Source organism: Microbacterium foliorum (assembly GCF_006385575.1).
Lineage (GTDB): Bacteria > Actinomycetota > Actinomycetes > Actinomycetales > Microbacteriaceae > Microbacterium > Microbacterium foliorum_B.
Genome location: NZ_CP041040.1, coordinates 2,042,012 through 2,267,564 on the forward strand (window position 1 = coordinate 2,042,012; position 225,553 = coordinate 2,267,564).

The 225,553-nt window shown below is 67.3% G+C and carries 220 protein-coding genes and 4 tRNA genes (2 of these 224 cut by a window edge); 68 read left to right on the plus strand and 156 right to left on the minus strand.

What is annotated here, in order from left to right; translation table 11 throughout:
* Positions 1–424 carry the start of a glycogen synthase gene (gene glgA / locus FIV50_RS09805; protein WP_140037273.1) on the minus strand. It extends 761 nt beyond the left edge of the window, so the window shows 424 of its 1,185 coding nt (coding positions 1–424); the start codon lies at positions 422–424; the stop codon falls past the left edge of the window.
* Between the two features lie 69 nt (positions 425–493).
* Here glgA and glgC point away from each other — a divergent pair, with 69 nt between their 5' ends.
* The 3 genes from glgC (at position 494) to FIV50_RS09820 (ending at position 3,163) form a co-directional block, all read left to right on the plus strand.
* The gene (gene glgC, locus FIV50_RS09810; protein ID WP_140037274.1) at positions 494–1,735 is read left to right on the plus strand and encodes a glucose-1-phosphate adenylyltransferase; all 1,242 of its coding nucleotides are present in this window, start codon (positions 494–496) and stop codon (positions 1,733–1,735) included.
* 61 nt (positions 1,736–1,796) lie between these two features.
* Positions 1,797–2,432, plus strand: coding sequence for a phosphoserine phosphatase SerB (gene serB, locus FIV50_RS09815; RefSeq protein WP_140037275.1), 636 nt, complete (start codon positions 1,797–1,799; stop codon positions 2,430–2,432).
* A 32-nt stretch (positions 2,433–2,464) separates the two neighbouring features.
* Positions 2,465–3,163 (plus strand): alpha/beta fold hydrolase, encoded by a 699-nt coding sequence (locus tag FIV50_RS09820; protein ID WP_140037276.1) that lies wholly within the window; start codon positions 2,465–2,467, stop codon positions 3,161–3,163.
* Between the two features lie 21 nt (positions 3,164–3,184).
* Here FIV50_RS09820 and FIV50_RS09825 read toward each other — a convergent pair whose 3' ends face one another.
* Complete coding sequence (locus FIV50_RS09825; RefSeq protein WP_042537549.1) at positions 3,185–3,892, minus strand: beta-ketoacyl-ACP reductase; 708 nt, start codon at positions 3,890–3,892, stop codon at positions 3,185–3,187.
* 103 nt (positions 3,893–3,995) lie between these two features.
* Between FIV50_RS09825 and FIV50_RS09830 the strand changes: the two genes are divergently transcribed.
* Genes FIV50_RS09830 through FIV50_RS09845 form a run of 4 tightly spaced genes read left to right on the plus strand, consistent with a single transcriptional unit; the run spans position 3,996 to position 6,033 of the window.
* A complete protein-coding gene (locus FIV50_RS09830) occupies positions 3,996–4,625 on the plus strand; it encodes a DUF4190 domain-containing protein (protein WP_140037277.1) in 630 nt (209 codons plus the stop codon).
* A 51-nt stretch (positions 4,626–4,676) separates the two neighbouring features.
* The gene (locus tag FIV50_RS09835) at positions 4,677–5,033 is read left to right on the plus strand and encodes a DUF3099 domain-containing protein (protein WP_140037278.1); all 357 of its coding nucleotides are present in this window, start codon (positions 4,677–4,679) and stop codon (positions 5,031–5,033) included.
* Entirely contained in the window at positions 5,030–5,224 is a 195-nt protein-coding gene (locus FIV50_RS17885; RefSeq protein WP_140037279.1) for a hypothetical protein, read from the plus strand. The genes FIV50_RS09835 and FIV50_RS17885 overlap by 4 nt, the downstream gene beginning before the upstream one ends.
* Positions 5,225–5,232: 8 nt before the next feature.
* Positions 5,233–6,033, plus strand: coding sequence for an SURF1 family cytochrome oxidase biogenesis protein (locus tag FIV50_RS09845; RefSeq protein ID WP_140037280.1), 801 nt, complete (start codon positions 5,233–5,235; stop codon positions 6,031–6,033).
* Between the two features lie 47 nt (positions 6,034–6,080).
* Here the strand turns inward: FIV50_RS09845 and FIV50_RS09850 are convergent, their stop codons facing one another.
* The 3 genes from FIV50_RS09850 to FIV50_RS09860 all read right to left on the minus strand — a co-directional run bounded on the left by FIV50_RS09850 (position 6,081) and on the right by FIV50_RS09860 (position 8,726).
* On the minus strand, positions 6,081–6,698 hold the full coding sequence (locus tag FIV50_RS09850) for a pyridoxine/pyridoxamine 5'-phosphate oxidase (protein ID WP_140037281.1): 618 nt from the start codon (positions 6,696–6,698) through the stop codon (positions 6,081–6,083).
* A gap of 50 nt (positions 6,699–6,748) precedes the next feature.
* Positions 6,749–8,347, minus strand: coding sequence for an ABC-F family ATP-binding cassette domain-containing protein (locus FIV50_RS09855; protein WP_042537558.1), 1,599 nt, complete (start codon positions 8,345–8,347; stop codon positions 6,749–6,751).
* A 76-nt stretch (positions 8,348–8,423) separates the two neighbouring features.
* Positions 8,424–8,726 (minus strand): CHY zinc finger protein, encoded by a 303-nt coding sequence (locus FIV50_RS09860; protein WP_140037282.1) that lies wholly within the window; start codon positions 8,724–8,726, stop codon positions 8,424–8,426.
* 111 nt (positions 8,727–8,837) lie between these two features.
* On the opposite strand from FIV50_RS09860, the gene FIV50_RS09865 reads away from it, so the two are divergent.
* The 4 genes from FIV50_RS09865 (at position 8,838) to FIV50_RS09880 (ending at position 12,820) form a co-directional block, all read left to right on the plus strand.
* A complete protein-coding gene (locus tag FIV50_RS09865) occupies positions 8,838–9,458 on the plus strand; it encodes a DedA family protein (protein WP_140037283.1) in 621 nt (206 codons plus the stop codon).
* 5 nt (positions 9,459–9,463) lie between these two features.
* Positions 9,464–10,720, plus strand: a complete 1,257-nt coding sequence (locus FIV50_RS09870; protein WP_140037284.1) for a sensor histidine kinase — start codon at positions 9,464–9,466, stop codon at positions 10,718–10,720.
* A complete protein-coding gene (locus FIV50_RS09875) occupies positions 10,717–11,388 on the plus strand; it encodes a response regulator (RefSeq protein ID WP_140037285.1) in 672 nt (223 codons plus the stop codon). The genes FIV50_RS09870 and FIV50_RS09875 overlap by 4 nt, the downstream gene beginning before the upstream one ends.
* 109 nt (positions 11,389–11,497) lie before the next feature.
* On the plus strand, positions 11,498–12,820 hold the full coding sequence (locus FIV50_RS09880) for an acyltransferase family protein (RefSeq protein WP_140037286.1): 1,323 nt from the start codon (positions 11,498–11,500) through the stop codon (positions 12,818–12,820).
* On the opposite strand, the gene FIV50_RS09885 is transcribed toward FIV50_RS09880, so the two are convergent.
* The 3 genes from FIV50_RS09885 to FIV50_RS09895 are packed head-to-tail and all read right to left on the minus strand — an operon-like array spanning position 12,767 to position 14,626.
* A complete protein-coding gene (locus FIV50_RS09885; RefSeq protein WP_140037287.1) occupies positions 12,767–13,360 on the minus strand; it encodes an energy-coupling factor transporter transmembrane component T in 594 nt (197 codons plus the stop codon). The genes FIV50_RS09880 and FIV50_RS09885 overlap by 54 nt on opposite strands.
* A complete protein-coding gene (locus FIV50_RS09890; RefSeq protein WP_140037288.1) occupies positions 13,357–14,049 on the minus strand; it encodes an energy-coupling factor ABC transporter ATP-binding protein in 693 nt (230 codons plus the stop codon). The genes FIV50_RS09885 and FIV50_RS09890 overlap by 4 nt, the downstream gene beginning before the upstream one ends.
* Complete coding sequence (locus FIV50_RS09895) at positions 14,039–14,626, minus strand: biotin transporter BioY (RefSeq protein WP_140037289.1); 588 nt, start codon at positions 14,624–14,626, stop codon at positions 14,039–14,041. Before FIV50_RS09895 ends, FIV50_RS09890 begins: the two co-directional genes overlap by 11 nt.
* 57 nt (positions 14,627–14,683) lie before the next feature.
* On the opposite strand from FIV50_RS09895, the gene FIV50_RS09900 reads away from it, so the two are divergent.
* Positions 14,684–15,283: a TetR family transcriptional regulator gene (locus FIV50_RS09900; protein WP_140037290.1), complete on the plus strand. Its 600-nt coding sequence runs from the start codon at positions 14,684–14,686 to the stop codon at positions 15,281–15,283.
* Here FIV50_RS09900 and FIV50_RS09905 read toward each other — a convergent pair.
* From FIV50_RS09905 to sufB, 7 genes are read right to left on the minus strand one after another with little or no spacing between them, the layout of a single operon-like run.
* Complete coding sequence (locus FIV50_RS09905) at positions 15,246–16,619, minus strand: MFS transporter (protein ID WP_140037291.1); 1,374 nt, start codon at positions 16,617–16,619, stop codon at positions 15,246–15,248. The two genes, FIV50_RS09900 and FIV50_RS09905, sit on opposite strands and share 38 nt — an antisense overlap.
* A complete protein-coding gene (locus tag FIV50_RS09910) occupies positions 16,616–17,770 on the minus strand; it encodes a MalY/PatB family protein (RefSeq protein ID WP_140037292.1) in 1,155 nt (384 codons plus the stop codon). Before FIV50_RS09910 ends, FIV50_RS09905 begins: the two co-directional genes overlap by 4 nt.
* A 2-nt stretch (positions 17,771–17,772) precedes the next feature.
* Positions 17,773–18,102, minus strand: a complete 330-nt coding sequence (locus FIV50_RS09915; protein ID WP_042537580.1) for a metal-sulfur cluster assembly factor — start codon at positions 18,100–18,102, stop codon at positions 17,773–17,775.
* 10 nt (positions 18,103–18,112) lie between these two features.
* Positions 18,113–18,883 carry a Fe-S cluster assembly ATPase SufC gene (gene sufC, locus FIV50_RS09920; RefSeq protein ID WP_140037293.1) on the minus strand — a complete coding sequence of 257 codons (771 nt, stop codon included), beginning with the start codon at positions 18,881–18,883 and terminating at the stop codon, positions 18,113–18,115.
* Complete coding sequence (locus tag FIV50_RS09925) at positions 18,884–19,210, minus strand: non-heme iron oxygenase ferredoxin subunit (protein ID WP_042537584.1); 327 nt, start codon at positions 19,208–19,210, stop codon at positions 18,884–18,886. It lies immediately after the preceding gene.
* Positions 19,207–20,412, minus strand: a complete 1,206-nt coding sequence (gene sufD / locus FIV50_RS09930) for a Fe-S cluster assembly protein SufD (RefSeq protein ID WP_140037294.1) — start codon at positions 20,410–20,412, stop codon at positions 19,207–19,209. The genes FIV50_RS09925 and sufD overlap by 4 nt, the downstream gene beginning before the upstream one ends.
* Positions 20,413–21,831 carry a Fe-S cluster assembly protein SufB gene (gene sufB / locus FIV50_RS09935; RefSeq protein ID WP_042537589.1) on the minus strand — a complete coding sequence of 473 codons (1,419 nt, stop codon included), beginning with the start codon at positions 21,829–21,831 and terminating at the stop codon, positions 20,413–20,415.
* A gap of 233 nt (positions 21,832–22,064) precedes the next feature.
* Here sufB and FIV50_RS09940 point away from each other — a divergent pair, with 233 nt between their 5' ends.
* Together FIV50_RS09940 and FIV50_RS09945 are read left to right on the plus strand one after the other, a co-directional pair.
* Positions 22,065–23,168 (plus strand): COX15/CtaA family protein, encoded by a 1,104-nt coding sequence (locus tag FIV50_RS09940; protein ID WP_140037295.1) that lies wholly within the window; start codon positions 22,065–22,067, stop codon positions 23,166–23,168.
* A gap of 100 nt (positions 23,169–23,268) precedes the next feature.
* Positions 23,269–23,706 (plus strand): hypothetical protein, encoded by a 438-nt coding sequence (locus FIV50_RS09945; protein ID WP_181164194.1) that lies wholly within the window; start codon positions 23,269–23,271, stop codon positions 23,704–23,706.
* Here FIV50_RS09945 and FIV50_RS09950 read toward each other — a convergent pair.
* On the minus strand, positions 23,648–24,553 hold the full coding sequence (locus FIV50_RS09950) for a heme o synthase (RefSeq protein ID WP_140038720.1): 906 nt from the start codon (positions 24,551–24,553) through the stop codon (positions 23,648–23,650). The genes FIV50_RS09945 and FIV50_RS09950 overlap by 59 nt on opposite strands.
* A gap of 369 nt (positions 24,554–24,922) precedes the next feature.
* Here FIV50_RS09950 and tkt point away from each other — a divergent pair, with 369 nt between their 5' ends.
* The 6 genes from tkt to pgl are packed head-to-tail and all read left to right on the plus strand — an operon-like array spanning position 24,923 to position 33,022.
* Entirely contained in the window at positions 24,923–27,019 is a 2,097-nt protein-coding gene (gene tkt / locus FIV50_RS09955) for a transketolase (RefSeq protein ID WP_140037296.1), read from the plus strand.
* Complete coding sequence (tal, locus tag FIV50_RS09960; RefSeq protein ID WP_140037297.1) at positions 27,016–28,128, plus strand: transaldolase; 1,113 nt, start codon at positions 27,016–27,018, stop codon at positions 28,126–28,128. The genes tkt and tal overlap by 4 nt, the downstream gene beginning before the upstream one ends.
* Complete coding sequence (locus tag FIV50_RS09965; RefSeq protein WP_140037298.1) at positions 28,125–29,732, plus strand: glucose-6-phosphate isomerase; 1,608 nt, start codon at positions 28,125–28,127, stop codon at positions 29,730–29,732. The genes tal and FIV50_RS09965 overlap by 4 nt, the downstream gene beginning before the upstream one ends.
* A 22-nt stretch (positions 29,733–29,754) precedes the next feature.
* On the plus strand, positions 29,755–31,305 hold the full coding sequence (gene zwf, locus FIV50_RS09970) for a glucose-6-phosphate dehydrogenase (RefSeq protein WP_140037299.1): 1,551 nt from the start codon (positions 29,755–29,757) through the stop codon (positions 31,303–31,305).
* Positions 31,302–32,237: a glucose-6-phosphate dehydrogenase assembly protein OpcA gene (locus FIV50_RS09975; RefSeq protein ID WP_140037300.1), complete on the plus strand. Its 936-nt coding sequence runs from the start codon at positions 31,302–31,304 to the stop codon at positions 32,235–32,237. The genes zwf and FIV50_RS09975 overlap by 4 nt, the downstream gene beginning before the upstream one ends.
* Entirely contained in the window at positions 32,237–33,022 is a 786-nt protein-coding gene (pgl, locus tag FIV50_RS09980) for a 6-phosphogluconolactonase (protein ID WP_181164195.1), read from the plus strand. The genes FIV50_RS09975 and pgl overlap by 1 nt, the downstream gene beginning before the upstream one ends.
* Positions 33,023–33,032: 10 nt before the next feature.
* Here the strand turns inward: pgl and FIV50_RS09985 are convergent, their stop codons facing one another.
* Positions 33,033–34,016, minus strand: a complete 984-nt coding sequence (locus tag FIV50_RS09985) for a DMT family transporter (RefSeq protein WP_140038721.1) — start codon at positions 34,014–34,016, stop codon at positions 33,033–33,035.
* A gap of 61 nt (positions 34,017–34,077) precedes the next feature.
* Between FIV50_RS09985 and def (FIV50_RS09990) the strand changes: the two genes are divergently transcribed.
* A complete protein-coding gene (def, locus tag FIV50_RS09990) occupies positions 34,078–34,644 on the plus strand; it encodes a peptide deformylase (protein WP_140037302.1) in 567 nt (188 codons plus the stop codon).
* 126 nt (positions 34,645–34,770) lie between these two features.
* Complete coding sequence (locus tag FIV50_RS09995; RefSeq protein WP_258184208.1) at positions 34,771–35,277, plus strand: septum formation family protein; 507 nt, start codon at positions 34,771–34,773, stop codon at positions 35,275–35,277.
* A 146-nt stretch (positions 35,278–35,423) separates the two neighbouring features.
* Here FIV50_RS09995 and FIV50_RS10000 read toward each other — a convergent pair.
* The 5 genes from FIV50_RS10000 to dusB form a co-directional block, all read right to left on the minus strand.
* Positions 35,424–35,499, minus strand: a tRNA-Asn gene (locus tag FIV50_RS10000).
* Between the two features lie 96 nt (positions 35,500–35,595).
* Positions 35,596–36,369, minus strand: a complete 774-nt coding sequence (locus FIV50_RS10005) for an ATP-binding cassette domain-containing protein (protein ID WP_140037304.1) — start codon at positions 36,367–36,369, stop codon at positions 35,596–35,598.
* A 36-nt stretch (positions 36,370–36,405) separates the two neighbouring features.
* On the minus strand, positions 36,406–38,271 hold the full coding sequence (gene dnaG / locus FIV50_RS10010) for a DNA primase (protein WP_140037305.1): 1,866 nt from the start codon (positions 38,269–38,271) through the stop codon (positions 36,406–36,408).
* Complete coding sequence (locus FIV50_RS10015) at positions 38,271–39,665, minus strand: deoxyguanosinetriphosphate triphosphohydrolase (RefSeq protein WP_140037306.1); 1,395 nt, start codon at positions 39,663–39,665, stop codon at positions 38,271–38,273. The genes dnaG and FIV50_RS10015 overlap by 1 nt, the downstream gene beginning before the upstream one ends.
* Entirely contained in the window at positions 39,655–40,809 is a 1,155-nt protein-coding gene (gene dusB / locus FIV50_RS10020) for a tRNA dihydrouridine synthase DusB (protein ID WP_140037307.1), read from the minus strand. The genes FIV50_RS10015 and dusB overlap by 11 nt, the downstream gene beginning before the upstream one ends.
* Before the next feature lie 59 nt (positions 40,810–40,868).
* Here dusB and FIV50_RS10025 point away from each other — a divergent pair, with 59 nt between their 5' ends.
* Positions 40,869–41,363: a glutathione peroxidase gene (locus FIV50_RS10025; protein ID WP_140037308.1), complete on the plus strand. Its 495-nt coding sequence runs from the start codon at positions 40,869–40,871 to the stop codon at positions 41,361–41,363.
* Positions 41,364–41,402: 39 nt separating this feature from the next.
* Complete coding sequence (locus FIV50_RS10030) at positions 41,403–42,176, plus strand: phosphotransferase (RefSeq protein ID WP_140037309.1); 774 nt, start codon at positions 41,403–41,405, stop codon at positions 42,174–42,176.
* Here FIV50_RS10030 and FIV50_RS10035 read toward each other — a convergent pair.
* Positions 42,173–42,865: a DsbA family oxidoreductase gene (locus FIV50_RS10035; RefSeq protein WP_140037310.1), complete on the minus strand. Its 693-nt coding sequence runs from the start codon at positions 42,863–42,865 to the stop codon at positions 42,173–42,175. The genes FIV50_RS10030 and FIV50_RS10035 overlap by 4 nt on opposite strands.
* A gap of 53 nt (positions 42,866–42,918) precedes the next feature.
* Here FIV50_RS10035 and FIV50_RS10040 point away from each other — a divergent pair, with 53 nt between their 5' ends.
* Positions 42,919–43,533: an AAA family ATPase gene (locus FIV50_RS10040; RefSeq protein ID WP_140037311.1), complete on the plus strand. Its 615-nt coding sequence runs from the start codon at positions 42,919–42,921 to the stop codon at positions 43,531–43,533.
* Here the strand turns inward: FIV50_RS10040 and FIV50_RS10045 are convergent.
* Positions 43,473–44,276: an isoprenyl transferase gene (locus FIV50_RS10045; protein ID WP_140037312.1), complete on the minus strand. Its 804-nt coding sequence runs from the start codon at positions 44,274–44,276 to the stop codon at positions 43,473–43,475. The genes FIV50_RS10040 and FIV50_RS10045 overlap by 61 nt on opposite strands.
* A complete protein-coding gene (gene recO / locus FIV50_RS10050; protein ID WP_140037313.1) occupies positions 44,273–45,019 on the minus strand; it encodes a DNA repair protein RecO in 747 nt (248 codons plus the stop codon). Before recO ends, FIV50_RS10045 begins: the two co-directional genes overlap by 4 nt.
* A 34-nt stretch (positions 45,020–45,053) precedes the next feature.
* On the opposite strand from recO, the gene FIV50_RS10055 reads away from it, so the two are divergent.
* Entirely contained in the window at positions 45,054–45,749 is a 696-nt protein-coding gene (locus FIV50_RS10055; RefSeq protein WP_140037314.1) for a trimeric intracellular cation channel family protein, read from the plus strand.
* A gap of 85 nt (positions 45,750–45,834) precedes the next feature.
* Here FIV50_RS10055 and leuA read toward each other — a convergent pair whose 3' ends face one another.
* On the minus strand, positions 45,835–47,589 hold the full coding sequence (gene leuA / locus FIV50_RS10060; RefSeq protein WP_140037315.1) for a 2-isopropylmalate synthase: 1,755 nt from the start codon (positions 47,587–47,589) through the stop codon (positions 45,835–45,837).
* Positions 47,590–47,854: 265 nt separating this feature from the next.
* On the opposite strand from leuA, the gene FIV50_RS10065 reads away from it, so the two are divergent.
* A complete protein-coding gene (locus tag FIV50_RS10065) occupies positions 47,855–48,151 on the plus strand; it encodes a hypothetical protein (RefSeq protein WP_140037316.1) in 297 nt (98 codons plus the stop codon).
* Here the strand turns inward: FIV50_RS10065 and FIV50_RS10070 are convergent.
* The 12 genes from FIV50_RS10070 to hrcA are packed head-to-tail and all read right to left on the minus strand — an operon-like array spanning position 48,148 to position 58,196.
* Positions 48,148–49,098 carry a quinone oxidoreductase family protein gene (locus FIV50_RS10070; protein WP_140037317.1) on the minus strand — a complete coding sequence of 317 codons (951 nt, stop codon included), beginning with the start codon at positions 49,096–49,098 and terminating at the stop codon, positions 48,148–48,150. The two genes, FIV50_RS10065 and FIV50_RS10070, sit on opposite strands and share 4 nt — an antisense overlap.
* 15 nt (positions 49,099–49,113) lie before the next feature.
* Positions 49,114–49,599: a hypothetical protein gene (locus tag FIV50_RS10075; RefSeq protein WP_140037318.1), complete on the minus strand. Its 486-nt coding sequence runs from the start codon at positions 49,597–49,599 to the stop codon at positions 49,114–49,116.
* Positions 49,596–50,579 (minus strand): hypothetical protein, encoded by a 984-nt coding sequence (locus FIV50_RS10080; RefSeq protein WP_258184209.1) that lies wholly within the window; start codon positions 50,577–50,579, stop codon positions 49,596–49,598. The genes FIV50_RS10075 and FIV50_RS10080 overlap by 4 nt, the downstream gene beginning before the upstream one ends.
* A complete protein-coding gene (locus tag FIV50_RS10085; protein ID WP_140037319.1) occupies positions 50,569–51,096 on the minus strand; it encodes an RNA polymerase sigma factor in 528 nt (175 codons plus the stop codon). The genes FIV50_RS10080 and FIV50_RS10085 overlap by 11 nt, the downstream gene beginning before the upstream one ends.
* A gap of 51 nt (positions 51,097–51,147) precedes the next feature.
* Positions 51,148–52,044, minus strand: coding sequence for a GTPase Era (gene era, locus FIV50_RS10090; RefSeq protein WP_258184210.1), 897 nt, complete (start codon positions 52,042–52,044; stop codon positions 51,148–51,150).
* Positions 52,037–53,332, minus strand: coding sequence for a hemolysin family protein (locus FIV50_RS10095; protein ID WP_140037321.1), 1,296 nt, complete (start codon positions 53,330–53,332; stop codon positions 52,037–52,039). Before FIV50_RS10095 ends, era begins: the two co-directional genes overlap by 8 nt.
* The gene (gene ybeY / locus FIV50_RS10100) at positions 53,329–53,787 is read right to left on the minus strand and encodes an rRNA maturation RNase YbeY (RefSeq protein WP_140037322.1); all 459 of its coding nucleotides are present in this window, start codon (positions 53,785–53,787) and stop codon (positions 53,329–53,331) included. Before ybeY ends, FIV50_RS10095 begins: the two co-directional genes overlap by 4 nt.
* Positions 53,784–54,917 (minus strand): PhoH family protein, encoded by a 1,134-nt coding sequence (locus FIV50_RS10105; RefSeq protein ID WP_375137370.1) that lies wholly within the window; start codon positions 54,915–54,917, stop codon positions 53,784–53,786. The genes ybeY and FIV50_RS10105 overlap by 4 nt, the downstream gene beginning before the upstream one ends.
* Positions 54,874–55,221, minus strand: coding sequence for an HIT domain-containing protein (locus tag FIV50_RS10110; RefSeq protein WP_140037324.1), 348 nt, complete (start codon positions 55,219–55,221; stop codon positions 54,874–54,876). Before FIV50_RS10110 ends, FIV50_RS10105 begins: the two co-directional genes overlap by 44 nt.
* A 45-nt stretch (positions 55,222–55,266) precedes the next feature.
* Complete coding sequence (locus FIV50_RS10115; protein WP_140037325.1) at positions 55,267–55,995, minus strand: 16S rRNA (uracil(1498)-N(3))-methyltransferase; 729 nt, start codon at positions 55,993–55,995, stop codon at positions 55,267–55,269.
* A 14-nt stretch (positions 55,996–56,009) separates the two neighbouring features.
* Entirely contained in the window at positions 56,010–57,125 is a 1,116-nt protein-coding gene (gene dnaJ / locus FIV50_RS10120; protein ID WP_140037326.1) for a molecular chaperone DnaJ, read from the minus strand.
* A gap of 39 nt (positions 57,126–57,164) precedes the next feature.
* Entirely contained in the window at positions 57,165–58,196 is a 1,032-nt protein-coding gene (gene hrcA, locus FIV50_RS10125) for a heat-inducible transcriptional repressor HrcA (RefSeq protein ID WP_140037327.1), read from the minus strand.
* Between the two features lie 90 nt (positions 58,197–58,286).
* On the opposite strand from hrcA, the gene FIV50_RS10130 reads away from it, so the two are divergent.
* A complete protein-coding gene (locus tag FIV50_RS10130; RefSeq protein ID WP_140037328.1) occupies positions 58,287–59,702 on the plus strand; it encodes a carboxylesterase/lipase family protein in 1,416 nt (471 codons plus the stop codon).
* A 33-nt stretch (positions 59,703–59,735) separates the two neighbouring features.
* Here FIV50_RS10130 and hemW read toward each other — a convergent pair whose 3' ends face one another.
* The 3 genes from hemW to lepA all read right to left on the minus strand — a co-directional run bounded on the left by hemW (position 59,736) and on the right by lepA (position 63,547).
* Positions 59,736–60,953, minus strand: coding sequence for a radical SAM family heme chaperone HemW (gene hemW, locus FIV50_RS10135; RefSeq protein ID WP_140037329.1), 1,218 nt, complete (start codon positions 60,951–60,953; stop codon positions 59,736–59,738).
* Between the two features lie 16 nt (positions 60,954–60,969).
* On the minus strand, positions 60,970–61,623 hold the full coding sequence (locus FIV50_RS10140) for a DUF1990 family protein (RefSeq protein WP_140037330.1): 654 nt from the start codon (positions 61,621–61,623) through the stop codon (positions 60,970–60,972).
* Between the two features lie 70 nt (positions 61,624–61,693).
* On the minus strand, positions 61,694–63,547 hold the full coding sequence (gene lepA, locus FIV50_RS10145) for a translation elongation factor 4 (RefSeq protein ID WP_140037331.1): 1,854 nt from the start codon (positions 63,545–63,547) through the stop codon (positions 61,694–61,696).
* A gap of 240 nt (positions 63,548–63,787) precedes the next feature.
* Between lepA and FIV50_RS10150 the strand changes: the two genes are divergently transcribed.
* The 5 genes from FIV50_RS10150 to FIV50_RS10170 all read left to right on the plus strand — a co-directional run bounded on the left by FIV50_RS10150 (position 63,788) and on the right by FIV50_RS10170 (position 70,297).
* Positions 63,788–64,771 (plus strand): ABC transporter permease, encoded by a 984-nt coding sequence (locus FIV50_RS10150; protein WP_140037332.1) that lies wholly within the window; start codon positions 63,788–63,790, stop codon positions 64,769–64,771.
* A complete protein-coding gene (locus tag FIV50_RS10155) occupies positions 64,771–65,688 on the plus strand; it encodes an ABC transporter permease (protein WP_181164196.1) in 918 nt (305 codons plus the stop codon). Before FIV50_RS10150 ends, FIV50_RS10155 begins: the two co-directional genes overlap by 1 nt.
* Positions 65,685–67,616 carry an ABC transporter ATP-binding protein gene (locus FIV50_RS10160; protein ID WP_140037333.1) on the plus strand — a complete coding sequence of 644 codons (1,932 nt, stop codon included), beginning with the start codon at positions 65,685–65,687 and terminating at the stop codon, positions 67,614–67,616. Before FIV50_RS10155 ends, FIV50_RS10160 begins: the two co-directional genes overlap by 4 nt.
* A gap of 117 nt (positions 67,617–67,733) precedes the next feature.
* The gene (locus FIV50_RS10165; protein WP_140037334.1) at positions 67,734–69,446 is read left to right on the plus strand and encodes an ABC transporter family substrate-binding protein; all 1,713 of its coding nucleotides are present in this window, start codon (positions 67,734–67,736) and stop codon (positions 69,444–69,446) included.
* 83 nt (positions 69,447–69,529) lie between these two features.
* Positions 69,530–70,297 carry an alpha/beta fold hydrolase gene (locus FIV50_RS10170; RefSeq protein ID WP_140037335.1) on the plus strand — a complete coding sequence of 256 codons (768 nt, stop codon included), beginning with the start codon at positions 69,530–69,532 and terminating at the stop codon, positions 70,295–70,297.
* On the opposite strand, the gene FIV50_RS10175 is transcribed toward FIV50_RS10170, so the two are convergent.
* Positions 70,248–71,513: an MFS transporter gene (locus FIV50_RS10175; RefSeq protein ID WP_140037336.1), complete on the minus strand. Its 1,266-nt coding sequence runs from the start codon at positions 71,511–71,513 to the stop codon at positions 70,248–70,250. The two genes, FIV50_RS10170 and FIV50_RS10175, sit on opposite strands and share 50 nt — an antisense overlap.
* A 236-nt stretch (positions 71,514–71,749) precedes the next feature.
* On the opposite strand from FIV50_RS10175, the gene rpsT reads away from it, so the two are divergent.
* Complete coding sequence (gene rpsT / locus FIV50_RS10180) at positions 71,750–72,010, plus strand: 30S ribosomal protein S20 (protein ID WP_042537672.1); 261 nt, start codon at positions 71,750–71,752, stop codon at positions 72,008–72,010.
* A gap of 167 nt (positions 72,011–72,177) precedes the next feature.
* On the opposite strand, the gene holA is transcribed toward rpsT, so the two are convergent.
* Positions 72,178–73,215 carry a DNA polymerase III subunit delta gene (gene holA / locus FIV50_RS10185; protein ID WP_140037337.1) on the minus strand — a complete coding sequence of 346 codons (1,038 nt, stop codon included), beginning with the start codon at positions 73,213–73,215 and terminating at the stop codon, positions 72,178–72,180.
* 40 nt (positions 73,216–73,255) lie between these two features.
* Positions 73,256–75,547 (minus strand): ComEC/Rec2 family competence protein, encoded by a 2,292-nt coding sequence (locus FIV50_RS10190; RefSeq protein ID WP_258184211.1) that lies wholly within the window; start codon positions 75,545–75,547, stop codon positions 73,256–73,258.
* A 222-nt stretch (positions 75,548–75,769) separates the two neighbouring features.
* On the opposite strand from FIV50_RS10190, the gene FIV50_RS10195 reads away from it, so the two are divergent.
* Positions 75,770–76,225: a DUF805 domain-containing protein gene (locus FIV50_RS10195; RefSeq protein WP_140037339.1), complete on the plus strand. Its 456-nt coding sequence runs from the start codon at positions 75,770–75,772 to the stop codon at positions 76,223–76,225.
* Positions 76,226–76,560: 335 nt separating this feature from the next.
* Here the strand turns inward: FIV50_RS10195 and FIV50_RS10200 are convergent, their stop codons facing one another.
* Positions 76,561–77,256, minus strand: a complete 696-nt coding sequence (locus FIV50_RS10200; protein ID WP_140037340.1) for a phosphatase PAP2 family protein — start codon at positions 77,254–77,256, stop codon at positions 76,561–76,563.
* 321 nt (positions 77,257–77,577) lie between these two features.
* Here FIV50_RS10200 and FIV50_RS10205 point away from each other — a divergent pair, with 321 nt between their 5' ends.
* Positions 77,578–78,855, plus strand: a complete 1,278-nt coding sequence (locus FIV50_RS10205) for an NAD(P)/FAD-dependent oxidoreductase (protein ID WP_140037341.1) — start codon at positions 77,578–77,580, stop codon at positions 78,853–78,855.
* Between the two features lie 12 nt (positions 78,856–78,867).
* Here the strand turns inward: FIV50_RS10205 and FIV50_RS10210 are convergent, their stop codons facing one another.
* Positions 78,868–80,457: an alpha/beta hydrolase gene (locus tag FIV50_RS10210; RefSeq protein WP_140037342.1), complete on the minus strand. Its 1,590-nt coding sequence runs from the start codon at positions 80,455–80,457 to the stop codon at positions 78,868–78,870.
* A gap of 24 nt (positions 80,458–80,481) precedes the next feature.
* Positions 80,482–81,123 (minus strand): hypothetical protein, encoded by a 642-nt coding sequence (locus tag FIV50_RS10215; protein ID WP_140037343.1) that lies wholly within the window; start codon positions 81,121–81,123, stop codon positions 80,482–80,484.
* Positions 81,124–81,215: 92 nt separating this feature from the next.
* Here FIV50_RS10215 and FIV50_RS10220 point away from each other — a divergent pair, with 92 nt between their 5' ends.
* A complete protein-coding gene (locus FIV50_RS10220; RefSeq protein ID WP_140037344.1) occupies positions 81,216–81,827 on the plus strand; it encodes a TetR/AcrR family transcriptional regulator in 612 nt (203 codons plus the stop codon).
* Positions 81,828–81,938: 111 nt separating this feature from the next.
* Positions 81,939–82,877 (plus strand): class A beta-lactamase, encoded by a 939-nt coding sequence (gene bla / locus FIV50_RS10225; protein ID WP_181164197.1) that lies wholly within the window; start codon positions 81,939–81,941, stop codon positions 82,875–82,877.
* A gap of 167 nt (positions 82,878–83,044) precedes the next feature.
* On the opposite strand, the gene FIV50_RS10230 is transcribed toward bla, so the two are convergent.
* From FIV50_RS10230 to FIV50_RS10240, 3 genes are all read right to left on the minus strand, one after another.
* Entirely contained in the window at positions 83,045–83,641 is a 597-nt protein-coding gene (locus FIV50_RS10230; protein ID WP_140037346.1) for a ComEA family DNA-binding protein, read from the minus strand.
* A 118-nt stretch (positions 83,642–83,759) separates the two neighbouring features.
* Positions 83,760–86,336 carry a leucine--tRNA ligase gene (gene leuS, locus FIV50_RS10235; RefSeq protein ID WP_140037347.1) on the minus strand — a complete coding sequence of 859 codons (2,577 nt, stop codon included), beginning with the start codon at positions 86,334–86,336 and terminating at the stop codon, positions 83,760–83,762.
* A gap of 33 nt (positions 86,337–86,369) precedes the next feature.
* Complete coding sequence (locus tag FIV50_RS10240) at positions 86,370–87,707, minus strand: anthranilate synthase component I family protein (protein ID WP_140037348.1); 1,338 nt, start codon at positions 87,705–87,707, stop codon at positions 86,370–86,372.
* Positions 87,708–87,748: 41 nt separating this feature from the next.
* Here FIV50_RS10240 and FIV50_RS10245 point away from each other — a divergent pair, with 41 nt between their 5' ends.
* The 3 genes from FIV50_RS10245 to FIV50_RS10255 are packed head-to-tail and all read left to right on the plus strand — an operon-like array spanning position 87,749 to position 90,330.
* Complete coding sequence (locus FIV50_RS10245) at positions 87,749–88,420, plus strand: DedA family protein (protein ID WP_140037349.1); 672 nt, start codon at positions 87,749–87,751, stop codon at positions 88,418–88,420.
* Positions 88,421–88,424: 4 nt separating this feature from the next.
* A complete protein-coding gene (locus tag FIV50_RS10250; RefSeq protein WP_140037350.1) occupies positions 88,425–89,450 on the plus strand; it encodes an App1 family protein in 1,026 nt (341 codons plus the stop codon).
* Between the two features lies 1 nt (position 89,451).
* Positions 89,452–90,330 carry a 3-methyladenine DNA glycosylase gene (locus FIV50_RS10255; RefSeq protein WP_140037351.1) on the plus strand — a complete coding sequence of 293 codons (879 nt, stop codon included), beginning with the start codon at positions 89,452–89,454 and terminating at the stop codon, positions 90,328–90,330.
* 4 nt (positions 90,331–90,334) lie between these two features.
* Here the strand turns inward: FIV50_RS10255 and FIV50_RS10260 are convergent, their stop codons facing one another.
* The 6 genes from FIV50_RS10260 to FIV50_RS10285 form a co-directional block, all read right to left on the minus strand.
* Positions 90,335–91,522 (minus strand): glycoside hydrolase family 3 N-terminal domain-containing protein, encoded by a 1,188-nt coding sequence (locus FIV50_RS10260; RefSeq protein WP_140037352.1) that lies wholly within the window; start codon positions 91,520–91,522, stop codon positions 90,335–90,337.
* A 4-nt stretch (positions 91,523–91,526) separates the two neighbouring features.
* A complete protein-coding gene (locus tag FIV50_RS10265) occupies positions 91,527–92,183 on the minus strand; it encodes an SDR family oxidoreductase (RefSeq protein WP_140037353.1) in 657 nt (218 codons plus the stop codon).
* A gap of 45 nt (positions 92,184–92,228) precedes the next feature.
* Positions 92,229–92,756 carry a hypothetical protein gene (locus FIV50_RS10270; protein WP_140037354.1) on the minus strand — a complete coding sequence of 176 codons (528 nt, stop codon included), beginning with the start codon at positions 92,754–92,756 and terminating at the stop codon, positions 92,229–92,231.
* Positions 92,753–93,544 (minus strand): hypothetical protein, encoded by a 792-nt coding sequence (locus tag FIV50_RS10275; protein ID WP_140037355.1) that lies wholly within the window; start codon positions 93,542–93,544, stop codon positions 92,753–92,755. The genes FIV50_RS10270 and FIV50_RS10275 overlap by 4 nt, the downstream gene beginning before the upstream one ends.
* A 64-nt stretch (positions 93,545–93,608) precedes the next feature.
* Positions 93,609–94,673 (minus strand): NAD(P)-binding domain-containing protein, encoded by a 1,065-nt coding sequence (locus FIV50_RS10280; protein WP_140037356.1) that lies wholly within the window; start codon positions 94,671–94,673, stop codon positions 93,609–93,611.
* 42 nt (positions 94,674–94,715) lie between these two features.
* The gene (locus FIV50_RS10285; RefSeq protein WP_140037357.1) at positions 94,716–95,156 is read right to left on the minus strand and encodes a GNAT family N-acetyltransferase; all 441 of its coding nucleotides are present in this window, start codon (positions 95,154–95,156) and stop codon (positions 94,716–94,718) included.
* Between the two features lie 108 nt (positions 95,157–95,264).
* Here FIV50_RS10285 and FIV50_RS10290 point away from each other — a divergent pair.
* From FIV50_RS10290 to FIV50_RS10300, 3 genes are all read left to right on the plus strand, one after another.
* A tRNA-Ala gene (locus tag FIV50_RS10290) sits at positions 95,265–95,337 on the plus strand.
* A 232-nt stretch (positions 95,338–95,569) separates the two neighbouring features.
* Complete coding sequence (locus FIV50_RS10295) at positions 95,570–96,685, plus strand: AI-2E family transporter (protein WP_258184212.1); 1,116 nt, start codon at positions 95,570–95,572, stop codon at positions 96,683–96,685.
* A 120-nt stretch (positions 96,686–96,805) separates the two neighbouring features.
* Positions 96,806–96,988 carry a hypothetical protein gene (locus FIV50_RS10300; protein WP_140037359.1) on the plus strand — a complete coding sequence of 61 codons (183 nt, stop codon included), beginning with the start codon at positions 96,806–96,808 and terminating at the stop codon, positions 96,986–96,988.
* A gap of 61 nt (positions 96,989–97,049) precedes the next feature.
* Here the strand turns inward: FIV50_RS10300 and FIV50_RS10305 are convergent, their stop codons facing one another.
* The 11 genes from FIV50_RS10305 to rplU all read right to left on the minus strand — a co-directional run bounded on the left by FIV50_RS10305 (position 97,050) and on the right by rplU (position 104,821).
* Complete coding sequence (locus FIV50_RS10305; protein WP_140037360.1) at positions 97,050–97,334, minus strand: hypothetical protein; 285 nt, start codon at positions 97,332–97,334, stop codon at positions 97,050–97,052.
* A gap of 101 nt (positions 97,335–97,435) precedes the next feature.
* A complete protein-coding gene (locus FIV50_RS10310) occupies positions 97,436–98,125 on the minus strand; it encodes an SDR family oxidoreductase (protein WP_140037361.1) in 690 nt (229 codons plus the stop codon).
* Between the two features lies 1 nt (position 98,126).
* Positions 98,127–98,510, minus strand: coding sequence for a ribosome silencing factor (gene rsfS, locus FIV50_RS10315; protein WP_042537705.1), 384 nt, complete (start codon positions 98,508–98,510; stop codon positions 98,127–98,129).
* A complete protein-coding gene (locus FIV50_RS10320) occupies positions 98,510–99,652 on the minus strand; it encodes a hypothetical protein (protein WP_140037362.1) in 1,143 nt (380 codons plus the stop codon). Before FIV50_RS10320 ends, rsfS begins: the two co-directional genes overlap by 1 nt.
* Complete coding sequence (gene nadD / locus FIV50_RS10325; protein WP_053096575.1) at positions 99,649–100,251, minus strand: nicotinate-nucleotide adenylyltransferase; 603 nt, start codon at positions 100,249–100,251, stop codon at positions 99,649–99,651. Before nadD ends, FIV50_RS10320 begins: the two co-directional genes overlap by 4 nt.
* Positions 100,252–100,257: 6 nt before the next feature.
* The gene (locus FIV50_RS10330) at positions 100,258–100,482 is read right to left on the minus strand and encodes a hypothetical protein (protein ID WP_140037363.1); all 225 of its coding nucleotides are present in this window, start codon (positions 100,480–100,482) and stop codon (positions 100,258–100,260) included.
* Positions 100,483–100,548: 66 nt separating this feature from the next.
* Positions 100,549–101,802 carry a glutamate-5-semialdehyde dehydrogenase gene (locus tag FIV50_RS10335; protein WP_140037364.1) on the minus strand — a complete coding sequence of 418 codons (1,254 nt, stop codon included), beginning with the start codon at positions 101,800–101,802 and terminating at the stop codon, positions 100,549–100,551.
* Between the two features lie 9 nt (positions 101,803–101,811).
* A complete protein-coding gene (proB, locus tag FIV50_RS10340; protein WP_140037365.1) occupies positions 101,812–102,597 on the minus strand; it encodes a glutamate 5-kinase in 786 nt (261 codons plus the stop codon).
* A complete protein-coding gene (gene obgE, locus FIV50_RS10345) occupies positions 102,594–104,096 on the minus strand; it encodes a GTPase ObgE (RefSeq protein WP_140037366.1) in 1,503 nt (500 codons plus the stop codon). The genes proB and obgE overlap by 4 nt, the downstream gene beginning before the upstream one ends.
* Before the next feature lie 140 nt (positions 104,097–104,236).
* A complete protein-coding gene (gene rpmA, locus FIV50_RS10350) occupies positions 104,237–104,494 on the minus strand; it encodes a 50S ribosomal protein L27 (protein ID WP_028501603.1) in 258 nt (85 codons plus the stop codon).
* 18 nt (positions 104,495–104,512) lie between these two features.
* On the minus strand, positions 104,513–104,821 hold the full coding sequence (gene rplU, locus FIV50_RS10355; protein ID WP_072591411.1) for a 50S ribosomal protein L21: 309 nt from the start codon (positions 104,819–104,821) through the stop codon (positions 104,513–104,515).
* 211 nt (positions 104,822–105,032) lie between these two features.
* Between rplU and FIV50_RS10360 the strand changes: the two genes are divergently transcribed.
* The gene (locus FIV50_RS10360) at positions 105,033–105,299 is read left to right on the plus strand and encodes a DUF4031 domain-containing protein (RefSeq protein WP_140037367.1); all 267 of its coding nucleotides are present in this window, start codon (positions 105,033–105,035) and stop codon (positions 105,297–105,299) included.
* On the opposite strand, the gene FIV50_RS10365 is transcribed toward FIV50_RS10360, so the two are convergent.
* Positions 105,264–107,912 (minus strand): Rne/Rng family ribonuclease, encoded by a 2,649-nt coding sequence (locus tag FIV50_RS10365; protein WP_140037368.1) that lies wholly within the window; start codon positions 107,910–107,912, stop codon positions 105,264–105,266. The two genes, FIV50_RS10360 and FIV50_RS10365, sit on opposite strands and share 36 nt — an antisense overlap.
* A gap of 281 nt (positions 107,913–108,193) precedes the next feature.
* On the opposite strand from FIV50_RS10365, the gene FIV50_RS10370 reads away from it, so the two are divergent.
* Positions 108,194–108,811, plus strand: a complete 618-nt coding sequence (locus FIV50_RS10370) for a vitamin K epoxide reductase family protein (protein WP_140037369.1) — start codon at positions 108,194–108,196, stop codon at positions 108,809–108,811.
* A 76-nt stretch (positions 108,812–108,887) separates the two neighbouring features.
* Here FIV50_RS10370 and ndk read toward each other — a convergent pair whose 3' ends face one another.
* From ndk to FIV50_RS10395, 5 genes are all read right to left on the minus strand, one after another.
* Positions 108,888–109,304 carry a nucleoside-diphosphate kinase gene (gene ndk / locus FIV50_RS10375; protein ID WP_042537730.1) on the minus strand — a complete coding sequence of 139 codons (417 nt, stop codon included), beginning with the start codon at positions 109,302–109,304 and terminating at the stop codon, positions 108,888–108,890.
* Between the two features lies 1 nt (position 109,305).
* Positions 109,306–109,719: a DUF4233 domain-containing protein gene (locus FIV50_RS10380; protein ID WP_258184214.1), complete on the minus strand. Its 414-nt coding sequence runs from the start codon at positions 109,717–109,719 to the stop codon at positions 109,306–109,308.
* Positions 109,716–111,068: a bifunctional folylpolyglutamate synthase/dihydrofolate synthase gene (locus FIV50_RS10385; RefSeq protein WP_140037371.1), complete on the minus strand. Its 1,353-nt coding sequence runs from the start codon at positions 111,066–111,068 to the stop codon at positions 109,716–109,718. The genes FIV50_RS10380 and FIV50_RS10385 overlap by 4 nt, the downstream gene beginning before the upstream one ends.
* Complete coding sequence (gene ileS, locus FIV50_RS10390) at positions 111,065–114,430, minus strand: isoleucine--tRNA ligase (protein ID WP_140037372.1); 3,366 nt, start codon at positions 114,428–114,430, stop codon at positions 111,065–111,067. The genes FIV50_RS10385 and ileS overlap by 4 nt, the downstream gene beginning before the upstream one ends.
* Before the next feature lie 341 nt (positions 114,431–114,771).
* Positions 114,772–115,611 carry an endonuclease domain-containing protein gene (locus FIV50_RS10395; RefSeq protein ID WP_140037373.1) on the minus strand — a complete coding sequence of 280 codons (840 nt, stop codon included), beginning with the start codon at positions 115,609–115,611 and terminating at the stop codon, positions 114,772–114,774.
* A 245-nt stretch (positions 115,612–115,856) separates the two neighbouring features.
* Between FIV50_RS10395 and FIV50_RS10400 the strand changes: the two genes are divergently transcribed.
* Entirely contained in the window at positions 115,857–116,507 is a 651-nt protein-coding gene (locus FIV50_RS10400; protein ID WP_140037374.1) for a pentapeptide repeat-containing protein, read from the plus strand.
* Here FIV50_RS10400 and FIV50_RS10405 read toward each other — a convergent pair.
* From FIV50_RS10405 to FIV50_RS10420, 4 genes are all read right to left on the minus strand, one after another.
* The gene (locus FIV50_RS10405) at positions 116,497–118,005 is read right to left on the minus strand and encodes an ATP-binding cassette domain-containing protein (protein WP_140037375.1); all 1,509 of its coding nucleotides are present in this window, start codon (positions 118,003–118,005) and stop codon (positions 116,497–116,499) included. The two genes, FIV50_RS10400 and FIV50_RS10405, sit on opposite strands and share 11 nt — an antisense overlap.
* Positions 118,002–118,814, minus strand: a complete 813-nt coding sequence (locus FIV50_RS10410) for an ABC transporter permease (protein ID WP_140037376.1) — start codon at positions 118,812–118,814, stop codon at positions 118,002–118,004. The genes FIV50_RS10405 and FIV50_RS10410 overlap by 4 nt, the downstream gene beginning before the upstream one ends.
* The gene (locus FIV50_RS10415; RefSeq protein WP_140037377.1) at positions 118,811–119,752 is read right to left on the minus strand and encodes an ABC transporter permease; all 942 of its coding nucleotides are present in this window, start codon (positions 119,750–119,752) and stop codon (positions 118,811–118,813) included. The genes FIV50_RS10410 and FIV50_RS10415 overlap by 4 nt, the downstream gene beginning before the upstream one ends.
* 102 nt (positions 119,753–119,854) lie before the next feature.
* Positions 119,855–121,465, minus strand: a complete 1,611-nt coding sequence (locus FIV50_RS10420; protein ID WP_140037378.1) for an ABC transporter substrate-binding protein — start codon at positions 121,463–121,465, stop codon at positions 119,855–119,857.
* 180 nt (positions 121,466–121,645) lie between these two features.
* Here FIV50_RS10420 and valS point away from each other — a divergent pair, with 180 nt between their 5' ends.
* The gene (gene valS, locus FIV50_RS10425; RefSeq protein ID WP_140037379.1) at positions 121,646–124,240 is read left to right on the plus strand and encodes a valine--tRNA ligase; all 2,595 of its coding nucleotides are present in this window, start codon (positions 121,646–121,648) and stop codon (positions 124,238–124,240) included.
* Positions 124,240–124,455: a hypothetical protein gene (locus FIV50_RS10430; protein ID WP_140037380.1), complete on the plus strand. Its 216-nt coding sequence runs from the start codon at positions 124,240–124,242 to the stop codon at positions 124,453–124,455. Before valS ends, FIV50_RS10430 begins: the two co-directional genes overlap by 1 nt.
* Positions 124,456–124,521: 66 nt before the next feature.
* Here the strand turns inward: FIV50_RS10430 and FIV50_RS10435 are convergent, their stop codons facing one another.
* The 4 genes from FIV50_RS10435 to tdh form a co-directional block, all read right to left on the minus strand.
* Positions 124,522–124,740, minus strand: a complete 219-nt coding sequence (locus FIV50_RS10435; RefSeq protein WP_140037381.1) for a hypothetical protein — start codon at positions 124,738–124,740, stop codon at positions 124,522–124,524.
* Positions 124,737–125,360, minus strand: a complete 624-nt coding sequence (locus FIV50_RS10440) for an ArsR/SmtB family transcription factor (protein WP_140037382.1) — start codon at positions 125,358–125,360, stop codon at positions 124,737–124,739. The genes FIV50_RS10435 and FIV50_RS10440 overlap by 4 nt, the downstream gene beginning before the upstream one ends.
* A 74-nt stretch (positions 125,361–125,434) precedes the next feature.
* Positions 125,435–126,613, minus strand: a complete 1,179-nt coding sequence (locus tag FIV50_RS10445; protein ID WP_140037383.1) for a glycine C-acetyltransferase — start codon at positions 126,611–126,613, stop codon at positions 125,435–125,437.
* Complete coding sequence (tdh, locus tag FIV50_RS10450) at positions 126,613–127,656, minus strand: L-threonine 3-dehydrogenase (protein ID WP_140037384.1); 1,044 nt, start codon at positions 127,654–127,656, stop codon at positions 126,613–126,615. Before tdh ends, FIV50_RS10445 begins: the two co-directional genes overlap by 1 nt.
* An 81-nt stretch (positions 127,657–127,737) precedes the next feature.
* Here tdh and FIV50_RS10455 point away from each other — a divergent pair, with 81 nt between their 5' ends.
* Positions 127,738–128,646, plus strand: coding sequence for a LysR family transcriptional regulator (locus FIV50_RS10455; RefSeq protein ID WP_140037385.1), 909 nt, complete (start codon positions 127,738–127,740; stop codon positions 128,644–128,646).
* A complete protein-coding gene (locus FIV50_RS10460) occupies positions 128,643–130,694 on the plus strand; it encodes a M3 family metallopeptidase (protein WP_140037386.1) in 2,052 nt (683 codons plus the stop codon). Before FIV50_RS10455 ends, FIV50_RS10460 begins: the two co-directional genes overlap by 4 nt.
* A 25-nt stretch (positions 130,695–130,719) precedes the next feature.
* Here FIV50_RS10460 and FIV50_RS10465 read toward each other — a convergent pair whose 3' ends face one another.
* The 11 genes from FIV50_RS10465 to FIV50_RS10515 form a co-directional block, all read right to left on the minus strand.
* Positions 130,720–131,256: an NUDIX hydrolase gene (locus FIV50_RS10465; RefSeq protein ID WP_140037387.1), complete on the minus strand. Its 537-nt coding sequence runs from the start codon at positions 131,254–131,256 to the stop codon at positions 130,720–130,722.
* Positions 131,253–132,521: an ATP-dependent Clp protease ATP-binding subunit ClpX gene (gene clpX / locus FIV50_RS10470; RefSeq protein ID WP_140037388.1), complete on the minus strand. Its 1,269-nt coding sequence runs from the start codon at positions 132,519–132,521 to the stop codon at positions 131,253–131,255. The genes FIV50_RS10465 and clpX overlap by 4 nt, the downstream gene beginning before the upstream one ends.
* A 168-nt stretch (positions 132,522–132,689) precedes the next feature.
* Positions 132,690–133,541 carry an aldehyde dehydrogenase family protein gene (locus FIV50_RS10475; protein WP_140037389.1) on the minus strand — a complete coding sequence of 284 codons (852 nt, stop codon included), beginning with the start codon at positions 133,539–133,541 and terminating at the stop codon, positions 132,690–132,692.
* Positions 133,538–134,980, minus strand: a complete 1,443-nt coding sequence (locus FIV50_RS10480; protein WP_140037390.1) for an aldehyde dehydrogenase family protein — start codon at positions 134,978–134,980, stop codon at positions 133,538–133,540. The genes FIV50_RS10475 and FIV50_RS10480 overlap by 4 nt, the downstream gene beginning before the upstream one ends.
* Positions 134,981–134,991: 11 nt before the next feature.
* A complete protein-coding gene (deoC, locus tag FIV50_RS10485) occupies positions 134,992–135,993 on the minus strand; it encodes a deoxyribose-phosphate aldolase (protein ID WP_079113056.1) in 1,002 nt (333 codons plus the stop codon).
* A complete protein-coding gene (locus tag FIV50_RS10490; RefSeq protein ID WP_140037391.1) occupies positions 135,990–136,925 on the minus strand; it encodes a sugar-binding transcriptional regulator in 936 nt (311 codons plus the stop codon). Before FIV50_RS10490 ends, deoC begins: the two co-directional genes overlap by 4 nt.
* Positions 136,926–137,080: 155 nt before the next feature.
* Positions 137,081–137,722, minus strand: a complete 642-nt coding sequence (locus tag FIV50_RS10495) for an ATP-dependent Clp protease proteolytic subunit (RefSeq protein ID WP_140037392.1) — start codon at positions 137,720–137,722, stop codon at positions 137,081–137,083.
* 20 nt (positions 137,723–137,742) lie between these two features.
* Complete coding sequence (locus FIV50_RS10500) at positions 137,743–138,339, minus strand: ATP-dependent Clp protease proteolytic subunit (RefSeq protein WP_140037393.1); 597 nt, start codon at positions 138,337–138,339, stop codon at positions 137,743–137,745.
* Between the two features lie 81 nt (positions 138,340–138,420).
* On the minus strand, positions 138,421–138,930 hold the full coding sequence (locus tag FIV50_RS10505) for a tetratricopeptide repeat protein (RefSeq protein ID WP_258184215.1): 510 nt from the start codon (positions 138,928–138,930) through the stop codon (positions 138,421–138,423).
* Positions 138,931–139,000: 70 nt separating this feature from the next.
* Positions 139,001–140,527 (minus strand): trigger factor, encoded by a 1,527-nt coding sequence (gene tig, locus FIV50_RS10510; RefSeq protein WP_140037394.1) that lies wholly within the window; start codon positions 140,525–140,527, stop codon positions 139,001–139,003.
* 62 nt (positions 140,528–140,589) lie between these two features.
* A tRNA-Pro gene (locus FIV50_RS10515) sits at positions 140,590–140,663 on the minus strand.
* A 110-nt stretch (positions 140,664–140,773) separates the two neighbouring features.
* On the opposite strand from FIV50_RS10515, the gene FIV50_RS10520 reads away from it, so the two are divergent.
* Together FIV50_RS10520 and FIV50_RS10525 are read left to right on the plus strand one after the other, a co-directional pair.
* Positions 140,774–140,844 (plus strand) — tRNA-Gly (locus FIV50_RS10520).
* Positions 140,845–140,963: 119 nt separating this feature from the next.
* On the plus strand, positions 140,964–142,169 hold the full coding sequence (locus tag FIV50_RS10525; RefSeq protein ID WP_140037395.1) for a hypothetical protein: 1,206 nt from the start codon (positions 140,964–140,966) through the stop codon (positions 142,167–142,169).
* A gap of 73 nt (positions 142,170–142,242) precedes the next feature.
* On the opposite strand, the gene FIV50_RS10530 is transcribed toward FIV50_RS10525, so the two are convergent.
* The 16 genes from FIV50_RS10530 to FIV50_RS10605 form a co-directional block, all read right to left on the minus strand.
* Positions 142,243–142,596 (minus strand): RNA polymerase-binding protein RbpA, encoded by a 354-nt coding sequence (locus FIV50_RS10530; protein WP_042540778.1) that lies wholly within the window; start codon positions 142,594–142,596, stop codon positions 142,243–142,245.
* Positions 142,596–142,844 (minus strand): preprotein translocase subunit SecG, encoded by a 249-nt coding sequence (gene secG, locus FIV50_RS10535; protein ID WP_042540779.1) that lies wholly within the window; start codon positions 142,842–142,844, stop codon positions 142,596–142,598. The genes FIV50_RS10530 and secG overlap by 1 nt, the downstream gene beginning before the upstream one ends.
* A gap of 81 nt (positions 142,845–142,925) precedes the next feature.
* On the minus strand, positions 142,926–143,744 hold the full coding sequence (gene tpiA / locus FIV50_RS10540) for a triose-phosphate isomerase (RefSeq protein ID WP_375137371.1): 819 nt from the start codon (positions 143,742–143,744) through the stop codon (positions 142,926–142,928).
* Positions 143,735–144,949, minus strand: coding sequence for a phosphoglycerate kinase (locus tag FIV50_RS10545; protein WP_140037397.1), 1,215 nt, complete (start codon positions 144,947–144,949; stop codon positions 143,735–143,737). The genes tpiA and FIV50_RS10545 overlap by 10 nt, the downstream gene beginning before the upstream one ends.
* Before the next feature lie 10 nt (positions 144,950–144,959).
* A complete protein-coding gene (gene gap / locus FIV50_RS10550; protein WP_140037398.1) occupies positions 144,960–145,970 on the minus strand; it encodes a type I glyceraldehyde-3-phosphate dehydrogenase in 1,011 nt (336 codons plus the stop codon).
* A gap of 115 nt (positions 145,971–146,085) precedes the next feature.
* Positions 146,086–146,712 (minus strand): superoxide dismutase, encoded by a 627-nt coding sequence (locus FIV50_RS10555; protein ID WP_042540783.1) that lies wholly within the window; start codon positions 146,710–146,712, stop codon positions 146,086–146,088.
* A gap of 188 nt (positions 146,713–146,900) precedes the next feature.
* A complete protein-coding gene (gene whiA / locus FIV50_RS10560) occupies positions 146,901–147,878 on the minus strand; it encodes a DNA-binding protein WhiA (RefSeq protein WP_042540784.1) in 978 nt (325 codons plus the stop codon).
* 68 nt (positions 147,879–147,946) lie between these two features.
* Positions 147,947–148,819 carry an RNase adapter RapZ gene (gene rapZ, locus FIV50_RS10565; RefSeq protein ID WP_140037399.1) on the minus strand — a complete coding sequence of 291 codons (873 nt, stop codon included), beginning with the start codon at positions 148,817–148,819 and terminating at the stop codon, positions 147,947–147,949.
* A 30-nt stretch (positions 148,820–148,849) separates the two neighbouring features.
* On the minus strand, positions 148,850–150,775 hold the full coding sequence (gene uvrC, locus FIV50_RS10570) for an excinuclease ABC subunit UvrC (protein ID WP_140037400.1): 1,926 nt from the start codon (positions 150,773–150,775) through the stop codon (positions 148,850–148,852).
* The gene (uvrA, locus tag FIV50_RS10575; protein WP_140037401.1) at positions 150,775–153,663 is read right to left on the minus strand and encodes an excinuclease ABC subunit UvrA; all 2,889 of its coding nucleotides are present in this window, start codon (positions 153,661–153,663) and stop codon (positions 150,775–150,777) included. Before uvrA ends, uvrC begins: the two co-directional genes overlap by 1 nt.
* A 65-nt stretch (positions 153,664–153,728) precedes the next feature.
* Positions 153,729–154,253 (minus strand): hypothetical protein, encoded by a 525-nt coding sequence (locus FIV50_RS10580; protein ID WP_140037402.1) that lies wholly within the window; start codon positions 154,251–154,253, stop codon positions 153,729–153,731.
* On the minus strand, positions 154,250–155,509 hold the full coding sequence (locus FIV50_RS10585) for a DUF58 domain-containing protein (RefSeq protein WP_140037403.1): 1,260 nt from the start codon (positions 155,507–155,509) through the stop codon (positions 154,250–154,252). Before FIV50_RS10585 ends, FIV50_RS10580 begins: the two co-directional genes overlap by 4 nt.
* Entirely contained in the window at positions 155,506–156,471 is a 966-nt protein-coding gene (locus FIV50_RS10590) for an AAA family ATPase (RefSeq protein ID WP_140037404.1), read from the minus strand. The genes FIV50_RS10585 and FIV50_RS10590 overlap by 4 nt, the downstream gene beginning before the upstream one ends.
* 1 nt (position 156,472) lies before the next feature.
* The gene (locus FIV50_RS10595) at positions 156,473–157,009 is read right to left on the minus strand and encodes a hypothetical protein (protein ID WP_140037405.1); all 537 of its coding nucleotides are present in this window, start codon (positions 157,007–157,009) and stop codon (positions 156,473–156,475) included.
* Positions 157,006–157,737 (minus strand): DUF4129 domain-containing protein, encoded by a 732-nt coding sequence (locus FIV50_RS10600; RefSeq protein ID WP_140037406.1) that lies wholly within the window; start codon positions 157,735–157,737, stop codon positions 157,006–157,008. Before FIV50_RS10600 ends, FIV50_RS10595 begins: the two co-directional genes overlap by 4 nt.
* A 20-nt stretch (positions 157,738–157,757) precedes the next feature.
* Complete coding sequence (locus FIV50_RS10605) at positions 157,758–158,201, minus strand: MarR family winged helix-turn-helix transcriptional regulator (protein WP_140037407.1); 444 nt, start codon at positions 158,199–158,201, stop codon at positions 157,758–157,760.
* A 45-nt stretch (positions 158,202–158,246) separates the two neighbouring features.
* Here FIV50_RS10605 and FIV50_RS17890 point away from each other — a divergent pair, with 45 nt between their 5' ends.
* Positions 158,247–158,489, plus strand: coding sequence for a hypothetical protein (locus FIV50_RS17890; protein WP_140037408.1), 243 nt, complete (start codon positions 158,247–158,249; stop codon positions 158,487–158,489).
* 9 nt (positions 158,490–158,498) lie between these two features.
* Here FIV50_RS17890 and FIV50_RS10615 read toward each other — a convergent pair whose 3' ends face one another.
* Positions 158,499–158,831, minus strand: coding sequence for a TfoX/Sxy family protein (locus FIV50_RS10615; RefSeq protein WP_140037409.1), 333 nt, complete (start codon positions 158,829–158,831; stop codon positions 158,499–158,501).
* Positions 158,832–158,850: 19 nt separating this feature from the next.
* Positions 158,851–160,923, minus strand: a complete 2,073-nt coding sequence (gene uvrB / locus FIV50_RS10620) for an excinuclease ABC subunit UvrB (protein WP_140037410.1) — start codon at positions 160,921–160,923, stop codon at positions 158,851–158,853.
* Positions 160,924–160,987: 64 nt separating this feature from the next.
* Between uvrB and FIV50_RS10625 the strand changes: the two genes are divergently transcribed.
* Entirely contained in the window at positions 160,988–161,608 is a 621-nt protein-coding gene (locus FIV50_RS10625) for a DUF4126 domain-containing protein (protein WP_181164199.1), read from the plus strand.
* Positions 161,609–161,722: 114 nt separating this feature from the next.
* Here the strand turns inward: FIV50_RS10625 and FIV50_RS10630 are convergent, their stop codons facing one another.
* From FIV50_RS10630 to rpsA, 9 genes are all read right to left on the minus strand, one after another.
* Positions 161,723–162,934 (minus strand): MFS transporter, encoded by a 1,212-nt coding sequence (locus tag FIV50_RS10630; RefSeq protein WP_140037411.1) that lies wholly within the window; start codon positions 162,932–162,934, stop codon positions 161,723–161,725.
* Positions 162,931–163,530 carry a dephospho-CoA kinase gene (gene coaE / locus FIV50_RS10635; protein ID WP_140037412.1) on the minus strand — a complete coding sequence of 200 codons (600 nt, stop codon included), beginning with the start codon at positions 163,528–163,530 and terminating at the stop codon, positions 162,931–162,933. Before coaE ends, FIV50_RS10630 begins: the two co-directional genes overlap by 4 nt.
* Positions 163,531–163,562: 32 nt before the next feature.
* Positions 163,563–164,006: a CoA-binding protein gene (locus FIV50_RS10640; protein ID WP_181164382.1), complete on the minus strand. Its 444-nt coding sequence runs from the start codon at positions 164,004–164,006 to the stop codon at positions 163,563–163,565.
* Between the two features lie 137 nt (positions 164,007–164,143).
* The gene (locus tag FIV50_RS10645; protein WP_140037414.1) at positions 164,144–165,448 is read right to left on the minus strand and encodes an O-acetylhomoserine aminocarboxypropyltransferase/cysteine synthase family protein; all 1,305 of its coding nucleotides are present in this window, start codon (positions 165,446–165,448) and stop codon (positions 164,144–164,146) included.
* Positions 165,445–167,457, minus strand: a complete 2,013-nt coding sequence (acs, locus tag FIV50_RS10650; RefSeq protein WP_140037415.1) for an acetate--CoA ligase — start codon at positions 167,455–167,457, stop codon at positions 165,445–165,447. Before acs ends, FIV50_RS10645 begins: the two co-directional genes overlap by 4 nt.
* Positions 167,448–168,308, minus strand: coding sequence for an ABC transporter permease (locus tag FIV50_RS10655; RefSeq protein ID WP_140037416.1), 861 nt, complete (start codon positions 168,306–168,308; stop codon positions 167,448–167,450). Before FIV50_RS10655 ends, acs begins: the two co-directional genes overlap by 10 nt.
* On the minus strand, positions 168,305–169,351 hold the full coding sequence (locus FIV50_RS10660) for an aliphatic sulfonate ABC transporter substrate-binding protein (protein ID WP_140037417.1): 1,047 nt from the start codon (positions 169,349–169,351) through the stop codon (positions 168,305–168,307). The genes FIV50_RS10655 and FIV50_RS10660 overlap by 4 nt, the downstream gene beginning before the upstream one ends.
* Positions 169,348–170,199, minus strand: coding sequence for an ABC transporter ATP-binding protein (locus FIV50_RS10665; RefSeq protein WP_140037418.1), 852 nt, complete (start codon positions 170,197–170,199; stop codon positions 169,348–169,350). The genes FIV50_RS10660 and FIV50_RS10665 overlap by 4 nt, the downstream gene beginning before the upstream one ends.
* Positions 170,200–170,332: 133 nt before the next feature.
* Positions 170,333–171,787 carry a 30S ribosomal protein S1 gene (gene rpsA, locus FIV50_RS10670; RefSeq protein WP_056377208.1) on the minus strand — a complete coding sequence of 485 codons (1,455 nt, stop codon included), beginning with the start codon at positions 171,785–171,787 and terminating at the stop codon, positions 170,333–170,335.
* Positions 171,788–171,991: 204 nt separating this feature from the next.
* Between rpsA and FIV50_RS10675 the strand changes: the two genes are divergently transcribed.
* Positions 171,992–172,927: a 5'-3' exonuclease gene (locus FIV50_RS10675; RefSeq protein WP_140037419.1), complete on the plus strand. Its 936-nt coding sequence runs from the start codon at positions 171,992–171,994 to the stop codon at positions 172,925–172,927.
* 1 nt (position 172,928) lies between these two features.
* Here the strand turns inward: FIV50_RS10675 and FIV50_RS10680 are convergent, their stop codons facing one another.
* The gene (locus FIV50_RS10680; RefSeq protein ID WP_140037420.1) at positions 172,929–173,915 is read right to left on the minus strand and encodes a PHP domain-containing protein; all 987 of its coding nucleotides are present in this window, start codon (positions 173,913–173,915) and stop codon (positions 172,929–172,931) included.
* 8 nt (positions 173,916–173,923) lie between these two features.
* On the minus strand, positions 173,924–174,988 hold the full coding sequence (gene trpD, locus FIV50_RS10685) for an anthranilate phosphoribosyltransferase (RefSeq protein ID WP_140037421.1): 1,065 nt from the start codon (positions 174,986–174,988) through the stop codon (positions 173,924–173,926).
* Positions 174,989–175,180: 192 nt separating this feature from the next.
* On the opposite strand from trpD, the gene ctaE reads away from it, so the two are divergent.
* From ctaE to FIV50_RS10720, 7 genes are all read left to right on the plus strand, one after another.
* Positions 175,181–175,834: an aa3-type cytochrome oxidase subunit III gene (ctaE, locus tag FIV50_RS10690; RefSeq protein WP_140037422.1), complete on the plus strand. Its 654-nt coding sequence runs from the start codon at positions 175,181–175,183 to the stop codon at positions 175,832–175,834.
* 20 nt (positions 175,835–175,854) lie between these two features.
* Positions 175,855–176,658: a cytochrome bc1 complex diheme cytochrome c subunit gene (gene qcrC / locus FIV50_RS10695; RefSeq protein WP_140037423.1), complete on the plus strand. Its 804-nt coding sequence runs from the start codon at positions 175,855–175,857 to the stop codon at positions 176,656–176,658.
* Positions 176,659–176,694: 36 nt separating this feature from the next.
* The gene (gene qcrA, locus FIV50_RS10700; protein ID WP_140037424.1) at positions 176,695–177,771 is read left to right on the plus strand and encodes a cytochrome bc1 complex Rieske iron-sulfur subunit; all 1,077 of its coding nucleotides are present in this window, start codon (positions 176,695–176,697) and stop codon (positions 177,769–177,771) included.
* The gene (gene qcrB, locus FIV50_RS10705; protein ID WP_140037425.1) at positions 177,768–179,582 is read left to right on the plus strand and encodes a cytochrome bc1 complex cytochrome b subunit; all 1,815 of its coding nucleotides are present in this window, start codon (positions 177,768–177,770) and stop codon (positions 179,580–179,582) included. The genes qcrA and qcrB overlap by 4 nt, the downstream gene beginning before the upstream one ends.
* A gap of 93 nt (positions 179,583–179,675) precedes the next feature.
* Entirely contained in the window at positions 179,676–180,089 is a 414-nt protein-coding gene (locus tag FIV50_RS10710) for a RidA family protein (protein WP_140037426.1), read from the plus strand.
* On the plus strand, positions 180,086–180,589 hold the full coding sequence (locus FIV50_RS10715; RefSeq protein WP_140037427.1) for a GNAT family N-acetyltransferase: 504 nt from the start codon (positions 180,086–180,088) through the stop codon (positions 180,587–180,589). Before FIV50_RS10710 ends, FIV50_RS10715 begins: the two co-directional genes overlap by 4 nt.
* 85 nt (positions 180,590–180,674) lie before the next feature.
* On the plus strand, positions 180,675–181,094 hold the full coding sequence (locus tag FIV50_RS10720) for a rhodanese-like domain-containing protein (RefSeq protein WP_140037428.1): 420 nt from the start codon (positions 180,675–180,677) through the stop codon (positions 181,092–181,094).
* Between the two features lie 55 nt (positions 181,095–181,149).
* On the opposite strand, the gene FIV50_RS10725 is transcribed toward FIV50_RS10720, so the two are convergent.
* From FIV50_RS10725 to FIV50_RS10745, 5 genes are all read right to left on the minus strand, one after another.
* On the minus strand, positions 181,150–181,584 hold the full coding sequence (locus FIV50_RS10725; protein ID WP_140037429.1) for a cytochrome c oxidase subunit 4: 435 nt from the start codon (positions 181,582–181,584) through the stop codon (positions 181,150–181,152).
* A 3-nt stretch (positions 181,585–181,587) separates the two neighbouring features.
* Entirely contained in the window at positions 181,588–183,321 is a 1,734-nt protein-coding gene (gene ctaD, locus FIV50_RS10730) for an aa3-type cytochrome oxidase subunit I (protein WP_181164200.1), read from the minus strand.
* Positions 183,322–183,324: 3 nt separating this feature from the next.
* A complete protein-coding gene (ctaC, locus tag FIV50_RS10735) occupies positions 183,325–184,224 on the minus strand; it encodes an aa3-type cytochrome oxidase subunit II (RefSeq protein WP_140037430.1) in 900 nt (299 codons plus the stop codon).
* 96 nt (positions 184,225–184,320) lie between these two features.
* Entirely contained in the window at positions 184,321–184,686 is a 366-nt protein-coding gene (gene erpA, locus FIV50_RS10740; protein WP_042538408.1) for an iron-sulfur cluster insertion protein ErpA, read from the minus strand.
* A gap of 71 nt (positions 184,687–184,757) precedes the next feature.
* Positions 184,758–186,179, minus strand: a complete 1,422-nt coding sequence (locus FIV50_RS10745; protein WP_140037431.1) for a dipeptidase — start codon at positions 186,177–186,179, stop codon at positions 184,758–184,760.
* A 46-nt stretch (positions 186,180–186,225) separates the two neighbouring features.
* On the opposite strand from FIV50_RS10745, the gene FIV50_RS10750 reads away from it, so the two are divergent.
* The gene (locus tag FIV50_RS10750; RefSeq protein WP_140037432.1) at positions 186,226–186,813 is read left to right on the plus strand and encodes a DUF3043 domain-containing protein; all 588 of its coding nucleotides are present in this window, start codon (positions 186,226–186,228) and stop codon (positions 186,811–186,813) included.
* Between the two features lie 74 nt (positions 186,814–186,887).
* Here FIV50_RS10750 and FIV50_RS10755 read toward each other — a convergent pair whose 3' ends face one another.
* The 25 genes from FIV50_RS10755 to FIV50_RS10875 all read right to left on the minus strand — a co-directional run bounded on the left by FIV50_RS10755 (position 186,888) and on the right by FIV50_RS10875 (position 213,945).
* Positions 186,888–187,910 (minus strand): quinone-dependent dihydroorotate dehydrogenase, encoded by a 1,023-nt coding sequence (locus FIV50_RS10755; RefSeq protein ID WP_140037433.1) that lies wholly within the window; start codon positions 187,908–187,910, stop codon positions 186,888–186,890.
* A 10-nt stretch (positions 187,911–187,920) separates the two neighbouring features.
* Positions 187,921–188,391: a transcriptional regulator NrdR gene (gene nrdR / locus FIV50_RS10760; protein WP_056307011.1), complete on the minus strand. Its 471-nt coding sequence runs from the start codon at positions 188,389–188,391 to the stop codon at positions 187,921–187,923.
* A gap of 10 nt (positions 188,392–188,401) precedes the next feature.
* The gene (gene hisD / locus FIV50_RS10765; protein ID WP_181164383.1) at positions 188,402–189,709 is read right to left on the minus strand and encodes a histidinol dehydrogenase; all 1,308 of its coding nucleotides are present in this window, start codon (positions 189,707–189,709) and stop codon (positions 188,402–188,404) included.
* A complete protein-coding gene (locus FIV50_RS10770) occupies positions 189,709–191,121 on the minus strand; it encodes a hypothetical protein (protein WP_140037435.1) in 1,413 nt (470 codons plus the stop codon). Before FIV50_RS10770 ends, hisD begins: the two co-directional genes overlap by 1 nt.
* Positions 191,122–191,234: 113 nt before the next feature.
* Positions 191,235–194,753, minus strand: a complete 3,519-nt coding sequence (dnaE, locus tag FIV50_RS10775; RefSeq protein WP_140037436.1) for a DNA polymerase III subunit alpha — start codon at positions 194,751–194,753, stop codon at positions 191,235–191,237.
* A 54-nt stretch (positions 194,754–194,807) separates the two neighbouring features.
* Positions 194,808–195,380 (minus strand): GNAT family N-acetyltransferase, encoded by a 573-nt coding sequence (locus tag FIV50_RS10780; protein WP_140037437.1) that lies wholly within the window; start codon positions 195,378–195,380, stop codon positions 194,808–194,810.
* 43 nt (positions 195,381–195,423) lie between these two features.
* Complete coding sequence (locus FIV50_RS10785) at positions 195,424–196,344, minus strand: RluA family pseudouridine synthase (protein ID WP_140037438.1); 921 nt, start codon at positions 196,342–196,344, stop codon at positions 195,424–195,426.
* Positions 196,345–196,346: 2 nt separating this feature from the next.
* Positions 196,347–196,997: a signal peptidase II gene (gene lspA / locus FIV50_RS10790; protein WP_258184219.1), complete on the minus strand. Its 651-nt coding sequence runs from the start codon at positions 196,995–196,997 to the stop codon at positions 196,347–196,349.
* A gap of 9 nt (positions 196,998–197,006) precedes the next feature.
* Entirely contained in the window at positions 197,007–197,612 is a 606-nt protein-coding gene (locus FIV50_RS10795; protein ID WP_042538426.1) for a DivIVA domain-containing protein, read from the minus strand.
* Between the two features lie 155 nt (positions 197,613–197,767).
* Complete coding sequence (locus FIV50_RS10800) at positions 197,768–198,067, minus strand: YggT family protein (protein WP_042538428.1); 300 nt, start codon at positions 198,065–198,067, stop codon at positions 197,768–197,770.
* 3 nt (positions 198,068–198,070) lie between these two features.
* Complete coding sequence (locus tag FIV50_RS10805; protein WP_042538430.1) at positions 198,071–198,547, minus strand: cell division protein SepF; 477 nt, start codon at positions 198,545–198,547, stop codon at positions 198,071–198,073.
* Positions 198,548–198,589: 42 nt separating this feature from the next.
* Positions 198,590–199,294 (minus strand): YggS family pyridoxal phosphate-dependent enzyme, encoded by a 705-nt coding sequence (locus tag FIV50_RS10810; protein ID WP_181164201.1) that lies wholly within the window; start codon positions 199,292–199,294, stop codon positions 198,590–198,592.
* On the minus strand, positions 199,291–200,442 hold the full coding sequence (ftsZ, locus tag FIV50_RS10815; RefSeq protein WP_042538433.1) for a cell division protein FtsZ: 1,152 nt from the start codon (positions 200,440–200,442) through the stop codon (positions 199,291–199,293). The genes FIV50_RS10810 and ftsZ overlap by 4 nt, the downstream gene beginning before the upstream one ends.
* 176 nt (positions 200,443–200,618) lie before the next feature.
* Entirely contained in the window at positions 200,619–201,566 is a 948-nt protein-coding gene (locus FIV50_RS10820) for an FtsQ-type POTRA domain-containing protein (protein ID WP_140037439.1), read from the minus strand.
* Positions 201,567–201,569: 3 nt separating this feature from the next.
* Positions 201,570–202,967, minus strand: a complete 1,398-nt coding sequence (murC, locus tag FIV50_RS10825; protein ID WP_140037440.1) for a UDP-N-acetylmuramate--L-alanine ligase — start codon at positions 202,965–202,967, stop codon at positions 201,570–201,572.
* 64 nt (positions 202,968–203,031) lie between these two features.
* The gene (locus FIV50_RS10830) at positions 203,032–204,108 is read right to left on the minus strand and encodes a UDP-N-acetylglucosamine--N-acetylmuramyl-(pentapeptide) pyrophosphoryl-undecaprenol N-acetylglucosamine transferase (protein ID WP_140037441.1); all 1,077 of its coding nucleotides are present in this window, start codon (positions 204,106–204,108) and stop codon (positions 203,032–203,034) included.
* Positions 204,105–205,343 carry a putative lipid II flippase FtsW gene (gene ftsW, locus FIV50_RS10835; protein ID WP_140037442.1) on the minus strand — a complete coding sequence of 413 codons (1,239 nt, stop codon included), beginning with the start codon at positions 205,341–205,343 and terminating at the stop codon, positions 204,105–204,107. Before ftsW ends, FIV50_RS10830 begins: the two co-directional genes overlap by 4 nt.
* Positions 205,312–206,850 carry a UDP-N-acetylmuramoyl-L-alanine--D-glutamate ligase gene (gene murD, locus FIV50_RS10840; protein WP_140037443.1) on the minus strand — a complete coding sequence of 513 codons (1,539 nt, stop codon included), beginning with the start codon at positions 206,848–206,850 and terminating at the stop codon, positions 205,312–205,314. The genes ftsW and murD overlap by 32 nt, the downstream gene beginning before the upstream one ends.
* Positions 206,840–207,952 (minus strand): phospho-N-acetylmuramoyl-pentapeptide-transferase, encoded by a 1,113-nt coding sequence (mraY, locus tag FIV50_RS10845; RefSeq protein ID WP_056377159.1) that lies wholly within the window; start codon positions 207,950–207,952, stop codon positions 206,840–206,842. The genes murD and mraY overlap by 11 nt, the downstream gene beginning before the upstream one ends.
* Positions 207,949–209,361, minus strand: a complete 1,413-nt coding sequence (locus FIV50_RS10850; protein ID WP_140037444.1) for a UDP-N-acetylmuramoyl-tripeptide--D-alanyl-D-alanine ligase — start codon at positions 209,359–209,361, stop codon at positions 207,949–207,951. The genes mraY and FIV50_RS10850 overlap by 4 nt, the downstream gene beginning before the upstream one ends.
* A gap of 28 nt (positions 209,362–209,389) precedes the next feature.
* Positions 209,390–211,171 carry a peptidoglycan D,D-transpeptidase FtsI family protein gene (locus tag FIV50_RS10855; RefSeq protein WP_140037445.1) on the minus strand — a complete coding sequence of 594 codons (1,782 nt, stop codon included), beginning with the start codon at positions 211,169–211,171 and terminating at the stop codon, positions 209,390–209,392.
* A 39-nt stretch (positions 211,172–211,210) separates the two neighbouring features.
* The gene (locus tag FIV50_RS10860; RefSeq protein ID WP_140037446.1) at positions 211,211–211,786 is read right to left on the minus strand and encodes a hypothetical protein; all 576 of its coding nucleotides are present in this window, start codon (positions 211,784–211,786) and stop codon (positions 211,211–211,213) included.
* Positions 211,783–212,721 (minus strand): 16S rRNA (cytosine(1402)-N(4))-methyltransferase RsmH, encoded by a 939-nt coding sequence (gene rsmH, locus FIV50_RS10865; RefSeq protein ID WP_140037447.1) that lies wholly within the window; start codon positions 212,719–212,721, stop codon positions 211,783–211,785. Before rsmH ends, FIV50_RS10860 begins: the two co-directional genes overlap by 4 nt.
* Before the next feature lie 117 nt (positions 212,722–212,838).
* Positions 212,839–213,270 (minus strand): division/cell wall cluster transcriptional repressor MraZ, encoded by a 432-nt coding sequence (gene mraZ / locus FIV50_RS10870; RefSeq protein ID WP_140037448.1) that lies wholly within the window; start codon positions 213,268–213,270, stop codon positions 212,839–212,841.
* Between the two features lie 303 nt (positions 213,271–213,573).
* Positions 213,574–213,945, minus strand: coding sequence for a DUF3040 domain-containing protein (locus tag FIV50_RS10875; protein WP_140037449.1), 372 nt, complete (start codon positions 213,943–213,945; stop codon positions 213,574–213,576).
* Positions 213,946–214,106: 161 nt separating this feature from the next.
* Here FIV50_RS10875 and FIV50_RS10880 point away from each other — a divergent pair, with 161 nt between their 5' ends.
* Complete coding sequence (locus tag FIV50_RS10880; RefSeq protein WP_140038732.1) at positions 214,107–215,132, plus strand: polyprenyl synthetase family protein; 1,026 nt, start codon at positions 214,107–214,109, stop codon at positions 215,130–215,132.
* Positions 215,133–215,165: 33 nt separating this feature from the next.
* Here FIV50_RS10880 and FIV50_RS10885 read toward each other — a convergent pair whose 3' ends face one another.
* Positions 215,166–215,576, minus strand: a complete 411-nt coding sequence (locus FIV50_RS10885; protein ID WP_375137372.1) for an Rv2175c family DNA-binding protein — start codon at positions 215,574–215,576, stop codon at positions 215,166–215,168.
* A gap of 153 nt (positions 215,577–215,729) precedes the next feature.
* Here FIV50_RS10885 and FIV50_RS10890 point away from each other — a divergent pair, with 153 nt between their 5' ends.
* Complete coding sequence (locus FIV50_RS10890; protein ID WP_140037450.1) at positions 215,730–216,917, plus strand: LysM peptidoglycan-binding domain-containing protein; 1,188 nt, start codon at positions 215,730–215,732, stop codon at positions 216,915–216,917.
* A 79-nt stretch (positions 216,918–216,996) separates the two neighbouring features.
* Complete coding sequence (gene pknB, locus FIV50_RS10895) at positions 216,997–218,943, plus strand: Stk1 family PASTA domain-containing Ser/Thr kinase (RefSeq protein WP_140037451.1); 1,947 nt, start codon at positions 216,997–216,999, stop codon at positions 218,941–218,943.
* A 113-nt stretch (positions 218,944–219,056) separates the two neighbouring features.
* Here pknB and FIV50_RS10900 read toward each other — a convergent pair whose 3' ends face one another.
* Entirely contained in the window at positions 219,057–220,397 is a 1,341-nt protein-coding gene (locus FIV50_RS10900) for a class II 3-deoxy-7-phosphoheptulonate synthase (protein WP_140037452.1), read from the minus strand.
* Between the two features lie 38 nt (positions 220,398–220,435).
* Positions 220,436–221,134, minus strand: coding sequence for a lysophospholipid acyltransferase family protein (locus FIV50_RS10905; RefSeq protein WP_042538590.1), 699 nt, complete (start codon positions 221,132–221,134; stop codon positions 220,436–220,438).
* Between the two features lie 151 nt (positions 221,135–221,285).
* Between FIV50_RS10905 and FIV50_RS10910 the strand changes: the two genes are divergently transcribed.
* Positions 221,286–223,118 carry an AMP-dependent synthetase/ligase gene (locus FIV50_RS10910; RefSeq protein WP_140037453.1) on the plus strand — a complete coding sequence of 611 codons (1,833 nt, stop codon included), beginning with the start codon at positions 221,286–221,288 and terminating at the stop codon, positions 223,116–223,118.
* 61 nt (positions 223,119–223,179) lie between these two features.
* Here the strand turns inward: FIV50_RS10910 and def (FIV50_RS10915) are convergent, their stop codons facing one another.
* Together def (FIV50_RS10915) and FIV50_RS10920 are read right to left on the minus strand one after the other, a co-directional pair.
* The gene (gene def / locus FIV50_RS10915; protein ID WP_140037454.1) at positions 223,180–223,671 is read right to left on the minus strand and encodes a peptide deformylase; all 492 of its coding nucleotides are present in this window, start codon (positions 223,669–223,671) and stop codon (positions 223,180–223,182) included.
* Positions 223,671–225,553: the 3' portion of a MinD/ParA family ATP-binding protein gene (locus FIV50_RS10920; protein WP_258184221.1), read on the minus strand. 28 nt of this gene lie beyond the right edge of the window; only the last 1,883 of its 1,911 coding nucleotides appear in the window; its start codon lies off the right edge, out of view; the stop codon is at positions 223,671–223,673. The genes def (FIV50_RS10915) and FIV50_RS10920 overlap by 1 nt, the downstream gene beginning before the upstream one ends.

Consider the following 225,553-nt stretch of genomic DNA (forward strand, 5'->3'; position numbering starts at 1 on the left):
CATTCTCGTAGGCGAGCTTCTCGATGCCGCTCGACACCGCGTACCCGCCGCCGAGCTGCTCGGCCTTCCACGGGCGCAGAGGCTCGAGACTGTGCGCGGTGAGCACGTGAGGGATGCCGTGCAGCTGCGAGGCGAGGTGTCCGGCGAAGTTCGCGTACCAGGTGTGGCTGTGCACGAGATCGGCGTCGGAGATCGCCGCCACGATCTCGAGATCGGTGCCGAGCGTCTGCAGAGCGGCGTTGGCCGAGGCCAGTTCTGAGGGTGCCTGATACGAGAAAGTACCGGCCTCATCCCGTGGAGAACCGAAGGCCCTCACCTGTACATCGATATTCTGCCGCAGGGCTGTGACGAGCTCTGCGACGTGCACACCGGCACCTCCGTAGATCTCCGGCGGGTATTCCTTCGTGATCATCTCGACGCGCATGTCTAGACGGTAGTGACTCACTTGTCCAGATGCTAGTTAGCCGAGCCGAATCACATCTATGGTGGGTGCATGTCCGCACCAAAGAAGATCTTCGGCATCATCCTCGCCGGCGGCGAGGGAAAGCGTCTCATGCCCCTCACAGCCGACCGAGCAAAACCTGCAGTGCCTTTCGGCGGACAGTATCGCTTGATCGATTTCGCGATCTCGAACCTCATCAACTCGGGCCTGCGCCAGATCGTCGTGCTCACGCAGTACAAGTCGCACAGCCTCGACCGCCACATCTCGCAGACGTGGCGCATGTCGGCGCTCCTCGACTCCTACGTGACATCGGTGCCGGCGCAGCAGCGTCTCGGCAAGCGCTGGTTCTCGGGCTCCGCTGACGCGATCCTGCAGAGCCTCAACCTCATCAACGACGAGAAGCCCGACATCGTCGTCGTGATCGGCGCAGACCACGTGTATCGCATGGACTTCCGGCAGATGCTCGACGCACACATCGAGTCGGGTGCGAAGGCCACCGTCGCCGGCATCCGCCAGCCGCTCGCGATGGCTTCACAGTTCGGTGTGATCGACGCCGACACCGAGTCGGGTCGCATCAAGCAGTTCCTCGAGAAGCCCACCGACATCGCGGGCCTCGAGGACTCTCCCCACGAGGTGCTCGCCTCGATGGGCAACTACATCTTCGACGCCGATGCGCTGATCGCCGCCGTCGAGGCAGATGGAGAATCCCCCACCTCCGGTCATGACATGGGCGGCGACATCGTGCCGTACTTCGTCGACCGGGGCGAGGCCGGCTACTACGACATGAAGCGCAACGACGTTCCGGGTTCCTCCCCGCGAGACCGTTCGTACTGGCGTGACGTGGGTACCATCGACTCCTTCTTCGACGCGCACATGGACCTGATCTCCACGCTGCCCATCTTCAACCTCTACAACATGGAGTGGCCCATCCACTCGCAGGCCGTGAACTCGCCGCCCGCGAAGTTCGTGCGAGACTCCGTCGGGCGCATCGGCAATGCGATCGACTCGATCGTGTCGCTCGGATCCGTGCTCTCGGGCACGCATCTCGAGCGCAGCGTCGTGGGCCCGTGGACACTTGCCGGCGGCGGTTCGACCATCACCGATTCCGTCGTCTTCGACGGTGTGAGAATAGGGGCGGGTTCCCGCGTGCATCGCGCCATCCTCGACAAGAACGTCGTCCTCGCCGATGGTGCGACCGTCGGCGTCGACCGCGAACGCGATCTCGCCAGAGGCTTCACCGTGACCGAATCCGGCATCACCGTGGTGGGCAAGGGACTCTTCATCGAGCGCTGAGGATGCCGACCGAAGACCGCGATGCACGGACGGGCAGCCTTCGGTCGATAAGCTCGGAGACGTGACCGCCGCACGATTCCTCGTCGTCCTCGATGCCGATTCCACCCTCATCCGCAATGAGGTGATCGAGCTGATCGCCGACGAGGCCGGCCGCCGTGACGAGGTGCAGGCGGCGACCGAGGCGGCGATGCGCGGCGAGATCGACTTCGCCGCGAGCCTGCGCTCACGCGTCGCGGCTCTCGAAGGCGTGCTGGTCTCGGGTCTCGCCCGTGTGCTCGCCCGCATCGAACCGACCCCCGGCGTGCGCGAGCTCACCACAGCCGTGCATGAGCGCGGGGGCGTCGTCGGGGTGGTGTCCGGCGGGTTCCACGAGATCCTCGACGACGTCGCACCAGGACTCGGCGTCGACCGCTGGCGCGCGAACCGGCTCGGTGTCGTCGACGGCGCGCTCTCCGGTCGTGTCGACGGCGAGATCGTCGACGCGGCGGCCAAAGCGACCTCGCTGTGCGAGTGGGCGGACGAACTCGGCGTGCCCCGCCACGCCACGATCGCCATCGGAGACGGCGCGAACGATCTGCAGATGATGGCGGCCGCCGGGCTCGGTCTGGCGTTCAATGCGAAGCCCGCCGTGCGCGCGGCCGCGAGCCTCGTCATCGGCCCGCAGGATCTCTCCGAGGTCATCGCGCTGCTGCCCTAGCGGATGTCCGAGGCCCCGCCTAACCTCGGCGCATGGACATCATCCTCATCCCCGGTCTCTGGCTTGATGCATCCAGCTGGAGCGACGTGACCACTGATCTCGAACGCGCCGGGCACACGGTGCACCCGCTGACCATGCCGGGGGTGGGTCTTCCCGCCGCCGAATCCGGTGATATCGGCATCGCCGACTGGGTCGATGCCGCTGTCGCGGCTGTGGACGCCGTCGCCGCACCTGTGGTCGTCGTCGGTCACAGCGGCGGTGGCAACGTCGCCTGGGGCGTCGCCGATGCGCGGCCAGACCGCGTATCGCGGGTCATCTTCGTCGACACCGTGCCGCCGCCGTCCGGTTTCGGCATCAGCGAGTTCGAGATCGTCGACGGCGTCGTCCCTTTCCCAGGGTGGGACTTCTTCCCGGCTGAAGACGTCGACGACCTCGACGCTGCGACCCGTGCGCGCACCGCGCCGCTCACGCACAGCGTGCCCGCGCGCGTGCCCACTGATGCGATCGAGCTCGGCCCGGGGGCGCGCCATCGGGTGCCGGTGACACTGCTCATGGGAGGTCTCGACCAAGAGACGTTCGAGTCCGAGCTTGAGCAGTGGGGGCCGTATGCCGAGGAGTTCCGTGCGATCGACGATGCCGAGGTGGTGCGCATCGACTCAGGTCACTGGCCTCAGATCTCGATGCCGAACAGGCTCGCCACGCTGCTCGACGCCGCGATCACCCGCCGATGACGGTGCGTTGACGTCTGGGCGTCAGTGCCCCATGCCGAGGCCGCCGTCGACGGGGATGACTGCGCCCGAGATGTACCCGGCGTCATCCCCTGCGAGCCACGTGACAACACCTGCGACCTCATCGGGCGTCGCGAAACGTCCGGCCGGGATGTTCGCCTTGTACTGCTTCTGAGTCTCTTCGGGAAGCTCAGCCGTCATGTCGGTCTCGATGAAACCCGGCGCGACGACGTTCGCGGTGATGCCGCGTCCGCCGAGCTCACGAGTGAGCGAACGTGCGAAGCCGACGAGCGCGCTCTTCGACGCGGAGTAGTTCACCTGGCCGGCCGAGCCGTAGAGGCCCACCACACTGGAGATGAGGATGACCCGGCCGAACCGAGCCCTCAGCATGCCCTTCGACGCACGCTTCACGACGCGGAACGTGCCACCGAGATTCGTCGCGACCACGCTGTCGAAGTCGTCCTCGCTCATCCGCAGCAGCAGGGTGTCCTTGGTGATGCCGGCATTCGCCACGACGACCTCGACGGGTCCGAGCTGCTGCTCGACCTCGGTGAAGGCCGCATCGAGCGCAGCGGCATCGGTGACGTCTGCGCGCACGGTGAGAGTGCCCTCGGGGCCTTCGCCGCTGCGAGCCGTGACGGCGACGCGGTAGCCGTCCCTGACGAATCTTTCGGCGATCGCACGGCCGATGCCGCGGTTTCCGCCGGTGACGAGGACGACGCGAGAACTCATTTCCACTCCTGATCTGGCCGGTGCGGGGGTGGCGGCCGGGTCGTCATCGATCCTACCGATGATGTCGCGACTGGATCGGGGCGACGTTTGACAGAACAGCGCCGTGACTGGAACGCTGAACCCGACGAAAGGCTTCACCGTGAGCGACAACAGCATCCCCACTCCGCCTGACGCACAACCGAGTCCCCCGCCGCCGGCGCCCGCGCCCCCGGCTCCCCCCGCTCAGCCCTACCAGGCGTATCCCGGTGCGGCACCGTCGGTCGCCCCTTCGCAGGGCTACCCGACGTCGCCGCAACCGCCGCAGTACGCCCCCCAGCAGCCCTACGGCTCTGCTGTGACTCAGCCCTACGGCGCCGCAGCACAGCCGCCCTACTACGCTGCGTCCGCTCCGGGTCAGCCCGGCGCCGGCTATCCGAGTTACGGGGCGACGCCCTACTCCGCGCCTCGCCCCGCGAGCGGACTTGCGATCACGTCGCTGATCTGCGGAATCGCCGGGGTCGTGCTCTTCTGGGCCGTCGTGCCACTGCTCGCCTCGATCGTCGCCGTCATCACGGGTCACATGGCGCTGCGGCAGACGAAGCAGAACCCGGCGATCGGCGGCCGCGGGATGGCATTCGCCGGTCTGATCATGGGCTACATCATGGTCGGCTTCCTGGTCATCGGCATCGTCATGACGGTGATCAGTGCCGTGTTCTTCGGCGCCTTCACACTGCCGTTCCTCTTCTCGACCTGAGCTGCAGACGGGCGCGCCGTCCTGCCCGCACCGGCGTAGGCTGGACTCATCGTGAAGAGCAAGCCCCTGGTCCCTGCTGTCACCTCGCTTCCGCAGTCGCCGAAGGACGAGGCAGACCACCGCGTGCGCCGATATGCGGTCACGATGACCATCCGCATCGTCTGCTTCGCGCTGATGATGTTCGTGCAGCCGTACGGCTGGTACACGTGGGTGTTCGCGCTGGCCGCCGCCCTCCTTCCCTACATCGCGGTCGTGTTCGCCAACGCGGGGAGCGACAGCACCGAGACGACGGCAGAGTCCCCGGTTCAGCAGCTGGAGGCGCCGACCCCGGCCCCGACCCTGCCGGTCGAACAGGACTCCGCTCCTGACGTCATCACCATTCACGAAAGCCGCCAGGATCGCGAGTGAGTGGACTGGAGTGCTCGCGTGCCGGATGCCGGAACGCGGCGACCAAGCAGGTGGTGTGGCGCAATCCCCGTATCCACGCCGCTGACCGTGAGAAGGTCTGGCTCGCATGCGATGAGCACGTCGACTTCCTCCACGACTACTTGGCAGCCAGGGACTTCCCCGTGACAGTGAGAGATGGTGTTCCCTCGTGAGTGCGCGGATGGGTAGATGGACCGTGTACGTGCTGATCGCGATCGGATTCGCGATCGCCTGCGCGTTTCTGTCGAATTGGCAGTTCGAGCGCAACGAGACGCGATCCGAGCAGATCGCACTCGTCGAGAAGAACTACGATGCGGACCCCGTGCCGCTCGCCGCCCTCATCGGCCCCGACGGAACGCTCGATCCCGGTGATGTGTGGCATCCCGTGGTGCTGAGCGGCGAGTACATCGCCGACGAACAGCTGCTGGTGCGCAATCGGCCGCATGGCGGGACCAGCGCATTCGAGGTTCTGGTGCCGTTCCGTGACGCCGACGGTCGTGTGTTCATCGTCGATCGCGGATGGGTGCCGCCGGGCGACGGCGACTCCCCGGATTCCGTTCCGGCGCCTCCGACCGGTGAGGTCGAGGTCATCGTGCGTCTGCGTCCGGGCGAGCAGCTTCCGGCCTCCGGGCGAGGCGCCCCCGAGGGGCAGGTGCCCACCATCAACCTCCCGTCGATCGCCGAGCTGGTCGACGGAGATGTCATCACGAGCGCGTACGGGCAGATCGTCAGCGAGGACCCCGCCGGCGAAGGAACCCTCGGCGGCTTCAGCTCGCCCACAGACGACCCCGGCCCGCACCTGTCGTACGCGATCCAGTGGATCCTGTTCGCGCTGATGGGCTTCATCTTCATCGGGTACATCATCCGCACCGAGATAGTGAAGCACCGCGAAGAGGTCGAGGGCATGCCGGCACCGGTGAAGAAGTCCCGGCGGCGCGACAGGGATGCCGACGTCGAAGACGAGCTCCTCGACGCGCGCTGACCGACCTCGTGACGCCGGAGCGCCCTAGCGAACGCCCGTCAGTGCGCTCATGTCGTCGGCGTTTCCCCCGACGCCCGCTCCGCGAGGCCGCCGATGATCGTCCGAGACCATCCTGAATCGACGGCGTCGAAGACGACACGGGTGTGACGGCGGTCTCTCGATCCCTGCCAGAACTCGATCCGGGTGGGGACGATCCGCCACAGCACCCAGTCGCCGTCCGCGACCTCCGCACGCGCCGCCGGGGAGCGCGCAGCGAGATCGGCGGCACTCTCCTCGGGCGTCGCTTCTTCCACACGCCCGCGCACCCGCACCGCGCGCACCTGCGGCTGCCACCAGAAGTTCAGGGCCGCGGCCGGCGAGGCGGCCAGCTGCGTGCCCTTGCGAGACGACCTCGTACTGGCGAAGGCCCAGCCTCGGTCGTCGATCCGCTTCAGGATGAGCGTCCGAGCGTCGGGCAGTCCGTCGGCATCCACCGTCGCGAGGGTCACCGTGTGCGGCTCGGGCACCCCGGAATCCGCCGCCGCGCGCAGCCACGTGGCGAAGAGAGCGCTGGGGTGGTCGGGAAGCGCGCCGAGATCCCAATCGGGGGCGACCCCGGTGAGGGCATGCCTACCTCTCAGCCACTCGTTGAGAGATGCAAGGTCGGTGTCAGATGGGTGCGTCACCCTTTCGACTATGCCACCGGCCTCCGACGAAGTGCGTCCGCCGGGCCCGATCAGGCGAGCTCGATGAGGTCCTGGTACTCCTGGCTCCAGAGGTCTTCGACGCCATCGGGGAGGATCAGCACGCGCTCGGGGTTGAGCGACTGCACCGCACCAGGGTCGTGCGAGACGAGCACGACTGCCCCCTCGTAGTGCGCGAGCGCGCCGAGGATCTCTTCGCGCGAGGCGGGGTCGAGGTTGTTGGTGGGCTCGTCCAGCAGCAGCAGGTTCGCGGACGAGACCACGAGTGTTGCGAGCGAGAGACGCGTCTTCTCACCACCCGAGAGCACTCCGGCGGGCTTGAGCACGTCATCTCCCGTGAACAGGAACGAGCCGAGCACCCGGCGTGCTTCCATCTCGGTGATGTGCGGAGCGGCCGACACCATGTTCTCGAGCACCGATCGATTCACATCGAGGTTCTCGTGCTCCTGGGCGTAGTACCCGACCTTGAGACCGTGTCCCGGCTCGAGCTGACCGGTGTCAGGCTGGTCGACTCCTGCGAGCATGCGCAGCAGCGTCGTCTTTCCGGCACCGTTGAGTCCGAGCACGACGACCTTGGATCCGCGGTCGATCGCGAGGTCGACGTCGGTGAAGATCTCCAGCGACCCGTAGGACTTCGAGAGTCCGGTCGCCATCATCGGAGTCTTGCCGCAGGGGGCGGGCTTCGGGAAGCGCAGCTTCGCGACGCGTTCTTCCTGGCGGACGTCGTCGAGTCCGGCGAGCAGCTTGTCGGCACGCGCGATCATCTGATGAGCGGCAGCGGCCTTCGACGCCTTCGCACCGAAGCGGGCTGCCTGCAGCTGCAGGGTCGTTGCCTTCTTCTCGGCGTTGGCGCGCTCCTTCTTGCGACGCTCCTCGTCAGCCACCCGCTGGCGCAGGTAGTTCTTCCAGTTCATGTTGTAGGTGTCGATGATCTGGCGGTTCGCGTCGAGGTAGAACACCCGGTTGACGGTCTCGCCGACGAGCTCGACGTCGTGACTGATCACGATCAGCCCGCCCTTGTAGTTCTTGAGGAACTCCCGCAGCCACACGACGCTGTCGGCGTCGAGGTGGTTGGTCGGCTCGTCGAGGATCATCGTCTCGGCATCGGAGAAGAGGATGCGGGCCAGCTCGATACGACGGCGCTGGCCACCGGACAGCGTCGAGAGCGGCTGGTCGAGGATGCGGTCGGGCAGCGAGAGGTTGTTCGCGATGGAGGCCGCCTCGGCCTCGGCCGCGTAGCCGCCCTGTCCTTCGAACTCCTCGGTGAGGCGCGCGTAGCGCTTCATCGCCTTGTCGGCGACCGCGGGGTCGTCCGAGCCCATCGCCAGTGCCGCTTCGCTCATCCCGAGGTTGAGTTGGCCAAGTCCACGGGCGTCGAGGATGCGCGTGCGAGCGAGGTCTTCGGGGTTGCCCGACCGCGGATCCTGCGGCAGGTAGCCGAGTTGACCTGAACGGGTCACGCTTCCACCGGACGGCAGGACGTCACCGGCGAGCACCTTGGTGAGCGTGGTCTTGCCTGCACCGTTGCGGCCGACGAGACCGATCTTGTCTCCGTCGCTCACACGGAACGACACGTTCTCCATCAGGAGGCGTGCGCCCACGCGGATCTCGAGTTCGTGCACGGCAAGCACAGGCGGGATGTCCGTTCTTTCAAGGGGATTCGGGCCGAGGGGCCAAACTCCCAGTATAGATCGCCCTGCTGAGTGTTCAGTCGAAGTACAGATCGTGATGCAGCCGGCAGCCCGGATTGAAGCCTGCGGCACACGTCGGACACTCGGATGTCTCGAGGTAGGCGTCGATGCGCAGCAGCGAACCGCAGACGCCGCAGAGCACCGCCTGCATCGCACGATCTTTCGTCGACCACTGCCGCGTCTCGTGATCAGCCCGCTCCGCGTGACACAGATGGCACGGGTACCACTTGCCGCAGCAGGCGAACTTGAGGGCGATCACATCGAGCGGCCCCTGATAGTGCTCGCACCGGGTCTGGTCGTCGACCAGCAGGCCGTGCACGGTGGTCGCCCCGACCTCGGTCGGACGGTCGGCGGATCTACCTCTCCGGGGGGATGCGGTCGATACCTCAGGGTGATGCCCCACCTGCCACCTGCTTCCTAGCCTTCTGAGGTGGATGTTATCAACGAGCTCATTCTGCAGACCGTCGCGTCGCCCTGGTTGTACGCCGTGCTGCTCGCGGTGACGATCATCGACGGCTTCTTCCCGCCGGTTCCGAGCGAGACCGTGCTCGTGGCAGCGGCGGCTGTACTCGTGTCGACGGGTGAGTTCTGGGCGCTGCTGCCTCTCGGCCTCATCGCCGCTGTGGGCGCGACGACCGGCGACAACATCGCATTCGCCCTCGGTCGCCGGCTGGGCACGACCCGGTGGGCGTGGATGCGTCGTCCGCGAGTCGCCTCGGCATTCGCTCACGCACAGAAAGCGCTCACGCACCGCAGTGCGGCGCTCATCCTGGGCGCCCGCTATATCCCCGTCGGCCGCGTCGCGGTCAACATGTCCGCCGGTGCTCTGCGCTTTCCGTGGCGGAGATTCTTTCCGCTGAGCATCGTGGCCGGCATCAGCTGGAGTGCTCTGAGCCTCGCCATCGGACTGCTCGCGGGGTCGTGGATCAAGGAGCAGCCGCTCGTGAGCGCCGGCATCGGCATCGCCGTGGCGCTCGTCATCGGCCTGGTGATCGATCGCGTCACGGCATCCCGCCGGAGACGCGCCCGTGTGGTGCAACTGGCAGGATGACAGACATGGCACGTCGTCGGCCGCGCATCGAGCGCGCTCCCCGCATCAGCCGTCGGACCGCCGCGCTCACTGCGCTCGGCGCTGCGAGCCTTGCGCTGTTCTCGGTGCTCGTGCCGATTCAGACCGTTCTGTACGGCACATCGCTGCCGCTCTCCTTCATCCTGGGTGCCGCACTGTGTGCTGCACCTCTGCTGTCGCTGCGTCACCCGCGGTGGGCGGTCGCGATGTTCTGCGCTGCGGCGTTCACGCTTCCGCTGCTCGTCGTCCCGACTCTCGCGACCGAGGCACCCTGGCCGTGGTCGGTGCCCGCCCTGCTGACCTTCGTGCTCCTGGTCGGCGTCGTGACCTTCATCCACGGGGCGAGAGCGGGCGTGTTCCCCCTGGCCATCGGAGCACTGCTCTCCCTCACCGCGCCGCTGCTGCGCCCCGAGATCGTCGCGACTCCCGAGACGGCAGGCAGCGTCACCGCCGACCTCATCGTCACTACGTCGCTGGCTGCGGCGATGTTCCTGGTTGCCGTCCTGGTCGCCGGGCGGGTGAGGGTGTCTGCCGAGCTCACTCGGGAGCGCGAGCACTCCGCACTCGAGGAGTCGCGACGGGCCCTCGTCGAGGAGCGCACCCGCATCGCTCGCGAGCTGCACGACGTGATCGCGCACAGCATGTCCGTGATCCAGGTGCAGGCGTCGACCGCACGCTACCGACTCCCCGAGATCGGCGATGCCGCGTCCGTGGAGTTCGACAGCATCGCGGCCACAGCGCGGACCTCGCTGACCGAGATGCGCAGGATGCTCGGAGTGCTGCGCACCGAAGACCAGACAGCCGAGCTCGCACCCCAGCAGGGCATCGACGACATCCCCGCTCTTGTCGACACCATCCGTCGAGCGGGTGTGACCGTCGGCCTGGAGATCGCCGGTGCAGTCGCGGACGCTCCGCAGGCCGTTCAGATCGCCGCCTTCCGCATCGCGCAGGAGGCACTCAGCAACGCAGTCAGGCATGCATCAGGCGCCGCCGTCACCGTACGCGTCCAGGCGGATGCCGACATCGTCCGCGTCCGCGTCCGCAACAGCCCCGCCGCGACCCCGACCACGTCCATCGGCGGCGGATACGGTCTGCGCGGAATGCGCGAACGCATCGAGGTGCTCGGCGGATCGTTCACCGCGAGTCCGACCGCCGACGGCGGGTGGGAGGTCGCGGCTTCGCTCCCCCTGCACGAGAGTCCGTCGACCCCACCCATCGCCCCGATCACCCAGGAGACCCCGTGACGATCAGCGTCCTCATCGCCGACGATCAGGCCATGGTGCGCGCCGGATTCGCCGCCCTGCTCGATGCCCACGAAGGGATCCGTGTGGCCGGTCAGGCCGCGAACGGCGCCGAGGCGGTCGCTCTCGCGGCCCGCCTCGATCCGGACGTGATCCTGATGGACGTGCGGATGCCGGAGGTCGACGGCATCGAGGCGACCCGTCGCATCCTCAGCCCCGGCTACCCCGCCGCCCATGTGCCGAGGATCCTCATGCTCACGACCTTCGACATCGACGACTATGTCTATGACGCGCTCGAGGCCGGCGCGAGCGGGTTCCTGCTGAAAGACGCTCTTCCGGAAGAGCTGGTCCACGCCGTGCGCGTGGTCGCCGGCGGTGACGCGCTGCTCGCCCCCAGCGTGACCAGGCGGATGATCGAGCAGTTCGCCGGTCGGCGACCGCGAACGCCGCAGGCCGCGTCCTCGCTGGCTGATCTCACCGACCGGGAGCGAGAGGTTCTGGTGCTCATCGGGCGAGGCCGGTCGAACAGTGAGATCGCGGCCGATCTGTTCATCGCAGAGCAGACCGTGAAGACCCACGTCGGCAAGGTGCTGGCGAAGCTTCGGCTCCGCGACCGCGTGCACGCCGTGATCCTCGCGTACGACACCGGCCTGGTCGAACCCGCGTCCTGAGCCTCACCAGGATCACACCCTGGTAGGGGTGCGAACCGCTCCGGGGAGTGATCCCCCACACGGCACCGCGTCCATACGATCCTCGGACACCCCATCCGAGGAGGACTCCATGGCCATCGTCGAGGCACCAACCCGCCCCGCTCTCCGAGATCGAGATCCGCTGCCGGCCGGTCGCGACACCGCGATCGACCTCCTGCGGGCGATCTGCGTCGCGGGAGTCGTGCTGCTCCACGCCATCATGGTCGGGGTCACGGTCGTCGACGGTGGTCCGGTGTTCGCGAACGCCAGCGAAGGAACGTGGTGGATCGTCCCGATCAGCTGGGTTCTCCAGGTGATGCCGCTCTTCTTCGTCATCGGTGGCTTCGCCGGCTACATCTCGTTCCGGCGCACGCACGCGCGCGGCGGCACCACGACCGCCTTCATCGCGGCCCGGGTGCATCGGCTGCTGCGCCCGGCGCTGTTCGCGATCGGGATCGTCGGCGCGGCACTCGCGGCGCTGAGCGCCGTCGGCATCCCGGCGGACATCATCGCGGTCGCCGGATTCCGCTACAGCCAGCCGCTGTGGTTCCTCGCGGTCTTCCTGGGGTGCCAGGCGCTTCTTCCCGCCCTGGCAAGGGCTCACGCGCGGAGGCCGCTGATCACGGTGGCCGCACTGGTCGCGGCATCGATCTCCGTCGATGTGCTCCGGGCGATCACCGGGCTCGAGGGAGTGGGCTTCCTGAATCTCGTGTTCGTCTGGCTCGCGCTGCAGCAGATCGGCTTCTTCCTCGCCGATGGCACGATCGACCGACTGAGCCGACGAACGCGGGCGATCGCAGGAGCTGCGGCCTTGACCACACTCATCGGCGCGTTCACGGGCGGCGTCTACTCCCCCGATCTCATCGCCAACATCAACCCGCCCACCGCAGCCCTGCTTCTCGTCGGGGTCGTGCACCTGAGCGCCGTCTCGCTGCTCCGCGACCGCATCGGCGCGTTCAGTCGCCGCGCGCTCCCGGCCGCGTTCGCGGCGTTCGTCAACAGACGCACCATGACGATCTACCTGTGGCACATGCCGGCGCTGCTCACCATGGCCGGGATCTGCGCGGTGGCCTCGCTCAGCAGTGGGATCGCGCTGCCGGAACCGAGCTCCCTCGCATGGTGGATGTCTCGACCGCTCTGGCTCGCGACCGCGCTGACCCTCACCGCGCTGATCGCGGTCGCGCTCACGCGCATCGAGACGCAGTCCTCCCCGCGTTCTGCTGACTCGGCTCGCCGGATGACGATCGCAGCTGCACTCGGCATCGCCTCGGTCGTCGTGCTTCTCGTCGCGGGTACGACGGTTCTGACGGCCGCGCTCGCGGTCGGCGGAATGGTGTCCGCCCTGCGTCTGGCCCGCCGATCACACCAGACCGCGCGCGGCGAGAGCGTCGCCGACCTCGTCCGCGTGGCGTAGCGTCCTGACCATCAGCGGCACGGTCGTTCGAAGCCCGAGACGGATGCCGCGTGCCCGCTGGGCCTCGCGCACCGCATGGGCGAACCCGGCGACCACCGGGATCATCGTGAGGGTCAGCGAGATCGTCATCGCGATCGCATCGGCGTCGACACCCAGCCTCCGCAGCGGTCGCAGCATCCGATGAAGGACCGCGAGCAGATCACCCATCCGGGTGGTGATCGTGAGGAGCGCAGCGAGCAGAAGCAGCGACGTCACCCTGACTGTACTGATCCAGGCGGTGAGCGGTGACACGAAGATCCACAGCGCCGAGCCGAGAACCAGCACGAGCCAGCGCAGCCTCCACATCTCGACGATCAGGACCTTCGCCGGCAGCCCGGCGACGAGATACAGCAGGCACACGACGACGAGTGAGACCGTGACACTCCGTCCGTCATGCGGATACGCGGATGACATGAGCGCGAGAGCGGCGAAGAGTGCGAGCTTGGGCCCAGCCCGCATCCGGTGGATGACGCTCGCCCCTGGCCGATACGACTGGATCATTCGCACAGCCCGCGGTACTCGGCGACCACGTCCTCCGGCGCGCCGGAGGCGATCAGCGAACCTGCATCGAAGAGCACCGCATGGTCGCATCTCGCTGCAAGCTCGAGGTCATGGGTCACGATGACGACCTGCGACGGCAGTGCCAGCAGCAGCGCGGAGATCTTTCGCGAGTTGCGCAGGTCGAGCAGCGTTGTCGGCTCGTCGGCCACGATCAGCCGAGGTTCCGTGATCAGGACCGAGGCGAGAGCCAGCAGCTGCTTCTGACCGCCCGACAGCTCGGACGCAGGGATGTCTGCCCTGTCGGTCAGGCCGTGTTCGGCGAGTGCGGCGGCCACCCGACCGGCGACCTCCGTCCGGGGCGAGCCGCGCAGCGAGAGGGCGAGGTCCTCCGCGGGCGTCGGCATCAGGATCTGAGACTGCGGGTCTGAGAAGACGAATCCGACGCGGCGGCGAAGGGCTTTCGTGTCCCGCCGCGAGTCGAGGTCATGAACCGTGACTCGCCCTGCATCCGGCAGCACGAGGCCGTTCAGCAGGCGCGCGAAGGTCGACTTGCCCGATCCGTTCGCGCCGATCACCGCGATCCTCGGCGCTGTGAGCTCGACGCTGACATCGCGCAGGATCGACCGACCTTCCCGCTCGACCGTGACACCGTCGAGCGAGACGGGTCCGACCACGGTCTCAGACCGCATGAACGGACGCGGGCGCTGCGCTGGCATGCATCCCGAACGCCCGAGGGTACGCGCGCCGCAGCGCGAGAACCAGCGCCGTCGCCGCGGCCGCCTTGAGCAGATCGCCGGGGAGGAACACCAGACTCGCGAGCGCCGTCGCACCGAGGTCGAGCCCGAGTACCAGCGCGGTCACGGGGATCCCGCACAGATACACGACCAGGATGCCACCGACGACGACTCCGAGGGCGATCCGCCACCAGCTCAGCCGACCACTGCCCACGATCAGACCGATCACGACGACGCCAGCCACCCAGCCGAGCAGGTATCCGGCGGTCGGACCGACGAAGACGCCGAGGCCGCCCCGCCCACCGGCGAGCACGGGAAGTCCGATCGCGGCGAGAACGAGCACCAGGAGCACCGAGAGCGGACCCAGGCGGGGCCCGAGCACAGCACCGGCGAGCATGACCCCCAGGGTCTGCGCGGTGATCGGCACTCCACCGGGAATCGGCACCGTCACCATACCGAGGACCACGATGAGCGCTGCGAAGATCGCCACTCTCGCCAGTTCACGACCGAGATCATCGCGTTGTTGAGTCATGTTTCCCGTTCCTTCTTGAACACTGTTCACCTGAACGGTGTTCACTATACTGATCGCATGACCCCAGAGCACAACTCCGCGCGGCACGACCGCGACGGCGTCGCGCGCGCGGCGCTGGCCCTCCTCGACGAGGTCGGTCTCGCCGACCTGTCGATGCGCCGGATCGCAAGCAGGCTCGAAGTCCAGCCGAGCGCTCTCTACTGGCACTTCTCGAGCAAGCAGGAGCTCCTGGCAGAGCTGGCCGATCGGATCACCGCAGGCATCCCCCGCGACGCTGCAGACGTGCTGACCACCGCGCGCGGGATCCGCGACGCCCTGTTCACCTACCGCGACGGTGCGGAGCTCGTGCTCAGCACCTACGCACTGCGTCTGGGCTCGTCGTACGCCCAGACCGCGCTCGAGTCCACGCTCGCGCGGCACGGTCACACAGACGTAGCCGATCGAGCAGCGGCACTCCTGCACTTCGTGCTCGGCCACGCGACGCTCGTGCAGCAGCGCATGCACGCAGACAGCCATGGGGCGGCTCTCGCCGATGGCACGGTCGACATCACCGCCGGACTGGATCGCGTCTTCGACCTGGGCGTCACCGCGATCGCCGGGCAACCGGCCAGCAGCGGCGTCAGCCCTCAGACGACTCCGCGGCGTGGCCCAGTCTGAGCCCCGGCACGAACGCAAACAGCACCAGACCGAGGCAGAACACGAACACCACTCCGAACGACGCGGCGTCTCCGCCCAGCGTCGCGACGAGCAACCCGGCCAGTGCGATCGTCACCGCTGAACCCGCGGCGTCGGAGATCGACAGCGCCGACGAGTTGAACCCCTGATCGCCCTCATTCGAGTACGCCAGCGTGAGCACAGTGAGGCGTGGATACAGCAGCCCCATGCCACCGCCGGCGAAGCCCCAACCGACGACGACGAACACAGGCGACACGCCCCACTGCGCCGCCGCTAAGACGAGCACGAGCGCCATGACGAGGAGCGACAGGCTTATCACGGTGATGCGGGTGTTGCCGAGACGTTCGCCGAAACTCCCCTGCAGCTGCGAAGCCCCGGCCCACGCGAAGGCTGCCAGCATGAGCGCGATCCCCGCCCAGGTCGCCGTGAAGTCGAAGCGCTCCATCAGCAGGTAGGGGATGTACGCCTCGGCCGCGAAGAACGCACCCGCGGCGATGCCGCGCATGAGGACGACGCTCGGCAGACCACGCCCGGCACGAAGCGTGCGCCGGGGAACCAGCGGCAGCAGGGCAACGGCGATCACGACGACGGATCCGAGCGCCACAGGCCATGCGACGCGCACACTCATCTCCGCCGTGAAACCGACAAGCACCGCACAGACCGCGACGACCACCGCGAGAAGAAGACGGATGACGAGCGCTCGGCGATTCTGCGGTCCACCCCGTCCGAGGTCGACGCCTCGCAACCGCGCCACGACGGTGATGAAGGCGGCGGTCGTCAGCACGGCGACGCCGAGGAACGCCCAGCGCCAATCGAGGTACTCGGCCACCGCCCCGGCGAGGAACGGACCGATCATCGACGGCACGACCCACGCGGCCGCGAATGCTGCGAACACTCTGCCGTGAAGCCGGGGTGGATAGAGCCGGGCCACCACCACGTACAGCGCCACGGTCTGCCCACCCGCGCCGAGCCCCTGCACGAGGCGCCCGACGAGGAACTGGTCCATCGTCACAGCGAACCCTGACAGCAGCAGACCGGCGATGAACAACGAGACCGCGGCGTACAGGGCACCACGGGGCCCACGAGAATCCGACCAGGCGCCCGCTGCGACCATGCCGATCACGCTCGTCGCGAGGGTCCCGGCGAAGGCGACGGCGTACAGCTCGCGTCCGTCGAGCGCTTCGCTGACGATCGGCATGACGGTCGTGACCGCCAGCGCCTCGATCGCGGCGAGGAAGATCAGCGCGACTGCACCGGCGGTGACCCAGAGTCGTTCCCGGTCCCAGATCGATGCGGTCGGCTGCTGCCCGGTGATCATCGATCCACGAGCGACGCGATGCGCTCGATGGCCTCGGTGATGATCTCCGGACTCGTACCGAAGTTCAGCCGGACGAATCCTCTGCCCTGCTCGCCGAAGGCGGGGCCGAAGTGCAGGGCGACCTTCGCCTCCTTGAGGATCCGCCGCGCGGGGTTGTCTCCCCAGCCCAGACCCGAGAGATCGATCCAGGCCAGGTATCCGGCATCGGGGATCCGATAGCGCGCGGCAGGGAGCTTCGACGCCAGCAGATCCTCGAGCAGCACGCGATTCGCATCGAGGGTCCTGAGCAGCCCGTCGAGCCACGGGTCGCTCTCCTCAGAGAATGCAGCCACGGCCGCGAGGAGTCCGAACTGACCGGTGCGCCACTCGACCTCGATCGGAAGCCCGCGCACGACGGCGCTGGTGCGGTCGGAAGCGGTCACCATGAGCGCGCACTTGAGACCCGCGAGATTGAATGCTTTGCTCGCGCTCACGACGGCGTAGCCGACGCGCTCGGCGGCGTCACCGACGTCGAGGAACGGCGTGAACCCGGTTCCAGGCTGGGCGAGCGGCGCGTGGATCTCATCCGAGATCACCGCAACACCGTACTCGTCGGCGATCTCCGCGAGAGCGGTCAGCGAGTCACGGTCGTGCACCGTGCCGGTCGGATTGTGCGGGTTGCAGAGCAGCATCGCGGTGGCACCGTCTTCGAACGCAGCGCGGATGCCGTCGAGATCGAGTTCCCACTCCGTGCCGGTATCGATCAGCGGCACCCGAGCCACCTCGGCGCCCGCCTCGGAGACCAGGTCGAAGAACGGGGGATACACCGGAGGGGTGACGACCACGCGCTCCCCGGGCTGCGTCACGCGGCGCAGGATCTCGACGATCCCCATGCTCACGTCGGCGGTCGTGCGCATCTGCGACGGATCGACATGCCAGCCGAAACGACGGAGCGCGAAGTCTGCGTATGTCTCGGCAAGTGGCGTTCGCGAGGCTACGTACCCCGTGTCGCCGATGTCGACAGCGCGCCGAAGAGCGGATGAGATCGACGGCGCCAACGGAAAGTCGGTCTCCGCGACGAAGAGCGGAAGCACATCGGCGGGATACTCCCGCCACTTCTCGCTGCTGCGCTCGCGAAGCTCCGCCAGAGGCAGGGCCGTGACCTCGAGCATCCTCAGATGGCGAAGCCGAGAGCGCGCATCATGTCGCGCCCGTCGTCCGTGATCTTCTCGGGACCCCACGGCGGCATCCACACCCAGTTGATGCGGAAGCGATCGACGACACTGTCCAGAGCCTGAGCGGTCTGGTCTTCGAGAACGTCGGTCAGTGGGCAGCCTGCGCTGGTGAGCGTCATGTGGATGACGAGAGCATCGTTCTCGTCATCCCATGCGAGATCGTAGATGAGGCCGAGGTCGACGACGTTGATCCCGAGCTCCGGGTCCATGACGTCCTTGAGAGCCTCGGTGACCTCGTCGTACTTCTCGTCGGTGAGGGTGGCTGTCATGCGAATCAGCCTACGCCTCGATGGGGGCTGCGGGGTCGAGGAAACGGTCGTATCCCTCGTCCTCGAGCCGGTCAGCGAGCTCCGGGCCACCCTCTTCGACGATCTTGCCCGCAACGATCACATGCACGAAGTCGGGGCGGATGTAGCGGAGGATGCGGGTGTAGTGCGTGATGAGCAGCACGCCGAGGCCCGTCGACTCCTTGGCGCGGTTGACGCCCTCGGAGACGATCTTCAGCGCGTCGACGTCGAGACCCGAGTCAGTCTCGTCGAGGACTGCGAACTTCGGCTTGAGCACCTCGAGCTGAAGGATCTCGTGACGCTTCTTCTCGCCACCGGAGAAGCCCTCGTTGACGTTGCGCTGAGCGAACTTCGGGTCCATGCGGAGGTTGGACATCGCCGTCTTGACGTCCTTCGTCCACCCGCGGATCGCCGGCGCCTCGCCGTCGATCGCGGTCTTGGCCGTGCGGAGGAAGTTCGTCACCGTCACTCCGGGGATCTCGACCGGGTACTGCATCGCGAGGAAGAGACCCGCACGAGCGCGCTCGTCTACGCTCATCGCGAGGACGTCCTGGCCGTCGAACGTGATCGAACCGGACGCCACCGTGTACTTCGGGTGACCGGCGATCGTGTAGGCGAGCGTCGACTTGCCCGAGCCGTTGGGGCCCATGATCGCGTGCGTCTCACCCGTGTTCATCGTGAGGGTGATTCCGTTGAGGATCGGGGTGATTCCCGCCTCGGTCTCGACCGTCACGTAGAGGTCGCGGATTTCGAGAACAGACATTCAGACTTCCTTCGTCACAGTCGGGTCGATGAGCACGTCGTCGCCGTCGATCTCGACGACGTAGACCGGAACGGGCTCATAAGCAGGGAGGTTCTGGGGCTTGCCGGTGAGCAGCGAGAATGCAGAGCCGTGGGCCCAGCATTCCACCGTCTCTCCTTCGACGAAGCCCTCGGAGAGGGAGATGTCACCGTGGGTGCAGGTGTCTCCGATGGCGTGGATCACGCCTTCGGAGTCCTTGATGACGGTGATCGGCACGCCGTTCGGCTCGACACGCAGCGGCATGTCCTGCTCGAGTTCGGCTACACCGCAGACGCGCTCCGCGGTCATGCGTTCACCTCGGCGAGCTCCGTCTCGATCGCGGCGAGAAGCTCGGCCTCCAGCGCGGGGATTCCCAGACGCTGGACGATGTCGGTGAGGAAGCCGAGCACGACGAGACGGCGGGCTTCCTCTTCGCTGATGCCTCGCGCCTGCAGATAGAACAGCTGCTCGTCGTCGAAACGACCGGTGGCGCTGGCGTGGCCCGCTCCGAGGATGTCGCCCGTCTCGATCTCGAGGTTCGGGATCGAGTCGGCGCGAGCGCCCTCCGTGAGCACCAGGTTGCGGTTGGCCTCGTACGAATCGGTGCCGTTCGCGTCGGCGCCGATCAGTACATCGCCGATCCAGACGCTGTGCGCGCCCTGGCCCTGGAGCGCACCCTTGTAGAGCACGTCGCCCTTGGTGTGCGGCCCCTTGTGGTGCAGGAAGACCTGGCTCTCGAGGTGCTGCCCCGCATCGGCGTACGAGAGGCCGTAGAGGTAGCCCTCCGAGCCTGCACCCGCGAGCTCGACGCTGGGGTTCACGCGCACGACGCCGCCGCCGAAGCTGATGACGAAGTGCTTGAGCGTCGCATCGGCGTCGACCCTGGCCTGGTGCGCCGACGTGTGCACGGCCTCGTCCTGCCACTGCTGCAGGCTGATGACGGTGAGCTTGGCTCCGTCGCGCACGATGATCTCGACGTTCTGCGAGTACTGCGCAGCGCCCGTGTGCTGGAGCACGACAGTGGCGGAGCTGTGCTCGAGCGCCTCGATCACGAGGTGCGCGTCGGCGCGACGGTCTGCACCGAGTCCGTCGATCGCGATGAAGACGGGCTCAGCGACCTCTTCTTCACGCGGGATGCGGATGTGCAGCGCCTCGGGTGAGCCCTGCCACGCGATCGCGGCGGTGATGTCCTCCGCGAGGAAGACCTCTCCGCGCGGTGCATCGCCGGCGGCGAGCGGCGCTGACACGTACTGCTCTCCCGAGCCGAACGAGTAGCTCACGCCGTCGCCCGAGCCCGCGACCTCGAAAAGAGGCGAGAGCTTCGCGACAGGGGTGTGCTTCCAGTTGACCTCGCGCCCGGTGGGAGCACCGAAGTCGTCGGGGTCGAAGGAGTGGGGGCGCTCCGAGCGGGTCTGCACCGGGACGAATCCGGCTTCCGAGACCTGTGCTGCGGGGTCGATGTGCGCGTTCGTGTGCTGCGCCTCGCTGGGCGCTGTCGTCGAGGCCGCCATTTAGCCGACCGATCCTTCCATGCCCATTTCGATGAGCTTGTTCAGTTCCATCGCGTACTCCATGGGCAGTTCCCGTGCGATCGGCTCGATGAAGCCACGCACGATCATCGCCATCGCCTCGTCCTCGGGCATGCCGCGGGACTGCAGGTAGAAGAGCTGCTCTTCGCTGACCTTCGAGACGGTCGCCTCGTGGCCGAGTTGCACGTCGTCGACACGGATGTCGATCGCCGGATATGTGTCGGAGCGTGACTTCGTGTCGACCAGCAGAGCGTCGCAGCGCACGGTGTTCGCAGAGTGGTGCGCATTGGCGTCCACGCGGACCTCACCGCGGTATCCCGCACGACCGCCACCACGGGCGATCGACTTCGAGACGATCGACGACTGGGTGTACGGCGCCATGTGGATCATCTTCGCGCCGGCGTCCTGGTGCTGGCCGGGGCCCGCGAAGGCGACCGAGAGCGTCTCGCCCTTGGCATGCTCGCCCATCAGGTAGATCGACGGGTACTTCATCGTCACCTTGGAGCCGATGTTGCCGTCGACCCACTCCATCGTCGCGCCTTCGTGCGCGACCGCACGCTTGGTGACGAGGTTGTAGACGTTGTTCGACCAGTTCTGGATCGTCGTGTAGCGAACGCGGGCGTTCTTCTTCACGATGATCTCGACCACGGCCGAGTGCAGCGAGTCCGACTTGTAGATCGGAGCCGTGCAGCCCTCGATGTAGTGGACGTAGCTGTCTTCGTCGGCGATGATCAGGGTCCGCTCGAACTGGCCCATGTTCTCGGTGTTGATGCGGAAGTAGGCCTGCAGCGGGATCTCGACGTGCACGCCCTTGGGGACGTAGACGAACGAGCCGCCCGACCAGACGGCGGTGTTCAGCGCAGCGAACTTGTTGTCGCCGGCCGGGATCACCGAGCCGAAGTACTCCTCGAAGAACTCGGGGTGCTCACGCAGAGCGGTGTCGGTGTCCATGAAGATGACACCCTGCTCCTCCAGGTCCTCGCGGATTTGGTGGTAGACGACCTCGGATTCGTACTGAGCGGCGACACCCGCGACGAGGCGCTGGCGCTCCGCCTCGGGGATGCCGAGACGCTCATAGGTCTCGCGGATCTCCGCGGGGAGGTCCTCCCAGGACTGCGCCTGCTTCTCCGTCGAGCGCACGAAGTACTTGATGTTGTCGAAGTCGATCTCGCTGAGGTCTGCACCCCACGTCGGCATCGGCTTGCGTCCGAAGAGCTGGTAACCCTTGAGACGGGTCTTCAGCATCCATTCGGGCTCGTGCTTGAGCGCCGAGATCCCGCGAACCACCTCTTCGGAGATTCCACGCTTGGCGATGGCTCCGGCGGCATCTTCGTCATGCCATCCGAATTCGTACACCCCCAGGCCGTCAAGCTCCGGGCGGTCGATCAGTACATCCGACATCACACACTCTCCTCACAGGTCCCAAAACGGTGTCATCCGCCCCGACACACCTGATCCCCGTCGAGTCTGCGGGAGCGGGTGCCGTTGGTGGGCCCTCATCACCGGCGCATCCATCGCGCCTAAACTGTTGATGATGCTTCAGCGCGGTAAGCGCTCATCACAACAATCCGATTCTACAGGTTCCGCCTGAAGACAGGGCCGCTCGCCATGTCCGGGCGGTTCGGAGAAGACTTATGCCCCAGCCCACGATCTCGTCCCCCGCGATCGCACCGACGTCGACGCATGCGATCCTCTGGGGACGAGCGCTCCGCGTGTTCGCCTGGCTGTCTTTCCTGGCTCAGACGATCATCATCGGCACCGGCGGCGCAGTGCGCCTCACCGGATCCGGACTCGGCTGCTCCGAGTGGCCGCTCTGCACCCCCGAGTCGCTCGTGCCGATCTATGCCGACCAGGGAATCCACGGCATCATCGAGTTCGGCAACCGCGTCATGACGGGCGTCGTCGGCATCATCGCCCTCGCCGTACTGCTGCTCGTGCTCGCACGTGTCGGCGGCCGTCTCCTGGTCTTCTCCGCCCTGCGGTTCGCGGCTGCCGGCATCGTCGCCGCCGTCATCACCTTCGTGATCGTGTCGCTGTTCTCCCTTCCGGCGACTCCGTTCGCCATGGGCGCTCTGCTCATCGCCGTGATCGCAGCCATGGTGCGATCAGTCCGGTTGACGACCGAACGACGTGATCTCGTCATCCTCGCCTGGATCGTCCTGCTCGGAGTGGTCGCACAGGCGCTCGTCGGCGGCATCACCGTGCTCACCGGCCTTAACCCCTTCATCGTCGGGTTCCACTACGTGTCCTCCCTGCTGCTGGTGTGCGTCACCGCGGCGTTCCTGGTGCGTCTCTACGGGCAGCCGGGCCCGAGGGATCGCGCGGTACCGAAGTGGTTCGCGATCCTGAGCCACGTCACGGGCCTGGCTCTCGCCGTCACGATCGTCTTCGGTGTGCTCACCACCGGTTCGGGCCCGCATTCGGGTGATGCCGACGTGCTGCGTCACGGGTTCGACGCCACCGTGCTGGCGCACGTGCACGCGTGGCCCGGATACATCCTCGCCGCGCTCGTCGCCACGCTCACGATCTCCGCGTGGGTGCTGCGCCTCGAGCCCCGCAAATGGCTGCTCGTGCTCGTGATCGCGATCCTCGTGCAGGTCGGTGTCGGCATCTGGCAGGCACGTGAGGGCCTCCCTCCCCTGCTCGTCGGCATCCACATGGTGCTCGCGTCGCTCTCGGCAGCGGCGTACACGGTCGTGGCGCTGCACCTGAAGAAGCCGGTCGCGCCCCAGGAGTGACGGAGGTCGCCGATCGGTCGGCGCACTCCGGAGCCTCGGCACAGTGAACGCATAGCTGCGGCATCAGCGACTCATCAGTTCGTCGTGCAACGTGGCCGACATGAACAAGTCACTGACACGCAGCATCGGCTTCTGGCTCCTCCTCGTGCTCTCGCTCGCTTCGGCGGGCATCGGCGGTTGGCTCATCGCCGGTCAGATCGGCACCATGACGAGCACTCTGCTCGACGGCACCGCGACCGGCATCGAGGTCTACGTCGGGCAGTCGCTCGTCGTCGTCGGCGCCGCACTGCTGGGCGCAGGCGTCATCGGAATCCTCGTCGCGGTGGCGCTGAGCGCCGTGCAGGCGATTCTGCCCTCCCCCGCCCCGTCGTCGTCGAGCCGATCGACTGGAACGCCGAATCAGACGCCGTCGACCACGACGAGACCACGACGGTCGAGAACGACGCGGCCGACGTGCAGATCTCCGAGGATGACGAGGCTCAGAACGGCAGCAGCGGGTCGACCGCGACGGCCACGAAGATCAGCGTCAAGTAGGTGATCGAGGCGTGGAAGACTCGCATCGGCCGCGCCTCGTTGCCTCGCACCGCCTGGTTGTACAGACGGTGCGACTCGTAGATGAACCAGCCGCCGAACACGGCAGCTGAGACGCCGTAGACGAGGCCCATGTTCGCGATCGGGATCAGCAGCAGCGAGCAGGCGACGGTGGCCCAGGCATACAGGATGACCTGGAGTCCGACCTGCGAGGCGTTGCGGGTGACGCCGAGCATGGGCACGTCGACGTCTTCGTAGTCGTCCTTGTACTTCATCGAGAGCGGCCAGTAGTGCGGCGGCGTCCAGAGGAAGATGAGCGCGAAGAGGATGAACGCCGGCCAGTCGAGCGAACCGGTGACCGCAGCCCAGCCGATGAGCACGGGGAAGCATCCGGCGATGCCGCCCCAGATGATGTTCTGCTCGGTGCGGCGCTTGAGGATCATCGTGTAGATCACGACGTAGAAGAAGATGGCGGATGCCGACAGAGTCGCCGCCAGCCAGTTCGTCGTGAACCACAGCCACACGGTCGAGACCACGGCCAGGGTCCACGAGAAGATCAGAGCGCCCCGCGGGGTGATCTCACCCGTGACGAGCGGACGGTTCTCGGTGCGATGCATATGTGCGTCGATGTCGCGGTCGAGATACATGTTGAACGCCGCGGCGGACCCGGCGCTCAGCGATCCGCCGATCACGGTGGCGAGGACCAGCCACAGGTCGGGCAGGCCGCCCTGGGCGAGGAACATCACCGGGACGGTCGACACCAGCAGCAGTTCGAGGACGCGCGGCTTGGTGAGGGCGACATACGCCTTCACGGTGCGACCGATGGACTTCTTCACAACGGTCTGATCAGACATCGTCGAGATCTCGATCGCCTCCTCCACACGCGTCACGACAGCGTTTCCCAGTCTAGGGCACACGAGACGAGGGGCTCGCCCGCGCTCAGGTCTTGAGCCCGCCTTCATGCTCTGCATCCGCCTCGCCCGGGCGTCACGGAATCGCGTTCCAGGAACGATGATCCGCAGTCCCACAGTGCTGCGGAACTCGGGACGGATCCATGGAATTACTGGAAGCGCGGAGCGTTGTAAAGGGGGGTAATGGGTCAGACCTCGGCGCTATGCTGAAATGACTCGCGCGCCCAGCGCACATCACAAACCCTTCCTTTGCGTTGCGGACTGCGATCGTGCAATCCGGGCGCTCTCGAACAGTTGCAGAAGGGCTTCACAGTGTCGGAATTGCAGTGGGATGAGATCGACCGACGCGCGGTGGACACCGCGCGTCTTCTGGCTGCGGATGCCGTGGAGAAGGTCGGCAACGGCCACCCCGGCACCGCGATGAGCCTGGCTCCGGCCGCGTATCTCCTCTACCAGCGGGTGCTCCGTCACGACCCGACCGACACCGACTGGCTCGGCCGCGACCGCTTCATCCTCTCGGTCGGACACTCTTCGCTCACCCAGTACGTCCAGCTCTACCTGGGCGGCTTCGGCCTCGAGCTCGACGACCTCAAGGCGCTCCGCACCTGGGGCTCGCTCACCCCCGGCCACCCCGAGTACGGCCACACCAAGGGCGTAGAGATCACCACCGGCCCGCTCGGCCAGGGGCTCGCTTCCGCGGTGGGCTTCGCCTACGCCGCTCGCTACGAGCGCGGGCTCTTCGACCCCGAGGCTGAGGCGGGCACCAGCCCGTTCGACCACTTCGTCTACGTGATCGCGGGCGACGGCGACCTCCAGGAGGGCGTCACCAGCGAGGCCTCCTCGCTGGCCGGCCACCAGGAGCTCGGCAACCTCATCGCGATCTACGACTCCAACCAGATCTCGATCGAGGACGACACGAACGTCGCCTTCACCGAAGACGTCGCGAAGCGCTACGAGGCATACGGCTGGCAGGTCCAGACCGTCGACTGGAAGAAGACGGGCGAGTACGTCGAGGACGTCGCCGAGCTGCATGCTGCGATCGAGGCCGCCAAGGGCGAGACCTCGAAGCCGTCGCTCATCATCCTGAAGACGATCATCGGCTGGCCGTCGCCCGGCAAGCAGAACTCCGGCAAGATCCACGGATCCGCCCTGGGCGGCGACGAGCTCGCCGCGACCAAGAAGGTCCTCGGATTCGACGCCGACGAGCACTTCGCGATCGCCGACGATGTGATCGCGCACACCCGCGGTCTCGCCGATCGCGCCGCCGAGGAGCGTGCCGCGTGGCAGCAGTCGTTCGACGCGTGGGCCGCGGCCAACCCCGAACGCAAGGCCCTCCTCGATCGTCTCGAGGCCAAGGAGCTGCCTGCGGACATCACCTCCGCTCTCCCCGTCTTCGAGAGCGGCAAGGACGTATCGACCCGTGCGGCGTCCGGCCAGGTCATCAACGCTCTAGCGGCCGAGCTCCCCGAGCTCTGGGGCGGATCCGCCGACCTCGCCGAATCGAACCTCACCACGATCAAGGATTCCAAGTCCTTCATCCCCGCAGAGTGGTCGACGCACGAGTGGTCGGGTGACCCGTATGGCCGCGTGCTGCACTTCGGCATCCGCGAGCACGCCATGGGCGCGATCATCAACGGCATCGTGCTGCACGGCCCGACGCGCGCATTCGGCGGCACGTTCCTGATCTTCAGCGACTACATGCGCCCGCCGGTGCGTCTGGCCGCGCTGATGAACGTGCCCAGCATCTTCGTCTGGACGCACGACTCGGTGGCCCTCGGCGAGGACGGTCCGACCCATCAGCCGGTCGAGCAGATCGCCACGCTGCGCGCCATCCCGAACTTCACCCTGGTGCGCCCTGCTGACGCCAACGAGACCTCGGCCGCCTGGCTCGAGATCCTCCGCCGTCACGAGGGACCGGCCGGTATCGCTCTGACGCGTCAGAACATCCCGGTGTTCGAGCGCGGACAGGGCTCGGCTGAGGGCGATGTCTTCGCCTCGACCGACGGCGTCGCGAAGGGCGCCTACGTCCTCGCCGAGGCTCCGAACGGCGCGCCGGACGTGATCATCATCGCGACCGGTTCCGAGGTGCAGCTCGCGGTCGACGCACGCGCAGCCCTCGCGGAAGAAGGCGTGAACGTGCGCGTCGTCTCCGCTCCGTCGCTCGAGTGGTTCGACGAGCAGGACGAGGCCTACCGCGAGTCGGTCCTTCCCAAGGCCATCACCGCCCGCGTCTCGGTCGAGGCCGGTTCGGTGCTCAGCTGGCGCGGGATCGTTGGCGACCGCGGCCGCTCGGTCGGCATCGACCACTTCGGCGCATCCGCCGACTACAAGACCCTGTTCCAGAAGTTCGGTATCACCACCGAGGCCGTCATCGCGGCCGCACGCGAGACCATCAAGGAGAACGCATGAGCACCCCCACCGCAGACCTCGCAGCAGCCGGTGTCAGCATCTGGCTCGACGACCTGTCGCGCACCCGCATCTCCTCCGGCAACCTCGCCGAGCTGATCGAGACCCGCAACGTCGTCGGCGTCACGACCAACCCGACGATCTTCGCCAACGCGATCACCGACAAGAACAACACGTCGTACGACGCGCAGGTCACCGAGCTCGCCGCATCGGGCGCCACGGCCGAGGAAGCCGTCTTCGCCGCGACCACGCAGGACGTCGCCGCCGCTCTCGACATCTTCCGCCCCGTGTGGGAGAAGTCGGGCCACGTCGACGGCCGCGTCTCGATCGAGGTCTCCCCCGACCTCGCGCACGACACCGAGGGCACCGTCGAACAGGCCAAGAAGCTGTGGGCCAAGGTCGACCGCCCCAACCTGCTCGTCAAGATCCCCGCGACGAAGGCGGGCCTGCCCGCGATCACCGAGGCGATCGCGTCGGGCATCAGCGTCAACGTGACCCTGATCTTCAGCCTGGAGCGCTACGCCGAGGTCATCGACGCGTACCTGGCCGGGCTCGAGCGCGCGCACAGCGCCGACTTCGACCTGTCGAGCATCCACTCCGTCGCGTCGTTCTTCGTCTCGCGCGTCGACACCGAGACCGACAAGCGTCTCTCGGCGATCGGCACCGACGAGGCCGAGGCGCTCAAGAGCAAGGCCGGACTCGCGAACGCCCGTCTCGCCTACGAGCTCTTCGAGCAGAAGTTCGCCGAGAAGCGTGCGCAGGACCTCATCAAGCTCGGCGCGAACGCCCAGCGCCCGCTGTGGGCATCGACCGGCGTCAAGGACCCGGCACTGCCCGACACGCTCTACGTCACCGAGCTCGTCGCGAAGGACGTCGTCAACACGATGCCCGAGAAGACGCTCGAGGCGACCTTCGACCACGGCGTCGTCACCGGAGACACCATAACGGGCGGCTACGAGGATGCTCGCGCGGTGTTCGCAGGCCTTGACGCTCTCGGGATCGACTTCACCGACGTCACGCAGGTGCTCGAGGACGAGGGTGTCGCCAAGTTCATCGACTCGTGGCACGACCTCCTGACGCAGGTGGCCGAGGGCCTCGAGGCGCAGCGATGACCTTTGCGATCCACGCCTCTGGCGCGGCTCGGGTTGCGATCGACGAGACGGTTCCCGCTCTCGTCCACGACCTCGTCGCCTCGCGAGTGACCGGTGGCGACGCGGCCCTGTGGGGCCCGGCAGCCGAGTCCGAGGCATCGATCCGCCTCGGCTGGGTCGAGGCGGTATCCGTCTCACGCCCTCTGGTCGCTGAGATCGTCGCACTGCGCGCCGATCTGCACGCGAAGGGTGTGACGCGGGTCGTGCTCGCGGGCATGGGCGGCTCGTCGCTCGCCCCCGAAGTGATCGCCCAGACCGCCGGCGTCCCGCTGACGATCCTCGACTCGACTGCTCCCGGTCAGGTGCTCGCCGCGCTCGACGAGGGCCTGCAGAGCACCGTGCTCGTGGTGTCGTCGAAGTCGGGATCGACCGTCGAGACCGACTCGCAGCGCCGCACGTTCGAAGCTGCGTTCCGCGACGTGGGCATCGATCCGCTCGAGCGCATCATCGTGGTCACCGACCCGGGCTCGCCGCTCGACGTCTCCGCTCGTGAAGCCGGCTACCGCGTGTTCAACGCCGACCCGAACGTGGGGGGCCGTTACTCCGCTCTCACGGCCTTCGGGCTCGTGCCTACCGGCCTCGCCGGAGCTGACATCGATGAGCTTCTCGACGAGGCAGAGGCCTCGCTGCTCGAGGTCGCGATCGATTCGGCCGACAACCCTGCACTGCGCCTGGCCGCGGCGATCTCCGCCACGGTGCCTCGTCGCGACAAGCTAGGCCTGATCACCGACGGCACGCACATCAACGGCCTGCCCGACTGGATCGAGCAGCTCATCGCCGAGTCCACAGGCAAGGACGGCACCGGCATCCTGCCCGTCGTGCTGCTGCCCGTGTCGCCCGAGCTCGACTCCCAGCCGTCCGATCTGCAGATCGTGCGGCTCGTCGACGATGCGAACGAGTTCCACCTGCGCGAGCGGCACGAGGGCGAGATCCTCGTCAGCGGTTCGCTGGGTGCGCAGCTCATCGTCTGGGAGTACGCGACGGCGATCGCCGGCTACCTGCTCGGCATCAATCCCTTCGATCAGCCCGACGTCGAGTCGGCGAAGGTGGCGGCTCGAGGTCTGCTCGATGCCCGCCCGGCGCCGACCGCTCCCGCATTCGTCGAGAACGGCGTCGAGGTTCGCGTGTCCGACCCCGCTCTGGCGGCGTCCGGAACCGTCGAGGGCGTGCTCGACGCACTGTGGGCGGCGCTGCCGGCAGACGGCTACGTGTCGATCCAGGCATACGTCAACCGGCTCGACGTCCCGCAGCTGCCGGGGCTCCGCGAGCTGGTCGCCGCCGACTCCGGTCGGCCGACCACGTTCGGTTGGGGACCCCGGTTCCTGCACTCCACCGGCCAGTATCACAAGGGCGGTCCGGCGCAGGGCGTGTTCCTGCAGATCCTGGAGCGCACCGACGTCGATCTCGAGATCCCTGAGCGACCGTTCACGTTCGGCCAGCTCATCGAGGCACAGGCAGCCGGCGATGCCGCCGTCCTGGCCGAGCACGGCCGTCCGGTCGTCTCCCTGACGATCACCGATTCGTCGGCCGACGTCCTCACCCTCTTCGAAGCCGCACAGAAGTAACAGCCAGGAGAATCCCCCACTGATGTCTGTTCCCATCTCGCGCGGGCACAACCCGCTGCGTGACCCCGATGATCGCCGCCTCAACCGGATCGCGGGGCCCAGTGCACTCGTGATCTTCGGTGTGACCGGAGACCTGTCACGCAAGAAGCTCATGCCCGCTGTCTACGACCTCGCCAACCGCGGGCTCCTGCCACCCGGATTCGCTCTCGTCGGCTTCGCCCGACGCGACTGGGAGGACCAGGACTTCGCGCAGGTCGTCTACGACGCGGTCAAGCAGCATGCGCGCACGCCGTTCCGCGAGGAGACCTGGGCGCAGCTTCTCCAGGGCATCCGCTTCGTCTCGGGTGAGTTCGACAACCCCGAGTCGTTCCGCAAGCTCCGTGAGACCGTCGACCAGCTCGACGTCGAACGCGGCACGATGGGCAACCACGCGTTCTACCTGTCGATCCCGCCGAAGGACTTCCCTCTCGTCGCGAAGCAGCTCAAGGACTCGGGTCTCGTTGGAGCGAACGACGATGACGACGAGCGCTGGCGCCGTGTCGTGATCGAGAAGCCGTTCGGCCACGACCTCGAGTCCGCGCGCGAGCTCAACGCCGCCCTCGAAGTGGCGTTCTCGGCCGACTCCATCTTCCGCATCGACCACTACCTCGGCAAGGAGACGGTCCAGAACATCCTGGCACTGCGCTTCGCGAACGAGCTGTACGAGCCGATCTGGAACCGCAACTACGTCGACCACGTGCAGATCACCATGGCCGAGGACATCGGCGTCGGAGGCCGTGCCGGCTACTACGACGGTGTCGGCGCCGCGCGCGACGTCATCCAGAATCACCTGCTGCAGTTGCTCGCGCTCACCGCCATGGAAGAGCCGATCAGCCTGTCTGCCGAGCATCTGCGTGCCGAGAAGGAGAAGGTGCTGGCCGCGGTGCACGTGCCCGACGACCTCTCCCTCGCGACCGCGCGCGGGCAGTACGCGGGCGGCTGGCAGGGCGGCGAGCAGGTCACCGGCTTCCTCGACGAGGAAGGCATGAATCCTGAGTCGGCCACCGAGACCTACGCCGCGATCAAGCTCGAGATCGACACCCGCCGCTGGGCCGGTGTGCCGTTCTACCTGCGCACCGGAAAGCGCCTCGGCCGTCGCGTGACCGAGGTCGCCGTCGTCTTCAAGAAGGCGCCGGAGCACCTGTTCGGCCGTTCGAACACGTCGGAGCTCGGCCAGAACGCGCTCGTGATCCGCGTGCAGCCGGATGAGGGTGTCACGATCCGCTTCGGCTCCAAGGTGCCGGGCAACGGAACCAACGTGCGCGACGTCACCATGGACTTCGGCTACGGCCACGCGTTCACCGAGGCGAGCCCCGAGGCATACGAGCGACTGATCCTCGACGTCCTGCTGGGCGATCCGCCGCTGTTCCCGCGTCACGAAGAGGTCGAGCTCTCCTGGAAGATCCTCGACCCCGTGGAGAAGTACTGGGCAGCCGAGGGCGGCCCGGTCGACCAGTACGCACCCGGTTCATGGGGTCCGGCATCCGCCGACGACCTCCTTGCCCGTGACGGACGAGTCTGGAGACGCCCATGATCATCGACCTTCCCGACACGACCGTCAGCCAGGTCGCCAAGCATCTCGTCAAGGTGCGCGAAGAAGGCGGTGCTGTCGCGCTCGGCCGTGTGCTCACGCTGATCATCTCGGCCCGCAACGGTGTCGCCGAAGCCGCGATCGACGCGGCCAACGACGCGTCACGCGAGCACCCCATGCGCGTCATCGTGCTCACCACGGGCGAGGGCGACGCCAGACTCGACGCGCAGATCCGCGTCGGTGGCGACGCCGGAGCCTCTGAGGTGGTCGTACTCCGCGCCTACGGAGACGCCGCGAGCAACGAAGAGAGCCTCGTCACCGGACTGCTTCTGCCCGACGCCCCGGTCGTCGCCTGGTGGCCCGAAGAGGCACCGACGTCTCCGGCCGCGTCGCCGCTCGGCAAGATCGCGCAGCGACGCATCACCGATGCGGCGACGGCACCCGACGTGCGCGATCGCCTCGCGCAGCTCGGGGCGACGCATGCTCCGGGAGACACCGATCTCGCGTGGACGCGACTCACCCATTGGCGGGAGCAGCTGGCGGCAGTGCTCGACCAGCCCCCGTTCGAAGAGGTCACCGCCGTCGAGGTTCGCGGTGGGTCCGCCTCGCCGTCGACGGCCCTGCTGGCCGCGTGGTTGCAGATGGCCCTCGATATCCCGGTCAAATGGTCGTACGAAGACCCGGAGCACTGGCAGGAGGGCATCAAGTCGGTGCGGCTTCACCGCTCGTCCGGTGACATCCTGCTCGAGCGCCCGACGCCCGGCGTGGCAGTGCTGACGCAGCCTGATCAGCCCGATCACGACCTCCACCTCCCCCGCCGCACCCTGCGCGAGTGCCTCGCCGAGGAGCTGCGTCGCCTCGACCCCGACGTCCTGTACGGTCGAGTCATCACCGAGGGCTGGGAGAAGCTGGGTCCGCCCGAGACAGGAGAATGATGTCGACGCAGACAGCATCCGCTGAGAAGCGGGTCGTGGTCGAGTCCACGCCCGCGGCACTCGCCGCGAGCGTGGCCGATCGGTTCCTGACGCGCCTGCGTGCCCGCACGCGAAACGGCCGCATCGCTCATATCGCCCTCACGGGCGGTTCGATGGGCGGCGCGGTGCTGCGGGCGACGCGCGACGACCCTCGGTCGGCTCAGATCGACTGGTCGCTGGTGCACTTCTGGTGGGGCGATGAACGGTTCGTCGCACGTAACGACGCCGATCGCAACGCTGTGCAGTCGCGCGAGGCTCTTCTCGACCACATCCCGGTTCCTGCCGAGAACGTGCACGAGGTCGCTGCAGCGGGCGAGAGCCTGACCCTCGACGAGGCTGCCGCGGCCTACGCGGCAGAGCTCGCTCGCTACGGCACCGACGACCACCCGTGGCCGTCGTTCGCCGTCTGCTTCTTGGGCGTAGGGCCTGACGGCCACATCGCCTCGCTCTTCCCCGATCGCCCCGAGGTCACGGTGACGGATGCCGCCGCGCTGCCGGTGCGAGACTCCCCCAAGCCGCCGCCCGAGCGAGTCACGCTGACGCGCCCGGTGCTCAACGCTTCGAAGCGTGTCTGGCTCGTTCTCACGGGAGCAGACAAGGCGTCGGCGCTCGGCCTCGCCCTTGCCGGTGCGAGCTACACGAACGTTCCCGCGGCCGGGGCTAAGGGGCGCAAGCGCACGGTGTTCTTCGTCGACGAGGCTGCGGCCTCAGAGGTGTCGCCTGATCTGATCGATCCGGCGTACTGAGTCAGCCCGCTCAGGCCCCGGCGTCTTTCGGCTTCTCGTCACTGCCCCGGGGGATTCCCAGGTCCTGGCTGTCGCTCAGAACCTGTGGGTGATAACGCGCGAGATTGACGACGCCCCAGATCGCGATGGCACCGGCGACTCCGAAGATCACGAGGACCCACGGCGGTGCCGCTGCCGCCTCGCCGAGGACGACCATACCGATGATCACGGCGACCAGAGGGTCGACGACGGTGAGGCCGGCGATGACCAGATCCGGCGGGCCAGAGCTGTACGCCGTCTGCACGAAGTAGGCGCCGACAGCCGCCGCGGCGATCAGGGCGATCACGCACACGATGGTGATCCAGTCGAAGTTGCCCGCCTGGACGCGCTTGATGACGACCTTCGCGAGCGTCGCGACGAAGCCGTAGAGGATTCCTGCGCCGACGATGTAGAAGAGCGCGCGCATGCGGTGACGAAGGACGAGCCAGCATGCGCCGAGGATGATGATCACGACGAGCAGGATCGCCAGGATCGTGAAGAGCTCGGTGTCGGTGACCTCTTTCTCTGTGGCGAAGATCGCCGCGAAGAAGACGAAGAGGAAGATTCCGCCGACGCAGCAGACGATCGCAGTGATCGACTGCTTGGTCGGTGAGTGCCCCGAGATGCGGGCGTTGAGCAGCGTCGTCAGGACGAGAGCGATCGCGCCGAGCGGCTGAACGACGATCAACGGCGCGACGGTCAGGGCCGCGAGTTGGCACACGATGGCCAAGCCGAGCATCAGTGTCCCGACGAGCCACGACGGACGCGTCAGCAGCCCACGAACCTGGGCGATCGAGAGGCCGGACGCGCCGTCGGCACCGCTGAGCCGTTCCATCTTCTCCACGCCGCGATGCTGGTACTGCGCACCGAGCGACATGAAGACCGCACCCGCAAGTGCAAGGGGGATGCCGAGGAGCAGTCCCGGGTTCTGGAACGCGCCTACCAGCTGGTCGGTGACGTCTTCCGCCCCAGCCATCCATACGGAGATGCTCACCCTACGACCCTACCCGGCGATACACGCCGAGTAGGGTTATGGCGTGGCTGTTCTTCCTATTCGCATCATGGGCGATCCCGTCCTGCACTCCCCCGCATCCGTCGTCGAAGAGATCACCGACGACATCCGCACGCTCATCGCCGACATGTTCGAGACGATGGACACCGCCCCCGGTGTCGGCCTGGCCGCCCCTCAGGTCGGCGTGCCTCTGCGCATTTACACGTACGCCTACGTGGACGACGACGACCAGCCGTGGCGCGGGGTCATCATCAATCCCGAGCTCTGGATGGTGCCGCTGGAACCGGGCGAGCCGGACGACGAGCTCGAGTCCGAAGGATGCCTTTCGTTCCCCGGCGAGCGATTCCCGCTGCGTCGCTCCGAGCGGGTGCGCGTCACGGGCACCGATCTCGACGGCTCCCCCGTCGAGATCGCGGTCGACGGGTGGCGTGCGCGCATCATGCAGCACGAATTCGACCACCTCGACGGCATCCTGTACATCGATCGCCTCTCGGACGGCGATTGGAAGACCGTGCAGAAGATCGCCAAGAAGCGCGGATGGGGCAAGCCCGGCGCCAGCTGGGTACCCGGCATCGACGACTTGGAAGGCTGACCTGCCTTTCAGCCCAATCAAAGCCTTCTCCGAGTTGCATCACAGACTCCGCGCCGGATAGCGTGCTTGAGGCGGGATATCGATATACCCGTTCACCGAGGCTCTGGAGGGGACGAAATGATGAAAATGCGCACGCGACGCGCACTGGCGCTGGCAGGTTCTGCTGTGGCGCTGTCGGTCGCACTGACCGGCTGTAGCGCGCTGAACGGCATTCTGGGCGGAGGCGCCGGAGACGCAGACCGCGACGAGGAGACCGGACAGGTCACCGAGAGCGCGAACATCGACATCTTTGCGCTGAAGGTCGGCGACTGCATGATGGAGGCTCCCAGCGGTCTCCTCGAGGACATCGACGTCGTTCCGTGCGCTGAGCCGCACGACCAGGAAGTCTTCTACGAGATCACCATGGACGATGGCGATTTCTCGGAGGAGGCTATCGACGCCGCTTCGCAGGAGTGCATCGGCGACGCGTACGCGAGCTTCGTCGGCGTTGCCTACGAAACCTCGACTCTCGAGGTCTACCCGATCACCCCGACCCAGCAGACCTGGGATGAGCTGAACGACCGCGTGGTGCAATGCGTCATCTCTGACCCCGCGGGTCAGATCGAGGGCTCGCTCGAGGGCGCTGCACGCTGATCTGACTCTGATTCGCAGAAAGAGGCCCCGTCACTCGACGGGGCCTCTTTCTGCTGTGAGCACGGATGCGACTGTGCCTCTCGAAGAGGACGCCTCAAGGAATGAGGACCCAAAGGGAAAAGCCCCTCCGAAGAGGGGCTTTTCATTGGCTCCCCGGCTTGGACTCGAACCAAGAACCTGCCGGTTAACAGCCGGCTGCTCTGCCAATTGAGCTACCGAGGAATGTGCTCCGCTGCGCGGGCAACTCGTCAATCCTAGCAAACTCCAGAGCGTGGTCGTGACACGGGCCGCAGGTCGGGCGTGTCGTCGGCGACCCCGTCAGTGCCCGGAATCCGCCTCGGCATTCGGGGCCCACAGCAGGTCCTTGCCGACACCGCGTGCGACCACATGACCGCCGCGCAGCATCAGCGTCTCAGCGTTTAGCTCGCGAATGAAATCGGCGTCGTTCGTGACCAGCAGCGCCCCCATCCCCTGCTCCTTGCGGCGTCGGGTGATCGCGTCGAACACCACGGGGCGTACCTCGAGATCGAGGTTGGCGAGGATCTCGTCAGCGATGAGCACCCGGGGCTCGAGCACGAACGACCTGGCGATCGCGACCCGCTGGCGCATGCCTGCACTCAGCTCATAAGGGAACTTCGATGCCGAACCGAGAGGCAGGTGCAGCTCATCGAGGAGCGTCGCGACTCGGATGGACAGAGCTTTGGTGTTCACCCGCTTCTCGCGAATCAGGATCGGCTCGGAGATGACCTCGCTGACCGTGAGCTGCGGAGGAAGGTCGGCGCCCGCACCCTGCGGCACGAAACCGGTGCGGTAGGTGAGCAGACGATGCTTGCGACCCGGCCGGCGGATGTCGACTCCACAGACCTGTGCACTGCCGCCCACGACCCGGACGGACGGATCGGTCGAACCCGCCAGCGCGGCGACCAGAGTGGACTTGCCAGAGCCGGTCGGGCCGGCGACGCAGATGAGCTCACCGGGCGCGAGCGAGAAGCTGACTCCGTCGATGGCGCGGGTCGCGCCGCTGTGCCCGATGCGGTCGATCACCAGATCTGAGCTGTCGATCGCATTGGTCGATTCGGGCCGAGAGAACATTCTTCCATCCTGCCCTGCTGCGCCTGACAGCCGCCGTTACGACTCGGCGAACCGCTGACGCTCGACGTCGATGTCGCGAAGGCGCATCCGCAGCGCACGCCCGCCGTCGGAGTCCGCCGGAACCCGCTGCACCGCTCCGAGGAGCTCCTGCTTCTCATGCTCCAGAATGCGCATGATGAGTCGCTTGGCGAGGTCGGTCGTCGAAGCGACGGCGCCTTCTTCGTTGCGCGCCGGGAACGGGGTCATCAGCAGTTCGCCCGCGAGCGACCGGTAGGGCTCGCGAACGGAGTTGACGGTGTCCGTCACCCAACCGGCTCGAGTCCGATCGGATGCCGAAGCGACCGCCTCACGCACCGCATCCAGCCCCGGTGTGCGGAACGGCGCACTGAGCGCCCGCGTGAGCAGTTCCTGATCGATCTGATGTCCGTATTGCAGAGCGCCCATCAGGGCATCTCGTTCCACGGCCGCATCCGCAGTGCGCGGCAGGCTCGCGAGGGTGACCGGCGCCACGCCCGGCGTGCCGGAAGCGGAGTCGCCAGCGCTCTCGTGCCTCGTCGACTCGTGTCTCGACGTCTGCGATCCCCCACGCGCTGCACGCTCGACCTCGTTGCGCACCTCGGTGGGGTCCATGCCCAGTCGCCGGGCCAGCACGCGCTCATAGCCGGGTCGCAGCAGACGATCGCGGATCTCGGCAACGATCGGCGCTGCCGCACGAAGGGCGCCCACACGACCTTCGACCGTCGAGAGGTCGAATCCGCTGAGCTTCCTGTCGATCGCGAACTCGAACATCGGCTGCTTCGTCTCCATCAGCGAGCGCACGGCCGCATCGCCGCGTTGCAGCCTGAGGTCGCACGGGTCGAGCCCGTCGGGCGCCACCGCAACGAAGGTCTGAGCGTTGAAGCGGTCATCCTCCGTGAAGGCCCGGAGAGCCGCCTTCTGCCCGGCCTCATCGCCGTCGAAGGTGAAGACGACCTCTCCCGAGGCGTTGTCGTCGCCCATGACGCGACGCAGCACCTTGATGTGATCGGTTCCGAACGCGGTGCCGCACGTCGCGATCGCGGTCGTGAGCCCCGCGAGGTGGCAGGCCATGACATCGGTGTACCCCTCGACCACCACGACCCGACGAGGGTCTCCACGCGAGATGTCGCGCTTGGCGAGATCGAGACCGTAGAGGACCTGGGCCTTCTTGTAGATCGGAGTCTCGGGGGTGTTCAGGTACTTCGGGCCCTGGTCATCGTCGAACAGCTTGCGCGCGCCGAACCCGATGGTCTGACCCGACACGTCGCGGATCGGCCAGACGAGACGGCCGCGGAAGCGGTCGTAGACGCCGCGCTGCCCCGTCGACACCAGGCCGGCGGCACTCAGCTCGTCGCGGGTGAACCCCTGCGCGGTGAGAGCCTTCAGCATCTTGTCCCACCCGCGCGGCGCGAAGCCGACGCCGAAATGCGCGGCAGCACCCGCGTCGAATCCCCGCTCGCCGAGAAAACGGCGTCCAGCCTCGGCATCGGCGGTGAGCAACTGCGCCCGGAAGTACTCCGCGGCGGCGGTGTTGGCCGCGTACAGGCGGCTGCGACCACTCGTCTCCGGAGCCGACCCGCCGTCCTCATAGTGCAAGGAGTATCCGATGCGGCCGGCGAGACGCTCGACGGCCTCGGTGAAGCTGACGTGGTCCATCTCGCGCAGGAACGAGTAGACGTCGCCCGACTCGCCGCAGCCGAAACAGTGGTAGTAGCCGACCTGCGGCCGCACGTGGAAGCTCGGGCTCTTCTCGTCATGGAAGGGGCACAGGCCCTTGAGAGAGCCGACACCTGCGGACTTCAGGGCGAGGCGCTCGCCGACGATGTCGGCGATGTTCGTGCGGGCCTTGACCTCGTCGACGTCGGCCTGGCGGATGCGGGGCATCAGCCGGCCCCTTCGACGACCGCCTGCCGCGGCGTGTGCTCCCGCGCACCCGGCCGCGCGTGACGTGGTGTCCAGATGCCGACCTCTGCGGGGTCGATCTCGCCGACCAACCTGTTGTGCCAGTCGATCGCGCTCTGATCCGTGAGGCTCGCGATCTGGTCGACGATCACCCGTGCGCGTTCGGCATCCGTCGTCGCGGCGACGAAGTCGGCGGAGAAGGCGGGCTCGAGCACATCGGCGCCTGCCGACCAGAGGGTGTCGGTCGACCACAGCGCATCGGCGAGTCGCTTGAGCACGCGGCGCTGCTCCTTGTAGACGCCCTTGCGGGCCTCGATCGTCACGATCGCCTGCCCCATGATGCCCTTGAGAACGGCGATCTCGGCCTCGATGACGCGCGGCACGACGACGTGCGCGTTGTAGCGCACGAGGGCCGGGCCGGCATACGCCTCGCGCGTGGCCGATACGGCTGCGCGCGCGAAGCGACCGATGAAGTCACTCGTGAGGTTCTTGAGCCGAGCGAGATCCCGACGAGACCGGTCGAACGACTGCAGCCACATCGGCTGAGACGACAGACGGTAGAGAGCATCGGCGAGCTCATCGCGCGTGAAGTCGTATCCCACCCACTGCTGGATGCGGTCGATCAGCGCCTCGTGCGCCTGCGGGTCGGCGAGCTGGGAGACGTCGACGTAGCCGTTGAGGATCGCATCCTCGAAGTCGTGCACGGAATAGCCGATGTCGTCGGAGAGATCCATGATCTCCGCCTCGATACAGCGCCGCCGCCCCGGGACACCGTCGCGCATCCAGCGGAACACGGCTTCGTCTTCGGGATACACGCCGAACTTGAGGCGTCCGCCCGGATCGGGCACCGGGCTGTCGACGGTCCACGGGTACTTGCACGTCGCGTCGAGGCTGGCCCTGGTGAGGTTGAGGCCGACCGACTGACCGTTGTCATCGATGGCCTTGGCCTCGAGCCGCGTCAGGATGCGCAGGGACTGCGCGTTGCCTTCGAAGCCGCCGATCGGCTCTGCCCACTCGTTGAGCGCACGCTCGCCGTTGTGACCGAACGGAGGGTGCCCGAGGTCATGGCTGAGACAGGCGGTGTCGACGACATCGGCCGAGACACCGAGCGCGGTCGCGAGTTCGCGTCCCACCTGAGCGACCTCGAGCGAGTGAGTCAGGCGGTTGCGGGCGAAGTCCGCCGTGCTCGCCGGGCTGAGCACCTGCGTCTTGGCCGCCAGGCGTCGAAGAGCCGCGGAGTGCAGCACGCGCGCGCGATCGCGGGCGAAGTCGTCGCGTTCGGATCGATGGGTCTCGGCGAAGAATCGCTCGGCGTCGCGCGGGTCGTATCCGTCCGAGCGACCGCGCGCCGGGTATGCCTGAGGATCAGCCGCCACTGTTCTCGATCTCCGCCCCTCGCATCATCTCGGATGCCGATGCCGCGAGCTCGCGCGACTCCAGCCATTTGTCCGGCAGCGCCGGTCGCTTCGGACGTCCGGATCGACCGCGCTGACCTTCGGCATCCGCACCGGGATAGGGAGCCGTGTGATCGAGCTGACCGAGCAGTTCGTCGATCTCAGCGAGGCTCGATGCGGTCGCGAGTCCGGTGCGGATGTCGCCGCCGACCGGGTAGCCCTTGAAGTACCAGGCGACGTGCTTGCGCACATCGCGGCATCCGCGATCCTCGTCTTCGAAGAACTCGACCAGCAGTTCGGCATGACGACGGAAGGCGTCCGCCACGAAACCGAGAGTCGCATTGACCGGGTGGGATTCGGCGCCGAACGCCGCGGCGAGCTCGCCGAAGAGCCACGGGCGACCGAGGCACCCGCGTCCGACGACCACGCCGTCGCAGTCGGTCTGCTGCATCATGCGCACGGCGTCGTCGGCCGACCAGATGTCGCCGTTGCCGAGCACCGGGACGCTCGTGACCGCCTGCTTGAGCTCGCCGATGGCGTTCCAGTCGGCGAAGCCGGAGTAGAACTCGCTCGCCGTGCGCGCGTGCAGCGCGATCGCCGAGACACCTGCGTCTTCGGCGGCGCGACCCGCATCCAGGTAGGTCAGGTGGTCGGGATCGATGCCCTTGCGCATCTTGATGGTCAGCGGCACGTCGCCCGCTGCCTTGACCGCCTGAGTGACGATCTGCGAGAACAGCGTGCTCTTCCACGGCAGGGCTGCTCCCCCGCCCTTGCGGGTGACCTTGGGCACCGGGCAGCCGAAGTTCAGATCGATGTGGTCGGCGTGGTCTTCGGCGACGATGATGCGGACGGCCTCAGAAATCGTGTGCGGGTCGACGCCGTAGAGCTGGATCGACCGCGGAGTCTCGGACTCGTGGTGGCGGATAAGTCGCATCGTCGTCTCGTTGCGCTCGACCAGCGCCCGCGACGTGATCATCTCGCTCACATACAGCCCTGCGCCGTACTCGCGGCAGAGGCGACGGAAAGCGGTGTTGGTGATGCCCGCCATGGGTGCGAGCACGACCGGTACGTCGAGTGCGATCGGACCGATGTTGAGGGTGCGAGCGGAGGCGGTGGCGAGAGTCATGGCCCTCCCATTCTCCCAGACACGGAGCCGGTATCGGCGCATCGACCTAAGCTGTGAATATGACCGATCCCGCAGTGCGCTCCATCCCCTTCACAGACGCCGACGGCAACGAGAAGACGATCGACGATCTCGGTGCCGACGTCGTACTCGTGGTCAACGTCGCGTCGAAGTGCGGCCTCACCCCGCAGTACGAGCAGCTCGAAGAACTGCAGCGTCTGTACGGCGATCGCGGGTTCAGCGTCGTCGGATTCCCCTGCAACCAGTTCTTCGGTCAGGAGCCGGGTTCGGTCGATCAGATCATGGAGTTCTGCTCCACCACCTACGGCGTGACCTTCCCCATCAACGACAAGGTGAAGGTCAACGGCAAGAACGCCACCGAGCTCTACAAGACGTTGAAAGAGACGCCGGATGCCGGTGGCAAGGCCGGCCGCGTCGAGTGGAACTTCGAGAAGTTCCTCGTGCTGCCGGATGGCGAGGTCGTGCGCTTCCGCCCGAAGCAGAAGCCGAACGACCCCGAGATCGTCGCAGCGATCGAGGGCGCGCTGACTCGCTAGAACGCCGCGTCGTCTCCGTCGGCTGGATAGTGTCGGGGCATGGACGACGAGCAGACGCTGTCCGGCGGGAATGCGAGCGGCACCGTCATCCGAATCGGCGATACCGTCCGCAAGCAGTGGGCCGCCTCGACGCCGAGCGTTCATGCCTTCATGTCGCATGTGCGCGCACGCGGTGTCGATGTTCCGACACCGCGCGGTCAGGACGAGCGACGACGACAGCGCATCGAGTTCGTACCGGGGCCTGTCGCGGTCGACGTCGAGCCTCTGACCGCAGACGGATTGCGACGCGTCGGCGCGATCGTGCGGGCGATACACGACGCGAGCGAGACGTTCTCTCCTTCGGCTGATGCGCTCTGGGATACTGCCATCCCTGCGCCGGGTGCGGAGATCATCTGTCACAACGACCTCGCGCCGTGGAACCTCGTCATCGGAGACCGATGGGTCTTCATCGACTGGGATGCCGCGGCACCGAGCACCCGTCTCTGGGATCTCGCCTATGCGGCTCAGACGTTCACGCTCTCGGCCGTCGAGGTCGCCCCGGAGGTCGCCGCCGAGGGCCTTCGAGCCTTCGTCGACGGTTACGGCGCCTCGGGCGAGCTCAGGACCCGGCTGCCCGCGATGATGCACCGACGCGCCGCGGCGATGCTCGAGCTGCTCACCACCGCGCATGCACACGGCCGCGAGCCGTGGTCATCCATGTTCGCGGATGGCCACGGCTCGCACTGGTCTGCAGTCGTCGGCTACGTCGGCACGAATCAGCAGACCTGGTACGACGCGTTGACCGCGCTCGCTCCGGCGGAGCCTGACCGCTAGACCGCGGCGGTCTCGCTCTCGGCCTCTGTCTCGCCGCGCTTGGACCAGAGATCGCGCAGTACGTTCTCGAAAGCTGCGGGCGGCTGGGCGCCGCTGATGCCGTACTGCCCGTCGATCACGAAGAACGGAACGCCCTGGATGCCGTAGGCCTGGGCCTGCGCCTGATCCTGACGGACATCGGCCAGGTGGCGTGCCGAGACGAGAGCCTCACGCGTGTCGTCGGGGTTCAGCCCCACCTCGACCGCGAGCTCGACCAGGTCGTCGATGCGACCGACGTGCTTGCCCTCGGTGAAGTACGCGGACATGAGCCGCTCTTCCATCTCGTGCTGCACGCCCTGCTCCTTCGCGAAGTGCAGCAGCTCATGCGCCTTCACCGTGTTCGTGTGCTGCAGCAGGTCGAAGCGGTACTCGAGCCCGGCGTTCTCGGCGACACCGGTGACGTGCGAGAGCATCTGCTCGACCTGCTCACGAGGCATCCCCTTGTGACCGGCGAGGAAGTCGATCTCATCGCCGTCGAAGTCGACGGGAGTGTCGGGCGAGAGCTCGAACGAGTGGAAGGTGATGTTCACCTGCGGGGCGTCGTCGTCGCCGGCGACGGCTTCGAGTCCCTTCTCGAGGTTGCGCTTGCCGATGTAGCACCAGGGGCAGGCGATGTCGGACCAGATGTCAATCGAGATGGCTTCACTCACACTGACATCCAACCGTATGCACCTATGGGCTATTCCGTCGGTAGGATTCTCGGATGCTCTCCGCCGCCGATCCGCTGCCGTTCAACCCCGAGAGGGTGCTGATCGCGGGTGTCACCGGATCGGGCAAGACGACGCTCGCGCGGCGCGTGGCTGAGCTCTGGGATCTGCGCCACGTCGAGATCGACGGCCTGTTCCACGGCGAGAACTGGACTCCACGCCCGTCCTTCCTCGATGACGTCCGCGCCTTCGCTGCCGAGGACCGCTGGGTCACCGAGTGGCAGTACACGAACAAGGGCACCGACGAGATCATGACGCCACGCGCCCAGCTGGCGATCTGGCTCGACTATCCGTGGTCCGTCGTGCGCACGCGTCTGCTGCGGCGCACTCTCAGCCGCAGCATCCTCCGCACGGAGATGTACAACGGCAATGTCGAGCAGCCCGTCTGGCAACTGCTGGCCACGCGCGATCCGGAACGCAACATCCTCTCCTGGCAGTCGAAGACGCGGACGTTCTGGCCGACTCGGATGCCTGAGAAGCAGGGGCGGTTCCCCCACCTCACGATCGTGCGCCTGCGGCACCCCCGCGAGACGGAGAGTTGGCTGCGTGCTCAGGCGGAGGCGTCGGGCGTATCGATCGCCCCACCGAAGCGACGGTCACGCGACAGGTAGACCTCGATGGCGCGCCACAGCTCCTCGCGCGAGAAGTCGGGCCAGAGCGTGTCGAGGAACACCATCTCGGCATACGCCGCCTGCCAGAGCAGGAAGTTGGACGTGCGCTGCTCGCCCGAGCTGCGCAGGAACAGGTCGACGTCCGGCATGTCCGGCACGTAGAGGTTGCGGCGGATCATCTTCTCGCTGATCGCGTTCGGCTTGACCTTGCCGGCTGCCACGTCGGCGGCGATCGACCGCATCGCATCCACCAGCTCGACTCGCCCGCCGTAGTTCACGCACATGGTGAGCGTGAGCACGTCGTTGTCCTTCGTGAGCTGCTCGGCATATTGCAGCTCCGTGATGACGCTGCCCCAGAGACGCGGCTTACGGCCGGCCCAGCGGACGCGCACGCCCCACTCGTTGAGCTGGTCGCGTCGGCGATGCAGGACATCGCGGTTGTATCCCATGAGGAAGCGAACCTCGTCTGGAGAGCGCGCCCAGTTCTCGGTCGAGAACGCATAGACGGAGAGGTGCTTGACCCCCGCCTGGATCGCACCGGCGACGACGTCGAGAAGCACCTCCTCCCCTGCCTTGTGCCCTTCGACGCGGCTGAGACCCCGACGGTTGGCCCAGCGGCCGTTGCCGTCCATGACGATCGCGACGTGCTCAGGAACCGATCGGAAGCTCGGCGGATAGACGCCCGTCCAGTCGAGCGGGCGATACGCCACGGCATCCTTGTGCGTGTAGGGCTTGGGACTCACCGTGCTCCTTCTCGGGGGATGTCGGCCACCAGGTGTTCGAGCGATCGGATGCCGCGCTCCAGGTGCCATTGGGCGTAGGCGGCGACGAGGCCGGATGCCGCGGCGTTGTCGGCGTGCGGAGCAGCGTCGATCGCCTCCCACTCACCGGACATGAGCGACCGCAGCAGCGACAGGGTCTTCTCTGCGACCTTCGGGCTGCCCGCCGGCGCACAGTTCGGGCACACGGCCCCGCCGAGCTGTCCGACGAAGTGCGCGTGGGGCCCAGGAGTGGCGCATCGCGCGCAGTCGCCGAGCGACGGAGCCCACCCGGACAGCGCCATGACGCGCAGCAGATAGGAGTCGAGGATGCTGCGGGGCGAATGCTCGCCCCGAGACAGCGCACGCAGTCCACCCACCAGCAACAGGTACTGGTCGGGCGTCGCCTCGGAATCGCTGAGCCGGTCAGCCGTCTCGACCATCGCATTGGCCGAGGTGAATCGGTCGTAGTGCGCCGCGATGTCGGATCCGTACGACCCGAGCGACTCTGCCTGCTGCACGATGTCGAGAGAGCGCCCCTGATACAGCTGGACATCGGCGACCATGAACGGCTCGAGCCGCGAGCCGAACTTCGACGACGTGCGTCGCACGCCCTTGGCGACCGCGCGGATCTTGCCGTGCCGCCGAGAGAGCATCGTGACGATGCGATCGGCCTCACCCAGCTTGTGGGTGCGCAGGATCACCGCTTCATCTCGGTAAGTGGGCACCGTTCGATTATCCTCCGTGCGGGAGAATAGAGGCGTGACCGAACCGCTCTTCATCATTCCGCTCTGGGCGGACCTGCTCGGCGTCGGTCTCGGAGGTGTCCAGGGCGCGATGTTCGCCTCGGGATTCCAGGGCCAGCGACGCCTCGACTGGCTCGGTGTCGCGATCATCGGCATCATGATCGGCATGGGCGGCGGCCTCATCCGCGACATCCTGCTCGGGCAGACCCCGGCCACGCTGCAGAACCAGTGGTATCTGGTCACCGCGGGCGGCGCAGCTCTCTTGGGAATGCTGCTGGCGGGACTCTTCAGCCGCCTGAACACGGCGATCGTCGTGCTCGACGCCGTGGTGATCGGTATGTTCGGCGCCTTCGGCACCAGTAAGGCGCTCGCCTTCGGCATCCCCGAAGTTCCCGCCGTCTTCATCGGCGTATGCGCGGCCGTCGGCGGCAGCGTGCTCCGTGACATGCTCATGGGACTGCCGACCGCGATCATGCACGTCGGCTCGCTCTATGCGGTCGCCGCCGGCGCCGGCTGCACGTTCATCGTGATCGCCGTGGCGCTGGGCATGCCCATCACGATCGCCGCCGTGGTCGGCATCGCCGTCACCACCGTGATCCGCATCCTCGCCGTCACCTTCGATGTCTCGCTCCCCGAGCAGCGCCGCATCTACCGCCGCAAGGTGGCTGCCGAGACCGGTGTGATCCCGATCATCAAGCCCAGCGCGGAGTGAGCGCAGCTGCTCGGCCCGTCGTGCCGTGGCAGATGAACGCCCCGTCCGATGCTGAGATCGGCCGGGGCGTTCGTGCACACCGAGGTCAGACCGCTGCGAGCTCGTGCTGGCGGGTGCGGATCGAGCGGTTCACGCCCGAGACGATCGCCTTGAGCGAAGCGGTCGAGATGTCGCCGTCGATGCCGACGCCCCACAGCCGCTGGTCGCCGACCTGCAGCTCGACGTAGGCCGCGGCCTGCGCGTCGCCACCGGCGCTGAGAGCGTGCTCGACGTAGTCGTAGACCGTGATGTCGAAGCCCTGACCGCGCAGCACTTCGACGAACGCCGCCACCGGACCGTTGCCGTTGCCGGAGACCGCCACCTGCTGGTCGTCGTCGCGCAGGACGACGTCGAGCACGACGTCGCCCGACATGTCGCTGCGGGTCTGTGTGGCCAGCAGCTCGAAGCGGCCCCACTTGGCTGCCTCATCGGCCGCCGGCAGGTATTCGTCGTTGAAGATCGACCAGATCTGCTCGCTGGTGACCTCGCCGCCCTCGGCATCGGTCTTGGTCTGGACGACACCCGAGAACTCGATCTGCAGCTTGCGAGGCAGGTCGATCGCGTGGTCGGCCTTGAGCAGGTAAGCGACACCGCCCTTGCCCGACTGCGAGTTGACGCGGATCACGGCTTCGTACGAACGGCCGAGGTCCTTCGGGTCGACCGGCAGGTACGGCACGGCCCACTCGATGTCGTCGACCGTGACGCCCTCGGCCTCGGCACGGACGGCCATCGCCTCGAAGCCCTTCTTGATCGCGTCCTGGTGCGATCCGCTGAACGCCGTGAAGACCAGGTCGCCGGCCCACGGGCTGCGCTCGGGCACCGGCAGCTGGTTGCAGTACTCGACCGTGCGCTTGACCTGGTCGATGTCGCTGAAGTCGATCTGCGGGTCGATGCCCTGCGTGAAGAGATTGATGCCCAGCGCCACGATGTCGACGTTGCCGGTGCGCTCGCCGTTGCCGAACAGACAACCTTCGATGCGGTCGGCGCCGGCCATGTACCCGAGCTCGGCGGCCGCGATCGCAGTGCCGCGGTCGTTGTGCGGGTGCAGCGACAGGATGACGTTCTCGCGGTGAGCGAGGTTGCGGCTCATCCACTCGATCGAGTCTGCGTAGACGTTCGGCGAGGCCATCTCGACGGTCGCGGGCAGGTTGATGATGACCTTGCGATCGGGAGTCGGCTCGAAGATCTCGATCACCTGGTTGCAGACGTCTACGGCGAATTCGAGTTCGGTGCCCGTGTAGCTCTCGGGCGAGTACTCGTAGTAGACCTTGGTGTCGGGAATCGTCTTCTCGTACTGACGGCACAGGCGCGCGCCCTCGAGGGCGATGTCGATGATGCCCTGCTTGTCGGTGCGGAACACGACCTCACGCTGCAGCACGCTCGTCGAGTTGTAGAGATGAACGATGGCCTGCTTCGCCCCGGCGATCGACTCGTAGGTGCGGGCGATCAGGTGCTCACGCGCCTGGGTCAGCACCTGGATCGTGACGTCATCCGGAATCAGGTTCTCTTCGATGAGCTGACGGACGAAGTCGAAATCGGTCTGGCTGGCCGAGGGGAACCCGACCTCGATCTCCTTGTAGCCCATGCTGACGAGCAGCTCGAACATGACGCGCTTGCGCTCGGGAGACATCGGGTCGATGAGCGCCTGGTTCCCGTCGCGGAGATCGACTGCGCACCAACGGGGAGCCTCGGTGATGCGGGCGTCAGGCCACGTGCGGTCGGGCAGGTGGACGGAGATCTGCTCGTGGTACGGCCGGTACTTGTGGATCGGCATCGCGGACGGGCGCTGAGTGTTCTGCATGATGGGGCTTCTTCTCTTCGTCAGAAATGTGAACGGGCCAACACAAGCGCCGCGACGAGGAAGGCCCTAGCTTTAGGACTCGTCGCGGCAGCTAAGAAGAAGCAGACCGCCGAAAGGCATGCGGCCATGGTAGCAGGGATGCGGAAGCCGTCTGACTCGCCGCTGAGACGATCGACCGGCCCGAGACACTGTCAGGCATGAGCACATCGCGCAGTCGCATGCTTCTCGCCGCAGCAGCCCTCCTGGGCGTGCTCGGTCTCGCCGCGTGTTCCACAAGCGGTACACCGTCACCGACCCGCCCATCATGCTCGCGCTCTACGATCCCGTCCGGCCGGAGGACCCAGCAGGCGGTGTCGACGGCACGAGCTCCGAGGCAGATCTCACCCGCGTGCAGGACGAGCTCTCGGCCTCGTTGGGCCTCGATGCCCTCTCGCTCTGGATCGAGCGTGGCTATGTCTGGGTGAATGTCGTCTGGGATGACGGCACGCTGCAGGATGCGGTCGATCAGGCGTACGGCCACGGAGTCGTCATCGTGACGTCAGCGCTGCGCGAGATCGACTAGGACGACGGGATGAGCGCGAGCTTGCCGCCGGGGTGGCCGCCGGCGAGCAGCGAGAGCGCGGCAGGCGCGTCTTCCAGCGGGAAGGTGCGGGCGACCGGAACGACGAGGTCTCCATTCTGTGCGAGCGCGATGAGCTCACCACGAACACCGTCGCGGAAGCGGGCGCTCGCGGGCATCGAACCGGCTATCGCGAGGATGCCGTCGGAGTCTGCCCTCGCGGAGGCGGCGATCGTGACGATCCGCGAGCGGTCCCCGACGAGCCCCAGAGAGACATCGATGGCCTCCTGCGTGCCGACGGCGTCGAGGGCAGCCGACACGCCTGCCGCTCCGGCAGCCTCTCTGACCCGCTCAGTCAGACCGGGACCGTAAGCCACGGGGACTCCCCCGAATCGACGGACGACATCGAAACGCTCAGCACTCGCCGTGCCGATCACCCGGATTCCTCTCAGGGCGGCCTGCTGCAGCAGGCTCACGCCGACCGCGCCTGATGCGCCGTGCAGCAGGATCGTCTCGCCAGGTGCAGCGCCGGTGACCCAGAGCATCTCAGCCGCCGTGGTGCCGGCCAACAGCAGGTTCGCCGCCTCCGGGTGCGAGAGGGTCGTCGGCTTCGCGAAGACCTTCTCGGCGGGGACGGTCAGCTCGGTCGCGTATCCCCCGCGGACGCGGAAGGCGATGACCTCGTCACCCACCGCCGCCTCACCGGATCCGACACGGGTGTCCGCCCCGATCGCGCTGATCCTGCCCGAGACCTCGTAGCCGATCGGCACCGGGAGCTGCGCCCCTGAGCGGGCCGAAGCGACATGCTTCGCGTCTGCCGGGTTCACACCGGCCGCGTGCACCCGGATGGTGACCTCACCGCGGCCCGGTGGCGACACCTCGTGCTCGACGAACTCCCACGTGTCAGGGGCACCCCAGGATGATGCGATCCAGTGCTGTGCGAGTGTCATGCCGTGACTCTATCCTCAGAGCACGCAGCGGACGTTGGTCGAGGTTCCGTTGACATTGGTCCAGCCTCCCGCGGGAGCGGTGGCCAGCACTGTCGCGCCGTTGCGCGCCTGCGCGTATCCCCCCGACCGCGCGTCCGCCAGCGACCTCACCGAGAAGGATGTCGGGATCGGGAGGATTCCACACGTGCTCCAGCTCAACCGTGCTCCGGTGAGCGCCGTGCCGGTGTAAGCGCACACCAGACCCGTCGTGCAGCTGCCCACGGCGGCAATAGACACGGCGCGGACGTGAGCACCGACGACGAGCTCCATGCCCAGCTCGGGCCAGACGGCGTGCCGCGAGTCGACGACGACTCCGCCGGGGACCTCTGCCATCACCTCGAGGATCAGCGGTGCGATGCGATCCCCGTCGTCCACCGCAGGGGCCGCGAACGCAGGACCCCCGAACATGAGGGCTCCGAGGAGGCCGGCGGCCACACCGAGGAGGATCCTCCGCGATCTCATCTCACGAGTTCCTCATCGACGTCCCACATCGTGTACGAGATGATCGCGCCACCGGCTATCAGGTCGTTCGCGATGAGGTTGGTCCGTTCGACGCCGACGATCCTCCCCGTGTCGAGGGACAGGAGCACGACGTCACTCGCAGCGCCGTCCGACGTGATCACTCGCAGTCCTGCGACCTGCCGTCCCAGGCGGTCGGTCGTGGCGCCGAGCGCCTCCACCCCGTCCGCCTCCGCGAGGACGTCGAGCACCTGCGACTCCTGGGCGTTCGTGAGGGTCCAGTACTCGAGCATCGCTGTCGCGGCGGCGACGACCTCGGAACCCGTCGGATCCGTCGGCATTCCGAAGGCGGTGAGAACGGCGGACACCTCCTCACGGGAGTCGCCGAAGACGTCGGGAACGGGGGTCCCCAACTGACCGGGCTCGATCGACAGATCGACGGTGACCTCACCCGAGCTGCTGATCTCGGCGCCGATGTTCGCCGACGCGTCCGTGGGGTCGTACGGCACCCCCCTCACCGAGACCATCCGACCCGAGAGATCGGGCTCCCAGCGAAGCGTGGTGAGCTGCGGCACGACCTTCGTCGCTCCGGTGCTGCCGTTGATGTCGAGTCCCCACGTCGCCGACCGCACGACGCGCTCCGGCTCGGCGGGGCCCGGCGTCGCGCTCAGCGTCGACCGCGCCGTGTCCAACGTCTCAGCAGTGCTCTCACCGCCCGAGAAGTCCAGCGGTGCAGGCGAGCCTGCGACGGCCGCACCCTGTGGAACCAGGACGGCGACGGCGACGACCGCCGCCGCGGCCGCCATCACGACACCCGAGGCCCACCCCAGAGCGCGCCTGCGTCGGGGCCGAGGCTTCGCGGCGGTGCGGATGATCCGGTCTCGAGTCCACTCTGCCGCGGCGTCCGGCTTCGCATCGCGTGGCGTCCTGGCAGGATCGGCCTGCGTGAGGACACGTTCGATCAGCGCGTCGTCAGTCAACATGATCCCCCCGCCCCTCCAGTCCGAGCTCCGCGCGCAACTTCACTTGAGCGCGCAACAGCTTCCTCCGCACTCGGACACGCGGGCTGCGCAGCAACTCAGCGATCTCCCCCACCGCGAGCCCATCCCAGTACTTCAGCATGATGATACGCCGCTCACGCCCGGTGAGGGTTGCCAGTGCGGCAAGAACTCTGGCACGCATCCTCAGATCAGGAGGCGCCTCGTCACCCGACACCCCACCATGCACCGCATCGATGGCCGTGCGCCTCAGCGTCGATCGCCCCGATCGGCCGCTGAGAACCCGATCCGCCGCGCGGATCAACCAGATCCGATCCATCGGCTTCGTCGGGATGAGTCGGGACCAGGCCACGAGGAAAATCTCCGAGACGATCTCGGTGACCTCCGCGGGGTCTTCGACGACGCCTTCGACATGATGTCTGACCGCTGCCCAATTGGCGTCGAAGAGCCGAGTGAAAGCTTCGTTCCTCTGGGGCTCGCGGTTCTCACCGCGGACGCTCATCTCTCTCGCCCGCTGGAGCAGCCGATCCGCGTCGCGTCTCGGTGTCGCATGTCAGAAGCCGAGGCGTCCGAGCTGCTTCGGGTCTCGCTGCCATTCCTTCGCGACCTTGACGTGCAGACCCAGGAAGACCCTCGTGCCGAGGAGCTCTTCGATGCCCACTCGGGCACGGCGTCCGACGTCAGCCAGACGCTTGCCCTTGTGGCCGATGATGATCGCCTTCTGGCTGTCGCGCTCCACCACGATCGACGCATGCACATCGGTCAGGTCGGTGCCCTCACGGGGAGCGATGTCGTCGATCATGACTGCGATCGAGTGCGGAAGCTCGTCACGGACACCGTCGAGCGCCGCCTCGCGGATCATCTCGGCGATGCGATCCTCCTCCGACTCATCGGTCGTCACCCCTTCGCCGTAGAGCGCGGGCCCTTCCGGCATGAGAGCGAGGACCTCGTCTGCGAGAACCTCCAGCTGGTCGTTCGTGAGGGCAGAGATCGGGATGACAGCGTCCCAGTCCTCGCGCAGGGCGTCGACCTCGATGAGCCGTTCGGTGATCTCGTCGCGCCCTGCGGCATCCGTCTTCGTGACGATGGCGATCTTCTTGGCACGACGGTACCCGTCGAGCGAGGCTGCGATGCGGCGATCGCCCGGTCCGACCTTCTCGGTCGCCGGCACGCAGAAGCCGATCACGTCGACGTCGCCGAGCACCTGCTCGACGAGGTCGTTCAAGCGCTCACCCAGAAGCGTCCGCGGCTTGTGGATGCCAGGTGTGTCGACGATGACGAGCTGTCCCTGGGGTCGGTTCACGATCCCGCGGATGGCCCGTCGGGTCGTCTGCGGCTTCTCGCTGGTGATCGCGATCTTCTCGCCCACCAGCGCATTCGTGAGAGTGGACTTTCCGACGTTCGGCCGCCCCACGAAGGTCACGAACCCGCTCCGCGTCTGCTCAGTCATCGTTTCCGTCTCTCTCATCTGCGGCGTCTCCCGCGTCGTGTGCCACGCGTTCGACGAACACGGTCGCGATTCCGCGACCTCGCCCTCGAGACGCACCGCCGGTGAGGGTCAGCCCCTCCACCGTCGCTGTGGACCCTGGTTGCGGGACCTGGCCGAGTGCCTTGCCCAGCAGACCGCCGATGGAGTCCACGTCCTCGTCCTCGAGTTCGAGGCCGAACAGATCGCCGACGTCCTCCAGCGAGAGTCGGGAGCTCACGCGGTAGCGTCCGTCGCCGAGTTCGACGACTTCAGCCGATACCTGATCGTACTCGTCCGAGATCTCGCCCACGAGTTCCTCGATGAGGTCCTCGAGGGTCACGAGACCGGAGATGCCGCCGTGCTCGTCGATCACGAGGCACACGTGCACGGCGTCGCGCTTCATCTGCTGCAGCAGCGTCTCGGCACGCATGGACTCGGGCACGAAGGTCGCAGGCCGCGAAATCGGACGGATGGATGCGGTGCGCCACGCGTTCTCATCACGGAAGGCGAACAGCACGAGGTCCTTCAGATACAGCACTCCGACGACGTCATCGGCGTCGTCGTCGACGACCGGCATGCGCGACACACCACGCTGCAGGAACAGCGTCATGGCCTCGCTCGTCGTCGCGGTCGCGTCGACCGTCACCATCTCGGTGCGGGGCACCATCACCGCGCGTACGAACTGATCGGTGAAGTCGAACACCGAGTGGATGAGGTCGCGATCATCGGCCTCGATCAGGTCGTTCGAGGCGGCCTCGTCGACCATGCTGAGCAGTTGCTCCTCGGAGGTGAACGAGCTGCGGCCGCGTCCTGGGGTCACCCGGTTGCCGAGTACCACCAGTCCCTGGGCGAGCGGTCCGAGGATGATGCGCAGCCCGCGGACGATCCGTGCATTCGCGCGGAGCATGCCCTCTGCGTGGTGTCGGCCGAAGGAGCGAGGACTCGCCCCCACCAGCACGAAGCTGATGCCCGTCATCAGCAGGGCCGCGGCGAGCATCGCCCACCAGATGTTGTCGAACAGGATGCTGAACGCGACCGTGACGAGCACGGCGGCGGCTGTCTCGGCGAGCACGCGGATGAACGCGACGGCGTTGACGTGTGCGTCCGGGTCGGCCGCGATCCGCACCAGCTGAGGACCGTTGCGGCCCTCGGCGCCCATCTCTTCGATGTCCGAGCGCGACGTGACGCCGAAGGCGGCGTCGATGGCAGCCATCAGTCCGCCGAACGCGACGAGCAGGACTGCGCCTGCGAGCAGGAGGGCGGCGGTCATCGTCGACGTTCAGCCGCGGCGAAGCCCTGGATGAGCTCCTTCTGCAGTCCGAACATCTCGCGCTCCTCTTCGGGCTCGGCGTGGTCGAAACCGAGGAGGTGCAGCAGTCCGTGAGTGGTGAGCAGGATCAGCTCATCCATCAGCGTGTGGCCGGCCGCCTGCGCCTGCGCCTCAGCGACCTGAGGGCAGAGGACGATGTCTCCGAGCAGTCCTGGGGCCGTGGGGCGGTCTTCGGTGCCTGGGCGCAGCTCATCCATCGGGAAGCTGAGCACGTCCGTCGGACCGGGCTCGTCCATCCACTGCACGTGGAGGGCCTCCATCGCGGCCTCGTCGACGAGGACGATCGCGACCTCGGCATCCGGGCTCACGTGCATCTGCGCCAGGTTGAAGTCGGTCAGGCGCTGCAGCACGGTCTCGTCGACATCGATCGCCGACTCGTTGTTGATCTCGATCATGAGAGTCCTCGTTTCGGCGTACGGTCGCGGGGTCCTGGTCTCTGCGCGCCCCGTCGCTCTGCGCGATTGGCGAACTCCGCCGCCTGCTCCCGCTCGAAGCGCTGAGCCGTGCGGCGCTCGTCGTACTCGCTGTAGGCGTCGACGATGCGACCGACGAGCGAATGCCGCACGACGTCGTCGCTCGTGAGTCGCGCGAAGTGGATGTCGTCGATGCCGTCGAGCACCCGGGTCACGAGGCGGAGCCCTGAGGATCCCTGCGGGAGGTCGACCTGGGTGATGTCACCGGTCACGACCATCTTCGAGCCGAAGCCGAGACGCGTGAGGAACATCTTCATCTGCTCGGGCGTCGTGTTCTGCGCCTCATCGAGAACCACGAACGAGTCGTTCAGGGTGCGGCCGCGCATGTACGCGAGCGGCGCGACCTCGATGGTCCCCGTCGCCATCAGGCGGGGGACGATCTCGGGGTCCATCATCTCGTTGAGCGCGTCGTAGAGCGGACGCAGATACGGGTCGATCTTGTCGGTCAGAGTGCCGGGGAGGAAGCCGAGCCGCTCCCCCGCTTCGACGGCGGGGCGCGTCAGGATGATCCGTGTGACCTCCTTGCGCTGCAGCGCCTGGACGGCTTTCGCCATGGCCAGGTAGGTCTTGCCCGTTCCGGCGGGACCGATGCCGAACACGATCGTGTTCTCCTCGATCGCGTCGACGTACTCCTTCTGGCCCAGGGTCTTCGGTCGGATGACCTTGCCGCGGGTCGACAGGATCGCCTCGCCGAGCACTTCGCTCGGGCGCGGGCCTCCGTCATTGCGCAGCAGGCGCGCCGAACTCGTGACGTCGCTCGGAGCGAGGTCGTGGCCGGCCTTCGTCATGGTCATCAGCTCGTCGACGAGGTTCTTCGCCTTCGCGACGGCATCCGCCGAGCCGGTGAGCGTGATCTCGTTGCCGCGCACGAGCACCTGCACGTCGCGGTGCTCCTTCTCGAGCATCCGCAGCAGGCGGTCCTGCGGGCCGAGCAGCTGCACCATGGCGACGCCGTCGGCATAGATCTTCTCGACAGCGGTGTCGGATGCGGTGGCAGGGTCGTTTTCGTCAGAAGCCAACGAGCTTGTTCTCCTCGATATCGCCGAGCACATGGGCGTGCACGTGGAAGACGGATTGGGCGGCGCTCGCGCCGTTGTTGAAGATGAGACGGTACTCGCCGTTGGCATGCTCTGCCGCGAGCTGCTTGGCTGCGGCGACCATCTCGGCGAGAAGCCCCGGGTCGCCCTGAGCGAGCTCGGTGACATCTCGGTAGTCCTCGGTCTTCGGGATCACGAGAGCGTGCAGCGGCGCCTGTGGGTTGATGTCGCGGATCGCGAACACCCGGCCGGTGTCGAGCAGGATCTCGCCGGGGATGTCACCGTTGAGAATGCGCGTGAAGATCGAGGGCTCGGACATGCTCTCAGTCTACTGACCGCAGCACGACCGGGTCCGTAGCCGTGTTCACCAGCGGCCGAGCGCCACCGACAGCACCGCGATCGCCGCAGGACCCGCGGTGGAGGTGCGCAACACCGTCTTGCCGAGGAGCACCCGTTCGGCGCCGGCGTCGGAGAGCTTCCTGAGTTCGTCGTCGGAGATGCCACCCTCCGGGCCGACGACCAGCACGAGGTCGCGCCCGTCCGGCTCGAGATCGGACAACCGGGTCGAGGCACTCGGGTCGAGCAGCAGCAGGCGCTGAGACGATGCGCGTGAGGCGAGGTCTGCAGTCGTCACCGGAGGCGAGACCTCGGGTACCCAGGCGCGGTGCGCCTGCTTGGCGGCCTCTCGGACGATCGTCGACCAGCGTTCACGTCCCTTCACGGCCTTCGGCCCTTCCCAGCGCGACACGCTGCGGCTGGCCTGCCACGGAATGATCTCGTCGACCCCGAGCTCGCACGCCGCCTGCACCGCCAGCTCATCGCGGTCCCCCTTGGCCAGAGCCTGCGCGAGGATGATCCGCGGGTTCGGTGCGGGTTCTTCCGAGCGGGCCGACACGCGCACCTCGACGCGAGACGGCGACACCTCTTCGGCGACGCCCGTGAGCCACACCCCTGCGCCGTCGCCGACGGTGACCGCCTCACCGACGCGGAGCCTGCGGACCACCGCTGCGTGCTTCGCCTCGGCGCCGGTGAGCGAGACGAGGTCACCGACCGCGGAATCCGCCGAGTTCTCGACGAGGAAGTGGAGTGCCATGAACGCCGTCCGGATCAGTGAGAACGGAAGCGGTCGCGGAGCTTCGAGAACAGTCCCTGCTGGAACTGCGCCAGCTGCGGACCCGGCGCCTTGGTCTTCTTCGCGAAGTCCTCGATCAGCGCGCGCTGCGCCGAGTCCAGCTTCGTCGGGGTGACCACCTGCACGCCGACCCGCAGGTCGCCGCGCTGGTTTCCCCGCAGCGGAGTGATGCCGCGGCCCTTGATGGTCAGGACGTCGCCCGACTGAACGCCCGAGCGGATCTCGAGATCGACCTCGCCGTCGAGCCCCTGAATGGTGGTCTCGGTGCCGAGGACGGCATCCGGCATCGACACCTCGAGCGTCGCGAGCAGGTCGTCGCCGTCACGGCTGAACGAGGGATGCGGGTTGACGGTGACCTCGACGTACAGGTCGCCGTTCGGGCCACCGGCCTTGCCGACCTCTCCCGACCCCGGCAACTGCAGACGGAGTCCGGTCTCGACGCCGGCGGGGATGTCGAGGGAGACGGTGCGGCGCGAGCGCACCCGCCCCTGTCCGCCGCAGGTGCCGCACGGGTACGGGATGGTCGTGCCGTAGCCTTCGCAGGTGCCGCAGGGCTGAGACGTGACGACGTTGCCGAGCAGGCTCCGCACCTGACGCTGAACGTGGCCGGAACCACCGCAGATGTCGCAGGTGACGGGCGATGTGCCCTCCTGGCAGCACGAACCGTTGCACGTCTCGCACAGCACAGCCGTGTCGACCTCGATGTCGCGGTGCGCGCCGAAGACGACATCGCCGAGATCGAGGGTCACGCGAACGAGCGCGTCCTGGCCGCGCTCGCGCCGAGAACGCGGGCGCGCTCCGCGCCCGCCGCCCTGGCCCGCGCCGAAGAAGGTCTCGAAGATGTCTCCGAAGCCGCCGAAGCCGCCGAAGTCGTTCGCCGCTCCGTCGCCCCCGCCCATGTCGTAGCGGCGACGGGAGTCGTCGTCGCTCAGCACGTCGTATGCGTGCGTCACGAGCTTGAACCGCTCAGCAGCGTCTTCACCCGGGTTCACGTCGGGGTGGAGCTGGCGGGCGAGGCGTCGGTACGCCTTCTTGATCTCGTCCGTGGAGGCGTCGCGAGAGACGCCGAGTACCTCGTAGTGGTCTGCCACAATGGCCCTTCTGCGTGTGCTGTGATCTGGGCGGCCGCGTCAGCGGGCCGCCTCGTCTTCATCGAGCATCCGCGACAGGTAGCGGGCCACAGCCCGTGCCGCCGCGAGATTGCTCGGATAGTCCATGCGGGTCGGCCCCATCACGCCGACGCGCGCCGTGCCGCTGGGGGCGGCGTAGTTGCTGGCGACGATCGACGCCTCACCGAGTCCGAAAGACGCGTTCTCGGTGCCGATGCTGGCTGCGAGGCCGTGCGAGTCGGCCTCCATCTCGCTCATCAGACGCAGGAGCGTCACCTGCTCCTCGATCGCCTCGAGGATGGGGTGGATGCTGCCGCGGAAGTCCTGCTCGCGCCGAGCCAGGGTCGCCGCGCCCGCCATCACCAGACGCTCCTGGCGGAACGCGCCGAGTTCGTCGATGACGATGGTCGCGAGTGCACGGAGCACGATGTCGTGCGAGTGCTCATCGTCGGTGAGCAGGGTCTGCAGACGCTCAGCCGCATCACTCACCGCCCGCCCAGTGATCAGGGCCGACAGGCGCGCACGGAGCACGGCCATGTCGGCGTCATCGACGTCGACGGGCAACGGCGCGATGCGCTGCGAGACGCCCCCCGCATCGGTGACGAGCACGATGAGCAGTCGATTGGGCGCGAGCGCGACGAGTTCGAGGTGCGTCAGATGCGCCCGGGCGAACGACGGGTACTGCGCGAGCGCGACCTGGCCCGTGAGCTGGGTCAGCACGCGGACGGTGCGCACCATCAGGTCGTCGAGGTCGGAGGGAGCCGTGAGGAACGACTCGATCGCCGTGCGCTGTGCGACCGAGAGCGGCCGCAGCTGTGCGAGGTGGTCGACGAAGACGCGATACCCCTTGTCGGTGGGGACTCGGCCGGAGGACGTGTGCGGGGCGGCGATCAGCTCTTCGTCTTCGAGGAGGGCCATGTCGTTGCGGATGGTCGCGGCCGAGACCCCGAACGAGTAGCGATCGACGATCGATCTGCTGCCGACGGGCTCGTGGGTCTCGACGTAGTCCTGCACGATCGCGCGGAGAACCTGGAGGCCTCTTTCGCTGACCATCGCAACTCCCTCCCTTTGGCACTCACTGGCTACGAGTGCCAATTCTACCCGCCGACGCCGACCACATGCTGATCGCCATACGATGAGCCCATGAGTGTCGCCCCACAGGTCGCCGTGTCCACCGGAATCGTGCGCGGCGAGGTGGTCGACGGCGTCCGCCGGTTCCTCGGCATCCCGTACGCGGCGGCGCCTTTCGGGCCCAACCGCTTCCGCGAGCCTCAGACAGCACCGCCCTGGGACGGAATCCGAGATGCCACGGCATTCGGGCCGACCGCGCCTCAGCTTCCGTACCCCGGTGCCATCGGCGAGCTGCTGGGCTCGGTCGAGATCCCCGGCGACGACATCCTCTCCGTCAACATCTGGGCGCCTCAGGATGCCGACCGCGCCCCGGTCGTCCTCTGGATCCACGGCGGCGCTCTCGAACGGGGCACCGCGGCGATGCCGCTGTACGACGGCGCCGGCTTCGCCCGCGCCGGGATCGTCTTCGCCTCGATCAACTACCGCCTGGGCTCCGAAGGATTCTCCGTGCTCGAGGGGGCTCCCCGGAACCTCGGATTGCAGGATGCCGCGGCGGGCCTCTCCTGGGTGCACAACGAGATCGCCGCGTTCGGCGGTGACCCCGGGCAGATCACGGTCATGGGCGAGTCCGCGGGCGGAGCGCTCGTCGCGGGACTCCTTGCGAACGAGTCGTCTCGGTCGCAGATCGCGCGGGCCATCATCGAGTCCGGGCCTCTCGCAGCGCAGACCGAGAAGAAGGCCGGCCGCGTGACCGCCCAGCTCGCGAAGCGGCTCGGCGTCACAGCCGACCGAGCGGGTTTCGCCGCGGTCTCCCCCGAGCGGCTGCTGGAGGCACGGCGCCAGCAGGCCGCGGGGTCGTCTCCGCTCGGTGGCGCCCCCGGGTTCCAGTTCGCGGTGGATGCCGGGTCTCTCCCTCGGTCACCGCACGAGGTCCTCGCCGGCACCGATGTGCCGCTCCTGATCGGGAGCAACACCGACGAGTACCGGCTCTGGTTCCCTCCTGCCATGCTCGCAGGGATCAGCAGGATGAAACTGCTGCTCGGACGACTCGCCCTGCGGATCCCCCGCCGAGCGGTGGCCGCCTATCGGTCGGCCTTCCCCGGCGCGACCACGGGCGAGATCTTCGGCCAGCTCGCGACCGACATCATGCTGCGAGGGCCACTGACCACGCTCGCCAGGGCGCGCACGGCACCGACCTACGTCTACGAGTTCGCGTGGCAGAGTCCGGTTCGCGACCTGCGTGCCGCGCACGCACTCGAGCTGGGCTTCGTCTTCGATCGTCTCGGTGACTCCGAGGCGCAGCGCCTCGCGGGTGCCGATGCCCCGCAGCGACTCGCCGACGAGATGCACGCCGCGTGGATCTCCTTCATCAAAACCGGCGATCCCGGATGGCCGGTCTTCGGCACGGAGCGGAACACGCGCCTGTTCGACACCGACAGCACCACGGTGCCGCAGCGTCGGATGGAAGCGCTCGACCTGCTTCCGTAACGCGCGTCTCTGCTCTATCGATTCTCTCTCTGCTCAGTCGGTGAGTTCGCGCACCACGGCATCGGCGAGCAGTCGACCGCGCAGAGTGAGCTGAACTCGTCCGCGCACAGCGGCGGCGGGGTCGACGAGGCCGTCCGCAATCAGGCCGGCGACGCGGGCGCGCTTGTCCGGTCGCAGGTCGGCAACCGCGATCCCCTCGCGGATGCGGCTGAGCAGGAGGACCCGCTCCAGCATCGTGGACTCCTCGTCGGGTCGCTCGGTGCCCGCTGCCGGAGACTCCGAGGCCGCGAGGCGCTGAGCGTACGCGGCCGGATGCTTGACGTTCCACCAGCGCAGACCGGCGACATGACTGTGCGCGCCGGGACCGAAACCCCACCAGTCGCTGCCCCGCCAGTACGCGAGGTTGTGTCGCGAGCGCTGATCCACGCTGCGAGACCAATTGCTGATCTCGTACCAGTCGAAGCCCGCCGCAGCGAGACGCGCGTCGGCGAGCTCGTACATATCGGCCTGCAGGTCGTCGTCGGGCCTCGGCACCTCGCCCCGCCGGATCTGACGGGCGAGCTTGGTGCCGTCCTCGATGATCAGCGCATAGGCCGAGATATGGTCCGAGTCGAGTGACAGAGCCGCATCGAGCGACGCCTCCCAGTCCGCCAGCGACTCCCCCGGAGCTCCGTAGATCAGATCGACGCTGACTGCGAGACCCGCATCCTTGGCCGCTGCGACAGCGGTCGTCACGTTCTCGGGCCGATGGGTGCGATCGAGGGCCGCGAGCACATGGGGAACCGCCGACTGCATGCCGATCGACAGCCGCGTGACCCCGGCGGCCGCGAGGGTTCGAACCACCTCGGGCGTCACCGTATCGGGGTTGGCTTCCACCGAGACCTCGGCGCCGTCGACGAGCCCGAACGCGTCTGTCGCGGCGTCGAGCATCCGGGCGAGGTCACCCGCCGGCAGCAAAGTGGGCGTGCCACCGCCGAAGAAGACCGTGTCCATGGGGCGCAGCGTGCCGGCATCCGCAAGCACTCGCCTGGCGAGGTCGATCTCCGTGATCAGTGTCGAGGCGTAATCCTCCTGCTTCGCGCCGCGGAGCTCTCCCGAGGTGTAGGTGTTGAAGTCGCAGTAGCCGCAGCGCACCCGACAGAACGGGACGTGCAGGTACGCGGAGAAGGGCACAGCGGGGTCGATCGACAGATCGGAGGGAAGACGGCCGTCGGCCGGTGCCGGGTCGCCGAGGGGAAGCGGGCCGGCCATCAGAGAAGTGCGGCCATCAGACCGGAGTCGCGTAGAGCGGCGAGATCGCTCGCAGGTAGCGTGCGAACAGCTCGCGGCGGCGGCGCTTCACGAGAGGCGGGATGACGCGGTAGAGCAGCGAGTTCGGCGCGTCGAACGCTCGCACCGAGAACCAGACCTCGTCGTTGTCCTCACGCCAGTCGATGTCGAAGGACTCCTCGCCGCGCACCACGGACCCGCCGACGGTGCCGAGCACGAAACCGATCCGGCGCTTCTCCTCGGTCACGGAGATCACGCGCAGCTCGGCATCCGCTCGCATGCCGGCGACTCGGCCGTGCAGGCGCAGGGTCATCCCCGGACCCGCGAACGGAGTGCCCTCTGCATCGAAGCGCTGTTCGACATCGTGCTTGCTCGGGGCGATCGGAGTGCCCTCGACATCGAAGCTCACGCCCGCGTAGGCGGGCCCCGGAGCAGGACGCACGTCTTCGACGCTGAGCCCTGAGGCGCGCTGCGCCGTCCAGGTGAGCAGTGCCTCTCCCGCAGACTGGAAGCGCTCGAGACCGCTGCCGATCCGCCAGGAGTTCTCCGCCGGGATGCTGCGCTCCGGCGGGTACTGCATCAGATCGGGCGCGTGGGTTGCACCCACGGCCGCATAGTCAACCGTGTCGTCTCGGAAAGTCCCGCGCCGCATGAGTTCCAGCCTACTTCCCGTTCCCTGGACGATCACCCCCACGCGCCGAGGACGCCCGGCTCGTGGGACTCTACTTCTTTTCCTTGCCCTCGACGTCGCCGGAGAGCGCGGCGATGAACGCCTCCTGCGGCACTTCGACGCGACCGACCATCTTCATGCGCTTCTTGCCCTCCTTCTGCTTCTCGAGGAGTTTGCGCTTTCGGCTGATGTCACCGCCGTAGCACTTGGCGAGCACGTCCTTGCGCAGCGCCCGGATCGTCTCACGGGCGATGATCCTGGCGCCAATGGCGGCCTGGATCGGCACCTCGAAGTTCTGGCGAGGGATCAGCTTGCGCAGACGCTCCGTCATCAGCGTCCCGTACGCGTAGGCCTTGTCGCGGTGCACGATCGAGCTGAACGCATCGACCTTGTCACCCTGCAGCAGGATGTCGACCTTCACCAGGTCCGCTTCCTGCTGTCCGGCGGGCTCGTAATCGAGCGAGGCGTAGCCCTGCGTCTTGGACTTGAGCTGATCGAAGAAATCGAAGACGATCTCGCCGAGCGGCATCGTGTAGCGCAGCTCGACGCGCTCCTCGGAGAAGTACTCCATGCCCAGCAGCGTCCCTCGGCGGGACTGGCAGAGCTCCATCACGGTGCCCACGTAGTCCTTCGGCAGGAGGATCGCTGTCTTGACCATCGGCTCCGACACCGAGCCGATGCGGCCGTCGGGGTATTCGCTCGGGTTGGTCACCGTCACGGTCTCACCCGTGTCACTGGTGTGGACCTCGTAGATCACGCTCGGCGCGGTGGTGATGAGGTCGAGCCCGAACTCGCGTTCGAGACGCTCGGTGATGATCTCGAGGTGCAGGAGTCCGAGGAATCCGCAGCGGAACCCGAATCCGAGGGCGACCGAGGTCTCCGGCTCGTACTGGAGCGAGGCGTCGGAGAGCTTCAGCTTGTCGAGCGCCTCGCGAAGGTCGGCGTAGTCGCTGCCGTCGATCGGATAGATGCCCGAGAAGACCATGGGCTTCGGATCCGTGTACCCCGGAAGCGCCTGGGTCGAGGGCTTCCGTGCCGTGGTCACGGTGTCGCCGACCTTCGACAGGCGGACATCCTTCACACCGGTGATGAGGTAACCCACCTCGCCGACGCCCAGCCCCTTGGACGGCACCGGCTCAGGACTCGAGACTCCGACTTCGAGCGCCTCGTGGGTCGCGCCCGTGGACATCATCTGGATGCGCTCACGGGGCGACAGGCTGCCGTCGATCATGCGGACGTAGGTGACCACACCGCGGTAGGCGTCGTAGACGGAGTCGAAGATCATGGCGCGAGCGGGCGCATCGGCGTCTCCGACCGGAGCCGGGATCTCCTTGACCAGGCGATCGAGCAATTCCTCGACGCCCACACCGGTCTTGCCCGAGACGCGCAGGACGTCTTCGGGCTTACCGCCGATCAGGGAGGCGAGTTCCTTCGCGTACTTATCGGGGTCGGCGGCCGGCAGATCGATCTTGTTCAGCACCGGAATGATGTGCAGGTCGTTCTCGAGCGCCAGGTAGAGGTTCGCGAGAGTCTGAGCCTCGATTCCCTGCGCGGCGTCGACGAGCAGGATGGCTCCCTCGCAGGCGGCGAGAGAGCGCGACACCTCGTAGGTGAAGTCGACGTGACCCGGGGTGTCGATCATGTTGAGCGCGAAGGTCTCGCCATCGATCTCCCACGGCATCCGCACGGCCTGGCTCTTGATCGTGATGCCGCGCTCGCGCTCGATGTCCATGCGGTCGAGGTACTGCGCGCGCATGTCTCGATCCGAGACCACGCCGGTGATCTGGAGCATGCGGTCGGCGAGCGTCGACTTGCCGTGGTCGATGTGCGCGATGATGCAGAAATTGCGGATCTGCACCGAAGGCGTCGCGGCAGGCTGAAGCGGGGTGAGGGCGCGTGGTGACATGTCCTGACGATTCTACGGTGAGGCGCGACTAATGCTCACTTCGTCCGATCCGGTGATATTCTGCCGAGGTTGCCCGGGAGCCATCCGTGACACCGGATCCCGTGAGCGACAAGACTCCGTCACAGACCACGTGGAGGCGTCGTGTCGCGCAGATCGGCTGATGGTGATTGACTGTCTTCCCGGCTCAGCGTTGCGTCGGCGGATCCCGCGCGCGCCTGTAAAAGAGAAAGAATCATCACCTTGATCAAGTATCTGTTGCGCCGCCTGCTGGGTTGGGTGCTCATGATCGTCATCGCGACGAACATCACCTATTTCCTCGCGTGGCTGTACCTCGACCCGGAGAACAACTACGTGGGGCGGCGTCCGCCTCTCTCCGCCGATCAGATCGACGGCCTGCTGGGTCCTCGCAACCTCAGCGAGTCGGTGCCTCTCATCGAGCGGTGGTGGACCTGGTTCTCCAACATCCTCTTCCACTGGAACTGGGGACTCAGCCCGACCGGCGAGTCGATCAACGAGCAGGTCGCCTACCGCGTCTGGATCAGTGCGGAGCTCGTGCTCGGCGCGACGATCATCACGACGATCCTCGGCATCGCCCTCGGCGTGTACACCGCATCGCGGCAGTACAAGCTCGCCGACCGGATCGGTCAGGGCACCAGCATCATCACGATGAACATCCCGACCGTCGTCGCCGGCTTCGCTCTGGTCCTGCTGGCGATCAACTTCAACAACGCCGTCGGCACGACCGTCTTCTACGTGGTGGGTTCGTCGAGTCAGGGGGTGGAGGGCTTCTTCCCCGTCCTCGTGGACGTGCTGCAACATCTGACACTGCCCACGCTGGCCCTCGTGCTGACGGGCTATGCGGGCATCCACTTCCTGCAGCGATCTCTGCTGCTCGACAACATCAAGGCCGACTACGTGCGCACCGCGCGGGCGAAGGGCCTGACCAAGCAGCAGGCGATCCGCAAGCATGCGCTGCGGACATCACTGATCCCCGTCACGACGCAGGTCGCATTCACCATCCCCGCCGTCTTCACGGGTGCGGTGCTGACGGAGACGATCTTCAACTGGAACGGGATGGGTCGCTACTTCATCCAGACCCTCAACAACAACGACATCCACGGCGTCGTCGCGGTCGCGGCGTTCGGCGCCCTGATGACGGCGATCGGTGCGATCCTCGCCGACATCGCCGTGGTCGTCCTCGATCCGAGAGTGCGGGTGAGCTGATGGCTCTGGAAAGCATCGGGGTCTCCCCCGAAATCGCAGACAAGCCGAAGAACCGCAAGCGCACCTCGATGCTGACGCTCTACACGCGTCGCTTCATGCGCAACCGCGGCGCGCTGATCGGCGTCGTCATCCTCGCCCTGCTGGTGGTGTTCGCGATCGTGGGCCCGCTGATCTCGCCCTATTCGCACACCGACCTCGACTTCCTCGCGCTGCGCAAGGGCCCGTCGGCCGAGCACTGGTTCGGGACGAACGGATCGGGCAACGACAACTTCGCCCAGGTCGCCGTGGGTCTTCAGCGCTCCATGATGATCGCCGCGCTGGTCGCGATCGGCACCACTGTCGTCTCGGCGCTCATCGGCGCCACCGCCGCCTACTTCGGCGGTCGGTACGAGCGGATCATGCTCGCGATCATCCACTTCATGATGGTCGTGCCGAACTTCCTGATCCTCGCGATGATCTCGAACGACGCCGGAGGCAACTGGCTCGTGATCTCGCTCGTGATGATCTTCGTCGTCGGCTGGTTCTTCCCCGCGCGCGTGATCTGGACGCTGTCGCTGTCGATCCGCGAGCGCGAGTACGTCCACGCCGCACGCTACGCGGGTCTGTCGGGCATGCGGATCGTGATCCGCCACATGCTGCCGAACATCGGCTCGCTGCTGGTGATCAACTTCACCCTCGGCGTCGTCTCAGCGGTGCTCACCGAGACCGCCCTGTCGTTCCTCGGGTTCGGTGTGAAGCTGCCTGACGTCTCACTCGGCGCACTCATCGGCTACGGCTCGAGCACTCTCGTGAGTGCTCCGTGGCTGTTCTACTTCCCCGCGGCGGCACTGACGCTGCTCACCGTCTCGATGGCTCTCATCGCCGACGGTCTGCGCGACGCCCTCGATCCGACCTCGGCGGCTGGAGGTCGCGCATGAGTACTGTCCTTTCCGTCCGCGACCTCAAGGTCAGCTTCCCATCCGAAGCGGGTCGCGTCGACGCCGTTCGCGGCGTCTCATTCGATCTCGAAGCGGGCAAGACGCTCGGCATCGTCGGCGAGTCCGGCTCGGGCAAGTCCGTCACCTCGCTCGCGATCATGGGCCTGCTCGACGACAACGCCAAGGTCACCGGCTCGATCATCTACGACGGCCAGGAGCTGCTCGGCAAGTCCGACAAGCAGCTCTCGGTGATCCGCGGCAACGGCATGGCCATGGTCTTCCAGGATCCGCTGACGTCGCTCACCCCCGTCTTCACGATCGGCGACCAGCTGATCGAGGCGCTCACGGTGCACCGTCGGCTGTCGAAGAAGGAGGCATGGGACCGCTCGGTCGAACTGTTGAAGCTCGTCGGGATCCCCGAGGCGGAGCGCCGGATGAAGGCGTTCCCGCACGAGTTCTCGGGCGGCATGCGTCAGCGCGTCGTGATCGCGATCGCCATGGCCAACGATCCGAAGCTGATCATCGCTGACGAGCCGACCACCGCGCTCGACGTCACCATCCAGGCGCAGATCCTCGAGCTCATGGAGAAGGCGCAGGAGGAGACCGGCGCCGCGATGATGATCATCACCCACGACATGGGCGTCGTAGCGAAGACCGCCGACGATGTGCTCGTGATGTACGCGGGCAAGCCGGTCGAGCATGCGCCGGTGCGCGAGCTCTTCTACCGCACCCGGATGCCGTACTCGATCGGCCTCCTCGGAGCGATCCCCCGCGTCGACAAGACCGAGAAGGTGCCGCTGATCCCGATCAAGGGCAACCCTCCTCTGCTGATCAACCTGCCGGATGCGTGCCCGTTCGCGGCGCGCTGCCCCATCGCGATCGACGCATGTCGTGAGCGCGAGCCCGACCTGCTGCCGATCACCACGGACGGCCATTCCGATCACTCGGTCGCCTGCATCCGCGCGAACGACATCGACGACGATGGGAAGATCGGCGGCCTGCCGGTGTTCCCGATCCCCGAGATTCCCGAGAGCACGCTCGCCAAGGTCCCACGCCAGGATCGTCCGATCACGCTGGAGGCGGTCAACCTCAACAAGATCTTCCCGCTGATGAAGGGCGCCTTCTTCAAGCGCAAGGTCGGCGAGGTGCACGCCGTCAAGGGCATCAGCTTCGACATCCGCCAAGGTGAGACCCTCGCGATCGTCGGTGAGTCGGGCAGCGGCAAGACCACGACGCTGCTGCAGATCATGGACCTGGTCGAGCAGGAGGACGGCGACATCAGGATCGGCGGCACGAGCGTCTCCGACATCAAGAACCGTGCGGAGGAGCGCAAGCTCCGTCGCGACCTGCAGATCGTGTTCCAGGATCCGATGGGGGCACTCGACCCGCGCATGACGGTCTGGGACATCATCGCCGAGCCCATGTTCGCGATCGGAATGAGCAAGGACGACGTGTTCGACCGCGTCGAAGAGCTCATGGGGCTCGTGGGCCTCGACCCCGCGCACAGCGATCGCTTCCCACAGGCTTTCTCCGGCGGGCAGCGTCAGCGCATCGGCATCGCCCGAGCGCTCTCGACGAACCCCAAGATCGTGGTGCTCGACGAGCCCGTCTCGGCGCTCGACGTCTCGATCCAGGCCGGCGTGATCAACCTGCTCGATGAACTCAAGGCGAAGCTCGGTCTGTCGTACCTGTTCGTCGCACACGACCTGGCGGTCGTGCGGCACATCGCCGACAGGGTCGCCGTGATGTACAAGGGTTCGTTCGTCGAGCACGGTGACGTCGACCAGGTGTTCGACGATCCTCAGCATCCGTACACGAAGGCGCTGCTGTCGGCTATCCCGATTCCCGACCCCGACATCGAGCGCACGCGCGAGCGGATCATCCTCCCCGTCGAGGGCTTCGACGCCGAGGCAGTCGCCGCCAGCTGACCCGTACATCGATGTGCACAGTCCGGTAACGGTTCCGTGTCCCTGGGGTTTCGCCCGCGAGTTGCGGGGTTAGTCTGCCCCTATCCCAAGTAAGGCCGACAGGCACTAAGGAGTACCATGAAACGGCATCAGAAGCTGATGGGCATCGCTGCTCTCGGCGCCGCCTTCGCACTCGTCATGAGCGGGTGTGCACCGGCAGGCAACGGCGGCGGCGACAGCGGCGAAGGCGAAGCTCAGACGGTCGAAGGCGCGGATTACAACCCGCAGCCCCGCGAGAACCTCGCAGAGGGCGGCGAGCTGCGCATCCCCGTCTCGAACATCGCCGAGCAGCTGAACTACTTCCACAGCGACGGCGACGCTCGCGTCACCCAGATCGCGACGTGGTTCCGCCCGCAGATCCTGCTCATGGATCCTGACGGCACCGTCAAGAAGAACGACGCATATCTCGACGACTACTCCTTCGGCGTCGAAGACGGCAAGACCGTCCTGCACTTCAAGGTCAACGAGAAGGCCGTTTGGAACGACGGAACCCCGATCGACGTCTCCGCGTTCAAAGCCACCTGGGAAGCCAACAGCGGCGAGAACGAGGAGTACCAGCCCAACGCGACCGACGGCTGGAAGGAGATCGAGTCCGTCGAGGCCGGCGAGAACGACCGCGACGTCGTCGTGACCTTCAAGGGCGAGTTCGCCTGGCCCGAGATGGTCTACTCGCAGCTGCTGCACCCTGCAGTCAACACGCCTGAGCTCTTCAACACCGCCTTCCTCGGCGACTGGCACCCCGAGTGGGGTGCTGGCCCCTACACGGTCGACAACTTCGACAAGACCGGCGGCGTCGTCACACTCGTCCCGAACGAGAAGTGGTGGGGCAACGCTCCGCTGCTCGACAAGGTCTCCTTCATCCAGATGGAGCCGACCGCGGCGGTCAACGCCCTGCGCAACGGCGAGGTCGACATGGCCGAGACCGGCAGCGCCGAGCTGCTCGCACAGGTCGAGGGCCTCGAGGGCGTCAAGACCTACAAGGGTCAGGCCACCGCGAACGCGATCTTCACGCTGAACTCGACCAACCCCGTGCTGGAGGACCTCGAGGTCCGCAAGGCCGTGTTCGAGGCGATCAGCATCGAGCAGGTCAAGGACATCGTCTTCAACGGTCTGAACTACACCGAGGAGCCTGCCGGCTCGCTCACGCTGTTCTCGTTCCAGCCGGACTACGTCAACGCGCTGGAAGAGGCCGGCCGCAAGGACGGCGACGTCGAAGGAGCCAACAAGCTCCTCGACGAGGCCGGCTGGGTCGCCGGTGCCGACGGCATCCGCGAGAAGGACGGCCAGCGCCTGTCGCTCGTCTTCCCGAACCACTCCGACACCGAGACCGCTCGTGCCCGCACGCTCGCGGTGCAGGCTCAGCTGAAGGAGGCCGGTGTCGAGGTCGTCATCGACCAGCGTCCGTCGGCCGACTTCGCAGAGGACTACACCACGCAGAACGGTGACATCTTCTTCCTCAACTTCACGTCGTCCGACCCGTTCGGTGCTGCCTGGTTCTGCCAGCTGTACTGCTCGGACAGCGGCCTGAACCTCTCGGGTACCGGCACCGAGGAGATCGACAAGATGATCCACGAGGAGCTCGAGACGATCTCCGACCCGGTCGAGCAGACCAAGAAGGCCATGGAGATGGAGTCCGAGATCTTCGCGAAGACCTGGGGTGTCATCCCGGTGCTCAACGGCCCGGAGATCTGGACCGTCAAGGAAGGCCTCGCCAACCTCACGCCCGAGCCCTACGTGGGCCTCGACCTCTTCGGCATCACGCCGGTGGAGAACGTGGGATACGAGAAGTAATCCATTCGGAGCCTGACTCGTCAGTGCTTCGCGGCGGGGTCGGTGGTCCATCCACCGGCCCCGCTTTTCTCTATGCTGAAGGCGTGAGCGTCCAGATCGTCTTCGTGCACGGCATCCGCACGTCCGCGACGATGTGGCGTTCGCAGCTGGAGTTCCTCGACGAGCAGGGCATTCCCGCGGTCGCCGTCGATCTCCCCGGTCACGGCACGCGGATGAACGAGGACTTCACCCTGCACGAGGCGCTGCACACGATCGACGTCGCCGTGCGCGATGCCGCCACGCGAGGGCCTGTGCTGCTCGTCGGGCACTCGATGGGCGGCCTGCTCTCGCTCGCCTACGTCGGGGGCGCCGAGGCGCCGAAGATCGCCGGGCTGGTGGCTGCGTCGTGCACCTCGCTCCCCCAGGGTGCCGGCCTTGCGGCCTACCGGGTCTTCGCTCGTGCCGTAGATCGACTGCCGGACCGTGGGATGTGGCTCACGCGAAGGTTCCTCGCGGCGACGATCCCGATCGAGACGCGCGGAGACTTCGCAGCGGGCGGCTACGCGTTGGACACCCAGGACACGGCTCTCGGGAACCTCGCCACCCTCGATCTCGCCACGGCCGTCGCCCGCATCCGCGTGCCGCTGTGGTTCGTGAACGGGCAGTGGGACCAGCTGCGGGTCAACGAAGCCCTCTTCCGAAGGCTTGCGCCGCACGCCGAGCTGATCGTCGTGCCTCGTACCACGCATCTCGTCACCGCGATGCGGCCGCAGATCTTCAACGCCGTGCTGCGTCTGGCCGTCGCGACCATCGAGTCCGGAGCTACGACTGCGGCAGTGGATCCCGAGCAGGCTGCCGCGCGAGAGCGGTGAGCCCACCGCCGACGACCGACAGCACGGCGGCGACGACGAACACGAGCCAGAACCCGCCGACCAGCGCCACGAGACCCGCACCGAGCACAGGGCCGATGAGCTGACCGAGTGCTGCGGTGACGTAGACGATTCCGAGATCTCGTGCGTGATCCTTCTCGTCGGGCAGCAGATCGGCGGCGAAGGCGAGTCCGACGGTCGAGAACGCACCATAGCCGAGCCCCATGAGCGCCGCCGCGACCATCGTCGCCTCGAATGTCGGCACGACGGCGATCACGACGCCCGAGGCCGCCTGCACGAACGTGGCCAGGATCGCAAGCGTGCGTCTGTTGCCGGTGCGGTCGGACAGCAGGCCTGTGAACACCGACGCGAGCACCACGAAGAGCGTGTAGACCACGATCAGGAGCAGCAGATTGTCCTGCGCCACCGTCGTCTCCTGATGCAACCCGTGCAGCAGGAAGAAGAGGAACAGTGCGGTGCCCAGCGCGTTGCCGATGTTGGTCACGAGGCGGCCCGACAGCATCCAGGCGAAGTCCCGGTCGCGCAATGATGCCAGTAGACGACGGTCACGCTTGCCCGACAACGAGCCCGCGAATGCAGGCGGATCGGGAAGAAGCAGCGCCGCGGACGTCCCGACGACGGCGATCACGGCGGCGAGCAGCATATATCCATCCCGGATGCCGAGCCCGAGGAGCACGACGAGACCGACACCCAGGACGATCCCGACGGCCTGACTCGATCCGACGGCGGCGGCTGCCGCACCGCGCTGCGTCGTCGGAAGCTGATCGGCGATCAGCGCGGTGAAGGCGGCAGACGACACCGAGACGCCGATCGACACTCCGACCCATGCGGTCCCCACAGCCCAGGGGCCCTCGCTGAAGCCTGTGACGACCAGGAAAACCGCGGTGACCAGTACGCCGCCGATCGCCCACGGGCGCCGGCGTCGACGCCCGACACGTGCTCGGTCTGACAGGGCGCCGGCCACGGGTCCTGCGACGATGCCGGCGAGACCGCCGATGCCGAGCACGAAACCCGAGGAGATGACGCCGCTGATCCAGTCGTCCTCCGCGGTGTCGAGCTGGAGGGGCAGCAGAAGCTGCACGGGCGTGAGCTGCACCGTCCAGATGGCCAGCCAGGCGAGGGTGAACACGGTCATCCATCGTGGTCCGACCCTGCGCGAGCCGGGCACCGGCGAGACAGGTGGGAGGGCGGGGCTCATGTCGCTCCTTGCCGTCGATGTCGCGACGCGAGTGTCGGGATACTGATGATTGTGCACCCGCATGCACTCACGCTGCACCCGCAAAAGGGGGCATCGCCCCGTTTAGGGTGAACCGGCCGGATGCTGGTAGAGTTGGTTCTTGGCTTGCGTGTGGGTTCTTCCCTCACGACCGCCGAGTGGAAGCCCTCTTCTTCTGCCGGCATTTCCTAACAACTCCGTACAGAAAGCGTCCACACGTGGCAAACATCAAGTCGCAGATCAAGCGCAACAAGACCAACGACAAGGCTCACGAGCGCAACAAGGCCGTGAAGAGCGAGCTGAAGACGCACATCCGCGCGACGCGCGCTGCTGTCATCTCCGGTGACAAGGCTGCAGCCGAGAAGGCTCTGAAGGCCGCCTCCCGCAAGCTCGACAAGGCCGTCAGCAAGGGTGTCATCCACCAGAACCAGGCTGCGAACCGCAAGTCCTCCATCGCCAAGCAGGTCTCCGCTCTCTGAGCTGATTCCACGCCTGACGGTGTGACAAGAGCCCGTCCCGTTCGCGGGGCGGGCTCTTTCGCGTGCTCTCGATGCACACCGCGACACGTCGGGCAGGCATGACGGTGCTCTTTCGACATCGCGAAAGCGAGGATGTCAGTGACGGTGCCGCGCGACCGCGGTGGCGCTCACTCGCCGAACGGCTGACGGGTCGCGATGACCGTGAGCATGCGCTCGAGCGCGAAGATCGGGTCGCGCGCCGCGCCCTTGACCTCGGCATCGGCGCGAGCCGTCGCCTGGATGGCCATGCCGAGCGATCGTTCGTTCCACCCGGCGAGGTCGCGCCGCGCGCGGTCGACCTGCCAGTCCTTCATGCCGAGCCGCTGGGCGAGCTGACGACTGGGTTCGCGGTTGCCGGCGACGCGCGCCATCGTGCGCAGCTTCATCGCGAAGGCGGCGACCATGGGCACCGGATCAGCACCGGATGCGAGCGCATGCCGCAACGCGACCAGTGCCTCGCCGTAACGGCCGGCGATCGCCGTGTCGGCGACGACGAAGGCCGACACCTCTACGCGCCCGCCGTAGTACTTCGTGACGACGTCTTCGGTGATGTCGCCCTCGACGTCGACGATCAGTTGCTGACATGCCGCAGCAAGCTCGGTGAGGTCATCCGCGAACGCCGAGACCAGGGCGCGCAGCGCAGGCGGTGCGATCCGCTTCTTGGCCGCCTTGAACTCCCCCGCGGCGAAGTCGACGCGATCGCCGTCGCGCTTGATCGCCGGGCACGGGATCTCGATGCCGTCGCCGGTGCCCGCGCGCACTGCGTCGAGCAGCTTCTTGCCTCGAACGCTGGCTCCGGTGTGCCGGAGGATGACCGTCGCACCCTCCTGGGGGTGATCCAGGTAGGAGACGGCCTCCTGCAGAAAGGCGTCCGAGCACTTCTCGACTCCCGACACGCGTACGAGACGGGGCTCGCCGAACAGCGACGGCGACGTCAGCGAAAGGAGGGTGCCCGGTGCGTAGTCGTCAGCGCGGACATCGGTCACCTCGAGCGCCGGGTCTTCGGTGCGGAGATAGTCGCGCACTCCGGCGATCGCGCGCTCTGCGCAGACCTCTTCGGGGCCGAACACGAGCACGACGGGAGCCGGTCGCGGCTCGCGCCAGGAGACCTGCGCGATCTTGGCTGCCTTCGCTCCGCCGCGGGAGGGGGTACGAGAAGCAGCCATGCTTCCAGACTACCGGGGGCCGCCGACGTCGCCCTCGTCGTCAGGGCGGCTGTCTCTCCGTCCAGAGCTGCAGCTCATCACCATCGAGACCGACGAGGAGTCGGCCCTGCTGATCGGTGCGCAGCACCCGAGCACCGGCAGCCTCGAGCGACGTGAGAGTCTCTGCTCGAGGATGCCCGTAGTCGTTGTCGACGCCGGCACTGAACAGGGCGATGACCGGGCGCAGATCTTGATACAGCGGGAAGTCCTGATCACCGCTGCCGTGATGCGCCACCTTGACCACCGCGTAGTCGCCTCTGAGATGCGCGGTGCGCACCAGCATCCGCTGAGCCTCCGCCGACAGGTCGCCGAGGAAGAGCGACCGCGGCACCCCGCCGCCTTCGACCTCGAGAACCACACTCTGGTCGTTGCCCGGCGGGAACACCTCTGAACCACGCTGCGGCCACAGCACCTGCCACGCTGCGGCGCCGAGTTCGCCCTGCATCCCCGCCCCGGCGAGGGTGACCGTCGCACCGCCGTCGGCGAAGCGCTGCAGCGTCCGCTCGTCGCCGCTCTCCCCCGGCGGACCGTGCAGCACCTCACCGACTCTGCCCTGCACGGCCTCGATGCCGCCGACATGATCGAGATCGAAGTGAGTCAGAACGAGCAGGTCGATGTGCTCGACGCCGAGACTGCGCAGACAGGCGGCCAAGGGCTCCGGCTCCGGGCCCGTGTCGATCAGCGCGATCCGGTTTTCAGACCTGACGAGCAGCGCGTCTCCTTGGCCGACATCGCAGGCGGCGATCGACCACCCGTCCGGGCTGGTCGCGCTCGCGAGTGGCCCGTTGAGAACCACGTGGGCGCCGCCCAGGGCGAGCACCACAGCGAGAACGGATGCGGAAGCGCCTCTGACGATCGGGAGTGTACGGCATCCGTCGGCCAGGATCACCCCGGCCGCCGCGCTGACGATGCCGACGAGAGCCGCGCTTGCGACCCCGGGAACCACCGGTACCTGCGCGAACGGAAGCCGGGCGGTGATGCCGGCCGTATGAGCGATCCAGGCGGCCGGCAGCCAGGCGGAGGCCGCCAGGAGGTCGGCGAGCAGAGGCACCGGAGCCGCGAGGCACGCGAGGAGACCGATGATGGTGGCGATGGGTGCTGCGGGCGCGGCCAGCAGGTTGGCCGCCAGGCCTACGAGCGACTGCTGCTCGGCGAACAGAGCGATGACAGGACCGCACACCAGCTGCGCCGCCGTCGGCACCGCGATCGCCAGAGCGAGAGGCTGCGGCATCCACCGTGCGAGGCCGCGCGCGAGCGACGGCGAGAGCATGATCAACGCGCCCGAGGCGGCGACCGACAGCGCGAACCCCGCAGTGGAGGCCAGCCACGGGTCGGCGATGAGTATGCCGCTCGCGCTGAGCGCCAGCATTCCGGCCCCGGCGCTCGGCCGACCGAGCAGCAACGACAGCATCGCGACGCCGGCCATCACCGCGGCCCTGATCACGCTGGGTTCCGGCGTCACGAGGACGACGAATCCCGCAAGGGCGACGGCGGCCGCGACGACCCGGGTCACTCGTCCGGCCCCGCACAGCGCGGCAAGCCAGAAGACGGCGCCGACGACGATGGCGCAGTTCGCTCCGGAGACCGCGGTCAGGTGACTCAGCCCGCTCGTGCGCATGTCGTCGTTGAGCTCGGTCGACACTGCGCGGGTGTCACCGACCGCGAGCCCCGGTAGCAGCCCTGCTCCGGGTTCGGGGAGACGTGTGGACCGCTCGATGAAGTCGCTGCGCATATCGGCCGCCACCGCGAACACCCCGGATGCCGGAACCTCGACCGATGCCGTGCTCGCGAACACCACGAGCGCCGACCTCTCCCCCGGATCCGTCGCCGCCGCCTCGCCCTTCACCCTGAGCGTCGCACCGAGGTCGAACCCGTCAGCCGGGTCGATGCCGACCCGCACCGGCGCCGACGCCGCCCGCACCGACCCCGGCGACCCGATGCCCGTGAGCTGCACCTCCATCCACAGTCGACCGTCCCGACCCACCGACGCCGACGACGTGACCTCCCCCGTCACCTCGACCACGCGCCCATCCCACGACGCCGCGCTGTCGCGACCGGGCATCGCGACCATGACAGTGATCGACACCGCCGCCACAGCTGCGAGCAGAACGAGCGCCACGCCCGCCGCCGATGGCTGGCCGACAGAGCGCCTCAGCATCACCACCAGCACCATGGCCGCCCCGACGCCCCCGGCGAGCGCGCACCACCCCGCCGAGACAGGAATGAACGCGCCGAGCAGCGCGACCACCCATGCCGCCCCGGCGATGGGGAGAAGACGCAGATCGCGCCTCACCCGCACACGCTGTCACAAATGAAGACGGAGGGCCGGGATCGAACGCCGATGCCGTACACGAGTGCATGCATCAGACGAACCTAAGGGTGACCGCAGCCGCCTCTCGGACTGAGAACCACCGCCGGTGGACATGCGGCGGTGGTCTCGCTATGTGCAGAGACAGAGAGTGCCGTCGTGACCCCGCACGGTGCGCCAGCAGACGTTCATGGATAGGTTCCTGGTATGACGACGACACAGATCACGCTCAGTGATCCGCTCTACGGGGCCTCGTTCCCGCAAGCCGTCTCGCGCTTCTTCCGCAAGTACGCGACGTTCAGCGGACGGGCCAGCCGGAGCGAGTACTGGTGGTGGGTGCTGGCGAACGTGCTCGTCGCCGCGGCCTTCAATCTCGTCGGATCGCTGATCGACCCACAATGGACGTCTCGTCCCATCGACGTATTCTCTCCGTTCGCGTCCGGCGGTGCCTTCGCGTTCGCGAGCCCGGTCGGCGCGGCATTCCTCATCTACGCAACCGCGATCCTCATTCCCGCACTTGCCCTGACATGGCGGCGACTCCATGACACCGATCGCAGCGGCGCGTGGTTCTTCATCGTCTTCGTCCCGATCGTCGGCGCCATCGTGCTCCTCGTCTTCACGCTGCTGAGCGCACGCCCCGCCGGTGCCCGCTTCGACGAGTAGTCCGGCCGCTGCGAAGAAGTGGCAACTTCACGCCGTTCGGTGGCCGGTCACTCTTGTCGGCGTCGTCGCGCGCCGACAAACAACAGCACCAGTCCTCCGCCGACGACAACCAGCCCCAGCATCATCCCCGCCGTATCTTGGGGAAGCGCAACGCACCCCGCAGCGACGTCGTCTTCCGGGCACGACCGCCATGGCTGCAGAGCGAAGACGACGGTCATCACAACACCCAGAACAACGACGAATGCCCCGCAGAGCGTGTACTTGGAAGCGCGGATTATGGCTTGTGACTGACTCATACTCATTGTCCCCTCATCTCGGGCGCAGCTTCCATCTCGCTAGTTCCGCGTCAGATGCCGGGTGATTCTCGCCCTACCCACACTTACCTTCGTAGGTGTGGGTAACGGCCGCTCGTTCCAAACGCCGACCGTTTCCGCATCGGCGTCGAACACGAGCGTCAGCAGGACGGGAAGCCCCATGCCGAGGAGAGCGCCGATCGCGACATCGTGAACGTAGTGCACACCTTCCAAGACTCGTCCGATCGCAACGAGCACAGCGAAGCCGATCATCACCCACGTGATTGTCGCTCTGCCAAGCAGCACAGACACCACAGCCACTGCTCCGAAAGCGAGGGTGGCGTGATTCGACGGCAGCGACCAGTCCCCTGCCGGCGGACACTCCGCCGCCGTCACCCAGCGAGAACATGGCCGTGGCTGCGCGAACAGCACCTTCAGTCCTTCGCTCGTGATGTACGCCAGCACGACGCCGATCGATGCGACCGCGGCGCGCGGCCGTTGCTCCGGGTGCTTCCACCAGACGAGGCCAATCGCCGAGCCCGCAGCCAGCGCGAGAAGCACCAGCGTGATCTCGGACACGAGGTCGACTCGCGGGACGGACAGGCCGAGAGAACTCAGCCACTTCGTACCCACCACGCTGAGGCTGCCTGGGGTCGGAGCCACGATCAGCGCCAGGGCCGCCACAGCCACGATGACGAGCGGTATGAGCCTGCAGGGGATCACTGTGGTGGAGGGCATGCTCTCGACCGTATTCGCGGGCGCGGCGTCTGGGCATCAGACCGGCGATGTACGCCCATCGCCCTAGAGGTGGAGATCTGCGGCTGCTGATCTGGACTGGATCCGCGTGAAGCCTGGGGATATCTGGCAGCGCTGGATATGCGGTCGGATGCGGTTTCCTCGTCCTCCGACCATGGCACAGCAGGCCGCCAGCGCGCGGTCGGCGCCGACTCCGTGCGGGCATCCGCTCCACCGCATCCCGTCGTACGCTGGTGCCATGGAGCGGACGCTGCGCACTCTGTTGATCGTGCTCGGCGAACCGCCGAGGGGAAGTGATCCAGAATGCATGACGTGATCGTGATCGGTGCCGGACTCGCGGGTCTCCGCTGCGCCGGACTGCTCGCCGCACGCGGGCTCGACGTCGTCGTCCTCGAGAGCGCGGATGCCGTCGGAGGGCGTCAGCGCACCGACATCGTCGACGGCTTCCGGCTGGATCGCGGCTTTCAGGTGCTCAACCCGGCCTACCCGGCGCTCCGCCGCAGCGTCGATCTCGACACGCTCGCGCTGGGGAGCTTCCCGGTCGGTGTGCGCGTGCGCACGCGGGATGGGATGGCCGAGCTGCGGCATCCCTTGCGGCACCCGCTGTCCATCGGCACGTCGCTGCGCAGCGGTCTGGTGAACGGTCGAGATGCCGTCGCGCTGGCACGCTGGGCCACGCCGGCTCTGGTGCGTTCGCTCTCGCGTCTCGCCCGGAACGATGTCACCCTGCGCGATGGTTGGGATGCCGTGGGGCTCCGCGGCCCGCTCCGCACCGCCGTGCTCGAACCGTTTCTCGCCGGGGTCCTGGCAGAGAGGCGCGGCGAGACGTCGAACGCGTTCGCCCGACTGCTCGTGAGGTACTTCGCGCTCGGCCGCCCTGGCCTGCCCGCACAAGGAATCGCTGCGGTCCCGGAGCAGCTTGCCACGCACGCACGCGCGGCAAGTGCTGACATCCGTCTCGGTGCCGGAGCGGAGCGGATCTCGGCGCGTGGAGACGGCATCCGCGTGGAACTGACCGACGGCGACTCCGTCAGCGCTGGTCGAGTGGTCGTCGCAGTCGGCCCCGGTGATGTCGCCGGTCTCACCGCGCTTCCCGTTCCCGCGACGAACGGCCTGCAGACATGGTGGTTCGCCGCTGCCGAACCACCGACCAAGTCCGCGCTGCTCACCGTCGACGGGCGCAGCGACCGCGGGCCCGTCGTGAACACCGTCGTGATGACGCACACCGTGCCCTCGTACGCCCCGGCCGGTCGCCACCTCATCGCCGCGACTTGCCTGCTGCCGCGCGGTGGTGATCCAGCCGCGGAGAACGACGTCCGCCGCCACTTGAGTGAGATCTGGGGTGCAGACATCAGCGCGTGGGAGCTGATACGGCGCGATGACATCGAACACGCGCTACCTGCACAGCCGGCACCCCTCGGTGCACCGCGATACCCGCGCTACGCCGAGCGTCTGTACATCGCGGGCGACCATCGAGACACCGCGTCGATTCAAGGCGCTCTCGCGTCTGGCGAGCGGGCCGCGCGCGCCGTCCTCACTGACGCGGGATCTTCGAGGAGCACCGCACCTACCAGCCTCTGAAGAACTGCGAGATCACAGAGCGCAGCGTGCTCCGTCATCTGGCAGTTCGAGGTCGACGAGGTAGTCGGCGACGATCCCGTCGATGCACTCGTTGCGTGAGATGACGGTGCCGTGCTGGTTGCCGTCGACGGTGAGCAGCCGCGCACCGAGCGTGTCGGCCAGGCTGATGCCGCCCTCGTGCGGTGTCACGGGATCTCCGGTGGCCGAGATGACCAGCACTTCGGGCAGTCCGTCGATGTCGGTCGCGTAGGGGTAGCCGAGTGTCGGTTCACCGGGCCAGTACTCGCAGCCGTCCTGAGTGGCGGGATCAGTTCCCGGGTCGAGGAACGGCACGGCGTCGTTGAGGTCTTCGCCGAGCTGCGCCATCTCCTCGGCGGTGAAGCGTTCTTCGTCGAGGCAGTTGATCGCGAAGAGCGCTTCGTACGAGTTCGTGTACTCGCCGCTTTCGGAGCGTCCATAGGATCCGTCTCGAAGTGCGAGCAGGGCATCCGGTCGCCCTGCCTGCAGCTCCGACAGCCCGGCGATGATCGCAGGCCAACTCGCTTCGGAATAGAGCCCGGCGACGATTCCCTCACCGGCAGCGAGGAAGCCGACCTCACGGCCGTCAGCGGCGATCAGTGGCTCATCGACAAGCGGTCGCAGCAGCTCCTGCGCCTCGGTCGTCGCCCGTGCCGGATCGGTACCGAGAGGGCACTCGGCCTGGGTCGCGCAGTAGTCGGCGAAGCGCTGGAACGACGCCTGGAGCCCTTCGCTGAGCTGGACCCTGCGCTCTCCGGTGTTCATGAGTGGGTCCACCGCGCCGTCGAGGACGAGCGCGCGGACGTTCTGTGGGAACATCTCGGCGTATACCGATCCCAGACGTGTGCCGTAGCTCGCACCCGCGAACGTCAGCTTGTCATCGCCGAGTGCGGAGCGGAGGACGTCCATGTCGCGGGCGGTGTCGCGGGTTCCCAGGTGCGCAAGCACCTCCTCACTACCCGTGCCTTGTGCGCACTTGTGGACGATCTCGCGCGCCGATTCTTCCGTCCACTCTCCGAGCGCCGCGAGGGGCACATCGGCGTCTCGCTCTTCGTCGGTGTAGCAGTCGACCGCCGGACGGCTGAGACCGACGCCCCGAGGATCGAAGCCCACGATGTCGAAGCGCTCGGTGATGCGACCGCCCGTCCACAGCGCGGCGACCAAGGGGGCGAAGGTCGTCGCCTGAGCGCCGGGCCCGCCCGGATTCAGGACGACCGAGCCGATGCGGTCGTCGCCGGTGGCGGCGATGCGGGTCACGGCCAGGTCGATGGTCTCCCCCTGGATATCCTCGTGATCCATCGGCACCGTGAGCATGGCGCACTCGGCGCTCTCTGCCGCATCGATGATCTCCGGCACGTCAGGCTGAGAACCCACGATCGTGGGGTCACAGGGCCCGAAGTCGAGCTTCTGCGCCATGAACTGCTCGAGACCGGTCTCGGTCGAGCCTCCCTGGTCGTCCGGCGTCGCAGCGGTGCACCCGGCCAGCACCAGCAGCGATACGGCCGCGGTCGCGGCGATGCCCGGTGTCACCCATCGCCGTCGCTTGTCGTTCTTCCCTCGGCTGCGTATCGGAGAGCGGGTCATCATGGTGATTCCTTTCGTGGGGTGTCAGCTGGCGAGTTCATCGATCCAGCTCGATCGCATCCGCAGTGCCCGCTCCGTGCTGCCGACGACAGCTGCAAGCCCGACGAGCAGATTGATGTGGAGTGGGAGCTGGATGGGGGATGTGAAGCTACCGATCGAATCCGCGATCGGGGGAATCTGCGAGAGGGCTTCGACGATCTGGGGAACCTCGACGCAGAGGCCGACGACGACGAACAGAACGGAGAGGATGCCGATCGCTTGACTCACTCCGGGATGCTGCTGGTGCAGGCGGGCGCGACGCCCTTCGGCCGATCGCGGATCGGGTGACAGTTGCTGTTCCGTACCGTCTGCTCGCACATAGTGGCATCGCTTGAGCCCGAAACCGGTGATCGCCACCTCGATGTGGCCGCCCGGCACCGCGAAACGGGTGGGCATCTTCGCGTACGACTGCAGCGCTCCGTCGACGTAGAGGCGGGCGCGGACCTCGCCGTCGCTCATGTCGCCCGCGTGGCGGACATCGACGGCATAGATGGATGCTCTGCCATCTGCCGATCTCAGCGTGATCGAGCGCAACGATCGGCCGAACATCTGCCACCAGCGGTATCGCCGCAGCGGCTCTCCTGATCCGGCACGGACACGTCGACTGCGCCAGTTCGCGATCCCCATCTCGTCCATCCCCTTTCGATTAGCACAGCGTGATAGCAACGAGGTGCTAAGGTAGCACACTGTGACAGACAGGTGTCACGCGGAGGACGGAAATGAACGCTGAATCGAAGGAACCGGGAACCCGCTCGAAGATCCTCATCGCCGCGGCGACGATGCTCGGAGAGAACCCCACGGCGCGCCTGAGCGTGCGCGCTGTTGCCGCCCGCGCCCAGGTGAGCACCGGCTCTCTGAGGCACTTCTTCCCCACCCAGCGGGAGCTCATCGAGACGGTGATCGCGGCGATGTACGACCTGGAGATTCCTGACGATCCGATCAACGACCACTCCCTGACTCCACACGAGCGGCTCCTCGCATGCCTGCAGATGCTGCTCAGCCACGTCGGCGTCGGCGCTCGCGCCAGGGAGCAGTGGGGCGCCCTCTACGAGGCGTATGTGGCTACCGCGCCATCCGAGGATGAAGCCGCCACCTATCTCGCTCTCGATCGCATGGGGCGCCACCGCATCGAGCAGTGGCTGAGCGCCCTGGTCGACGAAGGCGCGATCCCTGCCGGAGGGATCGCGGCGCGAGCCCGATTCCTCTCGACAGTGACGACCGGCATCATGACCGAACGCGCGCTGCCTTCCGAGACGGTGCGCGTCGACTCCGAGAACGAGACTCTGCGTCTCGCGGTGCACGCGGTCACGAGTGGGTGGCCCGACGCATGAATTCCCTGCTCTACGAATCCGTGATGCACGTCGTTCCGCTGCTGTTCCTCGAGCTCGTCGAGAGCGTGGATGAGCTCGCGCCGCTCGGCGCTTTCAGGAGCGCCTGAGGACATGCGCCGCCTTCTGCCGCTTGCCCTCGGCTGTCTTCTGATTGCGGCAGCACTCGTCGGCTGCGCCGACGCGACGTCAGCGCCCTCCGAATCCGATGCCGGCACCCCGACGGTCACCGTGCCCGACCTCGACCTCGACCTCGACTCCGTCGTGGAGAAGGAGCTCGTCGGCCTCGAGCAGGAGTACGAGGCGAGTATCGGCGTCGTGGCGCTCGACACGGCCACCGGCGAATCCGTCTCGTACGGCGGCGATCGCCGATTCGGCTTCGCGTCGACCGTCAAGGTCTTCGCCGCCGCAGAGTTCCTCCGCTCGGTGCACGGCCCGGACCGCGACGAGCTCGTCCGCTGGACAGCGGAGGAAGCGGCTTCTGCCGGCCACGCCCCAGTGACCTCGCAGTATGTCGAGGGCGGCCTGACCTACGCACAGCTCGCCGAAGCCGCGGTTCGATTCAGTGACAACGCCGCTCTCAACCTCATCCTCGACCGCATCGGTGGGCCTGCCGCCCTCGACGGCGCTCTTGAGAGCCTGGGCGACGCGACCACCGAGGTCGCCAATGACGAACCGACGCTCAACACCATCGAACCCGGCAGTACGGAGGACACCACCACGGCGGCCGCGTTCACGGCATCGCTCGCGACGATCCTCGACGGCGCCGCACTCTCCACGGCTGACAAGACGCTGCTCATCGACTGGATGAGCGACAACCGCACGGGAGACGCCCTCATTCGGGCCGGTGCTCCCGACGGGTGGACTGTCGCCGACAAGTCCGGCGGAGCCGGTGCGATCCGCAACGACATCGCTCTGGTCACGCCACCCGAACGAGACCCCATCATCATCACGGTGCTGACGTCGCGGAACGATCCCGAAGCGGCCTTCGACGACACGCTCGTGGCTCGTGCGGCATCCGTCGTTCTGAATGCCCTCGACCGCAGCCACTAGCGAGACAGTGCCGCGCCACGGTCACTCCCCCGCCGCCCACGGCTCATACCTCAGGTCGGCGAGTCACCTATGGTGCCGCTCTACGGTGTGCGACGCAGAACATGCCCGCGTGGCGGCGCTGTGATCGGGAGTCCACTTCAGCAGCGCACACGCGGGGAGGTCCAGCGTCACACGCGCACACCGTCACGGATGCCGGCGAGCAGCTTCTCGCCGATGCCGGGCACGGCGAGAAGGTCGTCGACCGAGGCGAACCGCCCGTTCTCCTCTCGCCACGTGATGATGCGCTCCGCGAGCGCGGGACCGATCCGCGGGAGGCCCTCGAGCGCTGCCTGATCAGCCGTGTTGAGATCGACTCGGTCATCGCCCGGGGTGGTTCCTCCCGTCTCTGCAGCTGCCCCGATCACGGGCACGATGATCTGCTCACCATCCGAGAGCACGCGGGCGAGGTTGATGGCGGTCAGGTCGGCGTCGTCCGTCGTTCCCCCGGCAGCAGCCACCGCGTCGACCAAGCGCGAATCGAGGTCGAGGACGTAGAGCCCGGGACTCGCGACCGCTCCGAGCACATGCACGTACAGCTCGCCCGATGAGCCTGTGGTCGCCCCGGCGCCGGTCGACAGCGGCACCGATTCCGTGGGTGCGGCCTGGCCGCGCATCAACCCGAGACCGACAGCGGCCGAGAGCACGACGAGTGCCAGCACGATGGCCGCGCCGACGCCCAGCCTCAGTCGTCGTGGGGGCGGCGACTTGGACGGGGACTCGGACATCCGACAACGCTAAGCATCCCGCCGGAAGCAAGGAGACGCCCAGCCGCCCATCGGGGAGAATCCCCGATGGGCGGCCGGATGTGCAGAGCAGACGAGTCGATGGTGACGACTCGAGAGATCAGCCCTTGACGACGATGCTGACGATCTTCGGAGCGCGGACGACGACCTTGACGATCTCGCGGTCGCCGATCGAGCGGATGACGCGCTCGTCAGCACGGGCCAGTGCCTCGAGCTCGACCTCGCCGATGCGCGCCGGGACCTCGAGCTGAGCGCGGACCTTGCCGCCCACCTGCACGACGGCGGTCACCGTGTCTTCGACGAGCAGAGCCGGATCGGCTGATCGCCACGTCACGAGTCCGACGGAGGGCTCGTGACCGAGGATCTCCCACATCTCCTCCGCGGTGTGAGGGGCGATCAGGTCGAGCATCACGGCGACCGTCTCGGCGGCCTCGCGGACCGCCGGATCAGCCGCACCGGGAGCGCCGTCGATGGTCTTTCGAGCGACGTTCACCAACTCCATGAGACGAGCGACGAGGACGTTGAACTTCGTCTGTTCGACGAGGGACGGAGCATCGGCGAGAAGCTTGTGCGTGGCACGGCGCAGCGTGGCGTCGCCACCGGCGAACACGACGTCGACGGGGGAAGACACCTCGCGGGCGACCCGCAGTGCGCGCGCCAGGAACTTCTGGGCACCCGTGGTCGAGACATCTGCCCAGTCCTTGTCGTCTTCCACCGGGCCGGCGAAGGCGAGGCCGACACGCAGGGCGTCGGCACCGTAGGCGTCGAGCTCCTCCTCGAACAGCACGAGGTTTCCCTTGCTTTTCGACATCTTCGCGCCGTCGAGCAGGACCATGCCCTGGTTGATCAGGTTGGAGAACGGCTCGGTGAAATCGATGAGCCCCATGTCGAACAGCACCTTGGTGATGAAGCGCGCATAGAGCAGGTGCAGGATCGCGTGCTCGACGCCGCCGATGTACGAATCGACCGGCGACCACCGTGCGGCCTGAGCAGGGTCGAAGGCCACTGTGTCGCTGTTCGGCGAGAGGAAGCGCAGGAAGTACCACGAGCTGTCGACGAACGTGTCCATCGTGTCGGGGTCGCGCAGCACCGGGTCGCCACTGGCGGCATCGACCGTGCGCACCCAGCTCTCCGCCGCACCGAGCGGGGACGATCCCTTGGGCTTCAGGTCGAGTCCCTCGACACTGGGCAGCTTCACGGGCAGCTGATCCTCGGGCACCGGGATGATCCGGCCGTCCTCGGCGTGCAGCATCGGGATCGGCGTGCCCCAGAAGCGCTGACGAGAGATCAGCCAGTCGCGCAGTCGGTAGTTCTTCGCAGCGCGACCGGTGCCGGAGGCCTCGAGCTGCTCGATCGCGCGGGCGATCGCGTTGCGCTTCGACAGACCGTTGAGCTGACCGGAGTTGATCATCCGTCCCTCACCGGTCAGCGCGATGCCCGTGGACGCGGGGTTCTGCTCGTCGAGTGCGGCGCCGGTGTCGATCGGCACGCCCTCCTCGTCGACCTCGATGACGGGCATCGCGCCGGTGATCGGCGCCGTCGTGTCGACGACGACCTTGACCGGCAGGTCGAAGGCACGCGCGAAGTCGAGGTCGCGCTGGTCGTGCGCGGGCACGGCCATCACTGCTCCGTGGCCGTAGTCGGCCAGCACGTAGTCGGCCGCCCAGACCGGCAGCTTCTCGCCGCTGACCGGATTGATCGCGTACCGCTCGAGGAAGACACCGGTCTTCGGACGATCGGTCGCCTGACGGTCGACATCGGTGGTCTTCTGCACCTCGGCCAGATACTTCTGGAAGCGCTCGCGCACCTCGGCAGGAGCATCCGCCGCCAGCTCTGACGCCAGGTCGGAATCAGGAGCCACCACGAAGAAGGTCGCGCCGTGCAGCGTGTCGGGGCGTGTCGAGAACACCGTGACCGGCTGCTCGCGTCCCTCGATGCGGAAATCGACGTCCGCACCGATCGAGCGACCGATCCAGTTGCGCTGCATCTGCAGCACCTTGTGCGGCCAGAAGCCCTCGAGCTGGTTCAGGTCGTCGAGCAGTCGGTCGGCGTAGTCCGTGATCTTGAAGTACCACTGGGTCAGCTTCTTCTTCACGACCTCCGCGCCGCAGCGATCGCATCGCCCGTCGACGACCTGCTCGTTCGCGAGCACCGTCTGATCGTTGGGGCACCAGTTCACGGCGCTCTTCTTGCGATAGGCCAGACCGCGCTCGTGCAGCTTCAGGAACAGCCACTGGTTCCAGCGGTAGTACTCGGGGTCGGACGTGTGCAGCACTCGCGACCAGTCGAAGGAGACTCCGTAGTTCTGGAACGCCTGCTTCTGCTGCGCGATGTTCTGATAGGTCCACTCCCGGGGGTCGGCACCCTGACGGATCGCGGCGTTCTCGGCGGGCAGGCCGAACGAGTCCCAGCCGATCGGGTTGAGCACGTTGTGGCCGCGGTGACGCCAGAAGCGAGCCACGATGTCTGAGTAGAGGTAGTTCTCGGCGTGCCCCATGTGCAGGTCGCCGGACGGGTACGGGAACATCGCCAGCACGTAGCGGCGAGGCCGCTTGTCGTCGTCGCCGCCGGTGAGGAACGTCTCGTTCTCCGCCCAGTACTTCTGCCACTTGGCCTGGATAGCGTGCGCCGAGGAGGTCTCCTCGTCGACGGGAGAGGTGGACAGGTTCTCAGACAACGAACGCACGACCAATCTGAAGGGAAAAGGGGGTCAGTTCAGGATATCGGAAGCCCAGGCCGCGGGCATTTCCGCGCCGAGCGCCGCAAGAGGTGCACGCGCCTTCGTCGCGACCTCCGCGACCTCGGAAGCAGCGACCGATCGCCAGGTGATTCCGCCGCCCGCCCCGACGACCGCATCCGCGCTGCCGATGACGATGCTGCGGATGACCATCGCGAGGTCGAGTGACCCGTCGTCGCCGATGTAGCCGAAGCATCCGGCGTAGATTCCGCGGGGCCCGCCCTCCAGCTCGCGCAGCCGCGTCATCGCCGAGAGCTTCGGGGCGCCGGTCATACTGCCCGCGGGGAAGGCGGCGCCGAAGAGCGCACCGGCCGTCGTGCCGGAAGACGCCGTGCCACTGACCGTGCTGACGAGCTGGTGCACGGCCGGGTAGGTCTCCACCGCCCACAGCGCGTCGACACGGATCGACCCCGGTTCGCAGACCTGCGACAGATCGTTGCGCATCAGATCGACGATCATGACGTTCTCGGCGCGCTCCTTCGCATCGGCGGCGAGCTCCGAGGCGAGCTCGGCGTCGTGCGCGGCATCCGTGCCGCGAGGTCGCGTCCCTTTGATCGGACGAGTGCGGATGATTCCACCCGCTGCGTGGAGGAACTGCTCAGGGCTCGCACTCAGCAGCGACCGACCGCCGATGCGGATGAATCCGCCGTGGTGCGCTGGGGTGGCCGAACGGAGTCGTCGATACACCGCGACGCCGTCGTGCTCGCCGGGGACGGTGAAGCGCGTCGTCAGGCAGAGCTGATAGGCGATCCCCGCGCGGATCAGCTCGCGGCAGCGCTCGATGAGTGCGGCGTACTCGGTCGGGGTGTGTCGCGCCTCGACGCGCCTCGTCCCTACCTCGATCAGGGCCGCACCGTCCTCCGGCACCGTCGTCGCAGCGGCGCGCGAAACGGAGACCTCCCAATCGTCGAGGTCCGCCTCGGCTGCGGCCACCCAGACGGCGCCCGTCGTGTGGTCGAACGCCGCCAGTCGAGAGATACGCAACCAGGCTCCGCCCGGCACCTCGGCCGCATCCGCCACGGGAGCTCCCGCTGCTCGGGCGCCGCTCTCGTAGTCGTACCATCCGACCCACCCGCCCAGCAGCGGCGGAACCCCGTCGGCGGCAGGACTCGCGGCAGCACGGGCGACGTCCAGTCGGACTTCGCCGGGGAAAGCCGACGGAACACCGGTTCCGACCAAGCTCCATCCCTCGGGCGCATCGGCCCCCGCATCGAGCCAGAACAGATCGGAGTGCTCCCGTTCGAGCGCGAGGAAGAGCGCTTCGGGCGCCACCCGGTCGGGGAAGACGCGGGTGCTCAGAGGTTCGGGCACGTTCTCAGCCTAGGCCGCGAGGAGTCCCGTATTCTCAAGGGGTGGACGACTTCGTGCCGTGGCTGATCGACTTCATGCGGTCCATCGATCCGGTTGCCCGCACGCTCGTCGCCGGGCTCGCAGTGATGCTCGAGACAAGCGTCCTGATCGGCCTCGTCTTCCCGGGCGACACCGTCGTGCTCGTCGCATCGATCGGCATCACCAGCCTCCCCCAGGCAGTGGCGATGGTCGTCTCCGTCGTGCTCGGCGCATTGATCGGCGAGAGCATCGGCTTCTGGCTCGGGCGGTGGATCGGTCCGCACATCCGCGCTTCGTGGGTCGGTCGTCGGGTCGGCGAGGAGAACTGGGTGCGCGCCGAGCGGTACCTCGCCCGCCGCGGGGGCATCGCCATCTTCCTCTCGCGCTTCCTGCCCGTGCTGCACTCTCTCGTGCCTCTGACCGTGGGCATGAGCCACTACTCATACCGCCGGTTCCTCGCGTGGACGGCACCCGCCTGCCTGCTGTGGGCGACGGCATACGTGAGCATCACCTCGCTCGCCGCGGGCAGCTTCGACGAACTCGCCGACCGGGTGCACTACGCGGGATACATCTTCGTCGGCATCATCGCCCTCTTCCTCATCGCTGTGTTCGTCGGCAAGAAGGTGATCTCTCGCCTCGAGTCTCGTCATCTCGACATCTCCGACGCGAAGGACTCGACCGACGTGAAAGACTGAAGCAATGGCTTCGTCACCCCCGGCGCCCCGGATCCACTGGTTCGCGCGCCTCGAACACCGCCTCCATGTGTGGCGCGAGGGACGAGCGCGCCGTCGCGGTCGCACCGCGACCATCCTCCCGTTCCCCGGTTACGGGGGCCCCGGGTGGGTGCGAGTCGTCGGACGCGTGCTCATCGTCCCGCCTGCGCGGAGCACGAAAGACGGTGAGCCGGCGAGCGTCCGCGGCTGGCGGAGCTTCGTCGGCATCCCGGTGAGCTTCGCGAAGGTCGCCGTGCAGATCGGCGACTCGACGCACTACGTCGTCGCCGACCGAGGAGGTGTGATCGACTCGGTCGTGCACACCGATCTCGAGCCTGGATGGCAGACGTTCACGTTCTCCGTCGAGGGCCAGGAACCGGTCGAGACGACCGCGTTCATCGTGGCAGAGTCGACGCACTTCGGCGTGGTCTCCGACGTCGACGACACCGTGATGGTGACCGCTCTCCCCCGTCCGTTCATCGCCGCCTGGAACTCGTTCGTCGTCGACGAGCACGCACGCATCCCCGTGCCGGGCATGGCCGTGCTTCTCGACCAGGTGCTCCGCGAGTACCCCGGCGCGCCGATGGTCTATCTGTCGACCGGCGCCTGGAACGTCGCCCCCACGCTCCGGCGCTTCCTCGGGCGACACCTCTTCCCGGCAGGCTCCATGCTCCTCACCGACTGGGGGCCCACGCACGACCGCTGGTTCCGCAGCGGACGAGAGCACAAGCTCACCAACCTGCGGCGCCTGGCAACCGAGTTCCCGCACGTGAAGTGGCTGCTGATCGGTGACGACGGTCAGCATGACGAGTCGATCTACTCCGAGTTCATGGACGAGCACCCGAGCTCCGTCGCCGGCGTCGCCATCCGTCGCCTGCTGCCGGCCGAGGCGGTTCTCGCCGGTGGACGCGCCGGACACGAGCCGCATGCAGAAGGCGTCGCCCCCTGGGTCAGCGCCGAGGACGGCGCGGGACTCCGCGACCTGCTCGGCAAAGCCGGCATCCTCCGCTGACATGGTCACGTCGCTTCCGCGGACGGACTGGCTGGAGCGCGAGCGAGCGCACCAGGCGAGAGCCGATGCGCTCACGGCCGAGCACCGGGAGCGGACCGCGCGAGGCGAGAAGCACCCGGTGTGGGACTTTCTCTTCACCTACTACAGCTACAAGCCCGCGCAGCTGCGTCGGTGGCACCCTGGTGCCGGAGTCGAGCTGGAGCAGGCCCACGACCGGCTCGCATGGCGCTGGTACTCCCCCGGCCGGACCGAAGACGGTGCGGTCCCGGATGCCGCCGTGTTCGCGCACGAGAAGGCCGACCTCGCCGGTCTCATCGAGCGGATGCTGCGCCGCACCGCCTCGCGCCCCGGTCAGTTCGGATGCTTCGGACTGCACGAGTGGGCGATGGTCTACCGAGCCGACGAGCACAGGCACCCGGTGCCCCTGCGTCTCGGGCAGGCAGGCACCGACCTGGTCGTCGAGAGTCATGACCTCCGGTGCACGCACTTCGACGCCTTCCGGTTCTTCACCCCCGACGCGGTGCCCCGCAACCGCACAGAGCTGACGCGCGACGACCAGCCTCTGTTCGAGCAGCCCGGCTGTCTGCACGCCGGCATGGACCTGTACAAGTGGGCGGTCAAACTCGGCCCCCTGGTGCCGGGCGAACTGCTGCTCGACGCGTTCGAGCTCGCCAGGGACATCCGCCTTCTCGACATGCAGGCCGCGCCCTATGACCTGGCACCGTGGGGCGTCGTGCCCGTGCCGATCGAGACTGCCGAGGGCAAAGCGGAGTACGTGCGTCAGCAGCGCGTCTTCGCAGAGCGAGGCACACGGCTTCGCGGCGAGCTGCTGCACGCGTGGCTCGGCTCCGTTGCTCAGCCCGCCGCAGTCGCGAGCTGACGCGTCAGTCCACCTGCTCGCACTCCGGGCACAGCGCCCAGTCCGTCGTCGCCGACGTCGACTGCAGGCGCAGCGACATCACGCGTGTCGCCGCCTCGGCGAGGCGATCGACGGGGAGCGTTCCTGCATCGACCGCCGCCGTGAGCCCCCGCACGATCTCGCCCGCGGTATCGGGCGTCGAACCCGCGATCATGAGCAGGAGATCACTTCCGGCGGAGACCGCCGACACCGCATTGCGCACAGGGTCGGCGTACTCCGGAACCCCCGAGGACTGCAGCATCCCGAGGTCGTCTGTCACGATCACCCCGTCGAAGCCCAGTTCCTCTCGAGCGATCTCGTGCCAGCGCGCCGAGAGAGACGCGGGAGCCGGATCCACTGAGGTGTAGGCCAGATGGCCGAACATGAGCAGTGAGGCACCGGCTTCCACACCGGCGACGAACGGCACCGCATCGGTGGCACGCCATTCGTCGATCGTCTCGCCGGTCGTCGGTATGGCCTGATGGGAGTCGCCCGGTGCTGCTCCATGACCGGGGAAGTGCTTCAGCGTCGACGCGACCACCTGCTCCTGCGCCGTCGTGGCGGCCGTGACCCGCTCTGCTGCCGACTGAGGATCGGTTCCGAGTGCCCGGCCGTAGATGAACGACGACGAGTCGGACGTGACGTCTGCGACCGTGCCGAAGTTCACGCTGATCCCGGCCTTCGCGACGAGCGCGGCCCGGGCTGAGAAAGCCGCCGCTGTGTCTTCAGCCGGCTGCGACTTGAGGCTGGTCGAGGCAGGGAACTCGTCGCTGCCGAGGCGCGACACGATCCCACCCTCCTGGTCGATCGCGATGAGCGGAGGCAGAGCAGGATCGACCGTGAGAGCAGCGGTGAGAGTCCGCAGTTCGTCATCCGCCGCGGGCATGTTTGCACCCATCAGGATGAATCCGCCGAGGCCCTGTTGCATGTACGCGTGGAGGGCGGCAGCATCCGTCGTGGGGATATGCCCCATCACTATGCTCGCCGCCTGTTCGGACGTCGTCATGTCGGACACGAGATCCGCTGCGTGCTCGTCTGATCCGGAGGAGGAGGCGTCCGACCGTGCGTCGCCGACTCGCGCAGAGCCGTTCGCCGCGGCAGGGGCCGGTGCGGACGCCAGGGCGAGGGCGACGATCACCGCCGCACCGACTGCCCCGAAGCGACGCCGCAACATGAGGTCAGGCGCTGAGGGCGTCGACGATCGGCACCGCTGTGTCGTCCGTGCCGTTTCCGAATCTGATGGTCCGACCGAAGGTCGACGGGTTGCCGACGGCCTCGGCGATCACGGCTGCCACGTCGGCGCGGGAGACCTCTCCCTTGCCCTCGGGGTCGAGGACGATACGCCCCGTGGGCTCGTCGAACGTGAGCGTGCCCGGGCCGAGGATCGTGCCGTCGAGGTCTGTCGATCGCAGGTGCTCGTCTGCCGCCCACTTCGCATCGGCGTACGCGAAGAAGCCGTCGCTCTCGGGCACTCCGTGATCGGCCTTCGAACCGAGCCAGGAGACCATGACGTAGCGCTTCACACGGGCGGTCTCAGCGGCGTCCATGGTGCGGATCGCGGCGTCGCGGTCGACGGCGTAGGTGCGCTCAGGAGAGCCGCCACCGGCCCCGGCCGACCAGACCACAGCGTCGTGTCCGCTGATGATCTCCGCGAGAGCGTCGGTGTCGAGGGTCTCGACGTCCGCGACGAGTGCGTGCGCCCCCGTGGCTTCGACATCTGAGACGTGGTCGGGATTGCGGATGACCGAGGTCACCTCGTCGCCGCGGGCGACGAGGAGCGGAGCGAGGAGGAGAGCGATGCGGCCGTGGCCGCCGAAGACGATGATTCGCGACATGTCTTCACCCTACGCGCCTGCGCCGACGTCGGCTCGGGGATGCTCTCAGCGAGGACCCTGCGAGCTGTCGATCACGAAGGCCTGTGGATGACCGGGGAGATACCGGACGACGACCGGCTCGCCGGACGGCAGGTAGGCGTCGCGATCCGGGTACACCGCGGGGGTGAAGAAATTGCTCTCCACCGTGTACTCGACGCCCGAGGATGTCGTGAAGGTGACCCAGTCACCGTCTCGCGTTCCCGTCGTCGGCTGACCATGCTCGTGGATGTACGCGCGCGTGATGGGGACGCCGATGAGGCTCAGGATGCCGATCGCGAGGTTCGCGACCATCACGAAGGCGAGGATCCGGAACACGATCCGCAGTGCCGTGCTGCCTGCCCTCCCCTGCGCGGGCTTCTCACCGTGCAGCAGGCCCTCACGCTCGCGGAGGCGGCGCAGCGATACTCCCGGTGCTGCACCGCGTGCGGACACGGCGAACAGCCCGAGGATCGAGAACCCGGCGATGAACACCATCGCGTATCCGTGCGCGGCCGGGAAGTTGATCAGCCAGATCAGGGTGTCGAGGACATTCATCGTCCGGCCTCCTTCTCGATCGTCACGGCCACGGTGTGCGGATCCTCACGTCGGTAGAAGGCCCAGATCGGCGCGCCGACCTGGAATCGAGAGATCGCCTCCGGGTAGACGAACACCATCGTGTCGACCTCCCAGGTCGCAGCGCCCTCCGGAGCCATCAGCACCTTGAGCGCCAGCTCGCTCTGCCCTTCGAGGCGGCGTCCGGTCGGACGCACCTCGAGCACGGATGCCGGCACCTGTGTGCCACTCGTGCGCGCCTTCACCTGGCGGGGGTCGATCAGACCCCGTTCTATGCGCCACTGCAGCATCGCCTCTCGCACCATGGGGTCCGTGATGTCGGCGAGCTCGACCGTGTCCTGATCGCTCACACTGTATCGGACCGGAATCGGCTGCCCGACTTGCAGAGAGGCGAGGTCGTCAGGCTCGACCAGCATCCGCAATCCTCCGATGAACTCGTCGCCGGCGCGGGGAGTGACCCGGATGAAGACGTCGTACTGCGGGGCGTCGTTGACGGTCAGGCCCGTTCGGGAGAGCTCGACGATGCGGCCGACTCCGATCTCGGCCTCGCCGCGCACCTTCGTCCTCCGGCCGAATCCCGACAGCGTGCCTCCGAAGGTGAGGATCACGCCCCACGCGACGCCGATGATGATCGGTCCGCCGAGGGTGTCCTCCCCGGAGAACGGCAGGATCGATTCACGCTGGTTCACCCCGAACAGGCCCTCGCCGGTCCAGATGACGAGCCACGCCGACAGCAGAAGCCAGATGACCAGGAGGACGATGCGGATCATGCCCTCAGCGTAGCGACGGCACTCCGCCCGATGTCGCACCTGATGCGAGTCCGATCCGCTCGCTCTACGACGTGCGCAGGGATTCCCTCGCCAGAGCTCGCTGCACACCCTTCGCGGCCGAGCGCCCCGCCCTGTTCGCGCCGATCGTGCTCGCCGACGGACCGTAACCGACGAGCTGGACGCGCGGATCCTGCACCGCGGTCGTGCCGCGGCCCTCGCGATCGAGCTGGATCCCGCCGGCGGCACTGCGCAGATGCAGCGGGGCGAGGTGCGCGATCGCAGGGCGGAACCCGGTCGCCCACAGGATCACGTCGACGCGCTCGAAGGAGCCGTCCGCCCAGCGGACGCCGTCCGGCTCGATGCGGGAGAACATCGGGCGGCGGGCGGCGTATGCCCCGAGACGCTCGGCCTCGCGCTCCTGCGGTCGCAGCATGAGCCCCGTCACACTCACGACGCTCTGCGGGGGCAGCCCCTGGGCGACCCGCTGCTCGACGAGAGCAACGGCCGCTGCTCCGGCTTCGGGGGTGAAGTCATCGTTGCGCCACACCGGCTCGCGACGCGTCACCCAGAGGGTGTCGGTGAGCGGTGCGAGGGCTCCGAGGAACTGGACGGCCGACGCACCACCGCCGACGACGAGCACTCGCTTGCCCGCGAAGTGCTCCGGTCCCGGATAGTCGGCCGTGTGCAGCTGCTCGCCGAGGAACGTCTCCATGCCCGGATAGTGCGGCAGGAACGGATGCGTCCAGGTACCGGTGGCGTTGACGAGCGTGCGAGCGCGCCACTGCCGCTCCCCGGCGTGGACCACCAGGATCCCGTCGTCGTCGGCGACGCGGTCGACACGGACAGGGCGGATCACGGGAAGATCATGAGCGCGCTCGTAGGCGGCGAAGTATGTCGGCACGGCTGTGTTGGCCCGCTGGCCGTCACGCGGAGGAGGCGACTCCCCCGGCAGCTCGGCCACTCCGTGCACGTCGCGCATCGTCAACGCATCCCACCGGTGCCGCCATGCGCCCCCTGGCTCGGAATCCGAGTCGAGCACGACGTGGGAGATACCCAGGCGGGTCAGGTGGAAGGAGGCCGACAGAACGGCCTGACCCGCGCCGATGACGACGCTGTCCAGGATGCTCACGGTGGTGACAACACCCGCGATCGCGCCGTTGTTCCGCGGGGCTCAGAGCGCGATCTGGTAGTGGGTGTATCCCGTGTGCGTCGCCACACTGTCGTAGAGCGCGCGAGCCGTCATGTTCGTCTCCTGGGTCAGCCAGTACACCTTCTGGCATCCGTGCTCCGCGGCCCACTCCCGCACATGCGCGATCAACCGCCTGCCTGCTCCGGAGCCGCGCGACTCGGCGTCGACGTAGAGATCCTCGAGGTAGCAGTAGGCGGATCTGCTCCACGTCGCCGGGTGGGTGAGCCAGTGCACGATGCCGATCGCGCGCCCGTCAGCGTCGCGGGCGATGGCGCCGTGCAGCTCCCTGTCCTCGACGAGCCGCCGGAACGTCTCAGCCGTGATCTCGTCCGAGAGCTGGGTGCCGTAGAACGTCAGATATCCACGCCACAGACCCGACCATTCGTCGAAATCGGCCTGCGTGATCGGGGTGATCGTCGTCATGACGTCGAGCCTAACGCGACGCGCCCGGGAGGCTCTCGCCGATTGGTGCTGCGCGCGATCCGTGTAGTACTCTGTTCAAGTTGCTTCGAGCAGTGAGGAAGCAGTTCTGGGCCTGTGGCGCAGCTGGTAGCGCACCTGCATGGCATGCAGGGGGTCGGGGGTTCGAGTCCCCCCAGGTCCACATACAGAAGGCTCCGCGAGAGATCGCGGGGCCTTCTTTTCGTATGTCCTGACTCGGCGTCGGTGCAGGCTCGGCGAACGCGCGTCGTCGACAGGTCGTCACGAGGCGGAGCGCCAGGGACTTGCCATCGCCTGCTGTGCCGGATAGAAAGGCCAGGCCGTCCTCGTCAGAGAGACGGTCTTCGACGAGGTGGAGGATGCACGTGCTGGGACTTTTCCGACGACCGGAGACCATGTCCGCCCCGCCAGCAGACGGCGCACGGCCGATCGCGGGACCAGGCCTGTGGTCGCGCGGCTTCGGACTCGCCGCCACCCGGAGTCTGCAGACGCTGTCGGTGCTCGCCCTGGTCGCGATCGGCGTCCTGGTGATCACCCAGCTCTCACTGGTGTTCATCCCGGTGACGATCGCGCTGATCCTCGCCTCGGCCATCCACCCGCTCGTCGCATTCATGCGCCGCCGCGGGGTGCCGTCGATCCTGGCGACGTGGATCGCACTGATCGGAATCCTCGCGATTCTCGGCGGAATCGTCTGGGTGATCGTGCTCACGGTCCGCTCGCAGTGGGACGACCTCATCGACTCGGCCACCGACGGCATCACCCAGGTGACGGCGTGGCTCGACACCCTGCCATTCAACCTTGCGTCGTTCGACCTCGATGAGGTGTGGGCCGGGCTCGGCGACTTCCTGACGAGCGCCTCGTTCGGGCGCGGAGCCCTGGCGGGCGTCTCAGCCACCGCGAGCTTCTTCACGGGCCTCGCGCTGATGATCGTGGTGCTGTTCTTCTTCCTCAAGGACGGACCGCGCATCTGGGAGTTCCTGCTGCGTCCCTTCGCCGGCGCCAGCTACGAGCGCGCCCGCCGCATCGGCGACAAGACGGTCGACGTGTTCGGGGGCTACATCCGGGGCACCTCGATCGTCGCAGCGGCCGACGCCCTCGGCATCGGCATCGGTCTGGCGATCCTGCAGATCCCACTCGCCCTGCCCCTCGCCGTGATCGTCTTCCTCACGGCCTTCATCCCGCTCGTCGGAGCGACCGCGGCAGGAATCCTCGCGGCGCTCGTGGCTCTCGTCACACACGGACCGGTGGCCGCCCTCATCGTGGTCGGCATCGTCGTGCTCGTGAACCAGCTCGAGGGCAACTTCCTGCAACCGGTCGTGATGGCTCGGTCCCTCAAGCTGCACGCCCTCGTGATCCTGCTCGCCCTGACCACCGGGACGATCCTGGGTGGGATCGTGGGCGCTGTCCTCTCGGTGCCCATCGCCGCAGTCGCCTGGGGCATCATCACCGTGTGGGATGGTCCGCACACACCAGCGAAGCCGTTCCGCAAGAAGCGCCCGGAGACCGTGTGACTCCTCCCTCGACGTCGAACGCATCGGCGGCTACTCCTCCGGACGGCGACCGTCAACCCGATCCCCTCCACTGACTGCGCGGCCTAGCGTGGCGCTCACATCTCACGAGAGGAGTCAACGATGACCAACAACCCGATACCACCGCTCGTTCCCCGCCCGGACGACGACCCAGAGATCGACGGCGTCCCCCACCGCGAGGTCGACGGCGAGCCCGTGCTCGACACGGACGCCGACGCCGACCAGGTCGACGGTGCTGCTGCCGACCGCTTGGCCGCAGAGCGGCCGGTGGACGAAGACTCCTGAGTCCTCGCCCAGCGCAGAAGTGCGCGGCAGGTCCCTCCCCGGGTCCTGCCGCGCAGTCTGTTCAGGTCGCGAGAAGCGGAGGCAGGTGCGGAATCGGGATGGGCCTCGTCGCCCGACTCGAATCCTGCACCCGCGTCACCTCCTGAAGAACTTCGGCGGCAGTGGCATATCGCACTGCCAGGGGCAGATCACGAAGCCACACGACCTCGACCTCGGTGTCGGCGTATTCGTACACGCTTGCCACCACGTGCCGCGGATCGTGCGACTCGTACCGCCGGTCGTTGATCACCCATTCCGATGGCGTGACCCGATGCAGCACGTATCTAGGATCTGGATCTTCGGACATGTGATTCCCTCCAAGACTCTCTCCCCACTGCACATCATCCACGTCGCTGCCCCGAGAACACAGGGGCTTGACAGCTGGAAGAGAGACTGCAGGGAACCGAATCAGCCGCGAGGGCGGATCGTCAGGTCTGTGAGAGCGGCGTCGTCCGGCAGGTCGAGTGCGGTGAGGATCGCGGTCGCGACAGAATCGGCCGTGATGAAGCGCTCCGGGTCGTAGTCGCGCCCCTCCTGCTGATGTACACGCTCCTGCATGGGCGTCGCAGTGCGGCCGGGGTAGATCGAAGTCACCCGCACCCCGTGTTCGGCCTCCTCGGCCCGCAGCGCGTCCGCGAGAGCCCTGAGCCCGTGCTTCGACGCGGCGTACGCAGACCAGCCGGCGTGCGCGTGAAGCCCCGCGCCGGAGTTGACGAACACCACACGTGCGCCGGAGACACGCAGCACCGGCAGCAGCAGGCGTGTCAGCTCTGCCGGACCGACGAGGTTCACGGCGAGCTGACGCTCCCACAGGTTCGCCGGGAGGTCGGCTACCGGCCCGAGGTCGACGACACCCGCTGCATGAATCAGCGAATCGATGCGTTCGGGAAGCGCCTGCTTCGACAGCGCCCACGAGAGCCTGCCCGGCTGCGCCAGGTCGCCGACGACCGCCGATGCGCCCGGAAGCGCCGCGGTGATCTCCTTCGCGCGCCCCGCATCACGGGCCAGCACGACGACCTGATCACCCCGGTCGAGCAGACGGCTCGCGACGACGGAACCGATGCCGGACCCGGCACCGGTGATCAGGTGGACGCTCACGTCAGTCTCGGTCTGCGGCGGCGGAGTCTGCGAGCTCGAAGGGCACCACAGGGCAGTCCTTCCACAGGCGCTCGAGGCCGTAGTAGACCCGCTCCTCCTGGTGGAAGACGTGCACGATCAGGTCGCCGAAGTCGAGGAGCACCCAGCGGGCCTCCGCACGACCCTCACGGCGAACCCGCTTGTGGCCGGCTTCGATGAGTTTGTCTTCGATCTCATCGGCGATGGCGGCGACGTTGCGCTCGCTGTTTCCGGTGACGAGCAGGAAGATGTCGACGAGCGGCAGAGGCTCGGAGACGTTGAGGGCGACGAGATCTTCACCGCCCTTCGAGACGGCGGCGTCTGCCGCGAGCTGGAGCATCTCTTCGGCGGTTTCAGGTGACTGCATCAGAACACATTCGAGTTGAAGGCGACGATCAGGGAAACGCCCAGCGCGAGCGCAAGACCACCCGCCACGATCGCGAGGATGAGCATGAGTTTGTTGCCCTTTTCGGGGGCGGGTGGGCGGATGACCTCACCGGCGGGCTTGATGGTGCTGACGGCCGCACTGGCGGCGATCGGCGTGGGCGAGGATGCCGGAGGCAGCTCGCCGTCGATCAGCACGGCGTCCACGTCCTTGCCGTCTGTGGTGCCGTGCGCGTGGCCCTGCGAACCGAGGCCCTTGGGCAGTTCGTAGGAGCCGGTCACGAGGATCTCCCCCGTGGAGGCGACCGGGCCCGACAGCGACCCGTCTCCCGGGGAGGGGTTGAAGATGAGCGTGTTCGGAGCGAGATGCTGCGATCCGGTCGAGTCGCCGACGGTCAGCAGCTCGTCGAACGAGGGAGCGAAAGGCTTGCGGTTCTCCGCGTCGTCGCTGAGCAGCTCCTGCCCGAAGGCGGAGTTCACCGTCGGGCGCTCCCCGTCGGCGATGTCGATGTCGTCGTCGGACTCGGCCACATCGGCCAGGACGTCGTCGTGCGCGTCCGTCGGTTCTGCATCGATGCCGAGCTCGGCCACCGCGGCATGCGTGTCGGTCCCTTCGGGGACGATCGCATCGACGTCATCAGAGGCTTCGAGAGGCGTCGAGGCGCTGACGGGTGCGGGGACGTCGTCTTCGTCGGTGTCGCCATCGTCATCATCGGCGGACGCGGAAGATGCCGGAGTCTCGCTCTTCGCCTCGGGCTCTGGTGCGACGAGCGGAGCCTCTTCGACTGTCTCTTCGGCAACCGATCCATCCGAAGCATCGGACTCATCGACAGGAACGGATCCCGTCGCGGAGCGCTCGCGCTCGCGAACCTGTCGACGCGTCAGCCGTGTGGTCGCCTGGGAAATCTCCCCATCCGTCTCGGCTGCGGTTGACGCTGCCTGCGGGGCGGGCTCGACCTTGGTCGGCTCGGGCACTTCTGGTTTCGGCGGCACAGGTGGAGAGGGGACGGCGGCCGCGGCCGCAGCCTCCTCCGCTGAGATGACCGGTGTGGATCCCGTCAGCCGGATCTCACGCAGCTGCTTTCGCGTCAGCGGACCGTGACCCTGCTGATCCGATGTACTCATGCCTTGCTCCGATACAGATGATGCTTCGCGATGTATTGAACGACTCCGTCGGGGACGAGGTACCAGACCGGCTCGTCGTCACGCACCCGCGCACGGCAGGCCGTCGACGAGATGGACAGCGCCGGCACCTCCAGTTGGCTGACATTGTCGCTGGGGAGGCCGTCAGTGCTCAGAACGTGTCCTGGACGCGAGACCGCGACGAAGTGGGCCAACTCCCACAGTTCATCATGGTCCCTCCAACTGAGAATTTGCGCCACGGCGTCGGCACCGGTGATGAAGAACAGCTCCGCGTCGGGTCGCTTCTCCTTCAGGTCGCGGAGGGTGTCGATCGTGTAGGTCGGCCCTTCACGATCGATGTCCACCCTGCTCACCGTGAACTGCGGGTTGGATGCAGTGGCGATCACCGTCATCAGATAGCGGTGCTCACTGGGGGTGACATCCGACTTCTGCCACGGGTGTCCGGTGGGGACGAAGACGACCTCGTCGAGATCGAAGGAGTGAGCGACCTCGCTCGCGGCGACCAGGTGGCCGTGGTGGATGGGGTCGAAGGTGCCGCCCATCACACCGATGCGCGCCGGACGCGAGGTCGTGTCGTTCATACGGGCCTAGTGGCCGTGCCCTGCCTCGTGGCCGTCCTTGCCGTGCTTCGCAGCCCAGGCGTCGGCCTTGGCGGAGTGACGGTTGGCCACGTTCTTGTACGACAGCGTGACCAGGCCGAGGAAGGCGAAGACGATGATGGCGATGACGCCGAAGATCAGCGTCTCCTGCTGCACATTGCCGTGGTGCTCGGCTTCGGCAGCGACCATCGCGATCTGTGCGACGAGGTTCATCCTGACTCCGTTTCGTGGCTGGCGGGCATGGCTCACGGAGAGCCACAGCGCCCCCTAGTCTAGCCCTCAGCCGCGCGTCTGCCCTGCCCCACGCGCCAGCCATTTCGTGCTGGTCAGCTCGGAAAGCCCCATCGGTCCCCGCGCGTGCAGCTTCTGCGTCGAGATGCCGACCTCGGCGCCGAACCCGAACTCGCCTCCGTCGGTGAACCGGGTCGAGGTGTTCACCATCACGACCGCCGAGTCCACCTCGGCCAGGAAACGCTCCGCATTGCGCGAGTCTGTGGTGATGATCGACTCCGTGTGGCCCGTGCTGTAGCGACGGATGTGGTCGAGCGCGTCGTCGAGGGTGTCGACGACCTTGATCGCGATGTCGAGGCTGAGATACTCGGTCGTCCAGTCCTCCTCCGTCGCCGGGATCACGTTCGAGACGAGCCCCGCGACCATGTCGTCACCGTGGATCGCCACGCCTTCGCTCTGCAGCGCGCTGGCGACGAGAGGAACCAGCCTCGGTGCGGCCTGACGGAGCACGAGCACCGTCTCGACGGCGTTGCAGACGCTGGGTCGCTGCACCTTCGCGTTCACCACGATGTCCTGCGCCCAGTCGTCAGGAGCAGTCTCGTCGAGCACGATGTGCACATTGCCCGCACCGGTCTCGATCACAGGGACGGTCGCCTCGGTCACGACGGTCTCGATCAGCCCCGCGCTGCCCCGCGGCACGAGCACGTCGATGAATCCGCGGCCGTGCATCAGCGCCGTGGCGCCGTCGCGACCGAAGTCGTCGACCGTCTGCACCGCTTCCGACGTCACGCCCGCGTCCTGCAGCGCCCGGCGCATGATCTCGACGAGCACCGTGTTCGACTCACGCGCGGCACTGCCGCCACGCAGGACCACGGAGTTCCCCGAGCGCAGCGCGAGGGCGGCGATGTCGACGGTGACGTTCGGACGCGCCTCGTAGATCGCGCCGACCACGCCGAAGGGCACCCGCACCTGCTCGAGCGCCACGCCGTTCGGCATCCGGTGTCCTCCGACGACACGACCGACCGGATCAGGGAGCGCCGCCACCTGGCGGACCGCTGCGGCGAGAGCCGCGACGCGCTTCTCATCGAGACGCAGTCTGTCGATCAGCGACTCGCCGATGCCGTCGGACCGACCTCGCTCGATGTCTCGACCGTTGGCCTCGATGATCCCAGCGGCGTTCGACTCGAGGGCCACCGCGATGGCCTCGAGAGCACGAGCCTTGTCGTCACTGGTCAGCCTGGCCGTGGCGCGGGACGCCTCTTTGGCGAGCTCCAGGCGCACCTGGGGGGTCTGGTCGGTCATCCGCCCAGTCTAAGAGAGCGCGGGTTCGAACCAGGTCCCTATGTCAGCACCGGCGAGGGCCTTGTCGACCAGGTCGGCGCTCGTCACGAGCACTCCGATCCCGGACGCGGCGGCCAGGCGCGCGGCTGACACCTTGGTCGCGGCTCCCCCGGTGCCGACGCTGTTGACGACGGTCGATCCGAACTCGAGCCCCGACAGATCGGCGTCGGGGGCGACGACGTCGATGGGCTCGGCCGTCGGGTCGGACGGCGGCTTTGTGTAGAGCGACTCGATGTCGCTGAGCAGGACCAGAGCGTCGGCCTCGATCAGCTGCGCGACGAGAGCCCCGAGTCGGTCGTTGTCGCCGAAGCGGATCTCCTGCGTCGCGACCGTGTCGTTCTCGTTCACGATCGGCAGAATGCGCAGACCGAGAAGTCGCTCCATGGCCCGTCGTGCGTTGCTCCGCGACGTCGGGTTCTCGAGATCGCCCGTCGTGAGAAGCACCTGTCCTGCGACGATGTCGAAAGGACGAAGCGACTCCTGGTAGCGGTAGACCAGGATGTTCTGCCCGACAGCGGCCGCAGCCTGCTGTGTGGCCAGGTCTGTCGGTCGTGCGTCGAGACGCAGGAACGGAATGCCCGTGGCGATCGCTCCGGACGAGACCAGGATGACCTCTGCGCCGCGTGCGTCCGCTGCCGCCAGCGCCTCGACCAGCACGGGGATTCGCCACGACGAATCGCCGCTGATCGACGAGGACCCGACCTTGATGACGATCCGTGAGGCTGTGGCGAGATCCGCCCTCGTGCGAGCGGTCACTCCCCGTCCTCGCGGTAGGCCGCGAGCCGCTGAGCCTCGACCTCGGCGCGAGCCTCGGCCTTGGCATCCATGCGCTCGTAGTAGTTCTCACGACGCTCGGAGGTGGTGCGACGGGCGTTGGGCGCCAGACGCGGATCGGTGCCGCGGGGCGCCGTCATGAGCTCGGCCGCAGACGTCATGGTCGGCTCCCAGTCGAAGACGATGCTCTCGCCCTCGCCGATCACCACTGTGGAGCCCTGCACAGCACCGAGGCGGAAGAGCTCGTCTTCGACGCCCAGCTTCTCGAGGCGGTCGGCGAGATAGCCGACGGCCTCTTCGTTCTGGAAGTCGGTCTGCTGAACCCAGCGCACCGGCTTCTCGCCCAGGATGCGGTAGATGTTTCCGTAGCTGCCGCCCTCGACCCGGATCTCGAAGCCCTTCTTGGGGCCCCGGGGACGAAGCACGACGCGCTCGCGCGGAACCTCGATCGCGGCGAGCTCTGCGCGGTGCTTGTCGACGATGTCGCCGAGCGCGTAGGTCAGCGGGCGCAGGCCCTCGTGCGAGATGGTGGAGATGTCGAAGACACGGAATCCGCGGGCTTCGAGATCAGGGCGCACGAGGTCGGCGAGATCACGGGCCTCCGGCACATCGATCTTGTTCAGGGCGATGAGCTGAGGACGCTCGAGCAGAGGAGTCTGCCCCTCGGGGACCTCGTACGCGGCCAGTTCGCCGAGGATGACGTCGAGGTCGGAGATCGGATCGCGACCGGGCTCGAGTGTCGCGCAGTCGAGCACGTGAAGCAGAGCGGTGCAGCGTTCGACGTGACGGAGGAACTCCAGTCCGAGTCCGCGGCCCTCGCTCGCTCCTTCGATGAGGCCGGGCACATCGGCGACGGTGTAGCGCGACTCCCCCGCCTGCACGACACCCAGGTTCGGGTGGAGCGTGGTGAAGGGGTAGTCGGCGATCTTGGGTCGGGCGGCCGAGATCGCACCGATCAGGCTGGACTTGCCGGCAGAGGGATAGCCGACCAGTGCCACGTCTGCGACGGTCTTGAGCTCGAGGACGACATCGCCCTCGTCTCCCGGGGTGCCCAGGAGAGCGAAACCGGGCGCCTTGCGCTTCGGCGTCGCCAGTGCGGCGTTGCCGAGCCCGCCGTGCCCGCCCTTGGCCACGACGAATCGCTCGCCGGGCTCGATCATGTCGATCAGGACCTCGCCGGCCGCGTTCCTGACCACGGTGCCGACGGGAACGGGAAGCTCGAGGTCTTCGCCCATGAACCCTGCACGGTGGTCGCCCATGCCGGGTCCGCCGTTGCCGGAGCTGCGGTGAGGCGAGTGGTGGTACGAGAGGAGCGTCCCGGTCTGCGTGTCAGCGACGAGGACGATGTCGCCGCCGTCACCGCCGTTGCCGCCGTCGGGGCCGCCGAGCGGCTTGAACTTCTCGCGGTGCACCGAGACACAGCCGTTGCCGCCCTTGCCCGCACGCAGGTGAAGCGTCACGGTGTCGACGAAACTGACCATGTCTCTCTCCTCAATAAAGAACTCGGCCGGAACCGAGAATTGGACCGGTGATTCGGTGGGAAACGCGAATCCGGCCTGAAACGCAAATTCGGGACGGGCCGAAGCCCGCCCCGAATCGCATGACTACTGTCGTGCTTTGATCACTCAGCAGCGGCGACGATGTTGACGACCTTGCGGCCGCCCTTCGCGCCGAACTGCACCGCACCGGCGGCCAGAGCGAACAGCGTGTCGTCGCCACCGCGGCCGACGTTCACGCCGGGGTGGAAGTGCGTACCGCGCTGGCGGACGATGATCTCGCCGGCGAGAACCTGCTGTCCACCGAAGCGCTTGACGCCAAGTCGCTGAGCGTTGGAGTCACGACCGTTACGGGTGGAGCTTGCGCCCTTTTTATGTGCCATGTCCTGGTCTCCTCGGTCTTACTTGATGCCGGTGATCTTGACGCGCGTGAGCTCCTGACGGTGGCCCTGGCGCTTCTTGTAGCCGGTCTTGTTCTTGTACTTCTGGATGATGATCTTCGGGCCGCGGAGGTTGCCGATGACCTCTGCCGTGACCTTGACCTTCGCCAGCGAGTCAGCGTCGGTGGTCACCGAGGCGCCGTCGACGAGCAGCACTGCGGCCAGCTCGATCTTCTCGCCCTGGGCAGCCTTGACACGGTCGAGCTGAACGATCGTGCCGACCTCGACCTTCTCCTGCCGCCCACCGGCGCGCACTACTGCGTAAACCACTTCATACCTGTTTCGTTGGGGAGCTCACGGCTCCGATATCTCACGGGAAGACTGTTGCTTGCATGCATCGCGGGGCGACGGGCACGAACGCAAGACTCTCCGCTTCGACCGTCCAGGACGACGCGGCATACGCACCAAGGGACTACTTTACCGGATGTCGGACACTGTGGCAAAACGCGCCGCCCGGTGTGTCCGGTCATAGGCTGGAGGAATGACCGTTCTCGTCGATGACCCCATATGGCCCGCGCACGGCCGCCTGTGGGCTCATCTCGTCAGCGATGACAGCCTGCAGGAGCTGCACGCCTTCGCGAGGTCGCACGACGTTCCTGCGCGCGCCTTCGACCTCGACCACTATGACGTCCCGCAAGAGCTGATCCCCCGGCTCCTCGCCGCCGGCGCACAGCACGTCGGCGGCAAGGAGCTGGTCAGACGATTGATCGCCTCAGGGCTGCGAATCCCCGCCCGCGACCGGCGCTGACGGCTCCGAGTTCACGGAGATGGGCGTACCGGTGAGTGCGGCGGTCGAGACACGGCGACGACCGCGGCCCTGACCCGGCGCCTTCGGCTCGGGGAGAGCGTCGAGCACGGAATCGAGCAGCGCCTCCGCCGGCGACTTGGGCGACTTGCGGTCGGATCCGCGCTTCTTGCGCGGCTTCTTGGCACGCTCCTGCGCGGCCGGGGCTTCCGTCGTCTCCGCTGTGGGAGCGACGACCTCCGTCGGCTCGTCGGCGTTCGGAGCGCGTGTCGAGGCGGCGATCTGCGCGAGCGCGGACTTCGCCCCCTCGGGGATGCTGTGCGTCGTCACCGCGGCAGGAGCCGAGTTCTGCGACTGGCCGTTGCCGCCACGCTGGCGGCGGTTTGACTGCGAGTTGCCGTTGCCGTTGCTGCTCGAGCGGTGCTTCACGACCGGGTCGTGGTGCACGATGACGCCACGGCCGGCGCACACGTCGCACGCCTCGCTGAACGTCTCGAGCAGGCCGAGTCCGAGCTTCTTGCGAGTCATCTGCACGAGACCCAGCGATGTGACCTCGGCGACCTGGTGCTTCGTCCGATCACGGCTCAGGCACTCGATCAGTCGGCGCAGCACGAGGTCACGGTTCGACTCGAGCACCATGTCGATGAAGTCGACCACGATGATGCCGCCGATGTCGCGCAGACGCAGCTGACGGACGATCTCCTCCGCGGCCTCGAGGTTGTTCTTGGTGACCGTCTCCTCGAGGTTTCCGCCCGAGCCGACGAACTTGCCGGTGTTGACGTCGACGACGGTCATGGCCTCGGTGCGGTCGATGACCAGCGAGCCACCCGACGGCAGCCAGACCTTGCGGTCGAGCGCCTTCTCGATCTGCTCGGTGATGCGGAACGCGTCGAAGGGATCGCTCTCGTCCTCGTACGACTCGACGCGCTCCAGCAGGTCGGGTGCGACGCTCTCGAGGTAGGCGCGGATCGTGCGCTGGGCGTCCTCGCCCTGGATGAGCATCTTCGTGAAGTCCTCGTTGAAGACGTCGCGGACGATCTTGACGAGAAGGTCGGGCTCGGCGTGCAGCAGCGCCGGCGCCTGCTGGCTCTCGACCTGCTTGCGGATGTGCTCCCACTGGCTGGTCAGTCGCTGGACGTCACGCGTGAGCTGGTCTTCGGTGGCACCCTCGGCGGCCGTGCGGACGATCACGCCGGAGGACTCGGGGAGAACCTCCTTGAGGATGCGCTTCAGGCGCGTGCGCTCGTTGTCGGGCAGCTTGCGGCTGATGCCGTTCATCGATCCGCCGGGCACGTACACGAGGTAGCGACCGGGGAGCGAGATCTGACTGGTCAGACGAGCACCCTTGTGGCCGATCGGATCCTTGGTGACCTGCACCAGGACGCGGTCGCCTGCCTTGAGAGCGAGCTCGATGCGACGAGGCTGGTTGCCGGTCTCGACGCCGTCCCAGTCGACCTCGCCCGAATAGAGCACGGCGTTGCGGCCACGGCCGATGTCGACGAACGCGGCCTCCATGCTCGGCAGGACGTTCTGCACGCGACCGAGGTAGACATTGCCGATCAGCGAGGCATCCTGGTTGCGCGCGACATAGTGCTCCACGAGCACCCCGTCTTCGAGGACGCCGATCTGCGTCCGGCCGTTCTTGGAGCGGACGACCATCTTGCGGTCGACCGACTCACGACGCGCGAGGAACTCGGCCTCGGTGACGACCGGACGCCGACGACCGGCATCCCGTCCGTCGCGACGGCGCTGCTTCTTCGCCTCGAGGCGCGTGGACCCCTTGATCGCCTTGGGCTCGGTGATGTACTCGACGACGCGCTGGCGGGGCTGGCGCGGTTCGTCACGCTGTTCCCGGGGCTCACGCTGCTCGCGCGGCTCGACATCGTCAGAACCACCGCGACGACGGCGGCCACGGCGGCCGGCCGGCTCCTCCGGCTCTCGCTCGGCGATGCGGTCGAACACGCGCTCACGGCCCGGGCGAGCCGGAAGGGGCAGCACCTCGGGGGCGTAGAAGTGCAGCTGCGTCGAGACCTGCGAGACGAAGACCTCGGGCAGCAGCCCCAGCGACACCGCAGTGACAGGCTTGGCGTCCTCGGGCTTGTCCGAAGCAGGCTCGGCAGCGGATTCTTCAGAGGCGGCCTCGGCTGCAGCGTCAGCAGCTGGAGCGTCAGCGGCGGGAGCTTCCTCGGCAGCAGGAGCATCGGAGGCAGAGGCACCAGCAGCAGTCCCTTCCTCGGCGGGAGCTGCCTCGACGGGAGCTGCCTCAGCGGAGCCAGCCTCGGCAGGCGCGCCGTCGGAAGGAGCATCCGCTGCAGGTCCCTCAGAAGGAGAGTCCTGGGCAGAAGCTGCCTCGACGGGCGCGTCCTCGGAAGGCGCGTCCTCGGAAGGCGCGTCCTCGGAAGGCGCGTCCTCGGAAGGCGCGTCCTCGGAAGGCGCGTCCTCGGAAGGCGCGTCCTCGGAGGGAGCCTCCCCCGCCGGAGAGATCTCGGCGGTCGAACCCGCGCCGTCCTCCGGAGCGTCGGTCTCCGCAGCGTCGGCGGCTACCTCTGCGGGTGCATCAGCATCCGCAGAGAAGTCGAGGGTAGGGGCGTCGTAGTCATTGTTGTCATCGGCCATCTCTGGCTTGCTCCTCGCGCGGACACTTCGTGTTCCGCTAACTCTCATGCGGCACCCGCAGGTGCCGCGAACTCATTCGGTGTGCGACCGGCTCATGGCTCTGATCACGAGGGGCATACGGCCCCGAAGTCTGCGTCGATGCCCACCGCGACAGGGTCGAGCGATGCATCACAGGCCATTATCGCACCAAGTGCGCCGGTTCGCGGCATCGTCGGGCGTCCGAGTCGTTTTCTCCGGCGCGCTCACGCCCGATCCATAGCGATCGCTGAGAGAATCCACACATGAGCGAGCAGCGCACCCGCCCCGTCGTCTATGCCGTGTGGTTGATCATCGCGAGCGTCATCGGCTGGTTCGCCGCCTTCCAGCTCACGGTCGAGAAATTCGTGCTTCTCGAGAACCCGACCGATGCCCTGGCCTGCGATGTGAGCCCGTTCATCCAGTGCAGCAAGAACCTGGGCTCGTGGCAGGGTGAGATCTTCGGCTTCCCCAACCCGCTGCTCGGGCTCACCGGGTGGATGGCTCCGCTCGTCATCGGCGTCGCGATCCTCGCCGGAGCCCGCTTCCCCCGGTGGTTCTGGGCTGCGTTCGGCGCCGGCATCACCTTCGCGTTCGGACTCGTCTGCTGGCTGATCGGCCAGAGCCTGTATGCGTCGAACCTCGGCGTGCTGTGCCCGTGGTGCATGGTGACCTGGGCTGTGACGATTCCGACGTTCTTCGCCACGATGCTGCATCTCACTCGCAACGGCACGTTCACCAAGAATGAGAAGGCCCGAGAGCGCGCGGACAAGCTCATGGTCTGGGTACCGCTGGCGACCATCCTCGCCTACGCGGTCATCATCATGATGGCTCAGCTGCAGGGTCTCGACTTCCTCGGCGAGATGGCACGCATCATCTTCTGACCCGACGAGCCGACGGTCCTGCGACGAAGCCCGCCGCACGATCTCGTGCGGCGGGCTTCGTCGTGAGCGGGATCGGTCAGTCGAACCAGATGCCGAGCTCGCGTGCGGCCGACTCCGGGCTGTCCGAACCGTGCACGAGGTTCTGCTGCACCTTGAGGCCCCAGTCGCGACCGAAGTCACCCCGGATCGTGCCGGGTGCGGCCGTGGTGGGGTCGGTCGTGCCGGCGAGCGATCGGAAGCCCTCGATCACGCGGTTGCCCGCGAGGCGGATCGCGACGGACGGGCCCGAGAGCATGAACTCGAGGAGCGGCTCGTAGAACGGCTTGCCCTCGTGCTCGGCGTAGTGCTCGGCGAGCAGGTCGCGGTCGGGCTCGACCAGGCGGATGTCGACGAGGGAGTATCCCTTCGCTTCGATGCGCGCCAGGATCGTGCCGGTGAGGCCGCGGGCGACACCGTCGGGCTTTACGAGGACGAGGGTTTCTTCGGTGGCCATGTCATTCACTCTCTGTCTGAGTCTGAGTCGTGGGCCCGTCAGGACGTCGTGCGTCCAATCGGGCCCCCATGATCGTCGCATATCCCCACATGCCGCCGAAAACCACGACGACGAGCAGGATAGCGGGCACCAGGATAGCGGCCAGCGCGATGACGACCTGCAGGATCCACCCTGCGGTGATCGCCCAGGGCTTCGTGATCATCCCGGCCACGGCGATGCAGGCGAGTCCGACGACCGCGCCGCCGACGATCCCCCACCACTGCGGGATGCCGGCAGGCAGCGTCTTCAGTCCGAAGACCGTGAGACCCGCGAGGAAGACGACGATCGATTCGAATCCGAGCACGATCGGCGCCAGCTTCTGCACCAGCGTGCGAGGCGGACGCGGCGGACGCGCAGCCGGGGAGGCGGCGGTCACGCGTGCCACCCGGACTTCCAGTCCTCTGCCTCGGCGAGGGCGATCGCCTCGCCCGCGAGCACGACCGACCCTGCGATCACGACGGCTCGGCGGTCGGAGGATGCCGCCCACTCCCGTGCGGCATCAGCGGCCTCAGCAAGGGTCGGATGCACGGTCGCTCGCTGTCCCGTCGCCTCGACGAGGTCGGCGATGAGATCTGCGTCGCTCGCTCGGTCGGACTCCGGTGCCGTGGCGAAGACATGCGCCGCTGCGGGTGCGAGCTTCGCGACGATTCCGGCGGCGTCCTTGTCGGCGAGCACCCCCAGCACGACTCCCCACTCGTCGAAGTCGAAGCTGTCGTCCATCGCCTGCACGAGAGCGGTGGCGCCGTGCGGGTTGTGCGCGGCATCCACGATCACCGTCGGGGCGATCCCCAGCAGCTGCAGGCGTCCGGGCGAGGTCGCTCCCTGGAGCCCTTCAGAGATGATGTCGGCGGCGATGGGCTGCTCGGCGCCTCCGATCAGCGACTCCACGGCGGCGACCGCGAGCGCCGCATTGTGCCCCTGGTGCGCGCCGTATTGCGGCAGGTACTCCTCGACGTAGGCGCCCGCGAGTCCGCGGATCGTCAGCAGCTGACCTCCGACGGCGAGCTTCTGGTCGGCGAGTCCGAACTCCTCGCCCTCGAAAGCGATCGTGGCGTTCTTCTCGGCGGCGACGCGACGCAGCACGTCAGCGGCCTCCGCGGGCTGCTGTGCCGAGACGACGGCCGCGCCTTCCTTGATGATTCCTGCCTTGACCTTCGCGATCTCGGCGATCGTGCCGCCGAGACGATCTGCATGGTCGATGTCGATGGGCGCGAAGACCGCCACATCGCCGTCTGCCGTGTTGGTCGAGTCCCACTCGCCTCCCATGCCCACCTCGAGCACGAGCACGTCGACCGGAGCATCGGCCACGGCCACGAAGGCGAGCACGGTGAGCAGTTCGAAGAACGTGAGCGGCTCTTCGCCCGCCGCCTCGAGCTCGGCGTCGACGATCTCGACGAAGGGCTCGATCTCGTTCCAGGCGTCGACGATCGCCGCATCGCCGATCGGCTCGCCATCGATCATGATGCGCTCGGTGAAGCGCTCGAGGTGCGGGCTGGTGAAGAGGCCGGTGCGCAGACCGTGGGCGCGCAGCAGCGTCTCGATCATGCGGGCGGTCGACGTCTTCCCGTTCGTACCCGTGATGTGCACGACCCGATAGGTGCGCTGCGGGTCGTCGAGGTACGTGAGGATGCGCGCGGTGCGCTCCTTGCGCGGCTGCACCCAGCGCTCACCCGCGCGGCTCAGCAGCGTGTCGTAGACGGCATCGGCCTTGTCACGTGCACTCATGCGACGGGCTCCTTGATCGTGACGTCGATCGTGACGATGATCGGGCGCTTGTCGGCGCCCAGCGCAGTCGCCCCGCTGCGGAAGACGCCGTCCCCGGGGCTGGTGACGTCCTGCACGAGAGTGCTCATGTCGTCGGTGGCCTGCACCGCGAATGCCACCGCCAGGGTCTCCCCCGCGATCAGCTCTGCATGCGCCTGCAGCGCTTCGGCGTCGTCCGGGCTCACGTTCAGCGCGAGCACGATGCGGTCGCTCACGTCGAGGTCAGCGTTCTTGCGGGCTTCCTGCACGACGCGGATCGCGTCGCGCGCGAGTCCCTCGGCCTCGAGCTCGGGGGTCGTCTGCGTGTCGAGCAGCACGAACCCGCCCGACGGCACGATCGCGAGCGCCTCCCCCTCGGGGCGGCCGGTGGTCTCGAGCACGAGGTCGTACTCGCTGGGCTCCAGCGCGATGCCGCCGGCCGTCACGACGCCGTCGGTCTCGGACCAGTCGCCGTTCCGCGCACCCTGAATGGCCTTCTGCACGTCCTTGCCCAGACGAGGACCTGCTGCGCGGGCATTGACGCTCAGGCGGTGGTCGATTCCGTACTCGGCGGCAGTCGTCTCGGTCGCCTCGACGAGCTCGACCGACTTGACGTTGAGCTCCTCACGGAGGATGTCCTCGAACTGGCCGAGCGTCCCCGCCAGCGGAGACACGACCGTGAGACGAGCGAGCGGCAGGCGCACGCGCAGCTTCTCCTTCTTGCGCAGCGCGTTGCCGACGCTCGACAGCTCGCGGACGGCATCCATGGCATCCCGGATCTCGTCGGCGGCGGGGAAGGCGGTGTCGTCCGGCCAGTCCTGCAGGTGCACGCTGCGTCCGCCCGTCAGGCCCTGCCACACGCGCTCGCTGATCAGCGGCACGAGCGGAGCCGCGACCCGGGTGAGGGTCTCGAGCACGGTGTAGAGCGTGTCGAAGGCATCGGCGTTCGACCCCTCCCAGAAGCGGTCGCGCGAGCGGCGGATGTACCAGTTGGTGAGCACCTCGGCGAAGTCGCGCAGACGAGCGGATGCCGTCGTCGAATCGAGTCCTTCGAGGTCTGCCCGCACGTCGCGCACCAGATCGCCGAGTCGGGCCAGGATGTAGCGGTCGAGCACATCGGTCGAGTCGGTGCGCCAGGTCGCCTCGTAGCCCCCCGGCTTCGCCGCATTCGCGTACGTCGCGAAGAAGTACCACGAGTTCCACAGCGGGAGCAGGAACTCGCGGACGCCCGAGCGGATGCCCTCTTCGGTCACTGCGAGGTTGCCGCCGCGCAGCACGGAGCTCGACATGAGGAACCAGCGCATCGCGTCGGAGCCGTCGCGGTCGAGCACCTCGGAGACGTCCGGATAGTTGCGCAGCGACTTCGACATCTTGTAGCCGTCGTTGCCCAGGACGATGCCGTGGCAGCTGACGCCCGTGAACGCCGGTCGATCGAACAGCGCCGTCGAGAGCACGTGCATGACGTAGAACCAGCCACGCGTCTGCCCGATGTACTCGACGATGAAGTCGGCGGGCGCATGCGTGTCGAACCACTCCTGGTTCTCGAACGGATAGTGCACCTGGGCGTACGGCATCGAGCCGGAGTCGAACCACACGTCGAAGACGTCCTCGATGCGGCGCATCGTGCTCTGGCCTGTCGGGTCATCGGGGTTCGGACGTGTGAGGTCGTCGATGTAGGGACGGTGCAGGTCGATCTCGCCCTCGGGGTTGCGCGGCAGCGTGCCGAAGTCGCGCTCCATCTCCTCGAGCGAGCCGTATGCGTCGACGCGCGGGTACTCGGGGTCGTCGCTCTTCCAGATCGGGATCGGAGAGCCCCAGTAGCGGTTGCGGCTGATCGACCAGTCGCGCGCACCCTCGAGCCACTTGCCGAACTGGCCGTGCTTGACGTTCTCGGGCACCCAGGTGATCTGCTCGTTGTTCGCGAGCAGGTCGTCCTTGATGTCGGTGACGCGGATGAACCAGCTCGAGACGGCCTTGTAGATCAGGGGGTTCCGGCAGCGCCAGCAGTGCGGGTACGAGTGCACGTAGCTCTGCTCGCGCAGCAGGCGTCCCTCTCCGCGGAGCAGGCGGATGAGCGGCGTGTTCGCGTCCATCCAGAGCTGGCCGGCGACGTCGGTGACGTTCGGCAGGAAGCGTCCGCCGTCGTCGAGCGACAGGATCGTCGGGATGCCGGCGGCGCCCGCGACCCGCTGGTCGTCCTCACCGTAGGCGGGAGCCTGGTGGACGATGCCGGTGCCATCGCTGACGGTGACGTAGTCGTCGACCAGGATGCGCCAGGCGTTCTCGGTGCCGTAGGTGTCGGTGTCGGCGTAGTAGTCGAAGAGCCGGTCGTACGTGACGTCCGCGAGGTCAGCGCCCCGCACCGTGGCATCGACTGCGGCGAGCGCGTCGTCGAGGCTCTCGTAGCCGAGGTCCTTGACGTAGCCGCCGAGGAGCTCGCGCGCCAGGAGGTAGCGGTGGGCGGACGACTCGACAGCAGCTTCCGTCGTTCCGGCGATCTGGTGCACGTCAGCCGCACCGCCGGGGCCGGCCGGGAGCACGACGTATTCGATCTCGGGTCCTACGGCGAGCGCGAGGTTGGTGGGAAGGGTCCAGGGAGTGGTCGTCCAGGCGAGTGCCCGCACCGCGGTGAGTCCCAGGGCCTCCGCCTTGGCCCCGGTCAGCGGGAACGTGACGGTGACGGACGGATCCTGTCGGTTCTGGTAGACGTCGTCGTCCATGCGCAGCTCGTGCGCCGACAGCGGGGTCTCGTCGCGCCAGCAGTACGGCAGCACGCGGTATCCCTCGTAGGCGAGACCCTTGTCGTACAGGGTCTTGAACGCCCAGAGCACGCTCTCCATGTACCCGAGGTCGAGGGTCTTGTAGCCGCGCTCGAAGTCGACCCAGCGCGCCTGACGCGTGACGTAGTCCTGCCACTCGTGCGTGTACTTCAGCACCGAGTCCTTCGCCTTCGCGTTGAAGACGTCGATGCCCATCTCCTCGATCTGGCTCTTCTCGGTGATGCCGAGCTGCTTCATGGCCTCGAGCTCGGCCGGCAGACCGTGGGTGTCCCAGCCGAAGACGCGGTCGACCTTCTTGCCGATCATGGTCTGGAAGCGCGGGAACACATCTTTGGCGTATCCCGTGAGCAGGTGTCCGTAGTGCGGCAGGCCGTTGGCGAACGGCGGGCCGTCGTAGAAGACCCATTCGTCATCGCCCTCGCGCTGCTCGATCGAGGCGCGGAAGGTCTGGTCGGTCTCCCAGAAGTCGAGCACCTCTCGCTCGATCTGGGGGAACCGAGGGCTCGGTGCGACGGAGGCAGCCTGGTCGGCGGCGGGGCCGAAGGAGGAACGCGGGTAGGTCATGTCGTCTCGCAGGAGTCGTGGCGGATGCTGCTGCGAGGACGATCCGTCCGGAATCTCATCCCGGGGAACCGCGGTACCACCTCGCGTGCCGCGCCTCTCGGCGGAGCCACTCTCACTGCGGCTGTGACGGGCCTGCCCCGCTCGGTTCTACTTGCCCCCGCCTGCACTGAGCCTGCCGAGGTGTTCTTCCGAGAGCTCCCCGGTGATGTCCGGATCGATGCTCGTGTCTCCATTGTACGCGCGGCAGCGGGCGTGCGCTTCCGAAGTCCATGTGCGCTTCCGAAGTCCGTTCTCGGGAGATTTGGACTTGTGAAGCACACACGGACTTGCCCCGCGCGCGGTCAGGCAGCGCGATGAAGCCCCTGGGCGACTGCGCGCATGATCAGGTCCTGCGCGGCGGGCCAGTCGAACATGACCTGTGTGTACGACAGACGCACCACGTGGTACCCCATGAGCCTGAGCTCGGCGTCATGCCGGATGTCTTCCGAGCGCTGCGCGCCGACGTGATGAGACCCGTCGATCTGGATCACGAGTCGATCGCCGATCAACCCGTCGACGCGATGGCCCGCAATCCAGATCTGCACCCGGATGCCGATACGCAGCCACCGCAGGCGAACGCGAAGATACGTCTCCAGCCCCGCATCCGAGAAGGGGACGGCGTGGTCGAGAACCCTCCGAGCGGCAGGCTTCCATGAGTACCCCCGTAGCGCCTCGAGCGTGACCAGCGATCTGTTCAACGCTGACTCCCACGTCGCCAGCGCATGTTCGAACGGCTCGCACTCCGCTACGTACGCGAGCACATTCTCGATGGGATCGACGAGCGCATCCGGATGCCGGGGAACGATCGGCTTTCCCCTGTGCACTCGCGCCTCGAACGGGATCCGCACAGCCGCATGACGGGGAACCGCGAAGTGCGGCGCGCCGGTGGAGTCGTGCACCCAGAGACCGAGGAGTCCCGCCTGAGTGCGGCAAGTCAGCACGACGCCGAGCCGAGCAGCAGTCACCAGCGTCCTCTCGGCATCCTTCGTCGCGAGCCAGCCGCGCCGGGGCCGAGTGATGAGCCCGTCACGCACTGCCCTGTCGACGGCCCTGCGTGAGAATCCGCTCTCGGTGACGACCACGGTGCGCACCACGCCACCGCGATCCGAGAGCAGGCGAATCAGCTCGTCGACGGTCCTCATCCGCTCAGTCTCCGGGTCCGCTGGGCTGGCTCCGCCAATCGCGCACTCATCTCACGTAAGAGGTGGACAGCCGCCTGTCGTGCTCCGTCCGTGCAGGAACCGTGAGCCGTACGCCTCCGAAGTCCGTTTACGCTTCCCTAGCCCGTTTTCGGGCTATTCGGCCTTCCGAAGCGCACATGGACTTGGGAAGCGCACGCAGACAACCGGAGCAGCCGGCTGTCACACCCACCCCCTACCCTCGAAGCATGGCCCGCTCCCCCGCATCCCCCGCGTCTCCCCGCGTCTCGCCGCCCGATCTTCCCCGGGAGTTCGCACCTGCCGCAGCGCGCCGCAGCGCCGATCTGATCGCAGCGAGCCTCGAACTCGACGGCACCGTCGACCTCGCCTATGCCTCGCTCGAGCAGTGCACGGTCGCCGCCGATGCTGACACGGTCGATCTGACCGGTTCGACGCTCATCGACGTCGACCTCACCGGTGTGCGGATCGCGTCACTCAAGATGCGGGATGCGAGCATTCGCCGGGTGCGAATCAGCGGAGGCCGCATCGGCACGCTCGATCTGAGCAGCGCTCGAATCGACGAGCTGCTGCTCAGCGACGTGCGGATCGACTACCTCAACCTCGGGGCAGCGAAGGCCACCGACATCGAGATCCGCGACTGCGGCATCCGCACCCTCGACATGCCTCAGGCCGAGCTCACGCGCGTCCGCTTCACCGGCACTCGGTCAGACGAGGTCGACACCAGGGCGATGCGCGCCACGCACGTCGACCTCCGTGGGCTCGACGCCTCGGCGTTCCTCGATGCGAACAGCCTTCGGGGCACGACTCTCACCGAGTTCCAGGTGCAGCAGCTCGCCCCGCTGCTCGCCGGCGGGATCGGCATCCAGGTCATGGACTGACGGGACGGTTCGCTTCGAGCAGCTCCCGGGTGAACGGATGCTGCGGCGCGGCGAACACGTCGCTCACCGCTCCCTGCTCGACGATCAGGCCGTCCTGCATCACGAGCACCTCGTCGGCCACCGCGCCGACGACATCGAGGTCGTGCGACACGAAGATCATCGTGAGGTCCCGTTCGCGCTGGAGGCGCAGCAGGAGCTGCAGCACCTTCTCGCGCACAGAAGGGTCGAGAGCCGACACCGGCTCGTCGAGAACCAGCACCTCTGGTTCGGCGGCGAGCGCCCGCGCGATCGCCGCGCGCTGACGCTGCCCGCCGGAGAGGGCGATGGGCCTGCGGCTCGCGAGCACCGGATCGAGATCGACCTCGGCGAGAAGCTCCGAGACTCGAGCCGCTCGCTGCTGACGAGGCACACCCCCGGCGGCGAGCGCCTCTCTCAATGACCTCCCGATCGTCCACCGCGGATCGAAGGCGCCGAGAGGGTTCTGGTGCACGAGCTGCACCCGGTGCTGTCCGATCCACCGCAGGCCACCGCCATCCGCCTCCTCGACACCCACGATCATGCGGGCGAGGGTCGTCTTGCCCGACCCCGACTCTCCGACGATGCCGAGCGTGCGTCCAGCGGCCACGGCGAATGTCGCGTCCTGCACTGCGACGAGGTCGCCGAACGCCTTCGTCACGCCGTCGGCCACGAGCACCGGCTCGGCCGCCCCGTCACGCTCTGCGCGCGGCTCGTGGATCGTGGCGGCGATGAGCTGCCGGGTGTACTCATGCTGGGGCTTCTCGAGCACCTCATCGACGGGCCCGGCCTCGACCACGATGCCGTTGCGCATCACCAACACCCGATCCGCGATCCTGCGCACGGCCGCGAAGTCATGGCTGATGAACACGATGGCAGTGCCGGCGTCGGCGATGTCTCGCAGGAGCCTGAGGATCCGCGCCTGCACGGTGGCATCGAGCGCGGTGGTGGGCTCATCGGCCACGAGGACTGCGGGGTCTGCTGCGATGGCCGAGGCGATCAGCGCCCTCTGCCTGAGCCCTCCGGAGAGCTGATGCGGATACTGGCGGGCCCGCCGAGCCGCATCCGGCATCCAGACCCGGTGCAGCAGGTCGTGCACCCGTCCGCGCAGCGCGGCCCGCCCGGACGCGAGACCGTGCAGCCGGAGCGGCTCGGCGATCTCCGACCCCACCCGCTGCAGCGGGTCGAGAGACACCAGTGCATCCTGCGACACGAGTCCGATGCGGGCGCCGCGCAACGACCGCCATCCGCGCTCACCGAGGTGGGCGGCGTCCGTCCCGTCGACGACGAGTCGATCGACGGCGACGCGCGCTCCCTGCGGAGCGAGCCCCAGCAGAGCCCTCGCCGTGAGCGTCTTGCCTGCTCCGGACTCTCCGACGATCGCCACGCATTCGCCTCGCGCGACCGACAGCGACACACCGTCGACCACGGGCGTCCCGCCGAAGTCGATGCGCAGCCCCTCGAGTTCCAGCGCGGCGGTCATGGTGTCAGCCCCTCTGCTCTGGCTCGCAGCACACGACCGACGATCGTGGCCGAGATGACGGTGATCGTGATGGCGATGCCGGGGAAGACGGCGATCCACCAGGCCTGACCGAGCACATTGCGTCCACCGGCGAGCATCAGCCCCCACTCGGGCGTCGGCTCCGACGGTCCGAGACCGAGGAAACTGAGTCCGGCCGCTGCGAGGATGCTCGATCCGATGCCGATCGTCGCCAGGACGCTGAGCGAACCGAGCACGCCGGGCACGACGTGCCTCACGAAGGCGGGCACCTGGCGCACCCCGAGGATGCGTGCGGCCTCGACATGCTCCGCGCCGCGCAGCGTGCGCGTCTGCACGCGGGCGAGGCGGATGTAGACGGGTACGGCCGCGAGGGTGACGGCGATCGCGATGTTCACGGGACCCGGCCCCAGCACCGCCACCACCACGAGCGCGACCAGGAACTCGGGGAAAGCCATCAGCACGTCGTTCACCCGCATGATCGCGGCGTCGACGCCACGGGGCGCGAGCCCGGCCAGAGATCCGACGATGAGTCCGGCCGCGAGGGCGACGCCGGTGGCGAGCACTCCGATCCCGATGGAGCGCCCGGTTCCGTAGACCACCCGTGAGAAGACATCACGTCCGCTCTGGTCGGTGCCGAAGAGGTGGTCTGCGCTCGGAGGCAGCAGGGAAGCCCGCACATCCGTCTGCAGGGGGTCGTGCGTGGCGAGCACCCCGGGGAACACCGCGGCGAAGGCGAGCACGAGAAGCACCGCGGCGGCGCACCACAGCAGCACGACCTGCGCCCGCCTCATCGGACGCTCCCTCGATCGATGCGCAGACGAGGATCGATGAGCGGATGCAGCAGCTCGACGACGACGTTCACGACGACGAAGACGAGCGCACTGAGCAGGATGATGCCGGTGATGACCGGCAGGTCACGATTGGTGATGGCGGCGAGGGTCACTCGTCCGAGACCTGCCCGCGCGAAGACCGTCTCGACGAGGACCGCTCCTCCGAGCACGGATCCGGTCAGGTACGCGGCGAGCGTCACCGCATTGGCCGCTCCGTGCCTGAGACCGTGCCGCAGAGTGAACCAGGATGCGCTCGCACCCCGCGCACGCACGGTCTCGGCGAACGGCATCCGCTCGGCCTGCGCGAGGCCGTCTCGCAGCACCTGGCTGAGCAGAGCGGCCACCGGCAGGGCGAGCGTGATCGCCGGCAGCACGATCGTCGCCGGGTTGCGAGCACCCGACACCGGGAACCAGCCGAGCCCGAACGCGAACACGCTGAGCAGGATCAGACCGATCCAGAAGGCGGGTGAAGAGAGGATGACGAGTTCGACAGCCGCGGCGACAGTGCGCCCGGCACGCCCTCGCACGAGCAGCGCGACGGCCAGGGCGAGCACCACCGCTATGAGCAGCGCCAGCGCGGCGAGCTGCAGCGTGGACCCCAGCTGTCGGCCGATGACCTCGGACACCGGCATCCGCAGTTGATACGACTCGCCGAGGTCTCCGCGAGCGAGCTGTCCGATGAACGTGACGTACTGCTCGAGGGGAGGACGATCGAGCCCCAGTTCCGCGCGGATGCTGTCTTTGACCTCGTCGCTCACCTGCGCCTGCGGTCCGAGCATGACGGAGACCGGATCGCCCGGGATCACCCGGAAAGCGAGGAACACCAGCGTCGCAGCACCCCACAGGACGATGACGACGGATGCCGCGAGTCCGGCGATCCGGGTGAGCACTGCCTTCACCGTTGACGCCCTCTCGACGGATCCTGAGCGCCCCTCGGCTCACGGCGCGCGCTCACGAAGATATCGCAGTGCGCGAGCGAGGGGCGCTCGATGATTCGGGTCTCAGCCCACGCTCACGTCGTAGAACAGCGGACGACCGTAGAGGTCGTACGTGAGCCCGTCGACGCGCTCTCCGACAGCCGTGATCGCCGACGGGCTGTAGAGCGGGACGATCGCCGTGTAGTCGGCGTTCCACTCCTGCAGCTGGGTGTAGATCTCGTTGCGCTGATCCTGATCGTTCGACGCGACCGCCTGCTCGAGCAGCGCATCGATCTCGGGGTCGGTGACCTGCGAGGCGTTCTGGAACCCCTCGGTGTGCAGGTGTGCACGGAGGAAGTCCGGGTCGACACCCGAGAATCCCCAGTCGGTCAGGTCGAAGGTCTTCGGCTCGTACTGCTCGTTGTACGCGCCGGGCTCGAGCGTCTCGCGGACGACCTCGAAGCCGATGGTCTTGAGATCCGACTGGATGGCGTTCGCGAGAGCGGCACGGTCGTCAGGAACCGGGGTCCACGCGATCCACCGAGCGGAGAGGCGCTCGCCGTCCTTCATGCGGATGCCGTCGGAGTCGCGCTCCGTCCAGCCGGCCTCGTCGAGGAGCGCGCTCGCCGCGTCCGCGTCGAACGGTCGGACGCCTTCGAGAGAGGCGTCGTATCCAGGGGTCGTCGAGCCGAGCACGCTCCAGGCGCGGGGGAACTGCCCGAAGAAGATCTCCTCGACGGCCGCGTCCACATCGATGCCCAGTGCGAACGCCTGGCGCACCTTCTCGTCGGCGAAGACGCCGTACTTCTCGTTGAGGTACAGCGAGTAGGGCAGACCCGGGTACTCGATCGAGTCGACGGTGATGCCGTCGCCGAGGTCACCCGCGAGGTTCGGCGGGACGTTGCTCGCGAGATCGGCCTCACCGCTCTCGATGACCCCCGTGCGCACGGACGCCTCGGGCTGGATCTCGACGCGCAGCGTCTCGACCTTCGGAGCAGCTTCTCCGTGCGGCCCCCAGGCGTAATCGTCGTTGCGCGTGTAGACGATCTCCTGATCGGGTGTGTACTCCGTCAGTTCGAACGGCCCTGTTCCGACGGTGATCCCCGGGCCGCCCGCCTTGAGCTGGTCGGCGGACTCCTCCAGAGCGGCCGGCGAGTAGAAGCCGAGCTGCGGCGTGCTCGTCGCCTGCAGGAACGGCGCGTACGGCTGGGTGAAGCTCACCTTCACCGTGTGCTCGTCGACGACCTCGGTGCCCTCGTAGAAGTCGGCCCCCATCATGCTGGCCGCCTGGGCGGACTCGGTCTCAGGGTCGACGATGCGATCGAAGTTCGCCTTGACGGCCTCGGCGTCGAACGGCTCGCCATCGGTGAAGGTGACGTCGTCACGCAGCACGAAGGTGTACTCGGTGCTGTCGTCGGACACCGTCCACTCCTTCGCCAGCCAGGGAGTGAACGAGCCGTCATCCTCCTGGAACACCAGAGAGTCGAGCACCGCGCGCTGCACCATGCCCGAGACGTCGAGCTGACTGACCTGCGGGTCCATGTGCCCCGCCGAGAGGTTCGCACCCTCGATCGACCAGACGAGTTCACCGCCGTCGGAATCGGATGAGGGCGCAGCGCAGGAGCTGAGCAGGAGTGCGCTCACGGCGACGGTCGCACCGAGCGGGATCGCGCGGCGCAGGAGGGAGATAGGCATGCTGTTCCTCGGGAGGGAATGCGGGGGATGACGCGGATGCATCAGTTCTTGGACTCGATCCAATTCTAGATCCTCCTCGGCGGCCCGGGCGTCGATGTCGAGGGCGATTAGACTGTGGGACACAATCCACACTCAGGCACGCTCACACAGTGCCGCATACATCGCTCGAGGAGAACCTTCATGTCCGCCATTCCCGACAAGCCCGTACTCGAAGGTCTCGAAGCGAAGTGGGGTGAGACCTGGTCTGCACAGGGCACGTACCTGTTCGACCGCATCCGTGCCGCGGAGTCGGGCCGCGACGGGGTCTACTCGATCGACACTCCCCCGCCCACCGCATCCGGCAGCCTGCACATCGGCCACGTGTTCTCGTACACGCACACCGACGTCAAGGCGCGTTTCGAGCGCATGCGCGGCAAGAACGTGTTCTATCCGATGGGCTGGGACGACAACGGCCTTCCCACCGAGCGTCGGGTGCAGAACTACTACGGCGTGCGCTGCGACCCCTCCCTTCCCTACCAGGATGACTTCACGCCGCCGTTCGAGGGCGGCGACAACAAGTCCAGCCGCGCCGCCGACCAGGTGCCGATCAGTCGCCGCAACTTCATCGAGCTGTGCGAGCGTCTGACGATCGAAGACGAGAAGCAGTTCGAGGCGCTGTTCCGCCAGCTCGGCCTCTCGGTCGACTGGACCCAGACCTACCGCACGATCTCGGACGACACGATCCGCCAGAGCCAGCTCGCGTTCCTGCGCAACCTCGAGCGCGGCGAGGCCTACCAGTCGCTCGCACCGACCCTGTGGGACATCGACTTCCGCTCGGCGATCGCGCAGGCCGAGCTCGAGGATCGCGATCAGCAGGCCGCCTATCACACCATCGATTTCCCGTTCGCCGACGGATCCGGCTCGATCACGATCGAGACCACCCGCCCCGAGCTGCTGCCGGCGTGCATCGCGATCGTGACCCACCCCGAGGGGCCGCACAAGCACCTGATCGGCACGAAGGTGCGCACGCCCTTCTTCGGCGCCGAGATCGAGATCCACGGCCACCATCTCGCACAGCCCGACAAGGGCACCGGCGCCGCGATGGTCTGCACCTTCGGCGACGTGACCGACATCATCTGGTGGCGTGAGCTGCGTACGGCCGCGGGCGACCACCTCCCGAACATGACGACCATCGGTCTCGACGGTCGTTTCCTGCCCACCGCCCCGTCGATCGTGGCCGACACCTCGGCCATCGCCTGGTACGAGGCGGAGCTCGCCGGCAAGACGGTGTTCTCGGCCCGCAAGGCGATCGTCGAGAAGCTGCAGGAGACCGGCGACATGACAGCCGTCGGAAAGCCGTTCAACCACGCGGTGAAGTTCTTCGAGAAGGGCGACCGCCCGCTCGAGATCGTCTCGACCCGTCAGTGGTACATCCGCAACGGCGCGCGCGACGCGAAGCTGCGCGACGAGCTGCTCGAGCGCGGCGCGCAGGTCGCGTGGCACCCCGACTTCATGCGTGTGCGCTACGAGAACTGGGTCGGCGGCCTGACCGGCGACTGGCTCGTGTCGCGCCAGCGCTTCTTCGGCGTGCCGATCCCGCTCTGGTACGGGCTCGACGAGAACGGCGAGCGCGACTACGACCGGGTGATCGCTCCCGACCACGCCAGCCTTCCCATCGACCCGACCACCGACGTGCCCGCGGGATACACCGAGGACCAGCGTGGCGTGGCCGGCGGCTTCGAGGCCGAGGCCGACATCCTCGACACCTGGGCGACCTCGTCGCTCACTCCGCAGCTCGCCGGCGGATGGCAGCGCGACGAGGAACTGTGGCAGCTCACGGCCCCGTTCGACCTGCGCCCGCAGGGTCAGGACATCATCCGCACCTGGCTCTTCTCGACCATGCTGCGCTCGACCCTCGAAGACGCGCGCTCGCCGTGGCGCAACGCCGCGATCTCGGGCTTCATCGTCGACCCCGACCGCAAGAAGATGTCGAAGTCCAAGGGCAACGTGGTGACGCCGGCAGACATCCTCGAGACCCACGGATCGGATGCGGTGCGCTACTGGGCCGCCTCGAGCCGCCTGGGCATGGATGCCGCCTTCGACCCGCAGAACCCGACGCAGGTCAAGATCGGTCGCCGTCTGGCGATCAAGGTGCTCAACGCCGCCAAGTTCGTGCTGTCGTTCCCGGTGCCCGAGGGCGCGCAGGTCACCCATGCGCTCGACGCATCGATGCTGACCGCTCTCGACTCGGTGATCGTCGAGGCGACGAAGGCGTTCGAGAATTACGACCAGGCCAAGGCGCTGGAAGTGACCGAGGCATTCTTCTGGACCTTCTGCGACGACTACCTCGAGCTCGTCAAGGAGCGTGCCTACAACCAGAACGATGTCGGACAGGCCTCGGCCGCACTCGCGCTGCGCCTGGCCCTGTCGACCCTGCTGCGTCTGCTCGCCCCGGTCCTCTCGTTCGCGACCGAAGAGGTGTGGTCGTGGTTCGAGGAGGGCTCCGTGCACACGGCATCCTGGCCGGAGCCGCTCGGCATCGAGGGCGACCCTGCGGTGCTGACCGTGGCCAGCGAGGCTCTGATCAGCATCCGTCGCGCGAAGACCGAGGCGAAGGCGTCGCAGAAGACCCCGGTCGCGAGCGCCATGATCACGGCACCGGCAGACAAGTACGAGGCGCTGCGAGCAGCCGCCGCCGACCTCTCGGCGGTCGGGCGCATCGCAGAGCTGGAACTCGCCGTGGGTGATGAGTTCGCGGTCACTGCGATCGAGCTCGCGCCGGTCGAGGGCGCCTGATGCAGCTGGGCACGCGGTGGGCCACCGGTTCCGAGCCGCCGGCATCCGTTCCTGCTTCGCACCGGCCGGCGATCGCCGAGGTCGAGTCACGAGGTCTCTCCGGGCATTGGACGCTCACGTGGCTCGAGGGTCGCGCGATCGCTGAACTCGATGCGGGTTGGGAGGTCGTGCAGACCGCGTCCGGCGACGTGATCGCCCGCCCCTTCGAGGACTGAACGGTCGTCGACGACGAAGCCCCCTGTCCGCATCTGCGGCAGGGGGCTTCGTCGCACCGGAGACCGTCAGCGCCTCGAGAGACCGAGTTGCGCGAGCATATGGTCGACTGCGCGAGGATCCTGGCGCCTGGCCTGCTGCTCGCGCAGCAGATCGAGCGCGAGCGTCCGCGTGCGAGCGCGTCGCTCGATGCGATGCTCGACGAGCGCTCTCAGCAGGTCGGCGAGACGGAGAAGCCTCCGCTCGACCTGGGTCGGTGCGACGAGACGGATGGTCGCGCTGGTCATGATTGCTCCGCACCCGCATCGGCGGCATCGGGGAGCACCGGCCCCGACGCGGCGAGGTCGAAGAGCTCGGTGCGCATCGACACGCGTCGCACGTCCGGGCCGGTCTGGCCGCGATAGCGCTCGACCGCTCCGTCGATGACGGCCATGAGCTCGTCTTTGAGGTCCTCCATCTGCGCGGGGGTCATCTCGAGGAGTGTCGTGGCGATCAGCCCCGCGTCCTTCCACCCCTCGGGCACCTCCGTGTCAGGACGATTCACGTAGGCCATCAGGGTCTCGTGACGCAGGCGGAAGAACTCTGACGAGACGATCTGCGCCGCGGCACGGTTGGCGGGCGACATGCTCTGGCTCGGACCGGGGATGTCGATGCGCCCCTGCGGGAGCTCCCACCAGCGTTCTCGAGCCGTGCCGCGCCCTTCGACCTCGTGGATCAGATCATGCGCTGAGAGCGTGCGCAGGTGGTAGCTCGTCGACCCGGAGGTCTCCCCCAGCATCGAGGCGAGCGAACTCGCCGTCTGCGGCCCATGAGCGCTGAGCAGATCGAAGATCCTCACACGCAGCGGGTGAGCGAGGGCCTTGAGGGCCCCCGAATCGAGCCGCCGCAACTGCTGTTCTTCTTCCATGCTTCCGACGATACTCTTGCAAAGAGTTCTTTGCAAGTAAAGTTTTGCAAAGAACTCTTTGCGACGATATGGCTTCAGTCCACGGCGGCCCGCGCTGTGACGAAGGCCGCCACGCACCGCTCGATCTGCTCGGCCGCGTGCGCGGCCGACAGCTGCACGCGGATCCGCGCCAGCCCTCGGGGGACGACCGGGAAGCTGAACGCCGTGACGTAGATCCCCTGCTCCTGCATCTCGGACGCGATGCGAGCAGTGAGGCCGGCATCGCCGAACATGACGGGGACGATCGGGTGCTCCCCCGGCAGCAGGTCGAAGCCCTCCGCCGTCATCCGCTCTCGGAACAGCGCGGCGTTGTCCCGCAGGCGCGCACGGAGGTCGGCCGACCCCTCGACGAGGTCGAGTGCAGTGAGAGTACCGGCCACGATGGCGGGGGCGAGCGTGTTCGAGAAGAGATAAGGGCGCGAACGCTGGCGCAGCAGCGCGACGATGTCGGCGTGCGAGGCGACGTATCCGCCGGATGCTCCTCCGAGCGCCTTGCCGAAGGTCCCGGTGTAGATGTCGACCCGGTCGGCGACGCCGCAGAGTTCCGGAGTGCCGCGTCCGTTCTCGCCGACGAAGCCCACCGCGTGAGAATCGTCCACGAAGACGAGCGCGTCGTAGCGCTCCGCGAGGTCGCAGATCTCCGCGAGCGGCGCGATGTAGCCGTCCATCGAGAAGACGCCGTCGGTGACGATCACCCGGAAGCGCGCATCGGATGCCGCCTGCAGCTGCATCTCGAGATCCGCCATGTCCCGGTTGCGGTAGCGGAGCCGACGAGCCTTCGACAGGCGGATGCCGTCGATGATCGACGCGTGATTCAGCTCGTCTGAGATGATCGCGTCCTCTGCACTGAAGAGCGTCTCGAACACTCCCCCGTTCGCGTCGAAGCACGACGAGTACAGGATCGAGTCGTCGGTGCCGAGGAACCCGGCGAGTCGTCGCTCCAGCTCCAGGTGCTGCTCCTGCGTGCCGCAGATGAAGCGGACACTGGCGAGTCCGTAGCCCCATTCCTGCAGCGCCGCAGTCGCAGCATCCAGGATCCGCGGGTCGTCGGCGAGGCCGAGGTAGTTGTTCGCGCAGAAGTTGAGCACCTCTGCGCCGTCGGCGGTGATCTCGGCGCTCTGCGGTCCGCGGATGCCGCGCTCGTGCTTCGTGAGCCCCGCAGCCTCGATCCCCGCGAGCTCGTCAGCCACATGCTTCTGGAATGTCCCGTACATCACAGCTCCGTCCAATCGAGGATGATCTTTCCCGTGCCGGCGGACTCGGCCGCGGCAAAGCCCTGTTCCCAATCCCTGGCGGGGATCACATCCGCGATCACCCGTCCGATCGAGTCGCGCAGGGTCGCGCTCGTCTGCAGCATCGCACCCATCGCGTTCCAGGTCTCGAACATCTCCCGTCCGTAGATGCCCTTGATCGTCAGCATGTGCGTGACGAGCTTGCCCCAGTCGATCTCGAATCCGGTGCTGGGCAGCCCGAGCATCGCGATCCGCCCGCCGTGGTTCATGTTGTCGATCATCGCCGGGAGAGCCGACGTCGCGCCGCTCATCTCGAAGCCGATGTCGAATCCCTCGCGCAGACCGAGCGCCTGCTGGGCATCGCGGATCTCTCGGGCTGAGACGTCGACGACCTCGTCGGCTCCCATGAGACGTGCCATCTCGAGGCGCGGCGCGCTCACATCCGTCGCCGCGATGAACCGGGCGCCGGCATGCCGAGCGACGGCGATCGCCATGAGACCGATCGGGCCGCACCCTGACACGAGCACATCCTCGCCGACGAGCGGAAACGTGAGCGCCGTGTGCACGGCGTTGCCGAGCGGATCGAAGATCGCGCCCAGTTCCGGCGCGACGTCGGCGTGATGCACCCAGACGTTCACGGCGGGCAACGCCAGAAACTCGGCGAACGCTCCGTCGCGCTGCAGCCCGAGGCCGATCGTGCGGATGCACATCTGCCGGCGTCCCGCCCGACAGTTGCGGCACGTGCCGCAGACGATGTGCCCCTCGCCCGACACCCGATCCCCGACAGCGATGTCGTGCACCAGGGGCCCGACCTCGACGACCTCGCCATAGAACTCGTGGCCGGGGATCAGCGGGGCGTCGATGGCGGACGCGGCCCAGTCGTCCCAGCGGTGGATGTGCAGATCGGTGCCGCAGATGCCCGTACGCAGCACTCGGATCACGACCTCGTCGGCCGCCGCTGTGGGATCCGGACGTTCCATGAGCTCGAGCCCCGCTGCGCGTTCGGCTTTGAACAGTGCCTTCATACGTCGATCTCATCGCACTCGACCATGTAGAGCAATCGCTATTCTCTGTATCAACTATTTAGCGCACGCTAATCTGAAGGGATGGAACTCCATCAGCTGCAGATTCTGAGAGAGCTCGGCGCTCTGGGAAGCGTCACCGCCGTCGCCGAGACGCTCAGCGTCACCCCGTCGGCCGTGTCCCAGCATCTCGCAGCCCTGCAGCGGAGCTTCCGCACGCCGCTCACCCGAAAAGACGGTCGCCGCCTCGCCCTGACCGCGGCCGGGCAGGCGCTCGCAGCAGCGGGGGCAGAGGCTATCGACGCGATGGCTGCGGCACGCAGCGCGCTGGACGACTTCGAGAACGACAGCACCGGCGTGGTCACGATCAGCGGATTCCACAGCGTCGGACAGGCGCTGTTCGGGCCACTGATCCGTGAGCTCGACGACTCCGCCGCGCCGCCGACCGTGAAGCTCACCGACGAGGACGTGGCACAGAGCGAGTTCCCCGCCCTGACCTCGAGGTACGACCTCGTTCTCGCGCACCGCATGGAGCATTCGCCGCCCTGGCCCACGGACGGGGTGCGCAACCTGGCGCTCGTGAGAGAACCACTCGACGTCGCCGTCGCGTCATCCCACCCTCTCGCCTCACGCGGACAGGTGACATCGTTCGACGTCGTCGACAGTCCCTGGGTCACGAGTCGCATCGGATACTCGCCCGATGACGTGCTGCGCGCCGTCTCGGCCGTGGCCGGACGCCCTGTCGAGATCCGCCACCGGATCAACGACTACGGCGCGGTCGCAGCCGTCGTCGCGGCGGGCGGTGTCTTGGGGATGCTGCCGCGCTATACGTCCCGCACCGTGGACGACCGCGACATCGTCCGTCTTCCGCTGCGGGGAGTCAGCACCCACCGGATGATCGATGTCCTCGCCAGGCCGGAGAACCTGAGGCGACAGTCCGTGCGCCTCGTCGTCGAGGCCCTGCAGCAGGTCATGGCTAGGCTCAGAGGATGACCGACGTCTCGAACCCGCTGCTGCAGCCGTCCACGCTCCCCTACGGTCTCCCCGACTTCGCGGCGATCAGCCCCGAGCACTATCTGCCCGCGTTCCAGGCCTCGTTCGACGAGCACCTTCAGGAGATCTCGCGAATCACGATGGTGCGCTCCATGCCCACCTTCGAGAACACGGTCGAGGCGCTGGAGCGCTCCGGAGAATTGCTCGACCGCGTCGCGCACACCTTCTACACCGTGACATCGGCCGATGCGACGCCCGAGATCCAGGCGATCGACGAGCAGCTCGCTCCCCTCATGGCGGCGCATCAGGATGCCGTCACTCTCGACGGGGCGCTGTACTGGCGCGTTCAGCAGGTGCACGCACGTCTCGACGATCTCGAGCTCGACGACGAGCAGCGGTATCTCGTCGAGCGGCATCATCGCGAGATGACCCATGCGGGTGCCGCCCTCGACGACGACGCGAAGAGCCGACTCACCGCGCTGAACCAGCAGCTGTCGACGCTGAGCAACACCTTCGAGCGCAACCTGCTCAACGACACGAATGATCTGGCCGTGGTGTTCGATTCCTCCGATGAACTCGCCGGCCTCAGCAGTGGCGAGCTCTCCGCCGCAGCTCGGGCGGCGGCCGATCGCGGCCTCGACGGGCGGTTCGTCATCTCTCTCCCGCTGTTCACCGGGCATCCGTATCTCGCTCAACTCCGCGACCGGGAGTCGCGCCGCCGCATCATGGCAGCCTCGCGGTCGCGGGCGTCCAGGCCCGACGCGAACGACAACCGGCCGGTGCTCGCAGAGATCGTGCGCCTGCGCGCCGAGCGCGCCGCGCTGCTCGGCTACGCCTCGCATGCCGCGTACGTGACAGCTGATGAGACGGCCGGCACCCCTGCTGCCGTAGAGCGGATGCTGCGCGAGCTCGCCGCCCCGTCTGCGCGCAACGCCCGTGCAGAGCGCGAAACCCTGCAGGCGATCATCGATGAGACCGAGGCCGCCCCGTTCGCTGTCGAGTCGCACGACTGGGCGTTCTACACCGAGAAGGTGCGCACTGCTCGCTATGCGATCGACACGAGCGCGCTGCGCCCGTGGTTCGAGGCCGAACGGGTGCTGCAGGACGGCGTGTTCTTCGCTGCCACGCAGCTCTACGGAGTGACCTTCGCGGAGCGGCACGATCTCCAGGCCTACCACCCGGGTGCGCGCGTGTTCGAGGTGAGCGATGCCGACGGCAGCGCGGTCGGCCTGTATGTGCTCGATCTCTACACCCGCGACTCCAAGCGCGGCGGCGCGTGGATGAATCCCATCGTCAGCCAGTCCCGCCTCCGCGGAACCCTGCCCGTCGTGGTCAACAACCTCAATGTGCCGCTTCCGGGTGAGGGCGAGCCGACTCTGCTGACGCTCGACGAGGTGACGACGCTGTTCCACGAGTTCGGGCACGCGCTGCACGGACTCTTCGCGGTCGTCACCTACCCGCATTTCGCCGGCACGAACGTGTTCCGCGACTTCGTGGAGTTCCCGAGCCAGGTCAACGAGATGTGGATCCTCTGGCCCGAGGTGCTCGACAACTATGCGCGTCACTACGAGACCGGCGAACCGCTCGACCCCGCGATCGTCGAGCGCCTTCGCGCCACCGAGACATTCGATCAGGGCCACGCGACGAGCGAGTACCTCGCCGCGGCATGGCTCGATCAGGCATGGCATCGCCTCGACACGAAGACCGCCGTCGACGACGTGGCCGATTTCGAGACTGCCGCCCTCGCCGATATCGGACTCGACGACCCCGTCGTCCCGACCCGCTACTCGTCGACCTACTTCGCGCACGTCTTCTCGGGCGGATACAGCGCCGGCTACTACTCCTACATCTGGAGCGAGGTGCTCGACGCCGACACCGTCGACTGGTTCCGCGAGAACGGCGGGCTCACACGTGAGAACGGCGACCGGTTCCGCTCCCGTCTCCTCGGCGTGGGCGGTTCGAAGGACCCCCTCGACGCCTACCGCGACTTCCGCGGCCGGGATGCGGAGATCGCGCCGCTCCTGAAGCGCCGCGGACTCGAGGCCTGATCAGGCCGCGCGCCGCCGCCTGAGGTCAGCGGCCGAGGTGCTCCATCGCCTTGTACCACGTGAGCTGGTGGTAGCTCTGCGCGAGATGCTCTCCGAGACCGTCGAGAGACGTGACCTGCACTGCGATCGCCTCGCTCTCATCGAGGGACTGCTCGGCGACGCGCACGCAGCCGCGGGCGAGGAAGTGATGCACGCGATTGGTGTGATTGCCGTAGTTCGCCCAGGTGGCCCCGAGGCCGATCAGCTCATCGGCCTCGTATCCGGTCTCCTCGCGCAGCTCTCTGATCGCAGCGGCTTCCGGTGATTCGCCGGCCTCCACCCCGCCGCCGATCGTGCCGACCGCGACGATCCCGGCTCCGTGTCGATACTCTTCGACGACGATGGCGCTGCCCTCGCGATCCAGCGCGAGCACCGAGATCCAGTCCCCGTACTCGAGCACGTAATACGGGGCGATGGATCGCTCGTTCGCGTCGCGGCAGTCGTCTGCGCGGACGCGGATCCATCGATCGGCATGAATCAGCTCACTGTCGACCACTCGCCAGGGCGAGGGAGCAGGACTCACGCGCTCTTGCGCTTGCGCTCCATCACGATCGTCGGCGGAGCGCCCTCGTCGACGGCCGCCTGAGTGACGATGACCTTCGCGACGTCGTCAGCAGAGGGGATCTCGAACATGATCGGACCGAGCACGTCTTCGAGGATCGCACGGAGTCCGCGAGCGCCGGTCTTGCGCTCGACGGCGAGGTCGGCGATCGAACGCAGTGCCTCTGCTTCGAACTCCAGCTGAACGCCGTCGAGTTCGAACATGCGCTGGTACTGCTTCACGAGCGCATTGCGCGGCCCCGTGAGGATGTCGATGAGCGCACTCTGATCGAGCGGTGAGACCGAGGTCACGACAGGAAGACGACCGATGAACTCGGGGATCAGGCCGAACTTGTGCAGGTCTTCCGGGAGCACCTCGCTGAAGAGGTCGAGATCCCTGCCCTTGTCGTGCAGCGGGGCGCCGAAGCCGATGCCGTGCTTGCCGACGCGAGCCGACACGATGTCCTCGAGGCCGGCGAACGCGCCGGCGACGATGAACAGCACGTTCGACGTGTCGATCTGCAGGAACTCCTGGTGGGGGTGCTTGCGCCCGCCCTGAGGAGGCACCGAGGCGACGGTGCCCTCGATGATCTTCAGGAGAGCCTGCTGCACGCCCTCGCCCGAGACGTCACGCGTGATCGACGGGTTCTCGGCCTTGCGGGCGATCTTGTCGACCTCGTCGATGTAGATGATGCCCTGCTCTGCACGCTTGACGTCGTAGTCGGCGGCCTGGATGAGCTTGAGCAGGATGTTCTCGACGTCTTCGCCGACATACCCCGCTTCGGTGAGCGCTGTGGCGTCTGCGACGGCGAAGGGCACGTTCAGTCGCTTCGCGAGCGTCTGCGCCAGATAGGTCTTGCCGCAGCCCGTGGGGCCGATGAGCAGGATGTTGCTCTTCGCGATCTCGACGCTCTCGGCCTTCTGCTCGGCCGTCTGGAGAGTGCCGTGCGCGCGGATGCGCTTGTAGTGGTTGTACACCGCGACGGCCAGAGCCTTCTTGGCGGGCTCCTGCCCGACGACGTACTCCTCGAGGAAGGAGAAGATCTCACGCGGCTTGGGCAGTTCGAAGTCCGCCGTGCCGTCGGCGGAGGACTCCGCCATCCGCTCCTCGATGATCTCGTTGCACAGCTCGACGCACTCGTCGCAGATGTACACACCGGGTCCTGCGATGAGCTGCTGCACCTGCTTCTGACTCTTTCCGCAGAATGAGCACTTGAACAGGTCAGCGCTTTCGCCGATACGGGCCATGCGCGTCCTCCTAGGGGGGATCCTGAGATCGTCTACTGAGCCTAACCGCTGCATCCGACACCGGGACGCATTGGCGCGGGGTCGCGCATCACGTGTCCGCATCGCCCTCATGCATCGAGGCCCGCCGCCTGCTGTCGCAGATGACGGGCCTCTTGCTGCCGACGTACGTCAGACCATGCTCTTGGTGTGCCACACCGTCTTGATCTCGGTGAAGGCTCCGATGCGCTCGGGCGAGGCGGTGACCGCGCCGGGTGACAGGACTCGCTTGAGCGTCTCGGCCGCGGCGATCTGCATGTCGATCCACTCGAGGTCGCCGGCACCCGCGAGATCGAGGGCGTTAACGTCCTGGTGCGAGGCGAGCCACGGCGCCATCTCGGCGGGCGACCCCGTGAGCACGTTGACGACGCCACCCGGCACGTCGCTCGTGGCGAGCACCTCGGCGAGGCTGATCGCAGAGAGCGGGAACCGCTCGCTCGCGACCACGACGACCGTGTTGCCTGCCACCAATGCGGGAGCGACGACCGATACGAGGCCGAGAAGTGCGGAGTCCTGAGGCGCGACGATCGCGACCACACCTGTCGGCTCCGGCACCGAGATGTTGAAGTACGGCCCGGACACGGGGTTGGCGTTGCCCGCGACTTGCGAGTACTTGTCGCACCATCCGGCGTACCAGACCCAGAGGTCGATCGCCTCATCGACCTGCGCGGCGGCAGCGGATGACGAGACACCCTCCTGCGCGGCGATCTCGTCGATGAACTGCGCGCGGCGCCCCTCGAGCACCTCGGCGACGCGGTAGAGCACCTGCCCGCGGTTGTACGCGGTCGCTCCCGACCAGCCCTTCACGGCGGCGCGGGCTGCCACCACGGCATCCCGCGCATCCTTGCGAGAGCCCTGGGCGGCATTCGCAAGGAACTCGCCCTTGGCCGAGAGCACCTCGTAGGTGCGGCCCGACTCGCTGCGGGGGAACGCCCCGCCGATGGCGAGCTTGTAGGTCTTCGGAACGGTCAATCGCTTGCTCATGCGGATGCCCCCTTCAGGTATGCGGTGAGACCCTGGCGTCCGCCTTCGCGGCCGTATCCGGACTCCTTGTATCCGCCGAACGGGCTCGACGGGTCGAATCGGTTGAAGGTGTTCGCCCAGATGACGCCCGCCCGAAGGCGGTCGGCCACGGCGAGGATGCGGGATCCCTTGTCCGACCAGATACCTGCGGACAGACCGTACGGGGTGTTGTTCGCCTTCGCGATCGCCTCAGCCGGAGTGCGGAACGTCAGCACCGAGAGAACGGGTCCGAAGACCTCGTCGCGCGCGATCCGGTGCGATGCCTCGACGCCGGTGAAGATCGTCGGAGCGAACCAGAATCCCTTGTCGGGGATAGCGCAATCGGCGGTCCAGCGCTCCGCGCCCTCGGCCTCGCCGATGTCACTGAGCTCGCGGATGCGGGCGAGCTGCGCCGCGGAGTTGATCGCACCGATGTCGGTGTTCTTGTCGAGCGGGTCGCCGAGGCGCAGGGTCGACAGACGGTTCTTCAGTCGGTCGATGACCTCGTCGTGGATCGACTCCTGCACGAGCAGTCGGCTGCCTGCGCAGCAGACGTGGCCCTGGTTGAAGAAGATGCCGTTGACGATGCCCTCGATGGCCTGATCGATCGGCGCGTCGTCGAACACGATGTTCGCTGCCTTGCCACCCAGCTCGAGAGTGACCTTCTTGTCGGTTCCTGCGACGGCACGAGCGATGTCGCGACCGACACCGGTCGAACCGGTGAACGCGACCTTGTCGACATCGGGGTGGCGCACGAGGGTGGCGCCGGTGGCACCGGCGCCCGTGACGATGTTGACGACACCGGCCGGAAGGTCGGCCTGCTGCAGGATCTCCGCGAAAATCAATGCCGTCAGCGGCGTGGTCTCCGCGGGCTTGAGCACGACCGTGTTGCCGGCTGCCAGAGCGGGAGCGAGCTTCCACGCCAGCATCAGCAGCGGGAAGTTCCACGGGATGATCTGTCCGGCGACGCCGAGCGCACGCGGGTTCGCGCCGAGGCCGGCGTAATCGAGCTTGTCGGCCCACCCCGCGTAGTAGAAGAACCAGGACGCCACGAGCGGCACGTCGACGTCGCGGCTCTCCTTGATCGGCTTGCCGTTGTCGAGGCTCTCGGCGACGGCGAGCTCCCGGGCCCGCTCCTGCACGAGGCGCGCGATGCGGAACAGGTACTTGCCCCGATCGCGGCCGCTCATCTTCGACCAGGTCTTCTCGTAGGCACGACGCGCGGCGGCGACCGCTCGATCGATGTCCTGATCGTTCGCCGAGGCGATCTCGGCGATGTGGCTCTCGTCCGCCGGCGAGATCGTCGCGAAGCTCGCACCCGAGCCGTCGACGAACTCGCCGTCGATGAACAGGCCATAGCTGTCCTTGAGGTTCAGGACCGCCTTCGACTCCGGGGCCGGAGCGTATTCCAGGAATGACATATGCGGGGCTCCTAGTCGATCGTGACGTAGTCGGGGCCGGAGTAGTGGCCGGTGGTGAGCTTCTGACGCTGCAGAAGCACGTCGTTCAGCAGGCTCGAGGCTCCGAAGCGGAAGAGGTGCGGCTGGAGCCACTCCTCCCCCACGGTCTCGGCGACCGTGACGAGATACTTCACCGCGTCCTTGGACGCGCGGATGCCGCCTGCGGGCTTCACGCCGATGCGCTCGCCCGTGCCGCGGTGCCAGTCGCGCACCGTCTCGAGCATGAGCAGAGTGGTCGGCAGCGTGGCCGCCGGCTGCACCTTGCCGGTGGACGTCTTGATGAAGTCGCCACCTGCGAGGATGCCGAGCCACGACGCGCGCTTGATGTTGTCGTAGGTGTTCAGCTCGCCGGTCTCGAGGATCACCTTGAGCGAGGCGTACGAGCCGTCCGCCCGACGGCAGGCTTCCTTGACCTGGGCGATCTGGTCGTAGACGAGCCCGTATCGGCCGGAGAGGAACGCTCCTCTGTCGATCACCATGTCGATCTCGTCGGCGCCTGCCGCGACCGCTTCTGCGGTGTCGGCGAGCTTGATCGCCAGCGACGACCGACCGCTGGGGAAGGCCGTGGCAACTGCTGCGACCGAGATCAGTCCGTCATCGGGGTCACCATGCAGCGCACCGAGCGCCTCGACCGCGTCGCCCACCATGTCGCCGTACACGCACACGGCGGCGACCTTCGGAGTCGACGGATCAGCGGCATCCGGGTTCTTGGCCTTGGCGACGAGCGACCGCACCTTGCCCGGGGTGTCCGAGCCTTCGAGGGTCGTGAGGTCGATCAGCTTGATGATCGTGTCGAGGGCCCAGGCCTTCGACGTCGTCTTGATCGACCGCGTGCCGAGGCCGGCAGCGCGCTGCTCGAGGCCGACGGCGTCGACGCCGGGGAGTCCGTGCAGGAAACGGCGGAGTGTGGCGTCATCCGGCTCACCGCCGAGAACGTCCACCGCCGTTCTGCGGCTGAGTTCTTGGGTCGTCATCGTTCCTCCAACAATGCTCGTGCTGTGGTCTCATCTGTCACCAGAACGCTGCACAGGCCGCTGGTCACGACCGTGCGCGCGATGTCATGCTTGGCGTCACCGGCGGTGACGAAGATCGAGCGCTTCGCCGCGCGCAGGCGCCCGAGGTCGACTCCGACCGTCCGGGCATCGAGCTGCGGGTCGACGATGTTGCCGTCGGCGTCGATGTAGCGCCCCAGGACATCGCCCACGGCGCCTCGGCGTGCGAGCTCCTCGACATCGGATGCCGACAGGTACCCGTTCTCGACGTGCGCGGAAGTCGCATCGCATGGCCCCGCGGTGAACAGGAACGCCTGAGCTTCGGCTGCTTCGACGAGAACAGCCGCGACGGTGCGGTCTGCTTCGATCGCCTGCTTGGTCTCGACGCGCTCGAGGATCGCCGGGCTAGGCAGAAGGGATACGTGTCCGGATGCCCGCTGGGCGATGGTGACGGCGAGGCCTGCGGCTCCACCGGAGCGCCGATTGAGGCTCACTCCCCCGTTGAGCTGCACGACCGTGACGCCGGTCGCCCAGCCGTCCGGCAGCGATTCGGCCACGGCGCGTAGAGTGCGTCCCCAACTGACGCCGAGAGTGCGCGGCACCGGCCGCATCGCGGTGAGGTAGTCGGCGGCGGCCTGAGCTACGCGCTCGAGTGTTCCGTCATCGCCGTCCGGAGAGGGAACGACCACCGCGGCCGTGAGCCCGTGACGTTCCACGAGCTGGCGCTCGAGTCCGAGCCTGCGCGCACGCGGGTGCACGATCTCGATCCGGACGATGCCACGCTCTCGGGCCTGGGTGAGAAGCCGTCCCACCTTCCAGCGGGAGAGCTTGAGGAGGGCGCCGATCTCGTCCTGTGTCTTGTCCTCGTCGTAATACAGCTCGGCGACGCGGACCATGATCAGTTCTTCTTCCATGGCATCCTCCTTCCTCGCCTCAGTTTACGTCGGTGTCACCGTTCGCGCATCCATCTGCTCATATGAGCAATCTGCTCGCGATCGTCGCACATTCGCCGGAGACGACGAAAGGACGCCGACCCCGAGGGGTCGACGTCCTTTTCGCAGCGAAGTACTTACATGCGCTTGCGCGACGTGAGCACCTGGTCGACGAGTCCGTAGTCCAGCGCCTCGGCGGCGGACAGGATCTTGTCGCGGTCGATGTCACGGTTGACCTGCTCCACCGGCTTGCCGGTGTGACGGGCCATGGCCTCCTCGAGCCAGGTGCGCATACGGAGGATCTCCGCCGCCTGGATCTCGATGTCGGACGCCTGACCGTGTCCGGCCTCACCCATCGCCGGCTGGTGCATCAGCACACGGGCGTTGGGCAGAGCGAGACGCTTGCCGGGGTGGCCCGCCGCGAGCAGCACGGAGGCAGCGGATGCCGCCTGGCCGAGCACGACGGTCTGGATCTGCGGCGCGACGTACTGCATCGTGTCGTAGATCGCCGTCATCGCGGTGAAGGAACCACCGGGCGAGTTGATGTACATCGTGATGTCGCGCTCGGAATCCTGGCTCTCGAGCACGAGCAGCTGCGCCATCACGTCATCGGCCGACGCATCGTCGACCTGGACGCCGAGGAAGATCACGCGGTCTTCGAACAGCTTGTTGTAGGGGTCCTGGCGCTTGAAGCCATAAGCGGTGCGCTCCTCGAACTGAGGGAGCACGTAGCGGCTGGAGGGCAGGTCACCGGCAGCGCGGAAGGTGGGTGTGTACATGAGAGTCCTTTCGCTTTCCGTTACTTGCTGTCCTGGTCGGTTCCGCCGCCGCCGACGACGTCGGTGGCCGAGTCGCGGATGTGGTCGACGAAGCCGTACTCGAGCGCCTCGTCAGCGGTGAACCAGCGGTCGCGGTCACCGTCGGCGTTGATCTGCTCGACAGACTTACCGGTCTGGGCGGCAGTGATCTCGGCGAGGCGGTTCTTCATCGAGGTGATGAGCTGCGCCTGCGTCTGGATGTCGCTCGACGTGCCGCCGAAGCCACCGTGCGGCTGGTGCAGCAACACGCGGGCGTTCGGGGTGATGTAGCGCTTGCCCTTGGTGCCGGCCGTCAGCAGCAGCTGACCCATCGATGCGGCCATGCCGATTCCCACGGTGACGATGTCGTTCGGAACGAACTGCATCGTGTCGTAGATCGCCATGCCCGCGGTGATGGATCCGCCAGGCGAGTTGATGTAGAGGTAGATGTCCTTCTCGGAGTCCTCGGCGGCGAGAAGGAGGATCTTCGCGCAGATCTCATTGGCGTTCTCGTCGCGCACCTCCGATCCCAGCCAGATGATGCGGTCTTTCAACAGCCTGTCGAAGACGCTCGTAGCGAGGAGGGGTTCTGCAGCCATGTCAGCTCCTGATTCCGTGTTTCAGTGATTCGAATCTACCGGCGACAACGCAGCGCTCAGGCCGTGTTCGCCGTCGGCATATCAGCGGTCGAGTTCGGCGATCTCATGCGCGTATGCGGTCATCGAGCGGTGGTATCGCGGAAGGTGCGGCACGAGCGCCAGGAGCGCGACCGAGAGCCCCTGCGCGGGCCGGCCCGAACTCGCCAGGATCAGCGCATGCACGGTCGCCACGGCATCCCGGTAGGGTCCCTCGGCCGACAGCTCCTCCTCGGCGCGGATGACCGCGATCGCGTCATCGTACTCGCCGAGGTTGCGCAGTGAGCTCGCCAGCTGGATGACGCACTGCGGGCGGTGTTCGTCGTCCAGCCCGAGAGCGAGAGCATGCCGGTAGAGCTCCACGGCCTCGGTCGGCCGCCCCGCGGAGTCCCTTGCGCCGGCACGCTCGAACTGCGCTCGTGCGTCGTCGACCCCTCGCTCTGCGGCCAGAGCGTCGATCCGGGCGATCGTGTCGTCGCCGACCTCTTCGCCCGATGCGTCATCCCACACCTCATCGATGCGTTCGTCCCAGGTCTTCATCATGTCCTCGCTCACGGGGTCTCGTCTTCACGAGAAAAGGGGCGGATGCCGCAGCATCCGCCCCTCTCATCGAGATCGTGTTCGATCACTCGGCCTTGTCGGCAGCCTTCTTGGCCGGAGCCTTCTTCGCTGCGGGCTTCTTCGCGGCCGGCTTCTCAGCGGCGTCAGCGTCGTCGGCCTTCTTCGCGGGGGCCTTCTTGGCCGCAGGCTTCTTCGCAGCCGGCTTCTCAGCCGCGTCGTCGTCGTCAGACTTCTTCGCAGCGGCCTTCTTCGCCGGAGCCTTCTTGGCCGGCTTCTCGTCGGCGGCTGCGTCGGACTCCGCCTCGGCCTCGTCGTCGGTCACGACGAAGTCGGACAGGTCGACCGGCTTGCCGTTGGTGTCGACGACCTTGACCTTGCCGAGCGCGATCGCGAGGGCCTTGTTGCGGGCGACCTCGCCGACGAGAGCGGGAAGCTGGTTGGACGACTGCAGCGCCTCGACGAACTCCTGCGGAGCCATGCCGTACTGCGATGCGGACTGGATGAGGTACTGCGAGAGCTCCTCCTGCGAGACCTGCACGTCAGCCTGCTCGGCGATCGTGTCGAGCAGCACCTGCGTGCGGAACTGCTTCTCGCTGGCCTCGGTCACCTCGGCGCGGTGCACGTCGTCCTCGAGGCGGTTCTCGCCCTCGAGGTGGTTGTGCACCTCGTCCTCGATGAGCTTCGGCGGCACAGGGATGTCGATCTGCTCGAGCAGGACCTCGACGAGCTTGTCGCGCGCTGCGGAGCCCTGCGCGAACACGCCCTGCTGCGAGACGCGCTCGGCGAGGCTCGCACGGAGCTCGGCGATCGTGTCGAACTCGCTGGCGATCTGCGCGAAGTCGTCGTCAGCCTCGGGAAGCTCGCGCTCCTTGACGGCCTTGACGGTCACGGCGACCTCGGCCTCGGAGCCGGCGTGGTCGCCGCCCACGAGTGCGGAGCGGAACGTGGTGTCCTCACCGGCGGTGAGCGACTCGATCGCGTCGTCGATGCCCTCGAGCAGCTCACCCGAGCCGACCTCGTAAGAGACGCCCTCTGCGCGGTCGATCTCGGCGCCATCGATCGTGGCGACGAGGTCGAGCTCGACGAAGTCGCCCTTCGCTGCGGGGCGGTCGACGGGAACGAGCGTGCCGAAGCGGGCGCGCAGGTTCTCGAGCTCGGCGTCGAGCGCGGCGTCGTCAGCCTCGACGGCGTCGACGGTGACCGTGATGCCGTCGTACGACGGAAGCTCGATCTCGGGGCGGACGTCCACCTCGATGTCGACGAGCAGGTCGCCCGAGAAGTCCTTCTCGTTCGGCCACTGCGTGATGTCTGCGGCCGGACGCCCGACGACACGGAGCTTGTGCTCGACGGTCGCGTCGCGGAAGAACTTGTCGAGGCCCTCGTTGACCGCGTGCTCGATGACCGCACCGCGCCCGATGCGCTGGTCGATGATCGGAGCCGGGACCTTGCCCTTGCGGAAGCCGGGGATCTGCACGTCCTGAGCGATGTGCTCGTAGGCGTGCGCGATGCTGGGCTTGAGGTCGTCGGGGGTGACCGTGATGCTGAGCTTGACCCGGGTCGGGGTCAGCTTCTCGACGGTGCTGTTCGCCATTCTGGTGTGCTCTCCTTGTGATTTCCGCGCTGAATCGCGGCTGTCAGGCCGTTGAAGCCATGTCGGGGCGACAGGAGTTGAACCTGCGACCTCCCGCTCCCAAAGCGGGCGCTCTACCAAGCTGAGCTACGCCCCGGGGAATCCGCTTGCAGATTCAGCCCCACCGAGTCTAACGGACACGAGCACCCGCGTCAGTCCGCTATGATCGATGAGTCGGCAACGAACCGAGACGTTCTCGCCGAAATCGGGGCTGTAGCTTAGTGGTAAAGCCTCTGTCTTCCAAACAGATGATGCGAGTTCGATTCTCGTCAGCCCCTCACTCGATGAAGGCCCCCGCGATCAGCGGGGGCCTTCGTTCTTCCGCGGGGGTTCTCCCACGGAGCGGTGCACTCATTAGAGTCGTGGTACGCCGGTTCCCCACGGAGGTCCCCACCCCATGACTGCACCCGTCGACGTGGCTTCCTCCGCCATCGGAGGACACGCGCTCCCCCCGCGCTTCGCCAGCGCGCCGGAAGCGACACCGAGAAGCCGGAGACGACGCCGCGGGCTGATTCCGGGCATCGTCGCGCTGATGGTCGCTGCGGCGACGGTGGGAGTCCTCCAGATCACCGCGAACCTCGGCTACGACGAGGCTCGCACCGAGTTCGACGCCGGCCGAGCCACGACCGATAGCACCGGAGCTGCACTCCGACAGGAGCTCGACACGCTCGCATCCACCCTGGGCAACGCGGATCTCCTCCTGCAGACCGACTCCGGTGTGCTCGTCGCTCCCGCAGCGAGAGAAGCCCTGTCCGTTGCCGCGACCGATGCCCGCGAGATCGTGACCCCCGCGGAGGATCTCCTCGCCCGGGACCTGCCCGCCGCAGAAGCGAAACCCGGGGCCTTCTGGGAACTCTTCGCAGCATCCGGCGAACTGACAGCGCAGACACGCGATCTCGACGATCTGGCGGCCGACCTCGACAGCGCGACGCCCCCGCTGACCACTGCCGACACGACGGTGACCGACGCGGGCGCGGCCGTCCTCCGTTCGGCGGCCGACGCCGCACCGGCATTCGAGTCCGCGCACCTCTCGGCCAAGAACGACGCGGTGATCGCACTGCGCGACGCGGCGTCGCAAGCATCCGGCACGACCCTCCTCGACGCGTCAGCCGTCGAGACACTCGTGTCGCTGCAGGATGCGGCAGCGCAGGTCGTGGCGACCGAACAGGCCGAGCTCGCCGAGAAGGACGGCCCTCTGCAGGCCGCGCGGATGGAGGTCGAGGCGTTCGCCCGCTCACTCGCCCCCGGCGTGCTGCTCGAGTTCGACTGGAATCAGGTCGTCAACAACGCCGGCTACAACGGCAGCATGGGAGGCCTCACGACCTGGTGGTGGGATGACCCGGACCGCGCGGTCATCGAGCTGTCGAACTCTGTCGCCGAGCAGTGGCCCGCCGACCGCAGCAAGGCTCTCGTCGCCCATGAGGTGGGTCATGCGATCAGCGTGAAGTGCGAGGACATGTACGATTCGTCGACCCAGGACAGCATTGAGAAGTGGGCCACCGCCTGGGCGATCAGCATGGGCTTCAGTGACGACGCGAACGGCGTCTGGGCCTACGGATACCCGCCACAGTCCTACATCGACGCCGCGTACGGATGCCGGTGAGCATGCATACGGCAGACGAGAGAAGCCGCCGCGATCGAATCGCGGCGGCTTCTGTCGACAGATCAGATCGAGGTCACTGACCTCGACGCTCGCGCAGCTGGGTGAGCGCATCTTCGAGAAGCTGGACGGCTTCTGCGTCGGTGCGGCGCTCCTTCACATACGCGAGGTGGGTCTTGTACGGCTCCGGCTTCGCGAGCGCGGGCGGGTTCGCCTTGTCACGACCCGCCGGCAGACCGGACTGGGGGTGGTCGATCGTCTCGGGGATCTCCTCTTCAGGAAGCCCCGCGGCGAAGTAGCGGACCGTCTCGTTGCCGAGACCGTCCCAGTACGAGACCGCGATGCGGTCGGCGTGGTAGCCGTGGTCCTGCTCGCCCATGGGGCCGGAACCGACACGGGTCCCTCGGATCGCATTGCCGCCGGTAGCCATCAGATCACCTCGAACTTCGTGATGAGACCGAGCGCCACGATCGCCACGAACCACGCCAGAGCGAGGACCACGGTGAAGCGGTTGAGATTGCGCTCAGCGAGACCCGACGAGCCGACAGCCGACGTCATTCCGCCACCGAACATGTCGGAGAGGCCGCCACCGCGACCCTTGTGGAGGAGGATGAGGAGAGTCAGCAGGACGCTGGTTATGCCCAGCACCACCTGCAGGACGAACTCGAGAATTTCCACGAGGAAGAGCCTTTCGCTGGGGCAGGATTGCCCCGGTAACGGTCAAGTATACGGTGCGGCGGGGCCGGAGCCCCGCCACACTCACACGCCGACGTGCTTCTCGAAGCGGATGATCGCGGCGAACTCGTCGACCACGAGGCTCGCGCCTCCGACGAGTGCGCCATCGACATCGGGCTCACGCATGAAGCTGGCGATGTTGGCCGCCTTGACCGATCCGCCGTACAGGATCCGGGTGCGCGCCGCAGCGTCGTCCCCGAGGACCTTGGCGATCACCGTGCGCAGCGCGGCGCAGACATCCTGCGCCTGCTGGGGCGTCGCCGCCTGCCCCGAGCCGATGGCCCAGACGGGCTCGTACGCCACCACGATGTCGGCATCCTTCGAGAGCCCCTGCAGAGCCGCTTCGAGCTGCCCCGCCGGAACCGCCCTGGCGCCGAACTTCTCGAGGTCTTCGGCGGTCTCGCCGACGCAGATGACCGGCGAGAGGCCGTGCTTCAGCGCGGCCTTCGTCTTGGCCGCCACGACGTCGTCCGACTCCGCGTGGTACTCGCGGCGCTCGGAGTGGCCGATGATGACGTACTTCGCGTCGAGCTTGGCGAGGAACGCTCCCGACACCTCACCGGTGTAGGCACCGGAGTCGTGAGCCGAGATGTCCTGCGCACCGAGCGCGAACGGGATCTTGTCCGCGTCGATCAGCGTCTGCACGCTGCGGATGTCGGTGAAGGGCGGGAACACCGCGACCTCGACCGATCCGTCCTCGTGCTTGGCATCCTTGAGAGTCCAGTGCAGCTTCTGCACGAACGCGACCGCCTGCAGGTGGTCGAGATTCATCTTCCAGTTTCCCGCGATCAGCGGGGTACGCCGGTTCTGCGCAGCAGACGAGGTCATAGAGTTCACTCCCATCCCAGGACCGTGAGCCCGGGTAGTTTCTTGCCCTCGAGGAACTCGAGGCTGGCGCCGCCACCGGTCGAGATGTGACCGAACTGGTCGTCGGTGAAGCCGAGCTGACGCACGGCTGCTGCGGAGTCTCCTCCGCCGACGACGCTCAGGCCGTCGACCTCGGTGAGCGACTGCGCGACGGCCTTGGTGCCGCCGGCGAAAGCCGGGAACTCGAACACGCCCATCGGGCCGTTCCAGAACACCGTCTTCGATTCGCGGATGACCTCCGCGAACCGCGCGGCGGTCTCGGGACCGATGTCCAGGCCGATTCCGGCAGCGCCGAACGCCGTGTCCTCGATCGCGTCCGCAGCCGTCACCTCGTGGTCGGCATCCGCCGAGAACGAGGAGGCGACGACGGCGTCGGTCGGGAGCACGAGCTCCACGCCGCGCTTCTCGGCCTCGGCGATGTAGCCGCGCACCGTCTCGAGCTGGTCCTCTTCGAGGAGGCTGGATGCCACGGCGTGGCCCTGCGCCTTCAGGAAGGTGAACAGCATTCCGCCACCGACGAGGATGCGATCCACGCGAGGCAGCAGGTGCGAGATGACACCGAGCTTGTCGCTCACCTTCGACCCGCCGAGCACGACCGCGTACGGGCGCTCGGGGTTCTCGGTGAGACGGTCGAGCACATCGAGCTCTGCCGCGATCAGCAGACCGGCAGCCGACGGCAGCAGCTCAGCGAGGTCGTAGACGCTCGCCTGCTTGCGATGCACGACACCGAATCCGTCGGAGACGAGCACGTCGCCGAGTTCTGCGAGCTGAGCCGCGAAGGCGCCGCGCTCGGCGTCGTCCTTCGAGGTCTCCCCCGGGTTGAACCGCAGGTTCTCGATGACGACGATGTCGCCGTCTTCGAGCGAGGCCACGGCCTCCTGTGCCGACTCGCCGACGGTATCGCGCGCGAACGCGACCGGCTTGCCGAGCAGTTCAGACAGTCGCTGAGCGACCGGCGCGAGGCTGTACTGCGGGTCGGGCGCACCGTCGGGGCGTCCGAGGTGCGAGCACACGACGACGCGGGCGCCCGCGTTGATCAGTGCGTTGAGGGTAGGCAACGAGGCGCGGACACGGCCATCGTCCGTGATGATCCCGTCCCGGAGGGGGACATTGAGATCACAACGGACGATGACGCGCTTGCCCTCGAGCGAACCCAGTGAATCCAGGGTGCGCAGAGTCATGGGAGGTGTCTCAGAGACGCTCGGCCACGTACTCGGTCAGGTCGACGAGACGGTTGGAGTAGCCCCACTCGTTGTCGTACCAGCTGGAGACCTTGACCAGGTTGCCGCTGACGTTGGTCAGCGTCGCGTCGAAGATCGACGAGTGCGGGTTGTGCACGATGTCGCTCGAGACGATCTGGTCTTCGTTGTACTGCAGGAAGCCGGCGAGGCGCCCCTCGGCAGCTGCCTTCTTGTAGGCCTCGTTGACCTCTTCGACAGTGAGGTTCTCACGGTCGGTGATCAGCGTCAGGTCGACGATCGAGCCGGTGGGAACCGGGACGCGGTACGACGAGCCGCTCAGCTTGCCCTGGAGCTCGGGCAGAACCTCGCCGATCGCCTTGGCTGCACCGGTCGAGGCCGGGGTGATGTTGATCGCAGCGGCGCGTGCACGACGCAGGTCGCTGTGCGGGCCGTCCTGCAGGTTCTGGTCTGCGGTGTAGGCGTGGGCGGTCATCATGAAGCCGCGGTCGATGCCGAATGCGTCGTTGAAGACCTGGGCCAGCGGCGCGAGGCAGTTGGTCGTGCACGAGGCGTTGGAGATGATGTGATCCGTCTCCGGGTTGTATGTGTCCTCGTTCACGCCCATGACGAACGTGCCGTCGACGCCGGTGCCGGGAGCCGAGATGAGCACCTTCTTGGCACCCGCCTCGATGTGCTTCTTGGCGAGCTCGGCCTTGGTGAAGAAGCCGGTCGACTCGATGACGATGTCGACACCCAGCTCGCCCCACGGGAGACCCGCGGGGTCGCGCTCTGCGAACGCCTTGATCGTCTTTCCGTTGACCGTGATGCTCTCGTCGTCGTAGCTGATGTCAGCGTCGAGGACGCCGCCCACAGAGTCGTACTTCAGAAGGTGGGCAAGGGTCTTGTTGTCGGTGAGGTCGTTGACCGCGACGATCTCGATGTCCGCTCCCTGCGCGAGAGCCGCGCGGAAGTAGTTGCGTCCGATGCGGCCGAAGCCGTTGATACCGATCTTGACAGACACTCAGGTCTCCCTGTTTCTCGTGCGCTGTGCGCAGCAAAAGTGCTTACGCGATGCGCGGGGGTTTTTGGCTGAGATGGCGTCCCGACGAGACTTGACCCGTCGGGACGCGACCCGATTACGACAGTACCAGCAGGCCGTTCGTCTTCTCGCGGGCGACCTCGAAGCGCTGCGCGACGTTCTCCCAGTTGGCGATGTTCCACGCGGCCTTGACATAGTCGGCCTTGACGTTGAGGTAGTCGAGGTAGAAGGCGTGCTCCCACATGTCGAGCTGGAACAGCGGCACGGTGCCCTGCGCCGTGTTGGACTGCTGGTCGAACAGCTGCTGGATGATCAGACGCTGACCGATCGAGTCCCAGCTGAGGACGGACCAGCCGGAGCCCTGGATCCCGAGGGCGTTCGCGGTGAAGTGCGCCTGGAACTTCTCGAACGAGCCGAAGAACTCGTCGATGGCTGCCTTGAGCTCGCCCTCGGGCTGTCCGCCGCCGGTCGGCGAGAGGTTGGTCCAGAAGATGGAGTGGTTGACGTGACCGCCGAGGTTGAACGCGAGGTCCTTCTCGAGCTTGTTCACGTTCGCGAGGTTGCCGCTGTCGCGCGCCTCGGCGAGCTGCTCGAGGGCGGTGTTGGCGCCGGCGACGTAGGTCGCGTGGTGCTTGTCATGGTGCAGCTCCATGATCTTGCCGCTGATGTGCGGCTCAAGGGCTGCGAAGTCGTAGGGAAGGTCGGGGAGCGTGTAAGTCGCCATGTCGCTTTCATCCAATCCGCGCCGCGCCGCGGCGCTTGCCGATCCTCTGCGCCGCCGATGTGCGGCGAAGAGCGGACGTAACTCATCCTAGTGACGACAACGCACGGCTGTCCTGGATCCTTCCTCCGTATGACGAAGCGAGGCGGCCCCTGATCGGGGCCGCCTCGCTCATGGGAGTCCGGTTGTCGTCAGACGTCCAGCCCTGCGGGCACGGCGGCCTCAGTGCCCGGGATGCCCTCCTGCTGTGCGCGCTTGTCGGCCATCGCCAGAAGGCGGCGGATGCGGCCGGCGACGGCATCCTTCGTCATCGGCGGGTCGGCGTGGTGGCCCAGCTCGTCGAGGCTCGCGTCCCGGTGCGCGAGGCGCAGCTCGCCGGCGACCTTGAGGTGGTCGGGCACCTCGTCGGCGAGTATCTCGAGTGCGCGCTCCACACGGGCGCAGGCGGCGACAGCAGCCTGCGCGGAGCGACGCAGGTTGGCGTCGTCGAAGTTCACGAGTCGGTTCACACCCGCGCGCACCTCGCGGCGCTGACGCATCTCTTCCCACGCGACGGCGGTCTTCTGCGCGCCCATCTCGCTCAGGATCGTGCGGATCGCCTCGCCCTCGCGGACGACGACGCGGGGCATGCCGCGCACCTCGCGTGCCTTCGCAGCGACTCCGAGGCGGTGAGCGGCGCCGACGAGCGCCATGGCGGCCTCAGACGACGGGCAGGCGACTTCGAGCATGGCGGAGCGGCCCGGTTCGCTGAGGGTTCCTGCGGCGAGGAACGCTCCGCGCCACAGACCGGCCACCTCGGCGCGAGAGCCGGTGGTGAGGCGGTTCGGGAGTCCGCGGACCGGACGACGGCGCTGGTCGAGCAGACCGGTCTGGCGAGCGAGGGTCTCCCCCGACGCGATCACCCTGACAGCCCACCGCGCTCCGTCGTTCGCCGTGCTCGACTGCACCTGGGCGATCTCGGGCCGAACCCCGTAGATCTCTGCGAGGTCGCGCGCGACGCGCTGCGCGAGGATCTCGGCATCCACCTCTGCCTCGACGGCGACCCGCCCGGCGATGGAGTGCAGTCCGCCGGCGAACCGGAGGATAGAGGTGACCTCCGCGACACGCACCGTCGGGGGTGCATTACGGATGCTGACCAGCTCAGCTTTGACGTCGGTGGTTAGTGCCACGACACTCCTCTACGCTCACGCGCCGGATCGCGGCGCAAACCTCCAGCCTACTCTGACGGAGGCTCCTGCTATTCCCTGCCGAGGTCCCGGTGACGCACGTTGACGGCCACTCCCGGCACGGACGCGAGCCGACGAGCGAGTTCCTCCACCATGGCGACGGATCGGTGCTTGCCGCCCGTGCAGCCGATCGCGATGGTCGAATGGCTCTTGTTCTCGCGCTGATACCCCTCGAGCACCGGTGTGAGAGCCGCCGAATACGAATCGAGGAAACCTGCGGCGCCCTCACGGGAGAGCACGTAGTCCCTCACCGGTTCGTCTTGACCTGTCAGGCCGCGAAGATCCTCGTTCCAGAACGGATTCGGCAGGAAGCGCATGTCCGCGACCATGTCGACATCTGTCGGAAGACCGTACTTGAATCCGAAGCTCAGGAGCGTCACGCGGTGCCGCGCTGCACCCTCTTCTGAGAAGAGGTCGGACACCTGGGTGGCGAGCTGATGGATGTTGAGCGCCGAAGTGTCGACCACGAGATCGGCCGACTCGCGGATCGGCGCGAGGCGGAGGCGTTCGATGCGGATGCCGTCGAGCAGCGTGCCGTCGCCCTGGAGTGGATGCGGCCTGCGAACCGCCTCGAATCGACGCACGAGGACGTCGTCGGACGCATCCAGGAACAGAACGCGCACGGAACCGCGTGATCGCAGCGCCCTCGCCACGCCCGGGAAGTCGTCGAAGAGGTTGCGACCTCGTACGTCGACGACCGCTGCGACCTTGGGCAGAGCATTGCCGCCCATGTCGGTGAGGTCGAGAAGCGGACGGAGGATCTGCGGCGGCAGGTTGTCGACGACGTACCACCCGAGGTCCTCGAGCGCGTTGGCAACCGTCGTGCGCCCCGCGCCCGACATGCCCGTGACGATGAGGAACTCGCCTTTGTCCCCGTCAGTCATGGTTACTCCTTCTCCCCCGCTTGACCCAGCCTAGCGAGTGGAGAGATGCGTATGGATGTTCTCGGCGAGCACGGGCCCGATCCCCTGCACCTCCTGAATCTCCTCAGGAGCAGCGGACCGCAGTGCGGTGACGGATCCGAAGTGCTTGAGAAGCACCTTGATCCGCGATGCGCCGAGCCCGGGCACCTCGGCGAGGATCGACGTGATGTCGTTCCTGCGCCGCTTGCGCTGGTGAGTGATCGCGAATCGGTGGGCTTCGTCTCTCAGCCGCTGGAGCAGGTAGAGCGACTCGCTCGTGCGCGGCAGGATCACCGGGAAGTCGTCGCCGGGAAGCCAGACTTCCTCGAGCCTCTTGGCTATGCCGCACACCGCGATTTCTGTGTGACCGGCGTCTCGGAGCGCGCGCGCGGCCGCCTCGACCTGCGGCTGCCCGCCGTCGACCAGCAGCAGCTGCGGCGGGTAGGCGAAGCGCGGCCTGCGCTTGACCTCCACCACGACCTCGGCGAGCTCGTCGCCACCCTCTGTCGTGGCCGCGACGGCCGGCGCGACCGCTGCGGGTTCGTCGGCCTCCTCCGGGCGGTCGAGGTAGGCGAGGCGACGGCGCAGCACCTGGTACATCGAATCGGTGTCGTCTGTGGTCTCGGCGATGTTGAACGAACGGTACTGGTCTTTTCGAGGCAGCCCGTCTTCGAAGACCACCATCGACGCGACCACGTTCGTGCCCCCGAGATGCGAGATGTCGAAGCACTCGATGCGCAGCGGCGCCTCCGACATCCCCAGTGCCTCCTGCAGATCCGTGAGAGCCTGCGTGCGTGCGATGTAGTCGCTCGTGCGACGGGTCTTGTAGCGGATCAGCGCCTGCTGCGCGTTGAGCGTCGCGGTGCGCATGAGGTCGGCGCGCTGACCGCGCTGGGCGACGGCGATCTCGACCTTCTTGCCTCGCCGCTCACGCAGCCACACCTCGAGCTCGGCGGCATCGTCCGGCAGCGTCGGCACGATGATCCGACGCGGCACGTCCTGCGCATCGCCGTAGGCACGCTGCAGCACCTGATCGACGAGGTCGGCCGTCGAGATGTCGATCTCCTTCTCGATCGTCATCGCGCGGACGCCTCGCACGCGTCCGCCACGGATCACGAAGTGCTGCACGGCCGCGGCGAGCTCGTCTTCCGCGATTCCGAACAGGTCGGCGTCCTCGTCGGTGGCCAGCACCAGCGCGCTCTTGCCGAGCACCGCCTCGATCGCCGTGAGCTTGTCACGGAATCGGGCTGCGGCTTCGTAATCCATCGCCGCGGAGGCGGCGAGCATCCGCTTGGTCAGCTCTCGGGTGAAGCGCTCGTCTCCTCCGGCCATGAACGCGACGAAGTCGTCGACCATCGCACGGTGCTCTTCGATGCTGACCGTCATCGAGCATGGTCCGCCGCACTTGCCGATCTGCCCCGGAAAGCACGGACGCCCCGTCTGCATGGCGCGCTTGTAACTGGAGTCGCTGCAGGTGCGAATCGGGAAGGCCTTGACCATCAGGTCGATCGTCTCGTGCACGGCCCAGACCTTCGGGTAGGGACCGAAATAGCGCGCACCGGGAATCTTGCGGTTCCTGGTGACGATCACACGTGGCGCCTCATCGCCCAGGGTGACGGCCATGAACGGGTAGGACTTGTCGTCCTTGTAGCGCACGTTGAAGGGCGGATCGAACTCCTTGATCCACATGTACTCCAGCTGGAGCGAGTCCACGTCGGTCGAGACGACCGTCCACTCGACGGAAGACGCCGTGGTGACCATGCGCCGGGTGCGTTCGTGGAGCGTGCGCAGCGGAGCGAAGTAGTTCGACAGGCGTTGACGCAAGTTCTTCGCCTTGCCGACGTAGAGCACGCGTCCATCGGCGTCGCGGAAGCGGTACACGCCGGGGTTGGTGGGGATCTCACCAGCCCGCGGCTTGTACGGCAGGACGTCGGCCATCAACTGGCCTTCCGCGCAGAGCGCCCCTCACCCAGGATCTCGGCGAGGAACTGGCCGGTGTGGCTGTCCTCGACTCGCGCGATCTGCTCGGGGGTGCCGGTCGCCAGGATCTCACCGCCACCGGAGCCACCCTCCGGCCCGAGGTCGATCACCCAGTCGGCGGACTTGATCACATCGAGGTTGTGCTCGATGACGATCACCGTGTTGCCCTTGTCGACGAGTCCGTTCAGCACCTCGAGGAGCTTGCGCACGTCTTCGAAGTGCAGACCGGTGGTCGGCTCATCGAGCACGTAGATGCTGCGACCGTTGCTGCGACGCTGGAGCTCGGTGGCGAGCTTGACGCGCTGTGCCTCGCCGCCGGACAGGGTCGTCGCCGACTGACCGAGACGCACGTAGCCGAGACCCACGTCGACGAGGGTCTTCATGTAGCGGTGGATCGCCTGGATAGGCTCGAAGAACTCCGCCGCCTCGGCGATAGGCATCTCGAGGACCTCGGCGATGTTCTTGCCCTTGTAGTGCACCGATAGCGTGTCACGGTTGTAGCGCTTGCCGTGGCAGACCTCGCAGTCGACGTAGACGTCCGGCAGGAAGTTCATCTCGATCTTGATCGTGCCATCGCCCGAGCACGCCTCGCAGCGACCCCCCTTGACGTTGAAGCTGAAGCGTCCGGGCTGGTAGCCGCGAACCTTCGCCTCGGGAGTCTCGCTGAAGAGCGAACGGATGCGGTCGAAGACGCCGGTGTAGGTCGCCGGGTTCGAGCGCGGCGTGCGACCGATCGGCGCCTGGTCGACGTGCACGACCTTGTCGAGATTGTCGAGACCCGAGACACGTGTGTGCTTTCCGGGAACCGTGCGGGCGCCGTTGAGCCGCGAGGCGAGCACCTGGTACAGGATGTCGTTGACCAGCGAGGACTTTCCCGAGCCGGACACTCCGGTGACCGCCGTCAGAACACCCAGCGGGAAGTTCACGCTGACGTTCTTCAGGTTGTTCTCGCGAGCGCCGACGACGCTGAGCATGCGCTTCTTGTCGAGCTTGCGGCGCTTCTTCGGCGTCGGGATCTCGCGACGACCGGAGAGGTACTGTCCTGTCATAGAGCTCGGCTCGGCGAGGAGTGCTTCGTATGAACCGGAATGCACGACCTCGCCGCCGTTCACTCCCGCGCCCGGCCCGATGTCGACGACCCAGTCCGCCGATTCGATGGTCTCTTCGTCGTGTTCGACGACGATCAGCGTGTTGCCGAGGTCACGGAGCTTCAGAAGAGTGTCGATCAGTCGACGGTTGTCGCGCTGATGCAGGCCGATCGACGGTTCATCGAGCACGTAGAGCACACCGGTGAGACCCGAGCCGATCTGCGTGGCGAGGCGGATGCGCTGTGCCTCACCGCCCGAGAGCGACCCGGCCGAGCGGCTGAGGTTGAGATACGAGAGCCCGACCTGCAGCAGGAAGTCGAGTCGCAGGCGGATCTCGCGCAGCACCTGGGCCGCGATCTTCGCCTCACGATCGGTGAGAGTGAGTGTCTCCATGAACGAGCGTGCGTCGGCGAGGCTCAGGTGCGACACCTCGGCGATCGAGTGGCCGTGCACCTGCACCGCGAGCACCTCGGGCTTGAGCCGGTTGCCATCGCACACGGGGCACGGCACCTCGCGGAGGTACTCGCCCCAGCGTGAGCGCTGCGTGTCGGACTCGGCCTGCGCGTACTGCCGCTCGATGTAAGGGACGACGCCCTCGAAGCCGGATGCGTACCGCATCTCGCGCCCGTACCGGTTCTTGAATTTGACCGTGACCTTGTAGTTGTCGCCGCGGAGGATCGCATCCTGCACGTCGACCCTGAGATCCTGCCACGGGGTGTCGAGCGAGAAGTTGAGGTCGTCGGCCAGACCCTCGAGCAGGCGCTCGTAGTACTGGAAGAGTCCCTTTCCCTGGGTGGTCCAGGGAACGATCGCGCCCTCGCGGATGGAGAGCTCCTCGTCGCCGAGCATCAGGTCGATGTCCACCGACATGCGGGTGCCGAGACCCGAGCAGGCGGGGCAGGCACCGAACGGCGCGTTGAACGAGAAGGTGCGCGGCTCGATCTCGGTGAGCGACAGAGCGTGCCCGTTCGGGCACGCGAGCTTCTCGGAGAACGACTGCCAGGCGTCGTCGCCCTCTTCGTCGACGAAGTTCACCTGCACGACGCCACCCGCGAGACCGAGTGCGGTCTCGACCGAGTCGGTGACGCGACCGAGGATGTCGTCGGCCGCGACCAGGCGGTCGACGACCACCGCGATGTCGTGCTTGTAGCTCTTCTTGAGCGTGGGCGGCTCGGCCAGCTGGATCAGCTCTCCGTCGACGATCGCACGGGAGTACCCCTTGGCACCCAGTTCGCGGAACAGATCGACGAACTCGCCCTTCTTCTGAGAAACGATGGGCGCGACGATCTGGTAGCGCGTGCGCTCGGGCAGCTCCATGAGCTGGTCGGCGATCTGCTGCACCGTCTGTCGCTGGATGCGCTCACCGCACTCGGGGCAGTGCGGAATGCCGATGCGCGCCCAGAGCAGACGCATGTAGTCGTAGATCTCGGTGATCGTGCCGACCGTCGACCGCGGGTTGCGGTTGGTCGACTTCTGATCGATCGACACCGCGGGGCTGAGCCCCTCGATGAAGTCGACGTCCGGTCGGTCGACCTGGCCGAGGAACTGACGCGCGTACGCGCTCAGCGACTCGACGTAGCGACGCTGCCCTTCGGCGAAGATCGTGTCGAACGCGAGACTCGACTTTCCCGAACCGGACAGGCCGGTGAACACGACGAGGGAGTCGCGTGGGATGTCGATGTCGACGTTCTTCAGATTGTGTACGCGGGCACCGCGAACGCTGAGTTTTCCTGGGGTTGCAACCGGGACGATAGGCACTGATCAAGTCTACGAGGGGCCACGGACATTGGCTCCGTGAGGGCTCACAGGGAAGACCTCACCAATCACGGTGCACGGCGGTTCGCCCGCACGAGCAGGGTCGCCGTGAGCGCGACGACGGCTCCGGCTCCCGCCACGGCGGCCCATGGCACGGTCTGCGCCGATCCCTGGGTGGCGACTCCGCCGACGATCATCAACACAACCGTCACCGGCTGGGCGATCGCCTGGACGGCGAGCAGCCGCAGCGCGCTGGGCCGGAGTGCGGCGATCACCACGCGGGACCCCGCGGGGATCACGAGAGAGAGCGACATCAGCACGTGGATGAGCTGCACGACGAGCACCGCGATCATCGCGCGCCCGAGATCGGGCTCGGAGATCAGCATCCCGATCACGAGGCAGCCGATGGATCCCCACGCCGCGAACGTCTGCGGAAGGGCGGCGGCGAGGATCGCGAGCACGACCGCGGCCGCCTGCCACCCGATCAGCGGACACAGGGCGACGGCCCCGACCGCGACCACGACGATGAGCGCGCCCCGCACGACGAGCCAGGAGACGGCAGGGCCGGTCTGCAGGGAGTCGTTCGCCTTCATCGGCGCGCCCTCGCGATCGCGAGCAGCGCCGACGACGGATCATCGGCCCAGGAGACCACATCGACTCCGGCGCCGTGCAGATCGGCGAACACGTTCTCCCGCTCGGCGAGCACCGTTCGAAGCCCGATGAGCTGCGCGCGGGTGAGACGCGTGCGGTCGAGCGGCGGAAGCACGTCGACGGCGACGACCCGATGTCCGCTCGCCCTCCACATCAGCGCCGTCCGTGCCGCCGCACCCTCGAAGAAGGTCGACAGCACGAAGACGACAGAGCCGTGCGGCACGGGAGGAGTGCGGCGGAAGGTCGCATCGTCTCGCGCCTGGCCGGTCGTGGCGATGGCCGCCACGACGCGGGAGAGATGCCGCGATCCGCTGCCGCTGCGCAGCGACCTGCCCCCGTGCACGAGCACGTGCAGCGCGACGCGGTCGCCTGCGCCGATGGCCGAGTCGGCGATCGCACGGGCGGCCTCGCGCGCGAGGTCGAGCGATGTCACTCCGCTGCGTTCGAAGTCGCCGCTCCCCCACGACGAGACGACCTCGCCGAGGTCTTCCGACGTGTCCATCGCGATCACGACGGAGGAGTCGCTGAGGGTGTTGGTGCGTCGAACCAGCAGATCCCCTGGCCTGCGGGCCATCCGCGCCGTGGCCCGCCAGTCCACGCGGCGCAGTTCGTCTCCGGGAGCGAAGGCGTGGATGTCCCTGAAGTCACCGCCCTGGCCCTGGCGGCGACCCTCGTGAGCACCGTGCGACCCGGTCAGCCGTCGGGGCAGCGGCAGCGCATCGAGCGCTGTACGGGGCGGCGCGACCTGGCGCCTGGCGGAGACGACCTCTGATCTCTTCGAGAGCGCTGCTCCCTCGAGCGAGAACCCTCTCGCAGCCGCTTGGACGGGAATCGCCGGCCCGGAGTGCAGGACCTTGCTGCGTGCCGTCACGGACGATCCGTCGCCTGGCACGATCACGCGCCTGGTGCGACGCTCCGACTGCACGATCACCATCTCGACGGCTTCCGAATCGGCCACGACAGTGACCGCGCTGAGCAGCTCACCCTCGGGCCCCGGCAGCGGATCGATCGTGACCTTCGGCACGCCCCCGGCAGCACCGCGCGCGATCGCGAACCCGCTCCAGAGGGCGAGAGGCAGCCCCATGGCCACGACGTCCGGCCGAGCCGACAGAAGGCCGACGACGGCCAGGATCACCGCACCCCCGATCGCCACGGACAGCACCGGCCCGCGACGCCCCACGTCGGGAGCATCCGTCATCCGAGCGCCCCGACAGTCGACGGCACTGCGACCTGCCCGGCGACCGAGCGCACCACGTCGGACGCTGACGCCCCCTGAGCCCACGCCTGGGGGGTGAGGGTGAGCCGATGCGCCAGCACAGGCACGGCGATGCGCTTGATGTCATCCGGGCGCACGAAGTCGCGGCCGTCCAGTGCCGCCAGAGCTCGTCCGAGCAGAAGCAGACCGAGCGAACCTCGTGGCGAGGCCCCGACCTCGACGTTCGGCGCATTCCGCGTGGCGCGCGTGATCTCGACGCAGTAGCGGGAGATGTCCTGATCGACGTGGATGGCCTCGACCGCGTCCTGCAGGGCGACGAGCTGAGCGGCGTCGATCACCGGGGCGACGTGGGTCGCCTCCTGGCGCCTGCTCACCCGATTCTCCAGGATCCGAGCCTCGTTCTCCGGCCCCGGGTAGCCGACGGACAGCCGCACCATGAACCTGTCGAGCTGCGCCTCGGGAAGCGCGTAGGTGCCCTCGTACTCGATCGGATTCGACGTCGCGATCACATGGAACGGCGCCGGCAGCGCGAAACTGTTGCCCTCGACGGTCACCTGCCGCTCCGCCATCGCCTCGAGCATCGCGGACTGGGTCTTCGGCGTGGTCCGGTTGATCTCGTCGGCGAGCAGCAGACCGGTGAAGATAGGCCCCGGGCGGAAGACGAAGTCCCCCGAGTCCGGTGCGTACACGTACGATCCGGTCACGTCGCCGGGGAGCATGTCGGGGGTGCATTGCAAGCGGCGGAACGACAGCCCCAGGGCAGATGCGAGGCTACGCGCGGCGAGGGTCTTGCCCAGCCCCGGCACATCCTCGAACAGCACGTGACCACCCGCGAGGATCGTCGCGAGCGCGATCTCGATGGGGTCATCCATGCCCACCACGACTGTCCTCACTGCGGCGAGGATCCTGGCTCCGGTGTCGGCGATCTCTGCGGGGCTCGTCATGTCATCTCCTTGATCGACGGAACAGTGAGGGCCGCCCCAGGTCTGGATCCGGGGCGTGCGGCGCGAGCGACGGCTCGCCGGGTTTTGCGGGGTCCAGTCGGTCGACGGCATCCAACGCCCGTTCGATGTCGACGATGGTCGGGGCGCGACCGGTGAGCCGATCCCAGAGGTCGGGTCCGATCACCGCGATGAGGCGCTCGCTGTCGTCCGGGTCATCCGGATCGATTCCCTGGCGCAGCAACCGATGGCGCAGGATCGCGCTGACGCGTCGGGTGATCTGCTGTCCGGCGATGCCGGTATGCGTGTTCAGCGCCCACGCCATCCGGGAGATCTCGGTCGGCCGACGATGAGGTTCCGTGTCGATGCGCGGGGCGTCGAAGCCCGGTTCGAGCGGCATCACGAGCTGTCCGAGCAGACCGACCGAGCAGATCAGCAGACTCCAGCCGATCACGAACGCCCAGGTGAAGCCGAATCCGAGGAGGGCGAGAGCCGCGACGACCGCGACGCCCACCGCGAGGAGTGTTCTCCGCGCGCTCATCGCCACACCTCCTCGATGCGCCGCAGTGCCCGTCGCGCCGAGGACCGATCATCTTCGTCGGCAACCCGGGTTCCGAAGCGGACGCTCTCATAGAGGCGCAGCAGCGCCACAGCCTCGTCCGCGACGCCCGGCCGCAGGGTGACGATCCTCACCACGAACTCCCCGGGAGTCTCGCTCGCCGCTCGCGTGACCCCGGCGTCTGCGGCGCTCTCTTCGAGCCCGATCCAGGCCGCGATGATGGCATCCGTCGCTCTGACACGCTCATCGATCGTGGCCAGCGCCCCGGCGATCCCTCGTCGCATCACCCCGACTGCGATGTCCGCCGTCGGCGGCGACTCGAACTGCTCGACCTCGGGCGCGACAACGGCTGCATCGCGGCGTCTGAGCGGGCGATCTCGCCATGCTCGGAGCAGTGCCTTGGCGGCGATCACCAGGAGAACGATGATCCCGGCCGCCACCAACACCATCAGGATCACGGTGAGCATCTGCGCGACCGCGGCATTCGTGGGTTCGCTCTCCAACGGCTCGGGGAGGCCTGTCCCACCCGGCGACGCCGTGGGCAGCGGCTCAGCCGTACCAGCGGGGATCGGCTCGGCGGGACGGAACGTCGGCTGTCCCTGGACCGCCGACGCGGTCATCGCCACGACGAAGAGGACCACCACGACGAAAGGAACGACCAGCCGATCGACACTCCGGCGCGCAGGACGCGTCTGGTGATCGATCGGCATGCCCACACCCTATGACGCGGTCACTCCGGGGCCGGACGGCGCCCCGCGAACGCCGACAACCCATCACGCAGCGTCGCGATCTGCTGCAGGTCCATCCCCACGGCGGCCATCACCTGTCGGGGAACGTCGAGGGCTCGGTCACGCAGAGCCCGACCGGCGTCCGTGAGCGTGATGTCGAGACGCCGCTCGTCTTCGACGCTGCGCTGTCTCGCCACCAGACCGTCGGCTTCCAGCCGCTTCACCAGCGGCGACGCCGTCGCGGGCTCGAGCGCGAGATCGGCCGCCAGGTCGTTCAGTGGGCGCGGAGCGCGTTCCCAGAGCGCCAGCATCACGAGATACTGCGGATGAGTGAGCCCGAGCGGCTCGAGTATCGGCCTGTAGATCGCCACGACGTTGCGCGCTGCTGTCACCAGAGCGAAGCAGAGCTGGTTGTCGAGTTTGAGCAGGTCGTCGGATGCGGTCACGAATCCGAATATACATTGACACTAATAGTTAGTACACTAAGCAACATGGCCAGTTCTGACGATCGCCCTCCGCTCCGCTCTCGGATCCGCGAGGCAGGAGGCCTCTATGCCTGGTTCAACTCGAATCTGATCCGCTTCGCCGGTCCGGCCTCGGTCGGACCCTACGAGAAGACTCCCCCGCCGAGTCCGTCCGAACGTGCCGAGCGCGCCTGTCCGCTGTGCGGATCACCGATGAGCGAGCACGAGATCGATCGATCGGGTCCGAAGACTCTCGTTCACTGCCCCTGAGGCTCGGCCTCAGTCATCTCGCTTCGCGTCTTCACGGGCGATGTCGAGCCAGGATGCGAGGTCATCGTCGTCGACGAGCACGCTCGGCGACACATCGAGCCAGCCGGTCCCCATCGTCCGCGGACCCATCACTGCGGACGCGACCCCTGCCCGCGTGATCAGCGAGACGCCGTGCTCTTCATCGACGCGAACCAGCAGCACCCCGCCTGCGCGTGCTCCCACGAGGATGTGGCCGTCGAGGAGGAATGCACGCGTGCCGAACATCCGCTTCTCCTCGATGTTCCCGTCAAGGGTGAGAAGCGCTCTCACGCGATCTGCGAGCTCTTCTCCTGCTGCATCCATGCTCGTCGCTCCCGTGTCGTCAGGCGTGGCCGGCCTTCTCCATGGCGCGCAGCTCCTTCTTCATGTCCTGCACCTCGTCACGCAGCCGTCCGGCGAGTTCGAACTTGAGCTCGGCGGCCGCCGCGAGCATCTGGTCGGAGAGGTCCTGGATCACAGCCTCGAGCTGCTGGGCGCCCTCGGCGGCGATCCCGGTGCGCCGCAGGTTGGGCGTCGGCGACTTGCCCTTGCCGGTCGCGCGCCCGCGGCCGGACATCATCGCAGCAGTGTCGGCGCCTTCACGCGCGAGCACCTCGGTGATGTCGGCGATCCGCTTGCGCAGCGGCTGCGGGTCGATCCCGTGCTCGAGGTTGTAGGCCACCTGCTTCTCGCGACGTCGATCGGTCTCTTCGATCGCCTTTGCCATCGAGTCCGTGATCCTGTCGGCGTACATGTGCACTTCGCCCGAGACGTTGCGCGCCGCACGGCCGATCGTCTGGATCAGCGACGTGCCTGATCTCAGGAACCCTTCCTTGTCGGCGTCGAGGATCGCTACCAGCGACACCTCGGGCAGGTCGAGTCCTTCACGCAGCAGGTTGATGCCGACGAGGACGTCGTAGACGCCTGCTCGCAGCTCGCTGAGCAGCTCGACTCGTCGCAGGGTGTCGACATCGGAGTGGAGATACCGCACGCGCACGCCGTGTTCGCCGAGGAAGTCCGTGAGTTCTTCGGACATCTTCTTGGTGAGCGTCGTCACGAGCACGCGCTCGTCACGCTCCACACGCTGCCTGATCTCTTCGAGAAGGTCGTCGATCTGTCCCTTCGACGGCTTCACGATGATGTGCGGGTCGACGAGACCGGTCGGGCGGATGATCTGCTCGACGACACCGTCGGCGATCCCCATCTCGTACTTGCCGGGGGTCGCCGATAAGTACACGGTCTGCCCGATCCGGTTCTTGAACTCATCCCATCGCAGCGGCCGGTTGTCCATCGCGCTCGGCAGTCGGAAGCCGTGCTCGACGAGCGTGCGCTTGCGGGAGGCGTCTCCCTCGTACATCGCGCCGATCTGCGGCACCGTGACGTGCGACTCGTCGATGACGAGCATGAAGTCGTCGGGGAAGAAGTCGAGCAACGTGTGGGGCGGCTCGCCGGGCTGCCGGCCGTCCATGTGCCGGGAGTAGTTCTCGATTCCCGAACAGAACCCGAGCTGCTGCAGCATCTCGAGGTCAAAGGTCGTCCGCATCCTCAGCCGCTGAGCCTCGAGCAGCTTCCCCTGACGCTCGAACTCCTTGAGCCGCTCTTCGAGCTCGTGCTCGATCGTGCCGATGGAGCGCTGGATCACGTCAGTGCCAGCCACGTAGTGCGAGGCGGGGAAGATCGGCACGGAGTCGAGCTTCTCGATGACCTCCCCGGTGAGGGGATGCAACGAGTAGAGCGCCTCGATCTCATCGCCGAAGAGCTCGATGCGGATCGCATGCTCCTCGTAGACGGGGATGATCTCGATGGTGTCGCCCCGCACGCGGAAGTTGCCGCGGGAGAAGTCGACGTCGTTGCGGTTGTACTGCATCGAGATGAACTGTCTGATGAGCGCGTCCCTGTCGTACCGCTCCCCCACCTGGAGCGCGACCATCGCTCTGAGGTACTCCTCGGGCGCGCCGAGGCCGTAGATGCACGACACGGTCGAGACCACGATCACGTCTCGCCGGCTCAGCAGGGAGTTGGTAGTCGAGTGGCGCAGGCGTTCGACCTCGGAGTTGATCGAGGAGTCCTTTTCGATGAAGGTGTCTGTCTGGGGCACGTACGCCTCAGGCTGGTAGTAGTCGTAGTAGGAGACGAAGTACTCGACGGCATTGTTCGGCATCAGCTCGCGGAACTCATTGGCGAGCTGCGCGGCGAGCGTCTTGTTGTGCGCGAGGACGAGCGTCGGACGCTGCACCTGCTCGACGAGCCAGGCAGTAGTGGCGGACTTTCCCGTGCCCGTCGCTCCGAGCAGGACGATATCGGTCTCACCCGCGTTGATACGCGATGCGAGCTCTGCGATGGCCTTGGGCTGGTCGCCGGCGGGCGCGTACTCGCTGATGACCTCGAAAGGGCGGACGCTGCGCGTGGGTTGCATACCTCCAGCGTAAGCCGGGCCACCGACATCGGGGCCACGAGCGGCCTCCGCCTAGAGTGGGGGCGTGATCGAGTTCCTCATCGGCACCAGCCTCGCCGCGTCCGCGGGCCTCAACGCCTGGATGCCGCTGTTCCTGCTCGGTCTCACCGATCGACTGCTTCCCGCCGTGGTGCTGCCGCCTTCGTGGTCGTGGCTCTCGAGCGACCTCGCACTCTGGATCCTCGGCGCTCTCCTGCTGCTCGAGATCGTCGCCGACAAGATCCCCGCGCTCGACTCGGTGAACGACGTGATCCAGAGCATTCTGCGCCCGGCATCCGGAGGCATCGCCTTCGGCGCAGGCTCGGGTGCCCAGACGATCGCGGTCGACGACCCCGCGGCGTTCTTCACCGACAACGCCTGGGTGCCGGTGGTCGTGGGCATCGCGATCGCCCTGGTCGTGCACATCGTGAAGGCCACTGCGCGTGTCGCCGCCAACACCGTGACAGGCGGCCTTGCGGCTCCCGTCTTGAGCACGGCTGAGGACGGGGCGTCATTCATGCTCGCCGCGACCGCGATCGTCATCCCCATCGTCGCGGCACTGCTGCTGGTGGGCCTCGTCATCGTCGCCATCGTGGGCGTGCGCCGCCTGGCGCGCGCGCGTCGAGAGGGCGGTGGCGGTCCGTCAGCCGGCCGGGTCCACCCATAGGGAGGGGTGGTCGAGACCCTGCCTTGACGAGTCTGCGCGCTCGAGGATCGGCCGAGGGCGATCCTCCTGGACGACAGTGGCGGCGAGTGACGATCACGAGGTGCCGCTTCGCGATCATACGCGCCCGGTCGGCGTCAGCCGCAGCGCGCGTGCCGCCAGCGCCGCGGACACCGCGCACATGGCCACGATCGCCGCGACGAACCACGCCCAATCAGCCCTCCCGAACACGATCCCCAGCATCCAGCCGAAGAGACTCGACCCCGCGTAGTAGCCGAAGTAGTACAGCGACGATGCCTGCGCCCTGCTGTCACGAGCGGCTGCTGCGGGAGCCCACCCTGAGGCGACCGCATGCGCGCCGAAGAAGCCGCCGGTGAAGAGCAGCAGCCCGAGGATCACCACAAGGAGGATCTGGCTGAGCATGGCGAGGGCGCCGGCGGCCATCACGGCGATCGAGACCAGCAGCACCGGATACCGTCCGAAGCGGGAGGCGAGGGCGCCGGCCGTCGGCGACGACACGGTACCCGCGAGATAAGCGAGGAACAGCAGCGTCACCAACCAGCTCGGAAGAGCGAACGGCGGGTCGATGAGGTGGAACCCGAGGTAGTTGTACACCGCGACGAAAGCCCCCATGAGAAGGAAGCCCTGGGCGTAGAGCGCGAGCTGGGGCCCGGAGCGCAGCGGCATCGCCAGGCGGTCGAGCATTCCCGGCGTCGCATCGTCGCGAAAGCGACCGGGCACGAACCCCTGGGCCTTCGGCGTCAGCCAGAGGAACAGCACCGCCGCGACCGCGCACACACCGGCGACGGTCCAGATGCCCGCACGCCACCCCCACGGCTCGCCGACCAATCCCGACAGGACACGACCGAGCAGGCCGCCCACGGTCGTCCCGGCTATATAGCTCGCCGCTGCAGTCGCGGCATCGCGTGCGCTCACCTCCTCGCTGAGATATGCGAGCGCCACCGCGGGCACCGCCCCCAACGCCACTCCCTCGAGCAGACGCAGCACCAACAGCATCTCCATCCCGGTGCTCAACGGCGCCAGAAGCCCGAGCGCGGTCGCCGTGAGGATGCCGACCCCCATCGCGGGAACCCGTCCGATGCGATCCGCCACCATCGACCACGGAATCACCGCCGCCGCCAGGCCGAGCGTTGCGGCCGACACCGCGAGTGCCGCGGTCGCCGGTGTGATCCCGAGGTTCGATGAGAGCTGCGGCAGAACGGCCTGGGGCGAGTACAACTGCGCGAACGTCGCGACGCCGGCGAAGAACAGCCCGACGATGAGACGCCGATAGGCGGGAGACCCCGGTGAGTGACCGGTGAAGGTCACGACGAGCGGATCCGCTCCCACAGGGAGTCGGTCTGCCGGATCGTCTCCTCCAGAGAGCCGGAGGTGTCGATGATCTCGTCGGCGATCGCCAGCCGACGCTCGTCCGACACCTGCGCGTCGATCCGCTCCTGCGCCGCCTGCTCCGCCATGCCGCGCAGCTCGACGAGCCTCCGCCTGCGCTCGTCCGCGGGTGCATGCGCGACGACGATCAGATCCCACGGGTCATCGACCCGCGCCTCGACCAGGAGAGGGACGTCGTAGACGACGACCGTCTCGGGGTCGGCAGAGGCGGCCGCCTCGAATCGACGCTGCGACTCGGCGCGGACCGCGGGGTGGACGATCGCGTTCAGCCGTGCCAGCTGCTCGGGATCGGCGAAGACCTTGGCACCCAGCGCCGCACGGTCGAGTGCGCCGTCCTCTGCGATGACGTCGTCACCGAAGACCTCCTCGATCCGTCCCAGCACCGCAGACCCCGGAGCCTGCACGTCGCGCACGATCTGATCGGCGTCGACGATGACCGCGCCGAGCTCTGCGAGTCGTCGTGCGATGGTCGACTTTCCCGAGGCGATGCCGCCGGTGAGCGCGATGAGAGGCATCTCGCCAGTCTAAGCTCGGCCGCGAACTCGGATCAGCGCGCCAGCAGCTGCCGACGCGAGCTGATGACGCCGGTGTCGAATCCGGCGAGGTGGAGTCCACCGTGGAACCGGGCGTGCTCGATCTTGATGCACCGGTCCATCACCACCGAGAGTCCTGCGCTCTCGCCGATCGCTGCGGCATCCTCGTTCCACGACCCCAGCTGCAGCCAGAGCGTCTGCGCGCCGGCCTCGATCGCCTCCTGAGCGACCCCCGGCAGATCGTCGTGCCGACGGAACACGTCGACGATGTCGGGCACGACCGGCAGGTCCGCGAGCGAGGCGTAGACCGTCTGGCCGAGGATCTCGGATTCCCGAGGGTTCACGAGGTAGACGTCGTAAGCGGTGCTCGAGAGCAGGTAGGTCGCGACGAAGTACGACGCACGCGCAGGATTGTTCGATGCTCCGACGATGGCGACGGATTTCGCGCGTCGGAGCATGCCGAAGCGCTGCTGCTGGCCGGGGCCGGTCCAGGTGCGCCCGGGGTGCACCGGTGCGGAGCCGGGCAAGGCACAGGCCGCAGCGTCCTGCGCAGTCGGAAGCGCGCAGGCGTCGGCTCCCGTTGTCTCGATTCCGCTCATCGGGTCGCTCCTGTCGCTGTCGTGAGGGCCTGATCGAGATCCCAGATGATGTCTTCGGCATCCTCGAGTCCCACCGAGATGCGGATGAGGTCGGGGCGCACGCCCGCGGCGACGAGCTGCGGTTCCGTGAGCTGCCGGTGGGTGGTGGATGCAGGGTGGATGACGAGCGTGCGCGCATCGCCGATGTTCGCGAGATGCGACGCCAGCTGCAGGCTCTCGATGAGCGTCTCCCCCGCTGCGCGGCCGTCGTCGGCCTTCACCCCGAAGGCGAACACCGACCCCGGGCCGAGGGGCAGGTACTTCGCCGCACGCTCGTGGTGCGGGTGATGAGCGAGACCCGCCCAGGTCACGTAGTCGACCCTGGGGTCCGAGTCGAGCCACTCGGCGACGATCCGTGCGTTCGCGAGGTGCGCATCGATGCGCTGCGGAAGCGTCTCCACTCCCTGCAGGAGGTTGAACGCCGACTGCGGGCTGAGCGCCGGACCGATGTCGCGCAGCTGCTCGGTGCGGAGCTTGGTGAGAAACCCGTACTCGCCGAAGTTGTCCCACCACTTGATCCCGCCGTAGGACTCGACCGGCTCGGTCATCTGCGGGAACCGCCCGTTGCCCCAGTCGAACGTGCCCTTTTCGATCACGACGCCGCCGAGGGTGGTGCCGTGACCGCCGAGGAACTTCGTGACCGAGTGGATGACGATGTCGGCACCGTGCTCGAGCGGACGCGCAAGATACGGCGTGGCCAGCGTCGCGTCGACGACCAGAGGCACCCCTGCGGCATGGGCGACCTCTGCCAGTCCCTCGATGTCGGCGATCTCCCCCGAGGGGTTGCCGATCATCTCGACGTAGACGACCTTGGTCTCGGGACGGATCGCTGCCGCGTAATCTGCGGGGTCGGTGGAGGCGACGAAGGTCGTCTGCACGCCGAACCGGCGCAGCGTCACGTCGAGCTGCGTCACGGTGCCGCCGTAGAGCTGGGCGGAGGCCACCACGTGGTCACCGGCTCCGACGAGGGCCGCGAACGTGATGAACTCCGCGCTCATCCCCGAAGCGGTCGCGACGGCGCCGATGCCGCCTTCCAACGACGCGAGGCGCTCCTCGAGCGCGGCGACGGTGGGGTTGCCGATGCGCGAGTAGATGTTGCCGTACTTCTGCAGAGCGAAGAGGTTCCCTGCGTCCGCCGCGTCCTCGAACACGAATGACGTCGTCTGATAGATCGGCACGGCGCGGGCGCCGGTGGCGGCATCGGGAGTGCCGCCGGCATGGAGTGCCCTCGTGCGAAATCCGAAGCGGTATTCTTCCGTCATGATGTCCTCAGTTCTGCGGTCTCGAGCGCGGCGGCGATGTCGTCGACGGCCCACGGGTTCTGCAGCGATGTCGTGTCTCCGAGCTGAGCCGGTGCGCGCCCGGCCCGACGGTCCTGCTCTGCTTCCCAGAGCTGAGCGAGCAGTCTGCGCATGATCTTGCCCGAGCGCGTCTTCGGGAGGTCGGGGACGACGATGATGTGCTTCGGCTTGGCGATGGGGCCGATGGCCCTCGCGACTTCTGCCCGCAGCACCGGGGTCGAGACCTCAGCGCGACCCGATGCGGTCACGAACGCGACGACCGCCTGCCCGGTCACCGGATCTGCGACTCCCGCCGTGCCTGCTTCTCCGACCGTGTCGTGCGCCACGAGCGCAGACTCGATCTCGATGGTCGAGAGCCTGTGGCCCGACACATTCACGACGTCGTCGAGCCGGCCGAGGATCCAGATGTACCCGTCCGTGTCTCGGGTCGCCCCATCCCCGGCGACGTAGTAGCCGCCATGCTCGCCGTGCCCTGCGAAGGTCGACCAGTACGCGTCGCGATACCGCTGCGGGTCGCCCCACACCGTCCTCGCCATCCCCGGCCACGGGCGGCGCACCACGAGCGTCCCCGATCGCCCGGGGGCGACCTCGGCGCCGTTCGCGTCCACGACCGTCGCGTCGATTCCCGGCAGCGGCACGGAAGCGGACCCGGGCTTGAGCGTCGTCACACCCGGCAGCGGGGCGATCATCGCCGCCCCGGTCTCGGACTGCCACCAGGTGTCGACCACCGGGAGTTCGTCGCGTCCGAAGTTGCGCCGGAACCACACCCAGGCTTCGGGGTTGATCGCCTCACCGACGGTGCCCAGCAGACGCAGTGTCGAGAGGTCGTGCCCCTCGGGCAGATCGGCGCCGAACCAGGTCATGAACGTGCGGATGAGGGTCGGAGCCGTGTAGTAGACCGTCACGCCGTAGCGCTCGATGATCTCGAGGTGGCGCTCGCGGTTCGGGGTGTCCGGCGTGCCCTCGTAGATGACCTGCGTCAGCCCGTTCGAGAGCGGGCCGTAGATCTCGTAAGTGTGCGCCGTGACCCACGCGAGGTCGGCCGTGCACCAGTGCACGTCGTCGGGCTTCGCGTCGAAATGCGCCCAGTGCGCCCAGCTCGCATGGGTGAGGTATCCGCCCGAGGTGTGCACCAGTCCTTTCGGCTTGCCCGTGGTGCCCGACGTGTAGATGATGAAGAGCGGATGCTCGGCGTCGAATGCCTCCGCCTCATGCTCCGGCGAGGCGGTGTCGACGACGTCGTGCCACCAGACGTCGCGTCCGTGCGTCCAGGGCACGTCCTGCCCCGTGCGCCGGAGCACGAGGACGTGCTCGAGGTCGGAGAGGTCGGCGGCTGCGACATCGGCGGTGGACTTGACCTCGGTCGCGGTGCCACGGCGGAACTGGCCGTCACTCGTGACGAGCAGCTTGGCACCGGTGTCAGCGAGCCGGAATCGCACGGCCTCGGCGGAGAAACCGCCGAACACGAGCGAGTGCACGGCGCCGATGCGCGCGCAGGCGAGCGTGATGACGACCGTCTCGATCAGCACGGGGAGGTAGACCACGACGCGGTCGCCCGGTCGGATGCCGAGTGCGATCAGCGCGTTCGCCGCCTGCGAGACGCGGCGTTGCAGGTCGGAGTAGGTGACCGCCACGCGATCGCCGGGCTCCCCCTCGAAGTGCAGGGCGACCTTGTCGCCACTCCCCGCCGCCACGTGCCGATCGACGCAGTTGTATGCGACGTTCAGTCGCCCTCCGACGAACCAGCGCGCGGCCGGAACGGCATCCCCCACAGGCGGATCCCACTCGTGCGCGGCGTGCCACGGCTCGACCCAGTCGAGTCGAGCCGCCGCCTGCTCCCAGAAGAGGGTCGGGTCGGACGCGGCCCTCGCATAGGCCTCCTCGGTCACGTTCGCCTGCTCAGTGAACGCCGGAGGCGCGGGATACGATCTGGTCTCCTGCAGGCGCACCTCCGACGCCGTCACGCCCACCTCCGAAGCAGGTACTTCTCTGCGATAGCGAGCACACCGTTCGTGATCGTCCCGAGCAGAGCGAGCAACACGATCGAGAGCAGAATCCTGTCGACACGGCCGTTGCTCTGCGAATCCGTGAGCAGGAATCCGAGTCCCATCGACGATGCGATGAGTTCCGCCGCGACCAGGAAGAGCCACGCCTGCGCGAGAGCGAGACGCAGACCCGCGATGACCGACGGGACGACTGCGGGCAGCTGCACGGTGCGGAACAGCGACCAGCCGCTCAGACTGAACGAGCGCCCGGCCTCGACCAGCAGCGGATCGACGTGGCGCAGCGCCGAAGCGACCGTGGTGTAGACGGGGAAGAAGGCACCGATCGCGATGAGCGTGACCTTCGACTCCTCGCCGATCTGCATCCAGAGGATGAGCAGCGGCACCCAGGCCAGCGACGGCACGGCTCTGATCGCCGAGAGTGTGGGACTGAGCAGCACGTCGCCGATCCGCGAGAGTCCGACGATGCCCGCTGCGGCGAGCCCGATGATCGACCCGATCGCGAACCCGAGCAGTACGCGCTGCACGGAGATCGCTATGTGGGTCCACAGCTCGCCACGCTCGGCCAGCTCGACCCCTGCGGTGAGGACGGACGCGGGAGACGGCAGGCGGTACGGCTCGACCATGCCGGTTGACGTGACCACTTGCCACGTGATCAGGATGACGACGGGCAGCAGGAATCCGCCGGCGATCCGCACCGCCGGGCGGTCCCACGCATGCCGCGCTCCCACCACAGGGCTGCGATGAACCCCGCGAGCGGCGTCGAGAGCATCCCGCCCGTCCGCGGGCACCGCCAAGCGCTGGTCGGGAAGAGTCACTCGCCCCCGACCGCCTTCTCTGCGAATGTGGAGTTGACGATCGAGTCGAGGGCCTTCTCAACCGACTCCTCGCCGCCCTGCACGTCGCCTGACTCGACGAGCACCGGAGCGATCTTCTCGAGCACGTCGAGCTGCGCGTCGCCCGGGATGCCGCTCACGTCGAGGTTCGAGCGCTCCTCGATCACGGTCGTCGCGACCTCGATGTCGATCCCTGCGACCTCGGCCAACAGGGCTGCGGTCTCCTCGGGGTTCTCGAGCGCCCACTCGCGCGCCTGCTCGTATGCGTCCACGACCGCCTGAGCGAGGTCGGCGTGGTTATCGATGAAGTCCTCTGTGGCGTTGAGGAAACCGTAGGTGTTGAAGTCCACGTTGCGGTAGATCAGCTGGTCACCCGACTCCACCTCGGCGGCTGCCATGATGGGGTCGAGGCCCGCCCAGGCATCCACCGAACCGCCGTCGAGAGCAGCACGGCCATCGGCGTGCTGGAGGTTCTGCACCTCGACGTCGTCGATCGAGAGCCCCGCCTCCTCCAGCGACTGGAGCAGGAAGAAATAGGGGTCCGTTCCCTTCGTCGCGGCGACCGACTTGCCGGCGAGGTCCTCCACCGACGCGATGTCGCTGTCCGGCCCCACGACGATCGCCGACCACTCGGGCTGCGAGAAGATGTCGATGACCTGGATGGGCGAGCCGTTCGAGCGGGCCAGCAGCGCGGCCGAGCCGGCCGTCGAGCCCACATCGATCGATCCGGAGCGGAGCAGCTCGTTCGCCTTGTTGGAGCCGGCGGACTGCACCCACTCGACCGCGACGTCGTCGCCGAGGATCTCCTCGAGAATGCCCTGGTCACGGATCACCAGGCTCAGAGGGTTGTACGTCGCGAAGTCGATGGAGAGCGTGTCTGCGGACCATTCGCCCGTCGCGGCCGCATCGTCTGTCGACGCGTCCGAGGCAGTGGCGTTCTCACCGGCGACGCACCCGGTGGCGACGAGCATCATCGTCCCGGCGACAGCGATCGCGGGGATGATTCGGCGGGTGATGGTGCTCATCGGGTCTCCTCGGTGGCAGTGCGGTGGTGGGTGTCGACGCCGAGTCCTTCGAGGAGCTCGGCGCGGAGGTCCGCGAGGCCGCGATCGGCGCGGTCGCGGGGGCGGATGCCGGGCACGGTGATCGTACGCACGATCGAGTGCTCATCCGGGCCGCCGTCGGCGTCGAGCGTGCGCAGCAGCAGCACGCGGTCGGCCAGGTAGAGGGCCTCTTCGACGTCATGGGTGACGAGGAGGACGGTGGTGGGTTCTGCCGCGTGGATCTTCAGCAGCAGATCGTGCATCCGCAGGCGGGTGAGAGCGTCGAGCGCGCCGAACGGCTCATCCAGCAGCAGCACTCCGGGGTTCCGAGCGAGGGCGCGCGCGAGCGAGGCACGCTGCGCCATGCCGCCTGACACCTCGCGTGGGCGCTGGTCGGCGGCATTCTCGAGGCCGACCAGTTCGAGCAGCTCGCGCACGCGTTCGCGGCCAGCACGGCGTGCCGTGCCCCGCGGAAGGCCGAGCTCGACGTTCTGCGAGATCGTCCGCCAGGGCAGCAGCCGTGGCTCCTGGAAAGCGACGGCGGTGCGCTCATCGACGTCCGCGACACCCGAGTCGTCGAGCAGGATGCTGCCGCTGGAGGGCGCGTCCAGACCGCCGATCAGTCGGAGAAGCGTCGACTTGCCGCATCCTGACGGTCCGACGACGGCGATGATCTCGCCGGCAGCCACCTCGATGTCGGCCCCGCGGAGAACGTCACGGCGTCCTCGCGCGAGCGGAAAGCTCCGTCCGACCTCTCGCAATCGCACGCGCTGCGCCGCGCCGGCGTCGGCCGACTCGTCGACGCGCGTGGTGGAGAGGAGGGATGTCATATCCCCATGCTGGCGGGGCCGGCCCCGTGTTACGAATGCCGCCGTAATGTTCGGTCACGGAGCCGCCGCACGGGACCAGAATGCAGAACGGGCCGCCATCCCGAAGGATGACGGCCCGTTCAGAGCGTGATGCTTAAGCGTTGCCGCCCGAGAGCTTCTCGCGCAGAGCGGCGAGAGCCTCGTCGTCAGCGAGCGTGCCCGCGCCTGCGACCTCGCTCGAGAAGACCTGGCCACCGAAGTCGTCGCCAGCGGCTGCCTCGGCCTCGGCTGCCTTGGCAACCTGAGCCTTGTGGGCCTCCCAGCGAGCCTGGGCTGCAGCGTACTCCTGCTCCCATGCCTCGCGCTGGGTGTCGAAGCCTTCCTTCCATGCACCGGTCTCGGGGTCGAAGCCCTCCGGGTACTTGTACTCGCCGGCCTCGTCGTACTCGGCGAGCATGCCGTAGAGCGCCGGGTCGAACTCGGTGCCGTTGACGTCGACAGCCTCGTTGGCCTGCTTCAGCGACAGCGAGATGCGGCGACGCTCGAGGTCGATGTCGATGACCTTGACGAAGACCTCTTCGCCGACCGACACGACCTGCTCGGCCAGCTCGACGTGCTTGCTGGAGAGCTCGGAGATGTGGACGAGGCCCTCGATGCCGTCTGCGACGCGAACGAACGCACCGAACGGAACGAGCTTGGTGACCTTACCCGGCGTGACCTGACCGATCGCGTGGGTACGGGCGAAGACCTGCCACGGGTCCTCCTGCGTCGCCTTCAGCGACAGGGAGACGCGCTCGCGGTCGAGGTCGACCTCGAGGATCTCGACGGTGACCTCCTGGCCGACCTCGACGACCTCGGAGGCGTGCTCGATGTGCTTCCAGGACAGCTCGGAGACGTGCACGAGGCCGTCCACGCCGCCCAGGTCGACGAATGCACCGAAGTTGACGATCGACGACACGACACCCTTGCGAACCTGACCCTTGTGCAGGTTGTTCAGGAACGTGGTGCGCGACTCCGACTGCGTCTGCTCGAGCAGCGCACGGCGGCTGAGCACGACGTTGTTGCGGTTCTTGTCGAGCTCGAGGATCTTGGCCTCGATCTCCTGGCCGAGGTACGGCGTGAGATCGCGGACGCGGCGGAGCTCGATGAGCGAAGCCGGAAGGAAGCCACGGAGGCCGATGTCGACGATGAGTCCACCCTTGACGACCTCGATGACCGTACCGGTGACGACGCCGTCGTTCTCCTTGATCTTCTCGACGTCTCCCCAGGCACGCTCGTACTGAGCACGCTTCTTGGAGAGGATGAGACGGCCTTCCTTGTCCTCCTTCTGGAGAACCAGGGCCTCGACCTCGTCGCCGACCTTGACGACCTCGTTGGGGTCTACGTCGTGCTTGATCGAGAGCTCGCGCGAGGGGATGACGCCCTCGGTCTTGTATCCGACATCGAGGAGGACCTCATCGCGGTCGATCTTGACGATCGTTCCTTCGATGATGTCGCCGTCGTTGAAGAACTTCAGGGTCTTCTCGACCGCGGCCAGGAAGTCCTCAGCAGATCCGATGTCGTTGATGGCGACCTGCTTGGTGGCCGGGGCGGTCGTTGCGGTAGTCATGTAGTGGGTTGTCCTTGTGAATGGAGACTCGGGCTGAAGGCTCCGGTCGCGCACGACCGATCACGAGCTCTGCAGCGATTGATTTGGTTTCTGCCACGCAGGCATGCATAGGCACGCCACGAGTGACAATCAAGGCTATCAGATCGCAGCGCGATATGACGGACTCGATACCATCCGCGTTCGCCGCGCTGACAGACTGTCTGCATGCCCCGCGCCGACAAGCTTCTCCTGCTCGACACCGCAAGCCTCTACTTCCGAGCCTTCTACGGAGTACCCGACAAGGTCACGGCACCCGACGGCTCTCCCATCAACGCCGCGCGAGGGCTGCTCGACATGATCGCCAAGCTGGTCACGCTGTATGAGCCGACCCACGTGGTCGCGTGCTGGGACGACGACTGGCGACCCCAGTGGCGCGTCGATCTGATCCCGAGCTACAAGGAGCATCGAGTCGTCGAGGTCGTTCCCGCCGGACCCGACGTCGAAGAGGTTCCGGACCCGTTGGAGGCGCAGATACCGCTGATCCGTCAGACGCTCGGTGCACTCGGCATCCCGATCATCGGTGTCGCCGAGCACGAGGCCGATGACGTCATCGGCACCCTTGCGACCCACGCCACCATGCCGGTCGACATCGTGACGGGCGATCGGGATCTGTTCCAGCTCGTCGACGACTCGAGGAACATCCGCGTCATCTATACGGCTCGGGGAATGAGCAACCTCGAGATCGTCACGGATGCCGTCGTTGTGTCGAAGTACGGAGTGCTGCCCGGCCAGTACGCCGACTTCGCGACGATGCGCGGTGATTCGTCCGACGGCCTGCCCGGCGTTGCGGGGGTCGGGGAGAAGACCGCAGCCACGCTTCTGCAGGCGCATGGCGACCTGGTCGGCATCCGACAGGCGGCCGAAGCCGGAGAGGGCATGAGCGCGGGGGTCCGCTCGAAGATCCTCGCCGCGGCGGACTACCTCGATGTCGCCCCGACGGTGGTCGCGGTGGCGCCCGACCTCGACATCGTGGCGCCGAGCGACCCGCTCCGCCCGCTCGACCCGGCCGAGGTCGACGCTGCTACCGAGCTCGCGGAGAAGTGGAACCTCGGAGGCTCGATGACCCGCGCCGTCGCTGCGATCGCGACAATCGACGGCTGACTCAGCTCGCCCAGGCGAGCAGCCGGTCGAGCCCCCAGGTCGTGATGATGCGGGATGCGGGCACCCCGGCCCGTTCCGCGCGCTCCGCGCCATGGTCGAGGAGCGAGAGCTGACCGGGCGCGTGTGCATCCGAGTCGATGGAGAAGAGGCACCCCGAGTCGAGGGCGATCGCGATCAGCTCGTCTGGCGGATCCTGGCGCTCGGGTCGAGAGTTGATCTCGACGGCCACTCCGTTCTCCGCGCATGCCGCGAACACGGCCGCCGCATCGAACCGGGATTCCGGCCGCGTGCCGCGTTCGCCCTGCACGAGGCGGCCTGTGCAATGGCCGAGGACATTGACGCGCGGATGCGAGACGGCGGCGATCATCCGAGCCGTCATAGGCCTCGCCTCCATGCGCAGTTTGGAATGGACGGAGGCGACGACGATGTCGAGCTCGCCGAGCAGCGCATCCTCCTGGTCGAGCGCACCGTCCTCGAGGATGTCGACCTCGATGCCGGCAAGGAGCGTGAGCCCCTCCCCCGACTCGGCCCGCACGAGCGGGATCTGCTCGCGCAGCCTCTCGGGCGAGAGCCCGCGGGCGACCCTGAGGCGCGGTGAATGGTCGGTGATCGCCTGGTATTCGTGTCCGAGGGCTCGCGCCGCCGCCGCCATCACGGGGATGGGCGTGGTCCCGTCCGACCAGTCCGTGTGCGCGTGCAGATCTCCGCGCAGCTTCGCCCTCAGCGCGGACACCCGCTCCGGCTCGACGTCGCCGCGCAGCTCGACCAGATAGTCGGGCACTTCTCCGCTCTGCGCCTGGCGGATGACCGCGAACGTCGACTCGCCGATCCCCTTCGACGCACGCAGCCTCGTCGGGTCGGCGCGCACATCCTCGGGCAGCTGCTCCAGAGTCGCCGCGGCCTGACGAAAGGCCTTCGCCCGATACCGAGATGCCCGTTCGCGCTCGAGCAGCGAGGCGATCTCGAGCAGAGCGGCTACGGGGTCCATCGTGGTGCCTATGCCGATGCCAGCTCGCGGCTCACGCCGATCCACTGGTCGAGTTTGGCAATGGCGCTGCCGTCGTCGACGGCGGCAGCTGCGCGCTCGTATCCCTCGCGGAGGCGCTCGAGGATCGGGCGCTGCACCTGAGTCGCGTCCTGGGAGAGCTCGAACGCGACGATGCCGGCGGCCGCGTTGAGCAGGACGATGTCTCGCACTGCCCCCTTCTCGCCTTCGAGGGTTCTGCGCAGCACTGCGGCGTTGTGATCAGGGGTTCCGCCGATCAGATCTGCGAGGTCGGCGATCGGGATGCCGAGGTCACGAGGGTCGAGGTCGTGCTCGTGGATGTCGCCGCGCGTGACCTCCCAGATGCGGCTGTGCCCCGTGGTGGTCAGCTCGTCGAGTCCGTCGTCGCCGCGGAACACCAGCGCCGTCGCCCCGCGCGTGCGGAACACGCCCGTGATCAGCGGGACGCGCTCGAGCTGGGCGACGCCTACGGCGTTCGCCTCCGCGCGCGCAGGGTTGCAGAGCGGTCCGAGCATGTTGAAGACGGTGGGAACTCCGAGTTCGGCGCGCACGGCACCCGCGTGCTTGAAGCCGGGGTGGAAGGCGCCCGCCCATGCGAAGGTGATGCCGGTGCGGTCGAGGATCGACGAGACCGCTGCGGGGTCGAGGGTGAGTTCCAACCCGAGTGCGCTCAGCACGTCGGACGACCCGGAGGCCGAGCTGGCGGCACGATTTCCGTGCTTGACGACCGGGATTCCGGTGGCGCCGATGATGACCGCTGCAGTGGTCGAGACGTTGACCGTGCCGACCCGGTCACCCCCGGTGCCGACGATGTCGAGGACGTCAGGCGACACGGGCAGCGGGACCGCCGCCTCGAGGATGGCGTCACGGAAGCCGACGATCTCGTCGATCGTCTCTCCCTTGGCGCGGAGAGCGACGAGGAAGCCTGCGAGCTGGGCCTGCGTGACGTCGCCGCGCATGATCTGCCGCATGGCCCATGTCGACTCCCAGACGCTGAGATCGCGACGCTCCAGGAGAGTGGTGAGCACGTCGGACCAGGTCAGGGAATCAGCCATGTGTGCGATCCTATCGGCGCCGGGAAAACGTGCAGGATCTTCGCGACAGACGCACGGGCGCGCGCCATCCCTCGTTTCCCGCGGATTCACCGAGGATTCGCAGCGTTTTCTTAGGGTCACCTAAGTCGAAATAGGGCCAAACGACGGCCTCCGGTGCGAGAATCATGCCCGCGGATCGGCCATAATGGAAGGGTGACGACCTCAGCGACGTATGCCCCGGCGGCAAGAACGATCAAGCGCCCCAACCCGGTAGCTGTCGGCACCATTGTGTGGCTCGGCAGTGAGGTGATGTTCTTCGCGGGACTCTTCGCGATCTACTTCACGCTCCGCAGCACCTCCCCCGAGCTCTGGGCCGACCGCACCGAACTGCTGAACGTTCCGTTCGCGTTCGTCAACACGGCCATCCTGGTCCTCTCCTCCTTCACGTGCCAGATGGGCGTGTTCGCGGCAGAGGACCTGCAGCCCTACCGCCTCGCCAAGGGCCTCAAGAACGGTGCAGGCCGCCGCCGCCTGTTCGGCTGGGGCATGGTCGAGTGGTTCTTCCTCACCTTCGCACTCGGCTCGATCTTCGTCGCCGGTCAGGTCTGGGAGTACGCGACGCTCGTCGCCGAGGGCATGCCGATCAGCGCAGACTCCTACGCTTCCGCTTTCTACATCACGACGGGCTTCCACGCCCTGCACGTCACCGGCGGTCTGATCGCGTTCCTTCTCGTCATCGGGCGTGCATACGCCGTCAAGAATTTCCGGCACAAAGAGGCGACGTCCTCGATCGTGGTGTCCTACTACTGGCACTTCGTCGACGTCGTCTGGATCGTGCTGTTCGTCGTTATCTACTTCCTGAAATAAGAGCGGAGCTGATCCCCGAGATGGCACGAGAGAAGAAGCGCCGTTCGAATGGCCGTCGCAGCCCACTGGCTGCGGCAGCGCTCATCGGAGCAGGCCTCATGATCACCGGCGCGGTATACGCCGGAACGTCCGCAGCCTTCGCTGCGACCGACACCCAGACCACTGCTGCGAGCACGCTCACGGTCGAGGACGGCGAGAAGCTGTTCACGGCCAACTGCGCCACCTGCCACGGTCTCGACCTGCAGGGGACTGCGAACGGACCGAGCCTCTACGGCGTCGGCGAGCTCGCGACCGAGTTCCAGCTGTCGACGGGCCGCATGCCGCTGCAGATGCAGGGACCGCAGGCTCCCCAGAAGGAGCCGCAGTTCACCGAAGAGCAGATCCTCGCGATCTCCTCCTTCGTGCAGGCATCGGCTCCTGGTCCCACCTTCCCCGAGGATCACATCCTCGACGGTGGCGGAGACGTCGCCAACGGTGCCGAGCTGTTCCGCGTGAACTGCGCGATGTGCCACAACGTGGCAGCAGCCGGTGGCGCACTCACCGAGGGCAAGTACGCCCCGGCGATCACCGAGACCAGCGCACTGCACATGTACGCGGCGATGGTCACGGGACCCCAGAACATGCCCGTCTTCGGCGACATGAACCTGTCGGACGAAGACAAGCGCGACATCATCTCGGCTCTGCTCTACCAGCAGCAGTCCGTGCAGATCGGCGGTTTCTCGCTCGGTTCGCTCGGTCCCGTCTCCGAGGGCCTGTTCGTCTGGATCTTCGGAATCGGCGCGCTCGTCGCCATCACCGTGTGGATCACGGCGAAGTCCAACTGACGCTTATTCATCGAAGAGGAACGTACGAGGAGCACCATGGCACACGACGACGACTCGCAGGCTCTTGACAGGGCCTACCAGCCCTCTCCAGGGCTGGGTGTCGCAGTCAGCGATCCCGTGCAGAACCCGGGGCTGCCGCCGCACCGCGCGCGGATGACCGACAAGGACCCGCGCGCTGAGAAGGCTGCGGAGCGCACGGTCTACACGCTGTTCTATCTCTCGCTGGCAGGAAGCATCTGGGCGGTCGCCGCCTACATGCTCTTCCCGATCGAGAGCGGCGCGCTCATCGACATCCGTCAGAACAACCTCTTCATCGGTCTGGGAATCGCGCTGGCGCTGCTCTCGATCGGCATCGGCGCGATCCACTGGTCCAAGGCGCTGATGAGCGACAAGGAGCACATCGAGCACCGCCACCCCACCCGGGGCAAGGACTCGACGCGAGAGGCCGTCGTCGAAGCGTTCGCCACCGCGAACGAGGAGTCCGGCTTCGGACGACGCACGATGATCCGGAACTCGCTGTTCGCGGCGATCGTGGCCTCGATCATCCCCGGAGTCACGCTCTTCCGTGGTCTCGCCCCGCACAGCACTCCCGACGACCCCACCGCGGGCGACCCGGTGACGCTGCTGAAGCACACCATGTGGGAGAAAGGTCAGCGCCTCGTGCGCGACCCCGACGGCACGCCGATCCGCGCAGCGGATGTCACCCTCGGATCCGCATTCCACGTGATCCCCGAGGACCTCGCCGAGCTCAGCCACCACGACGGCTACCTCGAGGAGAAGGCGAAGGCCATCGTTCTGATGATGCGCCTCCGCCCCGAGCAGCTCACCGAGGCCGAAGACCGCAAGGACTGGTCGTACGACGGCATCGTCGCGTACTCGAAGGTCTGCACGCACGTCGGGTGCCCCGTGGCGCTCTACGAGCAGCAAACCCACCACCTCCTCTGCCCCTGTCACCAGTCGCAGTTCGACGTCACGGATCACGCCAAGGTCATCTTCGGACCGGCCGCACGTCCGCTGCCGCAGCTGCCCATCACCGTCGACGACGAGGGCTACCTCGTCGCACGCAGTGACTTCACCGAGCCCGTCGGCCCGAGCTTCTGGGAGCGCCATTGAGCACCGCAACGCTGTCCAAAGAGGACAAGGACAACAAGGCGCCTCTCGGCGGTCGATTCGTCGGCGCCGCGTCGAACTACATCGATGAGCGCACCAGCATCTCCGGCTTCGTCAAGGAGCTCGGTCGCAAGATCTTCCCCGACCACTGGTCGTTCATGCTGGGCGAGATCGCGCTGTGGAGCTTCGTGGTCGTGTTCCTCTCGGGAACCTTCCTGACCTTCTTCTTCGACGCCTCGATGGTCGAGACGCACTACACGGGCGCATACGCACCGATGCGCGGAATCGCGATGTCGGCGGCTCTCGAGTCGTCCCTGCACATCTCGTTCGATCTCCGCGGTGGCCTTCTGGTGCGCCAGATCCACCACTGGGCCGCACTGGTCTTCGTCGCCGGAATCGGCGTGCACATGCTGCGCGTCTTCTTCACAGGTGCGTTCCGCAAGCCTCGCGAGCTCAACTGGGTGATCGGCTTCGTGCTGTTCGTCCTCGCGATGGCAGAGGGCTTCACCGGCTACTCGCTCCCCGACGACCTCCTCTCGGGCAACGGCCTGCGCATCATCGACGGAATGATCAAGGGCATCCCGCTGATCGGCACATGGACGTCGTTCCTTCTCTTCGGTGGCGAGTTCCCCGGCACCGCCATCGTCGGCCGCCTCTACACTCTGCACATCCTGCTGCTTCCGCTGCTGGTGATCGGCCTCATCGCCGTGCACCTGATGCTGATGATCGTCAACAAGCACACGCAGTTCGCCGGCCCCGGCCGCACGAACGACAACGTCGTCGGCTACCCGATGATGCCCGTGTACATGTCGAAGATGGGTGGCTACCTGTTCATCGTGTTCGGCACGATCGTGCTGATCGCGACGTTCTTCCAGATCAACCCGATCTGGAACTACGGCCCGTACGACCCCTCCCCCGTCTCGGCCGGTACCCAGCCTGACTGGTACATCGGCTTCGCGGACGGTGCACTGCGTCTGGCGCCGTCGAACCTCGACGTGGTCTTCCTCGATCACACCTGGTCGTTCGGAATCCTGCTGCCGCTGGTGGTTCTCGGTCTGTTCATCGTGCTCGTCGCGATCTACCCGTTCATCGAGGCCTGGGTCACGGGAGACAAGCGCGAGCACCACATCGCTCAGCGCCCTCGCAACGCAGCGACCCGCACCGCCATCGGCGTCGCCGGCGTCATCTTCTACGCCGTCCTGTGGGCTGCAGCATCGTCCGACCTCATCGCGACGCACTTCATGCTCACGATGGAGGGCGTGATCCACGCGCTTCAGGCACTGCTGTTCGTCGGACCGGTTCTCGGGTACTTCATCGCGAAGCGGATCGCGCTCGCTCTGCAGAAGAAGGACCGGGAGATCGTGCTTCACGGCTTCGAGTCCGGCCGTATCGTCCGCCTTCCCGGCGGTGAGTTCATCGAGGTCCACCAGCCGGTCGACAAGTACGACCGCTGGAAGCTCATCGATGTCGACGGCTACGAGCCGCTGGTCGTGCGCCCCAATGCGAAGGGACGCATCTCGTGGACCGAGAACCTGCGCTCCTCCATCTCGCGCTGGTTCTTCGAGGACCGTCTCGCTCCCCTCACTCAGGCCGAGATCGAGGCTGCGGATGCGCACCAGCATCACGTCACCGCACAGAACGACGAGACCGAAGCGGCCGAGATCCAGGGCGCTCACGAGCGCGCCGGCGTCCCCGATGCTCCTCTCACCGCCAGCGAGACCCACGTCGATGAGACCGCGAACACTCCCAGCACGGTCATCTCGACCGAGCCGGTGAAGAAGCCTCGCAAGAAGAAGTCTGAGGACGGCGAGTAATATCTCCCATCCCGCGAAAGGGCCCTGTTCGATTCTCGGACAGGGCCCTTTCGCATTCGGGAGCCATCCATGTGCGCGTGGCAGGATCGTGACATGAGCTCAGCAGTCCAACTCATCCGTTCCGCCGACCTCGCCGCCGCACCATACGCGTATGCAGCGACAGCCCCAGCCGGGTCTCGGCTCATCTTCTTCGCCGGGGCCTGCCCGCTCGAAGACGACGGCAGCACGACAGCCCCTGGTGACTACTCCGCACAGGCCGCACGCTGCGTCGAGACGCTCGACATCGCCCTGCGTGCCAGTGGTGCCACGCGGTCAGACATCATCAACACACGCGTCCTCGTGGCGTCCTCGTCCCAGGACGACCTGGTGGCCGCCTGGGACGTCGTCCACGCGGCCTTCGGTGACCACGATGTGCCGAGCACCCTGATGGGAGTCACCGTGCTCGGGTACGACCATCAGCTGGTGGAGATCGAAGCGGTCGCGGCCGTCACGGAGGATGCGCGATGAGCGAACTCATCCGACCGGCAGTCGCCGAAGACGCGGAGGTGCTGCATGCCATCGAGACACAGGCCGACGCCCTCCTGATCAGCAGCCTGGGTGCGCCGGAATGGCCACCCGCAGGCGACGGAGGTGCGCGACTCGCAGCTGCGGGGTTCGTCCTCGTGCTCGAAGATCCCAGCAGCTCCTCCCCCGTCGGCTTCGTGCACGTGCTCGACGCGGACGGCCATGCGCACCTGGAGCAGCTCTCCGTGCTTCCGTCTTCCACACGTCAGGGCTTCGGGCGCCGACTCGTCGGCGCCGCCCTCGATGCGGCACGCGAGCGTGGCTACACTCGCATGACCCTGCGGACGTACGCAGAGATCCCCTGGAACGGTCCGTTCTACTCGTCGTGCGGCTTCCTCGAGAGCATCCCTGAGACGCCGTTCCAGCGCGGCCTGGTCGACACCGAGACCTCTCTCGGGCTCGACCGATACGGCCGTCGGGTGCAGATGACCGTCGAGCTCTGACTCGCGCATCGAGATTGGCGGGATCAGACCTGTCGTCGTCGGGAAGACGACGGCGGATGCACCCACGCGTCCCTAGGCTGAGGGCATGATCGATCGCGCTGAGTACTATGCCGCCAAACTCGCCTACGAGACCGATGCGAGCGATGTGTACGCCGCGCTCCAGGCCGGAGACAGCGTCGTCATCATCGATGTCCGCTCCGACGAGGCATGGGCGCAGGGACGCGTCGCCGGGGCCACGCACATGCACTACAGCGAGATCGCGAGTCGCGCGCCGGCTGAGATACCGGCAGGCTCCGCGGTGGTGGTCTACTGCTGGAGCCCAGGGTGCAATGCCGGCGCGAAAGGCGCTCTCGAGTTCGCGAAGCTCGGATACGCGGTTCGGGAGATGATCGGCGGTTTCGAGTACTGGGTCAGGGAGGGCTATCCCGTGGAAGATGCCGACGGCGTGCACCGACGCCCTGTCGACCCGCTGACCGGCATCGCCCGCATCCGCTCGCGGGCGTAACCGCTACATGCAGAAAGCCCCTGGGACCGGGTCCCAGGGGCTTTCTCACTGTATGTCAGCGGGCGAAGTTGCCGCGGTAGTACTCGTAGACCCAGCCGATGATCGCGACCACGAAGATCGCAAGACCGATCGGGAGCAGGAACTGTCCGACGGCGAGGCCCACCACGAAGATGCCGGCGGATCCCGCCAGCACGATCGGCCACCAGGACCACGGGCTGAACTCGCCGAGTTCGGGGTCACCGTCATCGATGTCACTCGTCAGGATGTCCTCGGGCAGCTCACCGTTCTGAGCCTTGTGGGTGCGGTCGAGGTAGAACGCGATCATCGCGCCCATGAACGCCGCGAAGAACAGCGCAACGGTTCCGACCCATTCGATCCGCATGGCGAAGTTGTCCGACGGCGTGGCAAGGATGTGCCAGCCGGTGTAGACGACTCCGACCAGGGCGAAGAAGGCGGTCAGGACCCACCAGAGGATGACGTTGTCGCGCATGGCTCAGTGGCCCTCTCGCTCGCCGGGTGCGGCATGTGTGAACTCCGCCGCCTCCGGGTGGTTCAGGTCGAATGCAGGACGCTCGCTGCGGATGCGCGGGATCGACGTGAAGTTGTGGCGCGGCGGCGGGCAGGAGGTCGCCCACTCGAGCGAAGCTCCGTAGCCCCACGGGTCGTTGACCGTGACCTTGGGTGCCTTGCGAGCCGTGATCCAGACGTTCAGGAAGAACGGCAGCATGGACGCACCGAGGATGATCGCACCGATCGTCGAGACCTGGTTCTGCCAGGTCCAGCCGTCAGCCGCCGAGTAGTCGGCGTAGCGACGCACCATGCCGTCGACACCCAGCCAGTGCTGGATGAGGAAGGTCATGTGGAAGCCGATGAACAGCATCCAGAAGTGCACGTAGCCGAGACGCTCGTTGAGCATGCGTCCTGTCCACTTCGGCCACCAGAAGTAGAAGCCTGCGAACATCGCGAAGACCACGGTGCCGAAGACGACGTAGTGGAAGTGTGCCACGACGAAGTACGAGTCCGACAGCGCGAAGTCGAGCGGCGGAGCCGCGAGGATCACACCGGTCAGACCTCCGAACACGAAGGAGACCAGGAAGCCGAGTGCGAACACCATCGGCGTCTCGAACGTCACGGACCCACGCCAGAGCGTGCCGATCCAGTTGAAGATCTTCACACCCGTCGGCACCGCGATGAGCATCGTCATCAGCGCGAAGAACGGCAGCAGCACCGAGCCGGTCACGTACATGTGGTGAGCCCACACGGCGACGGACAGTGCGGCGATCGCGATCGTCGCGTAGACGAGGGTCTTGTATCCGAAGATCGGCTTGCGGCTGAAGACCGGGAAGATCTCGGACACGATGCCGAAGAACGGCAGGGCGATGATGTACACCTCGGGGTGACCGAAGAACCAGAAGAGGTGCTGCCAGAGCAGGACACCGCCGTTGGCCGGGTCATAGATGTGAGCGCCGAGCACGCGGTCGGCGCCGGCGGCGAAGATCGCCGCTGCGAGCACCGGGAAGGCCATCAGGATGAGGAGGCTCGTGATGAGCGTGTTCCACGAGAAGATCGGCATGCGCCACATCGTCATACCCGGGGCACGCATCGTGATCACCGTGGTGATGAAGTTCACTGCGCCGAGGATGGTGCCGAAGCCCGAGATTCCGAGACCCAGCATCCAGAGGTTTCCACCGGCACCCGGCGAGAACGACGCACTGGCGAGCGGCTGATAGGCGAACCAGCCGAACGAGGCCGCACCCTGAGGGGTGAGGAAGCCGGCGACCGCGATCGTGGATCCGAAGAGGAACAGCCAGAACGCGAACGCGTTGAGACGCGGGAACGCCACGTCCGGTGCGCCGAGCTGGAGCGGCAGGATCGCATTCGCGAACCCGGCGAAGAGCGGCGTCGCGAACATGAGGAGCATGATCGTGCCGTGCATCGTGAAGAGCTGGTTGTACTGCTCCTTGGTCGGGATGATCTGCATCCCGGGAGCGAACAGCTCTGCGCGGATGACGAGGGCCATCACGCCACCGAGGAGGAAGAACAGCACCGAGGCGATGAGGTACATGTACCCGATCGTCTTGTGGTCGGTGGAGGTGATCCACTTGACGACGATGTTGCCCTTCTGCTCGACGCGCGACGTGCTCATGAGAGCGGCCTGGCGCGCGGGCAGAGTGGTGGGTCGAGAGCGAGGGGCCTCGTCGGTGCGGGGGGCTTCAGTGGTCGACATGGCTTACTCCTCTCCTTCCTCGGAGGTCGGGGCGGTTGTCCCGGGGTAGTTCGACAGACGGTCGTAGGCGTCCGTGATGTCTCCGGTGTTGCCTTCCTCCTCGAGCGACTGGAGGTAGGCGTCGTACTCGTCCTGCTCGACGACCTTGACGTTGAAGAGCATCATCGAGTGGTACTCGCCACACAGCTCGGCGCACTTGCCGGCGTACTCGCCGACACGCGTCGGGATGAAGGACCAGGAGTTGTCCTTCCCGATGTACATGTCCTTCTTGTAGAGGAAGTCGATGATCCAGAAGGAGTGGATGACGTCGCGGGACTGGAGGTTGATCGTGACCTTCTGGTCGACCGGCAGCACCAGAGTCGGAAGCTGCGCCTGGTCGATGTTGCCCTCTGCATCGGGCTGAGCCTGGATTCCCATGGTCCAGACGGCGTCGGAGTTGTCCTCCTCGTCGCCGTCGTACTGGAAGTCCCACGCCCACTGCTTGGCGATCGCCGTGATCTCGACGTCGGGCTCTTCCCACTTCGCCTCGATCGCCGACTGGTCACGAGCCGTGAAGAAGAACATGCCCAGCACGAGTATCAGCGGCACGACCGTGTAGAAGATCTCGATCGGCATGTTGTAACGCATCTGCACCGGCAGACCCGTCTGGCCCTTGCGACGACGGTAGGCGATCGCGGCCCAGGCCATCAGGCCCCAGGTGATCACGCCGACAGCGAGGAGGACGATCCAGGAGTTGACCCAGAGCGAGGACACGCGCTCGGTCTGGTTGGTGGCCGCAGGCTCACCCTCCACGAAGCCCGGGAGGTAACCGTTCAGCTCAGTGGCAGTACATCCCGCCAGGGCCACGGCTGCCGCTACTCCCAGGGGGAGAGCGGCCCAACGAAGGCGGCGTTTCGAGGGCACGATGCACCTTTCAGATTGCGGACAGGGCACACCCAAGTCTAGGGCAACCTCACACCTGATTCATGCCAACCACGCAGGTTGGCGAGAGGGTCCGGATCAGTGGAAGCTGTCTCCACAGGCGCAGCTGCCCGCGGCGTTGGGGTTGTCGATCGTGAAGCCCTGCTCGGAGATCGTGTCCTTGAAGTCGATCGATGCGCCGTCGAGATACGGGACGCTCATGTTGTCGATGATGACCTCGACGCCGTCGAAGTCGACGGTCTCGTCGCCCTCGAGGAATCGCTCGTCGAAGTACAGCTGGTAGATCAGGCCGGAGCATCCTCCGGGCTGGACGGCGACGCGCAGACGCAGGTCGTCACGGCCCTCCTGCTCGAGGAGGTTCTTGACCTTGATGGCCGCGGCGTCTGTCAGCTTCACGCCGTGCGCCTGGGTGGTCTCTGCGGAAGTCAGTGTGGTGTCGCTCATGTCGCTCCTTCGGACGGGCCGTGCTCGCACGGCTGGTAACTCGATTTTACCCTCAGCCTCGACGATCGGGCTCAGATGATGATGTCGTTCATCCGCGAGAGCAGCAGCGCCTCCGTCGCCACCGCGTGGCGGAACGTGTCGAGGTGCAGTGATTCGTTGGGGCTGTGTGCCCGCGAGTGCGGGTCCTCGACGCCGGTCACGAGGATCTGCGCATCGGGGAACTCGCGCACGAGATCGGCGATGAACGGGATCGAACCGCCGACACCGAGGTCGACGGGCGGCACTCCGTAGCCGTCCCGCATGGCATCGCGGGTGAGCGCGACGGCCCAGCCGCTGGTGTCGACGAGGAAGCCGTTGCCGAGATCGACGTCGGAGAAGGTCAACTCTGCGCCGTACGGCGCGTTCGCGCGCAGGTGCGCCTCGAGGGCGGCGTACGCCTCCTCACCGGTCTGGCCGGGCGCGACCCGCGCGCTCACGACGACCGTCACCTCCGGGAGGAGGGTGTTCGACGCCGCAGCGACACTGGTCGCGTCGATGCCGATGACGGTCACCGACGGCTTGTTCCAGATCCGGCCGAGGATGCTGCCGCCGCCGATCGGCGACGTGCCGGGCAGGAGGCCTGCTTCATCTCGAAGCGTCTCCTCGCTGTATTCGGGCGTGGGCGCCTCTCGCTCGGTCATCCCGTCGACCGCGACGGAGCCGTCTTCGTTCCAGAGCGTCGAGAGCATCTTGACCGTGGCCATCATCGCGTCGGGGACGGCGCCGCCGAACATCCCCGAGTGCGACGCGTGATCGAGCGTGCGCACGCGCACGGTGAATCGTGCGTTGCCGCGCAGCGAGACCGTGAGACCAGGTGTCACCGAATCCCAGTTCCCCGAGTCCGCGACCACGATGGCATCGGCACGGAGTGCCTCCTTGTTGTCCGAGAGGAACTGCGCGAAGGAACGGGAGCCGTACTCCTCCTCACCCTCGATGAACATCGCGATGCCCAGTTCGAGGTCGTCACCGACGACCTCGGCTACGGCACGGATCGAGGCGATATGGGCCATGATCCCCGCCTTGTCGTCGGCAGCGCCCCGACCGTACAGACGTCCGTCGCGCACGGTGGGCTCGAACGGCGGCGTCTCCCATAGAGCGTCGTCACCCGGAGGCTGCACATCGTGGTGTGCGTAGAGCAGAATGGTCGGCTTGCCGTTGCGCGCCGCGCGTGTCGCGAGCACCGCCGGTTGCCCGTGCTCGTCGGTGCCCGGGATCGCGGCACGGAGAACGCGCACATCGTCGAACACCCCGGTGGCCGTGGCGAGTGCGGCGACGGCCTCGGAGCTGCGCTCGAGCTGCGTCTGGTCGAACGCGGGCCACGCCATGCCGGGGATGCGGACGAGCGCACCCAGGTCGCTCAGCGCCGCCGGCAACCCCGTCGACACCGCCTCCAGGACGGCCGGTTCGCGTTCGCTGGACAGATTCTGTTCGCCGGGCTGGGCAGGAGATGTCATGCGAGTAATCTTAAGGTGATCCGCCTTCACTGAACCGAGGAACCTCGTGGCCACTACCCCTGTCCCCCCTTCGACGAACGACGACGCCCCCGAGACGCCTGCGTCGGGCAAGGGACGCGCGACGCCGACCCGGGCCGAGCAGGAGGCTGCTCGCCGTCGACCTCTGGTCGCGAACACCAAAGAAGCGAAGGCCGCGGCGCGCGCAGAGCTCAACGAGCGACGCAACCGGGCACAGGCCGGCCTCGCTGCCGGCGAAGAGAAGTACCTGCCGGCTCGCGACAAGGGGCCGCAGCGCCGTTGGGTCCGTGACTACGTCGACGCCGGTTGGCACCCTGCCGAGTTCGTCATGGGCGTCATGGTGCTCGTCATCCTGGTCTCGCTTCTGCCCGCGAACCTCGCCATCGGCGGGTTCGCCATCGCCGGCTGGGCCTACCTCGTGATGATGGCGTACCTGATCCTCGCGATCGGCGGCATGGTGCTGCTGGGCATGCGAGTCAAGCGCAAGATCGCCGCGAAGTTCGGCAAGGAGCGCATGGAGCGCGGCCTCGGATGGTATGCCGCGATGCGGTCGCTGCAGATGCGGTTCATGCGCCTGCCCAAGCCTCAGGTGAAGCGCGGCGACTACCCCGCCTGATCCCAGGACTTCCACGAGAGGCGTCTCCTGCTCCCCGAGCACGAGGCGCCTTTCGCCTATGCGGGCGCGGCGGCTCAGCGAGCTACGAGACCCCGGTTGATCTCGCGACCCCAGAAGGGACCGCGGTACAGGAAGGCCGTGTAGCCCTGCACGAGCGTCGCTCCGGCTTCGAGCCGCTCCTGAACGTCGGACGGCGTCTCCACTCCCCCGACGGCGATGACGCAGAACTCCGAGGGCACGGCCGAGCGCACGAGACGAAGCACCTGCAGGGAACGCTCCTTGAGCGGAGCGCCCGAGAGTCCACCCGCTCCGATCTCCGCGACCGTCGCTGAATCGGTCGTGAGACCGTCCCTGCTGATCGTGGTGTTGTGAGCGATGATTCCGGCGAGCCCCTCATCGACCGCGAGCTTCGCGATGGCGACGATCTCCTCGTCTGAGAGATCAGGGGCGATCTTGACGAGCAGCGGAGTCTCTCCGGATGCTGCTCGCACCGCCCTGAGCAGCGGAGCCAGCGTCTCGACGGCCTGAAGCCCCCGAAGTCCGGGAGTGTTCGGCGATGAGACGTTGACCGCCAGGTAGTCGGCGAGCGGGGCCAGCCTCGTCGCGGAGGCCACATAGTCGGCTGTGGCGTTCTCGACATCGACGACACGACTCTTGCCGATGTTCACGCCGATGACCGTGTCGGGTGCACCGCGCCGCAGTCGCGCGAGTCGCCGAGCGGCGGCATCCGCGCCCTCATTGTTGAACCCCATGCGGTTGATGACCGCTCGATCGGCGATCAGACGGAACAGCCGGGGCTTCGGGTTGCCGTCCTGCGGGATCGCCGTGACGGTGCCCACCTCGACGTGTCCGAAACCGAGCGCGGCGAGACCACGGACGCCGACGGCGTTCTTGTCGAATCCGGCCGCGATCCCGAAGGGAGAGGAGAAGGTCAGGCCGAGAGCCTGAACCTGCAGGGACGGGTCGGGCCTCGTCAGCGCCCGCGTCGCCCAGGAGAACGGCGGCGCCCCGAGCACGCGGATCACCGCCATACCGGCGTGGTGGGCGAACTCAGGGTCGAAGCGCGAGAGGACAGCGCGAAAGAGCAGCGGATACATCCCTGCCAGATTACCGGTCGACGGGCTCCGGCTTGACGTGGTCGGCACGGAGGTCGGTGATGGCGCTCTCGAAGTCTTCGAGCGAGTCGAAAGCCTGGTACACGCTCGCGAACCGCAGGTACGCGACCTCGTCCAGGTCGCGGAGCGGCCCGAGGATCGCCAGACCGATCTCGTTCGTGTCGAGCTGCGAGACACCCGTCTGTCGAACGGCCTCCTCGACTCGCTGAGCGAGGATCGCCAGATCGGCCTCGGTGACGGGCCGGCCCTGACAGGCCTTGCGCACGCCCGAGATCACCTTCTCGCGACTGAACGGCTCCATGACGCCGGATCGCTTGATCACGTTGAGGCTCGCCGTCTCCGTCGTCGTGAAACGGCCTCCGCACTCAGGGCACTGACGTCGACGACGGATCGAGAGACCGTCATCACTGGTGCGGGAATCGATGACCCGGGAGTCCGAGTGACGGCAGAAGGGGCAGTGCATCTGACCGATCCTACGCGGTGAAACGCGCCTCGATCGCCTCGCCGTGTGCGGGAAGCACCTCGGTCTCCGCGAGGGCGACGACTCCCTCACGCACATCGGCGAGTGCGGCGCGATCGTAAGAGATGACCTGCTGCGGACGCAGGAACGTGTATGCACCGAGTCCGGGCGCGTAACGCGCCTGTCCCCCGGTCGGCAGGACGTGGTTGCTGCCCGCCATGTAGTCGCCGAGGCTCACCGGGGTGTGGTCTCCGACGAACACGGCCCCTGCGCTGGTGAATGCGTCGGCCGCGGCCTCGGCGTCTTGGAGGTGCAGTTCGAGGTGTTCGGGAGCGTACGCGTTGCTGAACGCCGTGGCCATCTCACGGTCATCGACCAGGACGATCGCCGACTGCGGCCCGTCCAGAGCCGCCGCCACCCTCGTCGCGTGGCGCGTGGCGCCAGCCTGTCGCTGGACTTCGGCGGCGACGCGGTCGGCCAGCTGCGGGGAGTCGGTGACGAGCACAGCCGACGCCTGCTCGTCGTGCTCAGCCTGGCTGACGAGGTCGGCGGCGATGAGTCGCGGGTCGGCGGCGGAGTCCGCGACGACCAGGATCTCGGTGGCCCCCGCCTCGGAGTCGGTGCCGACGACGCCCGCCACAGCGCGCTTCGCGGATGCGACGTAGTTGTTGCCCGGCCCTGACAGCACGTCGACCGGATCGAGCCCGATCCCCGCGACGCCGTGCGCGAAGGATCCGATCGCCCCTGCCCCACCGATCGCGTACACCTCCGTGATGCCGAGCAGACCCGCTGCGGCGAGGATCGTGGGGTGGACGCGTCCGCCCTGGTCTTCCTGCGGCGGTGAGGCGAGTGCGATCTGCTGCACTCCCGCGACCTGCGCCGGGACGACGTTCATGATGACGCTGGACGGATAGACCGCTTTGCCTCCGGGGATGTAGACCCCTGCACGGTGAACGGGCTGCCAGCGCTGGGTGATCGTCGCGCCGGCACCGATCCGCGTGATCTGGCGCTCGGGCACCTGCGCCGCCGAGGCGATGCGCACGCGGCGGATCGCCTCCTCGAGAGCGACGCGGACGTCAGGCGCGAGGACTTCGAGGGCGTCGGCGATGTGCTCGGCGGGCACACGGATCTCGTGCCCGGAGACACGATCGAAACGTTCCGCCTGCTCGCGTAGTGCCTCTTCGCCTCGCTCTCGCACGTCGTCGACGATGCGTGCCGCGGTGTCGAGAGCCTCGGCCCGGGCCTGGGTGGCGCGCGGCACGGCCGCGAGCATGTCAGCCGGCGAGAGCTCTTGCCCCCGCAGATCGATCGTGCGCAAGATCAGCCTCTCGTGATGTCTGCGATGTCGTGCAGGTAGCCGATGCGACCGTCATCGTGTCTGATGACGTACGCACCGCCCCGGTCCTCGATGACGAGAGCCCAGGCGTTCGGACCTACCCGGAAGATGCTCTCGCCGCGCTCGTCGTGCACGTCACGCTCGGTCGGCGCGAGGATCCAGAAGGGCTGTGGGGCCGAGAAATCCTGCTGCGGGTTCGTCGCGGCGAAGTCGGTCTCGTCGTCGATGGCGGGGAACGCGGTGGTCTCGGCGGACGACACGTCGCGTGCGGTCGCTCCCAGCAGAGACTCGATGCTTCCGGTGTCGGAGACGATCTCGGGCTCCTGACCGCGTGATCGGCGCGAGTACGCGGGAGCGTACGCCTCATCAGAGGTCGTGTCCTCGGTTCCCGTGCCTCCGCCCGAGGCGTGCGAGGAGAGCGGCACCTGCTCGGCGAGATCGAGACGGGCGACCTCATCGGTCGCCTGCGCGTCGGACAGCTCGACGTCGATACCGGCCGACGGAGCAGCCACGGTCGTGTACGCCGGCTGGGCCGACTCCACCGTGTGCGGCGCGGGGGCAGGATCCTCCGTGTACGCCGGCGGGGCGGCGTCCGTCACGTAGGCGGTCGGGGCCGGGACAGCGTCCGTCGCGTTCGCCGCCGGGGCGGGGTGGGACTCGTGACCGACGTCGGCGGACGGAACGGACGCGAGGTGAGAAGCAGGTGCTGTCTCCGCGTGCGGCGCAGGGTCTGACTCGGAGGCCTCGGGTGTGTCGCTCTCCGCAGGGGCAGGCTCGGGGCGCGGGCGCGCGATGACCGGTCGGACCGGATTCGCGTTGCGGTGCGCGAGCGTGACGAGTCGGCCCTGGAAGTCCTCCTTGAGTCCGGGCACCAGCGGAGCGAACACGGTGAAGACGACGAGCGCGAGCGCCGCGAGAAGCTGGACGACACCGTTCCAGGGAAGCCCGAAGACGCCGAACTCGATCACGAATGCGACCGCGTTCCAGAGGGCTCCCAGCCAGAAGACGGCCGAGACGGAGAACGCCACGGAAGCGAACTGATCGATCCCCAGCGAACCGACGCGTCGGATACCGTCGGGCGAGAAGCGGCGGAGGATCAGCAGGAACACGGCGACCGTCGGCACGCCGATGGGCAGAATCCACTGGATGCCGGCGCCCCAGATCGATGCGTCGCCGACGTAGGGGAAGAACGAGGCGATGAAGGCGATGAGCCACACGCCGACGATGAGCAGCTCCCGCAGCGTGAACCCGAGGATGCCGTACTCCGGCGTCACCTCATCGTCATAGAGAACGCCATCGTCATCGGAGAAGTCCTCCTCGATCGCGACGTCGGATGCGGCCGCGGAACGGTCTGCATCTGAGTCGTCGTTGTTCAGGAAGGGTGATTCCGTGCTCATGGGGAGGGTCCTTTCGCCACGGTGCAGAGCCTCTGCGTCGTGCACCCGAACGCGTCCTGATACTACCCGGTGCGCCCGTGAGGACCCATCGAGCGGCGACGCTTCGCTGATGCTCAGCCCAGGCAGGTCGGCCCGAGCAGCGATTTGAGATCGCCGAACAGATCGGCTGACACCTTGACCGGCATCGGCACGTCAAAGACCTTCGCCGTGCCTCCGCGGTGCACGCGCAGCACCACCTCGGTGTCGCCGTTGTGGCGTCGCAGCACTTCGGCGAGCTCGGTCATCACCCGCTCGGTCGCCCTCTGCTCCGCCAGGACGAGCGCGAGGGGTCCCGCGGCGTCGAAGGAGCCGACATCCGGCGCGAACGCCGACTGCGCATGCAGGTTGAGTCCGTCATCGCGCTTCGACACGCGTCCGCGCACCGCGAGGATGGAGTCCTGCTGCAGGATGTGCTGGAACTCGGTGTAGGTCTTGCCCATGAACATGACCGTCACCTCGCCGTTGAAGTCCTCGACCGTGATCATGCCGTACGGGTTTCCGCTGGCCTTCGCGACACGATGCTGGACGCTCGTGACGAGACCGGCGACGGTGACCTGCTCGCCGTCCTGCATGTCCTCGGAGTTGATCAGGTTGTGGATCGAGATCGATGCGTGCTTCGCAAGCGGCACCTCGAGCCCTGCGAGGGGGTGGTCGGACACGTAGAGCCCGAGCATCTCGCGTTCGAACGCGAGTTTGTCCTTCTTGATCCACTCCGGCCGCGACGGCACCTTCGCAGGTGGCGCCTCTTCCATGTCGTCGTACAGGCTGTCGAAGTCGAAGCCGATCGCGCCCTGCGCCTCGTTCCGCTTGCGATCCACAGCCGCCTCGACGGCGTCCTCGTGGACTTCGAGCAGAGCGCGGCGGGAGTCGCCCATCGAGTCGAACGCACCGGCCTTGATCAGCGATTCGACGGTGCGCTTGTTCGAGACATGCAGCGGCACCTTCTCGAGGAAGTGGTGGAACGAGGTGAATCGCTCGTCCTTCCGTGCCGCGATGATGCCCTCGACGACGTTGCTGCCGACGTTGCGGACGGCACCCAACCCGAAGCGGATGTCGTCGCCGACGGCGGCGAAGTATTTGATCGACTCGGAGACGTCGGGCGGGAGCACCTTGATGCCCATGCGACGGCACTCGTTGAGGTACAGCGCCATCTTGTCTTTCGAGTCGCCGACGCTGGTGAGCAACGCAGCCATGTACTCGGCGGGATAGTGGGCCTTGAGATAGGCGGTCCAGTACGACACGACGCCGTAGGCCGCCGAGTGCGCCTTGTTGAAGGCGTAGTCCGAGAACGGGAGCAGGATCTCCCAGATCGCGTTGACGGCTCCGTCGGAGTACCCGTTCGCGTGCATGCCGGCCTGGAAGCCCTCGAACTGCTTGTCGAGCTCCGACTTCTTCTTCTTGCCCATCGCGCGGCGGAGGATGTCGGCCTGTCCGAGCGAGAACCCGGCCACGCGCTGGGCGATGGCCATCACCTGCTCCTGGTAGATGATCAGACCGTACGACTCGTCGAGGATGTCGGCGAGCGACTCGGTGAACTCCGGATGGATCGGCGTGATGGGCTGCTGACCGTTCTTGCGCAGCGCGTAGTTCGTGTGCGAGTTCGCCCCCATGGGCCCTGGACGGTACAGCGCGATGAGTGCCGAGATGTCACCGAAGTTGTCCGGACGCATGAGGCGCATGAGCGATCGCATCGGACCGCCGTCGAGCTGAAAGACGCCGAGCGATTCGCCTCGTCCGAGCAGGTCGTAGGCCCCGCGGTCGTCGAGTGCGAGGTGTTCGAGGTCGAGCTCCTCTCCGCGGTTGGTGCGGATGTTGTCGAGCGCGTCCGAGATGATCGTCAGGTTGCGCAGCCCCAGGAAGTCCATCTTGATAAGGCCGAGCGACTCGCACGAGGGGTAGTCGAACTGCGTGACGATCTGGCCGTCCTGCTCGCGGCGCATGATCGGGATGATGTCGATCAACGGCTCGGACGACATGATCACACCCGCCGCGTGCACGCCCCACTGGCGTTTCAGACCCTCGAGACCGAGAGCGCGGTCGAAGACCGTCTTCGCCTCCGGGTCGGTCTCGATGAGGGCGCGGAACTCGCTCGCCTCTTTGTAGCGGGGGTGCGCGGAGTCGAACATTCCGTCGAGGGGCATGTCCTTGCCCATCACGGGCGGCGGCATCGCCTTGGTCAGCCGCTCCCCCATGCTGAACGGGAACCCGAGCACGCGGCCCGCATCCTTCAGCGCCTGCTTGGACTTGATCGTGCCGTACGTGACGATCTGCGCGACGCGCTCGGATCCGTACTTCCTGGTCACGTAGTCGATGACCTCGCCACGGCGCCGGTCATCGAAGTCGACGTCGAAGTCGGGCATCGAGACGCGGTCAGGGTTCAGGAACCGCTCGAAGATGAGGCCGTGCTCGAGCGGGTCGAGATCAGTGATCTTCATGGCGTAGGCGACCATGGAACCGGCTCCGGATCCACGACCGGGCCCCACGCGGATGCCGTTGTCCTTGGCCCAGTTGATGAAGTCGGCGACGACGAGGAAGTAGCCAGGGAAGCCCATCTGCAGGATGATGCCGGTCTCGTACTCGGCCTGCTTGCGCACCTTGTCGGGGATCCCGCTCGGGTACCGGTAGTGGAGACCCGCCTCGACCTCTTTGATCAGCCAGCTGTCTTCGGTCTCTCCGTCGGGCACCGGGAAGCGCGGCATGTAGTTCGCCGCCGTGTTGAACTCGACCTCGCAGCGCTCCGCGATGAGCAGCGTGTTGTCGCAGGCCTCAGGGTGATCGCGGAAGAGCTGGCGCATCTCGGCGGCGGTCTTGATGTAGTAGCCGTCGCCGTCGAACTTGAAGCGGTTGGGGTCGTCGAGTGTCGAGCCCGACTGCACGCACAGCAGGGCCTCGTGCGCGTCGGCCTCGTGCTGATGCGTGTAGTGCGAATCGTTGGTTCCGACGAGCGGGATGCTCAGATCTTTCGCGAGCCGGATCAGATCCGTCATGACCCTGCGCTCGATGGAGAGACCGTGATCCATGATCTCGGCGAAGTAGTTCTCCTTGCCGAACAGGTCTTGGAACTCCGCGGCCGCGGCGCGGGCGGCGTCGTACTGGCCGAGGCGCAGACGTGTCTGGATCTCTCCCGAGGGGCATCCGGTGGTGGCGATCAGTCCCTTGCCGTAGGTCTGGAGCAGCTCGCGGTCCATGCGGGGCTTGAAGTAGTAGCCCTCCATGCTCGACAGGGAGCTGAGGCGGAACAGGTTGTGCATCCCCTGCGTGCTCTCGCTCCACATCGTCATGTGCGTGTAGGCACCGGAGCCCGAGACGTCGTCGCTCTTCTGATCGGGAGACCCCCACTGCACGCGCGTCTTGTCACTGCGATGCGTGCCGGGCGTGACGTACGCCTCGAGTCCGATGATCGGCTTGACCCCTGCCGCGTTCGCCGCCTTGTAGAACTCGAAGGCCGCGAACGTGTTGCCGTGGTCGGTCACCGCGATGGCCGGCATGTCGTAATCGGCCGCCGCCTGGGTCATCGCCGCGATCTTCGCCGCCCCGTCGAGCATCGAGTACTCGCTGTGCACGTGCAGGTGGACGAAGGAGTCGGATGCCATGCCTTCGAGTCTACTTTCGGCATCCGACATCGCAGGCCGGGTGGAGCGGTGCGGTCACCGCAGATCGAGGCGCATCAGCACCCGGGGAAAGCCGTCGAGGGTGGAACCGGTGTCGGCGGCCTTCTCGAACCCCGCGTTTTCGAACAGTCGCCTGGTTCCGACATACGCCATCGTCTGATTCACCTTCTCGCCGCGGTTGTCGACCGGGTACCCCTCGATCGCGGGCGCCCCACGATGCTCGGCGTACGCGACGGCTCCCTCGATCAGTGCGTGCGAGATGCCCTGCTTCCGATATCCGGGGCGGATGCGGATGCACCACAGCGACCACACTTCGAGGTCATCGATATGCGGGATCAGCCGATTGCGGGCGAAGCTCGTCGCACTGCGGGGGTGCACCGCGGCCCAGCCCACGGGTTCTTCGTCGAGATAGGCGATGACTCCGGGCGGCGGGTCCTGATGGCAGAGCTCGCGTACGCGGTCGGCGCGCTGCGCGCCCCGCAGCGCGTTGTTCTCCTTGCTGCCTATGCGGTAGCTCAGGCAGAAGCACACGTTCGACGTCGGCTTCTTCGGACCGACGAGGGTCGCCACGTCGTCGAACTCGGTCGCCGGTCGCACCTCGATGCTCATGCGCTCAGTCTGGCTCACGACGCCGACATCCGCCGCTGACGATTCACTCGCCGCGCAGGATCTCCAGTGCATGGTCGAAATCTGCGGGGTAGGGCGACTCGAACTGCACCCAGTCCCCCGTCGTCGGGTGCGAGAACGCAAGCCTGTGTGCGTGCAGCCACTGACGGGTCAGGCCGAGCCGCGCCGACAGCGTCGGGTCGGCGCCATAGAGAGGGTCGCCCGCACACGGGTGGCGGAGCGCCGCCATGTGCACGCGGATCTGGTGCGTGCGCCCGGTCTCGAGGTGGATCTCCAGCAGCGACGCCCCGGGAAAAGCCTCGAGCGTCTCGTAGTGGGTCACCGACGGCTTGCCGTCCGGCACCACGGCGAACTTCCAGGAGTGGTTCGGGTGCCGACCGATCGGCGCGTCGATCGTTCCCGTCAGCGGGTCGGGGTGGCCCTGAACCACCGCGTGATAGATCTTCTCGACCGTGCGCTCTTTGAACGCGTGCTTCAACCTCGTGTACGCGATCTCGCTCTTGGCCACGACCATGAGTCCGCTGGTACCGACATCCAGACGATGCACGACCCCCTGGCGCTCCGAAGCCCCGCTGGTGGACACTCGGAACCCCGCCGCGGCGAGAGCCCCGACGACGGTCGGCCCCTCCCACCCCAGTGAGGGGTGCGCAGCGACGCCGGTGGGCTTGTCGACCACGACGATGTCGTCGTCGTCGTAGACGATTCCGAGTTCGGGAACCGCGATCGGGATGATCCGCGGCTCCTCCTTCGGCTGCCATTCCACCTCGAGCCACCCTCCACCACGTAGGCGGTCGGACTTGTCGAGGGTGACTCCATCGAGGCGCACGCCTCCGGCGGAGGCGACATCGGCGGCGAAGGTGCGCGAGAAGCCCATCAACTTCGCCAGCGCCGCGTCGACGCGTGAGCCCTCCAAACCGTCAGGAACCGGGAGGGAACGGGATTCCACGCTCAGCGTCCGTCCGACGCCGAGGCCGGCGCATCGGGAGATGCTCCGTCCGGGCGGGACACCTCGGAGCGAGGATCCGCGCCGGCTTCTTCGGCCAAGGCGGCGGCCTCGGCTTCCTCGTCGGTCTCGACAGGAGCATGATCTCGCTCGCGCGTGCCGTCGAAACGAAGCCCGAGCACGACGAGCAATGCCACGGAGATCATTCCGCTGACGATGAAGATGTCGGCGACGTTGAAGATCGCGGGCATCATCCACGGCATCGAGATCATGTCGACCACGTGTCCCATGGGGAAGCCAGGGTCGCGGAAGAGCCGATCGGTGAGGTTACCGAGAACCCCGCCGAGCAGGCAGCCGAGGACAACGGCCCAGAGGCGAGAGCGGAGCCCGAAGGCCTTCCACACGATCACTCCGGCGACGACCGCGAGAGCGATGGTGAAGATCCATGTGACATCGGATCCGAGTGAGAACGCCGCACCGGGGTTGCGCACGTAATACAGCTGAAGGAACTCACCCAGCACCGGGACGGGCTCCTGCAGCGGCAGGTTCTCGGTGGTGAGGTACTTCACAAACTGATCGGCGGCCAGCACGATCGCTGCGAGAACCGCAACGATCGCGCCGGCCGCCGACCGACGAAGGGCAGGGCGTCCTGGCAAAGGGACGACCTACAGTCCGATCGCGGAGACCGGGGTCGAGTCCGTCGACGCCGACTTCTCGTCGAGGTCGCGGAGCTGGCCCTCGATGTAACCGCGCAGCTGCGAGCGGTAGTCGCGCTCGAAGTTGCGGAGCTCGGTGATGCGAGCCTCGAGCGCATTGCGCTCGCGCTCGAGACGTGCCGACTCTTCGCGCTGCTTGGCCTCGGCCTCGGTGCGGATGCGGTTGACTTCGCCTTCGGCTTCGGCGATGAGCTGAGCGCGCTTCGCCTCACCCTCGGCGACGTGCTCGTCGTGCAGGCGCTGCGCGAGCTCGATGATGCCGGCAGTCGCGGTGGCGGAACCCGACGGAGCGGGCTCAGCGGGCGCCTGGGCCGGAGCCGGAGCCTCTTCGACGACCGCAGCGGGTGCCTCTGCAGCGGCTGCGGGAGCGGCCGGCGCGTCGCCGGACTCGTACGCGGCCAGCTTGGCCTTGAGTTCGACGTTCTCTTCGAGGGCCTTGCGCCACTCGATGACGATCTCGTCGAGGAAGTCGTCGACCTCGTCCGGGTCGAAGCCGTCCTTGAAGCGGACGTGCTGGAACTGCTTGGTGACGACGTCATCCGGGGTAAGTGCCATGGTGGCTCCTTCGATGAGTTCGGTTGCCAGTTTTGGAGAATGGCGTGGTCGAGATTCGGCGCGAACCCGGGGCGCGCACCTGGGAGCCAAGCATAGTCCCCGAGCCTGTCAGTCGCGACGCCACGACACCCCAGGGTGTCGAAGTCGCACAGGTCTCAGATGAAGCTTCGGACGATGCTCATCAGGATCAGCACGATCAGGATGGTGATCGAGAACCCGAAATCCAGGGACAGCGAGCCGATTCGCAGGGGTGGGATGATCCGCCGGAAGAACCGGACCGGCGGATCGGTCACCGTGTAGACGAGTTCGGCGGCGACGAGCCCGGCGCCCTTGGGTCGCCACTCACGATTGAACAGCGGGATGTAGCTCAGAATGAGCCGCGCGAAGAGCACCAGCAGGTACAGCAGAAGAGCCAGATGTACGATGCTGGCGACGATGGAGACGACGAACCCCACGGTCTACGACTGGTCGAAGCCCGCGGACTCTGCATCCGCGTGCGCGATTCCCCCGTGGCCCGAGACCGCGATGTTCTCCGGCGACAGCAGGAAGACCTTCGACGTGACCCGCTCGATGCGGCCGTAGAGGCCGAGCGAGAGTCCGGAGGCGAAGTCGATCAGACGGCGAGCATCTGCATCGCTCATCTGCGACAGGTTGATGATGACCGGCACACCTTCGCGGAAGCTCTCCGCGATGAGCTGAGCATCGCGGTACTGCTTCGGGTGCACGGTGAGGATCTCGTTCACTGCCCCTCCTGCGGGCTGGCGCACGGCGACGGGGCGCCGTAGCGGGGTCACGGGCGCCGGAGCGGGCTCCTCGCGTTCGCGGTCGCGATCACGCTCTCGGTGGGAGCGGGCCGGGGCCGGCTCCTCCTCGTAGACCTCTTCCTCGTCAGCGAGGCCGAGATACACCATGGTCTTCTTCAGCGGGTTACCCATCGTGTCCTCCGGTTCGAACGTGTCGGGTGGTCTTTTTAGAGGTTAACCCCGGTCGGGGCGGGGTCCCGTGATTGCGGACCCGATCCGCAGGTGTGTCGCGCCCGCATTGATTGCCGCGACGAAGTCGCCGGTCATTCCTGCGGATATCCAGTCGGCGGAAGGCTCGACCTCGCGCACTCTCTCGGCGACCGTGCGCAGGCGCGCGAATGCCGAGGCGGGTTCCTCGTCGAGTGGTGCGACCGCCATCACACCGCGCAGGCGCAGCGACGGAAGGGCGAGGATGTGCTCCGCGAGCGACCGGGCATCGTCGGGCTCGACTCCGCCCCGGCCCGCATCGTCGGTGAGGTTCACCTGGACGAGGACGTCGAGGATGTCATCGTCCTCTGCGGCCCTGTGGAGCGCATCGGCCAGCCTGTCTCGGTCGACCGAGTGCACGGCATCCGCACCGCGGCGGATCGCGGACGCCTTGTTGGTCTGCGCCTGGCCGATGAAGTGCCAGCGCAGATCGAGGTCACCGAGCTCGCCGGTCTTCGACGAGAGCTCCTGCTGACGGTTCTCCCCCACGTCGCGGACGCCGAGCGAATGCAGTTCGCGGACGAGCGACGAGGGGTGGAACTTCGTCACGACGATCCGGGTGATCTCCCCCGGATCCCTGCCTGCCAGGCGCGCGGCGTCGGCGATCCGTCGATCGATCGCCGACAGCCGCGCTGCCAGACCGGACTCGGTCTGGCCCTGCGCCGGAGTCACTTCAGGAATTCGGGGATGTCGATGTCGTCATCCGCGAAGGCCGGCTCGATGCTCGTCGCCGCGACGCGCTGCTGCGCCTTCTCGGGCGCAGGCGTCTCGGCTGCGGGCTTGCTCTCCTCGTCGTTCGAGAGCGCCACCTCGGGCAGCGTGCTGGCCGCGGCCGGACGCGAGACGACCATCGGGTCGAGACGCAGCGAGGGCTCGCCGCTGTCGAAGCCGGCGGCGATCACGGTGACGCGCACCTCGTCGCCGAGCGTGTCGTCGATGACCGTACCGAAGATGATGTTCGCCTCGGGGTGCGCGGCCTCCTTGACGAGATCGGCTGCATCGTGGATCTCGAAGATCCCGAGGTTCGAGCCACCCTGGATCGAGAGCAGGACTCCGTGAGCGCCTTCGATGCTGGCCTCGAGAAGCGGCGACTCGACGGCCAGCTCGGCGGCCTTGATCGCACGATCGGCGCCGCGAGCGGATCCGATTCCCATGAGCGCGGAACCCGCGCCCTGCATGACCGACTTCACGTCGGCGAAGTCGAGGTTGATGAGACCCGGGGTCGTGATGAGGTCGGTGATGCCCTGGACACCCGCGAGGAGCACCTGGTCTGCGGTGGCGAACGCCTCGATCATCGAGATGCCGCGATCGCTGATCTCGAGGAGACGGTCGTTCGGCACCACGATGAGCGTGTCGACCTCTTCTTTGAGCTTCACCACGCCGGCTTCCGCCTGGCTCTGACGACGACGACCCTCGAACGAGAACGGCTTGGTGACGACACCGATGGTCAGCGCGCCGATCGACTTCGCGATGCGAGCGACGACTGGGGCTCCACCGGTACCGGTTCCGCCTCCCTCACCCGCCGTCACGAAGACCATGTCGGCTCCCGTGAGCGCCTGCTCGATCTCCTCGGCGTGGTCCTCGGCGGCGCGACGACCCACTTCGGGGTCGGCACCGGCGCCGAGTCCACGGGTGAGCTCACGACCCACGTCGAGCTTGACGTCGGCGTCGCTCATCAGCAGCGCCTGAGCGTCGGTGTTGACGGCGATGAACTCGACTCCGCGGAGACCGAGATCGATCATGCGGTTGACGGCGTTGACGCCGCCACCGCCGACGCCGACGACCTTGATCACGGCGAGGTAGTTCTGGTTCTGGCTCATGGCCGGCCTCCGAATAGTCGAACCTGTCTTAGGGGAGATTCCGCCGGGTTGAACCTTAAACCTCAACTAGAGGTGTAAAGTATTTCCCGGTATTGGTTTCTCTTGTTCGAAGGTAAGCGTCACGCACCCGTGCACTCGCAGCGACACGGGCGTGTCGCCCGTTTGCCGTCGAAACCTCATCCGACGACCACCGCATGCGGCGAAGTGACGTCGATCGTCGACGCCTCGGGGTTGCTCAGCAGGGTCTTCGTGAGCACTTCACTCTTCATCGGAGAGTCCTCGGAGCTGCCCCAGACGACCGTCAAGCCGCTGCTCAGTGTCAGCGTCACGTCATCGGCCGTCGTCGCACTCACTCCCGTGAGCAGGGCGCGCACCTCAGCGGGGACCGAACGCACCACGAGACCCGCGCTCTCGAAGGCCACCGAGTCGGTGCCCCCGTCGATCTCGAGCAGGGGCTGACCTGCCGGCTGGTCGGAGGTCGTGGCGAGAGCGACGCCCGCGGCGTCCACGAGGGTGTAACCGGCGTCCGAGCGGATGACGCCGACCGGCGTGCGCTCGACGATCCGCACCGTGAGGTCGTGAGGCGGCTTCGCCTCGAGCGCATAGGTCTCGATCAGCGGGAACGCCAGCAGAGCGGCTTTCACCTCGCTCGAGTCGACCAGAGCCAGCGGGGTGCCCACCTGCTCCGTCAGAGCCGCCTCCACAGCGGCGGCGTCCAGCGTCGTCGCACCCAGCACCGTGATCTTCTCGACGGCGAACAGCGGGCTGTACGCGGCCGCGGTCGTGCCGCCGATCAGGAGAACCACGGCGCCGATCGCGCTCAGCCAGACGATGCGTCGCCGACGCGAACGCTGCGTGAACCGCCTGATCTCCGCCCGCAGCGCCCTGCGCCGCGCTCTTGCCGCGCGCCAGACGTCGCGAGTGGACGTCGGCCGCACCGCGGCATCCTCAGCCGTCTCCGCAGCGACCTCGGGCTCCGGCCTCAGCGGGGCGACCCGACCGCCTGCCTGTTCGTCATGCTCGACGTCTCGCGCGCGGCCCCTGGTTCCCGGCTGCGCCCGTCGTCGGGGCGCGCCCTCCGCGGGACCCGCGGGAGGCGTGGGGAGCGGAGGCGGACGACGCATCTGCTAGACCTCGGTGGTCCGCAGCGACTCGAGCACCTGCGGGATGATCTGGTACACGTTGCCGCAGCCCAGCGTGACGACGAAGTCGCCGTCGCGGGCTACCGACGCCGTGTAATCGGCCGCCTGCTGCCAGTCGGCCACGAAGTGCACGTGCGAGGGGTCACGGAACGCGCCGCTCACCAGTTCGCCGGTGACACCGGGAACCGGGTCCTCCCGAGCACCGTAGACGTCGAGCACGACCGTGTGGTCGGCGTACGTCTCGAGCACGTCGGCGAACTCGCGGAACATGTGCTGCGTGCGCGAGTAGGTGTGCGGCTGCTGGATCGCGATGATCCTGCCCGAGCCGGCGATCGATCGCATCGCCTCGAGCGCCGCGCGCACTTCTGTCGGGTGGTGGGAGTAGTCGTCGTAGACCGTGACACCGCGCTCGACACCGTGCTGCTCGAGGCGACGGACAGTGCCGGCGAACCCCTCGACGGCGCGCGCGGACTCGGCCAGGCCGAAGCCGACTGAGAGGAGGACCGTGATGGCACCGGCCGCGTTGATCGCATTGTGCACACCGGGCACGGCGAGCTGCAGAGGCACGCTCTCGGGCCCCCGGCTCACCGTGGCCGAGACGGGTCCGTCCGTCACGATGTCGGTCACCCTGACATCCGCGCCCTCCGCCTGTCCGAAGGTGATGACGTTGGGGTGCGAGAGGCCTGCTCCCACGCGCAGCGCGCCGGGGTCGTCGCTCGAGATGACGACAGCCTCCGTGGCCGCGTCGGCGAAGCGCACGAACGCATCGTGGAACGCCTCGTCGGAACCGTAGTGGTCGAGATGATCCGGGTCGACGTTCGTGATGAGAGCGACGGCGGTGTCGTAGAGCAGGAAGGTGCCGTCGGACTCGTCGGCCTCGATCACGAAGAGTTCGCCCGACCCCGTCGCACTGGAGACGCCGAGCTGTTCGATCACGCCGCCGTTGACGAAGTTCGGGTCGGCACCGAGCGCCTGAAGCGCGGTCACGATCATGCCGGTCGACGTGGTCTTGCCGTGGGCGCCGGCGACCGAGACGAGTCGCCGCGAGCCGATCAGCCAGTGCAGCGCCTGCGAGCGGTGGATGACGTGCAGCCCGCGCTCCTTGGCGGTGACGAACTCGGGGTTCTCCGGCCAGATCGCCCCCGTGTGGACCACTGTGTCTGCGTCGCCGAGATGGGCGGCGTCATGCCCGACGTGCACGACGGCTCCGGCCGCCTCGAGTGCGCGCAGGTTGTCGCTGTCGGCGCGGTCGCTGCCGGACACGCGGATGCCCGCATCGAGGAACATCTTGGCGAGCCCGCTCATGCCGGACCCGCCGATGCCGATGAAGTGCGCGGAGGAGATCGACTCGGGGATCGGGAGGGAGAGGTCAGGTCTGATCATGTCGGGTTCAGTCTACTTTTCGGTGATGACGTTGCGGCGTCGCGGAGGCGTGTCTATGGCGATCTCAGGAGGCCCTGAGCGCGCGATCCACCAGGGCGATGAGGTTCTCCGTGCCGCTGCGGGTGCCGACCTGTCCTGCGGCCGCCTGCATGGCTGCGAGCTGCTGCGGATCCTCCATGACCGGGATCACCAGTCGGCGCACCGCATCGCCGTCGAACGTCGCGTCGTCGAGGAGACGCGCAGCGCCGGCGGCCACGGCCGAGGCCGCGTTCAGCCGCTGCTCGCCGTTGCCCACCGAATAAGGCACGTACAGCGCGGGGATTCCGAGCGCGCTGATCTCGCTCACGGTGGCGGCGCCGGATCTCGAGACGATGAGGTCGGCCAGGGCGAATGCGAGATCCATCCGGTCGACATAGCGCCGCATCGCGTAACCGGGCACCTCGGGGTCTGCGAGATCGCTGCGCTCACCCGTCACGTGCAGCAGCTGCCATCCGGCGGCCAGGACGTCGCCCCACGAGTCGGCGAGGGCCTCGTTCAGCCGCTGAGCGCCGAGCGAGCCGCCGAAGACGAGAAGTACGGGGCGCGCGGGGTCGAGCCCGAAGCTCGCGGCAGCTTCTTCGCGCAGGGCTGCGCGGTCGAGCTCGATGACCTCGCGCCGCAGCGGCATGCCCACCACCTCGCCACCTCGCAGGGGTGTCCCCGCGAAGGCGACTCCCGTGGCAGCTGCCCGACGAGCACCGAGGACGTTGGCGAGGCCGGGCTTCGCGTTGGCCTCGTGCACCACGAAGGGAACCCTCTCGCGGCCTGCGGCGACGTAGGCCGGGGCAGAGGCGTAGCCTCCGAATCCGACGACGACGTCGACGTCATGAGCGCGGATGTGATCGCGCACCTGAGCGACCGCTCGACGGAACCGAGCCGGGAACATGGCTGCCTGCTTGTCGGGCCGCCGGGGGAACGGGACCTTGTCGACGATGAGCAGCTCATAGCCCCTTTCCGGGACGAGACGGGATTCGAGTCCCTCGGCCGTTCCCAGCACCAGCACGGTCGCATCCGCGTCGCGGGCGCGCAGTGCGTCAGCGACGGCGAGCAGGGGGTTGACGTGACCGGCGGTTCCACCGCCGGCGAGAAGGTACGTGGTCACCGTGTGACCTTACCCCGCCCTGCTGAAGCGGCCCGTCCAGGCGAACGGCCCTCGGCGACGGGGATGGTGCGCGCGAACGAGAGCAGCACTCCGCAGGCGATGAGAACAGCCAGGAGCGCCGTGCCACCCTGTGACATGAAGGGCAGCGGCACACCCATGACGGGGAACAGCCCGATCACGACGCCGATGTTGAAGACGGCCTGCCCGGTGATCCAGACGGTGATGCCACCGGCTGCGACGCGGATGAACGGGTCTGCGGTCTTGCGGATGATGTGGAAGGCGCCGACCGTGAAGAGGGTGAACAGCGCCAGCACGACGATGCAGCCGATCAGTCCCAGCTCTTCGCCGACGATGGCGAAGATGAAGTCGTTGCCCGCGGCGGGCAGCCACCCGTACTTCTCCTGCGAGTTGCCGAGGCCCACTCCGAAGACACCGCCGGAGGCCATGCCCCACACACCATGGATCGACTGATAGCAGTCACCCGTGTAGGCAGACATGTCCGAGCATGTCGCGGTGATGCGCCGCATGCGGTCAGGGCTCGTGATGGCCAGGGCGATGACGGCGACCACCCCGAGCAGCACCGGGAGGATGAACAGCCGGAGCTTCACGCCCGAGAAGAAGAGACAGCCGAGCAGGATGATGACGAGCACCATCGCGGTGCCGAGGTCTTTGCCCGCGATGACCGTTCCGATCGCCAGCGCGCCGACAGGCACGACCGGGATGAAGACCTGGTGCCAGGTGCCGAGCATGGTCTGCTTGCGCATCAGAACGAAGCCGATCCACAGTGCGAGTGCGAGCTTGAGGAACTCGGACGGCTGCAGGGTGAACCCCGCGATCATGATCCAGTTGCGGTTTCCGCCGTCCTCGATGCCGAGCGGCGTGAAGACGAGAAGCTGCAGCGCGATGGCGCCGAATAGCGCGGGCCAGGCCATGCGCTTGAGGAACGCGATCGGAAGTCGTGAGATCAGGAACATCAGCGGCACGCCGAGCACGGCGAAGATCCCCTGACGCAGCGCGCCGTCCATCGGGTTCTCCCCGTTGGACACGGCGGTCGCGCTCGTCGCCGACAGCACCATCACGAGACCGAAGATGGTCAGCATCAGCGCGGCCGATGCGATCATCAGGAATTCGGTCGAGACAGGGGTGAATCGACGCCCGAGCGACACTCTGGCGGCGAGGCCCCCTGAGCGGGTGCTGCCGGTGTCAGAGCGGTGGGGGCGTTCGACCTGCGTCATCGGCGCTCCCCCGGTCTATCCAGTCCTGCACCGCTTCGGCGAAGCGGTGTCCTCGATCCGCATAGCTGGAGAACTGATCGAAGGAGGCCGCTGCGGGGGCCAGCAGAACTGTGCCCTCGTCTTCGACGATCCCCGCGGCGATCTCCACCACGCGATTCATGACCTGACCAGTCTCGCCAGCATCCACCTCGAACACCGGCACCTGCGGCGCGTGTCGCTCGAATGCCGCGACGACGGCCGCGCGCTCCACTCCGATGACCACGGCCGCACGGGCGGTCGTGCCGGCCGTCGCGACCAGATCGCCGATGTCGACGCCCTTGAGGTCGCCGCCGACGACCCAGACCGCACCGGGGTACGCGCGGAGCGACGAAGCGGCCGCATGAGGGTTGGTCGCCTTGGAGTCGTCCACCCAGGTGATGCCGCCGTGTCGGGCGATGATCTGGATGCGATGCTCGTCGAGCCGGAAGGACTGCAGCGCGGCGTGGATCGCCTCGGGCGCGACGCCCAGCGAGCGCGCGAGCGCACTCGCCGCGAGGATGTTCTGCACGATGTGCGGCGCGGCAAGGCCGGCATCCCGGAGGTCCGCGACGGTCGTGAGCTCGAGGGCGCTGCTGGTCCGGTCGTCCAGGAACGCGCGATCGACGATCAGCCCCTCCACGACACCGAGGTCGCTCGGACCGGGGATGCCGAGATCGAAGCCGATCGCGCGCGCGCCCTCGACGACCTCGGCCTCCTCGACCATGATCCTGGTCGCCTCGTCGGCCTTGTTGTAGACGCAGGCGACGCGGGTGTTGCGGTAGACGAGAGCCTTCGCGTCGCGGTACGCCCGCGCGCTCCCGTGCCACACCAGATGGTCGTCGGCGAGGTTCAGGCACACCGAGGCATGCGGATACAGCTCGCCTTCGGCTCGGGAGAGCCCGAGATACCAGAGCTGATGGCTCGACAGCTCGACGACGAGCGCATCGAAGCCCGCCGGGTCGCGCACCGCGTCGAGCACCGGCACTCCGATGTTGCCGCAGGGCGCCGCACGCAGTCCGCCTTCGACCAGAAGGGAGGCGGTGAGCTGCGTCGTGGTGGTCTTGCCATTGGTGCCGGTGATGAGCACCCAGTCGGCCGGAGTGCCATCAGGGCGCGGCACCTTGTCACGCACTCGCCAGGCGAGCTCGATGTCACCCCAGAGCGCGATGCCGGACTCCTGCGTCCAGCGGATCACGGGGTGCGAGGGAGCGAACCCCGGAGACGCGATGACGACCTCGGGCGCGAATTCCGCCAGTGTCTCGGGAACCTGATCGAGAGGCCCGAGCTCGAGCCGGGCGCCGATCACCGGCAGGAGCTTGGCATACTCCTCTTCCGCGGATTCGGACAGGACCAGCACATCCGCACCGAGTTCGGTCAGCGTGTCGGCCACCGAGAAGCCGGTCATGGAGAGTCCGAGAACCGCCACACGCAGACCCGACCAGTCGGAGCTCCAGCTCGTGAGCGTCGCGAGCCTCGCCTCAGTCGACACGTGTCAGCCACTCCACATAGAACAGGCCGACCGCCGAGATCGCGAGGAGACCCGCGATGATCCACATGCGGACCACGATCGTCACCTCGGACCACCCGCGCATCTCGAGATGGTGGTGGAAGGGGCTCATCAGGAACAGCCGCTTGCCGCGGGTGATCTTGAAGTATGCGCGCTGGAGGATCACCGACCCGGAGGCGAGGACGAAGACGCCGGCGATCACGAGAAGCAGCAGCTCTGTGCGGGTGAGGATCGCCATGGCGGTGATGACGCCTCCGATCGCCATGGATCCGACATCACCCATGAAGACCTTCGCCTTGGGCGCGTTCCACCAGAGGAAGCCGATCAGGCTCGCGGCGAACGACGCGGCGATGATAGCCAGGCTGAACGGATCGCGCACTTCGTAGCATCCGCCCAGAGCCGCCGTCTCGACGCCCTCTCCGACGCACGACTGCTTGAACTGCCAGAACGCGATCAGGCTGTAGGCACCGACGACGATGACTCCGGCGCCCGCGGCGAGACCGTCGAGGCCGTCTGTGAGGTTGACGCTGTTCGACGTCGCGACGCCGATGACCGAGATCCAGAGCAGATACAGCGCCCACCCGAGGATCGCTGTGAAGGCGAAGAGGTTCAGCCAGGGGATGTCGCGGAACAGCGAGATCGACCCGGATGCCGGAGTCTGATCGAACGCGTTCGGGAAGTTCAGGGCGACGATGCCGAACGGGATGATCACGACGAGCTGGCCGATGATCTTGCGCCAGCCCGAGAGCCCGAGGCTGCGCTGGCTCCGCACCTTCATGTAGTCGTCGATGAAGCCGACGGCTCCGAAGCCCACCATCAGCCAGATGACGAGAAGCGCGGACAGCGCGGGGGTGCCGCCACCGACGTACGTGCCGGTGAAGTAGCCGACCATCGTGCCGACGATGAAGATCACGCCACCCATGGTGGGTGTGCCGCGCTTCGCCTCGTGGTTCGGGTTCTCGATCGCCTCGGGCGTGCGGATGACCTGCCCCCAGCCCCACTTGCGGAAGAGCCGGAGGAAGACGGGAGTCAGGAAGAGAGTGAAGGCGAGCGAGATGGCAGCCGCCATGATGAGAGATCTCACGAGAACAATTCTCCCAGACGATCGCCGAGGTGCCGGAGGCCCACGGAATTGGAGGACTTCACGAGCACGCGGTCGCCGTCGCGGAGTTCGGTGCGCAGGTAGTCGAACGCCGCGTCCTGGTCGGGGAAGAAGATGGCCTCGCTGTCCCAGGACCCTTCGCCGATGGCCGAGATGTAGAGCCTGCGGGCCTCGGGGCCCACGACGACGATCCGCTGGATGTTCAGCCGCACGGCCAGCAGTCCGATGCGGTCATGCTCCTCGCCGGCGGTCTCACCGAGCTCGCTCATGGCGCCGAGCACCGCGACCGTCCGCTCATCCGGGCCGGTGATCTGGGCGAGAGTGCGCAGCGCCGCCGCCATGGAGTCGGGGCTGGCGTTGTAGGCGTCGTTGATGATGCGCACTCGGTCGCTGCCCATCGGCTGCATGCGCCAGCGCTCCGCGATCTCGACCGTCTCGAGACGCGCGATGGCGTCGGCCGCTGACACTCCGAGCACCCCCGCGGCGGTGATGGCCGCCAGCGCATTGCCGATGTGGTGCGCGCCGAGCACCTGCAGGCGCAGGGGCAGGCTCTCCCCCGCCGCTTCGATGATGCACGAGGTGCCGGATGCGGTGACCTCGAGGTCGTGGGCCTGCACGTCTGCGGTGGCACTCTGGCCGAAGCTGACGACCTGCATGCCCCGCGACTCGGCGAGCTCGCCCATCGCGGCCACGCGGGCGTCGTCGATGTTGAGCACAGCTGTGCCTGAGGGGCGTGCAGCGGCCACGAGCTCGGACTTGGCCTTGGCTGTCGCCTCGATGCCGCCGAATCCGCCGGCATGCGCCATTCCGACCATCAGCACCACCGCGACGTCCGGCTCCACGAGTCCGGCGAGACGGGCGATGCTCCCCGGCGCATCCGCGCCGAACTCACTGACGAGGAAGCGCGTGCCGTCCGTGACGCGCAGCATGGTGACCGGTGCGCCCACCTCGTTGTTGTACGAGTTGATCGGCGCGACGGTCTCACCCTCGTCGGCGAGGATGCGGGCGAGGAAGTTCTTCGTCGTCGTCTTGCCGTTCGATCCGGTGATCCCGACGATCTTCAGATCTCCCGCCGCGCGCACGCGCGCGACCACCTCGCGCGCGAGGTCGGCGAGAGCGACGACGACGTCGGGCACGACGATCTGCGCGATCTCCTCATCGACCTCGTGCTCGACGATCGCGAGAGCGGCACCGGCGGCCAGCGCCGACCCGACGAACCGATGTCCGTCGGTCTCGGCTCCTGGCTTCGCGACGAAGACGGATCCGGGCGCCATGTTGCGCGAGTCGGTGTCGACCACACCGTCGATGACGGTGTCGGCGGTCGAAGAACCGGCGAGGCGGAGATCACCCCCGACGACGGCGGCGATCTCAGCAAGCGACAGGGCGATCATGACGTCTCCAGGCGCGGCAGGGCGCCGTCTATTCGAACTTGGGAAGCAGTGCGTCCATCGGGCTGGAGGACGGCATCACGCGGTAGGTCTTCATGGTCTGGGTCATCGCCTTCTGGAAGGCAGAAGCGGTAGCAGCAGACGATGTAACTCTAGTCGGCTCATCGAGAGTCACCACCACGACGTACTGCGGATCGTCGACCGGCGCGAAGCCCACCATGCTGGTGTAGTACACGCCCGACTTGTATCCGCCCTTGCCGTCAGGGATCTGCGCAGTACCCGTCTTGCTCGTCACACGGTAGCCGGGCACCTGGATGCGGTCGGCGTTGCCTCCCTGAACGGCGACGTTCTCGAGCATGCGCGTCAGGTCGGCTGCGGTCTCGGGCTTGACGATCTGCTCTGACTCGGGCGCCTCGGGTGTGACCACCGTGCCGTCGGGCGCCGTGCACGACTCGACCAGCGAGAGGCCGATCTTCTCGCCGCCGTTCGCGATCGCCTGATACGCGCCGGCGAGCTGGGGAGCGGTGACCGTGAAGTACTGACCGAACGTGGTCGTGTAGAGCGACTGGTTGTCCCAGTCGCTCGTGGGGTGGATCTCCCCGGACGTCTCGTTGGGGAACCCGATCGTCGTGTCGCCCACGCCGAAGCGCTCGAGGTAGTCGTGCCGGATGTCGGGGCTCACCATGGTGCCGAACTTCGACAGTGCGACGTTCGAGGAGTCGATCAGCGCGCCGGCGAGGGTGTACTGGAACGTGGGGTGGACGAACGCGTCGTTGATCACGGCACCGTTGTCGAACTTCTCATGCGAGGACGCCGACACGGTCGGACTCGTCATGGTCACGCCGGCGTTCTCCATGACGGCCGCAGCGGTCACCGCTTTGAAGGTCGACCCCGGCTCGAACGGGTAGGTGAAGAGCTTGCTGGTCCAGGTCTCCGGCGACGATGCGTCGAGATCGTTGGGGTCCATGGTCGGCCATTCGGCGGCTGCACGGATCTTTCCGGTGCCGACCTCGACCACGGTGACAGTGCCGCCCTTGGCGCCCTGGGCCTGCGCCTCCTCGGCGATCATCTGCTGCATGTACCACTGCAGATCACTGTTGACCGTCAGCTGCACGGTGCCGCCGTCGACGGCATCCACCCTGCTCTCGCTGCCGGGGATGACGACGTTGTTCTTGCCCGTGCGATACGACTCTTCGCCGTCGGTCGGAGCGAGGCACTTCTCGTCCATCTTCTCGACCCCGGTCTGCGCGGCGCCCGTTCCGTCGAGGTATCCCAGCAGGTTTCCCGCCACAGCGCCGTTCGGGTAGACCCGAACCTCGCGCGGCTTCATCTCGAGGTACGACGACACCTTGAGTTCGCGGAGTTCGATGTACTTCTCGGTGCTGAGGCCCTTGACCAGCGGGAGGTACTGCGAATCAGGGTTCTCCGCGAGCTCCGCTGCGACCTCGGCCCGCAGCTCGTCTGCATCGATGCCCATGATCTCGGCCATGCGGGTCGATGCCTCGGCCCACGGCAGTTTCGGCGGATTCTTCTCGTCCTCCTCCAGCAGCCGGATGACCTGGGGGCTGAGCTGCGCGTCGTAGACCAGGACGCTCTCGGCGAGCACCGATCCCTCGCTGTCGACCACTGAACCGCGCTCGCCCGGAATGGAGGTGCGGTGCGCGATGAACTCGAGCGACTGGGCAACATGCTCATCCGCCTTCACAACCTGGATGTCGACGAGACGCACGACGAATGCCGCCAGGACCGCCAGGATCACCGCGAGCGCGACGACCGTGCGGCGCCGCGGCGTCCGTGTTGCTCGTGTCGTCATGGACTCTCTCCGTCAGGTCTCGGTGGTGGGCGGATTCGGCTAGCGGGTGCTGGGGCTCGGGAGCCCGTCGGTGATCGCGGGCGGGAGCTCCTGCGCGGACTGGCCCGCGGTCCCTTCGGGCACGGCGTCGTCTGCCGTCGAGGGGTTCACCGGCACATCGTTAAGCAGGGAGTTGCTCACCGCGCCCGCGCCGTTCGGATCGATCGTCGACGAGCCGGTCGCACCGGTTCCCTGACCGAAGACTGCTCCGTCGCTCAGCCGAAGATAGGACGGAGCCCCTGCCACGACCATGCCGAGGGAGGCGGCGCTGGCAGCGAGGGACTGAGGCGAGCTCGTTCCCGTGAGATCCTCCTGCAGCGCGTTGGCGTGCAGGTCGAGCTCGTGCTGCTGCGCAGAGAGACCTGCCAGCACGAACGAGTCCTGCGTGATCGCCAGCGAGAGTCCGATCTGCACGGCTCCGATGATCATCGCCCCGGCGAGTGCCGCGATCGCGTAGGCGAGCTTCGGCTTGCGGCGGACCGGGATGCCGGTCACCGGCTCGAGACGTCGCCGAGGAGCGCGCTCAGGCGCGTCGGGAAGCGCCCTGGACTTCGGAGCTGCGACGTTCAGGCTCATGAGTTCTCCCGCACTTTCTCTGCGGCACGCAGTCTGACCGGAATGGCTCGGGGGTTGCGAGCCCGCTCGTCGTCGTCGGCGAGCTCGGCTCCCTTGGTGATGATGCGGAATCGAGGTGCGTGTTCCGGCAGTTCGACGGGCAGGCCCCGCGGCGCGGTGGAGGCGGCGCCGGCAGCGAAGGCCTGCTTCACGAGTCGATCCTCGAGAGACTGGTAGGACATGACCACGATGCGCCCGCCGACCGCGAGCGCGTCCATCGCGGACGGGATCGCATCAGCCAGCACGTTGAGTTCGGCGTTCACTTCGATGCGCAGCGCCTGGAAGACGCGCTTGGCCGGGTGACCGGAACGCTGAGCCGCTGCAGGCGTGGCCGCTTGGAGGATCTCCACGAGCTCACCGGATCGGGTGATCGGCTTCTTCTCGCGCGCGGCGATGATGAACCGCGCGTAGCGACCCGCGAGCTTCTCCTCGCCGTAGCGCTCGAAGATGCGACGCAGGTTGCCCTCGTTGTAGGTCGCGATGACCTCGGCGGCCGTGACGCCCTTCGTCTGATCCATCCGCATGTCGAGCGGGGCGTCTTTGGAGTACGCGAAGCCGCGCTCTGCCTCGTCGAGCTGCAGAGACGAGACGCCGAGGTCGAAGAGGATGCCGGCCGCGCCCTGGGCGTGCAGCCCGATCTCGTCGTAGACGGTGTGCACGAGTGTGATCCGGTCCTTGAAGCGAGCGAGCCGCTCCCCCGCGATGCGCAGGGCGTCGGTGTCGCGATCGAGTCCGACGAGACGGATGTTCGGGAACCGCTCGAGCAGTGCCTCGGAGTGACCGCCCATGCCGAGAGTGGCATCGACGAGCACCGCTCCGTCGGCTTGCAGGGCGGGAGCGAGGAGCTCGACGCAGCGGTCGAGCAGAACTGGGGTGTGGATGTCGCGGAGGTTCATGATCTTTCTCGGGTGACCTCTGTATCTCGGTGACCAGGGCCCTGATCCCCCTCCGCTTCACGACCCGGCACCGGGGAAGTGTGTCGGGGCAGGAGCGGCGGGGCATCACAGCCGTGGTCAGAAGAGTCCCGGAATCACCTCCTGCTCGAGTTCGGAGTAGGTCTCCTCGCCGGCTGCGAGGTAGCTGTTCCAGCTCTCGGCATCCCAGATCTCGGCGTGGGCGCCGACTCCGGTGACGATGAGTTCCTTCTGCAGGCCCGCGTACTGACGAAGGTGCACGGGGATGGTGATGCGGTTCTGGCTGTCTGGCATCTCCGCACTCGCACCGGAGAGGAACAGTCGCATGAAGTCACGCGCCTGCTTGTTCGCGAGCGGCGCCTGACGGATCCGTTCGTGCATCGTCTCGAATTCGGCCGTGCTGAAGACGTAGAGGCAGCGTTCCTGCCCTCTGGTGACGACGATGCCGCCACCGAGGTCTTCGCGGAACTTCGCGGGAAGGATGACCCGCCCCTTGTCGTCCAACTTCGGAGAATGCGTTCCCAGCAACATCAGCCATCACCCCCTCTCCGTCCGGCCAACTCGAGGTGCGCCCCACTTTACTCCACTTTCCTCCACAAACCTACGGTCAATCCGCAGCTCAGCGCGGTGAACGTTTCAGAGCGCGCCGAAAAACCGCGTGATCTAGCGGCTTGACGCGGGTGGAGGGAGGTGGAGGGCCAGTGGAGGGCGAGTGGAGGGCCAGTGGCGCGTCAGCAGACCGGCATCAGCGCGCAGCCATGCGGCTATTCAGGGTCCGAACACGACGAAGGCCCGGATGCTCAGAGCATCCGGGCCTTCGAGGAAGAGGTGGGGTCAGTTGCCGTCTTGGCGGCGGTCCCATCGATCGTTCATGCGATCCATGAAGGATGCGGAACTCCGCTGCTTGGGTGCGCGCTCGCGAGGAACGGCAGAGAGCGGCTTGCGGACGGGAGTCACGGCGATCATGACACCCCCGAGCATGGCGACGAATCCGATGACGCCGACCACGACGCCCCAGACGTCTCCGAGCACGACTCCGACGATCAGCCCGCCCACCCCTGCGAGGAGCAGGAGCGCTCCGTAGACGAGGTTGCGGTAGCTGAGAGCTCGATCGCCTGACGGCGCACTGACGACATCGGCGTCGTTGTGGAGGAGATGGCGTTCCATCTCATCGAGCAGACGCTGCTCCTGTTCGGAGAGTGGCATTTCGTCCCCCTCGGGTATTCGTTCGTCCATTCTACTCGCGGTATGCCGCTGCGGGCTAGCAGCAAGGGCCTCTGTTGGCTTTACGTATGCTGGGAGTCGTGCCGACCCCCTCCTTCGTCTCCGACGCCGTCGCCGCACGCCTGCGGCTGTTCCTCGACCGGATGCGAGGCGAGTCGATCGACTACGGCGCCGACGCCGCGGGCCTGATCGATTCGGCAGCCGACACGCTCGTGGGCGGTAAGCGACTGCGTGCCCGTTTCTGCCATGCGGGCTGGCAGGCCGTCGCACGCTTCCGTGATCGCGACGCAGAGGAGTCCGCGGCCCTCTGGGATGTCTGCGCCGCGCTGGAGATCTTCCAGTCCGCCGCGCTGGTGCACGACGACCTGATCGACAACTCCGACACCCGACGCGGCCGGCCGGCCGCTCACCGCGCGCTGGAGAGCGCCCATGTCGGGGCCGGTTGGCGCGGCGACCCGGCGGCGTTCGGCCGCTCGTCGGCGATCCTCCTCGGCGATCTACTGGTGGCCTGGAGCGACGACCTGCTCGAGGACGCGATCGAACCGCTCCCGCATGCATCGGCGGTCCGCCGCGAGTACGGCCGCATGCGCCGCGACGTCACCGTGGGCCAGTTCCTCGACATCGCCGAGGAATCCGCATGGAGCGTCCATGCCACCGACTCGCACGTCGAGCGTGCCCTTCGGGTCGTCTCGTTCAAGTCTGCGCGGTACAGCATCGAGCAGCCACTGGTGCTCGGCGCGGCGATCGCAGATGCCGATGCCGACCAGCTCCTGGCCCTCCGCAGGTTCGGCCATCCGGTCGGGATGGCATTTCAGCTCCGCGATGACCTGCTCGGGGTCTACGGCGATGCCGCCGTCACGGGAAAGCCTGCAGGCGACGACCTGCGCGAGGGCAAGCGCACGGTGCTCGTCGCCCTCACGAGACAGACGCTCGACACGTCCGCCCGCACTCTGTTCGATGAGATGCTGGGCGACCCCGACCTCACGGGCGAGCAGGTCGCGTTCCTGCAGGCGACCATCACGGCCTCCGGCGCTCTCGAGCGCGTGGAAAGCATGATCGACGAGTACGCACGGGAAGCCGACCGAGCGCTCTCCGGAGCGCGACTCGACAACGCGGCTGTCGGCGATCTGCGTGATCTCGCGCGCGCGGCGACGGTGCGATCGGCCTGAGACCGACGGTTCGAGCGGCAGCGACCGCCCGGTTCAGGCGAGGGTTCGGGCGACCCTGCGCACAGCGCTCTTGTGGCCGGCGAGAAGCGCGTCGATCGGCGAGCGGCCCAGCTCTTCGTCAGAGGTGAGCAGCCAGTCGATGACCTCGTCATCGGTGAAGCCCGCGTCCTGCAGGACGATGATGGTGCCGCGCAGCGAGGACAGCGGGTGGTCGTCGACGATGAACACCGACGGAACCGCGAATACGCCCGAGCGACGCGACCCGATCAGGTAGTGCTCGTCGATCAGCCGACGCACGCGGCCCAACGTCTCATCGAGCACGTCGACGAGATCGGGCATGGTCAGCCACTCGGTGGCGGTGACGCCGGGGGCGCTCACGGCGTCCTCGGACGCGACCTCGGACTGCGGGGTTTCGGAGGGATTGCTTTCAGACGACACAGACACGTTGCAACTATCTCACCTCTGGGAGCCGACCGCATTTCCGTCCGGTCGCGGCCCGGGAGATCACACCCGTATCACCAGCATCATCAGTCACTTCTGTTGACTTCCGTTTACATACGTGTCAGCGTGGGCGGACGTCGAACAAGGGAGACCACCTTGACAACGCATGCTGTCGCGCGACGAACGCGCTATATCCAGCTCGGGGTACCCGCCGCCGTGCTGGGCACACTGTCGGCTGCGATCGCCGCCACCCCCGCTGCCGCGGAGGCCGTCTCATCGCCGATCGAGCGGCTCCAGTCGACCCCGACGCGCCTCGCCCCCGCCGAAGCGCCTCCCGCCTCCTACACCGTGCAGCCGGGTGACACGATCTCATCGATCGCGAACCGCTTCGCGCTCCGGACGGTCGACGTGCTCACCTGGAACGGGCTCAGCTGGCGTTCGGTGATCTACCCGGGTCAGACCCTCTCGCTGACGGCGGGCACCGCCCCCACGGCTCCCGCGGCACCGGCCCCGACGGGCTCGGCCGCCACTCACACGGTCGCCGCGGGCGACACCGTGTTCAGCATCGCGCAGCGGCATGGCACGAGCGTCGATGCCGTGCTCGCCGCGAACGGCCTCACCCGGGCATCCGTCATCTACCCCGGTCAGCAGCTCGCACTCACCGGATCTTCCGCTCCCCCACCCGCGGCGGCGGCCCCTGCGACCCCACCCGCTCCAGTGGCGGCCGGCGGCCAGACCCACGCTGTGGCCGCAGGCGACACCCTGTTCGCGATCGCGAAGAAGTACGGCACGACCGTCGCGCAGCTCTACGCGCTCAACGGACTGGCTTCGGGCGCGATCATCTACGCCGGTCAGAATCTGGTCGTCGCCGCAGCGCCGGTCACTGCTCCGGCGCCCGCTGCGGTCACCACCGCACCACCGGCTCAGCTGTTCGCGAACCTCGACGCCGAACAGGCCGGCAACGCCTCGATCATCATCCGCGTGGGCCGCGATCTCGGCGTGCCCGACCGCGCGATCGCGATCGCCCTCGCCACCGCGATGGTCGAATCCAGCATGCGCAATCTGTCGTGGGGCGACCGTGACTCGCTCGGGCTCTTCCAGCAGCGTCCGAGCATGGGCTGGGGAACCCCCGAGCAGGCCGTCGACCCCGACCGCAGCACCCGAGTCTTCTACGGCGGCTCCGCAGACCCGAATGGAGCAGCCTCTCGCGGACTTCTCGACATCCCCGGCTGGGAGAGCCTGCGATTCACGGATGCCGCGCAGGCAGTGCAGATCTCGGCGTACCCCGAGCGATACGGCCAGTGGGAGACCCAGGCCCATCAGTGGCTCAGCCAACACGGTTGATCGCCTTTCGGGCAAACCCGCAGGTGCAAGGGGCGAGCCGCTCCCCGGGCTTTCAGGCAGTTCTCCATAGAATCTTGACGTGACGACCAATCAGCAGGCCGACCCCCTCATCGGGCGGCTTGTCGACGGTCGATACCGCGTGCGGGCCCGGATCGCCCGCGGAGGCATGGCTACGGTGTACGTCGCGACGGATCTTCGACTCGAGCGGCGCATCGCTCTGAAGGTCATGCACGCTCACCTCAGTGACGATTCCGCCTTCCAGAGCAAGTTCATCCAAGAGGCTCGCGCGGCGGCGCGACTGGCCGACCCGCACGTCGTGAACGTGTTCGATCAGGGCCAGGACGGCGAGCTCGCCTACCTGGTGATGGAGTATCTCCCCGGCATCACGCTGCGCGAACTCCTTCGCGAGCAGAAGCGTCTCACGGTCCCGCAGACGATCACGATCATGGATGCCGTGCTCGCCGGGCTGTCGGCAGCGCACCGCGCCGGAATCGTGCACCGTGACGTGAAGCCCGAAAACGTGCTGCTGGCCGAAGACGGTCGCATCAAGATCGGCGATTTCGGTCTCGCCCGGGCGACGACCGCGAACACGGCCACAGGCCAGCAGCTGCTCGGCACCATCGCCTACCTCGCACCCGAGCTCGTCACACGAGGAACGGCCGATGCCAGGAGCGACATCTACGCACTCGGCATCATGCTCTACGAGATGCTCGTCGGCGAACAGCCCTATAAAGGCGAGCAGCCGATGCAGATCGCCTTCCAGCACGCCACCGAGTCGGTGCCGCGTCCGAGCGTCCGCAACCCCGGCGTGCCGGAGCAGCTCGATGAGCTCGTGCTCTGGGCCACGGAGAAGTCACCGGACGAGCGCCCCGACGACGCCGGTCAGATGCTGGAGCGTCTGCGTGAGATCGAGCGCGGTCTGGGCATCGCCCCCGCCGTCGCGGCCGCCACAGCCTCGCAACGCTCTCAGGCCGACTCCGCTGACCTCACCAAGGTCATGCCGAGCACGATGGTCATCGCCGACCCCACCGCCCCGGTGCAGGCCGCGGTCGACAACGCCACGCTCCTGCGGCGTCGTTCATCGCGACGCCGCGCACGTGGTGCATTCCTGCTGACGCTGGTGCTTCTCCTCGCCACGGTGGCCGGCGGTGTCGGGTGGTGGTTCGGATCCGGCCCGGGCTCCCTCGTCGCCGTGCCCGGAGTCGTCGGACTGTCGTACGACGATGCCGCCTCGGCATTGACCGCCGAGGGGTTCGTCCCTGTGCGCGGTGAGGAGAGCTCCATCGACGTCCCCAGCGGGGAGACGATCCGGACGGATCCCGATGAGGGCGAACGACTCGACAAGGGCACCGAGGTCACGGTCTTCGTCTCCTCGGGCCCCGCATCGCACACGGCGGAGACCCTCAACGGCAAGACCGAGCAGGAGGCCCGCGACTACCTCGCGGACATCAAGGTCAACGTCACCGAGACTCCCCTGCTTCTCTTCTCCGATGCCGAGGCCGGGCGAGTGATCAATGCCTTCGTGACACCCCGCGCCGGCGGCGAGGTGTATGCATGCGCCGAGGGCTGCGAGCTCTTCGAGGACGACACCGTCGAACTCTACGTCTCGGCCGGCGCGTTCCCCGATGTCGCGGGGATGAGCGTGGACCAGGCGACGAACACGCTCCGCGACAAAGGCGTCGAGGTCAACTCCGATTCGCAGTTCGTCTTCAGCGATTCCGTCGCGAAGGACATCGTCATCGGAGTCACCGACCGCGCCGAGGAGGGCAACCGACGCCCCGGCGACACTGTCCAGCTGATCGTCTCGAAGGGGCCCGAGCTGTTCCCGGTGCCTGAGGTCGAGGGACTCAGCCGGGACGAGGCGGCCCAGACGATCCGCGATGCAGGTTTCGAACCGACCTGGAACGGCATCTGGAATGCGTTCCCGAACGATTTCACCGAGGTCACCGGCTCAGACCCTGGGGCAGGCTCTCAGCGCGCGAAGGGCACGGAGATCACGCTTCAGATTCGAAGCAGCGCGTTCTAGGGCGAAGCCGTCCAGGACCGCTGGTCCACTCGCCGTGCGCCTACGGCTGCGGCATGCAGAATGACGGCCCTCCCCGCACGCGGGAAGGGCCGTCATTCTCGGAGGTTCGGTGGTCAGCGCTTCTCGAGCTCTTCCGCGACGAGGAAGGCCAGTTCGAGCGACTGCATGTGGTTGAGGCGAGGGTCACAGAGGCTCTCGTAGCGGGTGGCCAGGGCGGCCTCGTCGATGTGCTCGGATCCTCCGAGGCACTCGGTGACGTCGTCGCCGGTGAGCTCGACGTGGATGCCGCCGGGGAAGGTTCCCACAGCGCGGTGCGCCTCGAAGAAGCCACGCACCTCGTCGACGACGTCATCGAAACGACGCGTCTTGTACCCGGTGGGCGTCGTGATCCCGTTGCCGTGCATCGGGTCGGTGACCCACAGCGGCTGCGCGCCCGAATCACGTACGGCCTCGAGCAGCGGCGGCAGGGCATCGCGGATCTTGCCCGCACCCATGCGCGTGATGAACGTCAGACGCCCGGGCTCGCGGTTCGGGTCGAGCTTGTCGATCAGCGCGAGAGCGGTCTCGGGCGTCGTGGTCGGACCGAGCTTGACGCCGATCGGGTTGCGGATCTTCGAGAAGTAGTCGACGTGCGCGCCGTCGAGCTCGCGCGTGCGCTCACCGATCCACAGGAAGTGCGCCGAGGTGTTGAACGGCGTGTCCGTACGGGAGTCGATGCGGGTCATCGGGCGCTCGTAGTCCATGAGCAGGCCCTCGTGGCCCGTGAAGAACTCGACGCGAGTGAGTTCGTCGAAGTCGGCGCCGGCCGCCTCCATGAACTTGATGGCCCGGTCGATCTCGGCTGCCATGCGCTCGTAGCGCTGGTTGGCCGGGTTCTGCGCGAAGCCCTTGTTCCACGAGTGCACCTCGCGCAGGTCGGCGAAGCCACCCTGTGTGAATGCACGGATCAGGTTGAGCGTCGATGCAGCGGTGTGGTACCCCTGCAGCAGGCGACCCGGATCGGCTCGGCGGGAGGCCTCGGTGAAGTCGTAGCCGTTCACGATGTCGCCGCGGTACGCGGGGAGCGTCACATCGCCACGGGTCTCGGTGTCGCTGGAACGCGGCTTGGCGAACTGACCCGCCATGCGCCCCATCTTGACGACCGGCATCGACGCCCCATACGTCAGCACGACCGCCATCTGCAGAACGGTCTTGATGCGGTTGCGGATCTGATCGGCGGTCGCGCCGGCGAAGGTCTCTGCGCAGTCGCCGCCCTGAAGCAGGAACGCCTTGCCCGACGCCGCGCGCGCGAGGCGATCGCGGAGGTTGTCGACCTCGCCGGCGAACACCAGGGGCGGAAGCGTCGAGATCTGCGCGGAGACCTCGGAGACGCGCTCGGCGTCGAGCCACTGAGGCTGCTGCTTGATCGGGAGCGAGCGCCACGCGTCAAGCGCGTCGATGTCGTGCTGGAGCATGATATCCAGCCTAGTGCGCGCGGCGAAGTCGAGATGCCTCAGGAGCGCTGTGTGACGCGGGCTGGGAGCCTGTCCTTCACGCTCGATGCATACACGTCGTCGTACTGCTGCTCGCCCAGCCTCTGGAGGGCGACCATGATCTCGTCTGTGACGGACCGCAGGATGTAGCGGTCGTTCTCCATGCCCGCGTATCGGGAGAAGTCCAGCGGCTCGCCGATGACGATCCCGACCCTCACCACGCGAGGCAGACGCTGCCCGATCGGCATCGCCGTGTCGGTGTCGACCATGATCACGGGAACCACGGGGACCTTCGCCTCCATGGCCATGCGCGCGATGCCTGTGCGACCTCGATACAGCCTCCCGTCGGGGCTTCGCGTGCCCTCGGGGTAGATGCCGAGCAGGTCTCCGCGTCCGAGCACCTGCAGGCCGGTGTTCAGAGATGCCTCCGAGGCTTTGCCGCCCGAGCGATCGATCGGGATCTGCCCCGTCGCCTTCATGAAGAACTTCGTCGCCCAGCCCTTGAGTCCGCGTCCGGTGAAGTAGTCGCTCTTGGCGAGGAACGACATCGGGCGGTCGATCATCAGCGGGAGGAAGATCGAGTCGGCGAACGACAGGTGATTGCTGGCGAGGATCGCGGCACCGTTTGCGGGGATGTTCGCACGCCCGACCACCCAAGGTCGGAATATCGCTTTGACCACGGGACCGATCGCCACGTACTTCATCAGCCAGTAGAACATCGAGGTGAAGTCTAGCGCCGCAATCGGCATCCGCCAGCGCGTCGCACGAACGACACGTGATTGGCGACCGAGTCCCACCTCATGTGCGACTGAGTCCCATGCTCTAGACTCGTGTGCAACCCAGTGCCCGACCGGTACCGAAGGAGCTGCCGTGGTCCAGTTTGAAGTCCCTGCCGTCATCCCCGCCGACCCAGAAGCGAACGTCTCAGACCTGCTGGCACAGCGCGTCAAGGCGACGCCGGATCGTCCTCTGTTCTCGGTGCCCGAAGGCGAGGGTTGGCGCGACATCACCGCTGCCGACTTCGAGACCGCCGTCATCGCACTGGCCAAGGGCTTCGTCGCCGCCGGCATCCAGCCGGGCGAGAAGGTGGGTTTCCTCGCCCGCACCACGTACGACTGGACGCTCGTCGACTTCGCCCTGTTCTACGCGGGCGCCGTGATGGTGCCGATCTACGAGACCAGCTCGCCGTCGCAGATCCAGTGGATCCTCGAGGACTCGGGAGCCATCGCTCTCGTCGTCGAGTCCCCCGACCACTTCGCGCGTCTCGACGAGGTTCGCGGAGACCTCCCCCTGCTCCGCGAGGTCTGGCAGCTGCACCTCGGCGCGATCGACTCGTTGACCGCTCAGGGCGCATCGGTGCCGGATGCCGAGATCGAGCGCCTGCGCAGCATCGCCGTGGGCTCCGACATCGCGACGCTCATCTACACCTCCGGCTCGACGGGTCGCCCGAAGGGCTGCGTTCTCACGCACAGCAACTTCGTCGAGCTCTGCCGCAACTCCGCCAAGGCGCTGGACGCGGTCGTTCAGACGCCCGGCGCATCGACGCTGCTGTTCATCACCACCGCGCATGTGTTCGCCCGGTTCATCTCGATCCTGAACATCCACGCGGGTGTCCGCACCGGGCACCAGCCCGACACGCGACAGCTGCTCCCGGCGCTCGGCTCGTTCAAGCCGACGTTCCTGCTCGCGGTGCCGCGGGTGTTCGAGAAGGTCTACAACTCGGCGGAGCAGAAGGCCGAAGCAGGCGGCAAGGGCAAGATCTTCCGAGCGGCCGCCGACGTCGCGATCCAGCACTCGAAGCTCCTCGAAGAGGGCAAGAGCATCCCGTTCGGGACCAAGCTGAAGTTCGCGCTGTTCAACAAGCTCGTGTACAGCAAGCTGCGCGAAGCGATGGGCGGCAACGTCGTCTACGCCGTGTCGGGTTCGGCTCCCCTCGGTGCGCGACTCGGCCACTTCTTCCACAGTCTCGGCGTGGTGATCCTCGAGGGCTACGGCCTGACCGAGACGACCGCTCCCGCGACAGTGAACCTCGCAGACAAGTCGAAGATCGGCACCGTCGGCCCGGCACTCCCCGGTGTGGGCGTACGGCTCGCTGACGACGGCGAGATCGAGGTGCGAGGCATCAACGTGTTCAAGGAGTACTGGAACAACCCCGAGGCCACCGCCGACGCGTTCAGCGAGGGAGGCTGGTTCCGCACCGGCGACATCGGCAGCTTCGACTCCGAGGGCTTCCTCACGATCACCGGTCGCAAGAAGGAGATCATCGTGACGGCGGGCGGCAAGAACGTCGCGCCCGCGGCCCTCGAGGACCCGATCCGCGCGAACCCGATCATCGGACAGGTGGTGGTCGTCGGAGACCAGCGTCCGTTCATCTCGGCGCTCATCACGCTCGACCCCGAGATGCTGCCGACCTGGCTCGCCAACGCCGGACTCCCCAAGGAGATGTCGCTCGCTGAGGCGGCGAAGAACGATGCGGTCCGGGCCGAGATCCAGAAGGCGGTGGATGCCGCCAACGCCCGGGTGTCCCGCGCCGAGTCGATCCGCAAGTTCACGGTGCTCGACAGCGAGTGGACCGAGGCATCGGGTCATCTCACGCCCAAGATGTCGATCAAGCGCAACGTGATCATGAGCGACTTCGCCGATGAGATCGCCGCCATCTACGATGAGCCCGTCACCACGACCAACGTCGCCCTCGGAGGCTGACCGCCGCGAGATATGAGAAAGGCCCCGCTTCGGCGGGGCCTTTCTCATATCCATCCGAGGTTCAGAACCAGGCGCTCTCTCTGACCTCGCGCATCGCACGCTTGCGCGTCTCGGCGTCGAGTCTCGTGAGGTAGAGCCTGCCATCGAGGTGATCGGTCTCGTGCTGAAGCGCCTGCGCCATCAGCCCGCTTCCTTCCAGGACCACCGGCTGGCCGTCGAGGTCGATGCCTTCGACCCTCGCCCAGGGGTGGCGCAGTGCGTCATGCCAGAGGCCGGGGACGGACAGACAGCCCTCCCCCGTCGGCACGGGGTCGCCACGGACCTCGGTCAGTACGGGATTGAGCACATAGCCGATGTCGCCGTCGATGTTGTAGCTGAAGGCGCGGAGCGCGACACCGATCTGCGGAGCGGCGACGCCGGCGCGCCCCGGCAGCTCGACGGTGTCGATCAGGTCGGCCACGAGCGCACGAACACCGTCGTCGACAGTGTCGATCGGTGCGCAGACGGAGCGAAGCACGGGGTCTCCGAAGACCCGGATCTCACGCACCGCCATCAGTCGACCTTCGCTCGCAGTCCCTCGACGAGCAGCGCAGCGAGCTCGCGCGCCGCCACTCGGGTCTCCGGCTGCAGGTTGGCGAAGACGATGGTCCCGCCCCCGGCGATCTGAGCGTCGTACGGCATCCGCACGACATGCTTCGCCCTCGTGCGGAAGTGGGCCTCGAGTTCGTTGAGACGCACGAGCGGGGCACCGGGAGTCGACTGGTTCAGAACCACGACGGCCTCACGCGCTTGCTCGGCGTATCCGTTGCTCTCGAGCCAGGTCAGAGTCTCCGACGCCAGGCGCGCCTCATCGACGCTCAGCCCCGAGACGATCACGATCTGATCGGCGAGATCGAGCGTGGCCGACATCACCGAGTGCACGATGCCGGTGCCGGTGTCGGTGAGCACGAGCGAGTAATAGTGCGCGGCGACGCCGGCCACGTCCCGGTAGTCGCTGTCGCTGAAGGCCTCTGCGATCCGCGGGTCGGAATCCGAGGCGAGCACGTCGAGGCGGGTGGCGTCTCGTGCGACGATCGCGGAGATGTCGTGATATCCCCTGACCTCGTCATGGATCCGGACGAGATCGCGCACCGACTTGTTGTGGTTCGGGCGAACCACGCGCTCGGCGAGGGTGCCGCGATCGGGGTTGGCGTCGACCGCGATCACGCGATCGTCACGGGCATCGGCGAGGGCCATACCCAGCAGAGCGGTGATCGTCGTCTTGCCGACTCCGCCCTTGCGAGACAGCACCGGAACGAATCGTGCGCCGCCGACGATCGGCGCGGCGATCCTGGCACTCAGCGCCTTGCGCTCGCGCGCTCGTCGTCCGTCTCCGATGTTGATGCGGCGACCGGAGATCGCGTAGAGGAAGTGACTCCAGGCGCCCTCAGGCTCAGGCTTGGTCATGCGGTGCGGATCGAGCAGTCGGTCTGCGGTGAGCAGATCCGCGCTCTCGCGAGACGAGTCGCCGAGATCGTCCAGACGCTTCGCAGAGAGCTGCGCGTCTGCGCGACCCGATCGGGTGGCCGGTGTCGCGGCCCGCCGGGGCTTGTCAGCGTTCATGACCGAACTCTCCTTCTTGGCGAGGGACGATGCTGCCGATGATCTCCGTGAGCTGGGCGCGGCGTCGAGGTCTGCTTTCGCCCTGGCGATGAACGCTGCCGCAGCGGCGGCTTCCGCTGCTGCGGCCGCATCGGTGGGCGCAGCGTGCGACGCAGCCGAGGCGGCCGTGTCGGCGGTTGTCACGGGTGCAGTTCGGGGTGCGCGTTCGCGCATGCGTGCCGGTTCGGGCTCGGGCTCCGGCTCGGGCTCGGGGTCCGGCTCCGGCTCGGGCTCCAGTTCCGGCTCGGGCTCCGGCTCGGGGTCCGGCTCCGGCTCGAGTTCAGGCTCGAGTTCAGGCTCGAGTTCAGGCTCGGGCTCCAATTCGGGCTCCGGCTCAAGTTCCGCCTCGGGCTCAAGCTCCGCCTCAGGCTCAAGCTCCGCCTCGGGCTCAAGCTCGGGCTCGGGCTCGGGCTCCGCCTCGGGCTCGGGCTCGGGCTCGGGCTCGGGCTCGGAAGAGGCTTCCACCTCAGGGTCCGGTACCACCTCGGGCTCCGGCTTCTCGATCGACCCGGCCGGCTCGTCGTCCGCAGCAGGCTCCGGTGGCAGCTCGATGATCATCGGGGCCGCGCCGAGCGGTGCGGGTGCGATCTCAGCAGCAGCCTTCGCCGCGGCGACCGGCTCGTCGATGATCAGATCGGCGACGACCTCGCCCTCGACGACGCCGTCGTCCTCCAGGTCGTCGTCATCGTCCTTCGGGAGCACGACGCTCACCTGTGCCGTGTTGCCGAGTATGCCGATGGCCGAGGTGTCCAACGACGTAGCGTCGTCGAGGACCCCTCTGGACTCGTCGTCCG

What these genes read in the sequence shown, in the direction of transcription:
- glgC (WP_140037274.1), top strand. Translation starts at nt 494, where the DNA reads ATGTCCGCACCAAAGAAGATCTTCGGCATCATCCTCGCCGGCGGCGAG.
- FIV50_RS09820 (WP_140037276.1), top strand. Translation starts at nt 2,465, where the DNA reads ATGGACATCATCCTCATCCCCGGTCTCTGGCTTGATGCATCCAGCTGG.
- FIV50_RS09825 (WP_042537549.1), bottom strand. Translation starts at nt 3,892, where the DNA reads ATGAGTTCTCGCGTCGTCCTCGTCACCGGCGGAAACCGCGGCATCGGC.
- FIV50_RS09845 (WP_140037280.1), top strand. Translation starts at nt 5,233, where the DNA reads ATGGGTAGATGGACCGTGTACGTGCTGATCGCGATCGGATTCGCGATC.
- FIV50_RS09870 (WP_140037284.1), top strand. Translation starts at nt 9,464, where the DNA reads ATGGCACGTCGTCGGCCGCGCATCGAGCGCGCTCCCCGCATCAGCCGT.
- FIV50_RS09880 (WP_140037286.1), top strand. Translation starts at nt 11,498, where the DNA reads ATGGCCATCGTCGAGGCACCAACCCGCCCCGCTCTCCGAGATCGAGAT.
- FIV50_RS09885 (WP_140037287.1), bottom strand. Translation starts at nt 13,360, where the DNA reads ATGATCCAGTCGTATCGGCCAGGGGCGAGCGTCATCCACCGGATGCGG.
- FIV50_RS09890 (WP_140037288.1), bottom strand. Translation starts at nt 14,049, where the DNA reads ATGCGGTCTGAGACCGTGGTCGGACCCGTCTCGCTCGACGGTGTCACG.
- FIV50_RS09895 (WP_140037289.1), bottom strand. Translation starts at nt 14,626, where the DNA reads ATGACTCAACAACGCGATGATCTCGGTCGTGAACTGGCGAGAGTGGCG.
- FIV50_RS09900 (WP_140037290.1), top strand. Translation starts at nt 14,684, where the DNA reads ATGACCCCAGAGCACAACTCCGCGCGGCACGACCGCGACGGCGTCGCG.
- FIV50_RS09905 (WP_140037291.1), bottom strand. Translation starts at nt 16,619, where the DNA reads ATGATCACCGGGCAGCAGCCGACCGCATCGATCTGGGACCGGGAACGA.
- FIV50_RS09910 (WP_140037292.1), bottom strand. Translation starts at nt 17,770, where the DNA reads ATGCTCGAGGTCACGGCCCTGCCTCTGGCGGAGCTTCGCGAGCGCAGC.
- FIV50_RS09915 (WP_042537580.1), bottom strand. Translation starts at nt 18,102, where the DNA reads ATGACAGCCACCCTCACCGACGAGAAGTACGACGAGGTCACCGAGGCT.
- sufC (WP_140037293.1), bottom strand. Translation starts at nt 18,883, where the DNA reads ATGTCTGTTCTCGAAATCCGCGACCTCTACGTGACGGTCGAGACCGAG.
- FIV50_RS09925 (WP_042537584.1), bottom strand. Translation starts at nt 19,210, where the DNA reads ATGACCGCGGAGCGCGTCTGCGGTGTAGCCGAACTCGAGCAGGACATG.
- sufD (WP_140037294.1), bottom strand. Translation starts at nt 20,412, where the DNA reads ATGGCGGCCTCGACGACAGCGCCCAGCGAGGCGCAGCACACGAACGCG.
- sufB (WP_042537589.1), bottom strand. Translation starts at nt 21,831, where the DNA reads ATGTCGGATGTACTGATCGACCGCCCGGAGCTTGACGGCCTGGGGGTG.
- FIV50_RS09940 (WP_140037295.1), top strand. Translation starts at nt 22,065, where the DNA reads ATGCCCCAGCCCACGATCTCGTCCCCCGCGATCGCACCGACGTCGACG.
- FIV50_RS09945 (WP_181164194.1), top strand. Translation starts at nt 23,269, where the DNA reads ATGAACAAGTCACTGACACGCAGCATCGGCTTCTGGCTCCTCCTCGTG.
- FIV50_RS09950 (WP_140038720.1), bottom strand. Translation starts at nt 24,553, where the DNA reads ATGTCTGATCAGACCGTTGTGAAGAAGTCCATCGGTCGCACCGTGAAG.
- tal (WP_140037297.1), top strand. Translation starts at nt 27,016, where the DNA reads ATGAGCACCCCCACCGCAGACCTCGCAGCAGCCGGTGTCAGCATCTGG.
- FIV50_RS09965 (WP_140037298.1), top strand. Translation starts at nt 28,125, where the DNA reads ATGACCTTTGCGATCCACGCCTCTGGCGCGGCTCGGGTTGCGATCGAC.
- zwf (WP_140037299.1), top strand. Translation starts at nt 29,755, where the DNA reads ATGTCTGTTCCCATCTCGCGCGGGCACAACCCGCTGCGTGACCCCGAT.
- FIV50_RS09975 (WP_140037300.1), top strand. Translation starts at nt 31,302, where the DNA reads ATGATCATCGACCTTCCCGACACGACCGTCAGCCAGGTCGCCAAGCAT.
- pgl (WP_181164195.1), top strand. Translation starts at nt 32,237, where the DNA reads ATGTCGACGCAGACAGCATCCGCTGAGAAGCGGGTCGTGGTCGAGTCC.
- FIV50_RS09985 (WP_140038721.1), bottom strand. Translation starts at nt 34,016, where the DNA reads ATGGCTGGGGCGGAAGACGTCACCGACCAGCTGGTAGGCGCGTTCCAG.
- FIV50_RS09995 (WP_258184208.1), top strand. Translation starts at nt 34,771, where the DNA reads ATGCGCACGCGACGCGCACTGGCGCTGGCAGGTTCTGCTGTGGCGCTG.
- FIV50_RS10005 (WP_140037304.1), bottom strand. Translation starts at nt 36,369, where the DNA reads ATGTTCTCTCGGCCCGAATCGACCAATGCGATCGACAGCTCAGATCTG.
- dnaG (WP_140037305.1), bottom strand. Translation starts at nt 38,271, where the DNA reads ATGCCCCGCATCCGCCAGGCCGACGTCGACGAGGTCAAGGCCCGCACG.
- dusB (WP_140037307.1), bottom strand. Translation starts at nt 40,809, where the DNA reads ATGACTCTCGCCACCGCCTCCGCTCGCACCCTCAACATCGGTCCGATC.
- FIV50_RS10025 (WP_140037308.1), top strand. Translation starts at nt 40,869, where the DNA reads ATGACCGATCCCGCAGTGCGCTCCATCCCCTTCACAGACGCCGACGGC.
- FIV50_RS10030 (WP_140037309.1), top strand. Translation starts at nt 41,403, where the DNA reads ATGGACGACGAGCAGACGCTGTCCGGCGGGAATGCGAGCGGCACCGTC.
- FIV50_RS10040 (WP_140037311.1), top strand. Translation starts at nt 42,919, where the DNA reads ATGCTCTCCGCCGCCGATCCGCTGCCGTTCAACCCCGAGAGGGTGCTG.
- leuA (WP_140037315.1), bottom strand. Translation starts at nt 47,589, where the DNA reads ATGCAGAACACTCAGCGCCCGTCCGCGATGCCGATCCACAAGTACCGG.
- FIV50_RS10070 (WP_140037317.1), bottom strand. Translation starts at nt 49,098, where the DNA reads ATGACACTCGCACAGCACTGGATCGCATCATCCTGGGGTGCCCCTGAC.
- FIV50_RS10075 (WP_140037318.1), bottom strand. Translation starts at nt 49,599, where the DNA reads ATGAGATCGCGGAGGATCCTCCTCGGTGTGGCCGCCGGCCTCCTCGGA.
- FIV50_RS10080 (WP_258184209.1), bottom strand. Translation starts at nt 50,579, where the DNA reads ATGTTGACTGACGACGCGCTGATCGAACGTGTCCTCACGCAGGCCGAT.
- FIV50_RS10085 (WP_140037319.1), bottom strand. Translation starts at nt 51,096, where the DNA reads ATGAGCGTCCGCGGTGAGAACCGCGAGCCCCAGAGGAACGAAGCTTTC.
- era (WP_258184210.1), bottom strand. Translation starts at nt 52,044, where the DNA reads ATGACTGAGCAGACGCGGAGCGGGTTCGTGACCTTCGTGGGGCGGCCG.
- FIV50_RS10095 (WP_140037321.1), bottom strand. Translation starts at nt 53,332, where the DNA reads ATGACCGCCGCCCTCCTGCTCGCAGGCGCAGTCCTGCTCGTCGCGTTC.
- ybeY (WP_140037322.1), bottom strand. Translation starts at nt 53,787, where the DNA reads ATGATCGAGATCAACAACGAGTCGGCGATCGATGTCGACGAGACCGTG.
- FIV50_RS10105 (WP_375137370.1), bottom strand. Translation starts at nt 54,917, where the DNA reads ATGTGCTCGGCGATATCGAGGAGAACAAGCTCGTTGGCTTCTGACGAA.
- FIV50_RS10110 (WP_140037324.1), bottom strand. Translation starts at nt 55,221, where the DNA reads ATGTCCGAGCCCTCGATCTTCACGCGCATTCTCAACGGTGACATCCCC.
- FIV50_RS10115 (WP_140037325.1), bottom strand. Translation starts at nt 55,995, where the DNA reads ATGGCACTCCACTTCCTCGTCGAGAACTCGGCGGATTCCGCGGTCGGT.
- hrcA (WP_140037327.1), bottom strand. Translation starts at nt 58,196, where the DNA reads ATGGTCAGCGAAAGAGGCCTCCAGGTTCTCCGCGCGATCGTGCAGGAC.
- FIV50_RS10130 (WP_140037328.1), top strand. Translation starts at nt 58,287, where the DNA reads ATGAGTGTCGCCCCACAGGTCGCCGTGTCCACCGGAATCGTGCGCGGC.
- hemW (WP_140037329.1), bottom strand. Translation starts at nt 60,953, where the DNA reads ATGGCCGGCCCGCTTCCCCTCGGCGACCCGGCACCGGCCGACGGCCGT.
- FIV50_RS10140 (WP_140037330.1), bottom strand. Translation starts at nt 61,623, where the DNA reads ATGCGGCGCGGGACTTTCCGAGACGACACGGTTGACTATGCGGCCGTG.
- lepA (WP_140037331.1), bottom strand. Translation starts at nt 63,547, where the DNA reads ATGTCACCACGCGCCCTCACCCCGCTTCAGCCTGCCGCGACGCCTTCG.
- FIV50_RS10155 (WP_181164196.1), top strand. Translation starts at nt 64,771, where the DNA reads ATGGCTCTGGAAAGCATCGGGGTCTCCCCCGAAATCGCAGACAAGCCG.
- FIV50_RS10160 (WP_140037333.1), top strand. Translation starts at nt 65,685, where the DNA reads ATGAGTACTGTCCTTTCCGTCCGCGACCTCAAGGTCAGCTTCCCATCC.
- FIV50_RS10165 (WP_140037334.1), top strand. Translation starts at nt 67,734, where the DNA reads ATGAAACGGCATCAGAAGCTGATGGGCATCGCTGCTCTCGGCGCCGCC.
- FIV50_RS10175 (WP_140037336.1), bottom strand. Translation starts at nt 71,513, where the DNA reads ATGAGCCCCGCCCTCCCACCTGTCTCGCCGGTGCCCGGCTCGCGCAGG.
- holA (WP_140037337.1), bottom strand. Translation starts at nt 73,215, where the DNA reads ATGGCTGCTTCTCGTACCCCCTCCCGCGGCGGAGCGAAGGCAGCCAAG.
- FIV50_RS10195 (WP_140037339.1), top strand. Translation starts at nt 75,770, where the DNA reads ATGACGACGACACAGATCACGCTCAGTGATCCGCTCTACGGGGCCTCG.
- FIV50_RS10200 (WP_140037340.1), bottom strand. Translation starts at nt 77,256, where the DNA reads ATGCCCTCCACCACAGTGATCCCCTGCAGGCTCATACCGCTCGTCATC.
- FIV50_RS10205 (WP_140037341.1), top strand. Translation starts at nt 77,578, where the DNA reads ATGCATGACGTGATCGTGATCGGTGCCGGACTCGCGGGTCTCCGCTGC.
- FIV50_RS10210 (WP_140037342.1), bottom strand. Translation starts at nt 80,457, where the DNA reads ATGACCCGCTCTCCGATACGCAGCCGAGGGAAGAACGACAAGCGACGG.
- FIV50_RS10215 (WP_140037343.1), bottom strand. Translation starts at nt 81,123, where the DNA reads ATGGGGATCGCGAACTGGCGCAGTCGACGTGTCCGTGCCGGATCAGGA.
- FIV50_RS10220 (WP_140037344.1), top strand. Translation starts at nt 81,216, where the DNA reads ATGAACGCTGAATCGAAGGAACCGGGAACCCGCTCGAAGATCCTCATC.
- bla (WP_181164197.1), top strand. Translation starts at nt 81,939, where the DNA reads ATGCGCCGCCTTCTGCCGCTTGCCCTCGGCTGTCTTCTGATTGCGGCA.
- FIV50_RS10230 (WP_140037346.1), bottom strand. Translation starts at nt 83,641, where the DNA reads ATGTCCGAGTCCCCGTCCAAGTCGCCGCCCCCACGACGACTGAGGCTG.
- FIV50_RS10250 (WP_140037350.1), top strand. Translation starts at nt 88,425, where the DNA reads ATGGCTTCGTCACCCCCGGCGCCCCGGATCCACTGGTTCGCGCGCCTC.
- FIV50_RS10255 (WP_140037351.1), top strand. Translation starts at nt 89,452, where the DNA reads ATGGTCACGTCGCTTCCGCGGACGGACTGGCTGGAGCGCGAGCGAGCG.
- FIV50_RS10260 (WP_140037352.1), bottom strand. Translation starts at nt 91,522, where the DNA reads ATGTTGCGGCGTCGCTTCGGGGCAGTCGGTGCGGCGGTGATCGTCGCC.
- FIV50_RS10265 (WP_140037353.1), bottom strand. Translation starts at nt 92,183, where the DNA reads ATGTCGCGAATCATCGTCTTCGGCGGCCACGGCCGCATCGCTCTCCTC.
- FIV50_RS10270 (WP_140037354.1), bottom strand. Translation starts at nt 92,756, where the DNA reads ATGAATGTCCTCGACACCCTGATCTGGCTGATCAACTTCCCGGCCGCG.
- FIV50_RS10275 (WP_140037355.1), bottom strand. Translation starts at nt 93,544, where the DNA reads ATGATCCGCATCGTCCTCCTGGTCATCTGGCTTCTGCTGTCGGCGTGG.
- FIV50_RS10285 (WP_140037357.1), bottom strand. Translation starts at nt 95,156, where the DNA reads ATGACGACGATCACCCCGATCACGCAGGCCGATTTCGACGAATGGTCG.
- FIV50_RS10295 (WP_258184212.1), top strand. Translation starts at nt 95,570, where the DNA reads ATGTCCGCCCCGCCAGCAGACGGCGCACGGCCGATCGCGGGACCAGGC.
- FIV50_RS10300 (WP_140037359.1), top strand. Translation starts at nt 96,806, where the DNA reads ATGACCAACAACCCGATACCACCGCTCGTTCCCCGCCCGGACGACGAC.
- FIV50_RS10305 (WP_140037360.1), bottom strand. Translation starts at nt 97,334, where the DNA reads ATGTCCGAAGATCCAGATCCTAGATACGTGCTGCATCGGGTCACGCCA.
- rsfS (WP_042537705.1), bottom strand. Translation starts at nt 98,510, where the DNA reads ATGCAGTCACCTGAAACCGCCGAAGAGATGCTCCAGCTCGCGGCAGAC.
- FIV50_RS10320 (WP_140037362.1), bottom strand. Translation starts at nt 99,652, where the DNA reads ATGAGTACATCGGATCAGCAGGGTCACGGTCCGCTGACGCGAAAGCAG.
- nadD (WP_053096575.1), bottom strand. Translation starts at nt 100,251, where the DNA reads ATGAACGACACGACCTCGCGTCCGGCGCGCATCGGTGTGATGGGCGGC.
- FIV50_RS10330 (WP_140037363.1), bottom strand. Translation starts at nt 100,482, where the DNA reads ATGAACCTCGTCGCACAGATCGCGATGGTCGCTGCCGAAGCCGAGCAC.
- FIV50_RS10335 (WP_140037364.1), bottom strand. Translation starts at nt 101,802, where the DNA reads ATGACCGACCAGACCCCCCAGGTGCGCCTGGAGCTCGCCAAAGAGGCG.
- obgE (WP_140037366.1), bottom strand. Translation starts at nt 104,096, where the DNA reads ATGGTCAGTTTCGTCGACACCGTGACGCTTCACCTGCGTGCGGGCAAG.
- rpmA (WP_028501603.1), bottom strand. Translation starts at nt 104,494, where the DNA reads ATGGCACATAAAAAGGGCGCAAGCTCCACCCGTAACGGTCGTGACTCC.
- FIV50_RS10360 (WP_140037367.1), top strand. Translation starts at nt 105,033, where the DNA reads ATGACCGTTCTCGTCGATGACCCCATATGGCCCGCGCACGGCCGCCTG.
- FIV50_RS10365 (WP_140037368.1), bottom strand. Translation starts at nt 107,912, where the DNA reads ATGGCCGATGACAACAATGACTACGACGCCCCTACCCTCGACTTCTCT.
- FIV50_RS10370 (WP_140037369.1), top strand. Translation starts at nt 108,194, where the DNA reads ATGAGCGAGCAGCGCACCCGCCCCGTCGTCTATGCCGTGTGGTTGATC.
- ndk (WP_042537730.1), bottom strand. Translation starts at nt 109,304, where the DNA reads ATGGCCACCGAAGAAACCCTCGTCCTCGTAAAGCCCGACGGTGTCGCC.
- FIV50_RS10385 (WP_140037371.1), bottom strand. Translation starts at nt 111,068, where the DNA reads ATGAGTGCACGTGACAAGGCCGATGCCGTCTACGACACGCTGCTGAGC.
- ileS (WP_140037372.1), bottom strand. Translation starts at nt 114,430, where the DNA reads ATGACCTACCCGCGTTCCTCCTTCGGCCCCGCCGCCGACCAGGCTGCC.
- FIV50_RS10395 (WP_140037373.1), bottom strand. Translation starts at nt 115,611, where the DNA reads ATGAGGACCGTCGACGAGCTGATTCGCCTGCTCTCGGATCGCGGTGGC.
- FIV50_RS10400 (WP_140037374.1), top strand. Translation starts at nt 115,857, where the DNA reads ATGGCCCGCTCCCCCGCATCCCCCGCGTCTCCCCGCGTCTCGCCGCCC.
- FIV50_RS10405 (WP_140037375.1), bottom strand. Translation starts at nt 118,005, where the DNA reads ATGACCGCCGCGCTGGAACTCGAGGGGCTGCGCATCGACTTCGGCGGG.
- FIV50_RS10410 (WP_140037376.1), bottom strand. Translation starts at nt 118,814, where the DNA reads ATGAGGCGGGCGCAGGTCGTGCTGCTGTGGTGCGCCGCCGCGGTGCTT.
- FIV50_RS10420 (WP_140037378.1), bottom strand. Translation starts at nt 121,465, where the DNA reads ATGCCTATCTCCCTCCTGCGCCGCGCGATCCCGCTCGGTGCGACCGTC.
- valS (WP_140037379.1), top strand. Translation starts at nt 121,646, where the DNA reads ATGTCCGCCATTCCCGACAAGCCCGTACTCGAAGGTCTCGAAGCGAAG.
- FIV50_RS10430 (WP_140037380.1), top strand. Translation starts at nt 124,240, where the DNA reads ATGCAGCTGGGCACGCGGTGGGCCACCGGTTCCGAGCCGCCGGCATCC.
- FIV50_RS10435 (WP_140037381.1), bottom strand. Translation starts at nt 124,740, where the DNA reads ATGACCAGCGCGACCATCCGTCTCGTCGCACCGACCCAGGTCGAGCGG.
- FIV50_RS10440 (WP_140037382.1), bottom strand. Translation starts at nt 125,360, where the DNA reads ATGGAAGAAGAACAGCAGTTGCGGCGGCTCGATTCGGGGGCCCTCAAG.
- FIV50_RS10445 (WP_140037383.1), bottom strand. Translation starts at nt 126,613, where the DNA reads ATGTACGGGACATTCCAGAAGCATGTGGCTGACGAGCTCGCGGGGATC.
- tdh (WP_140037384.1), bottom strand. Translation starts at nt 127,656, where the DNA reads ATGAAGGCACTGTTCAAAGCCGAACGCGCAGCGGGGCTCGAGCTCATG.
- FIV50_RS10455 (WP_140037385.1), top strand. Translation starts at nt 127,738, where the DNA reads ATGGAACTCCATCAGCTGCAGATTCTGAGAGAGCTCGGCGCTCTGGGA.
- FIV50_RS10460 (WP_140037386.1), top strand. Translation starts at nt 128,643, where the DNA reads ATGACCGACGTCTCGAACCCGCTGCTGCAGCCGTCCACGCTCCCCTAC.
- clpX (WP_140037388.1), bottom strand. Translation starts at nt 132,521, where the DNA reads ATGGCCCGTATCGGCGAAAGCGCTGACCTGTTCAAGTGCTCATTCTGC.
- FIV50_RS10475 (WP_140037389.1), bottom strand. Translation starts at nt 133,541, where the DNA reads ATGAGCAAGCGATTGACCGTTCCGAAGACCTACAAGCTCGCCATCGGC.
- FIV50_RS10480 (WP_140037390.1), bottom strand. Translation starts at nt 134,980, where the DNA reads ATGTCATTCCTGGAATACGCTCCGGCCCCGGAGTCGAAGGCGGTCCTG.
- deoC (WP_079113056.1), bottom strand. Translation starts at nt 135,993, where the DNA reads ATGACGACCCAAGAACTCAGCCGCAGAACGGCGGTGGACGTTCTCGGC.
- FIV50_RS10490 (WP_140037391.1), bottom strand. Translation starts at nt 136,925, where the DNA reads ATGGAAGAAGAACTGATCATGGTCCGCGTCGCCGAGCTGTATTACGAC.
- FIV50_RS10495 (WP_140037392.1), bottom strand. Translation starts at nt 137,722, where the DNA reads ATGTACACACCCACCTTCCGCGCTGCCGGTGACCTGCCCTCCAGCCGC.
- FIV50_RS10500 (WP_140037393.1), bottom strand. Translation starts at nt 138,339, where the DNA reads ATGGCTGCAGAACCCCTCCTCGCTACGAGCGTCTTCGACAGGCTGTTG.
- tig (WP_140037394.1), bottom strand. Translation starts at nt 140,527, where the DNA reads ATGGCGAACAGCACCGTCGAGAAGCTGACCCCGACCCGGGTCAAGCTC.
- FIV50_RS10525 (WP_140037395.1), top strand. Translation starts at nt 140,964, where the DNA reads ATGACTGCACCCGTCGACGTGGCTTCCTCCGCCATCGGAGGACACGCG.
- FIV50_RS10530 (WP_042540778.1), bottom strand. Translation starts at nt 142,596, where the DNA reads ATGGCTACCGGCGGCAATGCGATCCGAGGGACCCGTGTCGGTTCCGGC.
- tpiA (WP_375137371.1), bottom strand. Translation starts at nt 143,744, where the DNA reads ATGGGAGTGAACTCTATGACCTCGTCTGCTGCGCAGAACCGGCGTACC.
- FIV50_RS10545 (WP_140037397.1), bottom strand. Translation starts at nt 144,949, where the DNA reads ATGACTCTGCGCACCCTGGATTCACTGGGTTCGCTCGAGGGCAAGCGC.
- FIV50_RS10555 (WP_042540783.1), bottom strand. Translation starts at nt 146,712, where the DNA reads ATGGCGACTTACACGCTCCCCGACCTTCCCTACGACTTCGCAGCCCTT.
- rapZ (WP_140037399.1), bottom strand. Translation starts at nt 148,819, where the DNA reads ATGACTGACGGGGACAAAGGCGAGTTCCTCATCGTCACGGGCATGTCG.
- uvrC (WP_140037400.1), bottom strand. Translation starts at nt 150,775, where the DNA reads ATGGCCGACGTCCTGCCGTACAAGCCGCGGGCTGGTGAGATCCCCACC.
- FIV50_RS10580 (WP_140037402.1), bottom strand. Translation starts at nt 154,253, where the DNA reads ATGAAGGCGAACGACTCCCTGCAGACCGGCCCTGCCGTCTCCTGGCTC.
- FIV50_RS10585 (WP_140037403.1), bottom strand. Translation starts at nt 155,509, where the DNA reads ATGACGGATGCTCCCGACGTGGGGCGTCGCGGGCCGGTGCTGTCCGTG.
- FIV50_RS10590 (WP_140037404.1), bottom strand. Translation starts at nt 156,471, where the DNA reads ATGACGAGCCCCGCAGAGATCGCCGACACCGGAGCCAGGATCCTCGCC.
- FIV50_RS10595 (WP_140037405.1), bottom strand. Translation starts at nt 157,009, where the DNA reads ATGAGCGCGCGGAGAACACTCCTCGCGGTGGGCGTCGCGGTCGTCGCG.
- FIV50_RS10600 (WP_140037406.1), bottom strand. Translation starts at nt 157,737, where the DNA reads ATGCCGATCGATCACCAGACGCGTCCTGCGCGCCGGAGTGTCGATCGG.
- FIV50_RS17890 (WP_140037408.1), top strand. Translation starts at nt 158,247, where the DNA reads ATGGCCAGTTCTGACGATCGCCCTCCGCTCCGCTCTCGGATCCGCGAG.
- FIV50_RS10615 (WP_140037409.1), bottom strand. Translation starts at nt 158,831, where the DNA reads ATGGATGCAGCAGGAGAAGAGCTCGCAGATCGCGTGAGAGCGCTTCTC.
- uvrB (WP_140037410.1), bottom strand. Translation starts at nt 160,923, where the DNA reads ATGCAACCCACGCGCAGCGTCCGCCCTTTCGAGGTCATCAGCGAGTAC.
- coaE (WP_140037412.1), bottom strand. Translation starts at nt 163,530, where the DNA reads ATGCCTCTCATCGCGCTCACCGGCGGCATCGCCTCGGGAAAGTCGACC.
- FIV50_RS10640 (WP_181164382.1), bottom strand. Translation starts at nt 164,006, where the DNA reads ATGCTCCGACGCGCGAAATCCGTCGCCATCGTCGGAGCATCGAACAAT.
- FIV50_RS10645 (WP_140037414.1), bottom strand. Translation starts at nt 165,448, where the DNA reads ATGACGGAAGAATACCGCTTCGGATTTCGCACGAGGGCACTCCATGCC.
- FIV50_RS10660 (WP_140037417.1), bottom strand. Translation starts at nt 169,351, where the DNA reads ATGAGCACCATCACCCGCCGAATCATCCCCGCGATCGCTGTCGCCGGG.
- FIV50_RS10665 (WP_140037418.1), bottom strand. Translation starts at nt 170,199, where the DNA reads ATGACATCCCTCCTCTCCACCACGCGCGTCGACGAGTCGGCCGACGCC.
- rpsA (WP_056377208.1), bottom strand. Translation starts at nt 171,787, where the DNA reads ATGACTACCGCAACGACCGCCCCGGCCACCAAGCAGGTCGCCATCAAC.
- FIV50_RS10675 (WP_140037419.1), top strand. Translation starts at nt 171,992, where the DNA reads ATGCCCCGCGCCGACAAGCTTCTCCTGCTCGACACCGCAAGCCTCTAC.
- FIV50_RS10680 (WP_140037420.1), bottom strand. Translation starts at nt 173,915, where the DNA reads ATGGACCCCGTAGCCGCTCTGCTCGAGATCGCCTCGCTGCTCGAGCGC.
- trpD (WP_140037421.1), bottom strand. Translation starts at nt 174,988, where the DNA reads ATGGCTGATTCCCTGACCTGGTCCGACGTGCTCACCACTCTCCTGGAG.
- qcrC (WP_140037423.1), top strand. Translation starts at nt 175,855, where the DNA reads ATGGCACGAGAGAAGAAGCGCCGTTCGAATGGCCGTCGCAGCCCACTG.
- qcrA (WP_140037424.1), top strand. Translation starts at nt 176,695, where the DNA reads ATGGCACACGACGACGACTCGCAGGCTCTTGACAGGGCCTACCAGCCC.
- FIV50_RS10710 (WP_140037426.1), top strand. Translation starts at nt 179,676, where the DNA reads ATGAGCTCAGCAGTCCAACTCATCCGTTCCGCCGACCTCGCCGCCGCA.
- FIV50_RS10715 (WP_140037427.1), top strand. Translation starts at nt 180,086, where the DNA reads ATGAGCGAACTCATCCGACCGGCAGTCGCCGAAGACGCGGAGGTGCTG.
- FIV50_RS10720 (WP_140037428.1), top strand. Translation starts at nt 180,675, where the DNA reads ATGATCGATCGCGCTGAGTACTATGCCGCCAAACTCGCCTACGAGACC.
- FIV50_RS10725 (WP_140037429.1), bottom strand. Translation starts at nt 181,584, where the DNA reads ATGCGCGACAACGTCATCCTCTGGTGGGTCCTGACCGCCTTCTTCGCC.
- ctaD (WP_181164200.1), bottom strand. Translation starts at nt 183,321, where the DNA reads ATGTCGACCACTGAAGCCCCCCGCACCGACGAGGCCCCTCGCTCTCGA.
- erpA (WP_042538408.1), bottom strand. Translation starts at nt 184,686, where the DNA reads ATGAGCGACACCACACTGACTTCCGCAGAGACCACCCAGGCGCACGGC.
- FIV50_RS10745 (WP_140037431.1), bottom strand. Translation starts at nt 186,179, where the DNA reads ATGACATCTCCTGCCCAGCCCGGCGAACAGAATCTGTCCAGCGAACGC.
- FIV50_RS10755 (WP_140037433.1), bottom strand. Translation starts at nt 187,910, where the DNA reads ATGTATCCGCTGCTCTTTCGCGCTGTCCTCTCGCGCTTCGACCCTGAG.
- nrdR (WP_056307011.1), bottom strand. Translation starts at nt 188,391, where the DNA reads ATGCACTGCCCCTTCTGCCGTCACTCGGACTCCCGGGTCATCGATTCC.
- FIV50_RS10770 (WP_140037435.1), bottom strand. Translation starts at nt 191,121, where the DNA reads ATGAGCACGGAATCACCCTTCCTGAACAACGACGACTCAGATGCAGAC.
- dnaE (WP_140037436.1), bottom strand. Translation starts at nt 194,753, where the DNA reads ATGGCATCCGACTCCTTCGTCCACCTGCACGTGCACAGCGAGTACTCG.
- FIV50_RS10780 (WP_140037437.1), bottom strand. Translation starts at nt 195,380, where the DNA reads ATGAGCATCGAGGTGCGACCGGCGACCGAGTTCGACGACGTGGCGACC.
- FIV50_RS10795 (WP_042538426.1), bottom strand. Translation starts at nt 197,612, where the DNA reads ATGGCACTTACCCCGGATGACGTCGTCACCAAGCAGTTCCAGCACGTC.
- FIV50_RS10805 (WP_042538430.1), bottom strand. Translation starts at nt 198,547, where the DNA reads ATGGGTAACCCGCTGAAGAAGACCATGGTGTATCTCGGCCTCGCTGAC.
- ftsZ (WP_042538433.1), bottom strand. Translation starts at nt 200,442, where the DNA reads ATGAGCCAGAACCAGAACTACCTCGCCGTGATCAAGGTCGTCGGCGTC.
- FIV50_RS10820 (WP_140037439.1), bottom strand. Translation starts at nt 201,566, where the DNA reads ATGCGTCGTCCGCCTCCGCTCCCCACGCCTCCCGCGGGTCCCGCGGAG.
- murC (WP_140037440.1), bottom strand. Translation starts at nt 202,967, where the DNA reads ATGATCAGACCTGACCTCTCCCTCCCGATCCCCGAGTCGATCTCCTCC.
- ftsW (WP_140037442.1), bottom strand. Translation starts at nt 205,343, where the DNA reads ATGACGCAGGTCGAACGCCCCCACCGCTCTGACACCGGCAGCACCCGC.
- FIV50_RS10850 (WP_140037444.1), bottom strand. Translation starts at nt 209,361, where the DNA reads ATGATCGCCCTGTCGCTTGCTGAGATCGCCGCCGTCGTCGGGGGTGAT.
- FIV50_RS10855 (WP_140037445.1), bottom strand. Translation starts at nt 211,171, where the DNA reads ATGACGACACGAGCAACACGGACGCCGCGGCGCCGCACGGTCGTCGCG.
- FIV50_RS10860 (WP_140037446.1), bottom strand. Translation starts at nt 211,786, where the DNA reads ATGAGCCTGAACGTCGCAGCTCCGAAGTCCAGGGCGCTTCCCGACGCG.
- rsmH (WP_140037447.1), bottom strand. Translation starts at nt 212,721, where the DNA reads ATGAACCTCCGCGACATCCACACCCCAGTTCTGCTCGACCGCTGCGTC.
- mraZ (WP_140037448.1), bottom strand. Translation starts at nt 213,270, where the DNA reads ATGTTGCTGGGAACGCATTCTCCGAAGTTGGACGACAAGGGGCGGGTC.
- FIV50_RS10875 (WP_140037449.1), bottom strand. Translation starts at nt 213,945, where the DNA reads ATGCCACTCTCCGAACAGGAGCAGCGTCTGCTCGATGAGATGGAACGC.
- FIV50_RS10880 (WP_140038732.1), top strand. Translation starts at nt 214,107, where the DNA reads ATGCGAGGCGAGTCGATCGACTACGGCGCCGACGCCGCGGGCCTGATC.
- FIV50_RS10900 (WP_140037452.1), bottom strand. Translation starts at nt 220,397, where the DNA reads ATGCTCCAGCACGACATCGACGCGCTTGACGCGTGGCGCTCGCTCCCG.
- FIV50_RS10905 (WP_042538590.1), bottom strand. Translation starts at nt 221,134, where the DNA reads ATGTTCTACTGGCTGATGAAGTACGTGGCGATCGGTCCCGTGGTCAAA.
- def (WP_140037454.1), bottom strand. Translation starts at nt 223,671, where the DNA reads ATGGCGGTGCGTGAGATCCGGGTCTTCGGAGACCCCGTGCTTCGCTCC.